This is a genomic window from Caballeronia sp. LZ065 (assembly GCF_031450975.1).
Taxonomy (GTDB): domain Bacteria; phylum Pseudomonadota; class Gammaproteobacteria; order Burkholderiales; family Burkholderiaceae; genus Caballeronia.
The window spans coordinates 1-229,434 of record NZ_JARUXV010000001.1 but is presented as its reverse complement, the minus strand read 5'-3'; the positions used below and the strand labels follow the sequence as shown (position 1 = coordinate 229,434).

At 64.0% G+C, this 229,434-nt stretch carries 215 protein-coding genes, 1 tRNA gene, 3 pseudogenes and 3 riboswitches (1 of these 222 only partly in view); of the genes and pseudogenes, 133 read left to right on the top strand and 86 right to left on the bottom strand.

Annotation, left to right across the window (positions count from 1 at the left end; genetic code table 11):
* The 8 genes from QCE63_RS01085 to gspD all read right to left on the bottom strand — a co-directional run.
* Positions 1-67 carry the start of a prepilin-type N-terminal cleavage/methylation domain-containing protein gene (locus QCE63_RS01085; protein WP_309829711.1) on the bottom strand. Its footprint begins 617 nt before the window's first position, so only the first 67 of its 684 coding nucleotides appear in the window; its start codon is at positions 65-67; the stop codon falls past the left edge of the window.
* On the bottom strand, positions 45-440 hold the full coding sequence (gspI, locus tag QCE63_RS01080; RefSeq protein WP_309829709.1) for a type II secretion system minor pseudopilin GspI: 396 nt from the start codon (positions 438-440) through the stop codon (positions 45-47). The genes QCE63_RS01085 and gspI overlap by 23 nt, the downstream gene beginning before the upstream one ends.
* On the bottom strand, positions 440-922 hold the full coding sequence (locus QCE63_RS01075; protein WP_309829707.1) for a GspH/FimT family pseudopilin: 483 nt from the start codon (positions 920-922) through the stop codon (positions 440-442). The genes gspI and QCE63_RS01075 overlap by 1 nt, the downstream gene beginning before the upstream one ends.
* A gap of 27 nt (positions 923-949) precedes the next feature.
* The gene (gene gspG / locus QCE63_RS01070) at positions 950-1,420 is read right to left on the bottom strand and encodes a type II secretion system major pseudopilin GspG (RefSeq protein WP_404990072.1); all 471 of its coding nucleotides are present in this window, start codon (positions 1,418-1,420) and stop codon (positions 950-952) included.
* A 172-nt stretch (positions 1,421-1,592) separates the two neighbouring features.
* Entirely contained in the window at positions 1,593-2,006 is a 414-nt protein-coding gene (locus tag QCE63_RS01065) for a hypothetical protein (protein WP_309829704.1), read from the bottom strand.
* Positions 2,006-3,223 carry a type II secretion system inner membrane protein GspF gene (gene gspF / locus QCE63_RS01060; protein ID WP_309829701.1) on the bottom strand — a complete coding sequence of 406 codons (1,218 nt, stop codon included), beginning with the start codon at positions 3,221-3,223 and terminating at the stop codon, positions 2,006-2,008. Before gspF ends, QCE63_RS01065 begins: the two co-directional genes overlap by 1 nt.
* A 28-nt stretch (positions 3,224-3,251) precedes the next feature.
* Positions 3,252-4,739, bottom strand: coding sequence for a type II secretion system ATPase GspE (gene gspE, locus QCE63_RS01055; RefSeq protein ID WP_309829699.1), 1,488 nt, complete (start codon positions 4,737-4,739; stop codon positions 3,252-3,254).
* Complete coding sequence (gene gspD, locus QCE63_RS01050; protein WP_309829697.1) at positions 4,736-7,102, bottom strand: type II secretion system secretin GspD; 2,367 nt, start codon at positions 7,100-7,102, stop codon at positions 4,736-4,738. Before gspD ends, gspE begins: the two co-directional genes overlap by 4 nt.
* A 622-nt stretch (positions 7,103-7,724) precedes the next feature.
* On the opposite strand from gspD, the gene QCE63_RS01045 reads away from it, so the two are divergent.
* Entirely contained in the window at positions 7,725-8,180 is a 456-nt protein-coding gene (locus tag QCE63_RS01045) for a lytic transglycosylase domain-containing protein (protein WP_309829695.1), read from the top strand.
* Positions 8,181-8,325: 145 nt separating this feature from the next.
* The gene (locus QCE63_RS01040; protein ID WP_309829693.1) at positions 8,326-9,594 is read left to right on the top strand and encodes a GTP-binding protein; all 1,269 of its coding nucleotides are present in this window, start codon (positions 8,326-8,328) and stop codon (positions 9,592-9,594) included.
* A gap of 132 nt (positions 9,595-9,726) precedes the next feature.
* On the opposite strand, the gene QCE63_RS01035 is transcribed toward QCE63_RS01040, so the two are convergent.
* Positions 9,727-10,005: an HU family DNA-binding protein gene (locus tag QCE63_RS01035; RefSeq protein ID WP_008352404.1), complete on the bottom strand. Its 279-nt coding sequence runs from the start codon at positions 10,003-10,005 to the stop codon at positions 9,727-9,729.
* Between the two features lie 608 nt (positions 10,006-10,613).
* Between QCE63_RS01035 and mnmC the strand changes: the two genes are divergently transcribed.
* From mnmC to QCE63_RS01000, 7 genes are all read left to right on the top strand, one after another.
* Positions 10,614-12,455 carry a bifunctional tRNA (5-methylaminomethyl-2-thiouridine)(34)-methyltransferase MnmD/FAD-dependent 5-carboxymethylaminomethyl-2-thiouridine(34) oxidoreductase MnmC gene (gene mnmC, locus QCE63_RS01030; RefSeq protein ID WP_309829690.1) on the top strand — a complete coding sequence of 614 codons (1,842 nt, stop codon included), beginning with the start codon at positions 10,614-10,616 and terminating at the stop codon, positions 12,453-12,455.
* Positions 12,456-13,242: 787 nt separating this feature from the next.
* The gene (locus QCE63_RS01025) at positions 13,243-14,445 is read left to right on the top strand and encodes a cation:proton antiporter (protein ID WP_309829688.1); all 1,203 of its coding nucleotides are present in this window, start codon (positions 13,243-13,245) and stop codon (positions 14,443-14,445) included.
* 42 nt (positions 14,446-14,487) lie between these two features.
* The gene (locus tag QCE63_RS01020) at positions 14,488-15,600 is read left to right on the top strand and encodes a YbdK family carboxylate-amine ligase (protein ID WP_309829686.1); all 1,113 of its coding nucleotides are present in this window, start codon (positions 14,488-14,490) and stop codon (positions 15,598-15,600) included.
* Between the two features lie 736 nt (positions 15,601-16,336).
* On the top strand, positions 16,337-16,981 hold the full coding sequence (locus QCE63_RS01015; protein ID WP_309833632.1) for a MarR family winged helix-turn-helix transcriptional regulator: 645 nt from the start codon (positions 16,337-16,339) through the stop codon (positions 16,979-16,981).
* 161 nt (positions 16,982-17,142) lie between these two features.
* A complete protein-coding gene (locus QCE63_RS01010; protein WP_309829684.1) occupies positions 17,143-17,874 on the top strand; it encodes a glutamine amidotransferase in 732 nt (243 codons plus the stop codon).
* Between the two features lie 86 nt (positions 17,875-17,960).
* Positions 17,961-19,073, top strand: a complete 1,113-nt coding sequence (locus QCE63_RS01005; protein WP_309829682.1) for an NADH:flavin oxidoreductase/NADH oxidase — start codon at positions 17,961-17,963, stop codon at positions 19,071-19,073.
* 182 nt (positions 19,074-19,255) lie between these two features.
* The gene (locus QCE63_RS01000; protein WP_309829680.1) at positions 19,256-19,720 is read left to right on the top strand and encodes an SET domain-containing protein-lysine N-methyltransferase; all 465 of its coding nucleotides are present in this window, start codon (positions 19,256-19,258) and stop codon (positions 19,718-19,720) included.
* Positions 19,721-19,780: 60 nt separating this feature from the next.
* Here the strand turns inward: QCE63_RS01000 and QCE63_RS00995 are convergent, their stop codons facing one another.
* Positions 19,781-21,235: a sensor histidine kinase N-terminal domain-containing protein gene (locus QCE63_RS00995; RefSeq protein ID WP_309833631.1), complete on the bottom strand. Its 1,455-nt coding sequence runs from the start codon at positions 21,233-21,235 to the stop codon at positions 19,781-19,783.
* Positions 21,236-21,328: 93 nt separating this feature from the next.
* Positions 21,329-22,015 (bottom strand): response regulator transcription factor, encoded by a 687-nt coding sequence (locus QCE63_RS00990; RefSeq protein WP_309829678.1) that lies wholly within the window; start codon positions 22,013-22,015, stop codon positions 21,329-21,331.
* A gap of 177 nt (positions 22,016-22,192) precedes the next feature.
* Here QCE63_RS00990 and QCE63_RS00985 point away from each other — a divergent pair, with 177 nt between their 5' ends.
* Entirely contained in the window at positions 22,193-22,423 is a 231-nt protein-coding gene (locus tag QCE63_RS00985) for a DUF3717 domain-containing protein (protein WP_309829676.1), read from the top strand.
* Between the two features lie 247 nt (positions 22,424-22,670).
* Entirely contained in the window at positions 22,671-23,156 is a 486-nt protein-coding gene (locus QCE63_RS00980) for an Lrp/AsnC family transcriptional regulator (RefSeq protein WP_309829674.1), read from the top strand.
* On the opposite strand, the gene QCE63_RS00975 is transcribed toward QCE63_RS00980, so the two are convergent.
* Both QCE63_RS00975 and QCE63_RS00970 read right to left on the bottom strand, forming a co-directional pair.
* Positions 23,132-23,668, bottom strand: coding sequence for a class IV adenylate cyclase (locus QCE63_RS00975; protein ID WP_309829671.1), 537 nt, complete (start codon positions 23,666-23,668; stop codon positions 23,132-23,134). The two genes, QCE63_RS00980 and QCE63_RS00975, sit on opposite strands and share 25 nt — an antisense overlap.
* Positions 23,669-23,781: 113 nt before the next feature.
* Positions 23,782-24,684, bottom strand: a complete 903-nt coding sequence (locus QCE63_RS00970) for a LysR family transcriptional regulator (RefSeq protein ID WP_309829669.1) — start codon at positions 24,682-24,684, stop codon at positions 23,782-23,784.
* A 129-nt stretch (positions 24,685-24,813) separates the two neighbouring features.
* Here QCE63_RS00970 and QCE63_RS00965 point away from each other — a divergent pair, with 129 nt between their 5' ends.
* From QCE63_RS00965 to QCE63_RS00835, 27 genes are all read left to right on the top strand, one after another.
* Entirely contained in the window at positions 24,814-26,490 is a 1,677-nt protein-coding gene (locus tag QCE63_RS00965) for a GMC family oxidoreductase N-terminal domain-containing protein (protein WP_309829668.1), read from the top strand.
* 377 nt (positions 26,491-26,867) lie between these two features.
* Complete coding sequence (locus QCE63_RS00960; RefSeq protein ID WP_309810943.1) at positions 26,868-27,647, top strand: ABC transporter ATP-binding protein; 780 nt, start codon at positions 26,868-26,870, stop codon at positions 27,645-27,647.
* Positions 27,644-28,405: an ABC transporter ATP-binding protein gene (locus QCE63_RS00955; RefSeq protein ID WP_309829666.1), complete on the top strand. Its 762-nt coding sequence runs from the start codon at positions 27,644-27,646 to the stop codon at positions 28,403-28,405. Before QCE63_RS00960 ends, QCE63_RS00955 begins: the two co-directional genes overlap by 4 nt.
* An 81-nt stretch (positions 28,406-28,486) precedes the next feature.
* Positions 28,487-29,707 carry an ABC transporter substrate-binding protein gene (locus tag QCE63_RS00950; protein ID WP_309829664.1) on the top strand — a complete coding sequence of 407 codons (1,221 nt, stop codon included), beginning with the start codon at positions 28,487-28,489 and terminating at the stop codon, positions 29,705-29,707.
* Positions 29,708-29,802: 95 nt separating this feature from the next.
* Entirely contained in the window at positions 29,803-30,687 is an 885-nt protein-coding gene (locus tag QCE63_RS00945; RefSeq protein ID WP_309829662.1) for a branched-chain amino acid ABC transporter permease, read from the top strand.
* Positions 30,687-31,658 carry a branched-chain amino acid ABC transporter permease gene (locus tag QCE63_RS00940; RefSeq protein ID WP_309833630.1) on the top strand — a complete coding sequence of 324 codons (972 nt, stop codon included), beginning with the start codon at positions 30,687-30,689 and terminating at the stop codon, positions 31,656-31,658. The genes QCE63_RS00945 and QCE63_RS00940 overlap by 1 nt, the downstream gene beginning before the upstream one ends.
* Positions 31,659-32,158: 500 nt before the next feature.
* On the top strand, positions 32,159-33,325 hold the full coding sequence (locus tag QCE63_RS00935; RefSeq protein WP_309829660.1) for an ABC transporter substrate-binding protein: 1,167 nt from the start codon (positions 32,159-32,161) through the stop codon (positions 33,323-33,325).
* A 324-nt stretch (positions 33,326-33,649) separates the two neighbouring features.
* Positions 33,650-34,822 (top strand): ABC transporter substrate-binding protein, encoded by a 1,173-nt coding sequence (locus QCE63_RS00930; RefSeq protein WP_309829659.1) that lies wholly within the window; start codon positions 33,650-33,652, stop codon positions 34,820-34,822.
* A 143-nt stretch (positions 34,823-34,965) separates the two neighbouring features.
* The gene (locus QCE63_RS00925) at positions 34,966-36,021 is read left to right on the top strand and encodes a branched-chain amino acid ABC transporter permease (RefSeq protein ID WP_309829657.1); all 1,056 of its coding nucleotides are present in this window, start codon (positions 34,966-34,968) and stop codon (positions 36,019-36,021) included.
* A 4-nt stretch (positions 36,022-36,025) separates the two neighbouring features.
* The gene (locus QCE63_RS00920) at positions 36,026-37,810 is read left to right on the top strand and encodes a branched-chain amino acid ABC transporter ATP-binding protein/permease (protein WP_309829655.1); all 1,785 of its coding nucleotides are present in this window, start codon (positions 36,026-36,028) and stop codon (positions 37,808-37,810) included.
* An 11-nt stretch (positions 37,811-37,821) separates the two neighbouring features.
* Positions 37,822-38,565, top strand: coding sequence for an ABC transporter ATP-binding protein (locus QCE63_RS00915; protein ID WP_309829653.1), 744 nt, complete (start codon positions 37,822-37,824; stop codon positions 38,563-38,565).
* A gap of 157 nt (positions 38,566-38,722) precedes the next feature.
* Positions 38,723-40,687, top strand: a complete 1,965-nt coding sequence (gene mnmG / locus QCE63_RS00910; protein WP_309829651.1) for a tRNA uridine-5-carboxymethylaminomethyl(34) synthesis enzyme MnmG — start codon at positions 38,723-38,725, stop codon at positions 40,685-40,687.
* On the top strand, positions 40,684-41,349 hold the full coding sequence (gene rsmG, locus QCE63_RS00905; protein ID WP_309829649.1) for a 16S rRNA (guanine(527)-N(7))-methyltransferase RsmG: 666 nt from the start codon (positions 40,684-40,686) through the stop codon (positions 41,347-41,349). Before mnmG ends, rsmG begins: the two co-directional genes overlap by 4 nt.
* 75 nt (positions 41,350-41,424) lie before the next feature.
* Complete coding sequence (locus QCE63_RS00900; protein WP_309829647.1) at positions 41,425-42,204, top strand: ParA family protein; 780 nt, start codon at positions 41,425-41,427, stop codon at positions 42,202-42,204.
* Between the two features lie 46 nt (positions 42,205-42,250).
* Positions 42,251-43,153, top strand: coding sequence for a ParB/RepB/Spo0J family partition protein (locus QCE63_RS00895; protein WP_309829645.1), 903 nt, complete (start codon positions 42,251-42,253; stop codon positions 43,151-43,153).
* Positions 43,154-43,165: 12 nt separating this feature from the next.
* Positions 43,166-44,302 carry an SLC13 family permease gene (locus tag QCE63_RS00890; RefSeq protein ID WP_309829643.1) on the top strand — a complete coding sequence of 379 codons (1,137 nt, stop codon included), beginning with the start codon at positions 43,166-43,168 and terminating at the stop codon, positions 44,300-44,302.
* 298 nt (positions 44,303-44,600) lie between these two features.
* Positions 44,601-45,059 carry an ATP synthase subunit I gene (locus QCE63_RS00885; protein ID WP_404990109.1) on the top strand — a complete coding sequence of 153 codons (459 nt, stop codon included), beginning with the start codon at positions 44,601-44,603 and terminating at the stop codon, positions 45,057-45,059.
* 176 nt (positions 45,060-45,235) lie between these two features.
* Positions 45,236-46,087 carry a F0F1 ATP synthase subunit A gene (gene atpB / locus QCE63_RS00880; protein ID WP_309829639.1) on the top strand — a complete coding sequence of 284 codons (852 nt, stop codon included), beginning with the start codon at positions 45,236-45,238 and terminating at the stop codon, positions 46,085-46,087.
* 97 nt (positions 46,088-46,184) lie between these two features.
* The gene (gene atpE / locus QCE63_RS00875) at positions 46,185-46,454 is read left to right on the top strand and encodes a F0F1 ATP synthase subunit C (RefSeq protein ID WP_007180033.1); all 270 of its coding nucleotides are present in this window, start codon (positions 46,185-46,187) and stop codon (positions 46,452-46,454) included.
* A 132-nt stretch (positions 46,455-46,586) separates the two neighbouring features.
* Positions 46,587-47,057, top strand: a complete 471-nt coding sequence (locus tag QCE63_RS00870; RefSeq protein WP_309829637.1) for a F0F1 ATP synthase subunit B — start codon at positions 46,587-46,589, stop codon at positions 47,055-47,057.
* Positions 47,058-47,059: 2 nt separating this feature from the next.
* Positions 47,060-47,602, top strand: a complete 543-nt coding sequence (locus QCE63_RS00865; protein ID WP_309829635.1) for a F0F1 ATP synthase subunit delta — start codon at positions 47,060-47,062, stop codon at positions 47,600-47,602.
* A 60-nt stretch (positions 47,603-47,662) separates the two neighbouring features.
* A complete protein-coding gene (gene atpA, locus QCE63_RS00860) occupies positions 47,663-49,204 on the top strand; it encodes a F0F1 ATP synthase subunit alpha (protein WP_309829633.1) in 1,542 nt (513 codons plus the stop codon).
* A gap of 114 nt (positions 49,205-49,318) precedes the next feature.
* Positions 49,319-50,203 carry a F0F1 ATP synthase subunit gamma gene (gene atpG / locus QCE63_RS00855; RefSeq protein ID WP_309829631.1) on the top strand — a complete coding sequence of 295 codons (885 nt, stop codon included), beginning with the start codon at positions 49,319-49,321 and terminating at the stop codon, positions 50,201-50,203.
* 38 nt (positions 50,204-50,241) lie between these two features.
* Entirely contained in the window at positions 50,242-51,636 is a 1,395-nt protein-coding gene (gene atpD, locus QCE63_RS00850) for a F0F1 ATP synthase subunit beta (protein ID WP_309829629.1), read from the top strand.
* A 78-nt stretch (positions 51,637-51,714) separates the two neighbouring features.
* The gene (locus QCE63_RS00845) at positions 51,715-52,140 is read left to right on the top strand and encodes a F0F1 ATP synthase subunit epsilon (RefSeq protein ID WP_309829627.1); all 426 of its coding nucleotides are present in this window, start codon (positions 51,715-51,717) and stop codon (positions 52,138-52,140) included.
* A 314-nt stretch (positions 52,141-52,454) separates the two neighbouring features.
* Positions 52,455-54,185 (top strand): AMP-binding protein, encoded by a 1,731-nt coding sequence (locus QCE63_RS00840; RefSeq protein WP_309829626.1) that lies wholly within the window; start codon positions 52,455-52,457, stop codon positions 54,183-54,185.
* 623 nt (positions 54,186-54,808) lie between these two features.
* Entirely contained in the window at positions 54,809-55,756 is a 948-nt protein-coding gene (locus tag QCE63_RS00835) for an alpha/beta hydrolase (RefSeq protein WP_309829623.1), read from the top strand.
* A gap of 4 nt (positions 55,757-55,760) precedes the next feature.
* On the opposite strand, the gene QCE63_RS00830 is transcribed toward QCE63_RS00835, so the two are convergent.
* Positions 55,761-56,609 (bottom strand): transporter substrate-binding domain-containing protein, encoded by an 849-nt coding sequence (locus tag QCE63_RS00830; RefSeq protein WP_309829621.1) that lies wholly within the window; start codon positions 56,607-56,609, stop codon positions 55,761-55,763.
* Positions 56,610-56,826: 217 nt separating this feature from the next.
* Here QCE63_RS00830 and hemE point away from each other — a divergent pair, with 217 nt between their 5' ends.
* From hemE to QCE63_RS00810, 4 genes are all read left to right on the top strand, one after another.
* Positions 56,827-57,924 carry a uroporphyrinogen decarboxylase gene (gene hemE / locus QCE63_RS00825; RefSeq protein WP_309829619.1) on the top strand — a complete coding sequence of 366 codons (1,098 nt, stop codon included), beginning with the start codon at positions 56,827-56,829 and terminating at the stop codon, positions 57,922-57,924.
* A gap of 477 nt (positions 57,925-58,401) precedes the next feature.
* On the top strand, positions 58,402-60,642 hold the full coding sequence (locus QCE63_RS00820) for a primosomal protein N' (RefSeq protein ID WP_309829617.1): 2,241 nt from the start codon (positions 58,402-58,404) through the stop codon (positions 60,640-60,642).
* A gap of 514 nt (positions 60,643-61,156) precedes the next feature.
* Positions 61,157-65,092 (top strand): trifunctional transcriptional regulator/proline dehydrogenase/L-glutamate gamma-semialdehyde dehydrogenase, encoded by a 3,936-nt coding sequence (putA, locus tag QCE63_RS00815; RefSeq protein ID WP_309829614.1) that lies wholly within the window; start codon positions 61,157-61,159, stop codon positions 65,090-65,092.
* A 100-nt stretch (positions 65,093-65,192) separates the two neighbouring features.
* Positions 65,193-66,338 (top strand): branched-chain amino acid ABC transporter substrate-binding protein, encoded by a 1,146-nt coding sequence (locus QCE63_RS00810; protein WP_309829612.1) that lies wholly within the window; start codon positions 65,193-65,195, stop codon positions 66,336-66,338.
* A 51-nt stretch (positions 66,339-66,389) separates the two neighbouring features.
* Here the strand turns inward: QCE63_RS00810 and QCE63_RS00805 are convergent, their stop codons facing one another.
* The 3 genes from QCE63_RS00805 to QCE63_RS00795 form a co-directional block, all read right to left on the bottom strand.
* Positions 66,390-66,935: a cytochrome b/b6 domain-containing protein gene (locus tag QCE63_RS00805; RefSeq protein ID WP_309829610.1), complete on the bottom strand. Its 546-nt coding sequence runs from the start codon at positions 66,933-66,935 to the stop codon at positions 66,390-66,392.
* 5 nt (positions 66,936-66,940) lie between these two features.
* The gene (locus QCE63_RS00800; RefSeq protein WP_309829608.1) at positions 66,941-67,204 is read right to left on the bottom strand and encodes a PepSY domain-containing protein; all 264 of its coding nucleotides are present in this window, start codon (positions 67,202-67,204) and stop codon (positions 66,941-66,943) included.
* 78 nt (positions 67,205-67,282) lie between these two features.
* Positions 67,283-68,998, bottom strand: a complete 1,716-nt coding sequence (locus QCE63_RS00795; protein WP_309829606.1) for a thiamine pyrophosphate-binding protein — start codon at positions 68,996-68,998, stop codon at positions 67,283-67,285.
* Positions 68,999-69,322: 324 nt separating this feature from the next.
* Between QCE63_RS00795 and flhF the strand changes: the two genes are divergently transcribed.
* The 3 genes from flhF to QCE63_RS00780 are packed head-to-tail and all read left to right on the top strand — an operon-like array spanning position 69,323 to position 72,767.
* Positions 69,323-71,107, top strand: a complete 1,785-nt coding sequence (flhF, locus tag QCE63_RS00790) for a flagellar biosynthesis protein FlhF (protein ID WP_309829605.1) — start codon at positions 69,323-69,325, stop codon at positions 71,105-71,107.
* Complete coding sequence (locus QCE63_RS00785) at positions 71,100-72,017, top strand: MinD/ParA family protein (protein ID WP_309829603.1); 918 nt, start codon at positions 71,100-71,102, stop codon at positions 72,015-72,017. The genes flhF and QCE63_RS00785 overlap by 8 nt, the downstream gene beginning before the upstream one ends.
* Positions 72,018-72,035: 18 nt before the next feature.
* On the top strand, positions 72,036-72,767 hold the full coding sequence (locus tag QCE63_RS00780; protein ID WP_309829602.1) for an RNA polymerase sigma factor FliA: 732 nt from the start codon (positions 72,036-72,038) through the stop codon (positions 72,765-72,767).
* Between the two features lie 61 nt (positions 72,768-72,828).
* On the opposite strand, the gene QCE63_RS00775 is transcribed toward QCE63_RS00780, so the two are convergent.
* Entirely contained in the window at positions 72,829-73,821 is a 993-nt protein-coding gene (locus QCE63_RS00775) for a GGDEF domain-containing protein (protein WP_309829600.1), read from the bottom strand.
* A 321-nt stretch (positions 73,822-74,142) separates the two neighbouring features.
* Here QCE63_RS00775 and QCE63_RS00770 point away from each other — a divergent pair, with 321 nt between their 5' ends.
* Complete coding sequence (locus tag QCE63_RS00770; protein WP_309829597.1) at positions 74,143-75,135, top strand: aromatic ring-hydroxylating dioxygenase subunit alpha; 993 nt, start codon at positions 74,143-74,145, stop codon at positions 75,133-75,135.
* Between the two features lie 27 nt (positions 75,136-75,162).
* On the opposite strand, the gene QCE63_RS00765 is transcribed toward QCE63_RS00770, so the two are convergent.
* Positions 75,163-75,238: transfer RNA gene (locus QCE63_RS00765), tRNA-Arg, on the bottom strand.
* A gap of 340 nt (positions 75,239-75,578) precedes the next feature.
* Here QCE63_RS00765 and QCE63_RS00760 point away from each other — a divergent pair.
* Positions 75,579-76,475: a c-type cytochrome gene (locus QCE63_RS00760; RefSeq protein ID WP_309829596.1), complete on the top strand. Its 897-nt coding sequence runs from the start codon at positions 75,579-75,581 to the stop codon at positions 76,473-76,475.
* A gap of 217 nt (positions 76,476-76,692) precedes the next feature.
* Here the strand turns inward: QCE63_RS00760 and QCE63_RS00755 are convergent, their stop codons facing one another.
* Entirely contained in the window at positions 76,693-78,780 is a 2,088-nt protein-coding gene (locus QCE63_RS00755; RefSeq protein WP_309829593.1) for a UvrD-helicase domain-containing protein, read from the bottom strand.
* A gap of 174 nt (positions 78,781-78,954) precedes the next feature.
* On the opposite strand from QCE63_RS00755, the gene QCE63_RS00750 reads away from it, so the two are divergent.
* The 9 genes from QCE63_RS00750 (at position 78,955) to QCE63_RS00710 (ending at position 89,983) form a co-directional block, all read left to right on the top strand.
* A complete protein-coding gene (locus tag QCE63_RS00750) occupies positions 78,955-79,998 on the top strand; it encodes an oxidoreductase (RefSeq protein ID WP_309829591.1) in 1,044 nt (347 codons plus the stop codon).
* A 167-nt stretch (positions 79,999-80,165) separates the two neighbouring features.
* Entirely contained in the window at positions 80,166-80,957 is a 792-nt protein-coding gene (locus QCE63_RS00745; protein WP_309829589.1) for a hypothetical protein, read from the top strand.
* Positions 80,954-81,346 carry a hypothetical protein gene (locus QCE63_RS00740; RefSeq protein WP_309829585.1) on the top strand — a complete coding sequence of 131 codons (393 nt, stop codon included), beginning with the start codon at positions 80,954-80,956 and terminating at the stop codon, positions 81,344-81,346. Before QCE63_RS00745 ends, QCE63_RS00740 begins: the two co-directional genes overlap by 4 nt.
* A 112-nt stretch (positions 81,347-81,458) precedes the next feature.
* Positions 81,459-81,561: riboswitch (glycine riboswitch) on the top strand.
* A gap of 9 nt (positions 81,562-81,570) precedes the next feature.
* A riboswitch (glycine riboswitch) is annotated at positions 81,571-81,703 on the top strand.
* Positions 81,704-81,816: 113 nt separating this feature from the next.
* On the top strand, positions 81,817-82,941 hold the full coding sequence (gene gcvT, locus QCE63_RS00735; RefSeq protein ID WP_309829583.1) for a glycine cleavage system aminomethyltransferase GcvT: 1,125 nt from the start codon (positions 81,817-81,819) through the stop codon (positions 82,939-82,941).
* Positions 82,942-83,013: 72 nt separating this feature from the next.
* Entirely contained in the window at positions 83,014-83,394 is a 381-nt protein-coding gene (gene gcvH, locus QCE63_RS00730) for a glycine cleavage system protein GcvH (RefSeq protein ID WP_309810807.1), read from the top strand.
* A 59-nt stretch (positions 83,395-83,453) separates the two neighbouring features.
* Complete coding sequence (gene gcvP, locus QCE63_RS00725; RefSeq protein WP_309829581.1) at positions 83,454-86,381, top strand: aminomethyl-transferring glycine dehydrogenase; 2,928 nt, start codon at positions 83,454-83,456, stop codon at positions 86,379-86,381.
* 115 nt (positions 86,382-86,496) lie between these two features.
* Entirely contained in the window at positions 86,497-87,603 is a 1,107-nt protein-coding gene (locus QCE63_RS00720) for an alginate lyase family protein (RefSeq protein WP_404990071.1), read from the top strand.
* A 19-nt stretch (positions 87,604-87,622) separates the two neighbouring features.
* Positions 87,623-89,011: an L-serine ammonia-lyase gene (locus QCE63_RS00715; RefSeq protein ID WP_309829579.1), complete on the top strand. Its 1,389-nt coding sequence runs from the start codon at positions 87,623-87,625 to the stop codon at positions 89,009-89,011.
* 87 nt (positions 89,012-89,098) lie between these two features.
* Positions 89,099-89,983, top strand: coding sequence for a hypothetical protein (locus QCE63_RS00710; RefSeq protein ID WP_309829577.1), 885 nt, complete (start codon positions 89,099-89,101; stop codon positions 89,981-89,983).
* Here QCE63_RS00710 and flhA read toward each other — a convergent pair whose 3' ends face one another.
* From flhA to flgA, 5 genes are all read right to left on the bottom strand, one after another.
* The gene (gene flhA, locus QCE63_RS00705) at positions 89,984-92,089 is read right to left on the bottom strand and encodes a flagellar biosynthesis protein FlhA (protein ID WP_309829575.1); all 2,106 of its coding nucleotides are present in this window, start codon (positions 92,087-92,089) and stop codon (positions 89,984-89,986) included. It abuts the gene before it with no gap.
* Positions 92,086-93,294 carry a flagellar biosynthesis protein FlhB gene (gene flhB, locus QCE63_RS00700; RefSeq protein WP_309829574.1) on the bottom strand — a complete coding sequence of 403 codons (1,209 nt, stop codon included), beginning with the start codon at positions 93,292-93,294 and terminating at the stop codon, positions 92,086-92,088. Before flhB ends, flhA begins: the two co-directional genes overlap by 4 nt.
* 206 nt (positions 93,295-93,500) lie before the next feature.
* Positions 93,501-93,935 (bottom strand): flagellar protein FlgN, encoded by a 435-nt coding sequence (locus QCE63_RS00695; protein WP_309829573.1) that lies wholly within the window; start codon positions 93,933-93,935, stop codon positions 93,501-93,503.
* 111 nt (positions 93,936-94,046) lie between these two features.
* Positions 94,047-94,382, bottom strand: a complete 336-nt coding sequence (gene flgM / locus QCE63_RS00690; protein ID WP_309829571.1) for a flagellar biosynthesis anti-sigma factor FlgM — start codon at positions 94,380-94,382, stop codon at positions 94,047-94,049.
* A gap of 181 nt (positions 94,383-94,563) precedes the next feature.
* A complete protein-coding gene (gene flgA / locus QCE63_RS00685; protein WP_309829569.1) occupies positions 94,564-95,880 on the bottom strand; it encodes a flagellar basal body P-ring formation chaperone FlgA in 1,317 nt (438 codons plus the stop codon).
* 263 nt (positions 95,881-96,143) lie between these two features.
* Between flgA and flgB the strand changes: the two genes are divergently transcribed.
* From flgB to flgL, 12 genes are all read left to right on the top strand, one after another.
* The gene (gene flgB, locus QCE63_RS00680; RefSeq protein WP_309829567.1) at positions 96,144-96,623 is read left to right on the top strand and encodes a flagellar basal body rod protein FlgB; all 480 of its coding nucleotides are present in this window, start codon (positions 96,144-96,146) and stop codon (positions 96,621-96,623) included.
* 19 nt (positions 96,624-96,642) lie between these two features.
* Positions 96,643-97,068, top strand: a complete 426-nt coding sequence (gene flgC, locus QCE63_RS00675; protein WP_035499295.1) for a flagellar basal body rod protein FlgC — start codon at positions 96,643-96,645, stop codon at positions 97,066-97,068.
* A 23-nt stretch (positions 97,069-97,091) separates the two neighbouring features.
* Complete coding sequence (locus QCE63_RS00670; RefSeq protein ID WP_309829565.1) at positions 97,092-97,814, top strand: flagellar hook assembly protein FlgD; 723 nt, start codon at positions 97,092-97,094, stop codon at positions 97,812-97,814.
* A gap of 43 nt (positions 97,815-97,857) precedes the next feature.
* Positions 97,858-99,111 (top strand): flagellar hook protein FlgE, encoded by a 1,254-nt coding sequence (gene flgE, locus QCE63_RS00665; protein ID WP_309829563.1) that lies wholly within the window; start codon positions 97,858-97,860, stop codon positions 99,109-99,111.
* A 33-nt stretch (positions 99,112-99,144) separates the two neighbouring features.
* Complete coding sequence (gene flgF / locus QCE63_RS00660) at positions 99,145-99,897, top strand: flagellar basal-body rod protein FlgF (protein ID WP_309829561.1); 753 nt, start codon at positions 99,145-99,147, stop codon at positions 99,895-99,897.
* A 35-nt stretch (positions 99,898-99,932) separates the two neighbouring features.
* Positions 99,933-100,721, top strand: a complete 789-nt coding sequence (flgG, locus tag QCE63_RS00655; protein WP_309829559.1) for a flagellar basal-body rod protein FlgG — start codon at positions 99,933-99,935, stop codon at positions 100,719-100,721.
* A gap of 76 nt (positions 100,722-100,797) precedes the next feature.
* Entirely contained in the window at positions 100,798-101,505 is a 708-nt protein-coding gene (locus QCE63_RS00650; RefSeq protein WP_309829557.1) for a flagellar basal body L-ring protein FlgH, read from the top strand.
* Positions 101,506-101,507: 2 nt separating this feature from the next.
* Positions 101,508-102,635 carry a flagellar basal body P-ring protein FlgI gene (locus tag QCE63_RS00645; protein ID WP_309829555.1) on the top strand — a complete coding sequence of 376 codons (1,128 nt, stop codon included), beginning with the start codon at positions 101,508-101,510 and terminating at the stop codon, positions 102,633-102,635.
* Between the two features lie 16 nt (positions 102,636-102,651).
* Entirely contained in the window at positions 102,652-103,701 is a 1,050-nt protein-coding gene (flgJ, locus tag QCE63_RS00640; protein WP_309829552.1) for a flagellar assembly peptidoglycan hydrolase FlgJ, read from the top strand.
* 302 nt (positions 103,702-104,003) lie between these two features.
* Positions 104,004-104,756: a flagellar regulator YcgR PilZN domain-containing protein gene (locus tag QCE63_RS00635; protein ID WP_309829550.1), complete on the top strand. Its 753-nt coding sequence runs from the start codon at positions 104,004-104,006 to the stop codon at positions 104,754-104,756.
* Positions 104,757-105,113: 357 nt separating this feature from the next.
* Positions 105,114-107,054, top strand: a complete 1,941-nt coding sequence (gene flgK, locus QCE63_RS00630; RefSeq protein ID WP_309829548.1) for a flagellar hook-associated protein FlgK — start codon at positions 105,114-105,116, stop codon at positions 107,052-107,054.
* 11 nt (positions 107,055-107,065) lie between these two features.
* A complete protein-coding gene (flgL, locus tag QCE63_RS00625; protein ID WP_309829545.1) occupies positions 107,066-108,301 on the top strand; it encodes a flagellar hook-associated protein FlgL in 1,236 nt (411 codons plus the stop codon).
* 134 nt (positions 108,302-108,435) lie between these two features.
* Here flgL and QCE63_RS00620 read toward each other — a convergent pair whose 3' ends face one another.
* The 9 genes from QCE63_RS00620 to QCE63_RS00580 form a co-directional block, all read right to left on the bottom strand.
* Positions 108,436-108,615, bottom strand: a complete 180-nt coding sequence (locus QCE63_RS00620; RefSeq protein ID WP_309829543.1) for a hypothetical protein — start codon at positions 108,613-108,615, stop codon at positions 108,436-108,438.
* A 134-nt stretch (positions 108,616-108,749) separates the two neighbouring features.
* Positions 108,750-109,544, bottom strand: a complete 795-nt coding sequence (gene fliR / locus QCE63_RS00615; protein ID WP_309829541.1) for a flagellar biosynthetic protein FliR — start codon at positions 109,542-109,544, stop codon at positions 108,750-108,752.
* A gap of 8 nt (positions 109,545-109,552) precedes the next feature.
* On the bottom strand, positions 109,553-109,822 hold the full coding sequence (fliQ, locus tag QCE63_RS00610; protein WP_008352562.1) for a flagellar biosynthesis protein FliQ: 270 nt from the start codon (positions 109,820-109,822) through the stop codon (positions 109,553-109,555).
* Between the two features lie 10 nt (positions 109,823-109,832).
* Positions 109,833-110,540, bottom strand: a complete 708-nt coding sequence (gene fliP / locus QCE63_RS00605; RefSeq protein WP_404984777.1) for a flagellar type III secretion system pore protein FliP — start codon at positions 110,538-110,540, stop codon at positions 109,833-109,835.
* 341 nt (positions 110,541-110,881) lie between these two features.
* A complete protein-coding gene (gene fliO / locus QCE63_RS00600; RefSeq protein WP_309829539.1) occupies positions 110,882-111,400 on the bottom strand; it encodes a flagellar biosynthetic protein FliO in 519 nt (172 codons plus the stop codon).
* A complete protein-coding gene (fliN, locus tag QCE63_RS00595; protein ID WP_309829537.1) occupies positions 111,397-111,831 on the bottom strand; it encodes a flagellar motor switch protein FliN in 435 nt (144 codons plus the stop codon). The genes fliO and fliN overlap by 4 nt, the downstream gene beginning before the upstream one ends.
* Positions 111,824-112,822, bottom strand: a complete 999-nt coding sequence (gene fliM, locus QCE63_RS00590; RefSeq protein WP_309829535.1) for a flagellar motor switch protein FliM — start codon at positions 112,820-112,822, stop codon at positions 111,824-111,826. Before fliM ends, fliN begins: the two co-directional genes overlap by 8 nt.
* Positions 112,823-112,846: 24 nt before the next feature.
* Positions 112,847-113,335 (bottom strand): flagellar basal body-associated protein FliL, encoded by a 489-nt coding sequence (gene fliL, locus QCE63_RS00585; RefSeq protein ID WP_309829533.1) that lies wholly within the window; start codon positions 113,333-113,335, stop codon positions 112,847-112,849.
* A 268-nt stretch (positions 113,336-113,603) separates the two neighbouring features.
* The gene (locus tag QCE63_RS00580) at positions 113,604-114,323 is read right to left on the bottom strand and encodes a hypothetical protein (RefSeq protein WP_309829531.1); all 720 of its coding nucleotides are present in this window, start codon (positions 114,321-114,323) and stop codon (positions 113,604-113,606) included.
* Positions 114,324-114,964: 641 nt separating this feature from the next.
* On the opposite strand from QCE63_RS00580, the gene QCE63_RS00575 reads away from it, so the two are divergent.
* Positions 114,965-116,287 (top strand): hypothetical protein, encoded by a 1,323-nt coding sequence (locus QCE63_RS00575; RefSeq protein ID WP_309829529.1) that lies wholly within the window; start codon positions 114,965-114,967, stop codon positions 116,285-116,287.
* Positions 116,288-116,322: 35 nt separating this feature from the next.
* Here QCE63_RS00575 and QCE63_RS00570 read toward each other — a convergent pair whose 3' ends face one another.
* The 6 genes from QCE63_RS00570 to fliF all read right to left on the bottom strand — a co-directional run bounded on the left by QCE63_RS00570 (position 116,323) and on the right by fliF (position 123,265).
* Positions 116,323-117,726 (bottom strand): flagellar hook-length control protein FliK, encoded by a 1,404-nt coding sequence (locus tag QCE63_RS00570; RefSeq protein ID WP_309829527.1) that lies wholly within the window; start codon positions 117,724-117,726, stop codon positions 116,323-116,325.
* A gap of 37 nt (positions 117,727-117,763) precedes the next feature.
* Positions 117,764-118,219: a flagellar export protein FliJ gene (fliJ, locus tag QCE63_RS00565; protein ID WP_309810704.1), complete on the bottom strand. Its 456-nt coding sequence runs from the start codon at positions 118,217-118,219 to the stop codon at positions 117,764-117,766.
* Positions 118,220-118,284: 65 nt separating this feature from the next.
* Positions 118,285-119,811 (bottom strand): flagellar protein export ATPase FliI, encoded by a 1,527-nt coding sequence (gene fliI / locus QCE63_RS00560; protein WP_404990108.1) that lies wholly within the window; start codon positions 119,809-119,811, stop codon positions 118,285-118,287.
* A gap of 20 nt (positions 119,812-119,831) precedes the next feature.
* A complete protein-coding gene (fliH, locus tag QCE63_RS00555) occupies positions 119,832-120,518 on the bottom strand; it encodes a flagellar assembly protein FliH (protein WP_309829524.1) in 687 nt (228 codons plus the stop codon).
* A complete protein-coding gene (fliG, locus tag QCE63_RS00550) occupies positions 120,511-121,506 on the bottom strand; it encodes a flagellar motor switch protein FliG (RefSeq protein WP_309829522.1) in 996 nt (331 codons plus the stop codon). Before fliG ends, fliH begins: the two co-directional genes overlap by 8 nt.
* Positions 121,496-123,265, bottom strand: a complete 1,770-nt coding sequence (fliF, locus tag QCE63_RS00545) for a flagellar basal-body MS-ring/collar protein FliF (protein ID WP_309829520.1) — start codon at positions 123,263-123,265, stop codon at positions 121,496-121,498. Before fliF ends, fliG begins: the two co-directional genes overlap by 11 nt.
* Before the next feature lie 297 nt (positions 123,266-123,562).
* Here fliF and fliE point away from each other — a divergent pair, with 297 nt between their 5' ends.
* From fliE to QCE63_RS00520, 5 genes are all read left to right on the top strand, one after another.
* Positions 123,563-123,931, top strand: coding sequence for a flagellar hook-basal body complex protein FliE (gene fliE / locus QCE63_RS00540; RefSeq protein WP_309829517.1), 369 nt, complete (start codon positions 123,563-123,565; stop codon positions 123,929-123,931).
* A gap of 237 nt (positions 123,932-124,168) precedes the next feature.
* Complete coding sequence (fliS, locus tag QCE63_RS00535; RefSeq protein WP_309829515.1) at positions 124,169-124,588, top strand: flagellar export chaperone FliS; 420 nt, start codon at positions 124,169-124,171, stop codon at positions 124,586-124,588.
* A gap of 29 nt (positions 124,589-124,617) precedes the next feature.
* A complete protein-coding gene (locus tag QCE63_RS00530) occupies positions 124,618-124,947 on the top strand; it encodes a flagellar protein FliT (protein WP_309829513.1) in 330 nt (109 codons plus the stop codon).
* A 109-nt stretch (positions 124,948-125,056) separates the two neighbouring features.
* Positions 125,057-126,352: a flagellar hook-length control protein FliK gene (locus QCE63_RS00525; RefSeq protein WP_309829511.1), complete on the top strand. Its 1,296-nt coding sequence runs from the start codon at positions 125,057-125,059 to the stop codon at positions 126,350-126,352.
* Positions 126,349-126,669: an EscU/YscU/HrcU family type III secretion system export apparatus switch protein gene (locus tag QCE63_RS00520; protein ID WP_404990070.1), complete on the top strand. Its 321-nt coding sequence runs from the start codon at positions 126,349-126,351 to the stop codon at positions 126,667-126,669. Before QCE63_RS00525 ends, QCE63_RS00520 begins: the two co-directional genes overlap by 4 nt.
* Positions 126,670-126,836: 167 nt before the next feature.
* Here QCE63_RS00520 and QCE63_RS00515 read toward each other — a convergent pair whose 3' ends face one another.
* Together QCE63_RS00515 and QCE63_RS00510 are read right to left on the bottom strand one after the other, a co-directional pair.
* Positions 126,837-128,555: an isovaleryl-CoA dehydrogenase gene (locus QCE63_RS00515; protein ID WP_309829509.1), complete on the bottom strand. Its 1,719-nt coding sequence runs from the start codon at positions 128,553-128,555 to the stop codon at positions 126,837-126,839.
* A 119-nt stretch (positions 128,556-128,674) separates the two neighbouring features.
* Positions 128,675-129,619 (bottom strand): LysR substrate-binding domain-containing protein, encoded by a 945-nt coding sequence (locus QCE63_RS00510; RefSeq protein WP_309829507.1) that lies wholly within the window; start codon positions 129,617-129,619, stop codon positions 128,675-128,677.
* A 128-nt stretch (positions 129,620-129,747) separates the two neighbouring features.
* On the opposite strand from QCE63_RS00510, the gene QCE63_RS00505 reads away from it, so the two are divergent.
* From QCE63_RS00505 to QCE63_RS00450, 12 genes are all read left to right on the top strand, one after another.
* Positions 129,748-130,206 carry a CidA/LrgA family protein gene (locus tag QCE63_RS00505; RefSeq protein ID WP_309829505.1) on the top strand — a complete coding sequence of 153 codons (459 nt, stop codon included), beginning with the start codon at positions 129,748-129,750 and terminating at the stop codon, positions 130,204-130,206.
* A gap of 27 nt (positions 130,207-130,233) precedes the next feature.
* Positions 130,234-130,956: an LrgB family protein gene (locus tag QCE63_RS00500; protein ID WP_309829503.1), complete on the top strand. Its 723-nt coding sequence runs from the start codon at positions 130,234-130,236 to the stop codon at positions 130,954-130,956.
* Between the two features lie 103 nt (positions 130,957-131,059).
* Positions 131,060-131,185: riboswitch (S-adenosyl-L-homocysteine riboswitch) on the top strand.
* Between the two features lie 32 nt (positions 131,186-131,217).
* Positions 131,218-132,639, top strand: coding sequence for an adenosylhomocysteinase (gene ahcY / locus QCE63_RS00495; protein WP_309829501.1), 1,422 nt, complete (start codon positions 131,218-131,220; stop codon positions 132,637-132,639).
* Positions 132,640-132,723: 84 nt separating this feature from the next.
* Positions 132,724-133,077, top strand: a complete 354-nt coding sequence (locus QCE63_RS00490) for a phage holin family protein (RefSeq protein WP_309829499.1) — start codon at positions 132,724-132,726, stop codon at positions 133,075-133,077.
* A 43-nt stretch (positions 133,078-133,120) separates the two neighbouring features.
* Positions 133,121-133,960 (top strand): methylenetetrahydrofolate reductase [NAD(P)H], encoded by an 840-nt coding sequence (metF, locus tag QCE63_RS00485; protein ID WP_309829497.1) that lies wholly within the window; start codon positions 133,121-133,123, stop codon positions 133,958-133,960.
* Positions 133,961-134,259: 299 nt separating this feature from the next.
* Positions 134,260-135,891: an ABC transporter substrate-binding protein gene (locus QCE63_RS00480; protein WP_309829495.1), complete on the top strand. Its 1,632-nt coding sequence runs from the start codon at positions 134,260-134,262 to the stop codon at positions 135,889-135,891.
* A gap of 130 nt (positions 135,892-136,021) precedes the next feature.
* The gene (locus QCE63_RS00475) at positions 136,022-137,032 is read left to right on the top strand and encodes an ABC transporter permease subunit (RefSeq protein ID WP_309829493.1); all 1,011 of its coding nucleotides are present in this window, start codon (positions 136,022-136,024) and stop codon (positions 137,030-137,032) included.
* Between the two features lie 13 nt (positions 137,033-137,045).
* A complete protein-coding gene (locus QCE63_RS00470; RefSeq protein ID WP_309829491.1) occupies positions 137,046-137,966 on the top strand; it encodes an ABC transporter permease subunit in 921 nt (306 codons plus the stop codon).
* A gap of 4 nt (positions 137,967-137,970) precedes the next feature.
* On the top strand, positions 137,971-138,963 hold the full coding sequence (locus QCE63_RS00465; RefSeq protein ID WP_309829489.1) for an ABC transporter ATP-binding protein: 993 nt from the start codon (positions 137,971-137,973) through the stop codon (positions 138,961-138,963).
* On the top strand, positions 138,960-139,964 hold the full coding sequence (locus QCE63_RS00460; RefSeq protein WP_309829487.1) for a peptide ABC transporter ATP-binding protein: 1,005 nt from the start codon (positions 138,960-138,962) through the stop codon (positions 139,962-139,964). The genes QCE63_RS00465 and QCE63_RS00460 overlap by 4 nt, the downstream gene beginning before the upstream one ends.
* 76 nt (positions 139,965-140,040) lie before the next feature.
* The gene (locus QCE63_RS00455) at positions 140,041-141,132 is read left to right on the top strand and encodes a TraB/GumN family protein (protein WP_309829485.1); all 1,092 of its coding nucleotides are present in this window, start codon (positions 140,041-140,043) and stop codon (positions 141,130-141,132) included.
* A 119-nt stretch (positions 141,133-141,251) separates the two neighbouring features.
* Positions 141,252-142,280 carry a hypothetical protein gene (locus tag QCE63_RS00450; protein ID WP_309829482.1) on the top strand — a complete coding sequence of 343 codons (1,029 nt, stop codon included), beginning with the start codon at positions 141,252-141,254 and terminating at the stop codon, positions 142,278-142,280.
* On the opposite strand, the gene QCE63_RS00445 is transcribed toward QCE63_RS00450, so the two are convergent.
* From QCE63_RS00445 to pxpB, 13 genes are all read right to left on the bottom strand, one after another.
* Positions 142,250-143,308 (bottom strand): hypothetical protein, encoded by a 1,059-nt coding sequence (locus QCE63_RS00445; RefSeq protein WP_309829480.1) that lies wholly within the window; start codon positions 143,306-143,308, stop codon positions 142,250-142,252. The two genes, QCE63_RS00450 and QCE63_RS00445, sit on opposite strands and share 31 nt — an antisense overlap.
* 7 nt (positions 143,309-143,315) lie before the next feature.
* Complete coding sequence (locus tag QCE63_RS00440; RefSeq protein ID WP_309829478.1) at positions 143,316-144,575, bottom strand: polysaccharide biosynthesis protein; 1,260 nt, start codon at positions 144,573-144,575, stop codon at positions 143,316-143,318.
* A 12-nt stretch (positions 144,576-144,587) separates the two neighbouring features.
* Complete coding sequence (locus QCE63_RS00435; protein WP_309829477.1) at positions 144,588-145,805, bottom strand: polysaccharide pyruvyl transferase family protein; 1,218 nt, start codon at positions 145,803-145,805, stop codon at positions 144,588-144,590.
* 3 nt (positions 145,806-145,808) lie between these two features.
* Positions 145,809-147,023, bottom strand: coding sequence for a glycosyltransferase family 4 protein (locus QCE63_RS00430; RefSeq protein ID WP_309829474.1), 1,215 nt, complete (start codon positions 147,021-147,023; stop codon positions 145,809-145,811).
* Entirely contained in the window at positions 147,020-149,290 is a 2,271-nt protein-coding gene (locus QCE63_RS00425; RefSeq protein WP_309829472.1) for a polysaccharide biosynthesis tyrosine autokinase, read from the bottom strand. Before QCE63_RS00425 ends, QCE63_RS00430 begins: the two co-directional genes overlap by 4 nt.
* 8 nt (positions 149,291-149,298) lie before the next feature.
* Positions 149,299-149,799 carry a low molecular weight protein-tyrosine-phosphatase gene (locus QCE63_RS00420; RefSeq protein ID WP_309829470.1) on the bottom strand — a complete coding sequence of 167 codons (501 nt, stop codon included), beginning with the start codon at positions 149,797-149,799 and terminating at the stop codon, positions 149,299-149,301.
* Positions 149,796-150,938, bottom strand: coding sequence for a polysaccharide biosynthesis/export family protein (locus QCE63_RS00415; protein WP_309829468.1), 1,143 nt, complete (start codon positions 150,936-150,938; stop codon positions 149,796-149,798). Before QCE63_RS00415 ends, QCE63_RS00420 begins: the two co-directional genes overlap by 4 nt.
* 16 nt (positions 150,939-150,954) lie before the next feature.
* Positions 150,955-152,340, bottom strand: coding sequence for an undecaprenyl-phosphate glucose phosphotransferase (locus QCE63_RS00410; RefSeq protein ID WP_309829466.1), 1,386 nt, complete (start codon positions 152,338-152,340; stop codon positions 150,955-150,957).
* A 536-nt stretch (positions 152,341-152,876) separates the two neighbouring features.
* Positions 152,877-153,833 carry a DUF979 domain-containing protein gene (locus QCE63_RS00405; RefSeq protein WP_309829465.1) on the bottom strand — a complete coding sequence of 319 codons (957 nt, stop codon included), beginning with the start codon at positions 153,831-153,833 and terminating at the stop codon, positions 152,877-152,879.
* Complete coding sequence (locus QCE63_RS00400) at positions 153,830-154,549, bottom strand: DUF969 domain-containing protein (protein ID WP_309829463.1); 720 nt, start codon at positions 154,547-154,549, stop codon at positions 153,830-153,832. The genes QCE63_RS00405 and QCE63_RS00400 overlap by 4 nt, the downstream gene beginning before the upstream one ends.
* 149 nt (positions 154,550-154,698) lie before the next feature.
* The gene (pxpA, locus tag QCE63_RS00395; protein ID WP_309829461.1) at positions 154,699-155,445 is read right to left on the bottom strand and encodes a 5-oxoprolinase subunit PxpA; all 747 of its coding nucleotides are present in this window, start codon (positions 155,443-155,445) and stop codon (positions 154,699-154,701) included.
* Positions 155,446-155,501: 56 nt separating this feature from the next.
* On the bottom strand, positions 155,502-156,542 hold the full coding sequence (locus QCE63_RS00390) for a biotin-dependent carboxyltransferase family protein (RefSeq protein ID WP_309829459.1): 1,041 nt from the start codon (positions 156,540-156,542) through the stop codon (positions 155,502-155,504).
* A complete protein-coding gene (pxpB, locus tag QCE63_RS00385; RefSeq protein WP_309829456.1) occupies positions 156,539-157,192 on the bottom strand; it encodes a 5-oxoprolinase subunit PxpB in 654 nt (217 codons plus the stop codon). The genes QCE63_RS00390 and pxpB overlap by 4 nt, the downstream gene beginning before the upstream one ends.
* A 186-nt stretch (positions 157,193-157,378) precedes the next feature.
* On the opposite strand from pxpB, the gene QCE63_RS00380 reads away from it, so the two are divergent.
* Positions 157,379-157,891 (top strand): winged helix DNA-binding protein, encoded by a 513-nt coding sequence (locus tag QCE63_RS00380; RefSeq protein ID WP_309829453.1) that lies wholly within the window; start codon positions 157,379-157,381, stop codon positions 157,889-157,891.
* An 18-nt stretch (positions 157,892-157,909) separates the two neighbouring features.
* On the opposite strand, the gene QCE63_RS00375 is transcribed toward QCE63_RS00380, so the two are convergent.
* A complete protein-coding gene (locus tag QCE63_RS00375) occupies positions 157,910-158,590 on the bottom strand; it encodes a 5-formyltetrahydrofolate cyclo-ligase (RefSeq protein WP_404990069.1) in 681 nt (226 codons plus the stop codon).
* A 19-nt stretch (positions 158,591-158,609) separates the two neighbouring features.
* Here QCE63_RS00375 and QCE63_RS00370 point away from each other — a divergent pair, with 19 nt between their 5' ends.
* From QCE63_RS00370 to QCE63_RS00355, 4 genes are all read left to right on the top strand, one after another.
* Positions 158,610-160,577: a transglycosylase SLT domain-containing protein gene (locus QCE63_RS00370; protein WP_309829451.1), complete on the top strand. Its 1,968-nt coding sequence runs from the start codon at positions 158,610-158,612 to the stop codon at positions 160,575-160,577.
* A gap of 138 nt (positions 160,578-160,715) precedes the next feature.
* Entirely contained in the window at positions 160,716-161,672 is a 957-nt protein-coding gene (locus QCE63_RS00365) for a complex I NDUFA9 subunit family protein (RefSeq protein ID WP_309829449.1), read from the top strand.
* A 17-nt stretch (positions 161,673-161,689) separates the two neighbouring features.
* On the top strand, positions 161,690-162,310 hold the full coding sequence (locus QCE63_RS00360) for a glutathione S-transferase family protein (RefSeq protein ID WP_309829447.1): 621 nt from the start codon (positions 161,690-161,692) through the stop codon (positions 162,308-162,310).
* A complete protein-coding gene (locus QCE63_RS00355; protein ID WP_309829445.1) occupies positions 162,307-163,542 on the top strand; it encodes a multifunctional CCA addition/repair protein in 1,236 nt (411 codons plus the stop codon). Before QCE63_RS00360 ends, QCE63_RS00355 begins: the two co-directional genes overlap by 4 nt.
* Positions 163,543-163,548: 6 nt before the next feature.
* On the opposite strand, the gene QCE63_RS00350 is transcribed toward QCE63_RS00355, so the two are convergent.
* Both QCE63_RS00350 and QCE63_RS00345 read right to left on the bottom strand, forming a co-directional pair.
* Positions 163,549-163,743 carry a DUF2905 domain-containing protein gene (locus tag QCE63_RS00350; protein ID WP_309829443.1) on the bottom strand — a complete coding sequence of 65 codons (195 nt, stop codon included), beginning with the start codon at positions 163,741-163,743 and terminating at the stop codon, positions 163,549-163,551.
* 12 nt (positions 163,744-163,755) lie between these two features.
* A complete protein-coding gene (locus QCE63_RS00345; protein ID WP_309833626.1) occupies positions 163,756-164,961 on the bottom strand; it encodes a class I SAM-dependent methyltransferase in 1,206 nt (401 codons plus the stop codon).
* 13 nt (positions 164,962-164,974) lie between these two features.
* Between QCE63_RS00345 and QCE63_RS00340 the strand changes: the two genes are divergently transcribed.
* The 10 genes and pseudogenes from QCE63_RS00340 (at position 164,975) to QCE63_RS00300 (ending at position 174,283) form a co-directional block, all read left to right on the top strand.
* Complete coding sequence (locus QCE63_RS00340) at positions 164,975-165,817, top strand: SDR family oxidoreductase (protein WP_309829441.1); 843 nt, start codon at positions 164,975-164,977, stop codon at positions 165,815-165,817.
* A 24-nt stretch (positions 165,818-165,841) separates the two neighbouring features.
* Complete coding sequence (locus QCE63_RS00335; RefSeq protein WP_309829439.1) at positions 165,842-166,243, top strand: dihydroneopterin aldolase; 402 nt, start codon at positions 165,842-165,844, stop codon at positions 166,241-166,243.
* Positions 166,240-167,199 carry a tRNA 2-thiocytidine(32) synthetase TtcA gene (gene ttcA / locus QCE63_RS00330; protein WP_309829437.1) on the top strand — a complete coding sequence of 320 codons (960 nt, stop codon included), beginning with the start codon at positions 166,240-166,242 and terminating at the stop codon, positions 167,197-167,199. Before QCE63_RS00335 ends, ttcA begins: the two co-directional genes overlap by 4 nt.
* A gap of 98 nt (positions 167,200-167,297) precedes the next feature.
* On the top strand, positions 167,298-168,665 hold the full coding sequence (gene glmU / locus QCE63_RS00325; protein WP_309829435.1) for a bifunctional UDP-N-acetylglucosamine diphosphorylase/glucosamine-1-phosphate N-acetyltransferase GlmU: 1,368 nt from the start codon (positions 167,298-167,300) through the stop codon (positions 168,663-168,665).
* An 80-nt stretch (positions 168,666-168,745) separates the two neighbouring features.
* Positions 168,746-170,563, top strand: coding sequence for a glutamine--fructose-6-phosphate transaminase (isomerizing) (gene glmS, locus QCE63_RS00320; protein ID WP_309829433.1), 1,818 nt, complete (start codon positions 168,746-168,748; stop codon positions 170,561-170,563).
* A gap of 445 nt (positions 170,564-171,008) precedes the next feature.
* Positions 171,009-171,225: pseudogene (locus QCE63_RS00315) on the top strand (transposase); the annotation flags it as partial.
* Positions 171,226-171,247: 22 nt separating this feature from the next.
* A pseudogene (locus QCE63_RS36810) lies at positions 171,248-171,396 on the top strand (transposase domain-containing protein); the annotation flags it as partial.
* Between the two features lie 110 nt (positions 171,397-171,506).
* Positions 171,507-171,908: a hypothetical protein gene (locus QCE63_RS00310; protein WP_309829431.1), complete on the top strand. Its 402-nt coding sequence runs from the start codon at positions 171,507-171,509 to the stop codon at positions 171,906-171,908.
* A 229-nt stretch (positions 171,909-172,137) separates the two neighbouring features.
* Positions 172,138-172,473 (top strand): PepSY domain-containing protein, encoded by a 336-nt coding sequence (locus tag QCE63_RS00305; protein ID WP_309829429.1) that lies wholly within the window; start codon positions 172,138-172,140, stop codon positions 172,471-172,473.
* A gap of 7 nt (positions 172,474-172,480) precedes the next feature.
* Positions 172,481-174,283: an ABC transporter ATP-binding protein gene (locus tag QCE63_RS00300; RefSeq protein WP_309829427.1), complete on the top strand. Its 1,803-nt coding sequence runs from the start codon at positions 172,481-172,483 to the stop codon at positions 174,281-174,283.
* Positions 174,284-174,384: 101 nt separating this feature from the next.
* Here the strand turns inward: QCE63_RS00300 and QCE63_RS00295 are convergent.
* Positions 174,385-174,716 (bottom strand): annotated as a pseudogene (locus QCE63_RS00295) (transposase); the annotation flags it as partial.
* A 425-nt stretch (positions 174,717-175,141) separates the two neighbouring features.
* Positions 175,142-175,369 (bottom strand): hypothetical protein, encoded by a 228-nt coding sequence (locus QCE63_RS00290; RefSeq protein ID WP_309829425.1) that lies wholly within the window; start codon positions 175,367-175,369, stop codon positions 175,142-175,144.
* Positions 175,370-175,417: 48 nt separating this feature from the next.
* Between QCE63_RS00290 and QCE63_RS00285 the strand changes: the two genes are divergently transcribed.
* From QCE63_RS00285 to QCE63_RS00255, 7 genes are all read left to right on the top strand, one after another.
* Positions 175,418-175,834 (top strand): RDD family protein, encoded by a 417-nt coding sequence (locus QCE63_RS00285; protein WP_309829423.1) that lies wholly within the window; start codon positions 175,418-175,420, stop codon positions 175,832-175,834.
* A 166-nt stretch (positions 175,835-176,000) separates the two neighbouring features.
* A complete protein-coding gene (locus QCE63_RS00280) occupies positions 176,001-176,822 on the top strand; it encodes a MipA/OmpV family protein (protein ID WP_309829422.1) in 822 nt (273 codons plus the stop codon).
* An 8-nt stretch (positions 176,823-176,830) separates the two neighbouring features.
* On the top strand, positions 176,831-177,505 hold the full coding sequence (locus QCE63_RS00275) for a response regulator transcription factor (protein ID WP_309829421.1): 675 nt from the start codon (positions 176,831-176,833) through the stop codon (positions 177,503-177,505).
* A 135-nt stretch (positions 177,506-177,640) separates the two neighbouring features.
* Positions 177,641-178,279 (top strand): hypothetical protein, encoded by a 639-nt coding sequence (locus tag QCE63_RS00270; RefSeq protein WP_309829420.1) that lies wholly within the window; start codon positions 177,641-177,643, stop codon positions 178,277-178,279.
* A 37-nt stretch (positions 178,280-178,316) separates the two neighbouring features.
* The gene (locus tag QCE63_RS00265) at positions 178,317-178,541 is read left to right on the top strand and encodes a hypothetical protein (protein WP_309829418.1); all 225 of its coding nucleotides are present in this window, start codon (positions 178,317-178,319) and stop codon (positions 178,539-178,541) included.
* A 118-nt stretch (positions 178,542-178,659) separates the two neighbouring features.
* Positions 178,660-179,496, top strand: coding sequence for an alpha/beta hydrolase (locus tag QCE63_RS00260; RefSeq protein ID WP_309829417.1), 837 nt, complete (start codon positions 178,660-178,662; stop codon positions 179,494-179,496).
* 183 nt (positions 179,497-179,679) lie between these two features.
* Positions 179,680-180,918 (top strand): MFS transporter, encoded by a 1,239-nt coding sequence (locus QCE63_RS00255; RefSeq protein WP_309829415.1) that lies wholly within the window; start codon positions 179,680-179,682, stop codon positions 180,916-180,918.
* Between the two features lie 314 nt (positions 180,919-181,232).
* Here the strand turns inward: QCE63_RS00255 and QCE63_RS00250 are convergent, their stop codons facing one another.
* A complete protein-coding gene (locus tag QCE63_RS00250) occupies positions 181,233-181,931 on the bottom strand; it encodes a FadR/GntR family transcriptional regulator (protein WP_309829412.1) in 699 nt (232 codons plus the stop codon).
* Positions 181,932-182,308: 377 nt separating this feature from the next.
* On the opposite strand from QCE63_RS00250, the gene garL reads away from it, so the two are divergent.
* The 4 genes from garL to gudD all read left to right on the top strand — a co-directional run bounded on the left by garL (position 182,309) and on the right by gudD (position 187,037).
* The gene (gene garL, locus QCE63_RS00245) at positions 182,309-183,094 is read left to right on the top strand and encodes a 2-dehydro-3-deoxyglucarate aldolase (protein ID WP_309829410.1); all 786 of its coding nucleotides are present in this window, start codon (positions 182,309-182,311) and stop codon (positions 183,092-183,094) included.
* Positions 183,095-183,139: 45 nt separating this feature from the next.
* Positions 183,140-184,048: a 2-hydroxy-3-oxopropionate reductase gene (locus QCE63_RS00240; protein WP_309833625.1), complete on the top strand. Its 909-nt coding sequence runs from the start codon at positions 183,140-183,142 to the stop codon at positions 184,046-184,048.
* Positions 184,049-184,298: 250 nt separating this feature from the next.
* The gene (locus tag QCE63_RS00235; protein ID WP_404990068.1) at positions 184,299-185,654 is read left to right on the top strand and encodes an MFS transporter; all 1,356 of its coding nucleotides are present in this window, start codon (positions 184,299-184,301) and stop codon (positions 185,652-185,654) included.
* 33 nt (positions 185,655-185,687) lie between these two features.
* Complete coding sequence (gene gudD, locus QCE63_RS00230) at positions 185,688-187,037, top strand: glucarate dehydratase (RefSeq protein ID WP_309829406.1); 1,350 nt, start codon at positions 185,688-185,690, stop codon at positions 187,035-187,037.
* A gap of 2 nt (positions 187,038-187,039) precedes the next feature.
* Here the strand turns inward: gudD and QCE63_RS00225 are convergent, their stop codons facing one another.
* From QCE63_RS00225 to QCE63_RS00215, 3 genes are all read right to left on the bottom strand, one after another.
* Complete coding sequence (locus QCE63_RS00225) at positions 187,040-187,867, bottom strand: DUF72 domain-containing protein (RefSeq protein ID WP_309829404.1); 828 nt, start codon at positions 187,865-187,867, stop codon at positions 187,040-187,042.
* Between the two features lie 18 nt (positions 187,868-187,885).
* A complete protein-coding gene (locus QCE63_RS00220; protein ID WP_309833624.1) occupies positions 187,886-188,152 on the bottom strand; it encodes a cupin domain-containing protein in 267 nt (88 codons plus the stop codon).
* Between the two features lie 109 nt (positions 188,153-188,261).
* Positions 188,262-188,564, bottom strand: a complete 303-nt coding sequence (locus tag QCE63_RS00215; protein ID WP_309829403.1) for a hypothetical protein — start codon at positions 188,562-188,564, stop codon at positions 188,262-188,264.
* Positions 188,565-189,044: 480 nt separating this feature from the next.
* Between QCE63_RS00215 and arsC the strand changes: the two genes are divergently transcribed.
* Both arsC and QCE63_RS00205 read left to right on the top strand, forming a co-directional pair.
* Positions 189,045-189,467, top strand: coding sequence for an arsenate reductase (glutaredoxin) (arsC, locus tag QCE63_RS00210; protein ID WP_309829401.1), 423 nt, complete (start codon positions 189,045-189,047; stop codon positions 189,465-189,467).
* Positions 189,468-189,613: 146 nt separating this feature from the next.
* Positions 189,614-189,892 carry a hypothetical protein gene (locus QCE63_RS00205; protein WP_309829399.1) on the top strand — a complete coding sequence of 93 codons (279 nt, stop codon included), beginning with the start codon at positions 189,614-189,616 and terminating at the stop codon, positions 189,890-189,892.
* Positions 189,893-189,938: 46 nt separating this feature from the next.
* Here QCE63_RS00205 and QCE63_RS00200 read toward each other — a convergent pair whose 3' ends face one another.
* Positions 189,939-190,433 carry an MgtC/SapB family protein gene (locus QCE63_RS00200; protein WP_309829398.1) on the bottom strand — a complete coding sequence of 165 codons (495 nt, stop codon included), beginning with the start codon at positions 190,431-190,433 and terminating at the stop codon, positions 189,939-189,941.
* Between the two features lie 137 nt (positions 190,434-190,570).
* Here QCE63_RS00200 and QCE63_RS00195 point away from each other — a divergent pair, with 137 nt between their 5' ends.
* Positions 190,571-190,969 (top strand): RidA family protein, encoded by a 399-nt coding sequence (locus QCE63_RS00195; protein ID WP_309829397.1) that lies wholly within the window; start codon positions 190,571-190,573, stop codon positions 190,967-190,969.
* Here QCE63_RS00195 and QCE63_RS00190 read toward each other — a convergent pair.
* Positions 190,966-191,574, bottom strand: a complete 609-nt coding sequence (locus QCE63_RS00190) for an alpha-ketoglutarate-dependent dioxygenase AlkB (protein WP_309829395.1) — start codon at positions 191,572-191,574, stop codon at positions 190,966-190,968. The genes QCE63_RS00195 and QCE63_RS00190 overlap by 4 nt on opposite strands.
* 180 nt (positions 191,575-191,754) lie before the next feature.
* Between QCE63_RS00190 and QCE63_RS00185 the strand changes: the two genes are divergently transcribed.
* Complete coding sequence (locus QCE63_RS00185; protein ID WP_309829393.1) at positions 191,755-192,156, top strand: response regulator; 402 nt, start codon at positions 191,755-191,757, stop codon at positions 192,154-192,156.
* 21 nt (positions 192,157-192,177) lie between these two features.
* On the opposite strand, the gene QCE63_RS00180 is transcribed toward QCE63_RS00185, so the two are convergent.
* Positions 192,178-192,984: an endonuclease/exonuclease/phosphatase family protein gene (locus tag QCE63_RS00180; RefSeq protein WP_309829391.1), complete on the bottom strand. Its 807-nt coding sequence runs from the start codon at positions 192,982-192,984 to the stop codon at positions 192,178-192,180.
* Between the two features lie 48 nt (positions 192,985-193,032).
* Positions 193,033-193,554, bottom strand: a complete 522-nt coding sequence (locus QCE63_RS00175) for a hypothetical protein (protein WP_309829389.1) — start codon at positions 193,552-193,554, stop codon at positions 193,033-193,035.
* 356 nt (positions 193,555-193,910) lie between these two features.
* On the opposite strand from QCE63_RS00175, the gene QCE63_RS00170 reads away from it, so the two are divergent.
* The 7 genes from QCE63_RS00170 (at position 193,911) to QCE63_RS36805 (ending at position 199,254) form a co-directional block, all read left to right on the top strand.
* On the top strand, positions 193,911-194,888 hold the full coding sequence (locus tag QCE63_RS00170) for an AAA family ATPase (protein WP_309829387.1): 978 nt from the start codon (positions 193,911-193,913) through the stop codon (positions 194,886-194,888).
* 185 nt (positions 194,889-195,073) lie between these two features.
* Positions 195,074-196,174, top strand: coding sequence for an NAD(P)/FAD-dependent oxidoreductase (locus QCE63_RS00165; protein ID WP_309829385.1), 1,101 nt, complete (start codon positions 195,074-195,076; stop codon positions 196,172-196,174).
* Positions 196,175-196,306: 132 nt separating this feature from the next.
* Positions 196,307-196,624: a high-potential iron-sulfur protein gene (locus tag QCE63_RS00160; RefSeq protein ID WP_309829383.1), complete on the top strand. Its 318-nt coding sequence runs from the start codon at positions 196,307-196,309 to the stop codon at positions 196,622-196,624.
* 258 nt (positions 196,625-196,882) lie between these two features.
* Positions 196,883-198,172: an MFS transporter gene (locus tag QCE63_RS00155; RefSeq protein ID WP_309829381.1), complete on the top strand. Its 1,290-nt coding sequence runs from the start codon at positions 196,883-196,885 to the stop codon at positions 198,170-198,172.
* Between the two features lie 10 nt (positions 198,173-198,182).
* On the top strand, positions 198,183-198,494 hold the full coding sequence (locus QCE63_RS00150; RefSeq protein ID WP_309829379.1) for a cupin domain-containing protein: 312 nt from the start codon (positions 198,183-198,185) through the stop codon (positions 198,492-198,494).
* A 92-nt stretch (positions 198,495-198,586) separates the two neighbouring features.
* Positions 198,587-198,985 (top strand): hypothetical protein, encoded by a 399-nt coding sequence (locus tag QCE63_RS00145; RefSeq protein ID WP_309829376.1) that lies wholly within the window; start codon positions 198,587-198,589, stop codon positions 198,983-198,985.
* Positions 198,982-199,254, top strand: a complete 273-nt coding sequence (locus QCE63_RS36805; RefSeq protein ID WP_404990067.1) for a Txe/YoeB family addiction module toxin — start codon at positions 198,982-198,984, stop codon at positions 199,252-199,254. Before QCE63_RS00145 ends, QCE63_RS36805 begins: the two co-directional genes overlap by 4 nt.
* Before the next feature lie 21 nt (positions 199,255-199,275).
* On the opposite strand, the gene QCE63_RS00140 is transcribed toward QCE63_RS36805, so the two are convergent.
* Both QCE63_RS00140 and QCE63_RS00135 read right to left on the bottom strand, forming a co-directional pair.
* Entirely contained in the window at positions 199,276-199,545 is a 270-nt protein-coding gene (locus tag QCE63_RS00140; protein WP_309829375.1) for a hypothetical protein, read from the bottom strand.
* A gap of 82 nt (positions 199,546-199,627) precedes the next feature.
* Complete coding sequence (locus tag QCE63_RS00135) at positions 199,628-200,383, bottom strand: Mut7-C RNAse domain-containing protein (RefSeq protein WP_309829373.1); 756 nt, start codon at positions 200,381-200,383, stop codon at positions 199,628-199,630.
* 93 nt (positions 200,384-200,476) lie between these two features.
* On the opposite strand from QCE63_RS00135, the gene QCE63_RS00130 reads away from it, so the two are divergent.
* The 4 genes from QCE63_RS00130 (at position 200,477) to QCE63_RS00115 (ending at position 203,081) form a co-directional block, all read left to right on the top strand.
* On the top strand, positions 200,477-201,349 hold the full coding sequence (locus tag QCE63_RS00130) for an NAD(P)-dependent oxidoreductase (RefSeq protein WP_309829371.1): 873 nt from the start codon (positions 200,477-200,479) through the stop codon (positions 201,347-201,349).
* A 101-nt stretch (positions 201,350-201,450) separates the two neighbouring features.
* On the top strand, positions 201,451-202,092 hold the full coding sequence (locus QCE63_RS00125; RefSeq protein WP_309833623.1) for a LysE family translocator: 642 nt from the start codon (positions 201,451-201,453) through the stop codon (positions 202,090-202,092).
* Between the two features lie 172 nt (positions 202,093-202,264).
* Positions 202,265-202,708 carry a hypothetical protein gene (locus QCE63_RS00120; protein WP_309829369.1) on the top strand — a complete coding sequence of 148 codons (444 nt, stop codon included), beginning with the start codon at positions 202,265-202,267 and terminating at the stop codon, positions 202,706-202,708.
* Positions 202,709-202,715: 7 nt separating this feature from the next.
* The gene (locus QCE63_RS00115) at positions 202,716-203,081 is read left to right on the top strand and encodes a response regulator (protein ID WP_309829367.1); all 366 of its coding nucleotides are present in this window, start codon (positions 202,716-202,718) and stop codon (positions 203,079-203,081) included.
* Positions 203,082-203,313: 232 nt separating this feature from the next.
* Here QCE63_RS00115 and argC read toward each other — a convergent pair whose 3' ends face one another.
* The 3 genes from argC to QCE63_RS00100 all read right to left on the bottom strand — a co-directional run bounded on the left by argC (position 203,314) and on the right by QCE63_RS00100 (position 205,699).
* Positions 203,314-204,267 carry an N-acetyl-gamma-glutamyl-phosphate reductase gene (argC, locus tag QCE63_RS00110; RefSeq protein ID WP_309829365.1) on the bottom strand — a complete coding sequence of 318 codons (954 nt, stop codon included), beginning with the start codon at positions 204,265-204,267 and terminating at the stop codon, positions 203,314-203,316.
* 46 nt (positions 204,268-204,313) lie between these two features.
* Positions 204,314-204,928: a flavodoxin family protein gene (locus QCE63_RS00105; protein WP_309829363.1), complete on the bottom strand. Its 615-nt coding sequence runs from the start codon at positions 204,926-204,928 to the stop codon at positions 204,314-204,316.
* 180 nt (positions 204,929-205,108) lie between these two features.
* Complete coding sequence (locus QCE63_RS00100; protein WP_309829361.1) at positions 205,109-205,699, bottom strand: YbhB/YbcL family Raf kinase inhibitor-like protein; 591 nt, start codon at positions 205,697-205,699, stop codon at positions 205,109-205,111.
* 288 nt (positions 205,700-205,987) lie between these two features.
* Between QCE63_RS00100 and QCE63_RS00095 the strand changes: the two genes are divergently transcribed.
* Positions 205,988-206,701, top strand: coding sequence for a response regulator (locus QCE63_RS00095; protein WP_309829359.1), 714 nt, complete (start codon positions 205,988-205,990; stop codon positions 206,699-206,701).
* Between the two features lie 96 nt (positions 206,702-206,797).
* Here QCE63_RS00095 and QCE63_RS00090 read toward each other — a convergent pair whose 3' ends face one another.
* Positions 206,798-207,484, bottom strand: a complete 687-nt coding sequence (locus QCE63_RS00090) for an orotate phosphoribosyltransferase (RefSeq protein WP_309810461.1) — start codon at positions 207,482-207,484, stop codon at positions 206,798-206,800.
* Positions 207,485-208,030: 546 nt separating this feature from the next.
* Here QCE63_RS00090 and QCE63_RS00085 point away from each other — a divergent pair.
* Positions 208,031-210,310 carry an NADP-dependent malic enzyme gene (locus tag QCE63_RS00085; protein WP_309829357.1) on the top strand — a complete coding sequence of 760 codons (2,280 nt, stop codon included), beginning with the start codon at positions 208,031-208,033 and terminating at the stop codon, positions 210,308-210,310.
* Between the two features lie 287 nt (positions 210,311-210,597).
* Here QCE63_RS00085 and QCE63_RS00080 read toward each other — a convergent pair whose 3' ends face one another.
* Positions 210,598-214,185, bottom strand: a complete 3,588-nt coding sequence (locus QCE63_RS00080; protein WP_309829355.1) for an indolepyruvate ferredoxin oxidoreductase family protein — start codon at positions 214,183-214,185, stop codon at positions 210,598-210,600.
* A 346-nt stretch (positions 214,186-214,531) separates the two neighbouring features.
* Here QCE63_RS00080 and QCE63_RS00075 point away from each other — a divergent pair, with 346 nt between their 5' ends.
* Positions 214,532-214,738: a hypothetical protein gene (locus tag QCE63_RS00075; protein WP_309829354.1), complete on the top strand. Its 207-nt coding sequence runs from the start codon at positions 214,532-214,534 to the stop codon at positions 214,736-214,738.
* A 104-nt stretch (positions 214,739-214,842) separates the two neighbouring features.
* Here the strand turns inward: QCE63_RS00075 and hppD are convergent, their stop codons facing one another.
* Entirely contained in the window at positions 214,843-215,946 is a 1,104-nt protein-coding gene (hppD, locus tag QCE63_RS00070; protein WP_309829351.1) for a 4-hydroxyphenylpyruvate dioxygenase, read from the bottom strand.
* A gap of 146 nt (positions 215,947-216,092) precedes the next feature.
* On the opposite strand from hppD, the gene QCE63_RS00065 reads away from it, so the two are divergent.
* The gene (locus QCE63_RS00065; protein WP_309829349.1) at positions 216,093-216,608 is read left to right on the top strand and encodes an Lrp/AsnC family transcriptional regulator; all 516 of its coding nucleotides are present in this window, start codon (positions 216,093-216,095) and stop codon (positions 216,606-216,608) included.
* A 66-nt stretch (positions 216,609-216,674) separates the two neighbouring features.
* On the opposite strand, the gene QCE63_RS00060 is transcribed toward QCE63_RS00065, so the two are convergent.
* The 9 genes from QCE63_RS00060 to QCE63_RS00020 form a co-directional block, all read right to left on the bottom strand.
* Positions 216,675-217,340, bottom strand: a complete 666-nt coding sequence (locus QCE63_RS00060) for a GNAT family N-acetyltransferase (protein WP_404990066.1) — start codon at positions 217,338-217,340, stop codon at positions 216,675-216,677.
* 211 nt (positions 217,341-217,551) lie between these two features.
* On the bottom strand, positions 217,552-218,163 hold the full coding sequence (locus QCE63_RS00055; RefSeq protein WP_309829348.1) for a TetR/AcrR family transcriptional regulator: 612 nt from the start codon (positions 218,161-218,163) through the stop codon (positions 217,552-217,554).
* A 61-nt stretch (positions 218,164-218,224) separates the two neighbouring features.
* On the bottom strand, positions 218,225-219,025 hold the full coding sequence (locus tag QCE63_RS00050) for a DUF1835 domain-containing protein (RefSeq protein WP_309829346.1): 801 nt from the start codon (positions 219,023-219,025) through the stop codon (positions 218,225-218,227).
* 146 nt (positions 219,026-219,171) lie between these two features.
* Positions 219,172-220,260 carry a 1,2-phenylacetyl-CoA epoxidase subunit PaaE gene (paaE, locus tag QCE63_RS00045; protein WP_309829344.1) on the bottom strand — a complete coding sequence of 363 codons (1,089 nt, stop codon included), beginning with the start codon at positions 220,258-220,260 and terminating at the stop codon, positions 219,172-219,174.
* Between the two features lie 48 nt (positions 220,261-220,308).
* Entirely contained in the window at positions 220,309-220,857 is a 549-nt protein-coding gene (paaD, locus tag QCE63_RS00040; RefSeq protein WP_309829342.1) for a 1,2-phenylacetyl-CoA epoxidase subunit PaaD, read from the bottom strand.
* The gene (paaC, locus tag QCE63_RS00035) at positions 220,857-221,654 is read right to left on the bottom strand and encodes a 1,2-phenylacetyl-CoA epoxidase subunit PaaC (protein ID WP_309829340.1); all 798 of its coding nucleotides are present in this window, start codon (positions 221,652-221,654) and stop codon (positions 220,857-220,859) included. The genes paaD and paaC overlap by 1 nt, the downstream gene beginning before the upstream one ends.
* Positions 221,655-221,665: 11 nt before the next feature.
* Positions 221,666-221,950 carry a 1,2-phenylacetyl-CoA epoxidase subunit PaaB gene (gene paaB, locus QCE63_RS00030; RefSeq protein ID WP_309829338.1) on the bottom strand — a complete coding sequence of 95 codons (285 nt, stop codon included), beginning with the start codon at positions 221,948-221,950 and terminating at the stop codon, positions 221,666-221,668.
* Between the two features lie 30 nt (positions 221,951-221,980).
* Positions 221,981-222,997 carry a 1,2-phenylacetyl-CoA epoxidase subunit PaaA gene (gene paaA / locus QCE63_RS00025; RefSeq protein ID WP_309829335.1) on the bottom strand — a complete coding sequence of 339 codons (1,017 nt, stop codon included), beginning with the start codon at positions 222,995-222,997 and terminating at the stop codon, positions 221,981-221,983.
* A gap of 384 nt (positions 222,998-223,381) precedes the next feature.
* Positions 223,382-224,860, bottom strand: a complete 1,479-nt coding sequence (locus QCE63_RS00020) for an MFS transporter (RefSeq protein WP_309829332.1) — start codon at positions 224,858-224,860, stop codon at positions 223,382-223,384.
* 183 nt (positions 224,861-225,043) lie between these two features.
* Here QCE63_RS00020 and QCE63_RS00015 point away from each other — a divergent pair, with 183 nt between their 5' ends.
* The gene (locus QCE63_RS00015; RefSeq protein WP_309829330.1) at positions 225,044-226,306 is read left to right on the top strand and encodes a TIGR03862 family flavoprotein; all 1,263 of its coding nucleotides are present in this window, start codon (positions 225,044-225,046) and stop codon (positions 226,304-226,306) included.
* A 25-nt stretch (positions 226,307-226,331) separates the two neighbouring features.
* Here the strand turns inward: QCE63_RS00015 and QCE63_RS00010 are convergent, their stop codons facing one another.
* On the bottom strand, positions 226,332-227,483 hold the full coding sequence (locus QCE63_RS00010; RefSeq protein ID WP_309829328.1) for a class I SAM-dependent methyltransferase: 1,152 nt from the start codon (positions 227,481-227,483) through the stop codon (positions 226,332-226,334).
* A gap of 168 nt (positions 227,484-227,651) precedes the next feature.
* Between QCE63_RS00010 and QCE63_RS00005 the strand changes: the two genes are divergently transcribed.
* On the top strand, positions 227,652-228,950 hold the full coding sequence (locus tag QCE63_RS00005; RefSeq protein ID WP_309829326.1) for an SGNH/GDSL hydrolase family protein: 1,299 nt from the start codon (positions 227,652-227,654) through the stop codon (positions 228,948-228,950).
* Positions 228,951-229,434: the final 484 nt, after the last annotated feature.

The window sequence follows — 229,434 nt, the reverse complement described above, 5'->3', positions numbered from 1 at the left end:
GCGTGAAACCGCGCTGCCCGCGTTTGCCCGTCCTCGTGCGGCGGTCAGAGCGAGCGATTCGTTTCATTCGCCACCACCGTGACCATTTGCGCGAGATTGCCGGAGCGGCCCGGCGTCGAGACGAACATTTCGACGCGCCGGAAAATCGGATTCGGCGTCTGGCTCACGCGCTGCGTGCAGGTGAGCTTCAGATTGCCCTGCGAACAGTCGAAGGTGCGCGAGCCCAGCGCCGGAAACTGATGCGAGAGCCGCAGCTGCGCGAGTTCGTTGTCCGCGCTCCAGCCCGCCAGGAGGCGCCGGTGCAGGTCCTCCTCGCCGGTCGCGAGCGAACCGACCGCGCGGATCGACGCCGCCAGCGCCACGCCGATGATCGCCAGCGCCACGAGCACTTCGATCATCGTGAAGCCGCGTTGCTCAGTTGGATGACGTCGGCGCCGCATCATTTCACCTGATAGCGGCCGTTGCCGCTGCCCACGATGGTCGCGCGGCCCACGGCCGAGAACAGCGTGATTTCCATTGGCGCGTCGATCACCTCGGTCCCGAACACGAGCCGGCTCATTGACTTGTCCGAGTCGAGAAACTGGATGCTCACGCCGGTCACGCCGCCTTCCCAGTGGCGCGGGCGCAGCAGGTCGTCGCGCAACGGGCGCCAGCCGTCTTCGGTGCGGACGTCGAAGCGAAAACCGCCGTCCTGCGGCTGCCAGGCGATGGGCCGAGCGCGCACCTGGGCTTCGTCGCCGGCCGCTTCGAACAGCAGCGCGAGCCGCTGCGCTTCCTCGTTGAGATCGGTGCGCGGATTGCGCGTCAGCTGCAGCGACGCGAGCGACACCAGCAAACCCGCGATCACCAGCACGACGAGCATTTCGAGCAGCGTGAAGCCGGCGTTGCGCCGTGCGTCGATGTGCCTGCCGTGCCTGTTCACGCTGCGTTCCTTCCTACCGCCGGACGGTCATTGCCACGAGCCGACGTCGGCATCGTTGCCCTCGCCGCCCGCCTTGTTGTCCGCGCCGTAGCTGAACACGTCGATCTCGCCGTGCACGCCGGGATTCAGGTACTGATACTGGCTGCCCCACGGGTCAGCGGGCAGGCGCTCCAGATAACCGCCGTCCTTCCAGTTGTTCGGCACGGGTTCGGTGGAAGGCTTCTCGATCAGCGCGCGCAGGCCCTGCTCCTGGGTCGGATAACGGCCGTTGTCGAGGCGATAGAGTTTCATCGCCTGCATGATCGTGCCAATGTCCTGCTTGGCCGCGACGCGCCGTGCTTCGTCCGGACGGCTCATGATCTTCGGCACGATCAGCGCGGCGAGAATGCCGAGAATCGCGATCACGACCATGATTTCGATCAGCGTGAAACCGCGCTGGCGACGACCTTGCGCCTGGGCTTGCTGAAGCCGCATGCGGCGTTGGGTCAACATATGCATAACACCACCCTCTTCAATTGAAAATAACGTTCCGGACTGCCACGTCCGGTGTTTCGAAAACATCGCGCGGCCGTCCTGAGACGCCGCCGCCGGTCATTCTATCGATCCGCTTTCATCCCGCGTTCCCGCTGCATGCGGGCATCGCGTCGCAGCGAGCCGAATTGCACCGCGTTCAGCGCACCCAGATGGTCGGTCCGGGCGGATTCTGCGGCAGGAAGATCTCCGATTTCACGCCGTTGCGCTCAATGATGATCGAGCGCGCGCGCACTTCCGACAGCTTCACGCCCTGCGTGAGCGGCCCGCCGAGCGACACCGCCTTGGCCGGCTCGCCGCCGTAGCTGACGATGGCCGCGGCGCCGCCCTGCAGCGCCAGGATGCCGAACAGGTGGACGTCCGAGTTGGCCTGACGTTCGAGCCGTCCGCCGAAAACGGTCGCGGCCTGCTCGACCGAAGGCGTGCGCGTCGCGGCCGCGCCGGGCAGCGGCATGGTCTGGCGCGCGGTCAGCGTGACGAACCAGTAAGTGATCGTCACGCAAAAAAGCGCAAGGGCGGCAAGCGATATCAGTCGGGTTCGCAGGGCGTTCATTACTGCACCAGATTATTCAGTTCGATGATCGGCAGCATCACCGCGAGCACGATCACCAGCACCACGCCGCCCATCGCGAGGATCAGCAGCGGCTCGAGCAGGCTCGTCAGGAACATCGTGCGGCGTTCGAGCTCGCGCGCTTCGCCTTCGGAGGCGCGGTCGAGCATCGTGGTGACGTCGCCGGTCGCCTCGCCCGAGCGGATCAGATGGACCAGCACCGGCGGAAAGGTCTTCGTGTTGCCGAGCGCCCGCGACAGCGACGAGCCTTCGCGCACGCGCACGATGGCGTCGTCGACGTTGTCGCGCATCGCCGTGTTGCTGAGCGTTTCGCCGGCGGCCTGGAGCGCCCGCAGGATCGGCACGCCGGCGGCGGTGAGGATGGCGAGCGTACTGGAAAAGCGCACCGTGTTGTAGCCGCGCACCAGCTTGCCGACCAGCGGCGCGCCGAGCAGCCAGCGGTCGAACGACATGCGCGGCCCGGGCCGCGCCAGGATGCTCTTCACGATCCAGGCGAAGAGCGCCACGCCGATCAGCATCGCCCACCAGTAACTGCGCACGAAGGCGGACAGCGCCATCATCATGATGGTGAGGAAAGGCAGTTGCTGCTTGGTGCTCGCGAACACGTTGACGACCTGCGGCACGACATAGCTCAGCAGGAAGGTCACGATGCCGAACGCGATGATCGTCACGATGCCCGGATACGTGAACGCCAGGACGATCTTCTGCTTGAGCGCGTTGCGCTGTTCGATGTAGTCCGCCAGGCGCGACAGCACCAGCCCGAGCTTGCCGGTATGCTCGCCCGCCGCCACCAGCGCGCGATAGATCTCCGGAAAATCCTTCGGATGCTGCGCAAGCGCATTGGCGAACGAATGGCCGCCGAGCACTTCGGCGCGGATCGCGGCCATCAGTTCGCGGATGTAATCGCGCTCGGACTGGTCCGTCAGCACGGCGAGCGTCTCGCCGAGCGGCAGGCCGGCGATCAGCAGGCTCGCCAGCTGGCGCGTGAGAATGGCCTGCTCGCGCTGCGACAGACGGCGTCCGAGCGAGAGCCGCTGCTGCCGTTCGCCGCGCGTGCGCGAACCCGCCGGCTCGACCACGAGCGGCGTCAGGCCCTGCGTGCGCAGCTGGCTGCGCGCGGCGCGGGCGCTGTCGGCGTCGAGCACGCCTTTCTGGGTCTTGCCCGCCGAGTCGATGGCTTCAAAACGAAAAGCCGGCATACGTTGATTCTCCGCCTTGGGTTCGCTCTTAATCGCCGCCAGTCACGCGCAGCACTTCCTCGAGCGACGAAACACCCGCGGCAAGCCACCGGTCGCCGTCCTCGCGCAGCGTGCGCATGCCTTGCGCGCGGCCGGCTTCCAGAATCTCGGCGTCGGCGGCGTTGCGATGGATGAGCGGCCGGATCGTGTCGTCGATCAGCAGCAATTCATAGACCCCGCGGCGGCCCACGTAGCCCGATTGGCCGCAGCGCTCGCAGCCCACCGGATGCCAGTGGCGCACGCCGTCTTCTTCCACGCGCTCTTCCTTGCACACCGGACACAGCTGCCTGATGAGCCGCTGCGCCAGTACGCCCAGCAGCGACGAGGCCAGCAGGTACGGCTCCACGCCCATGTCGGTGAGACGCGTGACGGCGGAGGCGGCATCGTTCGTGTGCAGCGTCGCGAGCACCAGGTGGCCGGTCAGCGACGCCTGAACGGCGATCTGCGCGGTTTCGAGGTCGCGGATCTCGCCGATCATGATGATGTCCGGATCCTGACGCAGGATGGAGCGCAGCGCCCGCGCGAAAGTCATGCCGATGCGCTCGTTCACCTGGGTCTGCCCGATGCCCGACAGGTCGTACTCGATCGGATCCTCCACCGTCATGATGTTGGTGGTGGTGGTCTCCAGCCGCGACATCGACGCATACAGCGTGGTGGTCTTGCCGGAGCCGGTCGGACCCGTGACGAGCACGATGCCGTGCGGCCGGCCGATCAGCTTGTCGAAGTGGACGAGCGTGTCGCGCGCCATGCCGAGGGTTTCGAGATTCAGGCGCTGCGCGTCCTTTTCCAGGAGACGCAGCACCGCGCGCTCGCCGTGGCCGGTCGGCAGCGTGGAGACGCGCACGTCGACCGGACGTCCGCCGACGCGCAGCGTGATGCGCCCGTCCTGCGGCAAACGTTTCTCCGCGATGTCGAGCTGCGCCATGATCTTGATCCGCGAGATCAGCGCGCCGTGCAGCGCCTTCTTCGGGCGCACGACATCGCGCAGCGTGCCATCCACCCGGAAGCGCACCACCGAGGCATTCTCGAACGGCTCGATGTGAATGTCCGACGCCTGCTCGCGCGCCGCCTGCGTGAGCAGCGCGTTGATCATGCGGATGATCGGCGCGTCGTCCTCCGACTCCAGCAGGTCCTCGACTTCCGGAATGTCCTGCATCAGGCGCGACAGATCGACTTCGCCTTCCACTTCGCCGACCACCTGCGCCGCGCTGCCGTCATTGCGCGCATAGGCCGCGTTGATGGCCGCGGCGAGTTCGTCGGAGGGCTTGCGCACGATCGACAGCGCGCCGAAATTGCGCGCGACCTCGGCGAGCGCGGCGTCGCTGGTGCGTTCACTGATCCAGACCTCGATGCCGTCCGGATGCTGGTGCGCCAGCAGGATCTGTCCGCTGCGCGCGAAGCCGTAGGGCACGAGCCGCGCCGCCAGCGGCGACGCCGCGGTGCTCGCGTGGTCGTGCGCGCCGTTCACCGTGCTCACGGCCGTGCTCCGGTCTGGCCGGTGCCCGCGCCGCCGGACGGCGGATAGCTGTTCTGCGACGGCAAGGTGGACTGCGGCGCCGTCTGCACCGGTTGCGGCGCCGGTCCCGCATCGGGGTTCTGCGGCAGCGTCGTGCTCGGTCCCGGACCACGCGTCATGCTGCTCCAGTCGAGCAGGTTGTCCGCCGGCGCGCCGCCGCCTTCGCTCGGGCCAAGCGGCTTCGGCGGGATCACCGGCACATTCTTGTCCTTGATGAGGCGGTTATCCGTCGTCGAACCGTACTGCTGCTGGCGCATGTAGTCGTAGCGCGTGCTCGCGATCCGCGAAGACGTTGCCCGATCGCGCACGATCACCGGCCGCAGAAACACCATCAGGTTGGTCTTCTTGCGGATCTTGCTCTCGCTGCGGAACAGGCTGCCAATGAACGGAATGTCGCCGAGCAGCGGAATCTTGCTGTTGCTGCTGTCGTACTCGTCCCTCATGAGGCCGCCCAACACCACGATCTCGCCGTCGTCGGCCATGATGGTCGACTGCACGGAACGCGTGTCGATGGTCGGGCCAGCCACATTGTTCTGGGTCGCGGTTTCGACGCTCGAATCTTCCTGGTAGACCTGGAGCTTCAGCACGCCGCCCTCGGTGATCTGCGGCTTGACGTGCAGCACCACGCCGACGTCGCGACGGTCGTACGTGTTGAACGCGGTGACCGAGGTGGCCGCGTTCGCGGTGGGCGTTGCGTAGGAACCCGAGGTCACCGGCACGTTCTGGCCAACGATGATCTTCGCTTCCTCGTTGTCGAGCGTGATCAAATTAGGCGTCGAGAGGACGTTGGCGTCCGAGGACCCCGACAGCGCCTGCAGCAGGCCGCCCAATCCGAACAGATTGCCGAAGCGGTGCAGCAAGCCGATGTTGAGGCCCGGCGCCAGCACGCCGGCCGCACCCGCGAGCGCGGACGTATTCTGCGAGGCCGCGGCGCCTGCCAGCGTCAGATCGACAATGTTGTTGCTCGTGCCCGTGACGGTCGGAAAGCCCGTGCTGCCGTAGATCGCGTTGTTACCGCTGTTGGACAGCAGCGCGCCCTGCCACTGAATGCCGAGGCTTGAATCGGTCGCCGCGTTCAGTTCGACGATCAGCGCCTCGATATAGACCTGCGGCCGGCGCACGTCCAGCTGGTCGATCACGGCGCGCAGGTTGCGGTACATCGGATCGGGCGCGGTGATGATGAGCGAGTTCGTCGCCGAATCCGCCTGGATCATGCCGCCGCCCTGATCGTTGCCGTTGTCGCTGTCCTTGTTCGACGAGAAGTTCGAGTCGCGGTTTCCGCTGCCGCCCGTCAAGGGATTGTTGCCGCCGCCCGAACTCGACGAACCCAGACCGCCGGGGAGCGGCGGCACGCCGGACTGTCCGGTGGACATCGACGAATTGCTGCCGAGGCCGCCGCCGCTGTTGCCGTAGCCATTATTCGAGTTCGAGTTCGACGAACTGGAGTTGTCGCTGGAACCGCTGCCCTTGCCGAGCATGCCGCGCAACGTCTTGGCGAGGCGCGTGGCGTCGGCGTTGCGCAGCGAGACGACGTGCATGTTGCCGGGCTGGCCGGTCGGGGCATCCAGCTTCTTCGCAAGTGCCTTGGCGGCGTCGAGCCGCGCGCTGCTCGACGCGCGGAACATCAGCGAATTGGTGCGCGCGTCCGGCGTGACGGTGACCTTGAGCGTCGCGTCGGTGCTGCCGATCGTGCCTGGATCCAGCAGCTTGTTCATCTGCTCGGCGACATCGATGGCGTTCGCGTTCTTCAGCGTGACGATATCGACCTCGCGGCCGGCCGCCGTATCCACGCCCGCGATGATGCCCGCGATACGGCGCACGTTGTCGGCGTAGTCGGTGACCACCAACGTGTTGTTGGCTGGATAGGCCGCGATGGTGTTGTTCGGGGAAATCAGCGGGCGCAGCACCGGCAGCAGATTGTTGGCCGATTCGTTACGCAGCTGAAAGACCTGCGTGATGACCTGGTCGCCGCGCGCGCCCGGCGTGTTGCCGACGTAGGTCGGCACGCCTTGCAGCTTGGCATCGGCTTCGGGCACGACCTTCAGCACGCCGTGATCCTGCACGAGCGCGAAGCCCTGCATGCGCAGCGACGACTGAAGCGTCTTCAGCGCCTGATCTTCGGGAACCGCGTTCTCCGAGACAAGGTTCAATTGTCCCTTGACGCGGGGATCGACGATGATGGTTTTGCCGGTGGCGGCGCCGATCGCCTTGGCGACCTGGTCGATATCCGCGTTGACGAAATTCAACGTCACTTGCGCGTGCGCGACTTGAGCGACGATAAGTCCCGCCGCCAGCAGAGCCGTCGCGATGCGACGCAGTGCCATAGGTTGTCTTCTCATGGATGTGATATCAGAGCCGGATCACCGGGAAGCCGGCCAAGGCAGCGCTGCCCGCCAGCGGGAAACGCTGCCGACCGCGATCGGCGCGCAGGGCGCACGGCACGCAGCCGGGTAAAAAATATGACGATAACAGCTTTATGTAACGAAATTATGCCAATTCGTACCAGATCGAAATCTGTCTGAAGCTGCATCGAGCGATACGCTCCAGCGCCTCAAGCTTCCAGGGAGCTTGCCGATAGACCGTGCTCGTAACAGGTTCCGAGGACGGGCCGATGCGCGCGGGAGCCGAATTGTAACGCGTCCAGAACTCTTAATATTCAGACGTTTACAGCACAGCCAACAGCAGGTCTGGCAAACTTGCACGCGAACGCCCCTCTCGTGTCCGCGTTGGCGTATGTCTGATAGCCAACTTATGACAAGAAACATCAGCCGGTATGATACGGTCGGTTCCGCTTTACGGGCTGTCTCACAAAGGGTGGGTTTTCCCGAAACAATGGTTCCCTTTGAGAGCACAATCCCGGCCGCGGACGTGTGTTGGTTGGCGTTGGCGCCAAGGCGCCGCAACGGCGGCATGACGTTCCGCATGGGCGGATGGAGCAGAACGAAGATGAAGAGAATCACGCGCAGACTTGTGTCATGCGTCGCGTTATGCGGGCCGCTGCTGGCGTCCGCTTCCGCGCATGCGGACTGCTTCGACGAAGCCGCCAAGTATCAGAAGGTCAATCCGCTGATCCTGCGCGCCATCGCCTGGCAGGAGTCGCACAACAAGCCGGACGCGATCAACAAGAACGCCAACGGGTCGACCGACTACGGCCTGATGCAGATCAACTCCATCCACCTCGACACCCTGGCTCAATACGGCATCTCCAGCGGCACGCTGATGCAGCCGTGCAAGAGCGTCTATGTCGCTGCGTGGCATCTGCGCCAGAAGATGAACAAGTACGGCAATTCCTGGCAGGCGGTCGGCGCTTACCATTCCGAAACGCCTGCGCTGCGCGACAAGTACTCGGCCCAGATCATCGAGATCCTGCGCCGCTGGAAGCTGGTCGAAGCCAAGCGCTGAGCCCTCCCGTCTTCCTTCATCGCTCGTGTTGCCCGCGCCCGCGTCCGGCGCAATTGATGCAAAATCCCCTCTTCGATCGTCCGCGCCGCGTCTCGCGCAACGGACCCGCGCTTGCGCGCTTCCTTCCCCGTCCCGGTCCACTGCAATGAACCAATCGCCTCTTCCGATCACCGTGCTGTCGGGATTCACAGGCGCGGGTAAAACCACGCTTGTCGATGCACTGCTTGCCAATACCGAAGCCGTACGCATCGGCGCGATCACATGCGGCAAGGCGCCGCCGGCCGCCGACCAGGAAACGACCGAGCTTCCCAACGGCGGACTGCTGCTCACCTTGAGCGATCAATCCATGCCGGCACTGCAAGGCGCCATCACCTGGCTTGCCGAACAGCAGCGTTTCGATGCGATCCTGATCGAGACATCGCACGCTGCGGATCCCATGACGATCGCCGAGCACTTCGCGTTCGGCGACGACGATGACGCCACGCTCGCCGGCCACGCGGCACTGGACACCTTCGTCACGGTGATCGATGCCGCGAATGTCCTGCGTGACTACATGTCCTCGGACTCGCTGGCCGAACGCGGACTGCAGACGAACGAGCAGGATGAAGAAGACCGGACGGTCGTGGAAACGCTGATCGCTCAGATCGAGTTCTGCGACGTGATCGTGATCAACAAGACCGATCTCGTCGACGCTGCGGAAGCGGAGAAGATCGCGCGCATCCTCCATGCGCTCAATCCCCGCGCGCTCCAGATCACGACGCAATCCGGCATCGTTGCACCCGGTGAAATCCTCGACACAGGACGTTTCGATCTCGATGCAACCGCGAGCGCACCGGGCTGGCTGGCCATTCTCGACGAAGCGCCGTCGGCGAACCCGAACGATGAAGCGGACGTCGCCGATGTCGGTCATGTCGTGTATCGGGCGCGTCGGCCGTTCCATCCCGAGCGTCTATGGAACCTGCTGCATCGCGAATGGCCGGGCGTGCTGCGCGCCAAGGGCTTCTTCTGGCTGGCGACGCGCAGTGAGGTCGGCGGTTCGCTGTCGCAGGCTGGCGGCACGTGCCGTCATGGGCCGGCGGGCGTGTGGTGGGCAGCGCAAGATCGCAGCGAATGGCCTACCGATGATCCCGAGCTCGAAGCGGAGATCGTCGCGGAATGGGTTGGCGATGCGGACGACAACAGCATCGGCGACCGGCGCCAGGAACTGGTGCTCATTGGCCTGGATCTCGATCCGGCGACCTGGCAGGACACCTTCGACGCCTGTCTCCTCACCGACGATGAATGGGCGCTCGGCGCGGATGGCTGGAAGCATCTGCCCGATCCGTTCCCTGCGTGGGACATCGAAGACCATGACCACGATGACCACGATCACGACCACGGTCCCGATTGCGGTTGCGAGGATCACCGGCACTGATCGACATAACGGCACGCCTGCGGGGCGTGCCATCGCCGGGCAATGCACGGGTGGCGCTGGCGAAAAAAAACCCGCCGAGGGCGGGTCATGTATCACTGGCTACCGCAGGTAGCCGGACAATCGGCAAGAAACTTACCGCTTGTTCACTGCATCCTTGAATGCCTTGCCAGCCGTGAACTTGACCGTCTTTGCGGCCGGAATCTTGATGGACTCGCCAGTCTTCGGGTTGCGGCCGGTGCGCGCTGCGCGCTTTCCCGAACCGAAACTGCCGAAGCCGATCAACTGCACTGCGTCACCTTTCGAGACAGCCTTCTTGATCACTTCGAGCAACGTGTCCAGCGTTTCGCCGGTTTGAGCCTTGCTGGCGCCGGTCTGGGCGGCTACGGCGTCGATCAATTCCTGTTTGTTCATTAAGGTTCCTTTATCAGTTTAGGTTGACACGAACAGCGCGAACGCGCCGATTATACGTGCGCAAGCCGTGCAGTCGAGTAGCGGCGGCCTTCTGACAGGCTCGCCCGACGATTTGACGTTCTCCGGCGCCACTTCACGGACGTTGCTCCACATCGTCGCCCTCACGCCGCCTCTGTAGGCAGCGCTTGGTATGATAGCGCAGCGCAAACCCAATCAGGATAAGGGTTTCAAAGATTTACCCTTATATTTTTCGGGCTTCCGGCGGGGTTTTTCAGCGTACAACATCGACTTTCGACGCTTGTGGCAAGGGAGATTTCTTCAAGACCCGGCGCCGTTGGTTTTTGCCAACGTTCTCGCCGGCCTCCCCTGCTCCCGCGCTCAGCCTTGCCCACATTGGGTTTGACGGCTGTGGTCCGAGTCCAGGCAGCGCGTTTGCAGGACCGTTCATCGAGGCCATGAGTTCAAACGGCGCTCGGTCCCAGTCTTCGGGAAGGCGGCAAAGCGCGTCGCAAGTTCGGTACCCGGGCGGCGGACGCGGCAGCCGCACAGCCCCGCGCGCATTGATCTCCGTCGAATCCGCGGTTCGCCATCGATCTTTCTTCCTTCCCATGACTGAGCCCTCGCTTCTCGCGCCGCACGCCCTGCCCGCACGGTGGCGCAACCGGCGCGCCTTCACGATCGTCGATCTGACCTTCACCCCTGGCAAAGACTTTCTGGCCGCGTGGGAAGGCTGGCTCGACGACGAAGCGCGTTGCGAGCGTCTCCATGTCGTCGCCATTGCACCGCTCGTTGCGCTCGATCAACCTCCGGCAAACACGGGCTCGCCCCTCGCAGCCGAGCTACTGCGTGCCTGGCCGATGCGCGTACCGGGCCTGCATCGGCTGGAGTTCGCGGCAGGCCGGGTTGTGTTGACGCTCGCGGTGGGCGAGCGCCAGGAGATGCTGTCGAAGCTATGGCTGCGCGCCGATGCCTTGCACGTCGAGGTGAGCGGTACGGACGAGCCGGATCCGCGCATGCTGTGCAAGTCGCTTGCGCGTCTCGCCGGCGAGGATGCGACCGTCTGCATCAGCGCGCCCGCTGACGTCCATGCGACGTTCGAACGCGCGCTTGAAGCGGCCGGTTTCACATGCCATTCGTCGGGCGCACGCGATCGGGTCACGGGACGTTTCGCGCCGCGCTGGCGCGTGCGTCGCCATGAACCGCCGCTGCCCGATGGCGACGGCGCGCGCGAAGCCATCGTCATCGGCGCAGGACTGGCCGGCTGCGCGATGACATCGCGGCTGACCGCACGCGGCTTCCGCGTGACGCTCATCGACCGCCATGAACAGCCGGCGCGCGATGCATCGGGCAATCCGGCCGGCGTGTTCCATCCGATCGTCTGGCGCGACGACAGCGTCGCCGCGCGCCTCACCCGCGCCGGCTTTCTCTACGCGTTGCAGCGATGGCGCCCGCTCGAACACGCCGGTCACGAGTTGCATCGAAGCAGCGCCGGCCTGCTCCAGATCGCCGACACGCAAGAAGACGCCGAGGCCCTCGCGGCCGCCATCGCGCGCTTCGCGTATCCATCGGAGTATGTGCAGCCGTTGACGCGCAGCGAAGCTTCGCGCATGGCAGGCGTCGATGTCGCGCGCGGCGGCTGGTTCTTCCCGCACGGCGGCGCGATCTCGCCGGCATCGCTGTGCACGGCGCAACTGGCCGGGTCTGCCGCGCGAACGGTGATGCGCATGAACACCGCAGTAGCGCGCATTGCTCGTGAAGACGGGCTGTGGCGAGCCTTCGATGCCAGCGGCAATGAGATCGCCCGCGCGCCGGCGATGATCCTCGCCAATGCGCGCGATGCCGCGCGTCTGGCCGGTCTCCATGGGCAGCCGACGCGCATCGTGCGCGGCCAGCTCAGCATGCTCGAGTCACGCGACCTGGATGCGCTGCGCGTGCCGGTGATCGGCGAAGGCTATGCGGTGCCGCTTGGCGCGGGCAGCACGCTCATCGGTGCGACCTACGACGTCGACGATCCCGATCCCGAGATGCGCGCCGAAGGACATGTCGAGAACCTGGCGCGCGTCGCCGGCATGCTGCCTGGGTTGCCATTCAACGCGAACACGGTCCTCGGCGGGCGGGTTGCGTTCCGTTGCGTGACCAGCGATCGCATGCCGATGATCGGCCAGCTTGCCGACGAAGCTGCCGCCCGCCGCGATGCGCGCCGGTTGTCCGGCGCCTGGCCACTCGACCTGCCGCGCATGCCGGGTCTGTATGGCGCGTTTGCTTTCGGCTCGCGCGGGCTGATCTGGGCGGCGCTCGCCGCCGAGCTGGTGGCGGCGCAGATTGAAGGCGAGCCCTGGCCCGTCGAGCGCGACCTCGCGGAGGCCGTCGATCCCGCCCGCTTCCTGCTGCGGGCGTTGCGCCATGGCGAGATCGGCCCCGACGAGTTGTCCCCGCCGGTCTGTGGATAACGCGGCGGATTGCCGGTGAAACGCATGTGAACTCGTTGTGCATGTAAACGGGACAACCTGAAGACTCCGGTTTACGCGCGCAAGTTGTTCCAGGTTAACCGCCGTGGACGAACATGTTTGCCGTGCCCTTATGCTTCTCCCAATCAATTGATTGGAAAGACAAAATGGCGGTTATCCACAGTGCGCGGCAGCGCTTGTTAACTACTACTACTTGTATATACAGTAAACCTGTAAACACCAGAAGGCGGAGCCGTCGGGCGGCAGCCAGGCAGACCACTTCACCCTGCCGGTTCATGCAGCCGGTCAGCATTGCCAATCCGTTCCAGTGCCTGGCAGTCGCTTTTACCTTAAAAGAATCATGAGCTTGGACTTTCGGTCAGGGGCATCGAGGTATGGCACAATCGCGCTTCTTCCTGCGTCGCGCCGTGCATGCGGCGAGCGCTTTCAACGGAACGATGACCGCGCGTCAAGAATCTGATCAACGAAGCCGCGTCGTCGTTTTCTGTGTCCGGCTGGCCATCGTTCGATCGCCGCATGTAGGCTCGGTGTTTCACTGAACCGACGCGCGGCATGCAGCCTCACACCGGGCACGTCGTCTGACTCGTGCACGGCCAGACCGTGACACCGTGTTCGTTCGTATTTCGTTTCGCCTGAATGAACTGACGTCCGCTCACGCGAGCGGACGCGCGCCGCCTGCGAGCGCGACGCCCTCAGGCACTGTCACGTGACGAACGCGCACGCTCAGCCAGCAGCAACAGATAGCAGCAACGAAGGAGAAGCCAATACGATGAACTCGGCGTTTTCATTTCTGCCCGCGTGGCCGCTCGAACCCGACGCCATTCTCTGGGCCGGTCTCGCGCTCGTCACGGCGGGCCTGGCCGGTGAACTGCTGTGGCGCGCGTGGCGCCTGCCGCGCATCACCGGCTATGCGGTGATCGGATTGATTGCGGGGAATGCGGGTCTCGGCGTGATCGACTCGAGCGCGGCCGGCCTGTCGCGGCCGCTTCTGGATGTCGCGCTCGGCCTGCTGCTGTTCGAACTCGGCGGCCGGCTCGACCTGCGCTGGATCCGGCGCAATCCGTATCTGATCCTGTCGAGCATCGCGGAATCCACGCTGACATTCGGCCTCGTACTGATCGCGCTGACCCTGCTTAACGTACCGACGATGCCCTCGGTCGTCGTCGCCGCCATCGCCATGGCCACTTCGCCCGCAATGGTCATCCAGCTCAAAATGGAGCTGCGCGCGGAAGGCCAGGTCACGCAGCGGCTGCTCACGCTGACCGCGCTCAACAGCATGTATGCGGTGATCGTCGAGAAGCTCGCGGCCGGCGTGCTGCATCAGGAAATCTACGGCAATACGCTCGCCACCATCCTGCAGCCGCTGTATCTGCTGGTCGGCTCGCTGGTGCTGGCGTTCCTGCTCGCGCGCGCCTGCAACCTGCTGGTCCGGCGCCTGCCCACCAACGACGAGCATTCGTTCGTCGCGTTGTTCGGGCTCGTGCTGCTGGCGATCGCGGTGGCGCACATCTTCAAGCTGTCGACCATCCTTGCGCTGCTCGCGGCCGGCATCATCGTGAAGAACGCCGACGAACGTCCGCAACTCTGGCCGTCACACTTTGGCTCCGCCGGGTGGCTGCTTACCGTCATCTTGTTCGCGCTCACGCTGACGTCGTTTCACTGGCGCGACATCGCGCTGGGCGGCGTCGCGGCGCTGGGGCTGATCGTCGCACGCTTCATCGGCAAGCTTGCCGGCGTGCTGATCTTCGCCAAGCCCAGCGGACTGAACTGGAAGCAGGGCGCGGCGCTGGGCGTCGCGCTGTCGCCGATGTCCGCGCTTGCGTACCTGCTCGTCGACGACATGTACGTGCTCTATCCCCACTACGATCCCACGCTGCGCGCGATCGTCATGTGCTCGATCGTCGTGCTGCAGATCGTGTCGCCGTTCGTGGTGTACCGCAGCCTGTCGGCGGTCGGCGAGCGGCGCGAATAAGCGCGTCCGCCCCGCTCAAGTATTGATTTTTTCAGAGGCGCCATGGCACTCGAACCCTTCATCAACTCCGAACCCTTTACGTTCGGCGTCGAGCTTGAGATCCAGGTCGTCAATACGCACGACTACGATCTGACCCGCGCGGCGTCGGACCTCATGCGTCTCATCAAGGACGAGAAGATCCCGGGCAACATCACGCCCGAAATCACCGAGAGCATGATCGAGCTGTCGACCGGCATCTGCACGACGCACGAACAGGCCGTCACCGATCTGCGCACCATCCGCGACACGCTCGTCGCGGCAGCGGACCAGCTGAACGTCGGTCTGGCGGGCGGCGGTACCCATGCGTTCCAGCAGTGGAGCGACCGGCAGATCTACGATGCACCGCGTTTCCAGTACATCTCCGAGCTGTACGGCTATCTCGCCAAGCAGTTCACGGTGTTCGGCCAACACGTGCATATCGGCTGCCCCGATCCGAACAGCGCGCTGTTCCTGCTGCATTCGATGTCGCGCTACATTCCGCATTTCATCGCGCTGTCGGCTTCGTCGCCGTACATTCAAGGCGTCGATACGGGCTTCCATTCGGCACGCCTGAACTCGGTGTTCGCGTTTCCGCTGTCGGGCCGCGCGCCGTTCGTGCTGACCTGGGACAGCTTCGAAGAGTATTTCTCGAAGATGGTGCACACCGGCGTCGTCAACAGCATGAAGGACTTCTATTGGGACATCCGGCCGAAGCCGGGTTTCGGCACGATCGAAGTCCGCGTGATGGACACGCCGCTGTCAGTGGACCGGGCGGCCGCAATTGCGTGCTATATCCAGACGCTGTCACGCTACCTGCTGCTCGACAAGCCGCTCACGCCTCACGAGGACGACTACCTCGTCTACACCTTCAATCGCTTCGAAGCGTGCCGCTTCGGACTGGAGGGCACCTGCATCCATCCGCAGACGGGTGAACGCAGGACCATCGGCGAAGACATCCTGGCGACGCTCGACGTGCTCGCACCGCACGCCGAAGCGCTCGGCTCGCAAGCAGCGCTCGCACAGGTCGCCGACATCGCGCGCGGCACGAACGACGCTACCTGGCTGCGCAGCGTATTCGACAAGGAGAAATCGCTGCATGAGGCCGTCAGGCAGCAATGCTTGCAGTGGCGGCAATGACGCGCCGCGTACCATGCTGCTTATCGGGAAGCTTACGCTGGTAATCCGCATTCAATGAACAGAAAAGGCTGCTGCTTGAAAGTGCATGCAGCCTTTTTCTTTTGCGCTTTATGAAACAAGGACGTGAGCAGGAATCGGGAATAACTGTCTCATGCCATCGTTTGAAGCCGGTTCAAACTTCCGCTTCTAAGGTTTTTCTCAAAGAAACCGTATACCGGCGTAATGCTTGCACGTCGTGTGTGCATGTCCGGACCAGGAAGGCACGGCATGCTCAGGCGTCCAGGCGGGCTCGAGCGGAACTTTCAGTGACGTGAAGGCGACTGACGACTCGTATAGAGTTAATCAAACGAGTCGACTACGCGTTGACCCCGAATTGGACAAGTAAGCGAAGCATTTTCACGAGTTATCCACAGTCCTGCACGGACAATTAAGGTGTACGTTTGTTCCATGTCGCTTAGAATGGCGACTTTGCTGGCGGGACGTTATAGTCGGCAAATACGTAGCGCCGCGAAGCAGTACATAAGAGGGCGCATAAACAAGAGGGTAGCAATGTCCCCATTCAGGTGTCGCCGTGAGGCTTGGCACGCCTGAATTTTGAGACGGCGGGGACCGGGAACGAGCGTGTTCCGCAAGGGGTTTCAAGTCGTTTTCTGCGGAAGCGTTTCGGGAACGGTGTTCGTGCTGCGTGCGCGAACATGCCGTCAAAACACATAAGCGGAACAACAAGCGAAAGACTATGAATGAAGGCGTTTACGGAGAGCAGGCGACGGGGCGGGTGACCCATGGTCTGCTGCGGCTGAGCACGGCGATGCGCAGCCAGGCTTGGGAATGGGCAGAAGGCGCGGGGCTGACGCCGACCCAAGGTGAAATTCTCGTCTTGCTGATGCAGCGCAGGGGGCCGATGCGCCTCGGCGAGATCGCACGCGAAACGGCATTGACGGCCGCCACGACGAGCGATGCGGTGAGCACGCTTGAAGGCAAGGGGCTGGTCGAAAAGCGCCGCGCGCTCGACGACGGCCGGGCGCTGGCCGTGCGCCTCACTGCACGTGGCCGCACGGCCGCGAAGAAGGCGGTGCAATGGCCGGACTTCCTGGCGAAGGCGGTCGGCACGCTGCGCGAGGACGAGCAGGTGGCGTTCTATCGCACGCTGCTGAAGACCATCCGTCACCTCGAGGCGCAACAGCAGATGCCGGCGCACCGTATGTGCCTGTCCTGCTCGCACTTCCAGGCCAGCAAGAATCCGAAGAAGGCGCCGCATCATTGCGCGCTGTTGCAGATCGACATGGCGGACACCGATCTGCGTCTCGACTGCTCGGTCTACGAGGAAGCCGATCTAGCGACGCAGAAGAAGAGCTGGAAGGTCTTCGCCCACCTGGCCTGACAGGGGGCCCCACGCGGGGTCATTCCGGGGTCATTCATCCGGCGGCAGCAACGCTGTGAGGCCGCGGCGAGTCGGTTAGACTGTGCGCGTCGCGCCTCCCCGCGAGGCGCGGCTCGTCAACACTTGCCCGAGCCACGCACGGCCCGACACGGAAGCCGCCGATGAAAGATGAAGTCCTGGCGATTCGCCACGTCTATTTCGAAGATCTGGGCAGCCTCGAACTCGTGCTGGGCGATCGCGGTCATCTCGTGCGTTATCTGGATGTCGGACGCGGTCGCATCGATGCGCCCAATCCGCTCGATCCTTCGCTGCTCGTCGTGCTCGGCGGCCCGATCGGCGCCTATGAGGACGCCGCGTATCCTCATCTCGCTCCCTTGCTCGCGATGCTCGAGAAGCGCATTGCGGCGGGTTTGCCGACCATCGGCATCTGTCTCGGTTCGCAACTGATTGCCCGGGCGCTCGGCGCACGGGTCTATCCCTCTGGCTCGACCGAACTGGGCTGGTCGCCGCTCACGCTGACCGACGCGGGGCATGCCTCCGCGCTGCGCCATCTCGAAGCCGACGGCACGCCCGTTCCCGTGTTTCACTGGCACGGCGATACCTTCGATCTCCCCGACGGCGCCACGCTGCTCGCATCGACTGCGCAGTGCGCGCATCAGGCGTTCGCGTGGGGCGAGCATGTGCTTGCGTTGCAGTGCCATCCCGAAGTCCTGGCCGATCGCTTCGAAAGCTGGCTGGTTGCGTATCCCGGCGATGTCGCGCGAAGCGCCACGACCGTCGCCGCGTTACGCGAGGACACCGCGCGACACGCACCCGCTCTCGAACGCGCCGCGCGCGCGATGTTCGGCGAATGGCTCGACCGGTTTACCCGCAAGGACACGCCACACGCCTGAGCGTGACGCAAGGATCCGTGGCGCGTCCTGCAGCGTTGAAAACGCGATGCTATTCTCGACCGCACCTTCCTTTCCGAGCCCACGACATGAGCGCGTTGTTCACACCCGCGACTTTACGCAGCCTGCAGCTTCCCAATCGCATCATGGTTTCGCCGATGTGCCAGTACTCGGCCGAGCGCGGCGAAGCCACGGCGTGGCACATGATCCACCTGGGGCAGCTCGCGCTGTCCGGCGCAGCGATGCTGTTCATCGAGGCTACGGCGGTCGAGCCTGACGGCCGCATCACGCCCGGCGATCTCGGCCTGTGGGACGACGTCACCGAAGCCGCGTTGCGTCCGGTGCTCGCAGCGATCCGCCAGTATTCGACCATCGCCGTGACGATGCAGCTGGCGCATGCGGGCCGCAAGGCGTCGAGTCACGCACCCTGGGACGGCGGACAGCTGATCCCCGTCGCGGAGGGCGGCTGGATGACCCATGCGCCGTCGGCGCTGCCGCACAAGCCCGAGGAGACGCCGCCGCTCGCGCTCGACATCGCCGGTCTGATGCGCGTGAAGGAAGCCTTCGCGGCATCGGCGCGACGCGCGGCGCGGCTCGGCATCGACGGGATCGAGGTGCATTGCGCGCACGGTTATCTGCTGCATCAGTTTCTCTCGCCGCTCGCCAATCAGCGCACCGACGAATACGGCGGCTCGCGCGAGAACCGCATGCGTTATCCGCTTGAAATCTTCGACGCGGTGCGCGCCGCGTTTCCCGCCGACAAGCCGGTCGGCGTGCGCGTGTCCGCGACCGATTGGGTCGACGGCGGATGGGGCATCGAGGACACGATTGTGTTTGCATCCGAGTTGCAGAAGCGCGGTGTCGACTGGATCGATGTCTCGTCGGGCGGGGTATCGCCACTGCAGAAGATCCCGCTTGCCACCGGTTATCAGGTGCCGTTCGCGCAGGCCGTGAAGGAAGCGACGGGCGTGAATACCATCGCGGTCGGTCTCATCACCGAGGCGAAGGACGCGGAGAAGATCGTGGCCGGCGGTCAGGCGGACTTCGTCGCGATCGCGCGCGGCATGCTCTACGATCCGCGCTGGCCGTGGCACGCCGCCGCCGAGCTCGGCGCGGCCGTCACGGCGCCGCCGCAATACTGGCGTTCGCAGCCGCGCGACCAGAAGAACCTGTTCGGCGAGATCACGATCGGACAACGTTGAAAAGTATCGAGTGTCATCGAGACGGTTGAGCATTCGCGCGCCGGGAGTGTAGGATACCGGTGTGTTGGACACGTGAGCGTTCAACCAAGCTAACGCGGCGCCTCGAAGGCCACCGCGTTTTTTTTATCCCCGATGTTCATCCCGAGCGCGCGGGAGCGAAGCGTCATTCAAGGATTCAGTCGATGAGTTCACGCAGGGTCACCGTTCGCCGCTCCGGCGTGCACGGCAAGGGCGTGTTTGCTGTGAAGCCGATCGCCGCCGGCGAGAAGGTGATGGAATACAAGGGCGAGCACATTTCGTGGAAGGAAGCGCTGCGACGCCATCCGCACAATCCCGACGAGCCCAATCACACCTTTTATTTCGCCCTCGACGACGGCCGCGTGATCGACGGCAAGATCGACGGCAACAGCGCGAAGTACATCAACCATTCGTGCGCGCCGAACTGCGAAGCCGAGGAAATCGAAGGGCGCGTCTTCATTCACGCGCTGCGCGATATCGAGGCGGAAGAGGAGTTGAATTACGACTACGGCCTCGTTATTGACGGCCGCATCACGAAGAAGCTCAAGAAGGAATACGAGTGCCGTTGCGGCGCGAAGAAATGCCGCGGCACCATGCTTGCCGTGAAGAAGGAAAAGAAGAAGAAGTAGCGAGTCCGGCGCCAACGCTTGTATTCGAGAAGAGCCACGGGAAAAAGACCGTGGCTCTTTTCACGACTGCGCTAAGGGTTCCTGCTTGAGCGGAATGCGCACGATGAAGCGCGCGCCGCCTTCCGGCGCATCCTCGTAATGCACCGAGCCGCCGTGCAGCACGACGATGTCATGCACGATCGCCAACCCAAGACCCGCACCGCCCTCGACCATTTGGCCATCGCCACGGAAGAAGCGCTTGAAGAGGTCGGCTTGCTGGTCGGACGGCACGCCGGGCCCATTGTCTTCCACCACGACTTCGGCGAAGGCGCGCAGGTTGTCGTCGCGCCATTCGGTGATCGTCAGCGTGATGCGCGCGCCTTCCGCGCGAAACGGCGGAATGTACTTGAGCGCATTGTCGATCAGATTCGCAATCACCTCGCGCGACAGCACGATGTTGCCGCGCACGATCAGCGGATGCTCGTTCTCGGGATCGTCGAGGCGCTGGAAGCCGAGATCGACGTTCGATGCCAGCGCCCGCGGCACCCATTCCGCGCCGGTTTCGAAGGCGAGCGCGGCGAAATCGAAATCGGTGAAGCGCGCGGCCTGCTCGCCCGGTTCCGCCCGCGCCAGCGAAAGCAATTGATTCGACAGCCGCACCGCCCGGTCAGCCGATGCGCGCAGTTCCTTGACCGCTTCCACCGCCTTGGCGGGATCGCGCGAGCTGAGCGCCTGTTCCGCGTGCAGCTTCACGGCCGTCAGCGGCGTGCGCAACTGATGCGCGGCATCGGCGATGAACTTGCGCTGCGCATCGAGCGCCGTTTGCAGGCGCACGAGCAACGCGTTCATCGCGCTGGTGAGCGGACGGATCTCGCCCGGCACGTAGGTTTCGTCGACGGGTTCGAGGGAGATGTGAGTCTGCTGGTTGAGCGCGTCGGCGAGGTCGGTCAGCGGGTTCAATTGCTGGTTCACGACGCGCCACACGATCACCCAGCCGGCGAGCAACAGCAGCGCGAGCGGCATCATGATCGCGATCAGGAATTCCACCGCGATGCGATACCGCGAGCCCACGCGCTGCGCCACTTCCACGACGATCGGATTGCCGGTCGGCTGCGGCACGCGCACTTGCGCCGCGCGCACGCTCACGCCCTGGAAGTGCGTCTCGAAGACATAGGCGTAGTGAATGCGCCGGACGTTGCTGCCGGTGAGCGGCAGGTCGCGTTCGCCGGCGATTTCCTCGTCGCCCGTACTGATGCGGTAGATGAGCTGCTCGACCGGGTCGGAGAACATGGCCTGCGCGAGTGGCGGCACGGTGACGGGCGCATCGACGCCCGCGAGCTGGATCTGCTTGGAGATGGCGGTGGCGAGATCCGCGAGCGAGCGGTCCACCACGTGCTGCGTGTACTGCCAGGCGAGCCAGTACGCCATCAGGCCGCTCATCAGCGCGAGCAGGGACAGCGGCGCGGCGAGGCGGCGCAGCAACGTGCGCCGCAGGCTCGGCGGCCTCGGGGTCTCGGGGGCTTTCGATCGCGCCAGATCGAGCCAGTCTTCGCGGGCGAAACGCTGGTCGCCCGCGCGCCGGGTGGGAAATCGCAAGGCAGTCTGCTTCGCGGCAGCCGACGCGGCGCGTCAGGCTGTCTGACGGATTTCCTGGAGCAGGTAGCCGAAGCCGCGCACCGTCACGATCTCGACGCGAGTGTTCTCCAGCTTCTTGCGCACGCGATGCACATAGACTTCGATGGCCGTGTCGCCGAGATCGCCGCCGAAGTGCGTCAGGTGATCCTGCAACTGCGCCTTGCTGACCACGCGGCCATGGCGCAGCAACAGCATTTCCAGCACGGCGAATTCGCGCGGCGACAGTTCGAGCGGACGCTCGTCGTTGAAGATGCGGCGATCGACGCCCGACAGGCGCAGGCCGCCCAGCGAGACTTCGGGACGCGGCACGTCGCCGTGCGGGCCGCTGCGGCGCATCACCGCGCGGATGCGCGCTTCGAGCTCCTGCGGCTCGAAGGGCTTCAGCATGTAGTCGTCGGCGCCGCTGTTGAGGCCTTGCACGCGGTCATGCAGTTCGTCGCGCGCGGTGAGGATGATGACCGGCGTGTGGCGGTTGCTCTGGCGGAAACGCGCGAGCAGCGTCATGCCGTCGATGCCGGGCAGGCCCAGGTCGAGAATGACGAGTTCGTGGCGGTTTTGCGTGAGGGCCTGTTCGGCGAAGATGCCGTCGTGCACCATGTCGACCGTGAAGCCGGATTGTTCGAGGCTGCTTTGGATGCCGCGCGCGATGGGGCGGTCGTCTTCGATCAGAAGGATTCGCATGGAGTCGCTCAAGTACAATGGGTTGAGCTCAGGCCGGCGGGGGCGATCGGTGGCATGTTCTGTCATGCATGACGCGGCGGCAGGCTCGAGCCAGTTAAAACTCACATCTCATGCGGCGTTGCGCGACGATACTTTGAGCCGCGAGCGGCCGTACATCGAATGTCTTTCTTCCCGGACATGGCTCTCATCCCAATCAACGAACTCGAAGCCGCGATCAACTACTGGCGCGGCCGCTCGCCGTCGAGCGGCGACGAGCTCGCTCTATGCAAGGAGGCGAGCGCTCTGTCCAGGCCTTATGCGCTGCTGATTGTACAGCGTCGGTCAAGTCTGCCTTCCGAACAGATGGACGAAGACGCCCGCGCCGCGTGGGAAGCTTACGTGCGCTTCAACAATGGCATGCGCGACTGAAAGCTTGGGCACCAATTCGCTTTCGGATTTCTTCATTTAAGCTTCCAGCGGCCAAAAAATCGAGCGATTCATTGCATTTTCCGCTTTTCGACGCTGTCATGGTTCGTAACACGCACGTTACCTTCTTTTTACTGTAAGGGTCGGATTCGCGGGCATGGAACGGCCCTCCGCCGCAAGGGTTAAGTGAGCCCTGCCGCGTTAATGCGATAAAGTCGCATTCGCTCTCGCTTACGCGCACATTCGCCTCATGCTCGATCTCGACCACTTCGACCTCGCCCTGCTGGACGTCCTGCAACGCTTCGGACGGGCCACGCATCAACAACTGGGCGAACAGGTGCCGCTGTCGCCGTCGCAGATCGGACGGCGTTTGCAGAGACTGGAAGCGGTGGGGGTGATCGAGGGCTATCGGGTCATGCTGCGGCCCGAGAAACTGGGCCTGGGCGTGACGGCCTTCACGAGCCTGAAGCTCAAGCATCATGGCGATTCGGTCATCGAGGAGTTCCAGCAGCAGATCGACTTGCTGCCCGAAGTGCTCGAATGCCATGCCACCGTCGGCGACGCTGATTACCTGCTGCGCATCGTCGCGCCGGACCTGAACGCGCTGTCAGGTTTCGTGATGAAGAAGTTGATGCGGGTGCCGGGCGTGGACAGCGTGCGCTCGAACATCGTGCTGACGACGTTCAAGCGCAATGGTCCATTGCCGCTGGCTCATCTCGCCGCCGACGCTTCCTGAGCCGGATTCAGCAGATCCACATACGCGAGCGGCACCAGATCCGCTTCACCTACACCCAGCTGTGCGAACATCGCGTGCGCTTCCTCCTCGCCGCCGGCTTCGTCGTCGTCCTGGCCCAGGAGCACTTCCAGCTCGATGAAATCGCCGAGGCCATCCACGCGATCCAGATGAATCCGAGTGCGCCCGACGAGATATACATGGCGCTCCTTCGAAACAATGCCGCGTGTCGTCAGCGCCTGGGCCAGCAGCGCGTGCATGGCTTCGGGATTCGTCACCGGGCTGCGTGAGTAATACGACACCTTCGGGCCGTCACGGTCGTCGCGCTGGTAGAAGATGAGTTCCGACGGCGTGCCGTCGTCGAACTGGCGCAGCTTGAGGCGTCCGGTGGGCACGTCGTAGAAGAAGTCCTGCTGGCGAAACACAAGCGGCGCGTCGGTGGCGAGCGCGGCCGCGCGCTCGCGCAATTGCTCGAACTGATGCGCGCGCGCCTTGATTTCGATGTTGCGTGCCATGAAGATTCCTCGAACACAAAGGGTTGGATAAGCGAGGACTCAGACTAGCAAAGATTCGGTGAAGCCCGCTTGAAACCCCGAGCAATTCCTGGGCATGCCCGACGGCCCGGTCTTCACACGGCCCATTGCGCGTCGATCAGCCGCAGCGCCGCCGCGATGGCCGGCTCCTCGCAACGCTCGGCGAGCACGAGGAACGCCAACTGCGTCGGCACTGAAACGCCTTCGACGATCGTCAGCGCGTGCGCATGCGCCTCGCCGAGCGCGATCGAATCGCGCACCAGCGAAAGCCCGATGCCCGATTTGACGAGATCGAGCATCGACGGCTCCTGATCCACTTCGGCGACCACCGTCGGCATCGCGCCCGCTTCGCGGAACAGGCGCGACAGCAGGCGGTTGTGCGCGGATTCGGCCGGCGTCCAGATCCACGGCAGCTTCGCGAGCGCGGCCCAGCTGCGCTTGCCCTTGTTCACGCGGTTGTGCCAGCCCGCCGGCGCCAGCACGCGATACACGAACGGCGTGAGCCGCACGACGTGGAAGCGGTCGCTGTCGCGCGCGCCGTCGCTGGCCGGATCGCCGATGTAATAGCCGACATCGAGATCGCGCGCCCGCACGCGTTCCAGCACCCAGCCCGACATGCCATGCCGCAGCGAGGTCTCGATGCGCGGATGCGTTTCGACCAGCTGGCGCAGGAAGCCGCCGAGGCGCAGGAACTCGGGATCCAGGATCGAACCGATACGCAAGGTGCCGCTGACTTCGTGACGCAAGGCGGCGGCGGCGCGGCGTACGTCGGCGGCGGCGGCGAGCGCGCGCTCGGCATGCGGTAGCAGCGCTTCGCCATCGCGCGTCAGCAGCAGGCCGTGCGACGTGCGCGAGAACAGCACGACGCCAAGCATCTCCTGCAAGTTTTTGATTTGCAGGCTGACGGCCGGCTGCGTGACATGCAGTTGCGCCGCGGCGCGCGTCAGATTGCCTTCGCGAGCGACGGTGAGAAAGGCGCGTAAAAGGGTGTAGTCCATCCGCTGATATTAACGTTTCTTATATCGCAGTTGAACATATCTGATTGGATTCGGACACGCGACTGGCAGTACGCTCGGATTGACACGCATCGCTCAGCGAAACAACGAACAACGATATCGGAGACGGCAATGAAACAGGACGCGCGCAGGCTCGAAGGCGAATTCGACTACATCATCGTGGGCGCAGGCACGGCCGGATGCGTGCTGGCGAATCGCCTCACCGAAGATCCGGACGTCAAGGTGCTGCTGCTCGAAGCCGGCGGCAAGGACGATTACCACTGGATCCACATCCCGGTCGGTTATCTGTATTGCATCGGCAATCCGCGCACGGACTGGCTCTACAAGACCCAGGCCGAGCCCGGGCTCAATGGACGTGCGCTGTCGTATCCGCGCGGCCGGGTGCTCGGCGGCTGCTCGTCGATCAACGGCATGATCTACATGCGCGGCCAGCGCGAGGATTATGACGACTGGGCGCACATCAGCGGCGATCCGAACTGGTCATGGGACTCCGTGTTGCCGGTCTTCATGCGCAGCGAGGATCATCATGGCGGCGCGAATCAATGGCATGGCGCGGGCGGCGAGTGGCGCGTCGAGAAACAGCGTCTCAAGTGGAAGATTCTCGAAACTTTTTCGCAAGCCGCGCAGCAAACCGGCATTCCCGCCACGGAGGATTTCAATCGCGGGGACAACACGGGCGTCGGCTACTTCGATGTGAACCAGCGCGGCGGCATCCGCTGGAATGCGGCCAAGGCCTTCCTGCGCGAAGCCATGAAGCGCCCCAACCTGACGACGATCACCGGCGCGCATACACAACGACTCGTGTTCGAAGGCGCGCGCTGCGTCGGCGTCGAGTACCGTGGCGGCGACGTCGATTACCTCGCCCGTGCGCGCTGCGAAGTCGTGCTGAGCGCGGGCGCCGTGAACTCGCCGCAGATTCTCGAACTGTCGGGCATCGGAAATGGCGCGCGTCTGCAACGGCTCGGCATCGACGTGGTGAAGGACTTGCGCGGCGTCGGTGAAAACCTGCAGGATCATCTGCAATTGCGCATGGCCTACAAGGTGACCGGCGTGCGCACCCTCAACACCTTGTCGGCTCACTGGTGGGGCAAGCTGTTCATCGGCATGCAGTATGCGTTCATGCGCAGCGGCCCCATGTCGATGGCGCCTTCGCAGCTCGGTGCGTTCGCCAAGTCCAATCCCGACGATGCGTCCATCAAGCGGCCCGATCTCGAATATCACGTTCAGCCGCTGTCGCTCGAACGTTTCGGCGAACCGCTGCATGCGTTCAATGCGTTCACTGCGTCCGTATGCAATCTGCGGCCGACCTCGCGCGGCAGCGTGCATATCGAGTCGCCGGATGCGCATGCGGCACCGTTGATCGCGCCGAATTATCTGTCGACGGAGCGCGACCGCGAAGTCGCCGCCAATGCCTTGCGGCTCACGCGGCGCATCGCCGCCGCGCCTGCGCTCGCGCAATATGCGCCGCAGGAGATTCTGCCGGGCATCCAGTTCCAGACACAGGAAGAACTCATCGAAGCGGCGGGGCAGGTCGGGACCACGATCTTTCATCCGGTCGGCACATGCCGCATGGGCACCGACAACGACCCCGCCGCGGTCGTGGACAGCCGCCTGCGCGTGATCGGCGTGCGCGGCCTGCGCGTGGTCGATGCCTCGGTGATGCCCACCATCACCTCGGGCAACACGAACTCGCCGACGCTGATGATCGCCGAGCGCGCGAGCGAGATGATTCGCGAGGACCGTCGCGGTCTCGCCACCGAGGAAGCGATCGCAACCGCCCTCGCATGACGGTGCGAACGACGCGCTTCACATGTTGAGATGACAGCGGCATGGCGCACGGATGACAGCGCACGCGATGGATCCGGCGCGCTTGCGCATGTCGCAAAAGTGAACTCTTCGCATGCCCTCGAAACGTGCACTCAGCGCGGTTTCCAAGCCGTTTGTTAGTTAGTGCAAATCCCAATGATTGCGCTGCATCATTGGCGCGACAATGGCCCCGGATCAAGTGATGCTCGAGGACACTCGTGCGCACTTTGTGCGGACGCAACAGCGCTGTACGAAGCGAAGCAGTACCGGAATGGAGACACCGTCCGGTGCGCGCGGATCAGAAAAACAAGGCGCAGACCCACCCGCTGTCTAGCGCTTCACTTCGCATGGAAGGGGACATGATTCTCGGCGACACCATTCTTGAAACGCGAGGGCTCACCAAGGAGTTCAAAGGCTTCACGGCCGTGAATGACGTGAACCTGCGCGTGCGCCGGGGTTCGATCCACGCGCTGATCGGACCGAACGGCGCGGGCAAGACCACCTGCTTCAACCTCCTCACCAAATTTCTCGACCCCACTGCGGGCCAGATCGTTTTCAACGGCGTCGACATCACGCGCGAACGTCCCGCGCATATTGCACGGCGCGGCGTCATTCGATCGTTCCAGATCTCGGCGGTGTTCCCGCATCTTTCGGTGCTGCAGAACGTGCGCATCGGGCTGCAGCGGCAGTTGGGCACGTCGTTTCATTTCTGGCGCAGCGAGCGGTCGCTCGACCAGCTCAATGACCGCGCCATGGACTTGCTCACGCAAGTCGGCCTCACCGATTTCGCCGACACGAAGACCGTCGAGCTTTCTTATGGCCGCAAGCGCGCGCTGGAGATCGCCACCACGCTGTCGATGGAGCCGGAGCTCATGCTGCTCGACGAACCGACCCAGGGCATGGGCCACGAAGACGTCGACCGCGTGACCGCGCTGATCAAGAAGGTGTCGGCGGGCCGCACCATCCTGATGGTCGAGCACAACATGAACGTGATCGCGGGCATCTCCGACACCATCACCGTGCTGAAGCAGGGTGAAGTGCTCGCCGAAGGCAGCTACGCGGAAGTATCGAAGAATCCGCTCGTGATGGAAGCCTACATGGGCAGCGCCGATGCGGCGCTCACCGGAGCGCATGCATGAGTACGATCGTGGAAGAACGCCGCTCGCTCAACGCGAACGGCGGGGCCAGCAACGTGCCGGCGCTGGAAATCTCGGGCCTGCAGGCATGGTACGGCGAGTCGCACATCCTGCACGGCGTGGACTTGAAGGTGAACCGCGGCGAAGTGGTCACGCTGCTTGGACGCAATGGTGCAGGCCGCACCACCACGTTCCGGGCCATCATGGGTTTGACCGGGCGGCGCACGGGTTCGATCCGCGTGAGCGGACACGAAACCATCGGCCTGCCTACCTACAAGATCGCGCATTACGGGGTCGGCTATTGTCCGGAGGAGCGCGGCATATTCTCGAGTTTGTCCTGCGAAGAGAACCTGCTGTTGCCGCCGCTGATCGGCAACCCGAAGGACGCAATGTCGCTCGACGAACTCTATTCGATGTTCCCCAACCTGAAGGAACGCCGCGCCAGCCAGGGCACGCGTCTTTCGGGCGGCGAGCAGCAGATGCTGGCCGTCGCGCGCATCCTGCGCACCGGCGCAAACCTGCTGCTGCTCGACGAAATCTCGGAAGGCTTGGCGCCGGTCATCGTGCAGACACTCGCGCGCATGATCCTGATGCTCAAGTCGCGCGGCTACACCATCGTCATGGTCGAACAGAATTTTCGTTTCGCGGCGCCGCTCGCGGACCGCTTCTACGTGATGGAGCACGGCAATATCGTCGAGCATTTCGGCGCGGGGGAACTCGAAGCGAAGATGCCGGTGCTGCACGAACTGCTCGGCGTGTGATCGGGAGCCGGCGTGCCGTACCGGAATGGAAAGGGCAACACCAGTAACACCGCATCAAATCAAAAACTCATGGAGACTGGAATGAAAAAGAAGACCCTCGCGCGCCTCTCTACGTTGTGCTTTGCGGCTGCGGCGGCGAGTGTGGCGGTGATGAGCAGCAATGCATACGCCGCCGACAGCAACACCGTGAAGATCGGTTTCGTCACCGACATGTCGGGCCTTTACGCGGATATCGACGGACAGGGCGGCCTCGAAGCAATCCGCATGGCCATCGCGGACTTCGGCGGCAAGGTGAACGGCAAGCCGATCGAACTGGTGTATGCGGACCATCAGAACAAGGCGGATATCGCGGCATCGCGCGTGCGGGAATGGATCGACCGCGACGGCGTGAATGCGATCATCGGCGGCACGAACTCGGCGACGGCGCTTTCCAGCGCGCAGGTCACGGCCGAGAAGAAGATTCCGTACATCAACATCGGCGCGGGCGCGGACAATCTGACCAACGAGCAATGCTCGCCCTACACGGTTCACTACGCGTACGACACGATGGCGCTCGCCAAGGGCACCGGTTCCGCGGTGACCAAGCAGGGCGGCAAGACGTGGTACTTCCTGACGGCCGACTACGCGTTCGGCAAGGCGCTCGAGAAGAACACCGCGGACGTGGTGAAGGCAAACGGCGGCCAGGTGCTGGGCGAAGTGCGCCATCCGTTGTCGGCGTCGGACTTCTCGTCGTTCCTGTTGCAGGCCCAAGGCTCGAAGGCGCAGGTGCTCGGCCTCGCGAACGCGGGCGGCGACACGGTCAATGCGATCAAGGCGGCGAAGGAATTCGGCGTCACCAAGTCGATGAAGATCGCCGCGCTGCTGATCTTCCTCTCCGACATCCACTCGCTGGGCCTGGAAACCACGCAAGGTCTGGTGGCGACGGACAGCTGGTACTGGAACAAGGATGACAAGACGCGCGCCTGGGCCAAGCGCTATTTCGACAAGATGAAGAAGATGCCGGGCAGCCTGCAGGCGGCGGACTATTCGGCGACCACGAGCTATCTGAAGGCCGTGCAGGCGGCGGGCACGACGGACAGCGACAAGGTCATGGAACAGCTCAAGAAGATGAAGATCGACGACTTCTACGCGAAGGGTTACGTGCGCGAAGACGGCGCGATGATCCACGACATGTACCTGATGGAAGTGAAGAAGCCGTCGGAGTCGAAGGAACCGTGGGATTACTACAAGATCACCGCCACGATTCCGGGCGACCAGGCATTCGGCACGAAGGCGGAATCGCGCTGCAAGCTCTGGAAGTAAGCATTCGGCTGTGATTCAGCGCATTCGCGCGGCGGGCGTCCGGTGAGGACTTCCGCCGCTGCAACCGCGTCAACACGTTTCTGACGGCAGGTTCAATGGAAATTTTCGGCATTCCACTCGCCGCAATGCTGAGCCAGCTCTTGCTCGGGCTGGTGAACGGCTCGTTCTACGCGATCCTGAGTCTGGGTCTCGCGGTGATCTTCGGCTTGCTCAACGTCATCAACTTCGCGCACGGCGCGTTGTTCATGCTGGGCGCGATGCTGGCGTGGATGGGCTACTCGTACTTCAACATCCCCTACTGGGCGATGCTCGTGCTCGCGCCGGTCGTCGTCGGGCTGTTCGGCATGGTCATCGAGCGGTCGATGCTGCGCTGGCTCTACAAGCTCGACCATCTCTACGGACTGTTGCTCACCTTCGGCCTGACGCTCGTGGTCGAGGGCGTGTTCCGCTCCATCTATGGCTCGTCGGGGCAGCCTTACGACGTGCCGTCGCTGTTGTCCGGCGCGACGAATCTCGGCTTCATGTTCCTGCCGAACTATCGCGCGTGGGTCGTGGTGGCGTCGCTGGCGGTGTGCTTCGCGACCTGGTTCGTGATCGAGAAGACGCGCCTGGGCGCCTATCTCCGCGCGGGCACGGAAAACCCCAAGCTGGTCGAGGCGTTCGGCGTCAACGTGCCGCTGATGATCACGCTGACCTACGGCTTCGGCGTGGCGCTCGCGGCCTTCGCCGGGGTGCTGGCCGCGCCGGTGATCCAGGTGTCGCCGCTGATGGGCCAGTCGATGATCATCACCGTGTTCGCGGTCGTCGTGATCGGCGGCATGGGCTCGATCATGGGCTCGATCCTCACCGGTCTCCTGCTCGGCGTGATCGAGGGCCTGACGCGCGTGTTCTATCCGGAAGCGTCCGCGACGGTCGTCTTCGTCATCATGGCGATCGTGTTGATGATTCGCCCGGCAGGACTCTTCGGCAAGGAAAAATGATGCAGAGAAAAGCGCTCTACGGCCTGTTGCTGATTGGCCTGATCGTGGCGCCGTTTGTCGGCGTGTATCCGCTGTTCATGATGAAGGTGCTGTGCTTCGCGCTGTTCGCGGCGGCTTTCAACCTGCTGATCGGCTATACCGGCCTGCTCTCGTTCGGCCATGCGATGTTTCTCGCGACCGCCGGTTACGTCGCCGGCTACGCGATCCAGACCATCGGACTGACGCCTGAACTCGGCGTGATCGCGGGCACGGCGGCGGCGACGCTGCTCGGGCTCGTCGCCGGCCTGCTGGCGATCCGCCGCCAGGGCATCTACTTCGCGATGGTCACGCTGGCGCTCGCGCAGATGGTGTACTTCGTGTTCCTGCAGGCGCCGTTCACGCACGGTGAAGATGGTTTGCAGGGCGTGCCGCGCGGCAGGCTGTTCAACATGATCGACCTCGGCAGCGACAGCACGCTGTATTACGTCGTGCTCGTGGTGATGTTGCTCGCGTTCGCGCTGATCGTGCGCATCGTGCATTCGCCGTTCGGCGAGGTGCTGATCGCGATCAAGGAGAACGAGCCGCGCGCGGTGTCGCTCGGCTACGATACGGCGCGCTACAAGCTGCTGGCATTCGTGCTCTCGGCGGGACTTGCGGGGCTGGCGGGCGCCACCAAGACGCTCGTGCTCGGCTTCGAGACGCTCGGCGACGCCTACTGGACAATGTCTGGCCTGGTGGTGCTGATGACGCTCGTCGGCGGCATGAGCACGATGTTCGGGCCGCTGCTCGGCGCCGCGATCATCGTCGCGCTGGAGGACCGGCTCGGCGACATCGGCGGCGGTCTCGCGCGTCTCACCGGCATGACGTGGTTCAACTCGCTCGGCGAGTCCGTGACCATCGTTACCGGCGTCATCTTTATTGCGTGCGTGCTGGCGTTTCGTCGCGGTATTGTCGGGGAAATCGTCGCGCGCGTGCGTCCGCTGCAAGGCTGAAGAGTCAGGAATCACGCTTTTGCGCGCGTTTTATTGCAAGAAATACGCCCCTTCCAGGTGCTTTCATGCACCACTAGGGTAAATGCTAGGTTGTCGTGCACTGTTGCGTTCTTTAACATTCGGTCTAGTTCTGTTGCACCCAGATTTTTGAGGTGGAGAACGAGGAGACATGAGGCACAAAGTGCCCGACCGAAAAGCGCTGTTGGATGAGTCCAACAGCGCTTTTTTATTGCCCGCTGATTATGTGATTAAATTCGGCGGGCGATTTTAAACGGGGTTTTCCCTGAGGCTTCCCAGCTTGCGCAGGGCGCTCTCGCAAGGCCTTGAAAAACAATGCGAAAAGCCGCACGGGAGAGCCTTCAAAACGCTTGCTGCGCAGCGCATGCCTCGCTAAACTGCATTTCCCGACCCGCTGGTCGGGAATTCGCGGCGAGCGCAATTCAGGGGCATTTTCGCGTGCAGTTCATCACGAAGAAACACGAATTACGGGGCGCACATCAATGAAGTTGGCTTCACGCATTAACGCGGTCGCAATGGCCGTTGTCGGGTTATCGGCGGTAATCAGCACTCAGGTTTTGGCGGACGTGAAAGTCGGCGTGACGGTCTCGGCAACCGGTCCGGCTGCATCGCTCGGCATTCCGGAAAAGAACACCATTGCCTTGCTGCCGAAGGAAGTCGCCGGTCAGAAGATGCAGTACATCGTCCTCGATGACGCAACGGACTCCACCCAGGCCGTGAAGAACGCGCGCAAGCTGACGAGCGAAGATCATGTCGATGCATTGGTCGGTTCCACCGTGGTGCCCAATTCGCTTGCGATGATCGACATCGCCGCTGAAACGCAAACGCCGATGATCTCGATGGCCGCCGCCGCGAGCATCGTCGAACCGATGGATGCCAAGAAGGCGTGGGTCTTCAAGACGCCGCAGAACGACATCCTGATGGCTACCGCCATCGCGCAGCACATGTCGAATCATGGCGTGAAGACGGTGGCGTTCATCGGCTTCAGCGACGCCTATGGCGAGAGCTGGTTCAAGGAATTCACAAAGGCCGCCGAGCTCGCGAAGATCAAGGTCGTCGCGAACGAGCGCTTCGCACGCAACGATGCATCGGTCACGGGCCAGGTGCTGAAGATGATGTCGCAGAACCCGGATGCGGTGCTGATCGCAGGCGCGGGCACGCCGGCCGCGCTGCCGCAGAAGACGCTCAAGGAGCGGGGCTACAAGGGCAAGCTCTATCAGACGCACGGCGTCGCGAATAACGACTTCTTGCGCGTGTGCGGCAAGGATTGCGAAGGCACGTTCCTGCCGGCGGGTCCGCTGCTGGTCGCGGAGCAACTGCCGGACAGCAACCCGGTTAAGCCGGCCGCGCTCACCTACAAGAAGGCCTATGAAGGTGCATATGGCGCGGGTTCGGTGTCGACCTTCGGCGGCCACGCATGGGACGCCGGGCTCATTCTCCAGCGCGCCATTCCGCTCGCGTTGAAGAAGGGTCAGCCGGGCACGCCGGCGTTTCGTGAAGCGCTGCGCGCCGCGATCGAAGAGACGAAGAATCTGCCCGCCTCGCACGGCATCTTCAACATGAGCGCGAACGATCACTCCGGACTCGACCAGCGCGCGCGCGTGATGGTCGAGATCGTCGGCGGCAAGTGGAAGCTCTCGGGCAACTGACGGAATCGTATGTGAACTGATTCGGAAACCAAGGCGCGTTGAAGCAGAACGCGCCTTTTTTTCTGTGCGGCGCAGTGGGCAGGACGCGGCGAAAAGAAGAAAGCGTAAAGCCTCGCAGGCTGCTCACGGGCAGTCTGGCAACACGTCGCGCAACGGTCAGGGAAAACCACCCTTGGCATGCGGTATGGCGGTAAATAGATTGGGGCGGCCCTTTGCATGGCCTGGCTCGATTGGCCCGTAAGAGGCGGCATCGATAACAACTCGAAGCAGCGCACCGCTGGGGTGCGTGTTGGCAAAACGAGCACGTCGCGTTTGGAGACAGCAATGAAAACGAAGAAGGCATGGATCAGGACGAGCATGGCGCTCGCGCTTGCGGGCGGCGCGCTGCTCGGCACCGGTGCGGCATATGCGCAGGTGAAGATCGGCGTGACGCTCTCGGCGACGGGCCCGGCGGCATCGCTTGGGATTCCCGAGAAAAATACCGTCGCGCTGCTGCCGAAGGAAATGGGCGGCAAGTCGGTCGAGTGGATCGTGCTCGACGATGGCTCGGACACGAGCCGCGCCGTGCAAAACACACGCAAGCTGATCGACGAGGATCATGTGGATGCGATCGTCGGCTCGACGGTCACGCCGAACTCGCTCGCGATGATCGATCCGGCGGCGTCCGGCAAGACGCCGATGATCTCGATGGCCGCATCAGCGGCGATCATCGCGCCGATGGACGCCAAGAAGGCCTGGGTCTTCAAGACGCCGCAGAACGATGCCTTGATGGCCGATGCGATCGCGAGCTACATGGAGAAGCATGGCGTGAAGACGGTGGGCTTCATCGGCTTCGCGGATGCCTACGGCGACGGCTGGTACAACGTCTTCAACACGGCCGCGGCGGCGCACAAGCTGAAGATCGTCGCGAACGAACGGTATAACCGCACGGACACGTCGGTGACCGGACAAGTCTTGAAGACGATGGGCGCGAATCCGGACGCAGTGCTGATCGCGGGCGCGGGCACGCCTTCGGCGTTGCCGGCCAAGGCGCTGAAGGAGCGCGGCTACAAGGGCAAGGTCTATCAGACGCATGGCGTGGCCAACAACGACTTCCTGCGCGTGTGCGGCAAGGATTGCGAGGGCGAGATCCTGCCCGCGGGTCCGGTGCTGGTGACCGAGCAGCTGCCGGCGAGCAATCCGGTGAAGAAGTCCTCGGCGGCTTACAAGGACGCATATGAGAAGGCCTATGGCGCGGGGTCGCTGTCGACCTTCGGCGGTCATGCATGGGATGCCGGTCAGATGCTTCAGCGGGCCATTCCCGAAGCGCTCAAGAAAGGCCAGCCGGGCACGCCGGAATTTCGCGAGGCGCTGCGCGCTGCGCTGGAAAACCTGAAGGACGTGCCGGTCGCGCACGGCATCATGAACACGACTCCGACCGATCACAACGGCTTCGACGATCGTGCACGCGTGATGGTGCAGATCGTCGACGGTAAGTGGAAGTTGCTGAACGACTAAGGCGCGCGACGCGCTTCACCGCGCGTTCGTACGTCTTAATTTCGAGATGACGGGGCGGCGCACCGGCAACGGCGCGCCGCTTCGAGCATGCAAGGCCGCCGATTCCGGTGCGCCTGTTTCACGAGAAGCTTTGAAGAGGAAGTATGGACTTATCGATTGCGGCGATTCTCGCGCAGGACGGGATCACCACAGGCGCGATCTACGCGTTGCTGGCGTTGGCGCTGGTGCTCGTGTTCTCGGTGACACGGGTCATTTTCATACCGCAGGGCGAGTTCGTCGCGTACGGCGCGCTGACGCTCGCGGCCCTGCAAACACAGAAGCTGCCGGCGACCTGCTATCTGCTCATTGCGATGGGCGTGGGCTGCTTCCTCGCCGAAGTGGCTGGCATCGTGCGCCATCCTGCGCGATATCACCAGATCGGACGCTTGCTGGCCGTGCTGGTGGGCAAGTATCTCGTGTTCCCGGTGGCGGTGTGGGCGCTGACCCAGGCGGTCGTTCCCCAGACGCTGCCGATGATCGCGCAGATCGCGCTGACGCTTCTGATCGTTGTGCCGATGGGCCCGTTCGTATACCGGCTCGCCTATGAGCCGATTGCGGAGGCGAGCACGTTGCTGCTGCTGATCGTCGCCGTGGCCGTGCATTTCGCGATGGTGGGACTCGGGCTCGTCATGTTCGGGGCGGAAGGCTCGCGCACGACGGCCTTCTCCGATGCCAACTTCGATCTCGGCGGCGTGTCGATCTCCGGGCAAAGCCTGTGGGTGGTCGGCACGGCGGTCGTGTTGATTGTCGCGCTGTACTTCTATTTCGATCGCTCGATTTCCGGCAAGGCGCTGCGAGCGACCTCGGTGAATCGTCTGGGCGCGCGGCTGGTCGGCATCGGCACGACGCAGGCCGGACGCCTTGCGTTCACGCTCGCTGCGGGCCTCGGCGCGCTGTGCGGCGTGCTGGTCGCGCCCATCACGACGATCTACTACGACTCGGGCTTCCTGATCGGCCTGAAGGGTTTCGTGGGGGCCATCGTCGGCGGTCTGGTGAGCTATCCGCTTGCGGCGGCCGGATCGCTGCTCGTGGGGCTGCTCGAATCGTATTCGTCGTTCTGGGCGAGTGCCTATAAGGAAGTGATCGTCTTCACCCTGATCATTCCGGTGCTGCTGTGGCGAAGCCTGGCAACGCCGCATACGGATGAGGACGAGGAGTAAGCGGATGAAATTCCTAAAACGATATCGATTCTTCTGGGTCTTCCTGCTGGTGGTCTTCGCGTTGCCGGTGCTGCCCGGGCCCGTCGCCGTGCCGGAATACTGGATCACGTTGCTGAACTACATCGGGCTCTATTCGATTGTCGCAATCGGGCTCGTGCTGCTGACAGGCATCGGCGGCATGACGAGTTTCGGGCAAGCCGCGTTCGTGGGCGTCGGCGCCTATGCGACGGCCTTCCTGACCACGCAATACGGCGTCTCGCCGTGGCTCGCGCTAATTGCGGGCGTCGTCTTGACCGCCTTCATCGCGCTGTTGCTCGGGCTGATCACCATGCGTCTCTCGGGCCACTTCCTGCCGCTCGGCACGATTGCCTGGGGCCTGTCGCTGTTCTATCTGTTCGGCAACATGGAACTGCTCGGCAAGTACGACGGCATCAACGGCATTCCCGTTCTTAACGTCTTCGGATGGCAGCTCGAATCGGGCAGAAGCATTTACTACCTGATCTGGGTGGTCGTGCTGCTTGCAGTGATTTCGGTTCAGAACCTTCTGAATAGCCGGCCGGGGCGTGCCATTCGTGCGCTGCGCGGCGGCGGCACCATGGCCGAAGCGATGGGCGTGAACACTGCGTGGATGCGGGTCACCATCTTCATCTACGCGGCAGTGCTGGCCGCCATTTCCGGCTTCCTGTATGCCCATTTGCAGCGCGCCGTCAATCCGACGCCGTTCGGCCTGAATCACGGCATCGAATTCTTGTTCATGGCGGTGGTAGGCGGGGTCTCGCATGTCTGGGGTGCGATTCTTGGTGCGACGATCCTCACCGTTCTGCAGGACTATCTGCAAACCTGGCTGCCCAGGCTGATCGGTGCTAACGGAAACTTCGAAATCATCGTGTTCGGCGTCGTGATGGTGCTGCTGCTTCAGTACGCGCGGCAGGGCGTATGGCCGTTCGTCGCACGTCTTTTTCCGCGCGGACCGGGCGCACATGTTCCGGAACATGGCGAGGATTTGCCGCAGCGCAGCAAGCCTGCGACGGGTGAACGTCTGCTGGTGGTCGAGAAGGCGCGCAAGCAGTTCGGCGGATTGGTTGCCGTCAACGATGTGAGCTTCGAGGTCAAGGCAGGGGAGATCATTGGGCTGATCGGTCCGAATGGTGCGGGCAAATCGACGACGTTCAACCTCGTCACCGGCGTGTTGCAGGCAACCAGCGGCGCGATCAGCTTCCATGGCGAGCGCATTGAAAAGCTCACGTCGCGAGATATCGTCAAGCGAGGCATCGGCCGGACGTTTCAGCACGTCAAGATGCTGCCCAGCATGACCGTGCTCGAAAACGTGGCGATTGGTGCGCATCTGCGCGGCACGACGGGCGTGTGGCGGAGCATCGTTCGCCTGAATGCGGCTGAGGAGGCCCGGCTGATGGCGGAAGCGGCCAAACAGATCCGGCGCGTCGGGCTCGAGAAGCATATCTACAGTGAGGCAGGAAGTCTTGCGCTTGGCCAGCAACGGATCCTGGAAATTGCGCGTGCGCTTTGCTGTGATCCGACTTTGCTATTGCTCGACGAACCCGCTGCCGGTTTGCGCTATCAGGAGAAGCAGCAACTGGCTGAACTGCTTCGCAAGCTGCGGGCAGAGGGGATGAGCATTCTCCTCGTCGAGCACGATATGGATTTCGTGATGAATCTCACGGATCGGCTCGTGGTGATGGAATTCGGCACAAAGATCGCGGAAGGACTCCCCGTCGACGTGCAGAAAGATCCCGCGGTGTTGGAAGCGTATTTGGGTGGGGTGGAGTGATGTCGCAGGTTATGAATCCGATTCTCCAAGTGGACGGCCTGTCGGTCAGATACGGCAAGGTGGAAGCGCTGCACGACGGTAAGCTCACCGTAGGCGCGGGGCAGATCGTGTCCGTGATTGGTCCGAACGGCGCGGGCAAGTCGACCCTGCTGAATGCGATCATGGGCGCGTTGCCATCCTCGGGGCACGCCAAAGGTTCGGTGCGTTATTTGGGCGAAGAGGTGTCCGCCATGGCGATCGAGCGGCGAGTGTCGCGAGGGATGTGTCTGGTGCCTGAAAAGCGCGAGTTGTTCGCGACCATGGCCGTAGAAGACAATTTGATTCTCGGCGCCTACCGGCGCAAGCGCGCGGGCGAGCGGAATTTCCTGGATCAGATCGATGAAGTCTATCGCTTGTTTCCGCGTCTCAAGGAGCGACGGAAGCAGGCGGCGGGCACGCTGTCTGGTGGAGAGCGCCAGATGTTGGCAGTGGGTCGGGCGTTGATGGGCAAACCTCAGTTGCTGATGCTCGACGAGCCGAGTCTCGGGCTTGCTCCATTGATCGTCAAAGAGATCTTCCACATCATCAGCGCGTTGCGTAAGAGCGGCGTTGCCACGCTGCTAATCGAGCAGAATGCACGCGCGGCGCTGCAGATTTCCGACTATGGCTATGTTCTTGAAACAGGCGAGTTTGCGATGGAAGGAAGGGCTAGCGACCTTCAGCACGACCCGCAGGTGATCGAAACGTATCTTGGTTTATCCAAGAAGACGGCCTAGTTCTCCGCTTTCTGTTGATTTAAGAGAGGCGTGTTTCACGTGAAACACGCCTTTTTTTCGCCCATCGAACGGGCAGCGAAGTCGACACAGAGAAGAAACCGTTATAATTCAAGGCTGTTCTCTCTTCAGGATCGTGTCATTCGCACACGAGACCCCAATGCTTTATCCCACAGAATTTGACGTGATCGTCGTCGGCGGCGGTCATGCGGGCACTGAGGCGGCGCTCGCTTCGGCTCGCATGGGCTGCAAGACCCTTCTTCTGACGCACAACATCGAAACCTTGGGCCAGATGAGCTGTAATCCGTCGATTGGCGGTATTGGCAAGGGCCATCTTGTCAAGGAAGTCGATGCCCTCGGCGGCGCGATGGCAGCCGCAACGGACGAATCTGGCATCCAGTTTCGCATCCTCAATTCTTCGAAGGGCCCGGCTGTACGCGCAACGCGAGCGCAAGCTGATCGACTGCTCTACAAGCAAGCGATACGTCATCGCCTGGAAAATCAGCCGAATCTATGGCTATTCCAGCAAGCGGTGGAAGACTTGATGGTAGAGGGCGATCGTGTAGTCGGTGCGGTGACACAGGTGGGGTTGAGATTCCGTTCCCGCGCGGTCGTTCTAACGGCGGGCACCTTTCTCGACGGAAAGATTCACGTTGGCTTGAATAATTACGTGGGCGGTCGGGCGGGCGATCCTGCGGCGGTTTCGCTCTCGTCTCGTCTTAAAGAACTGAAGCTACCGCAGGGCAGACTCAAGACGGGTACGCCTCCACGAATCGACGGCCGAACCATTGATTTCTCGCAACTGGAGGAACAGCCCGGCGATCTCGATCCGATTCCCGTCTTCTCGTTCCTTGGGCGGGTAGAGCAGCATCCCCGGCAGGTGCCGTGCTGGGTGACGCACACTAACGCGCGGACGCATGACATCATCCGCTCGGGTCTGGATCGTTCGCCGATGTACACCGGCGTCATTGAGGGTGTCGGGCCGCGTTATTGCCCGTCGATCGAGGACAAGATTCACCGCTTTGCATCCAAGGACGCGCATCAGATCTTTCTGGAACCGGAAGGTCTCACGACGAACGAGTTCTATCCGAACGGAATCTCGACCAGCCTGCCATTTGATGTCCAGCTCGAACTCGTGCGTTCGATGCGTGGCCTTGAGCACGCGCATATCCTGCGGCCGGGCTACGCCATCGAATACGACTATTTCGATCCTCGCGGCCTGAAGGCATCGCTTGAGACCAAAGCAATCAACGGTCTCTTTTTCGCCGGGCAGATCAACGGTACGACGGGATACGAAGAGGCCGCGGCGCAAGGACTCTTGGCCGGCATTAACGCTGGGCTGCTAGTGCAAGGGAAGGAGGCGTGGTCGCCGCGACGCGATCAAGCTTATCTCGGCGTTCTGGTCGATGATCTGGTGACACGCGGCGTGTCTGAGCCTTATCGGATGTTCACCAGCCGCGCGGAATATCGGCTTTCGCTGCGTGAAGACAACGCTGACATGCGTCTGACAGAGGTCGGAAGAGAATTGGGCGTGGTCGATAACGCGCGCTGGGATGCATTCAGCCGGAAGCGGGATGCTGTTTCACGTGAAACACAGCGTCTGCGCGTGACGTGGGTTAATCCGAAAACGCTGCCGGCGGAGGAGGCGACAGCACTGCTCGGTAAGCCGATCGACCATGAATACAGTCTTGCGGACCTGTTGCGTCGTCCGGAAGTCACCTACGACGCCATCTGCGCGCTCCGCGATGGCGACTGCGGTCCGGAAGCCGAACTCGCGGACGATTCTGTGTTGCTGGCGCAGATCAAGGAGCAGATCGAGATCGGGGTGAAGTACCAGGGCTATATCGAGCGCCAGGCGGACGAAATCCTGCGCAACGGAGCGCAGGAGAACACCCGTCTGCCCGATGCGCTCGACTACAACGAGGTCCGCGGGCTGTCGTTCGAAGCACGCCAGAAGCTTACGCAACATCGGCCGGAAACCATCGGGCAGGCGTCGCGCATCTCCGGCATCACGCCGGCGGCGATCTCGCTGCTGATGGTTCACCTCAAGCGCGGTGCGGGTCGTCGGGGCCGAAACTCGGCGGGAGATGCGTCCTCGACAGGCAACTCAACGGCGGCTCAATGACGGAACGCGCATCTTCGCTCGCGGCGACGCTGGAAAAAGGCGCCACTGAACTCTCCGTTCCACTTTCTCCTGAGCAAAAGCAGAAGCTGCTCGAATACGTCGCGCTGCTGGGCAAGTGGAACGCCGTCTACAACCTGACGGCCATCCGCGATCCCGAGCAGATGATGATCCAGCATATTCTGGATTCGCTTGCCATCGTCCCGGCGGTGTCTGCCCGCCGTCCGTCCACGGTGCTGGATGTCGGCTCAGGTGGTGGGCTGCCGGGTGTCGTACTCGCGATTACGCTGCCCCACGTGCGTGTGACATTGAACGACATTGTTCACAAGAAGAGTGCTTTTCAGTCGCAGGTCAAAGCTCAATTAGGCCTCGACAATCTGTCCGTCGTAACGGGCCGCGTCGAGGCGCTGCGTCCTGGTGTCGAAGTAGCAGAAAAATTCGATGTAATCGTGTCTCGCGCATTCGCAGAGCTCTCCGATTTCGTTACACTTTCGCGTCATCTGGTCGAAGTCGACGGGCGCATTCTCGCGATGAAGGGTGTCAGGCCCGATGCCGAAGTCGCACGTCTCCCAGCGGGCGCAACGGTGCTCGGAATGGAGCGTCTGAAGGTGCCGATGCTCGACGCCGAGCGACATGTCATCGAAATAGCCGTCGCAGCAGAATGACGGTTCGCCGCACCGTTCGATCCGCCATCCAGGCACGCTGATCTTCTGACAGCGGAATAACGAGGACACTAAACGATGGCAAAAATCTTCTGCGTCGCAAATCAGAAGGGCGGCGTTGGAAAGACCACGACAGCGGTCAACCTCGCAGCGAGCCTCGGCGGGCTCGGGCAACGCGTGCTGCTGATCGATCTCGATCCGCAGGGCAACGCAACGATGGGCAGCGGCATCAACAAGGCGGCCTGTGAGAACACCGTGTACGAAGTGCTCGTCGATGGCGTGGCCGTCCGGGATGCCCGCGTGCGCCCGGATGCAGTGAACTACGATGTCGTACCGGCCAACCGGGAGCTGGCGGGTGCGGAGGTCGAGCTCGTCGGCATGGAAAATCGCGAACGCATTCTGCGCACCGCGATTGCCGAAGTAGTCGATGACTATGACTTTGTCCTGATCGATTGTCCTCCGGCGCTGTCGCTGCTGACGCTCAACGCATTGTGCGCGGCGCACGGCGTCGTCATTCCGATGCAGTGCGAGTATTTCGCGCTGGAAGGGCTATCCGACCTGGTTAACACGATCAAGCAGGTCCACGCTAATCTCAATCGCGAGCTGACGGTCATCGGCCTGCTGCGTGTGATGTTCGATCCGCGCATCACGCTGCAACAACAGGTGTCGGACCAGTTGAAAGAGCACTTCGGCAGCAAGCTGTTCGATGTCGTCATCCCGCGCAACGTGCGTCTTGCCGAGGCGCCGAGCTACGGGCTGCCCGGGGTCGTGTTCGACAAGTCGTCGCGCGGCGCCCAGGCGTATATCCAGTTCGGCACGGAAATGATCGAGCGCGTGCGCGCGCTGAACGTGAGCTGAGCAACACCCATTCGATGCGGCTGCGAACGCCGACGGAGGAACCGAAATGAGCGCTGTGATGAAGAAGAAGGGGTTGGGCCGGGGCCTGGATGCATTGCTCGGTGGCAGTGTCGATATCACCGAAGCCGTACGTGGCGAGGGCATGCCCTCGGTGCTGGCGCTGGACAAGCTGCAGGCCGGCAAATATCAGCCGCGGACGCGGATGGACGAAGGCGCGCTCCAGGAGTTGGCAGCGAGCATCCGTGCTCAAGGGTTGATGCAACCCATTCTAGTGCGCTCGGTCGGCGACGACCGTTACGAAATCATCGCAGGCGAACGACGCTTTCGGGCAGCGCGGCTGGCAGGTCTCGACGAAGTGCCGGTCCTCGTGAAAAACGTGCCAGATCAGGCCGCGGCCGCAATGGCGCTGATCGAGAACATCCAGCGAGAAGATCTGAATCCGCTGGAAGAGGCGCAGGGCATCCAGCGCCTGCTCGACGAATTCAGCTTCACGCACGAACAGGCTGCGGAGTCGGTCGGCCGGTCTCGCAGCGCGGTATCCAACCTGTTGCGCCTGTTGAATCTCGCGACGCCCGTCCAGACGATGCTCCTCGCCGGCGATCTCGACATGGGTCACGCCCGCGCGCTGCTGGCCGTGGACGCCGCGACGCAGATCCAGCTGGCCAATCATGTGGTGAATCGTCGTTTGTCGGTGCGTGAAACCGAACGTCTCGTCGCGGCGACGACGAAGGAAGCGCCGACGACCAAAGCGCGCGCGGCGAACGATGGCGGCCGCGATACGCGCCGTCTGGAAGAAGAATTGTCCGACCTGTTGTCCGCGAACGTGAAGATCAAGGTCGGTGGAAGAGGGCGCGGCAAGGTCACGATCGACTTCGGTACGCTCGATTCCCTCGAAGGCATCCTGAGCAAGCTGCGCGGCAGCATCGAATCGTCAACGCCGACTGCCTGACGGACGCGCATTGTGTCCGAGGTCAACGTCAAACGTACGCGGCTAGACTGGATCGGACGCCTCTGGAGGACCGTCTCCAAGGAGCCGGTTCTCGCTATTCTGGTTTTCGCGCTGGTTGTACTTCAGATCGCGCAGCCGCGCCCGTGGCCGTCCCTGCCTGGTCTCGTCGACTGGCAAACGGTCCTGACGCTTGCGGGCCTTCTGATCCTGACGAAGGCCATCGAACTATCAGGATTCCTGATGTGGGCGGCGCACCGGCTGGTGCATCACATCCATGGCGAGCGCACGCTCGCGCTGCTGCTCGTTGCACTCGCGGCGGGCCTGTCCACCGTGCTCACCAACGACGTCGCGCTTTTCGCGGTCGTGCCGCTCGCGCTGTCGCTGCACAAGCTTGCTCCGCTGCCGATTAAACGGCTGGTCATCGTGATCGCGCTTGCGGTGAATGCGGGCTCGATTCTTACGCCGCTCGGCAATCCGCAAAATCTCTTTCTCTGGCAGACGAGCGGTGTCGCGTTCGGCGCGTTCGTGTGGACGATGCTGCCGCTGTGCGCCGCGTTGATGGCGCTGCTGGCCGTCGTGACCTTCGCGATGTTTCGCGGCCAGCCGCTCGACCTGTCCAGCGACGTGGACGAGCACCGGGTGGATCGCGTGCTGTGCGTCATCAGTGCGGTGGCGTTCGCCGCGTTCGTCTATCTCGCCGATGCGCATCATGTCGGACCCGCGCTCGCCGTCCTTGCTGCCGGGTTCTTGCTCTGGCGACGTGAGGTCGTTTTCAAGATCGACTGGCTGCTGCTGCTCATCTTCGTGCTGATGTTCATCGTGTTGCGCAGTGCCGCTGCATTGCCCGTGATTCATCAAGCCATCGCGCATCTCGGCATCGACACGCCGGTCAGGGCGTACATGGCGGGCGCCGTGCTATCGCAGGGCATCAGCAACGTTCCGGCCGCCATCGTGCTCGCTGAATTCTCGAAGGACTGGCGTGCGCTGACCTACGGCGTGAGCGTGGGTGGCTTTGGTATTGCCATCGGTTCACTGGCCAATCTCATTGCCGTGAGACTGTCGAATGAGAAGGGCATGTGGATGCCGTTTCATATCGTATCCATCCCGTTCTGGATCGTGGCGATGGTCATTGGATGGGCGCTCGTTTGAGGCGCGATGAACCCTCTGCCAACACTTGAGAATCTGCTTGCAATTGCAAGGAAAGTCTCGTTTTCGAGAACGTTTTCGGCATGCTCTTTCACTGCCTTTTGACACACCTAAACTATTGAATCTGTGACAACAATCGCTTACAATCGCCCGGATTTATCAGCTAGGCCACCTCGAAAGCGCCGCGAAAGCGCAGGGTGATTTCCCCGGACTTTTGGTTGAAGGTTTGAAGACGGTGCGAGAGCAAAATCGAGCGCCGGACGCGCATGCAACCGAAGCTGCGCACGTCCCCGGAAATCAGCTGCACGGTACGTCGAGCGAGTCGTGGGACGCCGAGGCGCAAGATAACAATATCGTTCCGCTCACGCGGGATCAGGCAGAGAAGCTGTTTGGCCCGGAAGTGAGTCGTCCATCGCGTGTCACGCCGTTTCGGGTCGTGGCGGCGCAAATGGTTTTGTCCCTGGGTGCGACGCTGCTGTGGTGGCTGTTCTACAAGCCGCCGGGTGATGCTGCGCTGTCAGCCTTCCTGGGAGGAGCGATCTGCTGGGCGCCGAGTGCCTTGTTCGCCGCGCGCCTGAAAGCAAAGAGCGGCGCGGAGACGATCGTGAGCTGGATGATCGGCGAGGCGCTCAAGATGGGAGCGACGATTGCTATGTTCGTGGCGGTCGCTTACTGGTACAAGAGCGCGTTGTGGCTGCCGTTGCTCGTCACCTACATCATCGCTCTGAAGACTTACTGGGTTGCCATGGCGCTGCGGTGACATTTCATGACGTCCCAGGTAAGCGCCTGCAGCACCGATTACAAGTAGCATCATGAATGAACAGGTGCGGAACAGGTTCCGCACTCCGGCCTCCCGCCCGGAGACGCGACGCGAAGCGGCGTCTCGGCAGCGGCAGGCGGCGAAAGATTTTTGACAATTTGGGTGGCTTTAACGATATGGCAGCTAGCGAAGGAACGCACGCTCTGGATCCGTCCGAGTACATTGCGCACCACTTGCAGAATCTTTCCACGCATACGCAGACGTCGATCTTCGACATCCACGTCTGGAATCTCGACACGCTGTTCTGGTCGATCGTATGCGGTGTCCTCACCATCGTCATTCTCGGACTTGCGGCACGCAAGGCGACGTCCGGCGTTCCCGGCCGTTTCCAGTGTGCCATCGAGATGCTGGTCGAAATGGTCGAAGACCAGTCGAAGTCGATGATCCACGGCAGCCGCCGCTTCATCGCTCCGCTCGCGCTGACCGTGTTCGTCTGGGTCGCCCTGATGAACTCCCTCGACTTCATCCCCGTGGATCTGCCGGGCCGTCTGATCGGCTGGCTCGGTCTCGAGCATGTCCTGCCGCACCATCGCATCGTGCCGACCGCCGACCTCAACGGCACCCTCGGCATCGCGCTCGGCGTGTTCGTGCTGATGATCTACTACAACTTCAAGATCAAGGGCGTGGGCGGCTTCGTTCACGAGCTGCTGTCGGCTCCGTTCGGCGCGCATCCGCTGTTGTGGATCCCGAACCTCGCGCTGAACATCATCGAGTTCGTCGCCAAGACGGTTTCGCTCGGCATGCGGCTGTTCGGCAACATGTACGCCGGCGAACTGCTGTTCCTGCTGATCGCCCTGCTGGGCAGCATGTGGTCGTTCGGCGCGGATCTGTCGTTGCTCGGTTTCATCGGCCACGTGGTCGCGGGCACGGTTTGGGCAATCTTCCACATTCTGATCGTGCTGTTGCAGGCGTTCATTTTCATGATGCTGACGCTGGTGTATATCGGCCAGGCGCATGACTCGCACTAAAGAAGCGGCCGCACGTTCCGGAAGCTTTCAGGTTTAGGTTTCGCCAGTTTCAATTTTTATAAATCCAGTTCCAAAGTCTTTAATCAAAGGAGTGATCATGCAAGCTTTCATCGCCAACATCCAGGGTCTGACCGCCATCGGTATCGGCATCATCATCGGCCTGGGTGCAATCGGCGCCTGTATCGGTATCGGCCTGATGGGCGGCAAGTACATTGAAGCGTGCGCCCGCCAGCCGGAACTGATGAATCCGCTGCAGACCAAGATGTTCCTGCTGGCTGGTCTGATCGACGCGGCGTTCCTGATCGGCGTTGGTGTGGCAATGCTGTTTGCGTTCGCGAATCCGCTGCTCTCGAAGCTCGCAGGCTGAGGTTCTCGGAAGTGTGCGTCTGACCTTTCAAGACGCCAGAACGGAACGGGTGAGGCGCTGATCGAGCTCAACAAGCCGATGAGCGCCTTTTAACCGTATTCCCTCCGATCAAGCAACGTTTAAGGAAACACCGTGAATCTCAACGCAACCCTGTTTGCGCAAATGGTCGTGTTTCTGATCCTCGCGTGGTTCACGATGAAGTTCGTGTGGCCGCCGTTGATCAACGCCCTCGACGAGCGCTCGAAGAAGATTGCCGACGGCCTCGCCGCCGCCGACAAGGGCAAAGCGGAACTCGAAGCAGCGCACAAGCGCGTCGACCAGGAACTCGCGCAAGCACGCAACGACGGCCAGCAGCGCATTGCTGACGCCGAGAAGCGTGCTGCCGCCGTCGCAGAAGAAATCAAGGCAAACGCACAGGCTGAAGCCGCGCGCATCGTCGCTCAGGCCAAAGCCGATGCCGACCAGCAAGTCGTCAAGGCACGCGAAACGCTGCGTGCGGAAGTCGCCGCGCTGGCCGTCAAGGGCGCTGAGCAGATTCTGAAGCGCGAAGTCGACCAGAACGCGCACGCCGCTCTGCTGAATCAACTCAAAACCGAGCTCTGATCATGGCCGAACTTGCAACCATCGCTCGTCCTTACGCAGAAGCGCTGTTCCGCGTGGCCGAAACCGGCGATCTCGCGGGCTGGTCCACCTTCGTCGAGGAGCTGGCACAGGTTGCGCGTCTGCCCGAAGTGGAATCGGTCGCTTCGAGCCCGAAGGTGAACCGTCAGCAAATCATCGATCTGCTGCTCGCCGCGGTGAAGTCGCCGCTGGCGCAAGGCAACGCTCAAGCGAAGAATTTCGTCGGCATGCTGGTCGAGAATCATCGCCTGCCGCTGCTGTCGGAAATCGCCGTCCAGTTCGACGAGCTGAAGAACGCCCGCGAAGGTGCGGCCGACGCGCTGATCGTAAGCGCGTTCCCCCTCGAAGGCGAACAATTGAACGACCTCGTCGCCAGTCTCGAACGCAAGTTTCAGCGCAAGCTGAAGCCGGTTGTCACGGTGGATCAGTCGCTGATCGGCGGCGTTCGCGTGACGGTTGGCGACGAAGTGCTCGATACCTCGGTCCGCGCGCGCCTCGCCCGCATGCAGACGGCTCTGACCGCTTAACGATGCGGCCAACCGTGTCTCTGACGGGCACGCAACAGAATTGACTATCAGGAGCGAATAATGCAACTCAATCCCTCTGAGATCAGCGAACTGATCAAGAGCCGGATCCAGGGCCTTGAAGCGAGCGCGGATGTTCGCAACCAAGGCACCGTGATCTCCGTGACCGACGGTATCGTGCGCATCCACGGCCTGTCGGACGTGATGCAGGGTGAAATGCTCGAATTTCCGGGCAACACCTTCGGCCTCGCGCTGAACCTCGAACGCGACTCGGTCGGCGCCGTTATTCTCGGCGAATACGAGCACATCTCGGAAGGCGACATCGTCAAGACGACGGGCCGCATTCTCGAAGTGCCGGTGGGTCCGGAGATGATCGGCCGCGTGGTCGATGCGCTGGGCAACCCGATCGACGGCAAAGGCCCGATCAACGCAAAGACGACCGACGCTATCGAAAAGATCGCGCCGGGCGTGATCTGGCGTAAGTCGGTGTCGCAGCCGGTGCAGACGGGCCTGAAGTCGATCGACGCCATGGTGCCGATCGGCCGCGGCCAGCGCGAGCTGATCATCGGCGACCGTCAGTGCGGCAAGACCGCCGTGGCCGTCGACGCGATCATCAACCAGAAGGGCAAGGACCTGTTCTGTATCTACGTCGCGATCGGTCAGAAGGCTTCGTCGATCATGAACGTGGTGCGCAAGCTCGAAGAAACCGGCGCGATGGAATACACCATCGTCGTGGCGGCTTCGGCTTCGGAATCGGCCGCGATGCAATACCTCGCGCCGTATGCCGGCTGCACGATGGGCGAATACTTCCGCGACCGCGGTCAAGATGCGCTGATCGTCTATGACGACTTGACCAAGCAAGCGTGGGCGTATCGCCAGATCTCGCTGCTGCTGCGCCGCCCGCCGGGCCGTGAAGCGTATCCGGGTGACGTGTTCTATCTGCACTCGCGTCTGCTCGAGCGTGCGGCTCGCGTCTCGGAAGAGTACGTCGAGAAGTTCACCAACGGCGAAGTGAAGGGCAAGAGCGGTTCGCTGACGGCACTGCCAGTCATCGAAACGCAAGCTGGCGACGTGACCGCGTTCGTTCCGACGAACGTGATCTCGATTACCGACGGCCAGATCTTCCTGGAAACCGACTTGTTCAACGCCGGTATCCGCCCTGCCATCAACGCGGGCGTGTCGGTGTCGCGCGTCGGCGGTGCGGCTCAGACGAAGGTCGTGAAGAAGCTGTCGGGCGGCATCCGTACCGACCTGGCGCAGTATCGTGAACTGGCTGCGTTCGCGCAGTTCGCGTCGGACCTCGACGAAGCCACCCGCAAGCAGCTGGAGCGCGGCCGCCGCGTGACGGAACTGCTGAAGCAGCCGCAGTATCAGCCGCTGCAAGTGTGGGAACTGGCTGTGTCGCTGTTCGCGGCGAACAATGGCTACCTGGACGACCTGGAAGTTTCGCAAGTGCTGCCGTTTGAAAAGGGCATGCGCGAATTCCTGAAGACCAGCCACGGCGATCTGATCAAGCGCATTGAAGACAACAAGGACTTGGCGAAGGACGACGAAGGCGCACTGCATGCCGCGCTGAAGGACTTCAAGAAGTCGGGCGCTTATTGATCGGGATAGAGAGGCAACGCGCGATGTTCAATAAACATCGCGCGGCTTCGATCCGCGTTGCATGGGGCCCGAGTAAGCGCTAAAGCGCTAACTCAGGCCGACAAGGAGTAAGCAATGGCTGGAATGAAGGAAATTCGCGGCAAGATCAAGAGCGTGCAAAACACGCGCAAGATCACCAAAGCGATGGAAATGGTCGCCGCATCGAAGATGCGCCGCGCCCAGGAACGCATGCGTTCCGCCCGTCCGTATGCCGACAAGGTCCGCGCGATCGCCTCGCACATGAGCAAGGCCAATCCCGAGTATCGCCATCCGTTCATGGTGGAGAACAAGGGTGCGAAGACCGCCGGCCTGATCCTCGTCACCACCGACAAGGGTCTGTGCGGCGGCATGAATACGAACGTGCTGCGCATGTCGTTGAGCAAGATCAAGGAACTCGATCAGAGCGGTGTGAAGATCGAAGCTTCGGCGATCGGCGGCAAGGGTCTGGGCTTCCTGAACCGGCTGAAGGCGCAGGTCGTGTCGCAAGTCACGCAACTGGGCGACACGCCGCATCTGGAAAAGCTGATCGGCGCGATCAAGGTGCAGCTCGACTTGTATTCGGAAGGCAAGATCAACGCGGTGTACCTGGCGTACACGCGCTTCGTCAACACGATGAAGCAGGAAGCGGTGATCGAGCAGTTGCTGCCGTTGTCGGTGGATGACCTCCACGCGAAGGATGAAGACGGCGACACGCCGAAGACTTCGTGGGACTACATCTACGAACCGGATGCGCAGACCGTGGTGGACGAGCTCCTCGTGCGCTACGTCGAGGCGCTGGTTTATCAGGCTGTCGCGGAAAACATGGCCTCGGAGCAATCCGCGCGCATGGTCGCGATGAAGGCCGCGTCCGACAACGCGAAGACCGTGATCAACGAACTGCAGCTCGTCTACAACAAGAGCCGCCAGGCCGCGATTACGAAAGAATTGTCGGAAATCGTCGGCGGCGCCGCAGCGGTCTGACGGCCGCGTGAAAGAACACAGTATCTAAAGGAAATGCGATGAGTACCACTGCTTTGGTAGAAGGCAAGATCGTACAGTGCATCGGCGCCGTTATCGACGTGGAGTTTCCGCGTGCAGAGATGCCGAAGATCTACGACGCGCTCATTCTGGAAGGCACCGAACTGACGCTCGAAGTCCAGCAGCAGCTGGGCGACGGCGTGGTTCGCACCATCTGTCTGGGTGCTTCCGACGGTTTGCGCCGCGGCACGATGGTCAAGAACACGGGCAAGCCAATCAGCGTGCCGGTCGGCAAGCCGACGCTGGGCCGCATCATGGACGTGCTCGGCCGTCCGATCGATGAAGCCGGTCCGATCACCGCGGAAATCACGCGTTCGATCCACCAGAAGGCGCCGGCGTTCGACGAACTGTCGCCGTCCACAGAACTGCTCGAAACCGGCATCAAGGTTATCGACCTGATCTGCCCGTTCGCGAAGGGCGGCAAGGTGGGTCTGTTCGGTGGCGCCGGTGTGGGCAAGACCGTGAACATGATGGAACTCATCAACAACATCGCGAAGGAACACGGCGGTTACTCCGTGTTCGCCGGTGTGGGTGAGCGTACCCGTGAAGGGAACGACTTCTATCACGAAATGAAGGACTCGAACGTCCTCGACAAGGTCGCGCTCGTGTACGGCCAGATGAACGAACCGCCGGGCAACCGTCTGCGCGTCGCGCTGACCGGTCTGACGATGGCCGAGCACTTCCGTGACGAAGGCCTGGACGTTCTCTTCTTCGTCGACAACATCTACCGTTTCACGCTGGCAGGCACGGAAGTGTCGGCACTGCTCGGCCGTATGCCGTCGGCAGTGGGCTATCAGCCGACGCTGGCTGAGGAAATGGGCAAGCTGCAAGAGCGTATTACGTCGACCAAGACCGGCTCGATTACCTCGGTTCAGGCCGTGTACGTCCCTGCGGATGACTTGACCGACCCGTCGCCGGCTACGACTTTCGGCCACTTGGACGCCACCGTCGTGTTGTCGCGTGACATCGCTTCGCTGGGTATCTATCCGGCCGTGGACCCGCTCGATTCGACCTCGCGTCAGATCGACCCGAACGTGATCGGCGAAGAGCACTACTCGATCACGCGCGGCGTGCAGCAAACGCTGCAGCGCTACAAGGAATTGCGCGACATTATCGCGATTCTGGGCATGGACGAACTGTCGCCGGAAGACAAGCTGTCGGTCGCGCGCGCGCGGAAGATCCAGCGTTTCCTGTCGCAGCCGTTCCACGTCGCTGAAGTGTTCACGGGCTCGCCGGGCAAGTACGTGCCGCTGAAGGAAACCATTCGCGGCTTCAAGATGATCGTGGAAGGTGAATGCGATCATCTGCCGGAGCAGGCGTTCTACATGGTCGGCACGATCGACGAAGCCTTCGAAAAGGCCAAGAAGATCCAGTAAAGGTCGGTTATTTCAGGCGGACGCCCTTGCTTTGCAGCGGCGTCCACGAAATACACAGACCGACAGGAGTCGACACATATGGCAACCATCAAGGTAGACGTCGTCAGCGCGGAAGAGCAGATCTTCTCGGGCCAGGCGAAGTTCGTCGCGCTGCCGGGCGAAGCGGGTGAACTCGGCATTCTGCCGGGCCACACGCCGCTCATCACGCGCATTCGTCCGGGCGCGGTGCGCATCGAGGCGGAAGACGGTTCGGAAGAGTTCGTGTTCGTTGCAGGCGGGATTCTCGAAATCCAGCCGGGCGTCGTGACCGTGCTCGCCGATACCGCCATTCGCGGCGCCGATCTCGACGAAGCGAAGGCAGAGCAGGCGAAGAAACGCGCCGAAGAAGCAATGCAGGACAACAAGTCCGAACTCGAATACGCCACCGCGCAAGCGGAACTGGCGTATGCGACAGCGCAGCTCGCGGCGATCCAGCGTCTGCGCAAGGTTCACGCGAAGCACTGACACGCGACACGCTTTTTGCGTGTTCAGCAGCGACAAAAGGCAGCCTTCGGGCTGCTTTTTTTATGCTCGATTCGGGCTGCTGCTTGGGCGATTTCTGCATATCGGATGTGCAGCCTCTGACGCGTCGTTCCGTAGACCCCTGATTCATCGACGTTCTCGTCTAAGGCACGCGGCAGGTTCGCGTCGCATTGCGGGGAAACACTCAATGCCCGCTGGCAAGATCGCCATGCACAATGGCTTTCATCGGCCCTTACAGCGGCCAGCCACATTACGCCCGGCTCAGGGCGGCAAAATATCCAGGCGGAGAGTGATCGATGGCGACTGAACAGACGCAGGCGGGTGCGCAGGTCGCACCGCGCGACGGCGTGTCCTACGTGCGCGGTGCAACCGATATTCCCTTGAGCGAAGCAACCGTCTCACGCTTCCTGCTCGACACCGTGCGCCGTTTTCCGGATCGCCCTGCTGTGGTGTTTCGCGAGCAGGGCATCCGTTGGACGTGGCGTCAGTTCGCCGACGAGGTCGACGCGCTCGCCAGCGGCCTGCTGTCCCTGGGCGTGGAGGCGGGCGATCGCGTGGGAATCTGGTCGCCGAACCGGGCCGAATGGCTGTTGACGCAGTTCGCCACAGCTCGCATGGGCGCCGTGCTGGTGAACATCAATCCGGCGTATCGGCTGGCCGAGCTCGAATATGCGCTGAACAAGGTCAGCTGCAAGGCCATCATCGCCGCCGAGCAGTTCAAGACGTCGAAGTATCTGGAGATGCTCGAGTCGCTCGCGCCTGAATTCGCCCACGCCGAGCCCAACGCACTGCGCGCCAAAAAGCTGCCCGACTTGCGCGCGGTGATCCGAATGGGCGACGCGAGCAGTCCCGGCATGCTCAACTTCGCCGACGTCATGCGACTCGGCCGCGAGCAACTCGACGGGGCGAAACTCGACGCGCTGGAAGCGGCGTTCAATTCGGACGAACCGATCAATATCCAGTTCACGAGCGGCACGACCGGCAATCCGAAGGGGGCGACGCTTACGCATCGGAACATCGTCAACAACGCGCGCTACATCGCGATGGCGATGCGACTTACCGAGCAGGACTCACTGTGCATTCCAGTGCCGCTATACCACTGCTTCGGCATGGTGTTGGCGGTGCTTGCATGCGTCTCGACGGGCTGCGCGATGGTCTTCCCCGGCGAGGCCTTCGACCCCGGCGCGACGCTCGCCGCCGTGCACGAAGAGCAATGCACGGCGCTGCACGGCGTGCCGACGATGTTCATCGCGGAACTGGATCACCCGGATTTCGGCACATTCGATCTCAGTCGCCTGCGCACCGGAATCATGGCCGGCTCGCCGTGCCCGATCGAAACCATGAAGCGGGTCGTGTCGAAGATGCATTTGAGCGAGATCACCATCGCCTACGGCATGACCGAAACGAGCCCGGTATCCTTCCAGAGCTCGACCACCGATCCGCTCGACAAGCGCACGACGACCGTCGGACGGGTTCAGCCACATCTCGAAGTGAAGATCGTCGATCCGCTGGGCGAAATCGTGCCGGTCGGCGAGACGGGTGAACTTTGCACGCGCGGCTACTCGGTGATGAAAGGCTACTGGGGCGACGAGGCGAAGACACGCGAAGCCGTAGTCGACGGCTGGATGCATACCGGCGACCTCGCCACGCTCGACGCCGAGGGCTATTGCAACATCGTCGGCCGCCTGAAGGACATGTTGATTCGCGGTGGCGAGAACATTTACCCGCGTGAGATCGAAGAATTCCTGTTCCGCCATCCGAAGGTGCAGTCGGTCCAGGTCTTCGGCGTCCCCGACCCGAAGTATGGAGAGGAAGCGTGCGCGTGGATCGTCGTGCGTCCCAGGGAGCACCTGAGCGAGGAGGAAGTACGGGAGTTTTGCGCGGGCCAGATCGCGCATTACAAGGTGCCGCGTTACATTCGTTTCGTCGATGACCTGCCGATGACGGTAACCGGCAAGGTACAAAAGTTCGTCATGCGGGCCCGCATGATCGACGAATTGAAGCTTTCGGAGAGTCGAACCGCCTGACGACGTGGATCATTCAGCCGAAACGAAGAAGGGAGCGCAGTGCGCTCCCTTCTGTCATTGGACCAAACATTGGCGCTGTCGAAGCTCTCAAAAAGCGCTAAAGCGGCGCAAACGTTTGTTCAGGCAAAAAAAAAGCGGGCCTGGAGCCCGCTAAAAACCACACGCTACGGGGTTAGCGCGAGGAGACCAAAGGTGAGATGTTTCGAGTACGAAACTCGAAGAACGATCCCAGCAAAGATGCCCCAAAAGTGAGCTTCGGCGATTGCCGACCACCGGAAACGCGCAGCTTTTATCTCGCACGCCCCAATACATCCGTGTTGAAACCGTTTGAACAGATTGTGGGCGAATTGAATCCGCGTCGCCGTAACAAAGTGTTTCAGGTTGTAACCCCCGCCCCGTAAGGCTTTCAGGAAATTTTCGCGCGCAATCTGTGGGTTTCGCGTGAATATATTGCCCGATCTTCGAAACGCCCACTTCATCGGATTGTTCGAATGAAAAAATGCCGTCTTAAGGGCTAGTGCGATTATTCTAATCGTCCGAGAAAATTGAACGCGCGGACGCATGTAAACGGAGCGCAAAACCCGTGAGCGGGCGTCTTTTCCAAAAAACATCTGGAGACATGCATGACCATCGATGCAGCCCTGCTGCGCTACTACGAGAACGTTGCCCAGGCCTTTCCGCTTCCTGCACTGAACGACGACGCGCGAGCAGTGCGAGATCGGTTCAGCAAAATTGCACATGCCTACGCTGGCCCAGATGATGCAGCTGTCACGACCGAAGACATCGAGATCCCGCTCGAAGGCCGCACCGTCAAGGCGCGCATCTACCAACCCGCCGACATCGCCGGCCCGTTGCCGCTGCTCGTGTACTTCCATGGCGGCGGCTGGGTGGTCGGCGATCTGGAGACGCACCACGGCCTCGTCGCACGGCTCGCGCGGGATGCTCAATGCGCGGTGGCAAGCGTCGACTACCGGCTGGCGCCCGAATTTCCATTCCCCGCGCCGTGCGCCGACGCGTTCGACGCGCTGATCTGGCTCGCCGAGCACCGCTCGCGGCTGGGCTTCGCGACTGACCGGCTCGCCGTGGGCGGCGACAGCGCCGGTGCTCATCTGGCGGTGGTCGCGGCGCGCGGGGCAAACCAGCAGGTGGCTGGAATGGTCGACTTGCAGTTGCTCCTCTATCCGGTCATGCGGCAACAGTTCGACAGCCCGAGCTGCATCGCCAACGCAAACGGTCCGGGTCTCACCAACGACGAAATGACGTGGTACTGGGCCCGGTTCTTCGCGGCCGGCACGCCGAATTCAGACGACGCACGCGCCTTCCCGCTCGCCGAGCCCTACGAGCGCGCGCCCGCGCCGGCGCTGATTGTCGCGGCGGCCTACGACCCGCTCTACGACGACGCCTATGCCCTCAAGAGCTTCCTCGAAGCCAATGGCGGCCGCGCCGAAATGATCGACGCCCACGACATGACGCACGGATTCGCCCGTCTGCACTCGCACTCCGAGGCGGCGCTCGCCTGGCTGCGCAAGATCGGCGTGCACACCGGCGAGCTGCTGCGGGCGGGGCGCTGAGTCCTTACTTCAGCCACTTGTCATATACCGCCTGATACTCGCCCGACGAACGGGCGAGATGCAGCCACTGGTCGACGTACTGCTGGAACACCACGTCGCCGCGCGGCAGCAGATACGCCTTTTCGCCGAACTGGAATGGCTTGTCCGGATGCACCGAGCACAAACCAGGATTGAGCTTCTGCTGGAGCAGCGTCTCGGACGCGTCCGTAACCATGACGTCTGCTTTGCCGTCGAGGATCTGCTTGAAGATGGTCACGTTGTCCGGATACTCGATCAGCTGCGAGTGCGGGAAATACTGTTTGGCGAAGCGCTCGTTCGTGCCGCCCGGATTGACGATGGTGCGCACGCCCGGCTGATCGATCTGCGCAACCGTCTGGTACTTGTCCACATCGTCGCAGCGGACGATGGGCGTCTTGCCGTCTTCCATGTACGGCGCGGTGAAGAAGGCGCGCTTCTGCCGCTCGAGCGTGGTCGAGACGCCGCCCACGGCGATGTCGCACTGGGCGATGAAGTCGTTCATCAGGTTCGACCACGACGTCTTCACGTATTCCACCTTGGCGCCGAGCGACTTGGCGAGGCTCTCCGCCAGATCGATGTCGATGCCTTCGAACTGTCCGTCCGTCCTCAGGAACGAATACGGCTTGTAGTCGCCGGTAGTGCAGACCCGCAAGGTATGGCGCGCAAGAATGCTGTCGAGGCGTGTGGCTGGCGCGGACGCCGGCGCGGGCTGGGCGCCCGAGACGGTGCCTGCCTGAACGGTTTGAGCCTGCGCGGCGCCCGCGAACGCGGACGACAGCGTGACGGCGCCAATGGCATAAGCGGCTGCGGCGAGACGGACAGACGTGCTTTTCATCGATTCTCCCGGTTGTCTTTGTTTCTGAGTGGTTGTGAATTGGGGTGACCGTCCAGCGATCATAGCGAGCCGTTCGACGGGCCGACAGTCGGCCGAATGGCATAGGCCGGCCCGCGCCGGCGCCGTGTGAGACTCGCCGAATGGTCCGGATCCGTCAACGGCAACGCTCGGGCCCTCCGGTAGAATGAACGATTCTTCGCCTTCAGCACCGAGCGACGTGGCACATACCCTTCTGAACGACACCTTCCTGCGCGCGCTGTTGCGCCAGCCCACCGACTACACCCCGATCTGGCTGATGCGTCAGGCAGGCCGTTACCTGCCCGAGTACAACGCCACGCGGACGCGCGCCGGCAGTTTCCTGGGGCTCGCGAAGAACCCGGATTACGCAACTGAAGTCACGCTTCAGCCGCTCGAACGCTTCCCGCTGGACGCCGCCATCCTGTTTTCCGACATCCTGACGGTGCCTGACGCCATGGGTCTCGGGCTGAACTTCGTGCAGGGCGAGGGCCCGCGCTTCGAGCGGACCGTGCGCACGGAAGACGACGTGAAGCGCCTCGCGGTGCCGGACATCGACAGCACGCTGCGCTACGTCACCGACGCCGTCAGCCAGATCCGGCGCGCGCTCACGGATTCGCAGGGTCGCCAGAAAGTGCCGCTGATCGGCTTTTCGGGTAGTCCGTGGACGCTCGCGTGTTACATGGTGGAAGGCGGCGGGTCGGACGACCATCGCACGGTCAAATCGCTGGCTTATGCGCGGCCGGACCTGATGCACCGCATCCTCGACATCAACGCGCAAGCCGTGGTGGCGTACCTGAATGCGCAGATCGAAGCGGGCGCGCAAGCCGTGATGATCTTCGACACCTGGGGCGGAGCGCTCGCGGATGGCGCCTATCAGCGCTTCTCGCTCGATTACATCGCGAAGATCGTCGCGGGCCTGAAGCGCGAGCACGACGGCGCGCGCGTCCCGGTCATCACCTTCACGAAGGGCGGCGGCCTGTGGCTGGAAGAGATCGCGGCAACGGGCGTCGATGCCGTCGGACTCGACTGGACCGTGAACCTCGGCCGTGCGCGAGAGAAAGTGGGTGCGCGCGTCGCGCTGCAGGGAAACATCGATCCGAACGTGCTGTTCGCACCGCCCGCCGCGATCCGCACGGAAGCACGCGCCGTGCTCGACAGTTTCGGCAACCATCCGGGCCACGTTTTCAATCTGGGCCACGGCATTTCGCAATTCACGCCGCCGGAACACGTTGCGGAGCTGGTTGACGAGGTGCATCGGCATAGCCGCGCCATTCGAGGTGGACAGGGCTCGCGCTAGTTACGGTTACGCGGCCGGCATGTCCGAAAGCCCCTATTACGCACGCATGTTGCGCCGCAATGTCACGATTCCACCTGGAATCGTCAGCGGGTGTAGCTTTTTGTCGCAATCGCCCGTCTCAGGCGGGGTCCGGCGATGTCAAGACTGAACTTATACACATTTCGTTCGCTGCGGCGCGCCATCAGACCTATGGCCTGAAACAGCTGATTCGGTATCTCTATATGTGCTTTAAGTCCATGAATGATAAGAGTTTTAGGCTGCTTCGCCCGAAATGTGGGCCAGCGCACATAAGGGTTTCGTGACGGGCATTGCGGCGTGACCGCCAGCACTTCTCAACAAAGTTATCCACAAGGCTGTGGAAAGCATCGGAAATCCAAAACTAATCTGCGGTTTACCAACGATTCTGATGTTTTACTTTAACTTCAGCCGGGCAATCCACGCGCCTGTTCCACGCCCACACGGCCGGAGCTGTGGATAATGGCCGGCCTCTTCGTGCGCGTCGCCGTGGATCAGCCGATGCCGGTGCTGTTCGACTATCGGTATGCGCTGGCCGACGCGCCAATGGCAGGAGCGCTGGTGCTGGTGCCGTTCGGCCGGCGCGAAGTGGTGGGACTGATCTGCGAGGTCGCCTCCACCACCGATGTTCCCGCAGGGAAGCTGCGCAACGTCAGCGCGATCTGCGAATCTTGTCCGCCGCTGTCCGAGTCATGGATCGCACTCACCAGGTTTGCCGCGGACTACTATCAGCGCGGTCTTGGGGAGGTCGCGCTGCCGGCGCTGCCGCAGGCGCTGCGCGATGCGTCGAGGTGGAATCGCCTGTTCGCCGTCGAAGCGCGTTACCGCTTGCTGGCCGATGGACGCGCCGCCTTGCCCGATGCCTTGCCCGCCCGCGCCAGTGCATTGCGACGTCTGGCGCAAACGCTCGCCGACCAGCCTTTCCTGGGCCTGAGCGATGCCCGCGCGCTGCACCCCAAGGCGGGCGCGACGCTGGAAGACTGGCTGGCCCACGGCTGGATCGAGCAGGTTGACGAGCGCGCCCCGGAGTCGCCGATTCACGTCGCGCCGACCGGCAACGCCTCCCTTCCGGTGCTGACCGACGAACAACGCACCGCTGTCGATGCCATTTCGGCCGCACAAGGCTTCGCCCCGTTCTTGCTGCACGGCGTGACGGGAAGCGGCAAAACCGAGGTGTATCTGCAGGCGCTGGCACGGTTATTCGCCGCGCGCCCCGACGCGCAGGCGCTCGTCCTGGTCCCTGAAATCAACCTGACGCCGCAGTTCGAGGCCGCGTTCCGCACGCGCTTCGCGGGCCTCGCAGAAGGGGCCATCGTCACGATGCACAGCGGCCTCGCTGAAGGCGAGCGCGCGCGCAACTGGCTGGCCGCCCACATGGGGCACGCGCGCATCGTGCTCGGCACGCGCCTCGCCATCCTGGCATCGATGCCGCACCTCGCGATGATCGTCGTCGACGAGGAGCACGACCCCGCTTACAAGCAGCAGGAAGGCTTGCGCTATTCCGCGCGCGATCTCGCCATCTATCGCGCCAAGCAGCTCGATATCGCCGTAGTGCTGGGCTCCGCGACGCCGTCGCTCGAAACCTGGTGGCAGACGGAGCAGGGCCGCTACACGCGTCTGACGCTGACACGGCGGGCCGTCGCCGAGGCGGTGCTGCCGGGCGTCAGGCTCATTGATCTGGAAGAGGAGCGGCGCCGCGGCCGCGCGTCCGTCGATGGACTGTCGGGGCCCTTGATCGCCGCGTTGAAGACGCGTGTCGAGCGGGGCGAACAGAGTCTCGTGTTCCTGAACCGGCGAGGCTATGCGCCGATCCTGTCATGCGACGCGTGCGGCTGGGTCGCGGGCTGCCCGCGGTGCAGCGCCTATGCCGTGCTCCACAAGCCGGAGCGGGCGCTGCGCTGTCACCACTGCGGATGGGAGTCGCGCATTCCGAAGTCGTGTCCGGATTGCGGCAACATCGACATCGCGCCGATGGGCCGCGGTACGCAGCGCGTCGAGGAGACGCTCGCGAGCGTGATGCCGGGCGCGCGCGTCCTGCGCATCGATGCCGACAGCACGCGCCGCAAGGGCAGCGCGCAGGCGCTGTTCTCCGATGTCCATGCCGGGGAAGTCGACATTCTGGTGGGCACGCAGATGATCGCGAAGGGGCACGACTTCCGGCGAGTGACGCTCGTCGGCGTGCTCAATGCCGACCTTGCGCTGTTTTCACACGACTTCCGCGCCAGCGAACGCCTCTTCGCCCAACTGACGCAGGTGAGCGGCCGGGCGGGGCGCGCCGGTCTGCCCGGCGAAGTGATGATCCAGACGCGCTATCCGCGCCATGCGCTCTACCAGGCGTTGACGCGCCAGGACTACGCGGGATTCGCCAACTCAACGCTGGCTGAACGGCGTGACGCGCACCTTCCGCCATTCGTCTACCAGGCGATGCTGCGTGCCGAGGGACGCACGCTCGAAGCCGCGCTGGCCTTTCTGGAGCAGGCGGCCGCCGGATTCGCGCCGCTGCCGGGCGCCGAGCGCGTGACGGTGTACGACGCCGTGCCGCTGACCATCGTGAAAGTGTTCAACGTGCATCGCGCGCAATTGCTGCTTGAAAGCAATTCACGTGCGGCGCTGCAAACCGCGCTGCATGCCTGGCAGCCCGTGCTGCGTTCGCTGAAGGGTGTGCTGCGCTGGAATGTGGAAGTCGATCCACAGGACGTCTGATGCTGGCGTGAAAGCGGCTGGCGACGTCAGGCCGCCGTGAAAGGTTCAGGACTTCGCGCGGGAAACGCCGCTGCGGGCGCGTCGGCCTTCGTCCGGGGCGTCGTCGGACCGGTGCACGTGCGGTGATGCACCCCGCACGAACAGCACGACACAGACTGCGAACATCACCCAAACGCTGGTTACCACCATCCAAGTGCTCATGCTCGAAACTCTCCCCGAGGTCGCGGATCGTTGACCGCGAAATACCGCGCCGTGGGCGGCGCATTGTGTTTATATCGGCGCGGCCGGGCGCATTGCTTAGGGTTTGTCCCAAAATTTAATTGCTTCAGGGAAAGTACTAAGCCAAGGTCGTTACCACATGTCTCGAGTGACCGACGCAAGCCATTGATCCATAAGGGTTATTCTAGGGTGCAACCCATTTTGAAAATCGGTTGCACCTTTTATATCAGCGGAGTACGATTCGCCCACTTTTTAGTCTTTCGCCGGTTACGCACCACCGGCAAACGAAGGAAACATGGCGAGCACAACCTTAGGCGTCAAAGTCGATGATCTGCTGCGTTCCCGGCTGAAGGATGCCGCGACGCGTCTCGAGCGCACCCCTCACTGGCTGATCAAGCAGGCGATCTTTGCTTACCTCGAACGCATCGAGCACGGCCAGTTGCCGCCCGAGTTGTCGGGTGCGAACGGCGGCTCCGAACTGGCCGACACCGCGCCTGTCGATAGCGACGAGGACGGCGCGCCGCATCCCTTCCTCGACTTTGCCCAGAACGTGCAGCCGCAATCGGTGCTGCGCGCGGCGATCACCGCCGCGTACCGCCGCCCCGAACCGGAGTGCGTGCCGTTCCTGATCGGTCAGGCGCGCCTCCCGGCGAACGTCTCCGCCGATACCGAAAAACTCGCGACCAGGCTCGTCGAAGCGCTGCGCGCGAAGAGCTCGGGCGGTGGCGTCGAAGGCTTGATCCACGAGTTTTCGTTGTCGAGCCAGGAAGGCGTCGCGCTGATGTGCCTCGCGGAAGCGCTGCTGCGCATTCCCGACCGCGCCACGCGCGACGCGCTGATCCGCGACAAGATCAGCAAAGGCGACTGGAAGTCGCACATGGGTCAGGCGCCGTCGCTGTTCGTGAACGCCGCCACATGGGGCCTCATGATCACCGGCAAGCTGGTGACGACCAACAGCGAAACGGGCCTGTCGTCCGCGTTGACGCGCCTCATCGGCCGGGGCGGCGAGCCGCTGATCCGCAAGGGCGTCGACATGGCGATGCGCCTGATGGGCGAGCAGTTCGTCACCGGCGAGACCATTTCCGAGGCGCTGGCGAACAGCCGCAAGTTCGAGGCGCGCGGTTTCCGCTACTCGTACGACATGCTCGGCGAAGCCGCGACGACCGAGGAAGACGCGCTGCGTTACTACGCGTCCTACGAGCAGGCCATCCATGCGATCGGCAAGGCGGCCGGCGGGCGTGGCATCTACGAGGGCCCGGGCATCTCGATCAAGCTTTCCGCGCTGCATCCGCGCTACTCGCGCGCCCAGCAGGAACGCACGATGAACGAGCTGCTGCCGCGCGTGCGTTCGCTGGCGCAACTCGCGCGTCGCTATGACATCGGCCTGAACATCGACGCGGAAGAAGCCGACCGTCTCGAACTCTCGCTGGATCTGCTCGAAGCGCTGTGTTTCGATCCGGAACTCGCGGGCTGGAACGGCATCGGCTTCGTCGTGCAGGGTTATCAGAAGCGCTGTCCGTTCGTGATCGACTATCTGGTCGATCTCGCCCGCCGCAGCCGCCATCGCCTGATGATCCGCCTCGTGAAGGGCGCGTACTGGGATACGGAAATCAAGCGTGCCCAGGTGGACGGCCTCGAAGGCTATCCGGTCTACACGCGCAAGATCTACACGGACATCTCGTATCTCGCGTGCGCGAAGAAGCTGCTGGCCGCGCCCGACGCGGTCTATCCGCAGTTCGCGACGCACAACGCATTCACGCTGTCGGCGATCTATCACCTCGCCGGCCAGAACTACTATCCTGGCCAGTACGAGTTCCAGTGCCTGCACGGCATGGGCGAGCCGCTGTATGAAGAAGTCACCGGCCGCGACAAGCTCAATCGTCCGTGCCGCGTGTATGCGCCGGTCGGCACGCATGAAACGCTGCTCGCGTATCTCGTGCGGCGTCTGCTCGAAAACGGCGCGAACACGTCGTTCGTGAACCGCATCGCCGACGAAACGATTCCGGTGAAGGATCTCGTCCAGGATCCGATCGACGAAGCGCAGAAGCTCGTGCCGCTCGGCGCGCCGCACGCGAAGATTCCGCTGCCGCGCCATCTCTACGGCGACGAGCGTCCCAATTCGATGGGCCTCGATCTGTCGAACGAACATCGGCTGGCGTCGCTGTCGTCGGCGCTGCTGGCGAGCGCGAATCATCCGTGGCGCGCGCAGCCGATGCTCGAAGGCGCAGCGGCCGACGACGCGGCCAACGGCGTCGCCCGCGACGTGCGCAATCCGTCGGATCTGCGCGATCTCGTCGGCACGGTCGTCGAGGCTTTGCCTGAACAGGTGAGCGCGGCCATTGCCAACGCCGTCGCCGCTGCGCCCATCTGGCAGGCGACGCCGGTCGAAGACCGCGCGGACTGCCTGACCCGCGCCGCCGACCTGCTCGAAGCGCAGATGCACACGCTGATGGGCCTCATCATTCGCGAGGCGGGCAAGTCGCTGCCGAACGCGATTGCCGAGATTCGCGAAGCTGTCGATTTTCTGCGTTACTACGCCGCGCAGATCCGTGGCGAGTTCTCGAACGATACGCATCGTCCGCTCGGTCCGGTCGTGTGTATCAGCCCGTGGAACTTCCCGCTCGCGATCTTCATGGGACAGGTCGCCGCCGCGCTCGCGGCCGGCAATCCGGTGCTCGCGAAGCCGGCGGAACAGACGCCGCTGATCGCCGCGCAAGCCGTGCGCATCCTGCGCGAGGCCGGCGTGCCGGCGGGCGCGGTGCAACTGCTGCCGGGCAATGGTGAAACGGTGGGCGCGGCGCTGGTCGCTGATCCGCGCACCCGCGCCGTGATGTTCACCGGCTCGACCGAAGTCGCGCGCCTGATCAACAAGACGCTTTCCGAGCGCCTCGATCCGGACGGCCGCCCGATTCCGCTGATCGCCGAAACCGGCGGCCAGAATGCGATGATCGTCGATTCGTCCGCGCTCGCGGAGCAGGTGGTGGCGGACGTGCTGCAGTCGTCGTTCGATTCGGCCGGCCAGCGCTGTTCGGCGCTGCGCGTGCTGTGCCTGCAGGACGACATCGCCGACCGCACGCTCGAGATGCTCACGGGCGCGATGAACCAGCTGGCGGTGGGCAATCCGGACCGGCTCTCGGCGGACGTCGGCCCGGTCATCGACACGGACGCGAAACGCGGCATCGACGCGCACGTCGTCGCGATGCGCGAGAAAGGCCGCAACGTCGTGCAGCTGCCGATGCCGGATCACTGCGCGCAAGGCACCTTCGTGCCGCCGACGCTGATCGAACTGGAGAACATCGACGAGTTGAAGCGCGAAGTGTTCGGCCCGGTGCTCCATGTGGTTCGCTACCGCCGATCGAACCTTGATAAACTCCTCGACCAAATTCGCGCGACCGGCTATGGCCTGACGCTGGGCATCCATACGCGCATCGACGAAACCATCGCGCATGTCATTTCGCGGGCGCACGTGGGCAACATCTACGTGAACCGCAATGTGATCGGCGCCGTGGTCGGCGTGCAGCCGTTCGGCGGCGAAGGTTTGTCGGGAACAGGTCCGAAGGCGGGTGGCGCGCTGTACTTGCAGCGCCTGCTGGCCAAGCGCCCGGGCGGCTTGCCGAAGTCGCTGGAAAGCGCGCTGACCGTTGATCCTTCCGCGACGAAGGACACGCCGGCCGCGGCGCTCACCGCATTGCGCGACTGGGCGATCGGCGAGCGCGATCCGCACACGGCCGCGCGTTGCGACGGTTATCTGCAGCATGTGATGGCGGGCGCGACAGCGGTGCTGACCGGCCCGACGGGCGAGCGCAACACCTACACGCTCGGCGCGCGCGGCACGGTGCTGTGCGTGGCGGCGACGCAGAGCGGCGCGCGCGCCCAGTTCGCGGCGGTGCTCGCGACCGGCAATCGTGCGTTGTTCAGCGGATCGGCGGGCGAGCAACTGGCGGCGTCGCTGCCGGCGGCGCTCAAGCCGTATGCGCAGGTTCGCCGGGCGGCGGAAGACTTCGACGCCGTGCTGTTCGAAGGCGACAGCGATGAACTGCTGTCGCTCGTGAAGGAAGTCGCGAAGCGTCCGGGACCGATCGTATCGGTGCAGGGCGTGGCTGCGGGAGCGTTCGCCGACGCGGGCCACGACGGCGAAGACTATGCGCTCGAACGTCTGCTGACGGAACGCTCGGTGAGCGTGAACACGGCGGCGGCAGGCGGCAATGCCAATTTGATGACGATCGGCTGAGTTACCCCTCGGACGTTCTGATCAGGAACATTCAAACAAGCGGCAGCAGGCACGGTGATCCCGGCACGCGCTGCCATCCACACTGGAACCAGGAGAAGCTATGAAGCACACGATGACCAAGCTGGCGGCAGCCATGACGCTCGCCGGCCTGTTCGCGGGGACGGCAGCCGCGCAGACGGCGGAAGACGTGAAAGTGGGTTATGCGGGTCCGCTGACGGGCGCGCAGGCGCACTACGGCAAGGACATGCAGAACGGCATCACGCTCGCGGTGGAAGATTTCAACGCGACGAAGCCGGTGATCGGCGGCAAGCCGGTTCGCATCGTTCTGGAATCCGCTGACGACCAGGCCGACCCGCGCACCGGCACGACGGTCGCGCAGCGCCTCGTGGACGATGGCATCAAGGGCATGCTGGGCCACTTCAACTCGGGCACGACGATCCCGGCCTCGCGCATCTATGCGAACGCGGGCATTCCCGAGATCGCCATGGCGACGGCGCCGGAGTACACCACGCAGGGCTTCAAGACGGCGTTCCGCATGATGACCTCGGACACGCAGCAGGGCTCGGTCGCGGGTGAGTTCGCGGTGAAGAACCTGAAGGTCAAGAAGATTGCGATCGTCGATGACCGCACGGCCTACGGCCAGGGTCTCGCCGACCAGTTCGAGAAGGCGGCGAAGGCGGCGGGCGGCACGATCGTCGACCGTGAATTCACGAACGACAAGGCCGTGGACTTCAAGGCGATCCTGACCAAGATCAAGTCGATGAACCCGGACCTCGTGTACTACGGCGGCGCGGATTCGCAAGCCGGCCCGATGGTCAAGCAAATGAAGACGCTCGGCCTGCGCGCGCCGCTGATGGCGGGCGAAATGGTGAAGACCGACACCTTCATCAAGATCTCGGGTGATGCGGCCGACGGCACGGTGGCCTCGCTTGCCGGCCTGCCGATGGACCAAATGCCGGGCGGCGCGGACTACGAAGCGAAGTACAAGAAGCGCTTCAACGAAGACGTGCAGACCTACTCGCCGTACGCCTACGACGGCGCGATGGCGATGTTCACTGCAATGAAGGCGGCCAACTCGACGGATCCGGCCAAGTACCTGCCGTTCCTCGCGAAGACCGACATGCAGGGCGTGACGGCGAAGCACCTGCAATACGACTCGAAGGGCGATCTGAAGAACGGCGGCATCACGCTGTACAAGGTCGTCGGCGGCAAGTGGACGACGCTGCAGAGCGTGGGCGGGAAGTAAGCGCGCCAGCTTTTGCGGTTGATGTTTTGAGTGAAAGCCCCGTGATTCAGGTCACGGGGCTTTTTCTTTTTCGGGACCGCGCTTGTTGCCTGTCACCATCGCCCCGATGAGATTCTCCCGCGTCCATACACTCATCAGCACGGCCGCAAGAACATGCACGCAGACGCACACTTCCACCGCGACCGCGAGCCAGCTGTGAAGCTCCTGCGGCCAGTCTTCGCCCCAGAAGGCATCGAGCCGCATGATCCAGCCGGATAGCGCCAGCGCGAGAATCAGGCACCACAGCGTGAGCGCCATCAACGCGCCGAGCGGATTGTGCGAGAGATGGTGCATCGGCTGACCGGCGGCCAGCGAACGCAGATACTCGACGAGATGCATACACGTAGGCCACCACGCGGAAAAGCGCGCGTGCCGCGAGCCGATGAAGCCCCACACGATGCGCGCGGCGACCAGCCCCGCCGCGCCATACCCGAGCAGCCTATGAATGGAATCGGTCGGACCGAACAGGTTCCAGAGGACGATGCCCGCGACGGCCCAGTGCGTGAGCCGTACCCAGATGTCCCAGACTTTCGTGGGCCAGGTCACGGGCGGAGACATGACGCTTATTCCACTTCCGACTTCACGACCGCGAGCGTCTTCGTGTCGTAATAGATCTCGACCTTCTTGCCGTTCTTGTCGTGACCGTAGATCTCATAGCAGTTGCCATCGACCTTGAACTTGCGGATCTTGTAGCCTTCGGCCTCGAGCTTCGCCTTCGCGTCGGACTCCTTCATCCACTCGCTTTTCGGATGCGCCGTGCAATCCGCCTTCGCGAAGGCCGCACCCGACAATCCCATTGCCAACGACAACGCCAGAATCTTCAGCATGACTTACTCCCGGTGGTTTCGGACCGGCTACTCTAGCGCCACCGGAAGCGCGCCGCAAGCAGACTGAAAGTTTGTCCGCTAACGCTTGCCTTGCTGGCGAATGTGTTCGAGCGTCGCGCCGGGGGTGCTCTGTTCCGCCGGAACGCGGATTTCGATCACGGCAGGCAGGCCGGAACGTTGCGCGCGCTCGAACGCGGGCATGAACTGGCTGGTCGTTTCGACGAGTTCGCCATGCGCGCCGAAGGCCCGCGCGTAGGCGGCGAAGTCGGGGTTGGTCAGTCCCGTTCCGTGCACGCGGTTCGGATAGTGCCGTTCCTGATGCATGCGGATCGTTCCGTACTGGCCGTTGTTCACGACGATGAAAATCACCGGCAATGCATATTGCATGGCCGTGGCCAGCTCGTGGCTCGACATCATGAAGCAGCCGTCGCCCGCGAAGGCGATCACCGTGCGCTCCGGATACAGCGACTTCGCGGCGATCGCGGCCGGCACGCCGTAGCCCATCGCGCCGCTGGTGGGCGCGACCTGCGAGCGAAACTGCCGATACGAATAATGCCGATGCAGCCACGTCGCATAGTTGCCGGCGCCGTTGGTGAGAATGGCGTCGGCGGGAAGGGTGTGTGCGAGCTGGCGCATGATCTCGCCGAGCTGAACATCGCCGAGCATCGGGCGCGGCTCGCGCCAGTCGAGATACGCGGCATGTGCCGCTTCCGCCTCGCCGGCCCACGCGATGGAACGCGGCGGCGGCAGTGCGGCGAGCATCGCCGCGATTTCCGGCATGCCCGAGACGATCGGCAAATCCGCGTGGTAGACGCGCCCGAGTTCCTCCGCACCCTGATGAACGTGAATCAGCGTCTGTTTCGGCTTCGGGATGTCGAGCAGCGCATAACCGCCCGTCGTCGATTCGCCCATGCGCGGGCCGAGCACGAAGAGCACGTCGGCGTCACGCACGCGCGCGGCAAGCGCCGGGTTGATGCCGAGACCGACATCGCCGGCGTAGTTCGGATGCTCGTTCGACAGCGTGTCCTGATAACGAAATGCGCAGCCCACCGGCAACTGCCATTGCTCGACGAAGCGCGCGAAGTCCTGCGTGGCGTCTTCCGTCCAGCCGCTGCCGCCCGCGATCACGAACGGCTTCCGCGCGTTGCCGAGCAACTCGCGCAGGCGCTCCATCTGGGCCGGCGCGGGCGCGGCCGCCACGCGCTGGTAGCGCGGCAACGGCGGGATGGCGGCAAGCGTCTCGGTCAGCATGTCTTCCGGCAACGCGAGCACGACCGGCCCGGGACGCCCGGCCGTCGCGACGTGAAACGCGTGACTCAGATATTCCGGCACGCGGCGCGGGTCGTCGATCTGCGCGACCCACTTCGCCATCTGCCCGAACATGCGCCGGTAGTCGATCTCCTGGAAGGCCTCGCGGTCCATGTGATCGCGCGCGCATTGGCCGATGAGCAGCAGCATCGGCGTCGAATCCTGAAACGCGGTGTGTACGCCGATCGACGCATGCGTGGCGCCCGGCCCGCGCGTGACGATCGCCACGCCCGGACGTCCGGTCAACTTGCCGACCGCCTCAGCCATGTTCGCCGCGCCGGCCTCGTGGCGGCAGACGATGGTCTGGATCTGCGCGGTTTCGTCGTGCAGCGCATCGAGCACCGCGAGGAAGCTTTCGCCGGGCACGCAGAACACGCGCTCGACGCCGTGATGGACGAGCGCATCGACGACGAGACGGGCGCCGGTCGTCTGGCTTTCGGGCGAAGCGGGAGAAGCGGGCGAAGCAGCGGAAGCGGCGGACGTCATGCGATGAAGTCTCCTTGAAGGGTCCGGAAACGCCTCGGCGCGATGCCGGAGAGGAGCCGGACGATGAGCGACGTGCCCTCCAGCTTACGCGTTCGGGCGCGGCTTCGGCCACGCGCCGTCCGGGAATATTTGCCGGCGGCGGGCGTGCAGTCTTCTTGGCCCCGAGGCGTCCATCAGCCGAAATACCCCTTTTTCCCACCCTTTATCCAGCGATGGGCCCAAGGGGAACTTCGCAATAATGGCTTCACTGAAAAGCGGGACCGGCAAGCAGGCAGACCGGTTCGCTCGCAACGATCGCCGTATCACACCTCATCGGGGGCAAGTTTGAACATTCGTAAATTCATCGGCGCGAACAGCCGTGACGCACTGCGCCAGGTTCGTGAAACGCTCGGTCCCGATGCCGTGGTGTTGTCGAATCGCACGCTGGACGACGGTTCGGTCGAAATCGTCGGGGTGGCGGACAGCGATATCGCTTCGATCTCGCCCGCCGCGAAGGAACAGGCGGTGCGTTCGGGCGGCGCGTCGCGCGCGGCGCTGGCCGCGGCGGCAGCAGCGATTCCGGTGAAGCAGCAGGCAGCCACGAACCCCTACGTGAGCGGCGACGTGTTTTCCTCCGTGTTCGGCGCGAATGCCGACGACGAAGACGACTACGCGTCCCCCGCCGACGACAGGTCCCGTACGATGGCCGACACCAACCCGTGGCTGGTCGAACACGCGAAGCGCCTGGCTCAACAGGCGTCGCTGCCGTCGAATCGCCCGCTCACGCCGTCGGCAGCGATTGCGCGTGGCATGGGCGTGCCGGTGACGACGCTGTCGCAGGCGCCGGTCGAGTCGGACGAAACGGAAGTTGCCAAGTACGCATTGCGCCAGCAGCAATCGGCGCGAGCCGAAGCGACGCAGCCGGTCAAGCAGCCCGCCACGCAGCAGAAGATCGAAACCCCCGACTGGGCGCGCGAAGCCGCGCAGGTCGCTGCCCGCCGCGCCGCGCACAAGATCAACACGAGCGCGCCGCACGCCGAGACGCCGGCGCCGAGCGCCGCGCCTGCCACGCCGGAAAGCGTCTTCGAAGGCCTGCCCGCGAATGCGGCGGCGGTCGTGACGGAAGCGATCCGGGCGCGCATGCAGCAGGTCGTCAACGACACGGTGATGAACGAACTCTCGTCGATGCGCGAGATGATGGAAGAGCACTTCGCCGGCCTGATGTGGAGCGAACGCCAGCGCCGCAACCCGACGGGCGGCGCGCTGACCAAGCGCCTGTTCTCGGCCGGTTTCTCGGCGCAGCTCGTGCGCATGGTGATGGACAACATGCCGGAGATGGAGAGTGTGGAAGGCGCGCTCGAATGGGTGCAGCAAGTCCTCGAAAGCAACATTCCGGTGATGGACAGTGAAGACGCGCTGATGGAGCGCGGCGGCGTGTTCGCGCTGATGGGCCCGACGGGCGTCGGCAAGACGACCACCACGGCGAAGCTCGCGGCGCGCTGCGTGATGCGCTTCGGCGCGAGCAAGGTTGCGCTGCTCACGACCGACAGCTACCGGATCGGCGCGCACGAGCAACTGCGCATCTTCGGCAAGATTCTGGGCGTGTCGGTGCATGCGGTGAAGGACGCCGCCGACCTGCAACTGGCGCTGTCCGAACTTCGCAACAAACACATCGTGCTGATCGACACGATCGGCATGAGCCAGCGCGACCGCATGGTTTCCGACCAGATCGCGATGCTGTGCGGTGCGGGTCATCCGGTGCAGCGCATCCTGCTGCTCAACGCGACCAGCCACGGCGACACGCTGAACGAAGTCGTGCAGGCCTACAAGAGCGCGCCGGACCAGCCGCCGCTCGCGGGCTGCATCCTGACGAAGCTCGATGAAGCCACCAATCTCGGCGGCGTGCTCGACACGGTGATCCGCTACAAGCTGCCGGTGCATTACGTCTCGACCGGACAGAAGGTGCCGGAGAACCTGTACGTCGCGACCAAGCGTTTTCTCATCAAGAGCGCGTTCTGCATTCCGCGCGACGGCTCGCCGTTCGTGCCGAACGACGAAGAAGTGCCCGCGCTGCTCTCCGCGCTGTCCGCGCGTGCCTCGACCGACATGCATGGGGTGCACTTTGGATAAGTTCGTGCTCGACCAGGCAGAAGGTCTGCGACGGCTCCTCACGCGAGCCGGCTCGCGGGTGGTGGCGGTCGTGGGCGGCCCGGCGGGAATCGGCTGTACGTCGACGGTGTTGAACCTCGGCGCGGCGCTGTCGGTGCATGGCAAGGACGTGCTCGTGATCGACGAGCACCGCAATTCGGCTTCGGCCAGCCGGCTCGCCGGCATCGAGGATGCAGCCGCGGCCGCCGCGGTGATGGCGGGCCGCAGCACGCTCGCGGAAGCTGCCGGGCGCACGCCGTTCGGTTTCTCGCTGCTTGCGGCGCCGCGTGACGAACGCATCAGCCACGACGCCGCGCAATGCCGCGCGTTGCTGGACGGTCCGGCGGACATCGTGCTGATCGACGCGCAATTGGACCGGTATGGCGCGCTCTCGTCGCTCGCGGCGCAGGCGCATGACTTTCTCGTAGTGACGCGGGTGGCCGCGTCGGCGATCACCGAGGCGTATGCGTGCATGAAGCGTCTGCACTACGCCCATGCGATCGGCCAGTTCCGCGTGCTGATCAATCACGTGCAGAACCCGGCCGATGCGGCGGTCGCGTTCGACAACCTGTCGGGCGTCGCAAGCCGGTATCTGGCTGTGTCGCTGGTGCAGGCGGGATATGTGTCCGAGGATGCGCGCGTCGCTCGGGCAAAGGAACTCTCACGCTGCGCAGTCGAAGCGTTCCCGGCTACAGCCGCGGCACGCGACTACCGCGCGATTGCAGCAGAGCTCCTCCACTGGCCGATGCGCCCCGCGCCGTATGCGCGTGCGGTGAACGGCCAGGCGGACGCGCGAATTCCGGTTGGCGACTCTGAGCAGGGCGGGCGGGAGACGGCGCATCGTGCGGCCGCGCTTCACGAACTGGCCATGAGCAGTACGGCGTCGATGTGATCAAGATAGGTGACCAAGATGTATAACGCCCAAGGCAAACTCTCACAGTCCGAAACGCTGACGAAATATGCACCGCTCGTTCGCCGGCTGGGGCTTCAGCTCGTCGCCAAGATGCCGGCGAGCGTCGATCTCGACGATCTCATCCAGGCCGGCATGATCGGCTTGTTGGATGCGGCTGGCCGCTACAAGGAAGATCAGGGCGCGCAGTTCGAAACGTATGCAAGCCAGCGGATCCGCGGCGCAATGCTCGACGAGCTGCGCGCCAACGACTGGCTGCCGCGCAGCATGCGCAAGACGTCGCGCGAGGTGGAATCGGCGGTGCACAAGGTCGAGCAGAATCTCGGCCGGTCCGCCAGCGAAACGGAAATCGCCGAGCACATGAAGATGCCGCTCGACGAATACCAGTCGATGCTGCAGGACCTGCACGGCGCGCAGCTGATCTATTACGAAGACTTTGACCGTTCCGCCGATGACGAGCCGTTCCTCGACCGCTACTGCGTCGACCGTTCGGATCCGCTGTCCGCGCTGATGGACGACAGCCTGCGCGGCGCGCTGATCGAAGCCATCGAACGGCTGCCGGAACGCGAAAAGCTGCTGATGAGCCTGTACTACGAGCGCGGCCTGAACCTGCGCGAGATCGGCGCGGTGATGGAAGTGAGCGAGTCGCGCGTGTGCCAGCTGCACAGCCAGGCGGTGGCGCGTCTGCGCACGAAGCTGCGCGAGCAGGCCTGGACCGGCGCCGAGGCTTGACGCTTGACGCTTGAACTGTGATGCATGACACGGATGGCCCGCAGCGATGCGGGTCATTTTTTTAGCCGGTTTCGAAGTCGTGGGTTTCGGCGAACACGGTCTTGCCGGCGCCCAGACTCTTCGCGCGATACATCGCACGGTCGGCGGCGCGCAGCACGGTATTCATGTCGGACTGGCGCACGATCGTCGCGCCGGACAACAGGCAGGCGCCGATGCTTGCCGACACCGAAACCTTCCGTTCCTGCACCGACGTGATCGCGGCTAGCGCAGAGTGAATGCTGTCGGCCACGGCGAGCACCGCCGACCGGTCGCGCATCTGATGGGCGAGCACCACGAATTCGTCGCCGCCGAGCCGGGCGATGGTGTCAGTCCGGCGCAGGCGGGTCTCGAGCTGTTGAGCGAAAGATTGCAGCAGCACATCGCCGACCGCGTGCCCGTAGGTGTCGTTCACTTCCTTGAAACCGTCCAGGTCGATCAGCAGCAGGGCCGTGGCGTCATCGCCGTCGTGGCCGGCGGGTGGCGCGGTCATCGCCCGGTTGACGATCTTCTCCAGCGCATAGCGATTCGACAAGCCCGTGAGCGGATCGGTGGACGCTTGGCGCGCGAGATCCAGATTGAGCTTGCCAAGCCGGTCGACTAGCACGCTCAGATACACCGATGCCCCCAGCACGCTCAGTCCCAGACCGATCGCGACCGGCAGGTTGGCATGCCACCACGGTTGTACGAGGCCGAGCGCGATCACCACGATGAGCGCCGTCGCACAGGACACCGCGAGCGTGCGCTTGCCATACCGGCATCCCGAACCGATCAGAAACCAGAACATCACCCAGATGAGCGGCAGCGCGCTGGCGCCGCCGGCCGCGAGCGCGAGTCCGAGCAAGGCTTGATCGGCGATGGTCGTGAGCGTGAGGCGCGTCCCGGACGTGGCGCTCGCGCGGCTCACGACGAGCAGCGTCATGGCGCCGTACGACACATAGAGGGCGACGAGCCGCACGACCATCGAGGCATCGTGTGACGGGCGCCACCACTCGAAGAGGCCATACGCGAGAAGCACCGCAGTTCCCATCCAGACCCGAAGCGTGGCCTGCTCCCGTTCGGGACTCCGGTGCCCGGACCCAATGAAAGCCTGGATCCGGCGTGCCGGTTGATGCGCCTGCTCCATATGAACCCCTGGATGGTGATTTCTTGCTGTTATGGTGTGCTGCTGTCTCTGTATGTGCGGCCCCGTCGCGGGAGGTGGTGTGAAGGCGTTGCATCGGGTTGCACCGTCGCGCGACCCGCTATTCTGCTACTTTTTGCGATTTCGCTGCAGGTTGGGTTGGGGCAATCGCGGTCTTGCGAATCTTCCCCATCTTCCTGCTTACGGCTGATGACAATGCACAACAACGCTTCTTCCCTGCAAGGCGAATGGCTGCCGGTCTGCAACAGCGAGGACGTGCCGGAGGGCGAGGCGCGAGGATTCCTCGTCGCGGATGAGCGCATCGTCGTGTGGCGGGACAGTCTCGATGCAGCGCATGCGTGGCGCGACGCCTGTCCGCATCGCGGGGCGCAACTGTCGCTCGGCTCGGTATCGCGCGACTGGATCACGTGTCCGTATCACGGCTGGCGATATGACATCGAGGGGCAGTGTCTGCATATCCCGTCGAATCCCGCACTGCGTCCGCCGAAACGCGCCTGTGCAACGACCTTCGTCAGCGAAGAGAAATACGGCGTTGTCTGGATGTGTTTCGGCGAGCCCGCGTATGCGCTCGATTTTTATCCGGAAGCCGATGTGCCCGGCGGGCGCCGCATCAATCTTGCGCCGCAGACGGTGAGGTCATCGGCGCCGAGAGTGGTCGAGAATTTTCTCGACATGGCCCATTTCTCTTTCGTGCATGGGGGGATTCTGGGCGAGCAGGCGCATACCGAGGTGCCCGATTACGAAGTCGTCCCGGTCGATGGCGGTCTTGAAGCGCGACAGTGCCGTTATTGGCAACCGGCCGGCATGCCGGGACAGGGCGGCGGCGCGATGATCGACTATGTGTATCGCGTCAGGCGGCCGTTGATCGCGAGTCTCACCAAGATGGCCGTGGGCGGGCAGGGCGCGCTGCACATCATGCTGGTGGCGTCGCCGGTGTCGGAGACGGAAACGCGGGCGTGGCTCGTCTCCATTCACGAAGATGACGCGACGCACAGCGATCAGGCGCTTTATGACTTCAACATGGAGATTCTGATGCAGGACACGCCGATCGTCGAATCGCAATGGCCGAAGTGCTTGCCGTTGGCGCTCGATGCAGAGCTGCATCAGAAGTGTGACCGAATGTCGGTGGCCTACCGGCGATGGCTGGCGGAGCTGGCGTTCGGGTGGGGGACGACGGGTGGGGTGTAGCGGCTGCGCTGAGAAACGACAGCGACTTGGTGCGCCCGGCTGGGATCGAACCAGCAACCCCTGCCTTCGGAGGGCAGTACTCTATCCATTGAGCTACGGGCGCATCGGCGGTGGGCTGTTGAACAAGGCAAGCGGCCCAAAGAAAGCCGGCTTCAAGGCCCACGCGAATCCGAGAGGATACCTGTTTTCCCTGACCCCGTCCATCGCGCGGCGCTGCAAACTCGATGCCCGCTCGTTCGGCCAAGCATCACACGATTCGGGTAAACGCCCGTCCGGTCACGCTGCCGCCCTGTGCCGCCGCTCGAACGTTCCGTCTATAATCGACCGAGCCTTTCCCCACGGCTTTGTCTCGGCGCCAGGTCTGAGCGCCCAGGCAATGCATGCGGTAGCTGTCACGCTGTCACTGAACCGACTCACACCAAAAAACGGGAGACGAGACAAGCATGAGCGAAGCACCCCACGGAGCCCCGATCAAGACGCCCGGTCAACTCATCGTCGCGATCATTGCGGGATTCGCCATTCCCGTCGCCATCATCATTCTGCTCGCCGTCTATGTGAACAACTCGACGCGCACCGGCGCAGGCACCGATATCGAAGCCTCGGTGAACGAGCGCATCGCGCCCGCCGCCCAGGTCGATGTCCGCGACGCCAACGCCCCGCGCGTCTACAAAACCGGCGAGGAAGTTTTCAAGGCCGTCTGCTCCGCCTGTCACGCTGCCGGCACCGCCGGCGCGCCCAAGTTTGGCGATGCCGGCGCGTGGGCGCCGCGCATCAGCGAAGGCTACGACACGCTGCTGCACAACGCGCTCAACGGCAAGGGCGCGATGCCCGCGCGCGGCGGCACGAATCCCGACGACTACAGCGACTTCGAAATCGCGCGCGCGGTCGTCTACATGGCGAACGACGGCGGCGCCAAGTTCGCGGAGCCCGCGCAACCAGCGCCGGGCGCGGCGGCGAACGCAGCAAGCGCACCGGGTGCAGCCGCACCGGCAGGCGCGAGTTCCAACGAGAACGCACAGGCCGCGGCCGCCGTCGCCGCGCTGGCTTCGGTGCCGCAGGCCGCACCGGCTCCGGCTGCCGGGGCCCAGAGCGCCGACGCCGCGCAAGCCGGCAAGGCGCTCTACGAGCAGGTCTGCCAGGCGTGTCACGCAGCAGGCGTGCTCGGTGCACCGAAGTTCGGCGACAAGGCCGCATGGACTCCGCGCCTGAAAGAGCCGATGGACACTGTCTACAACTACGCGCTGCACGGCAAGGGCGCGATGCCGCCGAAGGGCGGATCGAACGCGCCGGACGCCGATGTCAAGGCCGCCGTCGACTACATGGTGAACGCGTCGAAGTAAGAGGCCAGGCCGCAAAGCAAAAAACCCTGCGCACGCGAGTGAACTGCACCCCAAAAGTTGGACACCGGTCCAACGATTTGGGGTGTTTTTTCATGAGCAAGCACAGCGCACGATTCAAGCAAGCAGTCGTCAAAGACTATCTATGCGGCAAGCACGGCGGTTTTGCGGGGGTGTCGCAGGGTTTTTTTGAATGCACCAGATGAACCCCGGCGCGAACTCAGGTCTTCTGCAGCATCGCCTTGAGCATCGCCATCCGGTCCTTCGGCGACAGCGGCGCTTCTTCGGCAGTCGGCGGCGGCGCGTCGTCGAGCAGCATCTCGGGAATGAAGCGCGACGGTTCGCACACCACCGTCTCGCGCGCCCGCTTGCGCTTCTTGCACCAGTTCAGATGCAGACTGCGCTGCGCCCGCGTGATAGCGACGTACATCAAACGGCGTTCTTCCTCGATGCGCGCATCGTCGACCGGCGTATCTTCGTCCGAAGCGCCGCGATGCGGCATGATGCCTTCCTCGACGCCCACCAGGAACACGTGCGGATACTCCAGCCCCTTCGACGCATGCACCGTCGACAGGCGCACCGCATCCGGATCCTCTTCCTTGCCTTCGAGCATCGACATCAGCGCAACGGTCTGAATCAGTCCCAGCAGGTTCTTGCCTTCGTCGGCGAGACCGTCGGCGGTGTCGAAGCCGGTCTGCTCCGTGCCGGGCGCCGCTTCGGGCTTGGTGCCCTTGCGCTTCAGCCATTCGAGGAACTCGAGCACGTTCTGCCACTTCGACTGCGCCTGCCGTTCATCGTAGGCATCGTAGAGATACGACTCGTAGTGAATGGCTTCCATCATGTCATCGAGGACTTCGGTGGCCGGATCGCGCGCGGCGCGGTCGGAGAGCCGTCGAATCCACTCGCAGAAGGTGCGCAGCGGCTCGACCTGCCGCGCCGACAGACGCGCCTCGATGCCGCCCATGAACACCGCCTCGAACAGGGACACCTTCGCCGCGCCCGCGAACGCGCCGAGCGCTTCGAGCGTCGTGTTGCCGACACCCCGGCGCGGCGTCGTGATCGCGCGGATGAAAGCGGGATCGTCGTCGGGATTCGCGATCAGCCGCAGATAGGCGATCAGGTCCTTGATCTCGGCCTTGTCGAAGAACGATTGCCCGCCCGACAGCACATAGGGAATGCGCTCGCGCCGCAGCACCTGTTCGAAGATGCGCGCCTGGAAGTTGCCGCGATAGAGAATCGCGTAATCGCGGAACTGCGTGCGCCGTTCGAACTTGTGCGCCGAGAGCCGGAACACCACGGATTCCGCCTCGTGCTCTTCGTCGTTGCAGCCGGTTACGGTGATCGTGTCGCCCATGCCGTGCTCGGACCACAGCTTCTTTTCAAACAGTTTCGGATTGTTGGCAATGACGTTGTTCGCCGCGGTCAGGATACGTACCGTCGAGCGATAGTTCTGCTCCAGCTTGATGACGTGCAGCTTCGGAAAGTCCTTGCCGAGCTGCGCGAGATTCTCGATGGTCGCGCCGCGCCAGCCGTAAATGGCCTGATCGTCGTCGCCCACGGCCGTGAACGCGGCGCGCGGTCCGGCCAGTTGCTTCACCAGTTCGTACTGGCAGGTGTTGGTGTCCTGATACTCGTCGATCAGCAGGTAGCGCAGGCGGTTCTGCCACTTGTCGCGCACCTGCTCGTTCTGTGCGAAGAGTTGTGCCGGGCGCAGGATCAGATCGTCGAAATCGAGCGCCTGATAAGCGTGCAGCGTGGCGGCGTAGCTGCGATACACGATTGCCGCCTGATGTTCGTCCTCGTTGCCGGCGAGCACCGACGCCTGATCGGGCGACACCATCGCGTTCTTCCACAGCGAGATGATCGACTGGATCTTGCGGATCAGCCCCTTGTCCGTGGTGCCGAGCTGCTCCTGAACCATGCCGAAGCAATCGTCGGAATCCATGATCGAGAACTGCGGCTTCAGGCCGACGTGCTCCGCCTCTTGCCGCATGATCTGCACGCCGAGCGAGTGAAACGTGCAGATAGTCAACTGATTGACCGGAATCCGGCGGCCTTCCTTGCCCGGCGCGGTCAGTGTCTTGCCTTCAAGCAGCTTGGCGGTGCGCTCGCGCATTTCGAGCGCGGCCTTGTTCGTGAACGTGAGCGCCGCGATGTGCTTCGGCTCGAAGCCGCGCCCCTCGATCAGATGCGCGATCTTCTGCGTGATCACGCGTGTCTTGCCGCTGCCCGCGCCGGCGAGCACGAGACAGGGACCATCGAGATAGCGCACGGCTTCGTTTTGCGCGGCGTTCAGACCTGCGGACATCGTTCTGGGCTTTGGATTCTGAGGCGCGCGGCACGTAGCCGGCGCATGGAGGAGTGCGCGATGTTAACACGATGAAAAGCACGAGGTTCCGGCCCTGCTTCCCGTCGACGGGCACCGGGCGTCGAGCGCGGGCGTGCCACAATATCAAACCGCTTTCCACGACAGGATGCCCGCATGAGTTCAGCACTGAAAGTCGGTGTAATGGGTTACGGCCTCGCCGGCGCGACGTTCCACGCGCCCGTCATCGAGCATTGCGGCCGGGCCGAAGTGACCGCCATCGCGACCAGCCAGGCCGAGCGCGCGCAGGCCGACTATCCCGACGCGCAGATCGTGGCGGACCTCGACGCGCTGCTGGCCGTTCCGGGGCTCGAGTGCGTCGTCATCGCGACGCCGAACGACACGCACTTCGACCTCGCGCAGCGCGCGTTGTCGGCAGGCAAGCATGTGGTCGTCGACAAACCCGTCACGCTCAGCGCCGCCGATGCCCGCACGCTCGCCGATCTCGCCCGGCAGACAGGGCTGCTGTTCGCGCCGTTCCACAATCGCCGCTGGGACGGCGACTTCATGACGTTGCGCGGCTTGATCGAAAGCGGGAGGCTCGGGCGCATCGCCCATTACGAATCGCACTTCGACCGCTTCCGCCCCAAGGTTCCGCAACGCTGGCGCGAGGAAGCGGCGCGCGGCGGCGGGTTGCTGTTCGATCTGGGGCCGCATTTGATCGACCAGGCGCTGACCTTGTTCGGCGCACCGGAGACGGTGACGGCGTTCGTCAAGACGCATCGCGATCACGCGCATGCACCGGATTACGTGCATCTCGTGCTCGGCTACGACGACAAGCAAGTGATCCTGCACGCAAGCGCGCTCGCGGCGCTGGAGCCGCCGCGTTTTGCGGTTCACGGCACGCGCGGCAGCTACGTGAAGAACGGGCTCGACACGCAGGAAGATCAATTGCGCGCCGGCATGCGGCCGGGCAATCCGGAGTTCGGCAAGAATCCGCCGGGTCTGCTGCGCGAAGTGGACGGCGATCACGATCTGCGCCATGAATTCGCGACGAGGGACGGCGCGTACATCGAGTTTTACCGGGCGCTGGCGGCGTCGATCCAGGATGGCAAGCCGTTCCCCGTTTCGCCGCAGGATGCGGTGGATACGATGACGATCATCGAACTGGCCATGCAGAGCGATCGCGAAGGGCGGAGCGTGGCGTTCGCGAGGGCGTGAAAGCACGTGCTGATGAAAGGCGTGAATGCGGGCGGATTGCTGCTAGATTCATGCCTTTCGTGTATTCCGGCAGGCGTTATTTCTGATTTTTTTCGAGACGGCGGTTTGCTTCGATTGCGCTGCTAGTATCCGGACAGATCGTGATTTGAATTCCGGAGCAGTCGTCCTTGAACCTTCCCAAACTCGCCACGACGGAATGGCTCAGCGAAGTGATCGACATGACGATCACAACGAATGGCAATGCATTCCGGATAAAGCGTATTGAGCGAGAAGCTCAGGCACTTCTCGAAAGAGCCCGGCAGCAGCCGGAGTTGTGCTGGCTAATTCTTGCATTTACTGCCTTTTTGCGTGGCGACCGAGGCCAGTGCATTCGGTGTATTGAAGCCGCTCATGCGCTCGCGAAACATGATGTGATGATTCTGGGCAATGCGGCCTCGCTTTTGAACAATATAGGCATGCCGCGTCTTGCTGTCGAATACGCGCGTCGGGCGGTCTTGAATGCAGGTGATGATGCTCGATTCAAGGTGAATGCGGCACGCGTGCTTTTCGGAGCACTGCATTTCGAAGACGCGGCGAACATCGTTCATTCTCGGGAAAATCACAGCGCACTAACGGAAGTGGATGCGTTTTTTGTGTCGATGGAGGGGATCCTCGGCAGGCTTCAGAGCGCGGAGATCGCCATCGAGTTACGTCTGGCTCTGCTGGAGTCGGCCATCGCGGCCATCTGCGAGGAAGAGTGTGTCATCAGGCAAACCACCGTCGTGGTTTATCCGGACCACTCCATGCGATACGAGCTTTTCGTCGATCAGTCCGCGAGCCGTTGTGCCACCGTGAATTTCGCGATAGCGGACACGTTGACCGAACGCTTCGAGAACGCTCACCCTGAAGCCATCACATTTGCGTGCCGTCCATTTGCCTCCTATATCCCGGCAGGTGTGTCCATCGAGGTAGAGCGATGAGTATCGAAGTCGATGATCTGTTGAAGCTGGCCGAACAGCTGTCGGCGGGCAGTCACGAATGTGAATGGCGCGCGGGCGCCTCGCGCGCCTACTACGCCGCCTGCCACAAGGCGCTGATCGTGGCGGATCACTGCCTGCCATCCAGTCCGCAGCTTTGTGGTGAGCACGTCAAGCTCACCGAGCGACTCAAGGCAGGAGGCATGAAAGGACGATCACTGGCCTATTCACTGATCGACCTCAAGCGCGTGAGAACAGATGCAGACTATCGTCTCGCCGAGCCGTTCACACAGTGTCAGGCCACGGATCTGCTGGCGAATTGCCGTGCGTTTGTCCCTCGGGCGGACGCTTTCCAGGCGCACGTCGAACGCGCCCAGACCGCCTTTTCCTGATCGGCCGCGCCCCCCCGGCCAAGCGCAATCCCGGTGCGCCGCGAACTGTCCGCCCCCACCCATTCCGCCCCCGGATGCGTTTGACAACCCCAATTCGGTCGCGTAAATTCTGCCGCACGCGTCGGGAGAGCGCGTGGCCGCTGTTCAAGCAGTGTCGCCGCGCCGCCGAAGGGGCATACCCGCAAACTCTCAGGCAAAAGGACCGACGGCGTCGAGGAACCATTTCCTCGCACTCTGGAGAGCGGCAGCGGCTTCTGTAACGGAGCCAGTTGCCCACCGAAGGGGCGCGCGATGAACCGCAGCACGACCGTGCACGGTTCGCGCAATCTCTCAGGTACCGAGGACAGAGGGGTCACGCATCGCAATCGTCGCGGCATAAGCCTTGCGCGCTGTTCGACAGCACGAAAGGCTCATCCGGCAGACGAAACGTGCGCTGCGTGGCCTTTTTTGTTTCGCGAACCGAGGCCCCGATGACCGACCTTCAACACACGCCCCTGCACGCCGCCCATCTTGCGCTGAACGCGCGCATGGTCGATTTCGGCGGCTGGGACATGCCCGTCAACTACGGTTCGCAGATTGACGAGCATCGCGCCATCCGCACCGATGCCGGCATGTTCGACGTCTCCCATATGCGCGTCGTCGATTTCGAAGGCGAAGCCGTCCGCGATATCTTCAAGTACGCGCTCGCCAACAACGTCGACAAACTCACGACACCCGGCCGCGCACTTTATTCGTGCCTGCTCAACGGCAACGGCGGCGTCATCGACGACCTGATCGTCTATTACTTCTCCGAGACGAGCTTTCGCGTCGTCGTGAATGCGAGTACCGCCGAGAAGGACATCGCCTGGTTCGGGCAGTTGAATGCTGAAGGCGAGTTCAACCTCTCCATCGCGCCGCGTCGCGATATGGCGATCATCGCCGCTCAAGGTCCGAACGCCCGCGAAAAAGTCTGGCACGTACTGCCCGACACCCGCACGCAAACCGAATCGATCAAGCCGTTCAACGCAGTGCGCTTCCCGTCGACGGCATACGGCGAAGTCATGCTCGCGCGCACCGGCTATACCGGTGAAGACGGTTTCGAGATTGTCGTGCCCGCGACGCACGTCGAAGCGCTGTGGAACGCGCTGCGCGACGCCGGCGTCAAGCCCGCCGGTCTCGGCGCGCGCGATACGCTGCGGCTGGAAGCCGGCATGAACCTCTATGGTCAGGACATGGACGACACCGTCTCGCCGCTCGACGCCGGCCTCGCATGGACGGTGGACCTGAAAAGCGAACGCGACTTCGTCGGCCGCAGCGCGCTGGAAGCAAATGGCGCGCAGGCGAACTTCGTCGGACTGGTGCTGATGAAGGAAAACGGTCGCGCGGCCGGCGTGCTGCGCGCTCATCAGAAAGTGCTGTCGCAGCACGGCGAAGGCGAGATCACGAGCGGCACGTTTTCGCCGTCGATGCAGGAGTCGATCGCGTTCGCGCGCGTGCCCGCCGCCGTTGCCGTCGGCGACATGGTGCAGGTCGTGATTCGTGACAAGCAAGTCCCGGCGCGCGTGGTAAAACTTCCGTTCGTGCGCAACGGCAAGGTCCTGGTGGATCTCTCCTGAGGCAGGTTCAAGCCGCTGCGCCCGTTTCCTCCGATCAAGAACCTCACGAACGCATCACGCAAGGAGCATCCAATGAGCATCCCGGCCGATCTGAAATACACCGAATCGCACGAATGGGTCCGCACCGAGTCCGACGGCACCCTGACCGTCGGCATCACCGATCATGCGCAGGAAGCGCTCGGCGACATCGTGTTCGTCGAACTGCCGGCAGCCGGCAAGAGCGTCGCGGCGGGCGACGCCATCGCGGTCATCGAATCGGTGAAAGCCGCCTCCGACATCTACGCGCCGGTGTCGGGCGAGATCGTCGCGTCGAACGACGCGCTGGCAGCCGCGCCGGACCAGGTCAATGGCGCGCCCTACGAAAGCTGGCTCTTCAAGATCAAGCCGTCGAGCAATGACGGTCTCGACAAGCTGCTCGACGCTGCAGGCTACGGCCAGTCGATCGGCGAATAACTTTCTCTATGGACGAAGGCGGCTTTCCCGGAGGAAAGCCGCTTCTCGCAGGAATTCTCATGAAGCTCGAACACCCGGATCGCCTGATGAACCGCACCTCCCTGTCACTCGCCGCGCTCGAACGCCACGACGCGTTCGCGGAACGGCACATCGGCCCCGATGAAGCAGATCAGCGCGCGATGCTCGACGCGCTCGGCTTCGCCTCGCGCGCGGCCTTCATCGACGCGGTGATTCCTGAATCGATCCGCCGCAAGGAAACGCTGCCGCTCGGCGCGTTTACGCAGCCGAAGAGCGAGGCGGAAGCGCTCGCGTCGCTGCGCAAGCTGGCGGACGAGAATCTGGTGTTCCGGACTTACATCGGCCAGGGTTACTACGGCACGCATACGCCGGCCGTGATCCTGCGCAATGTGCTCGAAAATCCGGCGTGGTACACGGCCTATACGCCGTATCAGCCGGAAATCTCGCAAGGCCGTCTTGAGGCGCTGCTCAACTTCCAGCAGATGGTGATGGACCTGACCGGCCTCGCGATGGCGAACGCATCGCTGCTCGACGAAGCTACCGCCGCCGCCGAAGCCATGACGCTGCTGCAACGCGTGGGCAAGCCGAAGTCGAACGTGTTCTATGTCGCCGACGACGTCCTGCCGCAGACCATCGAAGTGGTGAAGACGCGTGCGAAGCCGGCGGGCATCGAAGTGAAGATCGGTCCCGCGGCGGAGGCTGCGAGTGCGAATGCCTTCGGCGTGCTGTTGCAGTATCCCGGTGCAAACGGCGACGTGCACGACTACCGCACGCTCGCCGAAGCGATTCACGCTGCGGGCGGTCATGTGATCGCGGCGGCGGATCTGCTCGCGCTGACGCTCATTACGCCGCCGGGCGAGTGGGGCGCGGACGTGGCCATCGGCAACACGCAGCGCTTTGGCGTGCCGGTCGGCTTCGGCGGTCCGCATGCGGCCTTCATGGCGGTGCGTGACGAATTCAAGCGCCAGATGCCGGGCCGTCTCGTCGGCGTGACGGTTGACGCACAGGGCAACTCCGCGCTGCGTCTCGCGTTGCAGACGCGCGAACAACATATTCGCCGCGAGAAAGCGACGTCGAACGTCTGCACGGCGCAGGCGCTGCTCGCGATCATGGCGAGCATGTACGCGGTCTATCACGGCCCGCAGGGTCTCCGGACGATCGCGCAACGGGTGAACCGCGTCGCGTCCATCGTCGCGGGCGGTCTGCGCAAGCTGGGCTACACGCTGGCCAATGAATCCTTCTTCGACACGCTGACGATCGAAAGCGGCGCCAGCACGAACGCGCTGCATCAGGCCGCTTACGCCGCGCACGTCAATCTGCGCCGCGTGAGCGCGACGCGCGTGGGCGTGTCGCTCGACGAAACCACGACGCGTGACGATCTGCTGAAGCTGTTCGCGTTGTTTGCGGAAGTTGCGGGCAAGACCGAGACGTTCGACATCGACGCGCTCGACGAAGCCGCGTCCGTTTCGCTGCCGGCCGAACTGCAACGCACGAGCGGCTACCTGACGCATCCGGTCTTCAACCGTCATCATTCCGAGCATGAAATGCTGCGCTATCTGCGCAGCCTCGCAGACAAGGATCTCGCGCTCGACCGCACGATGATCCCGCTCGGCTCCTGCACGATGAAGCTCAACGCCACGTCGGAAATGCTGCCGGTCACGTGGCCCGAGTTCGCGCAGATTCATCCGTTCGCGCCTGCCGAACAGACAGTCGGCTATCGCACGATGATCGATCAGCTGGAACAGATGTTGGTCGCGTGCACAGGCTACGCGGCGGTGTCCTTGCAGCCGAACGCCGGCTCGCAGGGCGAGTATGCCGGCCTGTTGATCATTCACGCTTATCACGAGTCGCGCGGCGAAGGCCATCGCAATGTATGCCTGATCCCGGCATCGGCGCATGGCACGAATCCGGCGTCGGCGCAAATGGCCGGCATGCAGGTCGTCGTGGTGGCATGCGATGCGAACGGCAACGTCGATATCGACGATCTGAAAGCGAAGGCCGAGAAGCATTCGTCGAATCTCGCGGCGATCATGATCACGTATCCGTCCACGCACGGCGTGTTCGAGCGCAACGTGCGGGAAATCTGCGAGATCGTGCACGCGCACGGTGGTCAGGTGTATGTGGACGGCGCCAACATGAACGCGATGGTCGGCCTGTGCGCGCCTGGCCAGTTCGGCGGCGACGTCTCGCACCTGAACCTGCACAAGACCTTCTGCATTCCGCACGGCGGCGGCGGACCGGGCGTCGGTCCGGTCGCGGTCGGCGCGCATCTGGCGAAGTTCCTGCCAAACCAGACTTCGACCGGCTACACACGTGACGAAGCGGGCATCGGCGCGGTGTCGTCGGCGCCGTATGGCTCGGCTGCCATCCTGCCGATTTCCTGGATGTACATCGCGATGATGGGCGCACAAGGCCTGACGGCCGCCACCGAAAGCGCGATTCTTGCTGCCAACTATGTCGCGAAGCGCCTCGCGCCGCACTATCCGGTGCTGTACAGCGGCCCGGGCGGACTCGTTGCGCACGAGTGCATTCTCGACGTGCGTCCAATCAAGGAGTCGAGCGGCATCTCGGTGGAAGACGTGGCGAAGCGCCTGATCGACTACGGTTTCCACGCGCCGACCATGAGCTTCCCGGTGCCGGGCACGCTGATGGTGGAGCCGACCGAATCCGAATCGAAGGAAGAGCTCGACCGCTTCATCGACGCGATGATCGCGATTCGTGAAGAGATTCGCGCCGTCGAGGAAGGCCGCGCCGATCGCGACGACAACGTGCTGAAACACGCGCCGCACACGGCCGCAGTCGTCACGGCAGACGCGTGGGACCACAAGTACACGCGCGCGTCGGCAGCTTATCCGCTCAAGTCGTTGGTGACGCGCAAGTACTGGTCGCCGGTGGGCCGCGCGGACAACGCGTATGGCGATCGCAACCTGATGTGTTCGTGCGTGCCGATTTCGGAATACGCTGAATAGTACGGCGTAGATCCGGCGGGCCGCCTGAATCGGTCAAGCATTGTCGGGCGGTTTTGCGGAGCGCAGCAGAACGGCTAACATCACACCCCGGACCCAAGCCAATCAAGGAGTATGCATGGCGCCGAAGGTGCGAGAGGTGAACGAAGGCCGTCTCAGGCCACGCGAAAGGCTGGCCGTGCTGTGCGCGCTGACGCTGGCCGCGCCGGCCGCGCATGCGGCGATGAACTTCTGCGCCGCGCCCGCGATGCAGACGAGCGAGCGCACCAATGCGGATCCCGGCGTGCGGGCGCTCGTGAAGATGGTGCAGTCTCACGTGAACGACCAGCCGAAGGCGCTTGCGAAGCTGCACACCGAGGGCACGTTGCCGCACGAGGGCATTCGCGACGAGAGCATCGAGGCCGAGAAGGACTTGAGCCTGATGCGCGACGCGGCGCTCGCCTGGCGGGCCACCGGCGACGAGCGCTACCTGCGTCTGGTGGACCGGTTTCTGTTCGCGTGGACCACCACGTATCAGCCGAGCTTCAACCCGATCGACGAGACCCACTTCGAGTCGCTGATTCTCGCCTACGACCTGACGGCGAGCGCCCTGCCGGTCAAGACGCGCAATGCCGCGAACGCTTTCATCACGAAGCTCGTGACCGGTTACGTCAACGACATCGACAAGCAGCCGCGTCCGCTCACCGGCACGTATCGCAACAACTGGCAGAGTCATCGCGTCAAGCTGGTGGCGATGGGCGCCTTCACCATCGACGACCGCAAGCTCATCAACGCGGCGCAGCGGCTGTTCGTCGAGCATATCGGCGACAACATCGCGCCGGATGGCTCAACGGTGGATTTCGCCGAACGCGACGCGCTTCACTACGTGACCTACGACCTTCAGCCGCTCGTCACGGCCGCGCTGGCTGCGCGGCGCCACAACCGCAACTGGTTGCCAGAACGCGCGCAGTCGGGCGCGACGCTCGCCGGCGCGCTCAACTGGCTCACGCCGTATGCGCTCGGCACGAAGACGCACGAGGAATTCGTGCGTTCGACCGTCCCTTTCGATGCCAAGCGCCGCGAGGCCGGTTTGCCGGGCTTCTCGGGTGCATGGGATCCGAGGAACGCGGCAGAACTCTTTCATCTGGCGGCGCGTCTCGACGGCCGCTATGCGCCGGTGGCGCTGCGGCTCGCGCCGACGCCGCCCGCCTGGCTCGCGGTGTGTCTGCCGCTGCCGGCGCGCTAACTCTCACGCAGGAGCAGTCATGGCAGTCAGCGTATTCGACCTCTTCAAGATCGGCATCGGACCGTCGAGCTCGCACACGGTCGGTCCGATGCGCGCGGCCTTGTTGTTCGCCCAGGGGCTCGACCGCGACGCGCTGCTGGATGCGGTGGCGTCGGTGAAATGCGAGCTGTATGGCTCGCTCGGCGCGACCGGCAAGGGCCATGGCACCGATCGCGGCGTGATGCTCGGCCTGATGGGCGACGCGCCCGATACGGTCGATGCCGGCACGATCTCGGCGCGTCTCGACCAGGTGCGCGCATCGAAGACGCTGGCGCTGCTCGGCCATCACAAGCTGCCCTTCACGATCAGGGAGAACATCGCGTTCTACCGTCAGGCGCTGCCCGAGCATCCGAACGGCATGAAGCTGTACGCCTTCGATGCAGGCGGCGCGTTGCTGCGCGAGGCGACCTATCTGTCGGTGGGCGGCGGTTTCGTGGTGACGGCGGGCGCGGCGAATACGGCGGTGCTGATGGCACACGAGCAATTGCCCTTTCCGTTTCATACCGGCGACGAACTATTGCAGATGTGCGTCGCGTCGGGCCATTCGATTGCCCGGCTGATGTGGGAGAACGAGCGCGTTTGGCGCAGCGAGGACGAGATCCGCACGGGCCTGTTGCGCATCTGGGACGTGATGCAGGATTGCGTCGCGCGGGGCTGCGGCATCGGCAATCCGGAGGCGGAGGGACATCTGCCCGGGCCGTTCCAGGTGAAGCGCCGCGCGCCGCAGCTGTACAAGGCGCTGGCGAGCAAGCCGGAGCTGGCGCTGCGCGATCCGTTGTCGATGATCGACTGGATCAACCTCTACGCGATCGCGGTGAACGAGGAGAACGCGATAGGCGGACGCGTCGTGACCGCGCCGACCAATGGCGCAGCCGGCATCATTCCGGCCGTGCTGCACTACTACGATCGCTTCGTGCCGGGCTCGAACCCGCAGGGCATCATCGACTTCCTGTTGACGGCCGGCGCTATCGGCATCCTGTACAAGATGAACGCGTCGATCTCGGGCGCGGAAGTGGGCTGCCAGGGCGAAGTGGGCGTGGCGTGCTCGATGGCGGCGGGCGGTCTGGCGGCCGTGCTTGGCGGCACGCCCGCGCAAGTGGAGAACGCGGCGGAAATCGGCATGGAGCATAACCTCGGACTCACCTGCGACCCGGTGGGCGGGATGGTGCAGATTCCCTGCATCGAACGCAATGCCATGGGTTCGGTGAAGGCCGTCAACGCAGCGCGCATGGCGATGCGCGGCGACGGTTCGCACTATGTCTCGCTCGATTCGGTCATCAAGACCATGCGCGAAACCGGCGCCGACATGAAGACCAAGTACAAGGAAACGTCGCGCGGCGGGCTTGCGGTGAATATTGTCGAGTGTTGAGGTCCGGCGCAAGCTGGCCGTTCGGCGGATGTCCGAGTCCGCCTCATTTGCTTGGCATGGCGTCATAACTGGCATGCGGAGCAAACAATGCTTGACGTCACTCGTGGCAACATCGAAAACAAACTGTGCATTCTCAGCGTTCGTTATCAAGGCTATGACGCTATCTCGCATGAGATAGATCCGAATCGGCTGGGAGAATTGATTCAAGGCTTCGCGCGCGTCATTTCGCTATGTGCGAGCGTGCTTGCCACAGGTAGACTGCCCTTTCACTTCAATGCACTCGATGTCAATGTCGTCTCGCTCCCGGTAGACGAGCATCATTGTTTCGACATCCTGGCAATGGTGAAAAGCATGGCAACGAGCAAGGAACTGTCGTCTGGTGCGTTTGGCGCTGTGCTTGCCGCCGTGATTCAGTACGTTCTATCCCGACGCGATCAAGGCAATATGAAATACCTGAACGAAGCATTGCAACGGTCGATGCAGAGCAACGAGCTCAACATGACCAGACTGGCCACCACGGTCGACAAGATGATGGCTTCCATCGACAAGCTCACCGACATCCTGCAACCTGCCGCGCGTCAGGCGCTGAGTCCCATCGAGCGATCATGCGAACGCGTTGACCTCCACGTGGAGGGCGCGTGTTTCATGAGCCTGAATCGCACGCACAAGCGGTCTTTTGCACACGCGGGACGCAAGCTCTCGGAGCATCTCGAGACTTATGTCGGCGTGATCTCGCAGTTCGACATGACCACCGGCGCGTGCCGGGTCACGCTTGAAGGAAGTCGCGCGCGGATTCCTGCCATCGTGGTCGATCCTGCGTTCAACCGCCCGAAGAACCGCTACGTCGAGGCCATGGCCTCCAGCCACTCCATCAGCTTCGTCGCGAAAGCGGATCTGGATGACGAGGGCCACCCGCTCAGGCTGTACATCTCGGACACGTCAGCGCAGGAGCGCAGATTAACCGTCGTCTGATCACGCGCCGATCAGGTTGACCACTTTCACGTTGCGCGTATCGGGCACTTCGGCATAGGACAGCACTTTCAACTGCGGCAGGCTGCGGCGCAGGAAGCGCGCAAGCATTGCGCGCAGCGAATGCTGCACCAGCAGCACCGGCGGCAGTCCGAGGTTCTGCTGGCGCATCATCGCGTTCTGTGTCGAGTTCATCAGCGTCTGTGCGAGACCGGGCTCCAGTCCCGGATTCGGGCCGGTGGACAACGCCTGCGACAACACGCGCTCCAGCGTCGGATCGAGGCCCATCACCTGGAGGTCGTCGTTGCCGGGATACCATTGTTGCGAGATCGCGCGGCCCAGCGCGAGACGCACCGCGGCCGTCAGGTCGTGAGGGTCGGAAAGCTTCGGTGCGTGTTCCTGCAGCGCGTCGAGAATGGTGCGCATGTCGCGGATCGGCACGCTTTCGTCGAGCAGGTTCTGCAACACTTTTTGCAGCGTCGTCAGCGAGATCACCTTCGGCACGAGGTCTTCCGTGAGCGACGGCGTGTCCTTGCCGATGCGCTCCAGCAGCGCCTGCACTTCCTGGCGTCCGAGCAATTCGGCCGCGTGCGTCACCACCAGATGATTCAGGTGCGTCGCGACCACCGTGCTCGCGTCCACCACCGTATAGCCGTACACCTGAGCCTGCTCGCGCAGATTGGTGTCGATCCACACCGCTGGCAGGCCGAACGCCGGATCCTGCGTCTGCGCGCCCGGCAGTGCGGCTGAAACCTGGCCGGGGTTGATCGCGAGCCACTGTCCCGGGAACGCCTCGCCCACGCCTACTTCCACGCCCTTCAGCGCAATGCGGTAGCCGTTCGGGCGCAGTTCGAGGTTGTCGCGAATATGAATGACCGGCGGCAGGAAGCCGATTTCCTGCGCGAACTTCTTGCGGATGCCCTTGATGCGCTTGAGCAGTTCGCCATCGGCGTTCTTGTCGACGAGCGGAATCAGACGATAGCCCACTTCCAGCCCGAGCGGATCGATGAGCGCGACATCTTCCCAACTCGCTTCCGCATTCTCGGCCGAGGCGGCCGCCGCGCTTGCCGCGAGCGGCGTGACATCGGTGACGGCGCTTTTCTTCTTTGCTTCGGCGCGCTTGTTCATCGAGCGCGCGGCATAGATCAGGCCGCCGCCGAGCAGCATGAACGCGAAGTGCGGCATGCCGGGGATCAGGCCCATGATGCCGATGATCACGCCTGTAATCATCAGCACGCGGGGGTTCTGGAATAACTGCCCGGTCAGCTGGGTGCCGATGTCTTCCTCGGTCGCCACGCGGGAAACGATCACGCCCGCGGCCGTCGAAATGATGAGCGACGGAATCTGCGCGACGAGGCCGTCGCCGATGGTCAGCAGCGTGTAGTTGGTCGCTGCGTGACCGAAGTCCATGTCGTGCTGGAGCATGCCGACAATCAGTCCGCCAACGATATTGATCACCATGATCAGCAGGCCCGCGATGGCGTCGCCGCGCACGAACTTGCTCGCGCCGTCCATGGAACCGTAGAACTCGGCTTCCTGCGCCACGGCCTGACGGCGTTTCTTCGCGGTCTCCTCGTTGATGAGGCCGGCGTTCAGGTCGGCGTCGATGGCCATCTGCTTGCCGGGCATGGCATCGAGCGTGAAGCGCGCGCCCACTTCGGCGATCCGGCCCGCGCCCTTCGTGATCACCATGAAGTTGATGATCATCAGAATCACGAAGACGACGATACCCACCGCGAAGTTGCCGCCCACCAGGAAGTGACCGAACGACTCGATCACCTGGCCGGCCGCATCCGGGCCGGTGTGGCCTTCCAGCAGCACGATACGCGTCGACGCGACGTTCAGCGACAGGCGCAGCAAGGTGGAGAACAGCAGCACGCTCGGGAACGCCGCGAAGTCGAGCGGTTTCTGCGTGTACATGCTGACGAGCAGCACCATCACCGCCAGCGCGATGTTGAAGGTGAACAGCAGATCCAGCAGAAAGGCCGGCAAGGGCAGAATCATCATGCCCAAGATCATGCAGATCAGGATCGGGCCGGCGAGGGCTCGAAGGTTCTGCGTGCCCAGCGCGTCGGGCCGTTTGGCGAAAAATCCAGCGCGCGCGTTCATGCGGCGGCTCCATTGTCAGGGTTGTCGCCGGTCAGGGCTTCTTCAGCTTCCCGATCGGCGTCGGCGTCGGAAACGCCGCCTTTGTCGAGTTCCTTCGGCACGTCGAGATCGGACGGCTGGTCCGGCTTGATACCGCCGTCTTCCTTGTAGCGCTTCAGCTGGTAGACCCACGCCAGCACTTGCGCCACCGCGCCATACAGCGCGCCCGGAATCTCGCGATTGATCTCGACGTTGTGATACAGCGCGCGCGCCAGCGGCGGCGCTTCGAGCAGCGGCACGTTGTGCTCGCGGCCCAGTTCGCGGATGCGCTCGGCCACGAGATTCACGCCCTTTGCGACGACCTTCGGCGCGCGCATCTCGCCGTCCGTGTACTTCAACGCGACCGCGAAGTGCGTCGGGTTGGTCACGATCACGTCGGCGGTGGGAATCGCCTGCATCATCCGGCGACGCGCGGCCGCACGCTGCTGCTGACGAATCTTGCCCTTGATGTGCGGGTCGCCTTCGTTTTCCTTGTGCTCGCGCTTCACTTCTTCCTTGCTCATGCGCAGCTTCTTGGCGTGCGAGTAGAGCTGATACGGAACGTCCACGGCCGCGACCAGAAACAATCCGCCGATCGCCATGCCGCAGCACACGAAGATGAGGTGCATGGCATCGGCGAGTGCGAGGCTGAGCGGCTTGGTCAGCAGGTCGAGCACTTCGGTCCGGCGGCTCCAGATTGCGGAACCCGCCATGCCGCCGACCACGACCGTCTTCAGGATCGCCATGCCGAGCTGAACCGGGCCCTGCGAGGAAAAGATCTTGCCGAGCCCGCTCACCGGATTGAGGCGGCCAAAATTGGGCGCGAGCGGCTTGGTGGTGAGCAGCCAGCCGCCGAGCGCCATCGGCGCGGCCAGCGCGGCGAAGCAGGTGAGCAACAGGACCGGCATCACGGCCAGCAAGCCTTCCTTTCCGGCGTTCGCCGCCCCGATCATCATCTGATGCGTGTCGAGTACGGTGGTGTGATCGAACGTGAAAGCGCCTCGCAATACCGACTGCAAATGCCCGCTGATCGGGCCGGACAAGCCCCAGACCCCGAAAAAGCCCGCCGCCAGCAGCGCAAAGGAAGCGAGTTCCCGCGAACGCGCAACCTGGCCTTCCTCCCGCGCCTTTTCCAGGCGCTTGGGAGTGGCTGATTCGGTTTTTTCGAGATCGCTTTCTTCTGCCACCGGGCCTTGCTCCGTTCTGTGTCCAATTCGCGCGAGCGGCACGAAGCCGCTTTTCGATGAAAGGGATTATTGCGGAAGGCGTCGAGCGGCCATCGGAGGATAAGGCCGGAGAAAAGGGGGTTATTCGCTAGATGAAAGCGCGGAAACGAAAGCGGCGCGTGTCCCGCATGAGACACGCGCCGTTCTGAAGGAAGCCGCAGCCTGAATCAGGCGCCCGGCACGCGGCCGTCCGGTCCGTAGAAACCGGCACGCGACGGCGCGACCTGCATCGCGGCAAGCGCCTTGCGGTTGTATTCCATGCGGGTGCGGATCAGCACGCCGTTGTTGTTGTTGCCCTGTTTCGCGCGACGGGCGGCGGCGGTAAGCAGCGCCCATTGCTCGGCAATGGCCGGATCGCCAGCGGCGGCGGCTTCCATGCCGATGAAACCGGCCTGAAAGCCCAGCGCATTCAGATGCTCGTCGCGCGTTTTTTCGAGACTGGAGATGCGTTCAGTGAGCGCGGTCTTGTTCTCGATGATGCCGGGTAGCGCCGGAAGCGGCTGCGCGGCGATCAGCGCTTTTTCCTCATCGGCGAGGAGGGATTCGAAGGCCTGAACAGCAGCGACTTCTTCAGTGATGGTGGCAAGCAGGGCGTCTCTCATTGCGGCTCGCTGGATACGTCGAAAAGCGGTTTTGGAAAGCCGCCCGGTCCGCGAACGCCGCCGCCATGACGTGCCTGTTTATCTATAACAGGCGTGTCGAGGTCACTGCGTTCAGCCGCCGGTCGGCGGGGTTCTCGTTTGCAGCAGATCGCGAGCCGTGCTCAGAATGCCGTCGGCGATCTTGGACGGATCCATCGTCAGGCTGCCGTCGCGGATCGCGGCCTTGATCGACTCGACTTTCGCCGTGTCGATGTCCGAGCCGTTCGATGCGCGCAGGTCCGTCGACAAGGACGACAAGCTCACTTTCGAATTCGTTGCCGGGTTTGCGCCCGCTTGTTGCACGGTGCTCGCGGCACCTTTGGCGTCGTTTTGCGACGCGCGCTGCAGGTTGTCTTGAAGGCCTGCCAGAGTGGTGTTGCTATTCGATTCGATTTTCACGATGTCCATTCCCGAACGTGTTGAGTCCTTTATCGGTCAGGGTGCCCGCAAACTTGACCCTGCCTCAGGAGCGCCAACTGGCGTTCGCCGTGCTCATCGCCCGGAAACCCTTATCCAGCGGTCATCGAGACGAATTGCAACAAAATGAAACATACGTGGGGGACCGAACACATCGCCTGAAGCACCCTCTTCAGAGGGATACTTCCACCGTCTGACTGTCCTTCACGATGCCGGTAATGATCTGGCCACCGGCAGTTTTTACACGTACTTGCTGGCCGGGCGCGGCGTTGTTCATCGCGGTGCCATCGGCGGAAATAGAGAAGCCGGTGCCGCCCGTGACCACATGGACGGTCTGTCCGATCGACACCGAACTCGCGGCGCGCAGCATGTCGGTGCGCAGCGGCAAACCTGCCGGCACGCGTGCCAACGCAACAGCACCGACAGCCTGCGCCGGATCGGTGACGATGGCCTGCGGCATCGCGGTAAGGTCGCCGTCGCGGGCGATCAGATCGGCATTGGTCAGCACTTCGCCGGGCGCAATCGCGCGCGCGGCCAGATAGTAAGTGGCGTTGATCGACACGCGAGCCTGGACGTACAGCGTCCACGGCCGCTCGCCGACGCAGCGCACGCCGACCGTCATGCGGCCCCAGAGGCGCGCGCCGGTCGGCATGAACGGATCGAGCGACGAGCACGCAGCGAGGCCGCGCGGAAACACCGGCGTGACTGTGATATCGACCTTGCCGGGCAGGCCAGCCGCTTGTTGCTGCAAGAAGTTCAGCGCGGCCACGCGAATCGACTCGCCGTCCTGCATCGTGGCGGGTGCGCCGGGCGCGGGCGGAAGGGTCGCCGCTGCCGGTGCGGCTGCGGCGGCAGGCTTGAAGCTGACGCGCTGCATCGGCGAAGCGGCTGCGCTCGTGACGGGCGTCGCCACGCCGGCCGCAAGCGGGCGCGCATTGACTGCGCGGGCAGCGGCGCCATCGTCGCGCGTGACGACTACCGGCATCACGTCACGCGAGGCGGACACAGCGGGCGCCTTGACGAGCGCAGGAGCCGCAGCGCGCGTCATAACAGGGGCGGCGGCGACAGCTGGCTTCGCTTCGCCCGGACCGGGAATCACGATCATGCCGGCGTCGTTCATGGAATCGTCGGCGGCGTCGGCGTGGGCTTCCAGTTCGAGTGCCGCGTTGCGCATCGCGGCATCCGCGGCCCGCGTCGCTGCGCGATAACCGCTGGCGCTCACAGGCGCGGGCGCGGCGGACACAACGGACGGCGCGGGCGTCGACACCCGCGCGGCAGGCGCCAGGTTCTTTGCCATGTCGGCGGCCGCGGCGGGATTGGTTTCGGCATTGCCGGGAATGACGATCATGCCGTCGCCTTGCTGCGCGGACGCGCCCGCCGCGACGGCCATCAGGAGCGAGACGCCTGCCAGCCCGCACAGCGTGCGGCGCGCGAACGTCGCTGCGGCGCGAGCCGTAGGGTTCGATGCACGCTTGGCGGACCTGCTCATCACTTCTCTCCCTGACGTCGCGTATCAGAACGCGACATTGCCTGAATCGATCGGGCCGCGCACTGCACGGCAACTGCCTTGACCGGACGGAACGCACAGCACCCGCCATCGGCCACGAAACGCATTCTAGATATCGGCGGGCGCGAGCAAGCGCCGAATAGAGGCCGCGTTTCCCGGTTATTCGTCGGATTAGTTCTTGTGCGCCGCTCCTAAGATGCGTGTCATGCAAAAAGGCCTCGGCGCTGCCGACAGGAGAAACCGGAATGCTAGACAGACTCGACAAGGAATTCGCCTTTGGCCGTGAAGCGCTCGACGTGCGCGCGTATCGGCAGGAATTGCTGTCGTCGAACATTGCCAACGCCGATACCCCCGGCTACAAGGCGCGCGACGTCGAATTCTCGAGCGCGCTCGCGGGCGCGCTGAAGCAGAACGGCACGGCGTCGAACACTTCGACGCTGAAGATGGCGCAGCCCGTCAGCCTGAGCACGAGCGCGTCGCTGGCCGTGACTTCGCAAGGCCACATGAGCGGCACGTCGACGCTCGCTGCATCCGGCGGCTCGACGGACGACTACGGCAAGCTTGCCTACCGCGTGCCGAACCAGCCTTCGCTCGACGGCAACACAGTGGACCTCGACGCCGAGCGCGTGCAGTTCGCGGACAACGCGCTGCACTTCGAAGCCGGCATGACGGTGCTCTCGTCGCAGATCAAGTCGATGCTGTCGGCGATCACGTCGAACAGCTGAGCACGACAGGAGAAAGACCATGCCCTCTTTGATGAACATCTTCAACGTCGCCGGCTCGGCGATGTCCGCCCAGGCGCAGCGCCTCAACGTCACCGCGTCGAACCTCGCCAACGCGGACAGCACGACCGGCCCGGACGGCCAGCCGTACAAGGCCAAGCAGGTCGTGTTCGCGGTCGATCCGCTCGGCGGCGCGCGCACCGCGTCGGGCCAGCAGGTCGGCGGCGTGCAGGTGACCGGCGTGATCGACGATCCGAGTCCGATGAAGACCAGCTACGACCCGAGCAACCCCGCGGCCAACGCGGACGGCTATGTGACGCTGCCCAACGTCGATCCCGTGCAGGAAATGGTCAACATGATTTCCGCGTCGCGTTCCTACCAGGCGAACGTCGAAACGCTCAACACCGCCAAACAATTGATGCTCAAGACCCTGACCATCGGAACCTGATACAGACATCCAAGGAACGCAACGTGACTACCAGCACAACCATCGGCAGCAACGGCACCACGGTGTCGCAGACGCTGCTCGACACCATGAACGGCGCGTCGTCGAGTTCGTCGACGTCGTCGACCTCGGCAACCGGCGCGCAGTCGGCGTCGGACCTGCAGAACACCTTCCTCACGCTCCTCGTGACGCAGCTGAAGAACCAGGACCCGACCAACCCCGCCGACAGCTCGCAGATGACTTCGCAGCTCGCGCAGATCAATACGGTGACGGGCATCGGCCAGTTGAATACGTCGCTGTCTTCGCTTGCCGCGCAGCTGTCGGCCGGCCAGCAGACGCAGGCCGCGCTGCTGATCGGTTCCAACGTGCTGTCCAGCGGCAACGACGTCACGGTGTCGAGCGGCGCGTCGTCGGGCTTCGGCGTGCAGCTGGCGAACGATGTGAGCGACCTGCAGATCGTCGTGAAGAACGCGTCGGGCCAGATCGTCAACACGCTCGACCTCGGTGCGCAGGGCGCGGGCGTCGTGCCGGTGACGGGCTGGACGCCAGTGGATTCGAAGGGCGCCACGCTCGCCGACGGCAGCTATACGATCACCGCGCAAGGCACGATCAACGGCCAGCAGGCCACCGCTACGACGCTGTCGGCCGCGCAGGTCCAGAGCGTCGTGCAGATGTCCGGCGGCGCGCCGGGTCTCAAGCTCTCGAACGGTTCCACCGTGGCGCTCTCGAGCGTCGCCTCGATTCTTTAAATTCAATTTTTAGGACGAGCGCGGACTCGTCACGGAGAAACACATGAGCTATCAACAGGCATTGAGCGGTCTGGGCGCCGCATCGAGCGACCTCGACGTCATCGGCAACAACATCGCCAACTCGAACACGGTCGGCTTCAAGCAAGGCTCGGCGCAGTTCGCCGACATGTACGCCAACTCGATGGCCACGGCCGTCAGCAACCAGATCGGTATCGGCACGCGTCTGTCGGAAGTGCAGCAGCAGTTTTCACAAGGCACGATCACGACCACGAACCAGGCGCTCGACGTCGCGATCAACGGCAACGGCTTCTATCAGTTGTCGAACAACGGTTCGGTGGTGTATTCGCGCAACGGCGTGTTCCACCTCGACGACAGCGGCAAGATCGTCAACTCCTCGGGCCTGCAACTGATGGGCTATGCGGCGGATTCGTCCGGCGTGGTCAACAGCGCGAGCACGGTGCCCCTCTCGGTGCCGACGGCCAACATCCAGCCGAACGTCACGAAGACCATCACCGCCGCGTTCAACCTGAACTCGCAGGACACGAACCAGACGCTGAATTTCGACCCGACCAACGGCAACACCTACAACGAATCGACCTCGGTCGACGTGTACGACACGCTGGGCGGCACGCAGAAAGTGTCCGTCTACTTCACGAAGACCGAGACGGGCTCGTGGGAAGCGTATGCGGGCTATGGCGACCCGGTGTCGAAATCGACTGATCTCGGCGCGGTTTCGTTCGACACCACCGGCACGCTGACCGGCACGGCGGCGAACACGGCGGGCGGCGTGACCTCGGCGAACAAAGGGCAGTTCACGTTCACGATCCCGAACGGCGCTGATCCGACCGGCAACACCACGCAGACGCTGACGCTCGACCTGACCGGCACGACTCAATACGGCGCCAAGAGCGGCATCACGAACCTGCATCAGGACGGCAATCCGACGGGTGAGCTGACCGGCTTCACGGTCGGCACGGACGGCATGCTCACGGGCAACTATTCGAATGGCTCGACGAAGGCGCTCGGCCAGATCGCGATCGCCAACTTCAACAACCAGAACGGCCTGCAGAACCTGGGCGGCAACGTGTACGCGCAGACTGCGGCGTCGGGCGCGGCGCAGGTCGCGGTGCCGGGCTCGACCAACCACGGCACGCTGCAGGGCGGCGCGGTGGAGAACTCCAACGTCGACCTGACGAGCGAGCTCGTCAACCTGATCACCGCGCAGCGCAACTATCAGGCGAACGCGCAGACGATCAAGACGCAGCAGACCGTCGATCAGACGCTGATCAACCTGTAAGCAGCGCACGCATAGGCTCGAAGGAAGCGATTCATGGACCGTCTGATCTACACCGCGATGACCGGCGCCAGCCAGGCGCTCGAACAACAGGCCGTCGTGGCGAACAACCTCGCGAACACGTCGACCACGGGTTTCAAGGCGCAGCTCGCGGCGTTCCGCCAGGTGCCGATGTCGTTCGAAAACCAGTCCGCCGACGGCTCGACGCGCACTTTCGTGCTCTCGTCGACGCCCACCGCGGACTACTCGTCGGGGCCGGTCCAGCAGACCGGCAATCCGCTCGACGTCGCGGTTCAGGGCCCGGGCTGGCTGTCCGTGCAGGCGGCGGACGGCAGCGAGGCCTACACGCGCGCGGGCAACCTGCACGTGGATCAGAACGGCCAGCTCGTCAACGCGAGCAACCTGCCGGTGATCGGCAACAGCGGTCCGCTGTCGATCCCGCCGGGCGCCGAAGTGACGATCGGTCATGACGGCACGATCTCGGCGCTGATTCCGGGCGACCCGCCGACGGCGATCGCGGTCGTCGATCAGCTGAAGCTCGTCAATCCCGATCCGGCGACGCTCACGCGCGGCGACGACGGGCTCTTCCGCACCGCGACCGGCGATCCCGCCGACGCGGACCCGAATGTCGTCGTGGCCGGCGGCGCGCTCGAGGGCAGCAACGTGAACCCGGTCGCCGCGATGGTCTCGATGATCACCAACGCCCGGCAATTCCAGATGCAGACGAAGCTGATGGAATCGGCCGACCAGAACGAACAGTCGGCCAACAAGCTGCTCAACTTCAGCTAAGCGGCGCACGCCAGCACTTCAGGACACGAAAGAACATGAATCGCTCTCTCTACATCGCCGCGACCGGCATGAATGCGCAGCAAGCGCAGATGGACACCATCTCGAACAACCTCGCCAACGTGAGCACGAACGGCTTCAAGGGTTCGCGCGCGGTGTTCGAGGACCTGCTTTATCAGACGACGCGCCAGCCGGGCGCGAATTCGACGCAGCAGACCGAGCTGGCCTCGGGCGTGCAGCTCGGCACTGGCGTGCAGCAGGTCGCAACGGAACGGCTGTACACGCAGGGCAACCTGCAGCAGACCGGCAACTCGAAGGACGTCGCGATCAACGGCCAGGGCTTTTTCCAGGTGACGATGCCCGACGGCACGACCGCCTACACCCGCGACGGCTCGTTCCAGACCAACGCGCAGGGCCAGTTGGTTACGTCGAGCGGCTATCAGGTGAATCCGGCGATCACGATTCCGCAGAACGCGACGTCGATCACGATCGGTTCGGACGGCACGGTGTCCATCACGCAGTCGGGCACGTCGGCCAGCACGACGGTCGGCGCGATCCAGCTCGCGACGTTCATCAATCCGGCCGGCCTCGAAGCGCGTGGCGAAAACCTGTTCTCCGAGACCGGCAGCTCGGGCGCGCCGAACGTGTCGCAACCGGGCCTGAACGGCGCGGGCTCGTTGCAGCAAGGCTATGTGGAAGCGTCGAACGTGAACGTCGTGCAGGAACTGGTGAACATGATCCAGACCCAGCGCGCATACGAAATCAACAGCAAGGCCGTGACGACGTCCGACCAGATGTTGCAGACGCTCTCGCAAATGCAGGTTTAACCCCTTTATTCGACGGATGAAAATCGGAAAGATGACGTCACACTGACGCATCTTTCGCTTCATACGAGTTATCACGATGTCGTCACTTCACCTCATCGCGCGCGCTTCGCTTCATGCATCGCGCCTCGCCACGGTTGCTGTGCTCGGCGCGACGCTCGCCGCGTGCGGCCTCGTGCCGAAAGAGCCGATCATCCAGCAGCCGATGACCGCGCGTCCGCCGCAGCCGCCCACCGGCACGCGCTCGCCCGGCGCGATCTACAACGCCGGCTACGCGGGCCGCCCGCTGTTCGAAGACCAGCGGCCGCGCAACATGGGCGACATCCTGACCATCGTGATCTCGGAAAACGTCAACGCGACGAAGTCCTCGGCAGCGAACACCAACCGCGGCAGCAATGCGTCGTTCGCCGTGCCGACCACGCCGGGCATCTTCGGCGGCCTGTTCAACAACACGACGCTCTCGGCCACCGGCGCCAACAAGTTCACCGCGGCTGGCGGCGCCAGCGCAGCCAACACGTTCAGCGGCACGCTGACCGTGACCGTCACGGAAGTCCTGCCCAACGGCAACCTGATGGTGAGCGGCGAGAAGCAGATGCTCATCAACCAGGGCAATGAATTCGTACGCTTCTCGGGCGTCGTCAACCCGACGACCATCTCGGGCAGCAACACCGTCTACTCCACGCAAGTCGCCGACGCGAAGATCGAATACTCGGCGAAGGGTTACATCGACGAAGCGGAGAACATGGGCTGGCTCCAACGCTTCTTCCTCAACGTCGCGCCGTTCTGATCATGAATCCGCTTCTTCGTTTTATCTCGTTCTCGCTCGCCGCAGCCGTCGTCGCGCTCGGCACCGTGCCGTATGCGCATGCCGAGCGCCTCAAGGACCTCGTCTCGTTCCAGGGCGTGCGTGACAATCCGCTGATCGGCTATGGTCTCGTCGTCGGCCTCGACGGCACCGGCGACCAGACCATGCAGACGCCGTTCACGACGCAGTCGCTCACCAACATGCTCGGCAACCTGGGCATCACGGTGAATTCAGCGACTACACAGAACATGCAGCTGAAGAACGTCGCCGCCGTGATGGTCACCGCGACGCTGCCGCCGTTCGCGCGCCCCGGCGAAGCGATCGACGTCACCGTGTCTTCGCTCGGCAACGCCAAGAGCCTGCGGGGCGGCACCTTGCTGATGTCGCCGCTGAAAGGCGCCGACGGTCAGGTGTACGCGATGGCGCAGGGCAACCTCGTCGTCGGCGGCGCGGGCGCCAGTGCAAACGGCAGCAAGGTCCAGGTGAACCAGCTGGCGGTGGGCCGCATCTCGGCGGGGGCAATTGTCGAGCGCGCGGTGCCGTCGGCGTTGCAGCAGCAGGGCGGCGTCATGCAGATGGAACTGCGCGACATGGACTTCGACACGACGCAGCGCATCGTGGCGGCGGTCAACAACCTGTTCGGCCCGGGCACGGCGCTCGCGCTCGACGGCCGCACCATCCAGTTGCGCGCGCCGCAGGACCCGAGCCAGCAAGTATCCTTCATGGCGCAGTTGCAGAATATCGACGTGCATCCGGCGCAGGCCGCCGCGAAGGTGATCCTGAACGCGCGCACCGGGTCCATCGTGATGAACCAGATGGTCACGCTGCAGAACTGCGCCGTGGCACACGGCAATCTGTCGGTCGTGATCAACACCAAGACGGCGGTGAGCCAGCCGAACGCTTTCTCGAACGGCCAGACCGTGGCAGCGAAGGAGTCGTCGATCCAGCTCAAGCAGGACAGCGGCGCACTCAAGATGTTGAACGCGGGCGCGAATCTCGCCGAAGTCGTCAAGGCGCTCAACGCGCTCGGCGCAACGCCGGCCGATCTCATCTCGATCCTTCAGTCGATGAAGGCTGCCGGCGCCTTGCGCGCCGACCTCGAAATCATCTGATAACGTATAAGAACCCATGAACGCGAACACCAACGGAATCGCCAGCGCCGCGCTGGCATCGACCGATACGAGCGGCGGACTCTCGAATCTCTCGAACCGTTTCGCGCTCGATACGCAAGGCTTCGACGCATTGCGCGCGCAGGCCGGCGCGAACCCGCAGCAGGGACTCAAGGAAGCGGCGAAGCAGTTTGACGCCGTCTTCACGCAGATGATGCTGAAAAGCATGCGCGACGCAACGCCTTCCGACAGCCCGTTCGAATCGAACGATTCAAAGTCGTTCACGTCGATGCTCGATCAGCAGCTGTCGCAGCAGATGTCGTCGAAAGGCATTGGCGTGGCGGACATGATGCTCAAGCAGCTCATGCGCAATTCCGGCGCGCAGACCGGCGCCAACGCCGCGGGCGGCGCGGCAAGCTCCATGAACGCGATGCAGGCGCTCGGCGGCATGTCGGGCAGCGGCGGCGATCTCGATGCCAACGCGGGCAATCTCGCCGCCATGAACGCCATGGCGAAAGCCTATTCGGCGGCGCAGGTCAACAAGAACAGCGCGCTCGCCGGCCGCGGCTACTCGGCGGCGGATTCGCTCGAGCCGCCCGCGCGCGGCAACGGTTCGGACAAGGTCAATGCGTTCGTCGACCGCCTGGCTGCGCCGGCGCAGGCCGCGAGCGCGGCGACGGGCATTCCGGCGCGCTTCATTATCGGCCAGGCGGCGCTGGAATCCGGCTGGGGCAAGCGTGAGATCAAGGCCGCCGATGGCTCGACGAGCCACAACATCTTCGGCATCAAGGCGACCAAGGACTGGACCGGCAAGACGGTCAATGCCGTCACGACCGAATACGTGAACGGCCGGCCGCAAAAGGTGGTGGAGAAGTTCCGAGCCTACGATTCGTACGAGCACGCGCTGACTGATTACGCCAGCGTCATCAGCAACAACCCGCGCTATGCGCCGGTAATCCAGGCTTCGCGCGATGTGGCCGGCTTCGCGCACGGCATGCAGAAGGCGGGTTACGCGACCGATCCGCATTACGCGAAGAAGCTCATCTCGATCATGCAGCAGATCGTCTGACATAGCAGGGCGCAGCGTCCTGTCCAATCACCCGATGGTTGCGGCCGCCTTCTTGCTCTGAAGGCGGCATTTGCCGTTTACGGCCCCATCCAGCGCAATTGTTCGGACGTGGACCGACAGCAAACGTTTTACGTTCGAAGGGACGGCGCACCACATACTTTTTGCGCCGGCAAACCCTAAACTTTTAAAACCGCAAGCCGCTAACATGAATAATCGAAGTTCCGGACCAATAGGGGCCTGGAGCGACGCGCGGCGTTCGGGGATAAGGGCGATGCGCGAGCACAGAGAATACGGCTAGCACCATGAACACCAATCAAAAACATGACGTTGCCGACGATGATGTTGCACCGATCGTTGATTTCGGGCGACGCAATCCGCTGGAAATCGGCGTTGCGCTGCGCAATCTCGGCAATCGCGGCGACTTCCTCACCGCGCAATACGGCGACGGCCAGATTGTCACCCGCCTGCTCGACGTCGATGTGACGGCGCATCGTTTCACCTTCGACTGGGGCGGCGTCGCGGAACAGAACCACGGCGTGCTGGCGGCCCAGAAGCTCATTTTCCATGCGGCGCCTGAAGGCGTGCGCGTCGAGTTCACCACGGCGCGGCCGCGCGAAACCGTGTTCGAAGGCCGGCCCGCGTTCGAAGTCGAGTTCCCGACGGTGCTCTACTACATGCAGCGGCGCGAGTATTTCCGCGTCGAAGCGCCGGTGCTCGATCCTTACATCTGCACAGGCGTGCTCCCGGACGGCGAGCGCTTCCGCTTCGAGGTGCACGACCTGTCGCTGGGCGGCGTCGCGCTGCGCACGACGGACGAGCGTCTCGCGGGCCTGGAGATGGGCGTCGTGCTGGAGGACGCCGAGTTGCATTTCAGCGCGAACGGCAAGGTCACACTGGACATGATGCTGGTGTCCCATCGCGAATCGACGACGCCCAAAGGTGACCGCCGCTATACGATCGGCTTCAAGTTCACGTCAATGCCCGGTTCAGCGGAAAACACGCTGCAACGGCTGATCACTCAGCTCGAGATGAAGCGTCGCTCACTGGCGAAGTAACGCGTTCGCCGAGTAACTGGCTGAGTGGATCAGCCCCATGCCCCTGTGCGGGGCGGCAGGCAACTGCCGTCTTGCACAGGGGCATCGTCGTTCATGGGGCAATTGAGCGAGCGTGCACCGAATCAGCAGAATTGACCGGAAAATCCCGCGCTCTTCGCCCAATGGCGATTGACATCGCCCGTCGATAATCTCCCATCGCGACAAGCGTCCAGCGTTTGCATCGACTCGTGATCGCTGCAATCGCTCCGATCTCCCGATGCGAGCCACGCGTGAAGCTCAATTTCCCCGGCGTCCGGCCGATATACAAGGCAATCATGCGGCAGCGCTCGATTCCACGCCGCCTCAACAGGATCACGCATGTCCAACAATATCTTCAGCATTGGTCTTTCCGGACTGAACGCGGCCCAGTGGGGCCTGACGACGACCGGACAGAACATCAGCAATGCCGCGACGCCCGGCTATACGCTCGAAAAAGTCCAGTATCAGGAAGCAGCCGGCCAATACACCGGCTCCGGCTATCTCGGCAATGGTGTGCAGGCGACCACCGTCACGCGTCAATACAGCCAGTACCTGACGACCCAGGTCAACAACACGCAAGCGTCGAGCAGCGCGGCGAGCACGTACTACTCGCTGATCTCGCAGCTCAACAACCTCGTGGGCGATCCGACCAAGGGCATCGCGACGGGCGTCACCAATTACTTCTCCGGCCTGCAGTCCGTCGCGAACTCGGCAAGCAGCACCGCCGTGCGCCAGTCGCTGATGAGCAGCGCGCAGACGCTCGCTGACCAGATCAATTCGGCCGGCGAGCAATACGACCAGCTGCGCCAGAGCGTCAACACGCAGTTGACGAGCGCGGTCTCGCAGATCAACAGCTACTCGCAGCAGATCGCCGATCTCAACAAGCAGATCGACGTCGCCACGGCCGGCGGCCAGCAACCGAACCAGTTGCTCGACCAGCGCGATCAGCTCGTCACGAACCTCAGTTCGATGATCGGCGTGCAGGTCGTGTCGCAGGGCAACAGCTACAACGTGTTCATCGGCAACGGGCAGCCGCTCGTCGTCGGCAATACGCAATACGGCTTGCAGACGGTGAATTCTCCGTCGGATCCGAGCGAACTGACCGTGGCGTTCCAAAGCCGCGACGGCTCGCTGCAGACGCCCGCGAATACCCAGTACATCGACAACTCAGCGCTCACGGGCGGCGTGGTCGGCGGTCTCATCTCGTTCCGCTCGCAGACGCTCGACCCGGCCGAAGCGCAGCTCGGCGCCATCGCCACGAGCTTCAGCAGTCAGTTGAACAGCCAGAACAAGCTCGGCCTCGATCTCAACGGCGTCCAGGGCACGGACCTGTTCGCGGCCGGCAGCCCGAACATCGTGACCAATGCGCGCAACCAGGGCACGGGTACCGTGAGCGCATCGATCGTCGACGGCACGCAGCCGCCGACCAACGATTTCGCCGTCACCTACAACGGCACGACGTTCAACGTGACCGATCCGGCCACCGGCAACTCGCTCGGCACGATCGATCCCGGCACCGACAAGACCATCAACGGCCTGAAGATCACCGTGCCGGCCGCCGCCGATGTGAAGCAGGGCGACTCGTTCACGATCCAGCCGACGCGCGCCGCACTCGACGCGTTCAAGCTCACGACGACCAACGGCGCCGCAGTGGCCGCGGCGTCGCCGGCAGTGACCTCGGCGGGCAGCTCGAACACCGGCACGGCGACGATTTCGTCGGCGACGGTCACGACCGGCTACTCGATGCCGTCGGACATCAAGCTCACGTACAGCGCGTCGGCGGGCGGCTTCACGTCGAGCGTCGATGTGACGGTCGGCGGCACCAGCTACACGGCGGGCACGACCATTCCGTACAACACGTCGAACGGCATGACGGTCACGGCGAACGGCATTTCCGCCACCATCAGCGGCACGCCGAAAGACAACGACGCGTTCACCATCGCGCAGAACAAGGGCGGCACGAGCGACGGCAGCAACGCGCTCGCGATGTCCAACCTGGTCTCGACCAAGTCGTTCAACGGCGGCACCGACACGCTCACGAGCTCGTACGCGAATTACGTGAACACGATCGGCAACCAGACCAACCAGCTCAAGGCGACCAGCACGGCGCAGACCGCGCTGCTCTCGCAAGCCACGACGGCGCAGCAATCGGTGCAGGGCGTGAACCTGAACGAAGAAGCGGCCAACCTGATTCAGTATCAGCAGCTCTATCAAGCGAACAGCAAGGTGATCCAGACCGCCGCAACGCTGTTCCAGTCGCTGCTCGGCATGTTCAACTGAGGCACAACGCGATGCGCATTTCCAGCTCCCAGTACTTCAACATGAACGTCGCTTCGATGAGCGACCAGCAAAGCACGCTCGCGTCGATGTATCAGCAGATCTCGTCGGGCAAGCGCATTCTCACCGCGTCCGACGATCCGCTCGGCGCCGCGCAGGCCGTGCAGCTGACGCTGAAGAGCGGCGCGCTCGCGCAATACAGCACGAACCAGACGACCGCGTTGTCCTCGCTGCAACAGGAAGACTCCACGCTCGGCACCGTGAGCACGGTGCTGCAAAGCATTCAGACGAAGATCGTGCAGGCCGGCGACGGCTCGCTCACCGATGCGGACCGCACCTCGGTCGCGACCGCGATCCAGGGTTTGCGCGACCAGCTCTTCGGCCTCGCGAACACCACGGACAGCAACGGCAACTACATCTTCTCCGGCTTGAAGGGCAGCACGGCGCCGTTCACCAACGATTCGTCGGGCGTCGGCACGACCTATTCGGGCGACTTCGGCCAGCGTTCGGTGCAGATCAGCGAAGGCCGTTCGATTTCGGTGGGCGACACGGGCGTATCGATTTTCCAGAGCGTCTCGCCGACGGAAAGCGATCCCGTCTCGAGCGCCGGCAGCCAGAACACCGGCACCGGCACGGTCAGCGCGGTGAGCGTCACTGACGCCAGCAACGCCGGCAACGCGAGCCAGTACAAGATCACGTTCGCGGTGTCGGCAACGGACGGCACGACGAGCTATTCGGTCGAATCCACGCCGCCCGACACCACGCTGCCGACCAACGTGGCTTATACCGGCAAGACGGACATCAAGCTGGGCGGCCAGAGCGTGACGATCGACGGCACGCCGGGCAACGGCGACACGTTCACCGTGCAGCCGGCGGCCACCGACAACAACGATATCTTCGCGACGCTCGACAACATCGTGGCGGCGCTCAAGCAGCCGACCGGTACGCCGGGCGCGCAGGCCGCGTTGACGAATGCATTGAGTACGGCCGGGACCAAGGTCAACAACACGTTCAATAACGTGCTGGCGGCGCAGACGGTGGTGGGTGGGCGTGAACAGGAAGTGCAGTCGACGCAGACGTCGATGCAGACCAGCCAGACGCAGACGGCGAGCGACATGGCCAATCTCACGAGCATCGACCTGGTGTCGGCGATCAGCCAGTACGAGCTGACGCAGACCTCGCTGCAAGCAGCCCAGATGGCGTTCTCGCAGATCCAGAAGATGTCGCTGTTCGATTACATCGGGAGCTGATTGGGGCGGCTCTTGCCGGGCCTTGATCGTGAGGAGCATCGCGGAGACGCGATGCTCCTTTTTTATGGGCGCGCAACAGTCGAACGTGCTTTCGCTCGCCCGCCGGTCCGGGCGGATGGGCCCGGGGCTCGCTGCTAGACAGGAATCTTTGTGTTGGTGCTGGAGACTTCGCCCTGCAGCACGATGACGTTATTGCCCTCGATGTTGCTCTGCGTGACGGCGTTGGTGGTCTTCGCCGCGCCTCCCGAAACCAGCGAGTAGCGAAGTTGGCTTCGATCGATCTTCTGCATGGTGACTGACTGACGTTGGTGCATGACTGCTTCCTTGTAAGAATTGGACGATGGAAATTTCGTCAGGCGGCAGACTACAGCGATCCCACGTCGAAGGCGTTACGGAAATTCCGAGATATCGTTGCCGGACGGCATGAGCCGGAACATTTCAATGCGCGTCAGTGCATCGCGCCGGCGATACGCCCGATTTGCCCGAGCCCTACGTCGAAGATGCGCTGGAAGAACGGCATCAGGTTCGGCACCATGAGTTGCAGCAGCAACAAGCCGACGAGCATGGTCACCGGAAAGCCGACCTGGAAGATGCCGATCTGCGGCGCGGCCCGGTTCAGAATGCCGAGCGCCAGGTTGGCGGTGAGCAGCGCGGCGACGATCGGCAGCGCAAGCAGCAAGCCCGTCGAAAAAACGCTGGCGCCATAACCCACCAACACGCGCCAGCCTTGGGCATGCGCGGCTGACGCCACGACGTTCACATCCACCGGCACGCTTTGAAATGTAGAGACCAGCGCGCTGATCAGTTGCAGATGGCCGTCGAACACGAGGAAGGCGAGCATCGCCAGCGTGTTGAGATAGCGCGACACAACCACGGCATTGCCGCCGGCGCGCGGATCGTAGAGCATCGCGAAGCCGAGCCCCATCTGCTGGCCGATGAACTCGCCGGCGGCATCCACGGCCGCGAACGCAACCTGCATCGTCATGCCGATGGCCGCGCCAATCAGAAACTGGTTGACGATGATCCAGATGCCCGCCGATGAAAACACCGTCACCTGCGGCATGGCGCCGAGCGTCGGCGCGACGATCAGCGCGACGAACGCGGCGAGCGCGATCTTCACGCGCATCGGGATCGCCATGTGGCTCAGCACCGGCGCCGTGCCGATCAGCGCAAGAATGCGCACGAACGGCCACAGGAACGCCGTGAGCCAGCCGTTCAGTTGCGCATAGGTGACGGAGAACATTGAACCGCTCAGCCCGTGATCGCGGGCGTGATGGTGAAGACGTGACGCATGTAGTCGAGCAGCGTCGAGAGCATCCAGGGCCCGGCGATCACCAGCGTGACCGCCACCGCGATCAGCTTCGGAATGAACGAGAGCGTCGATTCGTTGATCTGCGTGGCGGCCTGGAACAGGCTCACCACCAGACCCACGACCAGCGCGACGAGCAGCAGCGGCGCGGCCAGCAACAAGGCGACGTACATCGCCTGATGGGCCATCGTCATGACGGATTCCGGCGTCATCTGTCGATCCTCAGGAAACGAAGCTCTGCGCGAGCGAGCCGATCAGCAACTGCCAGCCGTCGACGAGCACGAACAACATCAGCTTGAACGGCAGCGCGATCGTGGTGGGCGACACCATCATCATGCCCATCGACATCAGCACGCTGGCCACCACCATGTCGATGATCAGGAACGGGATGAAGATCGTGAAGCCGATCTGGAAACCGGTCTTCAACTCGCTCGTGACGAACGAAGGCACCAGCAGCGACAGCGGCACGTCCTCGGGGCCGTTCATCGGCGCGGCGTGCGAAATGCGCGCGAACAGCGCGAGATCCGCCTCGCGGGTCTGCTTCAGCATGAACTGCTTGAACGGCGCGACGCCGCGCGTCATGGCCTGATCCATCGCGATCTGGCCTTCGGAGAAGGGCTTGTAAGCGTCGTTGTAGGCCTTGTCGAGCACCGGCGACATCACGAAGAACGAGAGAAACAGCGCGAGGCCGACAAGCACTTGGTTCGGCGGCGTGCTCGTCGTGCCGAGCGCCTGGCGCAGCAGCGACAGCACGATGATGATGCGCGTGAAGCTCGTCATCATCAGGACCATCGCCGGGAGGAACGACAGCATCGTCAGCAGCAGCATTGTCTGCACGCTGAGCGAATAGGTCGTGCCGCCGTTCGGGCCGGGGCTGGTGTTGAACGCGGGCAGGCCCGCGGTGCTTTGTGCGAAGGCGAGATACGGCATCAGACCGATCACGACCGGAAGCGCGAGCTTCACGCCGCGCACGATGTTACGACTGACCCGCATTACTTGCTCCCGCCGACGAACTGCTTGAGACGCTTGCCCGCGATGCCCGCAAGGACATCGATGACGCGCTGACCGTGGAAAACGATGAAGGTGATAGCCATGAAATCCTGCCTCTTTCGATAGGCTGAATTGTTGACTATCCGGGGACGCGACGATGACGCGAACAGAGGGGGAAACCCGCGCTAACTCGTTCTATTGCGGGCGGGCTGTCAGATGGGATGTAAACGCACATCGGGCGTGGTCCTCGCGGAGCACGCCCGATGCAGGGGACCATCGCGTTACTTGACGAACTTCTGCAGGCGCTTGTTCGCTTCGCCGGCGAGCGCGTCGCGGAAGCGCTGGCCGAAGCCGCCGGACGCCGTTTGCGCAGCGCCCGGAACAGGAACGCCAATGCCGTCCACTTGCGCGGAACCGGCGGGCATCGTGTGCAGCAGGCGCACGTTGCCGGGACCGGCGCCGAGCACGAGCCAGGTATCGCCTACCTCGATCACCGCAACGCGTTCCTTGTTGCCGAGCGACGCGCCGCCGACCACTTTCACGAGCCCGCTGCGCTTGCCGCCCTGATAGCCGAACTTGCGTGCGAGCCATGCGCAGCCGAACACGAAGCCGATCACGACCGCGAGCCCGACGAGTGTCTGCAGAACCGCGCCGAAGCCGAGCGACGGCACCGCGGTGCCTGCGCCGACGCCGGAGGCAATCTGCGCGGCGTGATTCACCGCGTTCATGTCGGCGGCGTGGGCAAGCACCGGCACGAGAAGGGGCGCGGCGAAAAGCAGCGCGGCGGCCACGCGTTTCATCGATTCAGCTTCCGGATGCGTTCAGACGGCGTGATGATGTCGGTCAGGCGGATGCCGAACTTGTCGTTGACGACCACCACTTCGCCCTGTGCGATCAGGCAGCCGTTGACCAGCACGTCCATCGGCTCGCCAGCGAGGCCGTCGAGTTCCACGACCGAGCCCTGTGCGAGTTGCAGCAGGTTGCGGATCGCAATCTTCGTACGTCCGAGCTCCACCGTCATCTGCACGGGGATGTCGAGAATCATGTCGATGTCGTTGCGAGTGGACGGCGCCGCGGCCTTCGACAAGGGCTGGAACACGCCGGCCGTAGCCACCGCCGGCGTTTCGTTGCCGTTCTGTTCGGCGAGGGCGCTGGCCCAGTCGTCCATGACGGCGTCGTCGGCCTTGGCGTCCGCGCCGGGCAACGTGCCTTCCTGCATCAGGTCACTCATATCCACCTTCCTTCATCGTATCGCTCGCGCTGACCATTTTTTGCACGCGCAGCGCGTATTGCCCATTGAAAATTCCGTAGCCGCAATCCATCACCGGCACGCCGTCCACCTTCGCCGTGACATGCTCGGGGATGTCGATCGGCAGCACGTCGCCGGCGCGCATGTTCAGCAGCTGTTCGAACGACGAGCGGATTTCAGCGAGATCCACCGTCAGTTCCACTTCCGCCGACTGCACCTGTTGCGACAGCACGCGCACCCAGCGGCGGTCCACTTCGAGCGCTTCGCCCTGGATGGGCGAGGACAGCACGTCACGGATCGGCTCGATCATCGAGTAGGGCATGCAGATGTGCAGCGTGCCGCCCGTCGAGCCGAACTCGATCGTGAACTGCGTCACGATGACAATCTCGTTCGGCGTCGCGACGTTGGCGAACTGCGTGTGCATCTCCGAACGCATGTATTCGAACTGGAGCGGCTTCACGCTGCGCCACGAGGTTGCGTAATGCTCGAACACCAGGTTGAGGAGCTTGCTGATGATGCGCTGCTCGGTCTGCGTGAACTCGCGTCCCTCGACGCGCGTATGGAAGCGCCCGTCGCCGCCGAACAGGTTGTCGACCACGAAGAACACCAGATTCGGGTCGAACACGAACAGCGACGTGCCGCGCAAGGGCTTCACGTGGACCAGGTTGAGGTTGGTCGGGATCGGCAGGTTGCGGGTGAATTCGCTGTACTTCTGCACCTTCACCGGGCCCACGGAAATTTCCGCCGAACGCCGCATGAAGTTGAAGATGCCCACGCGCATCAGGCGCGCGAAGCGGTCGTTGATGATTTCGAGGCCGGGCATCCGGCCGCGGACGATGCGTTCCTGCGTCGCGATGTTGTAAGGACGGACGCCGACGGGTTTGGTCTCGTCGGAGACCTGGTCGATTTCGCCGGTGACGCCCTTGAGGAGGGCATCGACCTCCTCTTGCGACATGAACTCTTCGTGGCCCATGAATATTGACTCGCTGGTGCAGCGTTACTGAACGACGAACTCGGTGAACAGCACTTCCTCGACGCGCACCGGCTTTTCAGCCGTGCTCGCGGCCGTCTCGACGGCGGCGCGCAGTTCGTTGGCGAGCTGTTTCTTGCCGTCTACGGTGGCGAGGTCGTCGGGACGCTTGCCCGAGAGCAGAAGCAGTACGCGGCTGCGGACCTCGGGCATGTGCTCGGTGACCAGCAACTGCACCTTTTCGTCGTGCAGCTTGAGCGTCAGGCCCGCGCGCAGGTAGTGCATGGTGCCGTCGTCGGACTGGAGGTTGACGGTGAGCGAATCGAGCGGGAAGAACACGGGCGGCGGCTCCGGAGCCGGCTTGGCCGGGCCGTGGTTCTTGCCGAAGAAGAAGTACGCGCCGCCGGCGCCCGCGCCGAGCAGAACCATCGCGCCGATGGCGATGATCAGGATCTTCTTGAACTTGCCGCCTTTGGCGGGAACGATGGGTTGCTGGTTTGCGGTCGTGGTAGCCATGAATGCGTGCCTCTTTCGATAGGGTGAATTGTTGGCTATCGCGGTGTAAAGCGATGGGTCGAACAGAGGGGGGATTAGGGGTTATTCCATCTGATTGATGGAGGCCGTGGGTTGGGCGTGGTTTGTAGGGTTAACGGGGGATTGGCGGAAAACTTTTGGTCGCCGGGGGAAGGTAGAGCGCTGGCTGGTGATTCGAGCGGGGAAGCGGCACAGCGGGGAAGCGCGCGCGGCCGCCCCGCGTTTCGAGCCTGGTCGGGTTGGCCGGCGGTCAGGAACCGCTCCACATACCGGAGAAGGCGTCCGCAAGCGCCTGGAGGATGCTGGCGAGGCGCGAAGACGAACTTTGCGTGGTATCGGCTGGTGATTGCGGTGTGAATCCGAGCCGACTGGTCGTGCTGCCCGAGGCAGCATCACGGGTCGAGATATTCGCTGGATTCGTCGAGGTGTTTCCTTTCGGCAGGGTGCTGTCGGCTTGAATGGAGGCTGAAACCGTACAGGTCGCGGCGGCGTACTCCACCGACAGGCCGCCGTTGCTGACCGTTCCCATGACGACGCCGTTGCTGTCGACCAGCGGCCCTCTGGAGTCGCCAAAGTACCAGGCCGACCGCACTGCCCAAAAGATTCCTTCGAGTGCTAAACGGGGCGCGCGCGGTTGAAGGTGATCGGCGTCGTGACGTATTCGCTCTGCGGCAACATTGCGGTTCCGAAAAGTCCGAAGGCACCGGCTACGATCACAGAATGCGGCGTCTGGCAATGAGCCACCCCCGGATTGCTCGCGAAATCGAGATCTTCGGTGCCATGCACTTCGGGGAATTTTCAGCGTCTGCGTCCCGATGGAAGGGACGGGTCTCTGCAGTTTGATGAGCGCGTTCTCGATGCCCGGGATTCGCGCCCGGCCCGTGTCGTCCACGGTGGATGCCGCGTCTTGGGAGGACGAGAACGCATTGCCGCACGACACGCTGATCAGGCGATGGCGTGCGGTAATCACGACATGGCTGCTGACGAGCGCGCCCGCGCATGAATAACAGTTGTTGATACTGAGCTTGACGTAAGCGCCTGCGTGCGTCAATGCTGAGAATAACGCGGATGCGATTAACGAATATGCTTGAGCTTCGTTTTCAGCATGAGTAAACGAAGATTTGGTTGATGCAATTGGGGACCCGTATGCAGTGCGGGTCCCCTCATAACGTTGAGGTTTTCTCGGGCCGTCTGGATCAAGCTGGTTTCTCACAGTTGCTCAGTCTGCGTTTCACAGAAATAATTACGTCAAGCGATTCGTTCATGAAAATCATTCTGCGGGAGTGCTGAACAGCATTTCCAGCGGCGGCGGGTGTTCAGAGAAACCCCGTAGCACTGAAATGACAGAACGGCTGCAAATATCGAAGCGGGTGGGTGGTTTAGTCGATCGCCCAAGTCGCGTCTTTGAATCGGCAAGCTTTTACTTTATTTATGGAAAAAGCGAAAGGGTATTTCGGGAATTGCGTATCCAAATTTCATTGGAATTTTTTTGAGACAATTTATATTGAAAAAGCGCGACGGGTTCGAGCGCGTCGCAATGTGCAAGCAATCGATTCGGACGTGACGCACGCCCGATCCTGTTTAACTCGTTGCGTTCATTGATTATCCGCCATGAAACGAATCAAGCCGGGGCGCATACCTTTCTTCGCCTTGATCCTCCTGCTCGGACTGGCCTTGTCCGGTTGCGGCGGGAGCAGCAACTCGCCGCAGTCGAGCACAGGATCGCCGACTCCGAATGATCCGGCTGCGCCCGCGTCTGCACCGGTGCCAGCCTTTCAGAACGCGCCCGGAACAGTTCAGGGTGTGACAGGCGGGAGCACTGTCACAAGCCCGACAGCGGTGACGATATACGGATCGTTATTCGGCGGATCGTCAGATAATCCGATGAGCAGGCTGATCATCCCGGTGGTCACGCTCGGTTCGCAAACGCTCTCAACGCCTTCCCCGCTGGTATTGGACACCGGCTCAGCTGGTATGGTCATCAGCGCACAGGACGTATTTCCCGCGGACATGGTCAGCATCAACGGCTTCGTGTTTCCACCCGGGCAGAACTCGCTGACTTTCCACGGCATCACCGTGACTAATGTGCAGGCCATCAAGATCTACGGCAACGGGTCCTCAAACTACTACGGCAATATCGGTTATGCCACGGTGAAATTCGGCGGGCACGGCGAACTGACCACGAATTTCATGCCGGTCCTGTTCAGCTATAAAGCGCTCGGCAGTAATGGCCAACTGCTTAAAACCCCGGAGCACGGCATCCTGGGTATCTACTCGGACGCTAACGCCGCCAGAGCACCCGGCGCGCAGCCATCCGATAGCCTGAGCCTTTGCTCGCTGCGGTCGATCAATGCGAACGGTTGCGACCTCGAGAGTGTGCTGCGCTACCTGAATTACGGTGCGGGCGTCAACGCGGGTTTCTCGCTCGGCAATGCGACTCTTGATCCAAACTGCCTTATCACCGCCACGATGACGGGATGCACCCTTCAATCAACGCTGACGGTAGGGCTGAGCGCCGCCGACGAGCAAGCTTATTCATCCATGCCCTTGACCTGTCCGCCTTCCGATGGCCCGGCCGTAGCAAACTCGGGAGTGACGGCATGCGAAGCCAAAATTCCCGGCTTCACGATCAGCGACTCCGGCTCCGGCGAAAGTTTCGCGGCAAAAGTCGTGTTCGATTCCGGCACGCCAAACATGGTTTTTTCGGTCCCCCCCAAAGCGACATTTCCGCAGTCATTGACTCGCGGCAGTACGGAAACCTTGACGCTGGCAGCCTCGCCGTTCACCTACAGCTATCAGGTGGGGAAGGGACTGCCCTTTGTCACCACGGTTACTGATTCCGCGCAGTTGAACAGAACAATTATAGGAATCGGCTTCTTCACCGAACGCCGGATGTATATCGACTTCAGCAGCAATCGGGAGGGCTGGAAGTGAAAGTCGCGCTGCCATACCGACGCGACCCGGATCGGTCAGGCGAACGTGTCGACCAGCCCGACCGTGCGCCGCACCGGCACGGTCACACTGGCCGTGCCGCCATCGTCGATACCGCCGACACCACCGATCCCGCCCATACCACGCCCGCTGCCCGATCCCGAACGCCCGTCGCCGCCTTGCTGCTGCGACTGCCGCGCGAACGCGGAGCCATCCGAAACGGACGCGCTGCCGAGGCTGATGCCGTTGGCTTCCATTGCCTCGCGCAACTTCGGCATCGCGGCTTCGACCGCGTCCCGCACCTGCGCGTGCTGCGATACGAACAACGCGTGCGCGTGATTCTCGGAAACCTGCAGCGTGACCTGCAGCGGCCCGAGGTCCTTCGGATTGAGCGTCAGCTCCGCGCTCTGCTGGTCGGACTTCGACACGAACACCACTTTCTGGCTGAACGCATCGTCCCAGCCCGAGGAGCCGACATGCGGCGCGATTGCCGCGCTGGTGGACGCCGCCATCGAGCCCTGCGTGCCCGACACGGTCGAACTGGCCGAAGCCGACTGCATCGCCACCGCGTGTGCCGCGGCGTCCGCTGCCTGCTTGTACGCGGCGGTCGCGGCATCGGCGGGCATCGCCGTCGCTGACTGACCACCGGCGAGCGCCGCGACATCGGTCTGCGCGGTGGCCGCGTGGGCGTCGGCGTTTGCGTTTGCCGCAGACGACAGTCCGATCAAACCCGCGCCCTTGCCGCCCTTGGCGAACAGACCGGTCTGTTCGTCGCCCTCCTTGCCGACTTCGCGCGCCGCACCGGTCGCAACGTTCGCCGGCAATGCGGCGGGCGTCTGCTGGTTCAGCGCAGCAAGCGCTGCCTGCAACGCATCCTGCGCCGATTTCGCATCGCCGCTCTTTTGAGTGCCGTCGGTGGATTTCGTGTCGTCGGTGGCGCTCGTCGCAACAGCGGCGGCCGCATCGGTCAGGTCCGTGAGCGTCGGGTCAGTGTCGTCGTCGGCATTGGCCGCGTCCGCGAGCGCCTTGGCTTTGGCCTGCGCCGCCGCTGCCGCATCCTGCGCGGAGCCAGCGGACTGCGCGGCCGACTTCGATGCATCGGCCGTCGCGGACTTGCCTGGGCGAGCGGCTGCGCCCGTCTTCGCGCCCGCATCGGCTTGATTGGCTTGCGACGCGCTTTGCGTATCGGCGGCGTCATCGGCCTTCGACGCGGCGTCGGAGCGGTCATCGGGCTTGGGCGCGTCATGCACGCTCGACGTATCGCCCGACGGCTGCGCCGAGTCGGCCAGCGCGCGGGCGGCCTGTGCATCGGCGTTGGCGCGGTCGGTGATGCCCTGCAGCGTCAGGCCGAACGACGCGCCCGCGCTCGCGACCCGCTGCGCCGTGGTTTTGCTCGAAGACGAGGCGCCCGACAGCGCGCCAAGGAGGGAAACGGAGGACATGCGTAGCCTCTGGAAATCGGTGGGAGTGTTTGATCGGTCAGGACGACGCGCGCTCGGCGCGCATGCGCAGGATCTTGGCCGCGTGTTCGTCTGCCTCGCGCTGTTCGACGCGCGCCGCCTTCTTGGCGAGCATCGCTTCGCCGCGCGCGGCCAGCACTTCGTAACTGCCGAGTTTCTGCTTCTTCATGCGCCAGTCGGGCTTGGCGGCTTCGATGCGCTGATCGGCCATCAACAAGGCCGTGCGCTGTTGTGCGATCGCCGAATCGAGCGTGTCGACGAACGCCTGGAAATTGCGCAGCGTCTGCGCCGTAGTGCCTTGCTGCGCCGAAGCGGTGAAACGCGCGTGATATTCGTCCCGATAGGTGATGAGCGAATTCAGCTGCGCTTCGAGGTCGTTTCGTTCCTGCTGGAGCTTGCCGAGTTTCTTCGTCGCGGCGTCGAGTTCTTCTCCCGCGAGTTCGATGAGGGTGTTGATCGGCAGATTCTTGGACATGGTTTGACGGTCCCGTATGGTCTTTTGGCTTTCTTCTGACTAATGAACTGGATACTAGTCGAAAACTATTCGAAGAGTTGATTCAGCATTTCGATGCTCGGCTCGAACGGCGCCTGTTCCCTGAAACCCTGCTGCAGGAATGACTCCATGCGCGGATACAGCGCAATCGCCCGGTCGAGCAACTGATCGCGGCCGCTCGAATACGCGCCCACGTTGATCAGGTCCTTGTTGCGCTGGTAACGCGACAACATCTGCTTGAACAGGCGCACGCGCTCGAGATGCCGGTCGTCGATGAGCGAGGTCATCGCGCGGCTGATCGACTGTTCAATGTCGATCGCGGGATAGTGCCCCGCTTCCGCCAGCGAGCGGTTCAGCACGATGTGGCCGTCCAGAATGGCGCGGGCCGAATCGGCGATCGGGTCCTGCTGGTCATCGCCTTCGGTGAGCACGGTGTAGAACGCGGTGATCGAGCCGCCGCCTTCCGGGCCGTTGCCGGTGCGCTCGACGAGCGCCGGCAGCTTGGCGAACACCGACGGCGGATAACCCTTGGTCGCAGGCGGCTCGCCGATGGCCAGCGCGATTTCGCGCTGCGCCATCGCGTAACGCGTCAGCGAATCCATCAGCATCAGGACGTGCTTGCCCTGATCGCGGAAGTATTCGGCGAGCGAGGTCGTGTAGGCGGCGGCCTGCATGCGCAGCACCGGCGAGACATCGGCGGGCGCGGCCACCACCACCGAGCGCGCGAGACCGTCTTCGCCCAGGATCTGCTCGATGAATTCCTTCACTTCGCGGCCCCGTTCGCCGATCAGCCCGATCACGATCACTTCCGCGCTCGTGTAGCGCGCCATCGTGCCCAGCAACACGGACTTGCCGACGCCCGAACCCGCGAACAGGCCCATGCGCTGCCCGCGTCCGACGGTCAGCAGCGAATTGATCGCGCGCACGCCGACGTCGAGCACCTTGTGGATCGGCTCGCGGTTGAGCGGGTTGATGACCGGCGCGGACAGCGGCGCGTCGACGCGCGCGTTAAGCGGACCGAGCCCGTCGAGCGGACGGCCCGACGCATCGACCACCCGGCCGAGCAATTCCCAGCCGACCGGCAGGCGCTTGGCGCCGGCCATCGGGTCGTTGATCGGCGCGCTTTCGAGCGGATAGACGCGCGCGCCCGGCAGCAGGCCGGCCACTTCGGTAGTCGGCATGAGGAACAGCTTGTCGCCCGAGAAGCCGACGACTTCGGCTTCGGCGCTCGGAATCGCACTGCCGGGCGGCAACTCGATCATGCATTCGGAGCCGACGCCCATTTTCAGGCCGACCGCTTCGAGCACCAGACCGGCGGCGCGCGTCAGGCGACCGCACGGACGCAGCGGCTTGGCGAGCGCGCTGCGCGTGCGCAGGGCGTCGATCTTGTCGCGCCACGCATCGATGTGCGGATTGCCGGCGATATCGGCGAGTTCGGCGATGGTGCGCGCGGCGAGTTCTTCGGGCGTGGGCTCGTCGGCGGCTTCATCGGCGGCGAGCGGGCCAAATGACGCGCGCGCGAGTTCCTGTTCGAGCGCGCTCAGGCCGTCCTGCGTGATGCGGTGCGCGTGCACGGCGGACGATGCGGGTTGATTTACCACGGCTTGTGTCTCCCAAGGGCAGCCACGACGCGCTCCCAGCGCGACACATTGGTCGAGTCGACTTCGCCCGTCGCCGCATGCGCCTTGCAGCCGCCGCGCTCGACGATCGGGTCGGGGCGCACGATCCAGCCCGCGCCTTCGAGTTCATCCTTCAGATAGGCATCGACGACCGGCATGTCGGCCGGATTGACGATCAGCGTCGGCGCGCCCGACAGCTCCGGTTCCGCCGCGATCACCTCGCGCGCCACCGCGACCAGCGCGGTCGGATCGAGCGCGAGATGCTGGCGCACGACCTGTTGCGCGATATCGACCGCCAGTTCGGCGAGTGCCTCAGCGATGGCCGCATCCGCCGCCTGCAACGCGGTCTTGAACGTATCGGCGATCTCGGCGAGCCGCGCCGCCTGCGCCAACGCTTCCTTGCGGCCGTCTTCGAAGCCCTTCGCCTGACCTTGTTCGTAGCCGGCCTGATAGCCGAGCGCCTGGCCCGCGACGTGCCCCTTGGCGAGACCCTGTGCGTGCGCGTCTTCCTCGACGCGGCGCAGGTGCGTCTCGAGGGCGGCCTGTTCGGCTGCGCTGTTGTCGACGGTGACGTTGACGGGATCGAAGGACGCCATCTCCCAGCGCTGGTATGCCGAGAGCGGAGCCTTGCCCGGGCCCTTCTGCGTGCGGGCGTCAGACATACGCGTCCTCCGCCTTGCCGCCTAGTTGGATCTGGCCGTTTTCCGCGAGGTTGCGGACGATCTGCAGGACCTTGCGCTGCTGCTGCTCCACTTCCGACACGCGCACCGGACCGCGCGAATCGAGGTCTTCCGCGAGCAGTTCGGCCGCGCGCTGCGACATGTTCGACAGGAACTTCTGGCGCAGCGCCGGCTGCGCGCCCTTCAGCGAGACGATCAGCGTCTCGGACTCCACTTCCTTCAGCAGCAGCTGAATGGCGCGGTCTTCGAGGTCGAGCAGGTTCTCGAACACGAACATCTGGTCGATGATCTTCTGCGCGAGTTCCGCGTCGTACTCGCGGACATTCGAGATCACGCCTTCCTCATGGTTGCTCGACATGAAGTTGAGAATCTCGGCCGCTGTGCGGATGCCGCCCATCGGCGCGCGCTTCAGGTTGTCGCTGCCGGAAAGGAGGGTGGTCAGCACGTCGTCGAGCTCGCGCAGCGCGGCGGGCTGGATGCCGTCGAGCGTCGCGATGCGCAGCAGCACGTCGTTGCGGAGGCGGTCGGTCAGCAGCGAGACGATTTCCGACGCCTGGTCGCGGTCCAGGTGCACGAGGATCGTCGCGATGATCTGCGGATGCTCGTTCTTGATCAGTTCCGCGACCGCGCCCGAGTCCATCCACTTGAGGCCTTCGATGCCGCTCGTGTCGCTGCCCTGCAGAATGCGGTCGATCAGCGCGCCGGCCTTGGTTTCGCCGAGCGCCTTGGTCAGCACCGAGCGGATGTACTCGCTCGAATCGAGCGACAACGCCGTGTGCTGCTCCGCCTCGCTGACGAATTCGGTCAGCACGTTGTCGAGCTGCTCGCGCGTCACGTTCTTCAACGCGGCCATGGTCGCGCCGATCTTCTGCACCTCGCGCGGCGCGAGATACTTGAAAACTTCAGCGGCTTCTTCCTCACCGACAGACATCAGGAGGAGAGCGGCTTTATTCAGGCCTTCAGCGTTCATCGGACACCCAGTTCTTGACGACCGTCGCAACGATTCTCGCGTCCTGACGCGCCACCATGCGCGCGTAGTCGAGATTGCGATCGAATTTGGCTTTCTTGCTTTCATGACCGAGGAGACTGACCTCGGCATCCTTGTCTTCATCGTCCTTCTTCTCGCTGCCGGCCGCGGGGCCGTCGAGCAGCGAGAGTTCGTCCGGTGCCGCGAGCGACGGCGCGAATTCGGGCGGCGGCGGGAAGGCGCGGCGCATCGCCGGCTTCACCATGCTGAAGTACAGGAACAACCCGACGATACCGATGCCCAGATACTTCGCCGCCTGAATGCCCATGCCGATCGACTCCGGCGTCTTCCACCACGGCACGTCGGGCGTCACGTTCAGGTCGGCGGAGAACGCGCTGTTGACCACGTTCACCGAGTCGCCGCGCTTGTCGTCGAAGCCCATCGCGTCCTTCACGAGCTGCTGCACTTGCGCGAGCTTGTCGGCGGCGAGCGGCGTCATCGTCACGTTGCCCTTGGCGTCGACCTTCTTCTCGTAGTTCACGACCACCGCCACCGACAGGCGCTTGATGCCGCCGGTCGCCTGCTCGAAGTGGCGCACGGTGCGGTCCACTTCGTAGTTCGTCGTGGTGTCCTTGCGCTGGTTCTGCGGCGTGGACTTGGCGCCGGCCACGCCGGACGCAGCAGCATCGACCGGCGCGGAGGCGGCTTGCGGCGGCTGGTTGGAGAGCGCGCCCGGCACGCCGGAAGCGCCGCTGCCCGACGTTTCGCTGGATTCGCTCGACTGCTGGCTGCGGATCGCCGTGTTTTGCGCGTTGCCGTTCGGGCCGTAGCTTTCGGCCGTCTGCTCGAGCTTCGAGAAATCGATGTCGGCGCTGACCTGCGAGCGGGCATTGCCGGCGCCGAACAGCGGGGCGAGGATCGCGTCGATGCGCTTCTGCGTGTTGTGCTCGATCTGCTGCACGTACTTCAGTTGCGACGCGTCAAGGCCGTTGGCGGCGCTCTGGCTGGTGAGCAGGTTGCCGTCCTGATCGACGATATTGACGTTCTTGACCGGCATGTCCGCCACGCCCGACGCCACCATGTGCGCGATCGCCAGCACCTGGCCTTCGTCGAGCACGCGTCCCGGATACAGATTGACCATCACGGAGGCGGTCGGGAGCTCCTTGTCGCGCACGAACACGCTGGGCTTCGGAATGGCCAGATGCACGCGCGCCGACTTCACCGACGAGATCGAACCTATGGTGCGCTCCAGCTCGCCTTCGAGCGCGCGCTGATAGTTGACCTGCTCGGCGAACTGGCTGATGCCGAACTTCTGGTTGTCCATCAGTTCGAAGCCGACCGAGCCGGCCTTCGGCAGGCCCTGGCTTGCGAGACGCAGGCGCGTTTCGTGAACCTGCTCGGCCGGGACGAGGATCGCGCCGCCGCCGTCGGAGAGCTTGTAGGGAATATTGCCCTGCTGGAGCGCGGCAACGATTGCGCCGCCGTCGCGATCCGAGAGGTTCGAGAAGAGGACGCGGTAGTCCGGCTGGCGCGACCACATGACGAGGCCCGCGATGACCATCACCAGAATGGCGACGGCGACGATCAGCGGCACGCGCGGGTTTGAGCGGAACTGGTTGAGCATCGGCACGCGCTGCGCAAAGCCGCCGAAGTCGGCGCCGCCTGCGAGGCTCGGGCCTGCCGTTCCGGCTGCGCCGGATTGTGCGCCCGCCAGGCCCAGTCTGGCATCGGGCGTGATGAGTGAGTTGTTGGGCGTTTCCATTTAGCGTCGAGGCTCCGAATCTTTCGCTTCCACCGCAGCCGCCGGGCTTCTTGAGCGGCGGCGGTGGACTTTTCACGATGGGGATTATCCGCAGAAGATTGCAACTCGATTCAGCGAATAGAGCGGGGTTTTCCCCGTTCTTCCCGCGCTTTGAAACAGCACCCGCTGCTAAGCTTTTTCGTACTCGGTGTACCTCCGCCACGGCGGCGCCGAACCCAGGCCACCGCTCTCGTGCGGCGCGGGCCGTCCCGCCTTCGGACGCGATCCGCCGGCTTATCACTGATTTCCGGAGTCAACATGAACTTTCCGATCAATCCGCTCTCGGCCGCGCTGTCTTCCATCCAGTCGATGGCGTCGCAGGCCGCCGGCGGCTCGTCCGCCGCGGGCGCCGCGAACGTGGCGACGGGCGCCGTGACAGGTGGCCAGTCGGGCGCGGCCAGCGTGGGCAGCTTCGCCGACGCGCTGAAAACCTCGATCGACAAGATCAGTGACAACCAGACCAAGGCGCTCGGCGAAGCGCACGCGTTTGAAATCGGCTCGCCGAACGTGTCGCTGAACGACGTGATGGTGGACATGCAGAAGGCAAACGTCGGCTTGCAATTCGGTCTGCAAGTGCGCAACAAGCTCGTCTCGGCCTATAACGACGTCATGCAGATCTCGGTCTGACGCATCGTCAAGCCCGGGATTGAACCGTCCGCGGTTGCTCTTCCGACCCTGTCGCCGCCTCCTGAGCCTTGCGTCCTAAAGCTTTGCCGCGTTCCTCCGATAACCCCCATAACAGCACGGCGAACGCCGGTTCGCTCGCCCCGGCGAGCGAACCGGGCGCCAGCACCGGTTTCCCGCAGGCCCGAAACCGGACGGACAGCGGATTGCAGCAGGGCATCGTAAAAGGAGAAGCAAGAGATGTATTCCCCAGGACACGCCGGAGCCAACGCCTACGCGCGCGTGGGCGTCCAGACAGGGGTGATGGGAGCGAGCCCGCACCGGCTGATCACGATGCTCTATCAGGGCGCGCGCCAGGCCATCGCGCAGGCGCGCATGCACCTCCAGCAGAAGAACATCGGCGGGCGCGGCGCGGCGATCGGGAAGGCCATCAGCATCATCGAGAGCGGCCTGCAGCAGGCGCTCAACAAGGACGCGGGCGGCGAGATCGCGGAACGGCTGGACGCACTGTATACGTACATGTCGCGCCGGCTGCTCGAAGCGAACCTGAAGCAGGACGAGACGATGCTCGTAGAAGTCGACAATCTGCTCGCGACGCTCGAAGAAGCGTGGGTGGGCATCGCACCGGAAGTGGCTCAAATGACCGTAGCGCCCGTATGACGGAAGGCTGCGTCGATTGCCTCGAAAGAATGAAGACGACCCAAGAATATTTCGCCCACTACGAAGCCATTGCGGCGGTCTCCGGCCAGATGCTCGTGGCCGCGCGCGGCGGCGAGTGGGGCGAACTGAAGACATTGCAAGGCACCTACCGCGAGTTGATCGAGCAGCTGAAGGACGTGGATTCCGGCTCGGAGCTCGATGAAAGCGCCCGGGCCCGCAAGCTCGATCTCGTCAAGAAGATCCTGGCCGATGACGCCGCGATCCGCGATCTGACGTCGCCGAGCCTCGCCCGCCTGTCCGCGCTGTTCACGGTCAACAGCCCGGCGCGTGTATTGAAAAAAATGATGGGACTGCGCTGAGCGCAACTGCGCCTGGCCGGAAGCCGGTCACAGCGTACTTGAGGATGTGGGCATGAGTGGACTCGATACTGCGATCGCAAGCTTGCTCGCCAACCGAACCGAGCTCCTGATGTCCGCCCTTCGCGCGCCGAACGGCGTGAGCGGCAGCGGCGTCACCGGCGCGAGCGTCGGACAGACGGGCACGCCGGCCGATACGTCGCTCGTCGGCGGCGCGCCGCAGGCCAGCATCGCGCCGGCGCCGTCGACGCAGACCGCTTTCTCCAGCGTGGCGCGCACGCTCGACGTGATTTCCCGTTTCGGCGGCGCGACGCCGCCCGTCACCGGCGATGCTCCGCTCTGGCCGACGCCGCCCCGTCCCGCCAGCGCCTTCGCGGCGCTTTCCACCGGACTCTTCGACACCGCTTTCTCCGCCAATGCCGCCGCGGTCGCCGCTGCGCGCGCCGCGACGCAGAACCTGCCGCCGCTGCCGGCGGGCGTGCTCGCCGCTGAACTGGCGAAGACCGTCGACGAAAGCGGACTCTTCTACGAATCGCACCTCGTGCAATGGCTGGCGGGTCAGCGCAGCAGCGCATCGCTCGGCAATGAGCCGCAGGCGCGCGTCGACGCTCGCACGCGTGCGTTGCCGCTCGACTTCGTCAGCGACGCGCTGAGCAACGCCACGGCCGGCGACACCGGCCTCGACGACCCCCGCGCGCCGCAAGCCGCCGCCACGGATTCCCCCGATCTCCCCGATTTCCCCGCGCGCGGCGTCGCGACTCCGCAGACGCCGCAGCAGGCGGCCGCGCTCGCGGCATCGGTGCGCGATGCGCCGGCGGCGATGCTGTCGAGTTCACAGGGCACGAACAACGCGTACGGCGCCGGCGCTGCGTCCGCCCCGGCCGCGCGGCCGAGCGAACACAATTCGGCGCTGCAAGCATCGGCCGATGCGGGCATTCATCCGGCCACGCTCAATGTCGTGCGCCAGCAGCTCGACGTGCTTGCGAACCAGCAGTTCCGCTGGCAGGGCGAGGCCTGGCCCGGTACGCGCTTCGATTGGGAGGTTGCCCGCGAACCGCGCGATCACCGCTCGCTCGACGACGTCGCCGACGAGCGCGCCTGGCGCACGCGCATCACGCTTTCGCTGCCGGCCCTCGGCACCGTGGACGCGGAACTGGTACTGACCGGCGACAAGCTGGTCGCGCGCATCAAGGCGGGCGACGCGGGCGCGCGGCGGCTCGCCACCGACGGTCCCGCCTTCGCGCGCCAGCTGGAGGCCGCGGGGCTGGCGCTGGCGTCGTTGTCGGTCCGTTCGATGGACGGCTCTACCGATCTCGCGATTTCCGGCGAGCCGCACGACAAGAAACCGGTCAAGTCGCCGCTCGAGCATTTGTTGCGTCCGGCGGCGGGCGAGGGAGGCGCGGCATGAACCAGAACCAGTCCGGCCCGCCGCCGTACACCCGCATGCAGGCCACGGCGCTCGCCTACGAGGCGGGCAACCGCGACGCGACGCCGCGCGTGGTCGCGAAGGGCTACGGCATGGTCGCGGAGATGATCGTGCAGCGCGCGAAGGAAGCGGGCCTGTATGTGCACGAGTCGCCGGAAATGGTGTCGCTGCTGATGCAGGTCGATCTCGACGCGCACATCCCGCCCGCGCTGTATCACGCGGTCGCGGAACTGCTGTCGTGGGTGTATCGGCTGGAAAACGAAGAGCCGCTGCGCGAAGCGGGGCGTGTGCTTCGCTGATTCTTCACCACTGACGCTCTTGAGCCGCGAGCGCGCGCTTCACGAGCGCGGCGTGATCGAAGCGCGCCGACAGCGTGCCGGAGACCCGCCCGCTCCCGCCTCGCGCGTCGCCGCGACGCACCTCGAAGCGGGGCGCTTGCTTCGCTGGTTCTTTACCGCTAACGCGTTCAAGCCGCAAAAGCGCGCTTCACGAGCGCGGCGTGATCGAAACGTGCCGGCAACGTGCCGTAGACCCGCCCCGTGTCGCCCCGCGCGTCGCCGAGACGCGTCTCGATGAACGCATCAGCCACCTCCTGCGGCGAATGCCGCGCCAGCAACACGCCCTGCGCGCACAGCGCCAGTTGCTGCGCGATGCGCCGCGCCGAAGCCTCGCGCGCAGCCGGATCGCCGGTCAATAGTTTCATCAACGACGCCAGTGCGCCCGCCAACGCCGGATGCGCGCCGGCCGTCGCGTTCCAGTCGGCGAGCAGCGCGTGCGCGGCGTCCTGTTCGCGCTCGAACGCGCGCAGCACGTCGAGGCACATCACATTGCCCGAGCCTTCCCAGATCGAGTTGACCGGCGCCTCGCGGTAGAAGCGCGCCATCGGTCCGGTTTCGACGTAACCGTTGCCACCCCAGACTTCCATCGCCTCGCCGGTGAATTCGAGCGCGCGCTTGCAGACCCAAAACTTCGCGGCTGGCGTCACGATACGCCGCCACGCGCGCGCTTGCGTCGATCCGCCCGGCGCCGCGCTGTCCTCGAAGGCGCCCGCGAGACGCATGAACAACACCGTGGCCGCCTCGGATTCGAGCGCGAGGTCGGCGAGCACGTTGCGCATCAGCGGCTGATCGACGAGCGGCGCGCCAAACGCGCTGCGGTGCCGCGCGTGGTGGATCGCCTGCACGAGCGCCGCGCGCATCAGCGCTGCGCTGCCGATCACGCAATCGAGGCGCGTGAAGTTCGCCATCTCGATGATGGTCGGCACGCCGCGTCCTTCGTCGCCGATCATCACGCCGTAGGCATCGCGGAACTCCACTTCGCTGCTCGCGTTCGAGCGATTGCCGAGCTTGTCCTTCAGCCGCTGGACCTCGACCGCGTTCTTGCGGCCATCCGGCTGGAAGCGCGGCACGTAAAAGCACGACAGCCCACCTTGTTCCTCGGTGCGCGCGAGCACGAGATGGGCGTCGCATTGCGGCGCGGAGAAGAACCATTTGTGCCCGATCAGCCGGTAGGCGCCGCCGCGTCCCGGCGCGCCCAGCGCATGCGCGCGCGTGCGGTTGCTGCGCACGTCCGAACCGCCCTGTTTCTCGGTCATGCCCATGCCGATCATCATCGAATGCTTGCCGGCTTCCAGGGGAATGTCGCGCGGATCGTGCTCGCGCGACAGCAGCGGCCGGGCAAGCCGCGCGTACAGGTCGGGTTCGTTGCGCAAGACCGGAATGCTGGCGAAGGTCATCGTGATCGGGCAGAGCGAACCCGATTCCAGCTGCCCGTGCAGGAAATACGCGGCGCAGCGTGCGGCCATCGATCCAGGGCGCGCGGACGGTTCGAACGGCATCGCGTGCGCGCCCGCCCGGCGCAAGCGCCGCAGCAATTCGTGCCAGGCCGGATGGAACTCCAGCGCGTCGATGCGTTGGCCGCGCGGGTTGTGGGTCGAAAGCGCCGGTTCGTGCCGGTTGGCCAACTCCGCCAGCGCGACGACATCCGGCTGCGTCAGCGCCATGCCGTCGCTCGAGAGCGCCTCCGCGTGCCATTGCGCGCCCTCGCGGCCGAGCGCCGCGACGAGCGCGTGATCGAAGGCGAACGCGTCATAGCCGACGAGCGGCTCGACCTGATTGGTGACTTCGTGGGTTTGATGAAACGGCAGAGCAGCGGGGTTGGATGAGGCGGGCGAAGTCGCGGACATCTTCGGTCTCCTTGGCGCGGCGCACAGGGAGCAGGCCGCGCCGGTTGTCGGCGGGGAGGCGCGATCCCGCTAGACGAATATTCACCTCATCATAGGCCGTGCAAGTTCACCGCGCGCCGCTATTCGGCCGGCTTGCCGCGGCGGCTGCGGGAAAAGCCGTCGGCCATGAAGTCCTGGTCGAGATTGGCGGGCAGCATCTCGCGCGCCACTTCAATCCACGCGCGTGCGGCATGCGACAGATACCCGTTGCGCCGCCAGCCAAGCGCCATGTCCCAGTGGATCTCCGGCTGCACCACCGGCCGGCACGTGAATGCTTCGGCGTCGAGCCGCCGGCAATACGGCGCCGGCAGCAGCGCAATGCCGATGCCGGCCTGCACCAGCGCCGAAATGAAATCCCAATGCCCGCTGCGCCCGACGATAGTTGGCGCGAAGCCCGCGTCGCGGCACGCGGCGAGCACGACGTCGTTGAGCGCGAGGCTTTCGCCATAGAACACGAACGGCTCCGCGGCGAGATCGGCGAGCGCGACTTCGTGCGCGTCGTCCCAGCGCGAGCCTTTCTGTGCCACCAGCCACAGCAGTTGGCGGCTGACGGGAAGCACGTCGAACAGGTCGGCATCGACGGGTTGCAGCACGCCGCCCAGTTCCAGTTCACCGTCGAGTAGCGCCGCTTCGATCGCCTTCGAGCCGCGTTCGAACAGCTTCAGTTCGACCTTCGGATACCGTTGCCGGAACGCGGCGATGGCCGGCGTGAACAGCGATCCGCCCATCGGCGGAATACCGATGGTCAGCGTGCCGCGACCGAACGTGCCGAGATCGTTCAGCTCGGCCTCCAGCCGCGCGTGCGCCGCCAGCACTTCGGCCCCGCGTTGCCAGACGATCTGCCCGACATCGGTGAGCACCATCTGGCGGCCCTCGCGCAGCAGCAGCGGCGAGCCGACCTCGTCCTCCAGCGCCTTCACCATCTTGCTGATGGTCGGCTGGGTCACGAACATGTGTTCGGCGGCGGCGGTGAAGCTCTTCTGCTTCACCACTTCGATGAAGTACCGCAAAGCGCGCAGTTCCATCGTCGGCTCCCGGATTCCGGATTGGAATGATTCGGATAAGGTTAAGTCATTTTTATTATGTTTGGGGCGCCCATATACTCGGTCTACAGGTTAACCCTAGCTCAACGTCCAAACCCCGAGAACAAGCCATGTCCGCCGCCCTCGCAAGCCCAGTTCAGGCCAGAAACGCCCGTGTCGCGTTCGGCCGCTTCCTGCGTGTCGCACTGCAATCGGCCGCCCTGGCTGCAATCTGGGCCGCCGCGGATTTTGTGGCGCGCAAGTTGTCGCTGCCGGTTCCGGGCGGTGTCGTCGGGCTGGTCGCGCTGCTGGCGCTGCTGTTCTGCGGCGGCATCGCGCCGCGCTGGGTCAAGGCCGGCGCCGACTGGCTGTTGGCGGACATGCTGCTGTTCTTCATCCCGGCTGCGGTTGCGGCGGTCCAGTACGGCGGCCTGTTCCTGGAAGACGGCTGGCGGCTCGCGCTGGTGGTGGTCGGCGGAACACTGATGGTGATGGTCGCGGTGGCGTTTGCCGTGGATCGCGCCGCGCGCCTCGAACGGCGTCTCGCGTTGCGCCGCGCGCTCGTCACGCGGCACGCCGCCCGCGCCTGAACGGCCTGGACACTCCTGAGCGCCGCCATGAACCACTTCTACGAATCCCTGTTCGCCGACGATTCCGCCCGCCTGATCGCGGCGGGCTGCCTGGTTCTGACCGTGGCGCTGTACTTCGCGGCCAAGCAGCTCTATGCGCGCTTCCGGCGTCCGTGGCTCACGCCGCTGCTGGCAGTGCCGGTGGTGCTAGGAATCATCGTCGTGATGGCGCGCATTCCGTACCAGGTCTATTTCGCCGACACACGCTGGCTCATGTGGCTGCTCGGCCCGGCCACGGTCGCCTTCGCCGTGCCGATCTACGAATACCGCACGCTCATCAAGCGGCACTGGATCTCGCTGAGCGTCGGCGTGACGGTCGGCATTCTGGTGGCGGTGGGCGGCTCGCTGGCGCTGGCCAAGCTGCTGCATCTGTCGCCGGAACTGCAACGCAGCCTCGCGACGCGCTCCGTCTCCACGCCGTTCGCGCTCGCCGTGTCCGACAAGATCCACGCGCCCAAGGACCTCACCGCGCTGTTCGTGATTGCCACGGGCGTGTGCGGCATGCTGTTCGGCGAAATCGTGCTGGCGCTCGTGCCCCTGCGCACGCGGCTCGCGCGCGGCGCGCTGTTCGGCGCGGCGGCGCATGGCGTCGGCACCGCGAAAGCGCGTGAACTCGGCAGCGAGGAAGGCGTGGTCGCGAGCCTCACGATGATGATCGCGGGCGTCGCGATGGTCCTGCTCGCGCCGCTCTTGTCCATCCTTCCTTTCTGATCCCGAAACGCGGCCCGACAGTCTCGCACCGGACCGCCAAAAACCCGCTTCCGCGCGCGGCCGTTGCGCCTTCGTCCGATGAGTCTTTGCTACAATCAGCGTTCGCTTCCGAGGAGCGTTGCGACGGGCTTTCAAAACGCCCGCCAGGCTCGGAGCATTCAATCCGGACGGTTCGAAGGCATGTGCAATGCCCCCCAGAGCCCCCGCATTCGAACGGCGCTCACGTCAACATTTCTAGTCTTTTTAGAAAAGGAGGGCGTGATGAACGCCGCAGTTCTCGATTCCAAGAATTCCAAGGATTACGTCGTCGCCGACATGTCGCTGGCCGCATGGGGCCGGAAAGAACTCGACATTGCCGAAACGGAAATGCCGGGTCTCATCCAGACGCGCGAAGAGTACAAGGCGCAGCAGCCGCTGAAAGGCGCGCGCGTCGCCGGTTCGCTGCACATGACCATCCAGACGGGCGTGCTGATCGAAACGCTCACGGCGCTGGGCGCGGACGTGCGCTGGGCTTCGTGCAACATCTTCTCCACGCAGGATCACGCTGCCGCCGCGATTGCCGCGGGCGGCACGCCGGTGTTCGCGTTCAAGGGCGAATCGCTCGACGAATACTGGGAGTTCTCGCACCGCATCTTCGAATGGCCGAACGGCGAATTCGCCAACATGATCCTCGACGACGGCGGCGACGCCACGTTGCTGCTGATCCTCGGCGCGAAGGCTGAAAAGGACCGCTCGGTCATCAGCAAGCCGACCAACGAAGAAGAAGTGGCGCTGTACAAGTCCATCGGCAAGCATCTGGATGCGGACCCGACGTGGTATTCCACGCGCCTGTCGCACATCCAGGGCGTGACCGAGGAAACCACGACGGGCGTGCATCGCCTGTATCAGATGGAGAAGGAAGGCCGTCTGCCGTTCCCCGCCATCAACGTCAACGATTCCGTCACGAAGTCGAAGTTCGACAACCTGTACGGTTGCCGCGAGTCGCTCGTGGACGGCATCAAGCGCGCCACCGACGTGATGATCGCCGGCAAGGTCGCGGTGGTTGCCGGTTACGGCGACGTGGGCAAGGGCTGCGCGCAGTCGCTGCGCGGTCTGGGCGCCACCGTGTGGGTGACGGAAATCGATCCGATCTGCGCGTTGCAGGCCGCGATGGAAGGCTACCGCGTGGTGACGATGGAATACGCCGCCGACAAGGCCGACATCTTCGTGACCGCCACCGGCAACTATCACGTGATCAACCACGATCACATGAAGGCCATGCGCAACAACGCGATCGTGTGCAACATCGGCCACTTCGACTCCGAAATCGATATCGCCTCGACGCGCCAGTACACCTGGGACAACATCAAGCCGCAGGTCGATCACATCGTCTTCCCGGACGGCAAGAAGATCATCCTGCTGGCTGAAGGTCGTCTGGTGAACCTCGGCTGCGCAACGGGCCATCCGTCGTTCGTCATGTCGAACTCGTTCACGAACCAGACGCTCGCGCAGATCGAACTGTTCTGCCATGGCGACAAGTACGAGAACAAGGTCTACGTGCTGCCCAAGCATCTCGACGAGAAGGTCGCGCGCCTGCACCTCGGCCGCATCGGCGCGGAACTGACCGTGCTGTCGGACGAACAGGCCGGCTATATCGGCGTCGACAAGACCGGTCCGTTCAAGCCGAACCACTACCGCTATTAACCGCGGGCGGCGACCCACGTCCGCACGGATGCCCAGGCATTCGTGCGGCGCCCGCGACCTGAGGCATCAACCGGAGAATCATCGATGACCGTGCTGCTGACATGGCTGATCAACGCGCTTGCGCTGCTGATCATCACCTATCTCGTGCCGTCGATTCACATTCGCAGTTTCGGCACGGCGCTCATCATCGCTGTGGTGCTGGGGCTCATCAACGCCATCCTGCGCCCCGTCCTCATCCTCCTCACCCTGCCGGTCACGATCCTGACGCTCGGGGTCTTCATCCTCGTGGTGAATGCACTGTGCTTCTGGTTGTGCTCGTCACTGCTGAAGGGCTTCGAGGTCTCGGGGTTCTGGTCCGCGTTCTTCGGCTCGATCCTGTACAGCATCGTGTCCTGGCTGTTGTCGGCGCTGATTTTCGGCAACCGCAACTTCGGTTGAGTCAGATCGCCTCTGCGTCGCCGCCGCTCGATCCCTTCTCATCATGAAACCGATCGAACTTTCATTCGAGTTTTTCCCGCCGAAGACGCAAGAAGGCGTGGACAAGCTGCGCGCCACCCGCGCCGAACTGAAGACGCTCTCGCCCAAGTTCGTCTCCGTGACCTTCGGCGCAGGCGGCTCCACGCAGCAAGGCACGCTCGATACCGTGCTCGAGATGGCCGCGGAAGGCTTCGAAGCCGCACCGCATCTGTCGTGCATCGGCTCCTCGAAAGAGAATCTGCGCGCGATCCTCTCGAACTATCGCGGGCATGGCATCCGCCATATCGTCGCGCTGCGCGGCGATTTGCCCTCGGGCATGGGCGAAGTCGGCGAGTTGCGCTATGCGTCGGAACTCGTGGCGTTCATCCGCCAGGAGCACGGCGACTGGTTCAACATCGAGGTGGCCGCGTATCCGGAGTTTCATCCGCAATCGAAGTCGCCGCGCGCCGACCTCGAGAACTTCGCCCGCAAGGTGAAGGCGGGCGCGAATTCCGCGATCACGCAGTACTTCTTCAACGCGGACTCGTACTTCAGATTCCTCGAGGAAGCGCACAAGCTGGGCGTGGACGTACCGGTCGTGCCGGGCATCATGCCGATCACCAACTTCTCGCAACTGATGCGCTTCTCCGACATGTGCGGCGCTGAAGTGCCGAAGTGGGTCGCGCGCCGGCTCGAAAGCTTCGGCGACGACCGCGAGTCGATCCGCGCCTTCGGCGTGGACGTGGTGACGGGCCTGTGCCGGCGTCTCATCGACGGCGGCGCGCCCGGCCTGCACTTCTACACGCTGAACGGCGCGTGGGCCGCGAAGACGGTCTGCGAGCGGCTCGGCTTCAAGAGCGCCTGAGTTTTCTTTTCTGCTTTCACCGCGCGGCGTCCGTCGCGCGGTGCTTTCCTTTCCCTTACGAATTTCCTCTTTGTGCATGGACGCGCGAAGGTCTATTACTTGCGCGTATGGTCGATAACCTGCCCTTATCGACCCGTCATCGGCGACAAACTCTAGTGGGGAAAACCAACTACGCAAGCCACTTTTGTTCGTGCTACGGTAGCGCCCGCATTCGCGCAAACGCTGCAAAAAGCGCACGACGCGATCCTATACACTCGCGCTACGCCGGGATGAATGCCGGCATCGACCTGGAGGAAAACATGAACAAAAACAGCCTGTTGCGAGCGGTCCGCGGACCTGCGCTCGCCGGCGCCATCGCTACGGCAACGCTGTTCGCGGCCACCGTCGCGCACGCCGCGCTTCCCAACAAGACGCTCGTGTACTGCTCGGAAGGCAGCCCTGCCGGCTTCGATCCCGCCCAGTACACCACCGGCACCGACTTCACCGCCAACACCTTCACCGTGTACAACCGCCTGGTTGAGTTCGAGCGCGGCGGCACGAAGGTGGAGCCGGGTCTCGCCGAGAAATGGGATGTGTCGCCGGACGGCCTGACCTACACGTTCCATCTGCGTCACGGCGTGAAGTTCCAGACGACGTCGTTCTTCAAGCCCACGCGCGAATTCAATGCGGACGACGTGATCTTCACGTTCAACCGTATGCTCGACCCGAACAATCCGTTCCGCAAGGCCTACAACGTCCAGTTCCCGTACTTCACGGACCTCGGCATGGACAAGCTGATCTCGAAGATCGAGAAGGTGGATCCGTACACCGTGAAGTTCACGCTGAAGGAAGTCAGCGCGCCGTTCATCCAGAACATGGCGATGGAATACGCATCGATCCTGTCCGCGGAATACACGGACAAGCTGCTGAAGGACGGCAAGGCCGCCGACATCAACCAGCAGCCGGTCGGCACGGGCCCGTTCATCTTCCGCAGCTACACGAAGGACGCGACCATCCGCTTCGACGGCAACCCGGACTACTGGAAGCCGAACGCGGTGCAGATCTCGAAGCTGATCTTCTCGATCACGCCGGATGCCGCCGTGCGCGTGCAGAAGCTGAAGAGCAACGAATGCCAGGTGATGAGCTATCCGCGTCCGGGCGACATCGCGGCGCTGAAGTCGGCGTCAAATGTCGATTCGCCGTCGCAGGCGGGCTTCAACGAAGGATACGTGGCATACAACGTGACCAAGAAGGGCCTCGACAACACCGACGTGCGCCGCGCCCTCGACATGGCGATCAACAAGAAGGCGATCATCGATTCCGTGTATCAGGGCGCGGGCCAGCCGGCCACCGCACCGATGCCGCCCACGCAATGGTCCTATGACAAGAACCTGAAGGGCCAGGCATACGACACCGCGAAGGCGAAGGCGCTGCTTGCGAAAGCAGGCTTCCCGAACGGCATGGAGATCACGCTGTGGGCCATGCCCGTGCAGCGTGCCTACAACCCGAACGCGCGTCTGATGGCGGAAATGATCCAGGCCGACTGGGCCAAGATCGGCGTGAAGGCGAACATCGTGTCGTACGAGTGGGGCGAGTATCTGAAGCGCGCGCACGCGGGCGAGCATGATGCGCTGCTGATTGGCTGGACCGGCGACAACGGCGATCCCGACAACTGGCTCGGCACGCTGCTCGGCTGCGATGCGGTCAAGGGCAGCAACTTCTCGAAGTGGTGCTACAAGCCGTTCGACGACCTCGTCGTGAAGGGCCGCTCCACCACCGACGTCGCCGCGCGCACCAAGGCCTACACCGACGCTCAGCAGATCTTCGCGCAGCAGCTGCCGTTCTCGCCGATCGCGCACTCGACGGTTTATCAGCCCGTCAGCAAGAAGGTGACGAACATGAGGATCGAGCCGCTTGGCTACGTGCGCTTCGATGGCGTCGGCATGCAATAAGTTTCGCCGCAAGTCTTTGCAGCGGAACGCTTTTTGCACTAAATAACAAGTACAAGGTCCGGCGGCGCGGGTCCACGAGATCCAAGCCGCCGGATACGTTTTTGTCCCCTCAAGACCGAAAAGGGCGATCATGTTCCGATTCGTTTTGCGACGCATAGGAATGGTGATACCGACGTTCATCGGCATCACCATTCTCGCGTTCGCGCTGATCCACCTGATTCCGGGCGATCCCATCGAAGTGATGATGGGCGAGCGCGGCGTGGACCCGGCCATGCATGCCGCAGCCATGAAGCGCCTGGGCCTCGACCAGCCGCTTCCGCTTCAATATCTCACCTATGTCGGGCATGCGCTCAAGGGCGATCTCGGCACCTCGATCATCACCAACACGAGCGTGATGGGCGAGTTCCTCGCACGCTTTCCGGCCACGGTCGAACTGTCCATCTGCGCGATGATCTTCGCGCTCGTCGTCGGCTTGCCGGCGGGCGTCACGGCGGCGCTGAAACGCGGTACGGTCGTCGATCACGGCGTGATGGGCACCGCGCTCACCGGTTACTCGATGCCGATCTTCTGGTGGGGCTTGATCCTCATCATGTTCTTTTCGGCGAAGCTCGGCTGGACGCCGGTGTCGGGCCGCATCGCGGTGGAGTACGACATTCCGCACGTGACCGGCTTCATGCTGATCGACGCGCTGTTCTCCACCGACGAAGGCGCGTTTACCTCGGCCGTGAGCCATCTGATCCTGCCGACCATCGTGCTCGGCACGATTCCTCTGGCGGTCATCGCGCGCATGACGCGCTCGTCGATGCTCGAAGTGCTGCGCGAGGATTACATCCGCACTGCGCGCGCCAAAGGGCTTTCGCCGTTGCGCGTGGTCATCGTGCATGCGCTGCGCAATGCACTGATTCCCGTGGTCACGGTCATCGGCCTGCAGGTCGGCACGCTGCTCGCGGGCGCGGTGCTGACCGAGACGCTGTTCTCGTGGCCGGGCGTCGGCAAGTGGCTCATCGACGCCATCTCGCGGCGCGACTATCCCGTCGTGCAAGGCGGCATTCTGATGATCGCGACACTCGTGATCGTTGTGAATCTGGTCGTGGATCTGCTCTACGGCGTGCTGAATCCGCGCATTCGCCATACGAGGTAATCACGACACGATCATGGCTGACATCCAAAACAATCTTCCCCCGCAAGCGATCACGCCGCCGCCTTCCGGCCGCATGGTCGCCGCCCGCGAATTCTGGGCCAACTTCTCGCGCAATCACGGCGCTGTGGTCGCGGGCCTGATCGTGCTGCTGCTGATCCTGGTCGCGCTGTTCGCACCGCTGATCGCGCCGCATAGCCCGATCGAACAATACCGTGACTACGTGAAGATCCCGCCCGCCTGGCTCGATGGCGGCAACCGCATGTTCCTGCTCGGCACCGACGAAGCCGGCCGCGACATCCTCTCGCGTCTCATGTATGGCGCAAGGCTGTCGTTCTGGATCGGCTTCGTGTCCGTGGTGCTCGCGCTGATTCCGGGCATCGTGCTCGGTCTCATGGCCGCGTTCTTCCACTGGCTCGACACGCCGATCATGCGCGTCATGGACGTGCTGCTCGCGCTGCCCTCGCTGCTGCTGGCGGTCGCGGTCGTGGCGATCATCGGACCGGGTCTCGTCAACACGATGCTCGCCATCGCCATCGTCGCGCTGCCGGGCTATGTGCGTCTCACGCGTGCCTCCGCGCTCGGCGAGTTGCAGAAGGAATACGTGACGGCTTCGCGTGTGGCCGGCGCGGGCACCGTGCGCCTGATGTTCTCGCAAGTGCTGCCCAACTGCGCGGCGCCGCTGATCGTGCAGGCCACGCTCGGTTTCTCGTCCGCCATTCTCGATGCCGCCGCACTCGGCTTCCTCGGCCTCGGCGTGCAGCCGCCAGCGGCGGAGTGGGGCGCGATGCTGGCCTCGGCGCGCGACTACATCGAAAGCGCCTGGTGGATCGTCACCATGCCGGGCCTCTCGATCCTGATCTCGGTGCTCGTCATCAATCTCCTCGGCGACGGGCTGCGCGACGCGCTCGATCCGAAACTGAAGCGGATGGGCTGACGACATGAACGATCTTTTGACTATCCGCAACCTGCAGGTGACGTTCGGCGGCACACAGGCCGTCGATCGCATCGACCTGTCCGTGAAACCCGGTGAAGTCGTCGGCGTGGTCGGCGAATCCGGCTCGGGAAAAAGCGTCACGATGATGGCGCTGATGGGCCTCATCGACGCACCCGGCAAGGTCAGCGCCGACCAGATCACGTTCGACGGAAAAGACTTGCTGAAGGCCTCGTCGCGCGAGCGTCGCAAGATCATCGGCAAGGACATCGCGATGGTGTTCCAGGACGCGCTCACGAGCCTGAACCCGAGCTACACGGTCGGCTATCAGATCAAGGAAGTGCTGAAGCTGCACGAAGGCCTGCGCGGCGACGCGCTGCACAAACGCGCGGTCGAATTGCTCGACCAGGTTGGCATTCCGGATGCGAAGAGCCGCATCGAATCATTCCCGCATCAGATGTCGGGCGGCATGAACCAGCGCGTGATGATCGCGATGGCGGTGGCGTGCAACCCCAAGCTGCTGATCGCCGACGAGCCCACCACCGCGCTCGACGTGACCATCCAGGCGCAGATCATGGAACTGCTCGTGCGCCTGCAGAAGGAGCGCGGCATGGCGCTCGTGCTGATCTCGCACGATCTCGCCGTGGTGTCCGAAGTGGCGCAGCGCGTGGCGGTGATGTACGCGGGCGAGATCATCGAAACGAATCATGTGCCGACGATCTTCAGCGAGCCGCATCATCCCTACACCGAAGCGCTGCTCGCCGCGATTCCCGAGCATAGTCGCGGCGCCGCACGGCTCGCCGCGCTGCCGGGCATGGTGCCGGGCAAGGACGACCGACCGAGCGGCTGCCTGTTCGCGCCGCGCTGCAAGTATGCGGTCGAGGCATGCTGGAAGGGGCGGCCGGACCTGTTCCCGCTCGACAGCAATGATCCGGCGGTGCGCGCACGCTGCATCAAGCCGTTGAACATCGACGTAGTGATGGAAGGAGGCGCGCGATGAACGCCGTACCGAAGCAACTCAACCAGGATATCGTGCTGGCGGCCGACCAGCTCGCGAAGCATTACGACGTGAAGCGCAGCGCGTTCCAGCACGGCACGGTGAAGGCGCTGAACGGCGTGTCGTTCGAGCTGAAGCGCGGGCATACGCTCGCGGTCGTCGGCGAATCGGGCTGTGGCAAGTCGACGCTCGCCCGCCAGTTGACGATGATCGAAACGCCGACCTCCGGCCGCCTGCTGATCGAAGGCGATGATGTCGCCGGCGCGAGCAAGGCGAAGATCGCCGAGCTGCGACAACGCATCCAGATGGTGTTCCAGAACCCGTTCGCGTCGCTGAACCCGCGCAAGACCGTCGAGCAGACGCTCGGCGAACCGCTCGCGATCAATACGAAGCTCAGCGCCACCGGGCGCGCCGAGCGCATCGCCCACATGATGCGCACGGTCGGGCTGCGTCCGGAGCATGCGTCGCGCTATCCGCACATGTTCTCCGGCGGCCAGCGCCAGCGCGTGGCGATCGCGCGCGCGATGATCCTCGATCCGCAGATCGTCGTCGCGGACGAGCCGGTATCCGCGCTCGATGTCTCGATCCAGGCGCAGATCCTCAATCTGTTCATGGACCTGCAGGAGCAGTTCGGCACGAGCTATGTGTTCATCTCGCACAATCTCTCGGTGGTCGAGCACATTGCCGACGACGTGATGGTGATGTACTTCGGCGGCATCGCCGAACTCGGCGACAAGGAGACCATCTTCGCCCGGCCGCGTCATCCGTACACGCGCGCGCTGATGTCCGCCACGCCCGCGCTGTTCGAGGAAGACCGGCGCATCAAGATCAAGCTGCAGGGCGAAATGCCTTCGCCGCTCAATCCGCCTTCGGGTTGCACGTTCCATCAGCGCTGCCCGTATGCGATCGAGCGCTGCCGCGCGGAGGAGCCGAAGCTGCGCGTGGTGGACGGGCGGCAGGTGTCGTGTCATCGCGCGGAAGAAGTCGGCGAAGGCGAGGGCTGATTGCGCCATCGGCCCCACGCGGCTTCATGGCGCTTCATGCAGACGAATGGACGGGCCGACACACGAATGTTCTAAGATGTCGGTCGTGCCGGATTCACTCGACAAGCCGCGCTTCTTCCGCGCGGCGTTCGCCCATGCGACAGCCTTTGCGCTGTCGCTCGTGCTGTTTACGGCGGGACTCTGCGTGGCGCCCGACAGTTTTGCCGTCGGTGGTTCGCGCACTCCGCAGGCCGCCGGCGATGCCGGACCGGCCGCGGCGCCTTCCCGGCCTGCCCCCCCGCCGCGCACCGATCGCTCGAACGGCACCACGGCAAGCGGCCCGGTACGCGCGCAGCCGCCGCGCATGCCGTTCTATGTCGCCACCAAGGGCGCCACGACCCTCTACGTGCTCGGCACGCTGCACGTCGGTTTCCCGAACGACTATCCGCCCGAGCAACCGTTTCGCGCACGCATCCTCGCCGCGCTCGAAGCGTCACCTACGCTGGCGCTCGAGATTTCCCCCGACGACCTCCTGCTGTCCCAGGAAGACGTGAACCGCTACGGCATGTGCCGCAGCGAGTGCCTGCTCGACTATCTGCCCGACCCGATGTGGCAACAGGTCGAGACGCGCATGCGCTCGCATCCGGAAGCGCTGAAGCAGTTGCGGCACACGCGGCCGTGGCTGGCGTCGATGCTGATCGAAACCTACGACACGCTCAAGGCCGGCTTCGACAGCGAGTACGGCACCGAGGCGCAGTTGCAGAACGTCTATCTGCGGGCGCGCGGGAAGATTGTCGGGCTGGAGAGCTTGAACGAACAGATTTCCACCTTCACGCGGCTGACGTCGGCGCAGCAGCGCGAGATGCTCGGCCAGGATCTCGTGCAGACGCCGGCCGAGAACATCGCGGATGTGAAGGAACTGCACCGGCTATGGCGCATCGGCGATGCGGATGCGCTCAAGGCCTGGGACGATGCGAAGTCGAGCAAGCTGGCCAGGAACCGGTCGCTGGCCGCCCAGGTCGACAATCGCGTGGTGTACGAACGCAACCGGCGCTTCGTGCAGCGCATGGTGCAGATCGCGGCGCCTGACAAACCCGTGTTCGTCGCGATCGGCGCGCTGCATCTGGGCGGACCACGAGGCGTGCTGGAACTGCTCAGGAAACGGGGCTTCGTGGTCGAGCCGGCGTGAGGCCGATCCACATCGATTCACGATGCTTCCCCGCGTAACGACACTTCTTCACATGCGCGGCGATGGAAAGACTCTACACTGCGTCTTTGCTTCCGATCCGCTGCGCCGACCGCGCACGCATGTCTCCGCCCCTGCGCACGCCATTGCTGATTCGCTGCTTCATCGCGATGTCATGGACTATCGCGCTCATCCTCTCATTCATTCTCTCGTTGGCGCCGGCCCGGGCCCGTTCCGGCGATGCCGCGCCGATCTCCGCAAGCACGGGTCGTCCGCCCGTCGGCGTGCAGGTGAAGGTCGAGACCTTCACCGAGCAGGATGCCAGTGCGATCGCGCGCGCCGGCTTCCGTTTCATCCGCCTTGGCGTATGGACGGACCACATGGACGATACCGCCTATATGCAGCGTGTCGCGTCGGCTTTCGACCTCGCGGCGCGCGCCAGGCTGCCCGTCCTGCTGACCCTGCGCTCGACCCGTCCGCTGCTGGCATCGGGCCAGACGGACGGCCGACTGCTGAACATCGCCGGTAAGCGTTTCGGCATGCAGGTGCGCGCCGTGGCGCGCACCTATGCGTCCGGACTGATCGGCATCGAGTTGTGGAACGAGCCGGATCTGGACCGCTACTGGCCCACGGGAAAAGTCCGCGAGACCTTTGCGCCGTTCATGCACGGCGTCTGCGACGAACTCCGGCGCGCGCCGCTTCACGTGTCAGTGGCGGGCTTCGGCTTTGCGCACGCGCCGCGACGCGACAATACGGCCGGAGCGCTGCTGGACGCCGTGCTCGCTGCGTCGCCGGGCTGCATCGACGCCGTGTCATATCACGCATACGGAATGACTTTCGCCCAGATCAACGCCACCGCTCGAAGTCTGCGCGACCGCTACGGGCTGCCTGCCGCCATCACCGAATGGGGCGCGCCGTCCCGGGGCGCAGTCACGAGCAGCCCGGCACGGCAGGCAAGCCGCGTCGATGCGTTCGTTGCCGCGCTCGACACACTGAGCGCCTCCCTTGTCTCCCTATACGAGTGGAAGGACACCGCGCGGGCGGAGAATGAGCGGGAACGCAGCTTCGGTCTCGTCGACGCCGGCGGCGCGCCCAAGCCCGCGCTCGCACCGGTGCTCGACTATGTCGGCAAGGCTCCCGGCGGCCGCTGATGCCCGGCATGCGAGACCCGGGCGGCATCGGCCCGAGCAGCGAGCAGGGTCATGCAGAAGAGCGACACGCTCGACAGATGCCGCACGTAGCTGCCGAGATCGGGCTCGAACAGCATTGAAACGGCGATATGCCCCATGACCAGACACGCGAGCCCATCCATGACGGGGTTCGCGTCGGCGCTGTGCCGGAAGGGCCGCGCGGATCGCCACGCGGCGATGACGAACACCTGCATGGCGAGGCCGCGCGGATCGGGCGAAAACAGCAGCGGCAGATGCAGTCTCGCCACGGCATAGAGATAGTCGATACAGAACGCCGCGAAGGAATTCGGCGGCATCAGGTTGTGAAAGCTCGTGCGCGCGCCGAAGGGCGACTGGACCATGAGATAGTCGACCGCCATGTCGCGAGGCTGCAGGAGCGCGGTGTACGCGCCCGACGGCAACAGCAGCAGGGCGAGCACGAGCAGGCCCGCCAGCACGATCCGTCCGCGCCGGCCGGCACGCCGGAACAGCAGCACGGCCGCGGCCGCCGCGCCGATCAGCAGGAAATAGCGGCGCACCAGCAGCGCGTAGACGAGATAGACGCCCACGCCGACCGTCGCCGTGAACGCCACGCGCCGTCGCACGAGCGACCACACGATCAGCAGTGACATCGCTACCACCAGCGTATCTTTCGATGCAACGAACAAGTTGAAGAAGACACAGGGCGCGCCGAGCAGAAGCGCCACCGCCAGCGCCCCGGCATGTCTGGCGCGGGCCAGCATGCACTGTATGAACCCGATGCCCGTCGCGAGCACGAAGACATCGAGCAGCGTCGGACCGAAGAGCGCAAAGAACTGGCCCACCGCATCGAAGGACGAACCATCGTAGGTGCTCGCGCCGTCCATCTGCGCCTGGATCTTTTCGGCGTCCCGAAACAGAAAGTCGGGCAGCAGCGACCTGCCTGCCACGAACAGCAGAAGGTACGCGCACGAAGCCAGCCCCGCCAGCCAGGCCGTCACGCCGCGGCTGAGACGGGGACCCGTGAGCATGATCCGCTCAAGCATCGGTGCGCGCTCCCGCCGGTTGGCCGCGCTGTGCCCATCCGAGCGCGATCAGCGCCGTGGTGCTGGCGAGCAGATGGGCCAGCGCCATCCGGACGGCACCCTGACCCGCGCCGTCACCGGCAATGAGCCAGAAAGAAAGTGGCAGGGAAGCGAGCGCCGCGCAGCACAGGGCAACGAGGATCCGACGCCCCACGCAGCGCGCGATGCAAGCGGCCCAGAGCACATCGCCCGTGGAGCGCAGCAGGAACGAGACCAGCAGCACGGCGAGGGTCAGGCAGGAGAAAGTCGTGGCGCGCTCCTTCGCCATCCAGAAGATGAGCGGAGCGGCACAGCCGATGCCCAGCGCCACCGCCACGCTCACGGCGGCGGTACTGCGCAGGGACGCACGCAGCGTGGCGCGCCATGTCTCTTGCACGCCACCCGCCGCCCGCGCCAGACGCGGCCCCGCGATCACCCCGACGCTCGCGAACGCGATCGTCTGTACCGCATTCGCGACCGACCACAGGAAGACGTAGCGCCCGACTTCCTCGGCCGGGAGCAAGGCCGACGCGATAAAGCGTTCCGCGTACTGCAACCCGGCGAGCAGCACGCCGCCGACATGGAACGGCACGCCTGCGCGCCAGACCGGGCGCAGCGCCGCTGCCGGACGCGCCGCGCCATGTTGCATGCTGCCGTCCCGTGCCTGCCGTGAAAGCAGCGCCCAGCCCCACAGGATGACCGCGAGATTCGTCACCGTCCACAGCACGAAGACGGCACGCACGTCGTCAAGCGCGCCCGTCAGCAGACCCGCTATGGCGAAGACGGCCCAGCCGCCGGTACGCACGAACAACATCGAGGAGCCGGCGCGCGCGCGGTGCACCGAAAACACGTAGGCGTTGACCTCCAGCGCGTAGTGCTCGCTGGCCGCGACCAACAGCAGCAGACCCAGCGTTCGCGGGTCGGATGCGGCGCCCGGGAGCCAGCCGCACAGCGAAGCCGTCATGGCAGCGCACAGGGCGCTCGCATCGAACATCCCATAGACGCGCCGCAGCGCACGCGCCGTGGCGATCGCGGCACGCGGATCCGCTTCGCTCAAACGCCGGTTCAATTCGGCGCCGAAACCGAGTCCGCACAATTTCGACGCGATGACCGAAGCGGCGACGGCCAAGCCGTAGTCGGCGACCGCGCCCAGGCCCAAGGTGCGTGCGAGGACGATCGTCAGTCCGAACTTGGCCGCAAGGGACAGCGCACGTGACAGAAGGCGCCACACCATCGTCGCGGGTCCTCAGGCTTCGACCGGACGCTGCGCGTCGCGGCGCGGATGGCCGAGCATCGTCTTCGTGCCCGCGGCGTGGCGCAGTATCTCGATGAGCGATGCACGCTGCCCGGCGATACGCGTCAGCGCGCGCTCCGTCGCGTCCCAGAATGCCGCCAGCGCGTACGGTGCGAACAGGCGCTGCACGACCGATGAGGCGTCGAAATCCGCGGCATTCGCCACCCAGGACGGGATGGCGAGGTCGCCATACGCGCCGAAGCCCTTGCGCTCGTAGCTGAGATGGAACGCGGGCACGCCATGCAGCAGTGACTCGAGTGCGCCGTGCAGGCGCACCGACACGACCACATCCGGCGTGTCGTGCTCCAGCAGATGACGCAGACCCGGCAGCGTCTCGCCGATGCCCAGCCGCCGGTAGTAGGCGGCGTCGTCGTTGCCGCGCCCCGTGCTCTGCACCGCGAAACTGAGCCGGCATTCGTTCCGCAGCAAGGCGATCAGTTCGCGCGTCGACTGCGCGTAGCGTTCGCGTTGCGGGCGGCTCCAGCTCGGCGCGTCGCGCAGCACCAAGGCGACGTGCCGCACGCCGTGCGGACGCGCTGCGGCCTGCGCCAGCACGGCGTCGCGCGACCGGGCGAATTCGAGCACGGCCAGATCCGGCATGCGCATGACGTTCGCATTGCCGGCAAGAAAAGTCTCGGAGCGGTCGTCGCGCACGCACACCGTGGCGAACCCCGCCAGTGCTTCGCGCAGCCGGCCGGCGGCCCGATCCGACAGGGCGGACGAACAGCTCATCGCCGGACCGATGCTTTGCGGCAGATACACCGTTGGCTTGCGCGCGGCGCGTGCGGCGTCCGCCTGCACGAGATGCCCGAGCGCCAGCTTGGCCGCTTCGACGCCATTGCGCGCACGCAAGTAGCCGCCGCCGACCCCGACGATCAGATCGCACTGCGACAGACGCTCGCGCAGTCGCGCCGCCGCGGGCGTGACGATGCGGCAGGCGGTGCCCGCCGCGGCGGCGACCCGCGCAAGACCGCTCGACGCGATGACCGGCGCGGGCAGCACGTCGTCGTATTCCGGGAACGACAACGGATCCGCGGCAACGACAGCCAGGCGAAAGCGTGCGCCGAAGGCCTCGCGCAACAGGGCGGCGGACAGATCGACCAGCAACCCGTCACCGGAATTGCGACGGCTATAGGCGTGCAGCAGCACGATGTTTTCAATCGTTTTCATGGTTCAGGCGTGGATGCAATGCCGATAGACGGCGAGGGTTTCGTCCACCATCCGCTCGGAGGTGAAATGGGCGGCAGCGCTCGCGCAGTTGGATCTGAGCCGCGCGAGCCGTGGCGCGTCGGTCGCGAGCGCGATCAACGCTTCGGCGAAGGGCGTCGCGTCGTCGTGATTCGGCACGACGACGCCGGTGTCGCATGCGGCGACCAGCGCGTCCGCGCCCGCGACGCGCGTGGAAACGATCGGCACGCCGGCGGCGACCGACTCGACATAGACATAGGGGAAGCCCTCGTAGCGACTCGGCAGCGCGCAGAGATCGAATGCGCCGAAGTAGCGCCGGGCGTTGGGCACGGCGCCGACGACGTGCAGATTGGCCGGCAACGCGTCGAGTGCCACGCCGGCAGCGGCGCAGAAGTCGCCGCTGCCGATGCAGACGAACTGCACGCGCCGGCCGAGCCGCTCCTCGACCTGACGTGCGATCGACACGAAGCGATCGATACCCTTCTGGAACGCAAAGCGCCCCACCAGGCCGACGACGAAGGCGTCATCGCGCAGGCCCAGGTAGCGCCGCGCCGCTTCACGGCTCACGCGCTCGAACTCGGGCACGCCGTTATGAATGGTCGAGATACGCGGGCGGCCGATGTGCAGGTCCTCATGCAGGTGACGCGCTTCGTCATCCGAAACAGCGATGATGCGATCGGTCAGCCAGCGCCCGAAACCGCCCTCGACAGCGCCGATCGCCCGCCGCGCGACGGCGCCGAGCGTGGGATTCAGCGTGAAGACCGCGTGCGGTGTGTAGACGTGACGCCAGGGCCCGCGGCATGCGCGCGCGAGCACGCCGGCCTTGGAGCTGTGCGAGTGCACGAGGTCCGGTCGCAGCGCGGCGAGCGTCCTGTAGAGCCGCGCGAAGGACCCGAGGTCGCGTGCGCCGATGGCGCGCTGCATGGGCAGGCGCGTGACCGTCGAGCATGATGCAAGGCAGTCGGCGGTCAGCCAGTGAGAATCGAAGCGATCTCCATCGGGGCGCGCGATCAGGTGCACCTCGATGCCGCGCCTCGCGAGACCGGGAATCAGATCGGCAAGATGGGTGGCGACGCCTCCGGCCGCGGCTTCCACCACGATGGCGACGCGCAGGCGGCACTGTGCTGCGACGTCGGCCGCGCGCGCCTGCCGCCCGCGGGCAGGCGTCATGCTGTTCTTGAAGGAGATGGGCGGCTTCATGTGCGTTTCATCCGGCTGCGCAGCAACGAAAGGGCGGTTCGCCATTGCGCCTTGGCGGGCGCGCCGTAGTCGTAACTTCGGTAGCCCGTTCTGCCCAGCGACGCGTGGACGGAGCGCATCGACAGCCCGTTGAGGATCAGGCCGGCGGGCTTCGTGCCGCCATGTCCGAGGCGCTTGACCGTCTCGTTCAGTTCGCCGAGCCGTGTCTCGCCCGCTCTCGCCACCAGCAACACCGCGCTGGCCCGCGACGTGAACGACGTCGCGTCCTCCACCGCGAGAACCGGCGGCGTGTCGACGAGTACGAAGTCGTACGCGCCGCGCAGGGCGTCGATCAGATCACCGGCGCGCGCGGACAGCAGCAATTCGGCGGGGCGGTCGGCCGGTGAGCCCGCTGCGATGAAATCCAGACGGGGCGATTCGATCCGGTGAATGACCGGCTCCGGGCTCACGCTGCCCGCAATCAGGTCGGCCCAGCCGGGGCCGCGGGTCACGCCCAGACAGGCATTGAGCGATGGTCTGCGCAGATCGCCGTCGATGAGCAGCACACGCAGGCCCGTCGCGGCCAGCACCGCGGCGAGATTGAGCGCGATGAACGACTTGCCGGCATTCGGTGCCGCGCCCGTGAATACGACCACCTTGCCTGGTGCATCCGGCCCGGTCATGCGCAACGCGGTGCGCAGGCTGCGCAGGCTTTCGATGGCCCGATCGTGCGGCGCCTCGACGGCGAGCAGCGCGGCACGCGTGGCGCCCGGGCCCGCGAGCGCAGTTCGAAGCGAACGCTGCGCGGCCGAAAAGGGCACCGTCGCCAGCACCGGCAAACCCGTGCCGCGTTCGATTTCATCGGCCGAACGGACCGCGCCGGTCAGGAACTCCCGCACGAATGCATAGACAAGGCCGACGAGCAGACCGCCCAGCAGCGAAGCGGTCGCCACGAGCGGCCGCTTCGGCCACGCGGGATCTTGCGCGACGATCGGCGCGTCGATCATCCGCACGCTGCCGACCTTGCCGGCCTTGACGAGTTGCAACTGCTGCGCGTTGGCGAGCGTCGCGGTATAGAGGTCGGTGCTGACCTTCACGTCCAGCATGAGCCGGGCGGCCGTCTGTTCGATATCGGGCAGGCGGGCCAGCGCGGAGTCGAAGGCGGTGATCTGCGCACGCAGCAGCGCGATCTGCCGGTCCGCCGCCACCACGCCCGGGTGCTGCGGCGCGTAGCGGGTCGCGAGTTCCGCGCGCTTCTGCTGCAGGACGATCAACTGGCCACGCGCTTCCGCCTGCTGCTGCAGTCCGGTCGCGATCTGCGTCGGCAGATCGATAACGCCGCGCTCGTCGCGCATGCGGGTGTAGCGCGCCTGCGCGTCATCAAGCTTCCGTTTCAGCTCAGGCAGTTGTGCCATCAGGAAGCCGAGCGATTGAGCCGCATCGGCATATTTGCGCTCCACGTTCTGGCGGACGTACTGCTCGCCGATCTCGCGCAGCGTGCGGCTGGTGCGCTCTGCGTCGCGTCCGAGCAAGGTCGCGACGATCACGCCCGACTGCCTGACCTTTTCCTGGACGTCGAGGCGTTGCTGCAGCTTGACGACGGTGTCGTCGAAGCCGTGCCGGATCACGGAGAATGCGGTGCCGGGCCGCGCGTCGAGGCTCGCCACGGCGATGATCAGCGGCCCGGACGGTGTGCTCACGCGGCTCTCGGCGCCGACGCGCCCGTGCAGCGGGACGTCGAGCAAGGCGCCGGCGAGCGTGTATCGGCCTCCGGCCTCCACCTTCAGCGTGAAGGGCTCGTCCTGCCATGGTTCCGGCACGTCGAAGCGGCTCACGTCGGCGCGCTCGCGGCCCCATGCGTAGCCGCCGAAGCCGAACACGCCGGGAGCGAGCAGGCCATCCTGAAAGCGCGAAACCAGATCGCCGATCAGCGGGAAACGCGCCGGCGCCACCTCGATGTGCAGATGCTGCCTGTCGACGGCGCGCGAGACCACGAGGCGCGACGTGATGATCTGAGCCTCCGCCGCGGCGGAGGACTTGACGTCGAAAAATGTCGACATCTGGCTGGGAAGATTGCCGGCCATGCCTGCGCCGGCGCTGTCCTCGACCTGGATCAGGATGTCCGCCTGATACTTCGGCGGCCACAGAAAACTCCAGCCGATGCCGGCCAGCCCGACCACGGACACGATCAGGACGATGCGCCACGCGTTCGTGAGAAGCGTGTCGAGGAGCGTAATGACATCGAGTTCGGCGGTGGCGGCCGGGCCGTGTCGATCGGGGTAGGACATGAATGGATCTATCTGGAAAGTGGAGCGCTGCGCACCGGGGCAGCGGCCGGTCGGACGGTGCGATTGCGCTGGTCGGGTTCAGGGCGCAGACGGTCGAGCCATTCGCGCAGGCCGGATTCGATGTGCGCGAGCGAAGCTTCGAAGGCCGCGTGGCCCTGCCGGTACGGATCGCGGACATCGCGCTGTGCGGCATGCAACAGCCGGTAGACACGGCCGCGCGCGAAGGGGTGGCGCGCGAGCAGCGTCTCGCGCTGGCCGAGCGCCATGACGAGGATGAGCTCGTGACGACGCAGCAATACGGAACTCGCCGGGCGCGCCACGTGACCCGAGAGGTCGATGCCGCGTGCCCGCATCAGTTCGACGGCCTGGGGGTCCGCCGGCTGGCCGGTCAGCGCATGCGTGCCCGCGGATCCCACCTCGATCCCCGGCATCGCCTGAGCGAGCAGCGCCGCCGCCAACGGGCTACGACAGATGTTTCCCTCACAGACCATCAGCACGGAGCGGATCATTTCGCGATCACTCCCGCCGTGAGTCCCGAGCTGATCAGCGGCATCAGCAGGGTCAGCACGCGGTTGAAGCGCACGAGCCCGTTGCCGTCGACATAGACGACGTCTTTCGGTTGCAGCTCGAAGTCCTTCGCGACGAGCATCGACACCGGCGAACGGCTGTCGAGATGGAAGACTTGCGGCGTGCCGTCGAGTGAACGGATCACGAACATCTGCGCCGTGTCGGCCGTGTTCGCATTGATGCTGCCCGCCTGAGCGAGCGCGTCCGCGAGCGACAGGCGGCCGTCGCGGCGCGGCTGCGCGGAGCCCGGCTTGTTGACTTCGCCCATCACATAGACCGCGTTTTCATCGCGCGATGTGACCCGCAACATGTCACCGGCCTTCAAGTAGAGCTGTGACGGGCTGAGACCCTGCGCAAGCAGCTGCGGCACGTCGATGCGCTGCGAGACGCCCTCGCGCACCAGGACGACATCGCTTTGATCGGCGTTCTCGCTGAAGCCGCCCGCGCGTGCGACGGCGTCGTAGAAACTGAGTGGCACGTCGGTCAACGACAGGGCACCCGGGCTGCGGACTTCACCGTCGACATAGACCTGGCGCGAGCGGTATGACGCCATGCGTACGGTGACCTGCGGCTTGACCAGATAGGCCGCGAGCGCGGCGCGCAGGCGCTGCTGGATCTGCTCCGTGCGCAAGCCCGCGACCTTGAGCGTGCCCGCGTACGGAAACTGGAGCGTGCCGTTCTGGTCCACGACGAAGCCTGCCGCCGGATCACTCGCCTTCGCCGACCCTTGGCTCTGCGCCGGTCCGAGCGCCGCGGCGAACTCCGGGTGGTCCCAGACGACGATCTGCAGCACGTCGCCTGCGCCGACCGTATAGGTCTCCGGCGCAGCGAACAGACGCTTTGCCTGCTGGTCCTGCCGTCCCTTGCGCTCGGCGGCGAAACGCTGGACGAGACTCAGGTCGAGTTCCGTGACCGGCAGCGCGGGCGCGGCCGCCGAGGGCTCCGTATAGCGGTTGTCCTCCTGACCCGCCGTCGCGTTCCGGCTGACCGGCATGTGAAAGCCCGGCGCCGACGCACAGGCGCCCAGCAACCCCGTCAGCGCGAGTGCGGCGACGATGTGGGACTGTATCGAGTGCTTCATGTTGGGTTCCTGCGATTCAGTACGCGTTGCGATGCACGAGGCCGCGCACGACGGTCGCCGCGACGATGCGCAAGTCGAACGCGAACGACCAGTTGCTGAGATAGAAGAGATCGTGTTCGACGCGCTGCCGCATCATCTCCACGGAGCTCGTCTCGCCGCGCAGGCCGTTGACCTGGGCCCAGCCGGTGATGCCGGGCTTGATGCGGTAGCGGTGGATGTAGTCGTCGACGATGTTCTGATACAGCGCGTCGTGCTCGATCGCATGCGGCCGGGGGCCGACCACGGACATGTCGCCGCGCAGCACGTTGAAGAACTGCGGCAACTCATCCAGGCTGGTGCGGCGCAGGAACGCGCCGACGCACGTGATGCGCTGATCGTTCCGTGTCGCCTGCACCACCACGCCTTCTTCGCGCTGATGCGCGCGCATCGTGCGGAACTTGTAGATCCGGAAGGGTTGGCCGTTCGCACCGCGGCGCCGCTGCTGGAACAGCACAGGGCCGCGCGACGACACCTTGATGGCCAGCGCGATCGCGATCAGCAGCGGCGCGCACGCCACGATCGCGCAGGTGGCGAAGACCAGGTCGAACAGCGTCTTGGCGGTGACCGCATCGCCGGTGAGCGGCGCCGCGACGAGGTTGATGGCGAGGGTCGTATCGAGATCGGCGCTCTCGCTGTGAAAGCGCGCGACGCCGCGGACGTCCGGAATGAACCGGATGTTGACGAGGTCGTTGCGGAAGGTCCCGAGAAAGCGCTGCAGCGTCGCTTCGTCAGTGAGCGGCAGTACGAGCCATACTTCGTTGATGCGACGCGCGCGGACGTACGCGGCGAATGTCTCGATGTCGCGGAAGCGCAGCGCGCCCGGGTAATGCGCATCCGATTCAGGATCCAAGTCGAAGACGGCGCCGATCCCGCAACCCGCGTCGCGCATCGACATCACGCGCCGCACGAATGCCGCGCAGCGCTCGCCGCGACCGACCACCGCCACTGAAAAGCGTCGCGCGCCCGCCATGCGTTCGACAAGACGGCAGATGATCACGCCACCCGCCGTCAGGCCGCTCAGGCAGACGAACCAGTCCATCGAAGGCGCGTAGCCGCCATGCATCCGGTTGACCACCCCGACCGCGAGCGCTTCGCACACGATCCAGCCCAGCGCCGGCAGCAGGACGTACCAAGCCAAAGCCCGGCGGGCCGGACGCTTGAGACGGGCACCGGACGAAAGACTCAACGCGAAAACGATCGCGAAGGCCGTGATGGCGCTGTCATAACCCGCGTTGGCCGCGTGACCGAAGCGGCCTTCGGCGACCAGCGAGCAGACCATGACGAGCAGCGTCTCGAGCAAACGAAACAGCAGATCGGGGGCCGCCGGGAAATTCAGAAAATGGCTGTAAGTCGGCAAACGCATGACAGGATCGATGACGAAAGATCAGTTCCCCGAAAGTCGCGATATGCGGAAGGCGGAAAAAGCCACGCCTCGGTCCATTCAGGAAACACGCGATCGGCATCGCACGCAGTACGCCAACGAGTTACTTGTGGAGCAACTCTGCATCCTCACTTGTCGAGCGAGCGCCGAACAAAACGTGCGCAGTCTCCTCGATCGGCCCGGGATGCAACCATAGGCGGGCTCCGAATCTGGGCGGTGTCCGATTCCCGCAATGGGTAGTCGTCAGAGGGTTCTGAATCCCGCTCCCAATATCGCGATCACACGGACGAATTTGAATGCCTGAGCGCAGTGCTCACGGGTTGCAATGCTGATGATGAGCATCGAAAAATTCGGACGGACCTGCGTCGAAGTTTCGATGCCGCGAGGAGAAGGGGACGAGACGAACCGCCACGGCTATCGACTCCGGCGCGCGGTTGACAAGCGGAAGAAAGGAAGGGGAATGCGAGGAGGGAAGATTCACGAGAGCACGCGGAAGCCGCGTGCTCTCGCGCCGATGCTCAGATGAACATCAGCCAGTTCAGCAGGAAGATGTTCGCGATCAACAGCGTCAGCGCGGTCGGCACTTGCACCTTGATCACCGCGTTCTTGTCGGGCAACTCCAGCAAGGCCGATGGCACGATGTTGAAGTTCGCAGCCATCGGCGTCATCAGCGTGCCGCAGTAGCCGGAAAACATGCCGATAGCGGCCATCGTCGCGGGATTGCCGTGGAACACGCCGACCAGGATCGGCACGCCGACGCCGCCCGTCATCACCGGGAACGCGGCGAAGCCGTTGCCCATGACCATCGTGAACAGCGCCATGCCGATCACGTACACCGCCACCGCGACAAAGCGGTAGTCCATGTTCACGTAGGCCGTCGTCACGTGCGCGACGGCCTTGCCCACGCCCGCGTCCGAGAACACCAGCCCGAGCATGCCGAGCATCTGCGGCAACACGGCGGCCCACGACAGCGCGTCGATCAGGCGACGCGTCTCGCGCATCGACTGGCCGACCGTATCGCGCGTCATCACGCAGGCAATGGCCAGCGCGATCACGCAGCCGACGCCGAAGCCGATCAGCGTCACGTTCTTCAGTTCGATCAGCGGCGTGCCGCCGAACACCAGATACTTCGCGCCGAGCGTGAGAACGACGGTCACGACCGGAATCGTCAGCGCCGGAATGAAGAGCTTGTTGCCGAGCCGCACGGCGCTCTGGCGACGGGTTTCTTCGGAGAGCATCTTCGGCTTCGCGCCGGTCACGCCGCCGAAGCCGGCGATCAGCGCCATCGCGACCACGAGCACGCCGACGGCGGTCACCGGAATCCAGTCGCCGATCAGGAAGATCAGTGCGTAGATCAGCCAGAAGCCGCCCGCGGTGAGCCGGCGCGGATGCGACTTGTCCGTGAGGATCATGCCCGCGACGACCACGAGCACGATGCCGACGAGATAGAACAGATAGTTGATCGTGAGCGTCATGCCTTCTCTCCGGCGACGTTGCGCGTCAGGGCGCCGAGTTCGCGCGCGAGCCTGCGGTCGAGGAGCCACAAGCGGAAGCCATGAATCAGGAACGCGCAGATCGCCGTGGGAATGCCCCAGACGGCGACGTGCATCGGCTCGACCACGATGCCCGCTTCCTTCAGGAAGGTGGTCATCAGCACGATCGCGCCGAACGCCACGAAGATGTCCTCGCCGAAGAACAGGCCAACATTGTCGGTGGCCGCCGAGTAGGCGCGCAACTTGTGGCGCACCGCATCGGACAGCTTGCCGTAGCGGGCTTCGGTAGCGCCTTCGGCCATCGGCGCGAGCAGCGGACGCACCATCTGCGGATGACCGCCGAGCCCGGTCAGGCCGACCGCCGCCGTGATCTCGCGCACGAACAGATAGACGATCAGCAGGCGTCCGGCCGTCGCCGCCTTGATGCTGGAGATCCACATTTGCGCGCGTTCGCGCAGGCCGTGACGTTCGAGCAATCCGATCACCGCGAGCGGCAACAGGATGATGAGCGGAATGTTGCGGGTCTTGAGAAAGCCGCTGCCGATCGCGGTCAGGATTTTCTCGACCGGGAAGTGCGCCGCCAGGCCGGTGATGATCGCGGCGGCGGCGACGATCAGCATCGGATTGAAGCGCAGGACAAAGCCCACGATGATGACGGCCACGCCAATGAGCGGCCATAGATTGACTGCGGTTGCCATGAGTTCTCCAAACGGATCAAGCGTCACGCCTCGAACCGGGCGCGTGGTTTTATTGCTTGTGGTTTGCTGCTTGCGACTGCGCGGCTCTGCCGGCCGCTTGCTGACGCGCCCCGGTTGCGCGGGGCGCGGGATTGCTCAATGAAAAGGCGTCATTCGGCGTGCGCCGCGCGCACCTCGATGCCCGCATCGGCGAGCGCGCCGCGGATCCGGCGCGCGAACGCCAGCGCGTGCGCGCCGTCGCCGTGCAGGCAGATGGTTTGCGCGTTGAGCGGCACCCATTCGCCCGACACGGCCTGCACGCGCTGTTCGCGGACCATCGCGAGCGTGCGGTCGAGCACGATGTTTTCATCGTCGAGCAGCGCGCCCGGCTCCTTGCGCGGCACGAGCGAGCCGTCCGCCCGATAGCCGCGGTCCGCGAACACTTCCTCGATCGCGATGAGTCCCGCGCGCCGCGCCGCTTCCACCAAGCCGCTGTTGGCGAGTCCGAACACGAGCAGCGACGGGTCGAAGTCGCGCACCGCGGAGACGATCGCATCGGCGATGTCCGTGCTTCTCGCCGCCTGGTTGTAGAGCGCGCCGTGCGGCTTCACGTGCGCGATGCGCCCGCCTTCCGCCTGCGCGATCGCCGACAGCGCGCCCAGCTGGTACAGCACGCCCGCGTAGATCTCTTCGGGCGGCAGATCCATCTCCTTGCGGCCGAAGTTCTCCGGGTCGTTGAAGCTCGGATGCGCGCCGATGGCCACGCCTTTCTCGACGGCCCAGCGCACGCAGTCGCGCATCGCAGTGGCGCCGCCGGCATGCCAGCCGCACGCGATGTTGGCGGAGCTGACGAGGTCGAGCAGCGCTTCGTCGGTGCCGCAGCCTTCGCCGAGATCGGCATTGAGATCGATTTCCATGATGTTTCGTGCAAATCCTTACGTTGAGTGTTGAGCGCGACGCGTCCGGCGCAGCATCATGCGCCGGCGCGCGCGATGCGTTCCTCGTGCATGGCGATGGCCGTTTCCACCTGGCTCACGTACTGGCGTTCTTCCGCGAGCGCGTGGCGCGCCTCTTCTACCGATGTCTCTATGAAGCGCACGCCGCCGTTCAGCCGCACTTGCGCGAGCTTCCACACATCCGCCCGGATGACCGCGCCGATCTTCGGGTAGCCGCCGGTGGTCTGGGCATCGCCCATCAGCACGATGGGCTGGCCGTTCGGCGGCACCTGGATCGTGCCGGGCAACACCGCGTGCGACAGCAGTTCCACCTTGCGGGTCCGCTCGAGCGCCGTGCCTGCAAGGCGGAAACCCATGCGGTTGCTGTTCGGCGTGATGGTCCATTCTTCGTTCCAGAAGGCCTCTTGGGATGCGTCGCCGAAGCTGTCGTATTCGGGGCCGCGCAGCACGCGCACCGGCACTGCCCACGCCAGGCCCGGCGCGTGACGGCCGCGCCGCACCGGTTCGTCGACCAGCACGAACTTGCACCACGCCGGCGCCTTCACGCCGAACGCGGGCTCTTCCGGGGAGAACGCAATGCCCTTGTGCGGCTGCGGCACGCCGACGGGCAATCGGTCGCCGTCGCGCAACGCCCGGCCGCCGAGGCCGCCGAAACAGGCGCCGAGATCGGTGGAACGCGAACCGAGCATCGGCAGCACGTCGATGCCGCCCGCGATGCACACATAACAACGCATGCCGCGTTTGGCCGCGCGCAGCGTCAGTTCCTGGCCCGCGCGCACCGGCAGGCTCCACCATGAATAGACCGGCTTGTCGTCCAGCGTGGCGCCGAAATCCGTTCCGGCGATGGCAATGCGCGTCGCATGCTTGAAGCGCAGCACGGTCGGCCCGAAGGTGACTTCAATGCCCGCCGCATCCGGCCGGTTGCCGACGATGCGGTTGCCCACTTCAAGCGACAGTGCATCGAGGGCGCCGCCCGAACTCACGCCCAGATGGCGATAGCCGGGGCGGCCGAGATCCTGTACCGAGCTGAGCACGCCCGCGCGAATCACGTCGATCATGCGCGCACCTCCAGCGCCGTGAAGCGCACGCGGTCGCCGGGCTGCATCAGCGTCGGCGGGTTTCTGGCCGGATCGAACAGCTTGAGTTCGGTGCGGCCGAGCAGTTGCCAGCCGCCCGGCGACACCGCCGGATAAATGCCCGTCTGCGCGCCGCCGATCCCCACCGACCCCGCCGGCACCTCGAGGCGGGGCTCGGCGCGGCGCGGCATGTGCAGCGCGGGATCGAGCCCGCCCAGGTAAGCGAAGCCCGGCTGGAAGCCCAGGAAGAACACGATGTATTCAGCTTGCGTGTGACGCTTCACGACTTCATCGACTGAAAGCCCCACGTGCCGCGCCAGCTCGGCGAGGTCCGGGCCGTCCGCGCCGCCGTAGCGCACCGGGATCTCGATCTCGGCGCTCTCCGTCTCCGTGGCCTGGACTGCATCCCAGCCGCTTTCCAGCTGCGCCGCCAGCGTTTCGTAGTCCGCCTCCAGCGGGTCGAACACGATGGTCAGGTTGTTCATGCCCGGCACCACCTCGACGACGTGCGGCATCAGGCGCGCGTGTTCCGCCAGCGCCCAGACGCGGCGCTGGCAATCGAGCGTGGCGGGGGGCGCGGTGTCGAGCACCAGGGCGGAATCGCCGAGCGGATGAATACTTGGTTTGGTCATGCCTTGAATTCACGGTTTCGCGACGAGAAAAAGTGCCGGTCGGGCGCTCATCGCACCGTCGCAGAATGGTACATTGTCAATAAATTATCAAGAAATTATCAATACAGGTATTCGCTGAGGCGCGCGGTACGCTGGTAAAAAGTCCCTGCGCTACACTCCAACGCACACTAATAACGGGCAAAAGTTATGCCGCGCCATCCCACCAAGATCGTCTCTTCCGAACATCTCGTGTCCGAAACCAGCGCGGAACTGTCGGAGTTCGAGTACGGGCTCATCATGGCGGGAAACGCTTTCAATCGCTGGATGGTGCGCTGCATGTCGGCAGCGGGCGCGAAGGACATGACGGCGGTGGAAGTGTCGCTGCTGCATCACGTGAGCCATCGCGACCGCAAGAAGAAGCTCGCCGACATCTGCTTCGTGTTGAACATCGAGGACACGCATGTCGCCACGTATGCGCTCAAGAAACTGGTCGGGCGCGGCTATGTGCAGAGCGAGAAAACCGGCAAGGAAGTGTTTTTTTCCGCGACGCCGGCAGGGCGCGAGTTGTGCGGCCGGTATCGCGAGGTGCGCGAGGCGTGCCTGATCGCGACGCTGCGCGAGAGCGGCCTGACCAATGAGCAGATCGGCGAGGCCGCGCAGCTGATGCGCAACGCGTCCGGTTTGTATGACACTGCTGCGCGCGCGGCGGCGTCGCTGTGAATTATCGAAGCGCCCGATTCAGGCTTCCGTGATGATTGCGTCGAGCGGCAGGTCGTGCGCTTCACGCGGCAGCGCATCGCAGCGGCATGCCTCGAACGCGATGCCCAACGTTACCGGCCGCCGCGCACCCGGCCACGCGGCCAGCGTTCGGTCGTAATACCCGCCGCCATATCCCAACCGATAGCCGTCCGCGTCGAAACCCACGCACGGGATCAGCAACAGGTCCGGCACCACCACGCGTGCTTCGGCGGGCACCGGAATCCTGTAGCGGCCTTCCTTCATGGGCGCGTCGGCGCGCCATGCGTGAAAGACCATCGGCGCGCGCGGCTCGACGACCACCGGCAGCGCCGCCTCGCGTGACGTGTCTTCGGCGAGCCAGCGCGTGATGACTTCGCGGGCGTCGAATTCGCCCGCCACCGGCCAATAGAAGCCGACGCAGTGCGCCGCGTGGCGCTCGAGAGCTTCGCGCAGGCGCGTGGCCAGGGCGGTATGCAGGGCGGCGTATCCCACCTGTTCAGCCAGCGCCTCGCGACGTTCGAGCAGGGTCGCACGCAGAGCACGCTTAGGCTCCTTCTTAAGCTCATTCTTAAGCGCACTCTTAGGCACACTTCCAGGTGCATTCTCAAACGCGTGTTGCGATGTCGCGCAAACGTTGCGTGATATGCTTTCTTCCGACCCTAGGACCCGCTTCAAGACCATTCGCGCTCCAGAAATAAAGATGTCAAAACGCCTCAACCGAGTATATCCCGCGGTCTGCGCAGCCCTTGCCGCGGTTTCCCTCGTCGCCTGCGGCACGGCCTCTGCCGTCCGTCCCGACGCCGATTTCACTCCCGGTTCCGACGACCGCATCTTCATGCAACTGCGCGACGCCGCGCGCGCGAACGATGCCGGCAAAGCCGCCGCGCTCGCCGCGCAGATTCCGTCCTATCCGGCGCCGAGCTATCTTGAATACTTCACGCTCAAGCCGCAATTGTTCGATTCGCAGGGCCACGCGCGTCTCGACGCGCCGGATGCGCCCGTGCTGTCGTTCCTGCAGCGCTATGACGGCCAGGCCATTGCGGACCGCATGCGCAACGACTACCTGGTGGTGCTCGGCAGCCGCCACGACTGGAAGAACTTCGACCAGCAATACGCGCGCTTCGTGCTCAACGATGACACGCAGGTCAAGTGTTATGCGCTGGAGGCGCGCCTGTCGCGCGGTGAGAACGTCGCGGATGCCGCGCGCGCGTTGCTCGTCGAGCCGAAGTGGTATGGCGACGGCTGTGTCGACCTGATCGGCGCGCTGGCCGAGTCGGGCCAGTTCACGAGCGATGACATCTGGCAGCAAATCCGTCTCGCCTACGAGCAGAACTACACCAACACCGGCGCCAATATCGTCGAGACGCTGGGTCAGGAGAAGCCGAAAGACTCGCTGCTCGACGACGCCGTCAGCAAGCCGCCCATTTATCTTGCGCGCGGCGTGATGCCCAATACCCCGGCGCATCAACTCACGTTGCTCGCCATTACGCGCATGGCCCGCAACGACCCGGCCATGGCGGCCGCCACGTTCAGTTCCGTCGCGCCGAGCCTGACGCCCACGGAGCGCGCCATCGGCTGGGGCACGATCGGCTATCAGGCGGCGGTCAAGCGCATGCCGTCGGCGGCGGACTGGTACCGGCTCTCGGCCAACGCGCAGCTGTCGAACCCGGCCTACGAATGGCGCACGCGCAGCGCCTTGCTCGCGGGCGACTGGAACATGGTGCGCTGGTCCATCGAGCAGATGCCGCCCGGCTTGCGCAGCCAGCCGTCGTGGGTCTACTGGCATGCGCGCGCGGTCAAGCAGGCCGGCGACACGGCCACGGCGAACCAGGAATTCCAGAGCATCGCGGACCAGTTCAACTTCTATGGCCAGCTCGCGCTCGAAGAACTGGGACAGAAGATCACCGTGCCGCCGCGCACCACCGTGACGGACGAGGAAATCGCGCAGATGCAGTCCGTGCCGGGCTTCGCGCTGGCGCAACGGTTCTATGCGCTGAACATGCGGCTCGAAGGCAATCGCGAATGGAACTGGCCGCTGCGCACGATGACAGACCGCCAGTTGCTCGCCGCCGCGCAGTATGCCAAGCGCATCGAACTGCTCGACCGCACCGTCAACACCGCCGACAAAACCAAGGCCGAGCATGACTTCTCGCTGCGCTATCTGTCGCCGTACCGGGATATCGTCGAGCGCGACGCGCAGAACACTGGCCTGGACGTCGAATGGGCGTACGGGCTGATCCGCCAGGAATCGCGCTTCATCATCAACGCGCGCTCGGAAGTGGGGGCGGGCGGCCTGATGCAGCTGATGCCGGGCACGGCGCAGCTCGTCGCGAAGAAGATCGGCATGGGTCCGGTGTCGCGCGCGCAGATGAACGAGATCAACACCAACATCCTGCTCGGCACGAATTACCTGTCGATGATCTACAATCAATTCGACAACTCGCCTGTGCTCGCCACCGCCGGCTACAACGCCGGGCCGGGCAGGCCGCGGCAGTGGCGGCAGGACTTGCGGGCGCCCGTGGAGGGCGCGGTTTTTGCTGAAACCATCCCGTTCACCGAGACTCGCGATTACGTGAAGAACGTGCTGTCGAACACCGTCTACTATGCCGCGCTGTTCGAAGGCCGTCCGCAGTCCTTGAAGGCGCGTCTGGGCTACATCGCTCCCTGACGGCGTCCCCAAGCGAACCTCACGCCCGCGCGTCCTGGAAAGGATTCGCGGGCGTTGTCTTTCCTACCTGAGATTTTCAAGACGGTTTCAAGACGGTTTCAAGACGCGTCCGTCCAGCCACGACCCAAGAGGCGAGCCATGCGACACCAACACATAGCGTTGATCGGCGGATCGGGATTCATCGGCAGCCATCTCGTCAATGCACTCGTCGATCTCGGCAAGAACGTGCGCGTGGCCACGCGCCGTCGCGCCAGCGCCGCGCATCTGACGCTGCTGCCCGTCGACGTGATCGAAACCGATATCCACGATCCCGTGCAACTCGCGGCGTTCATCGATCAGTGCGACGCGGTGATCAATCTCGTCGGCGTGCTGCAAGGCCGGCGCGGCGATCCTTACGGGCCGGAGTTCGCGAAGGCGCACGTCGAGTTGCCGCGCAAGATCGCGGCGGCGTGCGCGGCGAAGGGCGTGAGGCGGCTGCTGCACATGAGCGCGCTCGGCGCCGATGTCGACGGCCCCAGCATGTATTTGCGCTCGAAAGGCGAGGGCGAGAAGATCGTGCGCGAATCCGGACTTGACTGGACCGTGTTCCGCAGTTCGGTGGTGTTCGGTCCTGAAGACAACCTGCTCAACCAGTTCGCGTTCCTCGAACGCATGTTTCCGGTGATTCCGCTCGCGTGCGCCGATGCGCAGTTCCAGCCGGTCTTCGTCGGCGACGTGGCGAAGGCCATGGTCAACGTGCTCGATCTCGACGCCGCCGGCCATAAGGTCTATGAACTCGCGGGTCCCGGCGTCTACACGCTCGCGGAACTGGTGCGTTTCGCGGGCAAGACCATCGGCAAGCATTCGCGCATCATCAAGCTGCCGGAGACGCTTGGCCGTCTGCAGGCGATGACCATGGAAATGGCGCCTGGCGAACCGCTGATTTCGCGCGACAACCTCGACTCGATGAAAACGCCGAATATCGCCAGCGGGCCGCTTGCGCCCGAACTCGGCATCGACGAACCGGCAAGCATCGAGGCCATTGCGCCGCTGTACCTGACCGGCAATGGCTCACGCTCGCGCTTCGACGCTTTCCGCGCCACCGCGCACCGCTGAACTCCTACTTTGATTGCATGAAACTCGTTATCGGTGACAAGCTCAATTCTTCCTGGTCGATGCGTCCGTGGGTGCTGCTCACGCATTTCGGCATCCCGTTCGAGGAGACGCTGATCCGCCTGAGCCAGCCCGACACCAAGGCGCGGATCCTGGCGCTTTCGCCGAATGGCCAGGTGCCGTGCCTCATCACCGATACGGGCGTCGCCGTGTGCGAATCGCTGGCGATTGCCGAGACGAATGCCGAACTGCATCCGCAGCACGCGATGTGGCCGCGCGACGCCGACGCCCGCGCACGCGCCCGAAGCATCAGCGCAGAGATGCACGCGGGCTTCGCGGACCTGCGCCAGAACATGCCGATGGACCTTTCGCTGCACGCGCCGGGCACGGGCGCGACGCCGGGCGCGCTCGCGAACATCGCACGCATCGAAGCCATCTGGGCCGAGTGTCTCGCGGCGTCGGGCGGACCGTTCCTGTTCGGCGAGTTTGGCATTGCGGACGCGATGTACGCGCCGGTCGTCATGCGCTTCAACTCCTATGCGCCCAGGCTGAGCCAGACCTCGCTGGACTATGCGCGGCGCGTCACGGCATTGCCGGCCGTGGCCGCATGGATCGACGGCGCACGCGAGGCGGCGCGATGAACATCTATGCGGTCGGCGGCGCGATCCGCGACGAACTGCTCGGCGTGCCGGTGGTGGATCGCGATTATGTCGTGGTGGGCGCGACGCCCGAACAGATGGTCGCGCAGGGGTATCGGCCGGTCGGGCGGGATTTTCCGGTGTTCCTGCATCCCGAGACGCACGAGGAATACGCGCTCGCGCGCACCGAACGCAAGACGGCCGCCGGTTATCACGGCTTCCAGTTCTACTATTCGCCGGACGTGACGCTCGAAGAGGATCTCGCGCGGCGCGATCTCACGATCAACGCCATGGCTCGCGAAGTCACGCCGGCGGGAGAATTGACGGGTCCCGTCATCGATCCCTTCGACGGCCGGGCCGATCTCGCGAACAAGCTGTTCCGGCACGCGGGCGATGCGTTCGTCGAGGATCCGGTGCGGATTCTGCGCGTGGGGCGTTTCGCCGCGCGTTTCGCCGATTTCGACGTCGCCCCCGACACGGCTGCGCTGATGCAGAAGATGGTCGCGGCCGGCGAAGTCGATGCGCTGGTGCCCGAGCGCGTGTGGCAGGAAGTGTCGCGCGGGCTGATGGAGAAGAAGCCGTCACGCATGTTCGAGGTGCTGCGCAACTGCGGCGCGCTGGCGCGCATCCTGCCCGAGGTCGATGCGCTGTGGGGCGTGCCGCAGCGCGCCGACTATCACCCGGAAGTGGACACCGGCGTGCACGTGATGATGGTGCTCGACTACGCGGCGTCGCAGGGCTTCGCGTTGCCGGTGCGTTTCGCGGCGCTCACGCACGATCTCGGCAAGGCGACCACGCCGGAAGACATCCTGCCGCGCCATCTCGGTCACGAAGGACGCAGCGTGGATCTGCTGCGTCCACTATGCGAGCGGCTGCGCGTGCCCAACGAATGCCGCGACCTGGCGGTGCTGGTCGCGCGTGAGCACGGCAATATCCATCGCGTGATGGAGATGGGCGCGGCTGCATTGGTGCGGTTGTTCGAACGCGCCGATGCGCTGCGCAAGCCGGCGCGTTTCGCCGAGGCCTTGCAGGCCTGCATGGCTGATGCACGCGGCCGGCTGGGACTTGACCGGCAGCCGTATCCGCAGGCGGAGCGGTTGCGCGAGGCGCTCGTCGCGGCCCGTTCCGTCGATGCCGGCGCGGTCGCGCAACAGCACGCGGCCCAGCCGTCGAAGATCAAGGATGCGGTACACGACGCGCGGGTCGCGGCGGTGAAGGACGCGCTGGGCGTCTGACCGCCGTCAGAGTGCGCGCGCGATCAGCGAAAGCAGCACGGAGAGCAGCAGCGTCGACATGAAGGGAAACGAATATTCCCGGCCGAACAGCCGCAGCGTGAAATCACCCGGCAGCCGCCCAATGCCGAACTTCCTGAGCCAGGGCAGCGAGCCGGAGAGGATCGCGAGCGCGATGAAGGTGGTCAGCAGCCAGCGGATCATGATGGATAAAAATCATAGGGTATGACTTCGGTCGCCGGTGGCGAAGGCGTCGAGCGTGCCGGGAATGCCGCGCGAGAACGCGATCACCTTGAACAGCTCGCCCATTTCGGCCTCGGAAAGCAGTTTCTGCACGGCATTGGCGGCCGGCAGGAAGCGCCGCACATCGGACGGATCGAGTTCGCCGAGTACGTCGGTGACGCCCGCGTTCAACAGGAAGCGGCCTTGCGAAGTGAAACCGAGCAGATCGGCGCCGGTCTCGACTCCAGTTTCCGCGATGCCCGTGAATTCCACATGCGCGGTGATGTCCTGCAAGCCCGGATAGAGAAACGGATCCGGATGCGCACGATGCCGGTAGTGACACATCAGCGTGCCGCCCGCGCGCTGCGCATGATAGAACTCGCGGCGCGGAAAACCATAGTCGATGAAAAACGCCGCGCCGCGCACGAGCATCGTGCAGATCGTCTTCGTGAAGCCCAGCGCCGCTTCGTGCGTTTCCGTCACGTATTCGGCGAACGGTTCGTCGTTGGCCTCGTCGATGGCGGCATCGATCAGTTCAACTTGCGCGTCCGGCGTGATCGGACGGTCGTCGAAGGCCAAGCGGTCGTTCAGCAGCACCACGCCGCGCTCGTGCCACGCGCCGAGCTTGCGCGCGACGAGGCGCACGGGCATTGCGTCCAGCACCTCGTTGCCGATCACCACGCCCTCGAAGCTGTCCGGCAGCGAATCGAGCCATTGCACCTTCGCGGCGAGCGCGGGCGCGTCCCGTTTGATGGTTTCACGCTGGCGCGCGCGCAGTTCGCCGGAGAGATCGACGATCGCGTAGCTGTCGAAGGGCACGTCGAGGTGGGCGAGGGCGCTCATCAGGCCCGCAGCGAGCTTGCCGGTGCCGGCGCCGAACTCCATCAGCTGCCGCGTGCCGCTCTGCTGCAACGCCTGCGCGACGGGACGCGCGAGCGTCGTCGCGAACAGCGGGGACAACTCGGGCGCGGTGACGAAGTCGCTGCCGTCTTCTCCGCGGCGGCCGAACTTCATGGCTCCGCCGCTGTAGTAGCCCAAGCCGGGCGCGTACAACACCAGATCCATATAGCGGTCGAACGGCAGCCAGCCGCCCGCAGCGGCGATGCGCTCGCGGATCAGCCCGGTCAGCGCTTCGGATTGCGCGAGCGCGTCGGCGCCCGGAGCAGGTAAACTATCGGATTGTCGAGCATTCGAGTTCATCCCCGTATTGTAAATGAGCGCTTCCACGTCGTTTTCTCCCGCTAACTCGCCGTCTTCCGGCGCCGCCCACCGTTCCCGCGCCGTCCTCGTGACCGGGGCGGCGAAGCGCGTGGGACGCGGCATCGCACTGGAATTTGCGCGGCAGGGCTGGGACGTGGCGGTGCACTACGGCGGCTCGGAGCACGAAGCGCGCGAAACGGTGGCGCTCATCGAGGAACTCGGCCGGCGCGCGGTGACGCTGAAGGCGGATCTCGCCGTCGAAGCCGAAGTCGCGCGGCTGGTGCCGGCGTGCGCCGAGGCGTTCGGCGGTCTGACCTGCGTGGTGAACTGCGCATCGCGTTTCGACGAGGACACCGCCGGCGATTTCCACTACGCGAAGCTGCTGGAGATGACCGCGATCAACGTCGCCGCGCCGCTCTTGCTCGCCCGCATGCTGCACGAGATCCTGCCGGACGCCGCGTCCGCCCGCGACGAACTGCGCGGCGTGGTCATCAACGTGCTCGACCAGAAGCTTTACAACATGAACCCGGATTACCTGTCGTACACGCTGACGAAGGCCGCGCTCGACAACGCCACGGTGGCGCTGGCCCAGGCGTTCGGGCCGAAACTGCGCGTGGTGGGCCTGGCGCCGGGCTTGACGATGATTTCCGCCGGGCAGACGCCCGCGACCTTCGCGGCGGCGCATCGCGTGACGCCGCTGAATCGCGCGTCGACGGTGGAGGATGTCGCGCAGGCCGCGTGCTATCTCGCGAACGCGCACGGCGTGACCGGCACGACGCTCGTCGTCGATGGCGGCCAGCACCTCGTGCCGAGCCCGCGCGACGTGATGTACATGATCGGCGCGCAGAATCACTGACGCGCCCAACTTTTGGATGAAACCATGCTTGCCGCACTTTCGCACCCCCGGCTGACCGATTGCCGGCGGCTTTTTCTGCGCAACTACGAAGTGCGCATCAACATCGGTGTGCATGACTTCGAAAAGCGCGGCGAGCAACGCGTCGTGATCAATGTCGAGCTGTACGTGCCGCTCGCGCTGTCGACGCCCGTCGCGGACAAGCTGGCCGAAGTCGTCGATTACGACTTCATGCGCTCGACCATCGCGGCACGCGTGAAGCGCGGCCATATCCATCTGCAGGAAACGCTCTGCGATGACGTCGCCGCCGCCTTGCTGGCGCATCCGGACGTGCGCGCGGTGGCGGTGTCGACGGAAAAACCCGACGTCTATCCCGATTGCGACGCGGTGGGCGTCGAAGTCTTCCGCATCAAGGAGGAACAGGCATGAACGCGCGCGACACCCTCGACACCGTGGATGCGGTCAAACCGGCCCGCGAGGCGCTGACGAAGCGCCAGCAAAAGGAAGCATACGAGAACAACAAGCTGCACAAGCGTATCGTGCGGCAGGTCGGCGAGGCGATCGGCGACTTCAACATGATCGAGGAAGGCGACAAGGTCATGGTGTGCCTGTCCGGCGGCAAGGACAGTTACGCGATGCTCGAAATCCTGATGCGGCTGCGCGAGCGTGCGCCCATCAACTTCGACATCGTCGCCGTCAATCTCGACCAGAAGCAGCCGGGCTTTCCGGAGCACGTGCTGCCCGAATACCTGGCGAAGCTGGACATTCCGTTTCACATCGAAAATCAGGACACGTACAGCATCGTCAAGCGCCTGGTGCCGGAGGGCAAGACCACATGCTCGCTGTGCTCGCGGCTGCGGCGCGGCATTCTGTACCGCGTGGCGGGCGAACTCGGCGCGACCAAGATCGCGCTCGGCCATCATCGCGACGACATCCTGCAGACGCTGCTGCTCAACATGTTCTACGGCGGCAAGCTGAAGGGCATGCCGCCCAAGTTGCAATCGGATGACGGCAAGAACGTCGTGATTCGTCCGCTCGCCTATGTGAAGGAAACGGATCTGGAGAAATACGCGGAGTTGCGCGAATTTCCGATCATTCCGTGCAACCTGTGCGGCAGCCAGCCGAACCTGAAGCGCGCCGAAATGAAGGCGCTGATTCGCGAATGGGACAAGCGTTTCCCGGGACGGATCGAGAACATGTTCAACGCGCTGTCCAATGTCGTGCCGTCACATCTGATGGACGGCGCGCTGTTTCCGTTCGCCGGATTGCGCGCGACGGGCGAAGCGGATCCGCAGGGCGATATCGCGTTCGACGAAGAACCGTGCGCAAGCGAACCGTCAACGTCGCCGGGCACCATTTCAATTGTGCAGTTCGACGACCTGTAGGCGTTGTCAGAGCGGGATGCGGCGTGCCTTTCGCCGCATTGCATCAAGGAGCCGGATGCTATATTGGCGGCTCGTCACACCCAGCAAGGCTTCCCGGCATGAACATCGTGATTCTGGCTGCCGGCATGGGCAAGCGCATGCGCTCCGCCCGGCCGAAAGTACTTCATTCACTGGCGGGCAAGCCGCTGCTCGCCCATGTCATCGACACGGCGCGCACGCTTTCGCCGACGCGCCTCGTGGTCGTCGTCGGACATGGCGCGGATCAGGTTCGCGAAGCCGTCGGCGCGCCGGATGTGCAGTTCGCGCTGCAGGATCGTCAGCTCGGCACCGGGCACGCCGTGCAGCAAGCCCTGCCGCTGCTCGATCCTTCGGTGGCCACGCTCGTGCTGTACGGCGATGTGCCGCTCACGCGCGCCAGCACGCTCGAACGCCTGATCCAGGCCGCGGGCGAGAACCGTTATGGCGTGTTGACCGTGGACGTCAGCGATCCGACCGGCTATGGCCGCATCGTGCGCGATGCGGCGGGCTCGGTCCGCAAGATCGTCGAGCAGAAGGATGCGTCGGAACAAGAACGCCGCATCGCGGAAATCAACACGGGCATCGTCGTGACGCCGACGCGCGCGCTCGAAGGCTGGCTCGCGTCGCTCAGGAATGACAACGCGCAAGGCGAGTTCTATCTGACCGATGTCGTCGAACGCGCGATCGAATCGGGCGTGGAAGTCGTGACCGCCCAGCCGGACGCCGAATGGGAAACGCTCGGCGTCAACAGCAAGATCCAGCTGGCCGAACTCGAGCGGATTCATCAGCGCAACGTCGCGCACGCGCTGCTCGATGCGGGCGTGACGCTGCTCGACCCGGCGCGCATCGACGTGCGCGGCACGCTCGCATGCGGCGCGGATGTGTCCATCGACGTGAATTGCGTGTTCGAAGGGCGCGTGACGCTCGGCGACAACGTGACGATCGGTCCGAACTGCGTGATCCGCGATGCGGATATCGGCGCGGGCGCGCGGGTGGATGCGTACACGCATATCGAAGGCGCCACGGCGGGCGCGAACGTGGTGCTCGGGCCGTATGCGCGGCTGCGTCCGGGCGCGCAACTGGCCGATGAAGCGCACGTCGGCAACTTCGTCGAGGTGAAGAACGCGGTGCTCGGGCGCGGCTCGAAAGCGAACCACCTGACCTATATCGGCGATGCCGACATCGGCGCGCGCGTGAACATCGGCGCGGGCACGATCACCTGCAACTACGACGGCGCGAACAAGCATCGCACGGTGATCGGCGACGACGTGTTCGTCGGCTCCGATACCCAGCTGGTCGCGCCGGTGCGCGTGGGCAGCGGCGTGACGATCGCGGCCGGCACGACGGTGTGGAAGGACATCGGCGAGAACGAACTCGTGCTCAACGAGAAAACGCAAGTGAGCAAGACGGGCTATGTGCGCCCGGTCAAGCGCAAGAACAAGTCGTAAGGCTGTCGGTTTGGCGCAGTCTGACGCGCGCGGTCCGGTGCGCCGCGCTTTCACATACTGGTTTCAAAGGATGAACGCCCATGTGCGGAATTGTCGGCGCGGTAGCGCAACGTAACATCGTCCCGGTGCTGGTCGAAGGGCTGCGCCGGCTGGAGTATCGCGGCTACGACTCGTGCGGCGTGGCCGTGCTGAGCCATGGCGAGCCGCGTCGCGCCCGCAGCGTCGCGCGCGTGTCCGACCTCGATGCACAGGTGCGCGATTCGAATCTCGGCGGCATGACCGGCATCGCGCATACGCGCTGGGCCACGCATGGCGCGCCCATCACGGACAACGCCCATCCGATCTTTTCGCGCGATACCGTCGCGCTGGTGCACAACGGCATCATCGAGAACTATGAGTCGCTGCGCGAGATGCTCAAGGGCAAGGGCTACGAGTTCGTCTCGCAGACGGACACCGAAGTCATCGCGCATCTGGTTCACAGCATGTATCACGGCGACCTGTTCCAGACCGTGCGCGATGCCGTGAAAATGTTGCACGGCGCGTATGCGATCGCCGTGCTGCACAAGGACCAGCCGCACACGGTCGTGGGCGCGCGCCAGGGTTCGCCGCTTGTGGTCGGCGTGGGTCAGGGCGAGAACTTTCTCGCTTCCGATGCGCTGGCGCTCGCGGGCAGCACCGACCGCTTCGCGTTCCTCGAAGAGGGCGATGTGGTCGAGATCGGGCTGGATGGCGTGAAGATCGTCGATCGCGAAGGACTGCCGGCGGCGCGTGACGTGCGCACGGTGACGGCGTATGGCGGCGCGGTGGAACTCGGGCCTTACCGGCATTTCATGCAGAAGGAAATCTTCGAGCAGCCGCGCGCGATCACCGACACGATTCCGCAAGCCGATCACTTCGGTCCGGCGCTGTTCGGCGAAGGGGCGGGCGACGTGTTCGCGGACATCGACAGCATTCTCATTCTGGCGTGCGGCACGAGCAGCTACGCGGGGCTGACGGCGAAGTACTGGCTCGAATCGATCGCGAAGATTCCAACGCAAGTCGAGATTGCCAGTGAATATCGATATCGCGAGTCGGTGCCGAATCCAAAGGCGCTGGTCGTGGTGATCTCGCAGTCAGGCGAAACCGCCGACACGCTCGCGGCGCTCAAGCATGCGCAGTCGCTCGGTCACAAGCACACGCTCGCTGTGTGCAACGTGGCGACGAGCGCGATGGTGCGCCAGACCGAACTCGCGTTCCTGACGCATGCGGGCACGGAGATCGGCGTGGCCTCGACGAAGGCGTTCACGACGCAGCTTGTTGGGCTGTTCGTGCTGGCCGTGACGCTGGCTAAGATGCGCGGTCGCGTCGATGCGAAGCAGGAGGCGGCGTATTTCGCGCAGTTGCGCCATTTGCCGGCGGCGCTGAACAGCGTGCTGGCGCTGGAGCCGCAGATCATCGCGTGGTCGGAGGATTTTGCGCGCAAGGAGAATGCGTTGTTCCTCGGGCGCGGGCTGCATTATCCGATTTCGCTCGAAGGTGCGTTGAAGCTCAAGGAGATCTCGTATATCCACGCCGAGGCCTATCCGGCGGGCGAGCTCAAGCATGGGCCGCTTGCGCTGGTGACCGAGGCGATGCCGGTGGTGACCGTCGCGCCAAACGATGCGTTGCTGGAGAAGCTCAAGTCGAACATGCAGGAAGTGCGGGCGCGCGGCGGGGAGTTGTATGTGTTCGCCGATGCGGATACCCGCATTGTGAGTCAAGATGGGATTCATGTGATCCGCATGCCCGAGCATTATGGGGCGCTGTCGCCTATCCTGCACGTCGTGCCGTTGCAGTTGCTGGCTTATCATACGGCGTGCGCCAGAGGCACCGATGTGGATAAGCCCCGGAATCTGGCGAAGTCGGTGACGGTAGAGTGAGGAGAGTTTTGTTGGGGGTCGCTGTTGGCAAGTTCTGACAGTTATCCTCAAAGCGCCTGCAAAAGTTATCCTCAAGTCCGTCGGACCGACCGGAATCCCCGCCGGGACGGGGCTTAAGGGTAACGAATCGCACCAACACGCATCACCTCAAAAACGTCGCCAACACGGGCAAATCTGTCCCTCACTTGGCGCCCGGGGCCCCGGCACCGGTTTCTCGCAATTCCCCTCTGACTACTCCCCGCACCACCGCCCTCCGCGCCGCGCTCCGCAGGTAGCCAAGCGTCAATCTTGTCGGCGTTGGTGTCCTTGCTTAGCTCGCCACGCCCTTTCTCGCCGCGGAAATAAGCAGTTTGCTCGGCTGCCTCCGTGCGCGGATGCGGGAAACCATGCAGCACGCGTTCCTTGCACACCACTGATTGCGCGCGTCGAGGACCGGGACAGGTAGATTGAAGAGAAGACCCGCGAGGTCGATGAGCAGGAGCAGGAGCTACGCTACCGGCAGACCCGCGTCGACCGGTTGACCCACGCGATAGCGATTCTCAAAGGTTATCAATTCGGCAAGCGCAGCGAGCAACTCAACAACGATCAGATCATTCTGCTGGATGAGGCGATCGACGACGGATCTCGCGGCCATTGAAGTTGAGCTCGAGCAACGTCGGCCACAAGCCATAGCCGGGCCGCTATCTCAAAACAGCGCACATGAATGGGCACGAACCACCCGCCTATCTGAAGGCCTACCTGAAAGACGTTCTCACCCGATTGCCATCTCAAAGGCCAGTGACATAGCAGCATTGCTGCCTCGTTGCTGGCAGCCGGCGGCCGCTATCCGCTAGCCCAATTCGTCAAGACGGGTTTGCCGGCCGCTTACTATCGATGCCGCAGATCACGTAGTGGATGACTTGAGAGGATAATCGCGAGCACGACTTGCGATAGGGCAGGGGTGATGGCGGAAGCCAACCAAGTAATCAAGAGTGCATTCAACGACACGCTTGTGTTCGCCCTTTGTGCGGTTTTGTATCTGATGGGTGTCGCTGTTGCGCTCAAACGATTGTTCCGAAACGGATCTGGGCCCGTCAAGTTCATGCGTCGAATCTACTACGGTTTTGCAACTCTGATCATTGCGTATGGCAGCTACGAAATTGTCTTCCTTGTGCACCATAAAGTCGGCGGAGCGCTGTTGGGAATTGCATTTCTCGTGACCATCTTTGGGATTTCTCTCGCGCTGGTGGGACAAATAACCTCGTTGGTCGCCAAGGCAATCGCAACCATGACACATGCGTCTCGCGAATCAAGTCTCGCACGCGAAGATTCGACTAACTACCACAATGAGCGCACGCCGGACTGAGTTTTGCGCAATGTAACCCGGAGATTTCAGACCGAGTGACGAAGTCAGTCAGTGCCCTGTGCCGGCCGTCTTGAACGACGCTGGCCCCGAAGAACATCGCGAGTTCCGTGGAGATTTGCCGAGACATCAATCACCGAAAAGCGTTGAGCTTGAATGCGTGCTTCGTCGTGTCGCATTCTTGCTAACCGTATGAATTCTCGTAACCTATCGAAACGTCAAGGAGCAGGCAGTGAAATTCAAAATGCTTTGCGCAGCAATCGCGCTCTCTGATACTGCGATGGCACAGTACGCGCTAGCGGACAGGCTCGGTGCTGACTGGATGCCAAATGACCAAGCCATCCAGAAGTTGAGCAAGGAGCGATACGCCAAAGTCCATCTCAAAACCGGCGATGGTCACTGGGACGGCGAGGCGACCAAAGGAGGCCGTATCGACGAACTTCACGTTGGTCCTCGCGTCGTGAAGCAAGCTCTTCCTCCAGGCAACGAAACGTTCTGTCCTTTCGAGTCGACTTTGCGCCGTGGCGAGGGTGGACCCAAAGGCGTTGTTCATCCCATCTTCGGGTAGATGAACCGTGGAACTACTGCATGATGTCGGCGAGTTCTTCAAGCGAGCTAGGCGCGCGCTCCTGCTCGTATGGAGCACATCGCCCGTGTTTCTCATTGGGCTTCTTGCCGCGACTGTCGTTGCCGGCGTTCTCCCTGCCTTGGCTGCCGTCATTGGGCAGCGTATCGTCGATGCGGTCGTCTCAGCCACGCGCGATTCTGTTTATGGTCTGCATTGGGCGGTAACGCGCTATCTCCTGCTGGAAGCGTTGGTCCTGATTGCGATCGCCGCGAGTCAGCGCACGCTGTCCTTGCTCCAGAATCTCCTTCGGGCCCGGCTGGGACAGAAGGTCAACCTTCTCATACTGGAGAAGGCCCAAAAGCTGAGTCTGGTCCAATTCGAGGATTCGGAATTCTACGACCGGCTCGTACGGGTTCGGCGAGATGCGTCGTCCCGACCGCTGTCGCTCGTCATGAAGTCGCTCGGGCTGGTTCAGAATCTTATATCGCTGACAACCTTCGCGGTGTTGCTCGTACGATTTTCGCCGTGGGCGCTCGTTATCCTGGTTGCCGGCGCGATTCCGGGTTTTATCTCGGAAGCGCGTTTTTCGGGCAGTGCATTTCGCCTTTTCGGGCGCAGGACGCCTGAAAGTCGGCAGCAGAACTACATCGAGTCGTTGCTCTCGCATGAAGCCAACATCAAGGAGGTCAAGCTATTCGGCTTTGCTCCGCTTCTCTTGCAAAGGTATCGCGATACCTTTGAGAGACTCTACGCAGAGGACCGAGCGTTAACATTACGCCGCGATGGCTGGGGCTTCCTGCTTGGGGCGGTCGGCACCATCGCCTTCTACGCGGCGTATGCATGGATTGTCTTCGAGACGGTCAACGAGACGATCTCATTGGGCCAGATGACGATGTATCTTGTCCTGTTCCGGCAGGGCCAGAGTGCAGTGAGCAGCAGCTTGTCGTCCATTGGCGGGCTTTACGAGGACGGTCTTTATCTGAGCGATTTGTTCGAATACCTTGCCCAACCCGAAACGGTGAGTTCCGGTTCCCTGACCCAAGGCGCACATGCCGGTGAAGGCCTTCGCTTCGAGCAGGTCTCATTCATTTACCCTGGTGGCGAACGCCCGGCATTGTCGAACATCAGCTTCGAACTGAAGCACGGCCAGACGCTCGCTCTCGTGGGCGAGAACGGGTCCGGCAAAACGACGCTCATCAAGCTTCTTACCCGCCTGTACACACCGTCCTCTGGCCGCATCCTGCTTGATGGAACAGACCTTCAGGACTGGGACGAGTACGCGCTGCGACGGCGGATCGGCGTCATCTTCCAGGACTTCATCCGGTACCAGTTCAAAGCAGGCGAGAACTTGGGCGTTGGAGACATTGAAGCGTTTTCCGACCGCTCGCGCTGGAGCGAGGCAGCTCGAAAGGGTATGGCTGCTGCTTTCATCGAGCAGATGGAAGAAGGATACGAGACTCAGCTAGGACGCTGGTTCGCAGGCGGTCGGGAGCTGTCGGGCGGCCAATGGCAGAAGGTTGCATTATCCCGGGCCTACATGCGAGAAAGCGCCGACATCCTCATCCTGGACGAGCCCACTGCGGCACTCGACCCTGAAGCGGAAGCTGGCGTCTTCGAGCAGTTCCGGGCACAGGCGGGTCAGCAGATGTCCATTTTGATTTCACATCGCTTCTCCAGCGTGCGTGGCGCCGATCAGATAATCGTTCTGGATCAGGGAACGGTGCTTGAGAGCGGAAGCCATCCGCAATTGCTCGCATTGAACGGCAGGTACGCACACCTCTTCGACCTGCAAGCGCAGGGTTACAAATAAGCGCGGTTTCCCCACCACGAAGGGGTAACCGCGCTGGGTGCACTGCGCGAGGCCGGACCGGGCGGAAGGGCTGCGCTTGTCGTTTGCCCGCATAAGCAACAGCGGCGTTCGTGCCTGGGAATCAGGATGGGTTCGAAGCTGCCATGCCAGTCACACGGCACCTCAATACGGGTCGGGCCATCTTCGATAAGAACCGTCTAGGCACCCCGGCCGTTTCTCTGATTCGTGACGTTGGTTGGCTTGGCCGCACCGGGCGCGTAGCCGAGAGGTTGATTCATCTCGCCGCCCGGAGCGCGCTCGATCAGAGCCTTCTTCAGCGCCATCGTTGCTGACTTGATGGCTTCAGCCGTCACTGGACCCTTGCCAAGCTGCTCAAGCAGCTCGGCCGGAATCGCCGGCAGATCCCCGGCTGAGCTTTCGGTTTGCGAGGCATGAACTCTCCTTGTGAGCATGCCGTGCCTTGAACATGAAATTGCTGACAGGCCCAAGAAGGTCCAAACGACGTGACACGCCGGCGGGTACCTGGCAGGGTCATGAAGGCGCCAACTGATGACGACAAGACCTCGCGTGCTGCTGACATGGACGACGACCGCTTTGCTTTACTGGAAGCATGTCGGCGGAAAGGATCAAAATCCTTGCCATCTGCGAGCGACCCAGCAACAGGACGCTAGCCAGTCATCGCCAGCTCATCGAGGCTGGCGGCCACGCCGAAGCCGGCGGTCTCAAGGAATGCTCGTGCCAGAATCCTCAACTGAGCGTGCCAGGCTCGTACGCCCGGAAATCCCAAGTAAGCTGAGCTTTGGCGAAAAGACCTCGACGCGAGGATTTGAACTGGTTGACCAAGAGAATGTCTTTGAGTCAGGGGAGCAAGCGACGGTGCGAGCCGTACCCCGTGTAGTCGCTGGTGGCGATCTTCCCGGCCGTACGATCGATCGACCCACGCTCCACGCGCGCCACTTGAATGCGTCCGTTCAATTCCTTGTGCAGCGGCTTGCCCTCGAAGCTTACCCAGGCCTTGGCGTTAAGTCCGTCCGTGAATGTCGATGCATCGGCGAACAGGTCGAACAAGGAGTTCGATTCGATCAAACTCCCATCGTCACGCACAGGCAACCTTCAACCAACCTTCCTTTCACGATGCGTCCAGCCACTTTTTCCGAGCGCGGTCGCGCCCTGTTCATCGATTCTCTCTGGTGGACGATCATCCTGCTCTTCATCCCGGTCGGATCTTCGATCGAGGACGTTCCATTGTCACCGGACGCGCTTGCGGCAACCCTGTTCTTGTGGATGATCGTTGCGCAAAGCGTGCCGATACTGGTGACAGGCGTCCTATGGGCTGTCTGGGGCACATCGCCCGGAAAGCATGTGCTGAGACTACGCATCGTGGATGCGGACAGCGGTGCGCCGATGACGGTCCGGCAAGCCCTGTTGCGCACGATGGGTTATCTGCTGACCTTCGCCACATGCGGAGCGGGATTCCTATGGGTGCTGTTCACTTCACGCAAGCAAGCGCTTCACGACCGTATTGCGAACACAGTCGTCGTGACCGGATAAGAAAGCGCAACGGTCGATATTCGCGGACCGGATCGAGCATCGTCCAGGCGGCGCACGTCCGGCGGCGTAATGCCGAAACACATTGGTCACGTCGCGCATGACGGTAAGTATCGGGTAAGTCGATGGAACCTAGCGTGGGCAACCTCAATCACCTTGAGGATCACTCATGCTCAACGTATCAAAGAACCGGCTTGTGTCTCTGACTGTTGCAAGCATCGCATTCGCGTGTCCCCTCGGGCCGGCAAATGCCGCCGAGATCGACGACACCACGACCGGGTCCGCCGGAGACGGATTCGGCATTCTTGGCAATGCCACGAACGTGACCCATTGGGGTCTCGGTGCCGGCGTCATGGTGTTGCGAAAGCCCTACCAAGGCGATGACGCAAGCGCTTCCCCGATTCCGCTTTTCTACTTCGACGACAAATGGGTGAGCGCAATCGGCACGACGCTCGACCTCAAGCTTTTGCAGTGGCATGGCATCAGGGTTGCGCTTCGAGGCAGGTATGCGTTGGGCGATGGCTATGACAGCTCGGACTCGAGCATGCTTCAAGGCATGAGCGACCGAAAGGCCGGGTTCTGGTTCGGACCCGCGGTGTCCTGGACCAGCGGCCTCGGTACGCTGTCAGCAGATGTGCTGACATCCGGGAACAAGGGGCAGCAAGTCAACGTGCGCTTCGGCAAGGCGTTCGCGTTCGGTCCGTTTGCGGTCGTGCCTCGCATCGCCGCGCAATGGACAAGCTCGAATTACGTCGACTATTATTTTGGCGTCAGGCCCGAGGAAGCAACCGCATATCGTCCTGCTTATCGCGGCACATCGGCCATCAATGAAGAAGTCGGCATGGCCTTCGCGTGGAATCTCACGCGGAGCCAGCGGGTCAGCCTCGACCTGAATGTCCGCTACTTCGGCAGCAGTGTTGCGGACAGCCCCATTGTCGGCAGAAGGTTCGTGCCCAGCGCAACGGTCGCTTACCTTTACCAGTTCAAATAACTTGCACCATGCCCCGTATTGCGTTGCTTGAGGACGATGCGCGCCTGGCCGGCATGATTCGCCGCGCGCTATTGAATTCGGGAATTGCAACCGACATTTTCTCGAGAATCTCGGAAGCGAAATACGCATTCGGCAAAGTCGAATATGCCGCGCTGATTCTCGATCGAGGATTGCCCGATGGAGATGGGTTGGATTTTCTGCGGCGTCTTCGGAGCACGAACGCGATGATGCCGTGTCTCGTCCTGACAGCGCGCGACGGGGTGTATGACCGCATCGATGGCCTGGAGAGCGGCGCCGACGACTATCTCACCAAACCCTTCGTCATGAGTGAGATGGTCGCCCGCGTTCGCACGCTATTGCGTCGTCCTCTTGTATTGGAAACGCTGACCGCGACGTTTGCAGATCTCGAGATCTGCCCGAGGCAACGGACACTCTCCTGCAACGGCAAGTCCGTTCCACTCGCCGCAGCGGAATTGCAGGTCCTGTTGGCGCTTGTCCAGGCGCGCGGTCATACGGTTTCTCATACGCGGCTCGAGCATGCGGCCTGGGGTCTCGGAGAAGCAGTCACGCCCAACGCGCTCGAAGTGACCGTTCATCGCTTGCGCAAGAAGTTGTGTGCCGTCAACGCAGCAACAACGCTGATCAACTTTCGCGGCGCCGGCTTCGCATTGCGTCATCCATAAGGGGACGTCCGTATGACGCTGCGGCGCTTCATTCAGAGCGTCGCAGGCAACCGATGCAGAACGAGCCTGTCTTTCAGACTGCGGTGGGCGAGGGTTGCTGCCTTGGCGACAGGTTTGCGCGCGGCAGTGGCGGTCATGTTCCTTCTGATTCATCTGATTCCGGTCCACGTCTCGCGGCGCCACGCGGATGGTCGGATGGCCCGGCGCGCCGCCGATGGCATCGTGGTCGACGGCCACGGCAAGATCAGCGGTGTTCGGATGGACGACCAGACAGCGTGGCTGTACGCATCGCCGCCGAAGGGAATCATGTATCGCGTGCTCGACCACGAAGGCCGTGCGCTTCTTGCGTCGCCCGGAGCGACAGACGGCGTGCGCGGAGCGGAGCGCAGGCCGCGCGAAGACGTCGGGCGCACCGGGACACGCGCATTGGCGGACAACTGTTCAATCTGTCGACGGTCCAGCGCAACGCGCGGGCGAGACCGTCTTCGTCCCGACGCAATAAGCCACCCGTCCGACCGGGGGCTCGTGGCATTGAAGTTCGAACCGATGCCCGAATTCACCACCTTCACCCTGCTTGCCGCGATCGATGCATTCAGCATCGCCCTGCGATTCGTCATGAGACGCTTGCTCGATCCGGTTGGCCAGGCGTCGGCGGAAGCCGCACAGGTATCCACCAGCCATCCCTGTGGGCGGCTGTCCGCGTTGAGCGTACCCGCCGCGCTCGGACGCGCTGATTCTCCCGTTCAATCAGGCTATCGAGCGTCTGGAGCGTGATTCATCGTGCCGCAGTCTGGTGCACGGCGCGCGCGTCGTGAACGCCTCCAACCGTCTACAACCCCATTTTCTGACGGGCGATTCATCCCGCGAGGACTGCAAGCGTGTACTGTTCTACTCGGGCGACGATCCCGACGCGAAAGCCGCGATCGGCCTGCTGATCGACCGGCTCGGCTTCTTCGGCATCGATCTGGGTTCGCTCGCCATGGGTGGCCGCTTCGTTCAATTCCCAGGCGGTCCGTTGCCGGCGCTCAATCTGTAAAGTTTGGCTGAGTGCCGGCCATCTTCCCTGTTCCATCCGCAGGCCCGTCGAGCCGGTGCCCGAGCGCACGCACGGCCCGACGTCACGGTCCACCTTTTTCCAACCAGCGAGGTTCATCATGCCGTTCGTCACGACCAAGGATAACGTCGAGATCTTCTATAAGGACTGGGGCCCGAAGGACGCTCAACCGATCGTGTTCCATCATGGCTGGCCCCTGTCCTCGGACGACTGGGACGCGCAGTTGCTGTTCTTCGTGCAAAAGGGTTATCGCGTGATCGCGCACGACCGGCGCGGGCACGGACGTTCGTCGCAAGTCTCCGAAGGTCACGACATGGACCACTACGCCGCCGATGCCTTCGCGGTCGTCGAAGCGCTCGACCTGAAGAACGCCGTGCACATCGGGCACTCGACCGGAGGCGGCGAAGTGGCGCGCTATGTCGCGAAGCATGGCGAACCGGCGGGACGCGTCGCGAAGGCGGTGCTCGTCAGCGCGGTGCCCCCGCTCATGCTGAAGACCGAAGCCAACCCGGAAGGCCTGCCCCTCGACGTGTTCGACGGCTTCCGCAAGGCGCTCGCCGACAACCGCGCGCAGTTTTTCCTCGATGTGCCGAGCGGTCCGTTCTACGGTTTCAATCGCCCGGGTGCGACGGTTCATCAGGGTGTCATCCAGAACTGGTGGCGCCAGGGCATGACGGGGAGCGCGAAGGCGCACTATGAGGGCATCAAGGCGTTCTCGGAGACGGACCAGACGGAAGACCTCAAGTCGATCAGCGTGCCCACACTCGTTTTGCACGGTGAAGACGACCAGATCGTGCCCTACGCCGATGCGGCGCTCAAGTCCATCAAGCTGCTGAAAAACGGCACGCTGAAGACGTATCCCGGTTATCCGCACGGCATGCTGACGGTGAACGCCGAAGTCCTCAACGCCGATCTGCTCGCTTTCGTGCAGTCCTGACACCGCCGCACTGACGGAACGTGCGAGCCGCCGATGCCGCGGCTCGCATGCCCGCGTTTCTGTTTTCTTCCCCTCGCGCCGGCATTGTTCGGCCGCGCCGGTATCTCTGTTCAAGGCTCGATGCTTTTTCCCGTGCCGCCTCGGGCCTAAAGTGTCCGACTTCATACTGGCATTGGTGTCCTCATGCAAATCGATACGCCCACTCTTTCAGCCTCTTCCGAAGGAGGCTCAACGACGCTGCGTCAATGGCTCGCCGTGCTGGCCGTCGCGGTCAGCGCCTTCGCTTTCGTCACGGGTGAATTCCTGCCGGTGGGCCTGCTGCCGCAGATCGCGCAGGATCTCGGCGTGTCGCCGGGCGTCGCGGGCCTGATGATCACGACGCCCGGCGTGATGGCCGCCATCTCCGCGCCGACGCTCATCGTCAGCGCCGGCCGCATGGACCGCCGCTACGTGTTTCTGCTGCTCACCGCGGTGCTGCTGCTGTCCAACCTCGTCTGCGCGATGGCCACGAACTTCGCGCTGATGCTCGCCGGACGCGCGCTGCTCGGCGCCGCGCTGGGCGGCTTCTGGACGCTCGCGACGGCCGCCGCGCCGCGACTCGTGCAAGGCCGGGATGCAGCGAAGGCCACGGCCATCATCCTCACCGGCGTGACCTGCGCGACGGTCATCGGCGTGCCGCTCGGAACCTTCATCGCGTCGTTCGCCTCGTGGCGCATGTCGTTCGCGGCAACCGCCGGCCTGGTCGCGGTGGCGCTCCTCGCGCAGGCGCTTCTGGTGCCTGCGCTGCCGTCGGCATCGGCCTTGCGCGTCGCCGACTTCAGGACGCTGCTCTCACGCCCGCACACGCGGCTGAGCATGCTGATGGTCGCGGTCGTGTTCGGCGCGCATTTCTCGACCTATACCTACATCGCACCGCTGCTCGAACAGGACTTCTCGCTCAGCGCAATCACGCTGCTGCTGTTCGGTTTCGGACTCATCGGCTTCTTCTCCAATGCGCTGCTGTCGATGGCGGTCTCAAATCATCTCAAGAAGTCGGTCGCCGTCATGGTCCTGCTGCTGCTCGGCGCCATGTCGTCGATGCTGCTGCTCGAACACTCGCTCATCGGCGAGACGGCGGGGATGCTGCTCTGGGGCGTCGCCTTCGGCGCGCTGCCGCTGTGCTTCAGCGTGTGGATCCAGCGCGGTACCGCAGATCTGCCTGAAGCCGGCTCGGCGATGTTCGTGAGCATCATTCAGGTGGCCATTGCCGCGGGCTCGGCGGTGGGCGGCGCGCTCGTCGATCGCGCCGGCGTGCAGGCCGATTTCACGCTGGGACTCGGACTCGCCTTGCTGGGCCTCGTGATCCTGCAACGGCTCGCGACGCTCGAGCGGCCCGCGAAAGCGGCGTCGTTCAAACGGACCTGCGACGCATCCGCCGATTGATCGACGGCATCCGGCGTCACCGCGCGCCGGATGCCGCGCCTGTGGACAAACGTGTTGAAACGTCATGGCACTGACTGTTTGCGGATTCTGAACAACTCGGCGTAAACGCCGGCGAGCCCAAAGTTGTTCCAGGTTCACGCCAGAACGGGCCGCGATATACCGAAGTTGTTTACCTGCTAAGTCACTGACGCAAAACGGCCAGCGGCAGTTGTCCACTGAAATGAGCAGGGCTTGTTAACTACTACCACGTATACATATACGTTCTTCTGTTTACTTAGAGAAGCAGAGGGCGCTGCTCAAAACAGGCGCGGCACTCACGCCGCACCATGCACCTGCCTCAAGCGCTCACGGCTGTTGCTCAGATGCATGCGCATTGCGGCACGCGCATCTTCGGCGTCCTGCCTCACGATCGCCTGATAGATCGCCCTGTGCTCGGCAAGCACATGGCGCAGATGTTCGATCTGATCCAGTTCGGCAATCTCCGCTTTCCCGAGACGCGTGCGCGGACTCACGCCGCGTCCCATCTGGCTCAGCACGTCGTGGAAGTAGCGGTTTCCGCTCGCTCGCGCTATCTGCAAGTGAAACTCGACGTCGTGCTGCAAGACATCGGTGCTTCCGCTCGCCAGTTGCGCCTCGAATTGTCCGAGCGCGGCCGAAATCTGCTTCAAATGGGTTTCGGTACGTCGGCTTGCGGCGAGCGCTGCCGCCGCGCCCTCCAGGTCGATACGAAATTCGATGATCGCCATGATGTCGAGGAGACTCGACAGGTCCGCGTCCTTCAGGCGCATCGCCTCACGTTCTTCGGGCGCGCGAATGAAGGTGCCGATGCCATGACGCGTCTCGACGACATTCGCCGCCTGCAAGCGCGACACCGCCTCGCGCACGACCGATCGGCTCACCGAAAGCTGTTTCATCAGCGCGACCTCGGTGGGAATCTTGTCGCCAGGGCGCAGGATGCCGCGCTCGATCTCCTCGAACAGGGTGGAGACAACTTTATCGGTGAGACTGGGCATGGCGATCCGCGTCTGAAGGTAGGGGAGCGTGGTCGGACGTCTGCATGCGGTTGCTGTTGAACGCGATCTCGTCAACAGCAAGGCCGAGCGGAATCCACCGTTCAGAGATGTCCGACAACGCATCATCTCGCGTGAAAGTGAGTTGGTCAAACTGCCTAAGTTGATGTCTTAGACCTTCAGTGTTGTGAGACATCGTACAATTAATCCAATCGCATCTATTCAGTTTAAGCCGCGAAAAATCGAGCTAATCAGGGTTTACATGCCTGCCCTCAAGCCAAGATTCGACGGTACTCTGTGTTAAGACGTCTGATGACATTGCGGCATCCGGACGTACTGCTTTCCAACCGAGTCGCTGTCGTTCGTCACAGGAGGCATCCATGTCGTCATCCTCGCCATACCAACCCTTGCCCAACGCTTTCCGGACCGCTGTGCGCGAACGCAAGCGACTGATCGGCTGCTGGATGTCGCTGGCCAGTCCGATCGCCACGGAACTCATCGGCGTCGTGGGTTTCGACTGGATGCTGCTCGACGCCGAACACACCCCGAACGACCCGCTCACGCTGATCCCGCAGCTCATGGCGCTGAAGGACAGCATCAGCGCGCCCGTGGTGCGGCCCCAGGCCAACGACGCCATCGCCATCAAGAAGCTGCTGGACATCGGCGTGGTCAATTTCCTGATCCCCTTTGTCGACAGCGCCGCCGACGCGCAGCGCGCCGTGGCCGCAACGCGTTATCCTCCGCAAGGGGTGCGCGGCGTATCGGTCGGGCATCGGGGCAACCGCTATGGCACGGTGCCGGACTACTTCGAGCGGGCGAACGACAACATGTGCGTCGCGGTGCAGATCGAGAGCCGCACGGCAGTGGCGGCAATCGACGAGATCGCCGCGGTCGAGGGCGTGGATGCGCTGTTCGTCGGTCCCTCGGATCTCGCGGCGTCCTACGGTCATCTCGGCAACCCGAATCATCCCGACGTGCAAGCGGCCATCGCGCACGTGTTCGAGCGCGTGCACGCCGCAGGCAAGCCGAGCGGCATCCTGGCGCCGGTCCGCGAAGAAGCCGAGCGCTACCTCGCGATGGGCAGCACGCTCGTCGCCGTGGGCGCCGACCTGGGGCTGCTCAGGAACGCTGCGCAGGGCGTGCGCAAACACTTCATTCCCGAGTGAGCCGGGTAAGCGGCAGACTCGGCGAATCCGCATCGAAGAATCGACATCAAGGAGCGACACATGCAAAAGGCAGGCTTTATCGGACTGGGCATCATGGGCAATCCCATGGCGGCCAACCTTCTCAAGAACGGCGTGGCGCTCGCGGCCTACACCCGCAGCGGCGTGCCCGCCGACCTGACCCAGGCGGGCGCCAGCGCGTGCGATTCGCCCGCCGCGGTGGCCGCGCAGGCCGATGTCATCTTCATCATGGTGCCGGATACGCCTGACGTCGACAAAGTGCTGTTCGGGGAGAACGGCGTCGCGGAGAAGCTGAAGGCCGGGCAGATCGTCGTCGACATGAGCTCGATCTCGCCCATCGCCACGCGCGAGTTCGCCGCGAAAGTGCGCGAGAAGGGCGCCGAGTATCTCGACGCGCCTGTCTCGGGCGGCGAAGTCGGCGCCAAGGCGGCGTCGCTGACGATCATGGTCGGCGGCGCGCAGGCCACGTTCGACCAGGTCAAGCCGCTGTTCGACATGATGGGCAAGAACGTCTCGCTGATCGGCGAGGTCGGCGCGGGACAGGTCTGCAAGGTCGCGAACCAGGTGATCGTCGCGGCGACCATCGAGGCGGTGGGCGAGGCGCTCCTGCTGGCGTCGAAGGCCGGCGTCGATGCCGAGAAGGTCCGCACCGCGCTGATGGGCGGCTTCGCGTCGTCGCGCATTCTCGAAGTCCACGGCGAACGGATGACCAAGCGCACCTTCAATCCGGGCTTCCGGATCGAACTGCATCAGAAGGATTTGAATCTGGCACTGTCCACGGCCCAGTCGCTGGGCGTCGCGCTGCCGAACACCTCGACGTGCCTGCAACTGTTCAACGCCTGCGCGGCGAATGGAGGCAAGGCATGGGATCACTCGGGCATGGTGCGCGCGCTCGAAATCATGGCGAACCACGAGATCGGGCAGGGCAAGAAGTAAGCTTCCGTCTGTCCCTTCGCAGCATCGACACTGCCGGCCTCGTGCCGGCAGTGTTGTTTCCAGCATCTGTTTCCGGACTGTGAAATTCAAGTTGTCGGACGTCTTAGTTTGAATTGCTGACATAGCCCGTGTTCGGCACAATAAATCGCTAAAAACCGGTATATAACAATGCGTTAATGGGAGAAGGGAAAACGCGATCTGGCGGTGGCAAGAGCCCGGCCATACAATGTCATCAGACAACGTACCACGCATGGTGCGATCAGGAGACATTCCGTTGAACACCGTCCTCGCCAGTTCCGACGCCGCGCTCGAATCAGCCAGTTCCAAGGTCAAGCGCCACGTCCTGCCCCTGTTCCTCATCATGTTCATCGCGAACTACATCGACCGCGTGAATGTCGGCTTCGTCAGTTCGCACCTGCAGACGGACCTGGGCATCGGCGCGGCCGCGTACGGCCTCGGCAGCGGCCTGTTCTTCATCGGCTATGCGCTGTTCGAGGTGCCGTCCAACGTCCTGATGCAGAAGTACGGTGCGCGCGCTTGGCTCACCCGCATCATGGGCACATGGGGGATCGTCGCGGGCGCCATGGCCTTCGTCTGGAACGACACCTCGTTCTATGTGCTGCGCTTCCTGCTGGGGATCGCGGAAGCCGGCTTCTTTCCGGGCGTCGTGTATTACTTCACGCAGTGGCTGCCGCAAAAGGACCGCGGCAAGGCCATCGCGATCTTCCTGGGCGGCTCGGCGTTTGCCTCGATCCTGTCGGGGCCGGTCACGGGCGGACTGCTGTCGATTAGCGGTTTCGGCCTGCACGGCTGGCAGTGGATGTTCCTGATCGAGGGCGCGTTCTCCGTGTTCCTGTGCGGCGTCAGCTGGATGCTGCTGAAGTCGCGCATCAGCGACGCGCACTGGCTCAGCGCCGACGAGCAGCGCGCACTGCAACGGACCATCAGCGCCGAGCAGGCCGCGCGTGAAGCCGTGACCGGCGCGCACGTGCCCGCCATCAAGCTGCTGAAGGACCCGCAGATCCTGCTGTTCTGCTTCCTCTACTTCGCCATCCAGCTGACGATCTACGCCGCGACCTTCTGGCTGCCGACCATCATCCGCAAGATGGGCGGCCTGAGCGACTTTCAGGTCGGCCTGTTCAACGCGGTGCCCTGGCTGATCGCGATGATCGCGATGTACTGCTTCGCGCTGCTGTCCGCGCGCTGGCGTTTCCAGCAGGCCTGGCTCGCGACGGCGCTCGTGATCGCGGCGTGCGGCCTGTTCGCCTCGACGACCGGCAATGCGGTGCTGTCGTTCGTCGCCATCTGTTTTTCGGCGATCGGCTTCAAGGCCGCCTCGTCGCTGTTCTGGCCGATCCCGCAGGGCTACCTCGACGCACGCGTGGCGGCGGGCGTGATCGCGCTGATCAACTCGGTCGGCAATCTCGGCGGCTTCTTCGCGCCCGCGACCTTCGGTTATCTCCAGCAACACACGGGCTCGGTATCGGGCGGTCTGGTTGCGCTCGGCGTCGCGTCGCTGATCGCGGCCGCGGCAGCTTTCTTCACCCGCCACCGCCGCGTGGATCATCCGCCCGGCGCACACGCGACCCGTCGCGCCGCGCACTGAACCCCCAACCCTTCTCTCCTCAGGATCACGATCATGTCCACCCAAGCAGTCAAGCCGAACGCCACGCCGACCGTCACTGAATTGCGCGTTATCCCGGTCGCGGGCCGCGACAGCATGCTCATGAATCTCTCGGGCGCGCACGGTCCGTTCTTCACCCGCAATCTGGTGATCCTAAAGGACAGCGCGGGGAATACGGGCGTCGGCGAAGTGCCGGGCGGCGAGAACATTCGCAAGACCATCGACGATGCGCGCGCGCACGTCGTCGGGCAATCGATCGGCAACATGCAGGCGGTGCTGAACGCGGTGCGCACGGCGTTCGCGGATCGCGATGCGGGCGGACGGGGCCTGCAAACCTTCGACCTGCGCACGACGATCCACGCGGTGACCGCGCTCGAAGCCGCGCTGCTCGACCTGCTCGGCAAGCATCTCGGCGTGCCGGTAGCCGCGCTGCTCGGCGAGGGCCAGCAACGCGACGAAGTGGAGATGCTCGGCTATCTGTTCTACATCGGCGATCGCAACCAGACGGATCTGCCGTATGCATCGGGCGCGGACGGCCGGGACGACTGGGAGCGCCTGCGTACCGAAGTGGCGCTGACGCCGGAAGCGGTCGTGCGTCTGGCCGAAGCGGCGCAGGCGCGCTACGGCTTCAACGATTTCAAGCTGAAGGGCGGCGTGCTGGCCGGCGATGCGGAGATCGAAGCGGTGACGGCGCTGGCCGAACGCTTCCCGGAAGCGCGCGTGACGCTCGATCCGAACGGCGCGTGGTCACTGGCGGAAGCCATCCGGCTGTGTCGCGACCAGCATGACGTGCTCGCGTATGCGGAAGATCCGTGCGGCGCGGAAAATGGCTATTCGGGGCGCGAGGTCATGGCGGAGTTCCGCCGCGCGACCGGCCTGCCGACAGCCACCAACATGATCGCCACCGACTGGCGCCAGATGGGCCACGCGATCCAGCTTCAGTCCGTGGATATTCCGCTGGCCGATCCGCATTTCTGGACGATGCAGGGTTCGGTGCGCGTCGCGCAGATGTGCAACGACTGGGGCCTCACGTGGGGTTCGCATTCGAACAATCACTTCGACGTGTCGCTCGCGATGTTCACGCACGTCGCGGCAGCGGCGCCCGGCAAGATCACGGCCATCGACACGCACTGGATCTGGCAGGACGGCCAGCATCTGACGCGCGATCCGCTGCAGATCGTCGGCGGCAAGGTGAAGGTGCCGCAGGCGCCGGGGCTGGGCGTCGAACTGGACATGGACGAGGTCGAGAAGGCACATGCGCTGTATCGTGAGCACGGCCTGGGCGCACGCGACGACGGCGTCGCGATGCAGTACCTGATCCCGAACTGGACCTTCGACAACAAGAAGCCGTCTCTCGTGCGCTGAGCTTATTGGTTCAGCCGCTCGATCAGCGCCATGGCGGCCGCCGGGTTGTGCATCTTGTGGCCGCTGATGACGTAGAGAAACACATCGCGCGCGGCGGCCTTCGGCGCCGCCTTGCCGAAGGTCTGCAAGTCGTCCGGGGCACTCCCCGTCGCCCACGACTGAGCGCGCGCGGTCCAGCGGTCGAGCGCCGCTTTCGCGTAGCCCTTCGCCTGCTTTTCCGTGGTGCCCATTATGCGTGCATAGACGAAAGGCGCGGTGACATCCGCGATCTGCGGATACTTGGAATCTCCCGCCACGACTACCGCGACGCGATACTTGCGCGCCAGCGCGACGAATGCCGGATCGCAGAAGCTCTCGTGCCGGACTTCGACGGCGTGACGGATCGCGCGTCCGTCCACCTTCGCGGGCAACAGTTCGAGAAAGCGCTCGAAGTCTTCAGGGTCGAATTGCTTGGTCGCCGCGAATTGCCAGTTGATCGGGCCCAGCTTGCTGCCCAGTTCGAGCACGCCGCTGCCGAAGAACCGCTCGATGGTATCGCCCGCTTCGGCCAGTACGCGTCGGTTCGTCGCGTAGCGCGGCGCTTTCAGCGAGAAGACGAAATCGTCGGGCGTCTCGTCACGCCACTTGATGAAACTCGCGGGCTTCTGCGACCCATAGAACGTTCCGTTCACCTCGATGCTGGTCAGCGCGCGGCTTGCGTATTCGAGTTCGCGCTTCTGCACGAGATCGGCGGGATAGAACGTGCCGCGCCACGGCTCAAAAGTCCATCCGCCGATGCCGACGCGAATGCGCCCGCTCTTCGCGTTCGACGTCTGCTTGCGTGTCGCCATCGATGGGTTCCGCTCCGCTCACCTGCGTCCGACGAGATAGCTGACGCCTTCCGGGCCGTAGGTCTCCGAATGCTCGGCGTTGGGCGCAAGATGGAAGATGTCGCCCGCGCGGTAGGTATGCGCGTCGTCACCGATGCGGATCGTGAGCTCGCCCGAGAGAATCAGGGCGCGTGCTTCGAAGGGATGGGCGTGCAGTTCCATGACGCCGTCCGGATCGCGCGTCGCCGTGACGATCTCGTCATAGCCGGCGCTCGAGAGTTGCGCGAGAAATGCTTCGCGGTCCATGTAGTCGACCTCGGGAGAGACAGGAATGCGCCCGGTCAAGGCCGGGCGCATGTTCATGCATCGGATGCTGACGCAGTGGCCGGACGTTCGTGCCGACTCACTTTCCGACTCAGTTTCCAAAGAAGATATTGCACTGCGGTCCGCGCGTGCAGGGCTTCGATGCGGCGCTGTCCATCGTGCCCATGGTCGTCGCGCCGGCGGCGCCGCGAGTCATCGGCGCGCCGCCATACGACATGTCCTCCGACTGGCCCTGCATGGCGCTTTGCTGCGGCGCGTTCGGATCGCTCCAGGTGTCCGCGGTGGCTTGCCCCGGGACCTGAGCCGTGCGGTAATAAGTCTGCTGGGCCGATGCCAGGCTCGCAGTGGCGAGTAACGAGGCGGCCAGCGCCGCCATGGCAATACGTGATTTCATGTCGACTCCTTGATGGGTAGGCGCGCTCGCGTGTCGCCGGCCTGTCGCCCGTTTGGCGGGACGCTGGCTGGCTGCCCGGCGCTGTTCACTGTTGCGGTTCGATGTTCCGCACAGAACGTGCCACGTGTCCTGATCTGCCATGCTTCGCCCTTGGTGCTGAAAGGCCCCAGCGCCGGTTTCGGGTTGGGCCGCGCGTGGCGCTGTGATGATGTCGGCGCGATTCGAATGCGATCCACCTCGCGCAGGGCATGTCGCGGGTGCGATGCAGACGGAGCGCCGATGCTCGCCTGTGAAAGGCTGCGTGCTTCGCCGTTGCACATTTCGTTATAGGCCGCGCAACGGTGAATGAACAGCACAATTGATCATGCCTCAAGAAGGGTGTCGGGGGCCTGTCGCGCGCGTGACGCGCATGTCATCCGCCCACGAGGGCTCTAGAATGCGAGGCGTCACCCTTCTCACGAACGCAAGGACTTCTCGACCATGACCGTCACCATCTATCACAACCCGAAGTGCGGGACGTCGCGCAACACCCTGGCGCTGATCCGCAATGCGGGCATCGAACCGGTTGTGATCGAGTATCTGACCCATCCGCCCGCGCGCGAGACACTGGTTGCCTTGATTGCGCGCGCGGGGGTGCCGGTGCGCGAGGCGCTGCGCGAGAAAGGCACGCCGTACGCGGAACTCGGTCTCGACGATGCCAGCCTCACCGACGACCAGCTGATCGACGCGATGCTCGCTCATCCGATCCTCATCAACCGTCCTTTCGTCGATACCCCGAAAGGCGCGCGGCTGTGCCGACCGTCCGAACTCGTGCTCGATATCCTGCCCGAGGCGCAGAAGGGGCCGTTCACGAAAGAGGACGGCGAGGTCATCATCGATGTGTCCGGCAAGCGTGTGCGCTAAGTCACGCTGAAACGCATCGCATCACCTGACCATCGGTTGACCGTTACCTGACGTTACCTTTCTGGCAGACCCGTAGCACCTGTATCCCGAAGCGCTTCTTAGACTGCACCTGACTCACCCGGCACGAGGTGCAAGGAGAACGCGCAGTGAAAAAGAAACGTCTGGGTACGGCAATCGGACTGGCGGGGCTTGTGGCGCTCGCGATGTCGGCAGCGGCGAATGCGCATGTGGATGTGGCAGTCGGCGTTGGCGTGCCGGTGTACGCGCAGCCGGCCGAACCGGTGGGCTACTACGGTTATGGTCCCGGCTACCGCGAGCACGAGCGCTGGCGTGAACGCGAATGGCGCCATCATGAATGGCGCGAACGTCACTGGCGTCATGAGATGCGCCGTGAAGACCGCTGGCACGAGCGCCACGGCTGGTAAGCGACAAGGCGTGCGGCGGGTCGGGGAATGACCCGCCCCGCCTGCCTCAGATTTCCTCTACGTCGCCGTACTTTTTGCGTTCGTCTTCCGGCTTGTTCATCCAGCGTCGCAACAGACGCTTCTCGACGACGCGTCCCAACACCATCAGCAAGATCATCAGCAGCATCGCGAGGAACGCGACGCTCCACACGCCGAGTCCGCACACGATGCCGACCGCTGCTGTCACCCAGATCGATGCCGCTGTCGTGAGGCCGCGCACGCGGTTCTCGCGCGGATTCTGCAGGATCACGCCGGCGCCGAGAAAGCCGACGCCCGTCACGATGCCCTGTACCGCCCGGGATACGTCGGCGTCAGGGGAGAGTGTCATGGAGAAGCCTTGCGCGCATAGGGTCGCGAGGCACGCGCCGAGCGACACGAGTCCGAGCGTCTTCATGCCGGTCGGCTTGCCGTGCAGATCGCGGTCGATGCCGATGATGCAGCCGATCAACAGCGCGGTCAGCATGCGCATCACGGCGTCGGCGAGGATGGGATAGGGCAGCATGTGAGCGTTCAAAAGAGCGGCGGGCCGGGTCATCTTCGCATCAAAGCGGGCATGACGGCGAGGCAACGACATTCATGCCCATTTTTGGCGCGCTAACGTTCGAGGCTCGAAGACTCGATCCAATGTCAGGAGACGAAGTGAGCCAACTGCCCCAATTCACGATGGTCGATGCCGCACCGACGCCGGTCGGTCCTTTCTCGCATGCCGCGGAGGCGGACGGCTGGGTGTTCCTGACCGGCCAGATGCCGACCGACCCCGACGACGACGCCGCGCCGCTGCCCGAAGGCGTCGCGGCCCAGACGCGGCGCGTGATGGACAACCTGAATCTCGTGCTGGGCGGCCTCGGCCTGACGCTCGACAACGTCGTGAGCGTGCGCATCTTCCTGACCGAGTTCAAGCGCGACTACGACGCGATGAACGCCGTGTATCGCGCGTATTTCCTGCCGAAGCCGCTGCCGGCGCGCACTTGCATCGGCGTGACGGGGCTTGCGCGGGACGCGCTGGTGGAAATCGACTTCGTCGCGAAGCGGCCTTAAGCGGGGCTGGATCTGCGTTTTGACGCATCGACCCAGCGGAAAGTGAGATTGATACGCTCGCCGCGCGCGCCCGGTTCCTTCGGCACGCGATGCACCCATTCGAGCTGGGTGCGTCCGCGCATCACCAGCAGGCTGCCGTGCGACAGCACGAGCGCGTGCGTCGCGTGCGTGCGCGCGTGACGGAATTCGAAGGTGCGTGCCGCGCCCAGGCTCACCGACGCGATCACCGGTTCAGGGCCGAGCTCGCGTTCCTTGTCGGCGTGCCAGCCCATGCTGTCCAGCCCGTTGCGATAACGGTTCAGCAGCACGCTGTTGAAGCGCGCGCCGCTGGCCTGCTCGGCGCGTTCGCGCAATTGCGTGACAGCCGGCGTCCATGGCTGCGGCACGTTGCGGATGCCTGAATACACATACACCGCGTCGGGCTCGCCTTGCCACGCGGTCAGGCGCGGCAGCGGCACGCGCCCGCCGGGCGTGGTCATCGTGTCCTGTTGCCAGAGGACTTCGTCGAGCAGGGCGCCCATCAGGTCGGAGGCGGCGTCGGCCTCGATCCAGTCCGGATGCCACGCGATATCGGGCTTGGGGATGTCGTCGAAGAGATCGAACATGACGGGATGCGCAAGAACGGCGGCTCGTGAAGCAGTCACGATAGCAGAGCCCGCGCACGCCGGATTGCTCGGCCATTCTGCGGCGCGAAAGCGCTGTGCTACAGTCCCCGCACTATCTCAATATAGTTGCGCGAGCGCCGGAGCACGGGCCTCGTGCGACGACGAATCACGGGAATTCGCATGAACACCATCGCCGAAACGGACGGCGGCGCGATGCAAGGCCGCCGCATCCTGCTCGTCGACGACAGCCTCGACGCGGCACTCGCGCTCTCGATGCTGCTCGAAGCGCTCGGACACGAGGTGCACACCGAGCACGACGGGCCGCGAGCGCTGGCGGCCGTCGATGACTTCAGACCCGATGTGGTCGTGCTCGATATCGGCTTGCCCGGCATGAGCGGACTCGAGGTCGCGCGGGAGATGAGGAAGCGCGACGTGACGAAGCACGCGCTGCTGCTCGCGTTGACGGGCTGGGGCGGCGAGGCCGACCGTCAGGAAGCGCTGGCCGCCGGCTTCGATCATCATCTGACCAAGCCTGTCGGCATTGCCGAGATCGAAGCCGCGCTCACGGGCAAGCGGGCGTAGCCTCGGATCAAGGCGAGGCGCTCAGTCCACGCGCAGCCGCGCCATGTACGGCAGGTGATCCGAAAGCCACGCGGTGTCCTGCGTCGGCACGAGCCATTCGACCGGTTTCAGTCCGCGCACGAACATCTTGTCGAGTGCGAGCGCCGGTGAGAACGCCGGAAACGTTCGGCCTGATTCCCCCAGCATGTTCGCCACTTCCTGCATGCCCAGTTCGGCGAACAGCGGCGTGGAGTCGTTGCGCCAGTCATTGAAGTCGCCCGCCAGCACGAGCGGTCCTTCGGGCGCTTCCTTCGCGATCCAGTGTGCGATCCAGTTCATCTGCCGCAAGCGCGCCTGTCTTGTCAGCGCGAGATGCGCGCACAGCAGCGTAATGGCGCGGCCGGCAAAGGTCGCGCGTGCGACCAGCAAACCGCGCCGCTCGAAGCGATGCGCGGAGATATCCCAGCGCCCGGACAGATCGAGCGGATGCGGCGACAGGATCGCATTGCCGTGCCGCCACGACGGCTTGAACACGTTCGGCCCGAGTGCGATTTGCAGTTCGAGCGAGGTCGCGATTTCGGTGGCCTGGCAATGCCAGACATCGTCGAGCGGCGCATTCAGCGGATTGCCGAAGCCGGTTGCGAGCATCGGCTGCGGCATGCGCCGCGCCATCGCTTCCTGCAGAAAGTAGACGTCCGCATTGGTGGTCTGCACCCACCGCTGCATCGCGTTCCACGCGCGCAAGCCGAGCGGCGAGCGGCCCTTGTGGAGGTTCCAGCTGACCGCCGTGAAGTCCGGCGTGGCCGGATCAGCGGACGGGCCGGGCGGAAGATGTTCTGGGTTTCGCATGCGTTCTGTATCTCGTGCGGCGCGCCGGAAGCCATGTCGCCGCGGTTGTCATTGCGTCGCCGTGGAAGCGGGGAGCGTTGCGCGCACCCGGTAGGCGAGCGACGGATTGCTGTCGATGATCTGCCATTGTCCCCATTCGCCCGGCTTGAGCACGAGCCCCGGATGCGCGCCGCTCACCTGGCGCGGCACCGGCGGCAGCTTGCAGCCGGACGGCGAGGCGCGCGTGCTGTCGTCCTGCAGGGTTTCCTGGGCGTCGATGGCGAGCGTGATGTCATCGGCGCTGGCGTGGGTCGGCGAGACGGTGAGCGTGCGTTGCAGATCGATCTCGCCCGCAGGTTGATCCGCGCAGCCCACGCGGTTCTGCACCTTGTTGTGATGCGTTTCCGTGCGCGCCTGTCCGACGTTCGTCGTGCCGGAAAAGCTGTCGATCTGCTGCCCGTCGCGCACGACCTGCAGTTCCCACTTCACCGGCTGCGGCGCCGTGCTCTGCGCGCAGGCGCTGAAGGCGGCGAGGCCGGCTCCGGTGGCGAGCGCGAGATTCACAAAGGCGGTTCGTATCGTTGTAGGCATTGAAAGCGGCTCCTGCGCGCGGACTGTTCGGATGGCGGCGCGCCCGGCGGGCGGCCGCTGGATCGGCGTTCCTCGGCAACTTCTTCTGACACGGCGGCACGGCGCCGGTTCAGCGCGCCGCTGAAACACGCACGTGGGGCTCGCCAGCACGAGGCGCAACCCCGGCACTTGAAACAGCATGTTTCGAACCCGCCCGCCACGCGATCCCGACGATGATACTAGCCCACGCGAATCGCGGCTTTGTCGGTGAGACCCTGCCGGTTGGATTGGCAGCAGACGCACGAGACTGCTCGCTTGCGCGGGGTTTTGACGTCGCTACACTGGACTCACCGACCAGAACAAAGACGGGGTGCGACATGACGACGGCCGTGGTGAAACAGGAACTCGCGGTGGCATCGTTCAGCAAGGTCTACAGTCTCGATGACGTGGAGACCGCGCTCAACGAGTTGTCCGAGGGCGCAAGCGAAGCCTTGCGCGCGACCTACGAAAAAATGCTCAAGGTAGGCAATCTGCGCTTCTGCGTGAAGCCGAACCGCATGCCGTCCATCGACGACCTCGCGGCCAGCCTGCCGAATTTCGAGGAACCGCTCGACGATATTCGCAAGCAGATCGCGCTGTGTCTCGAAACCGATGACCGTCTGGAACTGATGCCCATGTTGTTGCTCGGCGAACCGGGCATCGGCAAGACGCATTTCGCAAAGCAACTGGCGCGGCTTCTCGGCACGACGTCTCATTATGTGGCGATGAGTTCGCTGACGGCCGGATGGATCCTGTCGGGGGCGTCGTCGCAGTGGCGTAATGCGAAGCCCGGCAAGGTCTTCGATGCCCTTGTGAACGGCAGCTACGCGAACCCCGTCATGACCGTCGATGAAATCGACAAGGCCACCGGCGACGCGCAATACGATCCGCTCGGCGCGCTGTACGCGCTGCTGGAGCACGACACGGCGCAGAGCTTCATCGACGAATTTGCCGAGGTGCCGGTCAACGCGGGCAATGTCGTGTGGATCGCCACCGCGAACGACGCCCGCGCGATCCCCGAGCCGCTGCTGAACCGCATGAACGTGTACGAGATCCCGCCGCCCGACCGGGACGGCGCGCGCCGCATCGCGCAGGCGATTTACGCTGACATCCGTGAGGCGCACGCATGGGGCGCGCGCTATCCGGAAACGCTCGGCGACGCGCCGCTCGAGGCGCTCTCCCGGGCATCGCCGCGCGGCATGCGGCGGGCGATGCTGAATGCGTTCGGCAATGCGCGTATCGACGGCCGGCATCACGTCGAGGCGCGCGACATTCAGCTCGACCGTCATTCGCACAAGAAAGCGATAGGTTTCTGAACAACCGAAAATGGCGAAATTGCCAAAAAACGCCCCAAAAACGTGGCAATTTCGACATCTGGCGGCCAGATTCTTGCCTTTTTCCGAATTGCACCGGAAAACGATCTCATTCGTGTGCGTTTGTTGTGTATTGCGCAATAGTCCCAAACGTAGAATAGCCGGACGGATTATGCGACGGACAAGACATGGATCGGATCGAGTGTGTGGTCATCGGCGCGGGCGCTGTGGGACTGGCCATCGCCCGCGCGCTGGCGTTGCGCGGGCGTGAGGTCATCGTGCTGGAGAGGGGCGAGGGAATCGGTATCGGCACGAGTTCGCGCAGCAGCGAAGTCATCCATGCGGGCATCTATTACCCGCGCGGCTCGCTGAAGGCCGAACTCTGCGTGCGCGGCCGCGACATGCTGTATGACTTCTGTCGCGCGCACGGCGTGCCGCATCGCCAGTGCGGCAAGCTGCTGGTGGCCACAGCGCGCAATCAGGTGCCGCAACTCGCGGCGCTGGAGCAAAAGGGCACCGAAAACCGCGTGAAGGGTCTGGTGCGCATCAGCGCCGCCCAGGCGAAGGACATGGAGCCGCAGCTGGAGTGCGTCGAGGCGGTCTTCTCGCCGCTCACGGGCATCGTGGACAGTCATCAATACATGCTCGCGCTGCAAGGCGAGGCCGAACAGCGCGGCGCGAACGTCGTGTTCCATACGCCGGTCACCAGCATCGATGCGCGTGAGGGCTGCTTCATCGTCGAGACGGGCGGTGCGTCGCCGGCGCGCTTCCGGGCGTCGTATCTGATCAACAGCGCTGGCCTGCATGCCAATGAAATCGCGCGCTCGATCCTCGGCCTCGACGATCGCCATGTACCGCCGCTCTACTTCGCGAAGGGCAACTACTTCAGCGTGAGCGCACGCACGCCCTTTGAACGGCTCATCTATCCGATGCCCAACGAAGCCGGCCTGGGCGTTCATCTGACGATCGATCTCGGCGGACAGGCGAAGTTCGGCCCGGACGTCGAATGGGTGCCGACGCTCAACTACGACGTCGATCCGCGCCGCGCCGATTCCTTCTATGCCGCCATCCGCGCGTACTGGCCGGGTCTGCCCGACGACGCGCTGCAACCCGCCTACGCCGGCATTCGGCCGAAGCTCTCGGGACCGGGCCAGGCCGCCGCCGATTTCATGATCCAGGGCAAGTCCGCGCATGGCGTGCCGGGGCTCGTGAACCTGTTCGGCATCGAGTCGCCGGGATTGACGGCATCGCTTGCGATCGGCGAGCGCGTCGCCGACATGACGCGCTAGATTGCGGACGCCTTTTCCTTCGCCCTTATCTCCAGCATTTGAGGTCCTCGACCCGCTTCCAGGTTGTTATGCTCGGTTGTCGCCGTCGCCAAGAACGGCGCATACCCCCAATACACCATGGAGTGAGTCACTATGAAGACATCACGTCGCACGTTCATTCTGACCAGCGTGGGCGTCGCCTCGACACTGACGCTGGGCGGCCGCACCGCGTTCGCCGCGGATGCGGCGAAGGTCGCGGAGAGCGATCCCACCGCGCAGGCGCTCGGCTACAAGGAAGACGCGAGCAAGGTGGACAAGGCCAAGTACGCGAAGTACGCCGCCGGGCAGGACTGCGGCAATTGCCAGTTCTATCAGGGCAAGCCGACCGACGCCTACGCGCCGTGCCCGATGTTCAGCAACAAGCAGGTTGCGTCGAAGGGCTGGTGCAGCGCCTATGTGAAGAAGGCATAACACGCCCCGCGAAACCCCGCGCAGCGAACCGAAGCGCGCCCGGCCGCAAGTCCGGGCGCGCTTTTTCATGTGCGCGATTCGCTTGATCGCGGATTAAGGCGTCTTTACACTCGCGAGGAAAAATGAGCCGCGCGTGCGAATTGGTGCAACAAAACGCGGACGGCAAGAGACCAGCGGGGCCGTGTTTCGAAGCCGCAGCCCGACGCATGACGCCCGCATCCACGGCAACCATTGCAACCATCGACCTCAGGGGAACGCATGCCCGCCAGACCACTGAACGCGCGCGCCGTGACGGCGGCTGTCATCGGCAACGCACTGGAGTGGTACGACTTCACGGTCTTCGGCTTCATGACGATCGTCATCGCGCGGCTGTTCTTCCCGAGCGCGAGCGACTATTCATCGATTCTCCTGACCACCGCGACGTTCGGCGTCGCGTTCGTCATGCGGCCGGTGGGCGGCATCGTGCTCGGCCTCTATGCCGATCGCGCCGGGCGCAAGGCGGCGCTGACGCTGGTCATCGGCATGATGACGCTCGGCATCTTTCTGCTGGCCATCGCGCCGCCGTACTCGGCCATCGGGATCGGCGCGCCGCTCGTCATCGTGTTCGCGCGGCTGTTGCAGGGTTTCTCGGCGGGCGGCGAGTTCGGCAGCTCGACCGCGTTGCTGATCGAGGCAGCGCCCTTCTCCAAACGCGGTCTGTACGGCAGTTTCCAGATGGCGAGCCAAGCGGCGTCGCTGCTGCTCGGCGCGCTCGTCGGCGCGGCGATCACGCGCGGGCTGTCCCCGCAGGCGCTCGATGCCTGGGGCTGGCGCGTGCCGTTCATCTTCGGGCTGATCATCGGTCCGATCGGCCTCTACATTCGCCGCAGCATGTCCGATACCGAAGCCTTCCTGCATGCGCGCAAGACCGCGCGGCGCGCGACGCTCGGCGAAGTATTCGGCAGCCATGGCCGCGAAGTGCTGTGCGGACTCGGCGCCGTGGTCGCGCTGACGGTGACGGTGTACGTGCTGATTGCCTATCTGCCCACCTTCGCCGTCAAGCAGCTGAAGCTGCCGCTCGGGCAGTCGTTCACGGCGCTGATCGTCGGCAATCTGCTGCTGACGGTGCTGTCGCCGATAGCAGGCGCGTGGTCGGACCGCATCGGGCGCAAGGGTTTGTCGCTGTGGTCGCTCGGCATCACGTTCGTGGTGATCTATCCGCTGTTCGCGTGGCTCGCGGCCGAGCCCAGCGTGCTGCGGCTCGTGATCGTGCAGGCGCTGCTGTCCATCGCGCTCTCGGGCTACTATGGACCGTTCGGCGCGCTCATCGCCGAGCTGTTTCCCGCGCACATCCGCTCGACCGGACTCTCGCTCGCGTACAACATCGCGGTGATGATCTTCGGCGGCTTCGGACAGTTCATCGTGACCTGGCTGATCCGCGTCACGGACTCTCAACTCGCGCCCACCTTCTATGTGATGGGCGGACTCGCGCTCTCGTTGATCGCGGTGGCGTGCATTCCCGCGACGCGCCACGCGGATGTCGACGAAGCGCGCGATCTCAATCGTTAGGCGGTATTGAATGAAAGTGATCGAAAGCAGCAAGTTCAAGGCGGAGCGCGCGTGGGGCGCGCTCGACATCTGCGTGATGAACGGCACCTCGTGCCGGCTGCACTGGACCGACACGCCCTACAAATGGCACGTCAACGACGGCGAGGAAGTGTTCGCCGTGATGCAGGGCGAAGTGCGCATGCATGTGCGCGGCCCTGAGGGCGAACGCGTGCTCATGTTGCGCGCCGGCGATATCTTCCACGCGCAGGCGGGCGACGAACATTGCGCCGAACCGGTCGGCGAGGCGCGCATTCTGGTGATCGAAAAAGAGGGAAGTGTCTGAAAAAGCGCTGACCGTTCGGACAGGTGGCGCGCTGATGCGGCCGCCGGTGATACTGTGCCCATCGATGTGCGATTCACGTGCGAGGGCAGGACATGGTCAGGACGGTTGAGTTGATCGAGCGCGATTACGAAGCGGCGCGTGCGGCTGATCGGCTGGGCGAGTGGGGAACCATGCCGCTGCTTGAATCGGAAGAGCTCGTCGTGATGTCGGTGCAGGCGCTGGCGCGCATGGCATGGCGGGTGGAAGAGGCGGAGCGGGAGCTGGACAAGCGCTTGATCGAGGAGTCGTTTGGGTGGTTTGAATCGCTCGGCTATACGGACGAGATGTTTCTCTCCCCGGAAGATTTCGAGAGCGACGGTTCAACCAGAAAGAGGCGCGCCGCGAACGGTGTTCATGAGCCGCGCGGCGTGGGCCAGGCAAAAGGATTGAAGATCGCCTTCGCTGGTTTTCTCGGGACGCTGTTTGCCAAACGCTCCGGGCAGGCCGGATGATGGCGCGAAGCATCCAGTTCTCAAAGCCAAGCTGGCATCACTACCATGCGTGGCGTGTGTCGGACGCGAACATTTTCGAGAAAGTGACCAGACTGATCAACGAGTGCTGCCGCAGCCCATTTGCAGGACAGGGCAAACCGGAACCGTTGCGCTACAGGAAGGCGTGGTCGCGCCGTATCGACGGGAAGCATCGCTTCGTCTATCACGTCACGGACGTGCAGCTTTTGATTTACAGCTGTCGCGGGCACTGCGAAGAGGAAGACAGCTAGCGCCCGCAATCGAGGCGGACCTTATCGTTCGAGCCCCGCCTTCACCAGCAATTCCGCCAGCGCTTCGGTCATGCCGCCTTCGTTGGCCTCCGCGCGCTCTTTCAACTGCTTGACGAGCTTCTCGTCCAGCTTGCATGCGAACGGCACGAGTCCCTTCGCCTGGTCGAGCTTGCGCTGTTCGCGGCGGTCCAGCTTCGCTTCGTCGGCGGCGCCGATGCGCGTCTTTCCGCCGTGTTTGAGGTCGTTGGCAAGCTTGAATGCCTTGGTTTGTTCCAGCTGGAATTTGTTCACGCGATGCTCCGGGGCGGTTTGTTGCCAAAGTTTCGTATTGTACGGAACGCGCCGCCGCCATCCGCGAAAAGCGTCGTGGGCGTTAAGGGTCCACGTCGGCCAATGCGTCGATGCGCGCCCGCATGCGCCGCCAGTGCGAGCCTTCCCAGAACACGCGGCGGCATACGTCACAGGTGACAAAGCGCGTATGTCGTTCGCGCACGCCATCGGGCACACGGCCGTCGATCTCGCCGGGGCCGGCCGGACGCAAGGGCGCATTGCACATCAGGCAGAGCCGGAACGGCCGCGCGTGCGGCGCGAGTGCCAGCCTGTCCGCAAGCTCGCGCCATTGATCGTCGGCCTGCAACGCGCGCACATAGCAGCCGCGCAGCACCGTGCGCCGCTTGAGCAATTCACGGTCGCGCGTCAGCACGATGCGGCTCTCCGTCTGTGCAAGCCGCTCGATTTCCTCGTCGGCGAAGTTGTTGTCGTAGCGCGTATCGAAGCCGGCGAGCCGCAGCAAGGGCGCGAGACCGCCGAGGTGCGCATCGGCGATGAAGCGCAAGTCGGCGGCACGCAGCGGCGGGCGCAGCAGCAGTTCGCCATTGGCCATGGCCGTTGCCGCGCGCCCCGCCGCATGGATCTCGATGAGATCGTCCGCTTCGATCTGCGCGTCGAAGCCCACCGGCCGGCCGTTCCTCAGGATCGTTCCGACTTCCGTGTGCGGCACGCCTAGCGCCTCGATCACATGCTTGGCTGACGACGTCGGCGCGAACTGGCATGCGAACGTGCGCCCGCGCTGCGGCCGCGCGAGGAAGTCATTCAATTCGCCATGAAAGTGAAAGCGCGCCTCAACCATGCAGGCAGTATCGCATCGGGCGCTCCGGCGCGCTGCCGGGCGATGTGCTTAACTGAGGCTCGACTTGAAACGGGCCACGAAGGAGTATGGGACATGGATATCGGATTTATCGGACTGGGCGAGATGGGCGGCGCGATGGCGAGCAACGCACTGAAGGCCGGGCACACGGTGCGCGTATGGAACCGGTCGCGCGACAAGACCCGCGCGCTCGCGGACCAGGGTGCATCGGTCGTCGATACCCCTGAACAGGCTTTTGCCGGCGACGCCGCGTTCTCCATGCTGGCCGACGATCACGCGCTGCGTTCCGTGCTCGTCGACGGCGCGTTGCTCAAGCACGCGCCCAAAGGACTCGTGCATGTGAACATGGCCACCATTTCAGCGGCGCTTGCCGTCGAACTGACGGAGTTGCACGCGCAGCACGGCATTGCGTACGTCGCCGCGCCCGTGCTCGGACGGCCGGACGTCGCGGCGGCGGGCAAGCTCAACATCCTTGCGGCGGGCGCGGCTGACGCCATCGAGCGCGTGCAACCGGTGCTCGACGTGCTCGGCCAGAAAACCTGGCGCGTTGGCGACGAACCGCGGCATGCCAACGTGCTCAAGCTCGCGGCGAACTTCATGCTGGCATCGGCGATCGAGTCGTTCGGCGAAGCGGCCGCGCTGGTGACCGGCCATGGCGTGGCGTCCCAGACCTTGCTCGATGTCATCACGAACTCGCTGTTTCCCGGACCGGTGTACGCGGGCTACGGCAAGATGATCGCCGAGCAGCGCTATGAGCCGGCGCTCTTCAAGGCACGGCTCGGCCTGAAGGACGTACGGTTGGCCATCGCCGCCGGCGAGGCCGTCAACGTGCCGCTGCCGGTGGCGAGCGTCGTGCGCGATAACCTCGTCGATGCCCTCGCGCACGGCGACGGCGAGAAGGACTTTGCCGTGCTCGGTCAGGTGGCGGCGCGCCGGGCGGGACGCTGAAGGCGGGTTTTCTTGCTCGGGCAGCGCGTGTTCGGGATTCGCTTGCGCCGCCCCCGGCGGACGGCATAATGCGAATCCCTTCCAACTTCCGCCGTGCCGCAATGAACCTGCATGTCTGGTGGCTGTTCGTCGCCACCGTATTCGTCGTCTCCGCGATCCCCGGTCCCAATATGCTGCTCGTGATGACGCACGGCGCGCGTCACGGCCTCAAGCGCTCCACGGCCACGATGGCCGGCTGTCTCGCCGCCCTGATCATCATGCTGTCGGTATCGGCGGCGGGGCTGGGCGTGTTTCTCGACGCCTGGCCGCGTCTCTTCGATACCTTGCGCATGCTCGGCGCGGCTTATCTCGTCTGGCTCGGCGTGAAAAGCTGGCGCGCGAAAGCCAGCGCGATCGAGATCCCCGACGAATCGAACAGCCCTGGCCAGAGCGTCCGTTCGCCCCGTCATTTAGTGCTCTTTCGCAATGGCTTCCTCGTCGCCGGCAGTAATCCGAAGGCAATCCTGTTCGCGGCGGCGTTGCTGCCGCAGTTCATCGATGCAAGCGGTCCTGTCCTGCCGCAATTCGCGGTGCTCGTTTCGACTTTCGCGGTCATCGAGGTGAGCTGGTACGTGGTCTATGCGGGCTTGGGCGCGCGCATCGGCGACCGGCTGAAAAGCGCGAGCGTCGCGCAGGCGTTCAACCGTCTGACAGGCGGGGTGTTCGTCGGCTTTGGCGCGATGATGGCGCTGGTTCGCCACTAGGCAAGTCTGAACATGGCTCAGGCAATCGTCTGCTCGAACGGGTGCATGACTTGCTCATTTGGCCATGCTTCATTCGGTTGCGAACAGACATTCGCTTTCGCCCGGCGGATAGTGGCGCTCGTCCACCGGTTGGCGGCGAACCCAAGAAGAACAGATAAAAAGGAGACGCCTGATGCATTCGATTGTCCGATGCGTGACTCACGCGACGCTGCTCCTGTCGGCTTGCGCCGCGTTCGCGCTTGCTTCGACCGCGCGGGCCGACGACACACCCAGTCCCTGTAACGCGCTCAAGCGCATCGTGGCTGCCGCGCCGAATTTTGCGTCGCTGTCGGCGCTTGATGGCCGTCCCGTCGCGCTGCCCTACGGCGACGATGCGCAGTGCGCCGCGTCGCAATCGAACTATCGCTGCACCTGGACGCCGCATGGCGGCGCGAGCGCCGACGCATTGCAGAGCGTCGCGGCGGACATCGCCGCCTGTCTTCCGGACGCGACGCACGATCAGAATTCGCCCGCCCGCCAGCATTTCTATCTCGGTGCACGCGGTGCGCGCAACGAAATCACGGCGACGCAGGCGGGCTCGAACCGGTTGAAACTCGAAGTCTCCGGATCACGCTGAGGCCATCGTGAGCAAGCGCATCCTCATAGCCGATGACGACGACGATGCGCTCGCAGGCCTCGCCCACCTGCTGACCGCGATGGGTCACGAAGTGGCGCTGGCGGGAAACGGGGCACAGGCGGTTGAAGTGGCGGCGCAGTTCGCACCGGATGTAGTGATCCTGGACTTGGGCATGCCGATGGTCGACGGTCTGGCGGCGGCGCGCGCGTTGCGACTTCAACCGCACGGCCCCACGATGATGCTGGTGGCGCTGACCGGCTGGGGCCAGCCGCAGCACCGTGAGATGACGCTCGACGCTGGTTTCGATGTGCATCTCGTCAAGCCGATCGCTGCGGATCAGCTGCAATTCATCCTGTCGATGACGCAGCCTTGATGAACCCCTCGGAGACAGGGTGTGGAACCGGCGCAACGGCGTATGTTGCATCGCATCATAAGCGTCGGTATAGTTACTCCTGTCTCCTCCATGTCTCCACTGATATGGATTCAGCCCGCCAGCTTGGCGGGCTTTTTTTCGTCTGCGGCTTTTGATGCTGCGATGCCTCGAAACAGCGAAAAGGCCGGTGCGCCTTGAAGCGGACCGGCCTTTTGTCTTCGCACCGCCGCAATCAGCGCACGAGTCCCGCTTCTTCGTCAGCGCCGATGGCCAGGTTCATGCACTGGATCGCCGCGCCCGACGCACCCTTGCCCAGATTGTCCAGCCGCGCCACCGTGACAAAACGCTCATCGTTGCCGAACACGAAGACGTCGACGCGATTGGTGTCGTTGCAGGCCTGCACGTCAAAGAAACCGGCGTCGAGATTGCTGTCGGCGTCGAACGGCATCACGCGGACGAACGGCTCGTTGTTGTAATACTCGGCCAGCATGTTGCGCACGTCCTGCGGCCTGGCAGGACGCGTGAGCTGATCGGGCGAGAAATAGGTCGTGACGGCCAGGCCCTTGAGGAACGGGCCGACGATCGGCGTAAAAATCGGCGCGCGCTTCAGTCCCGTGCGTACCGACATCTCCGGCAGATGCTTGTGCGTCAGGCCGAGCGCATAGGCGCGCGGGCTCATCAGCAGTTCGTTGCCGCCCGCTTCATACTCCGCGATCATTTTCTTGCCGCCGCCGCTGTAGCCGGTGATGGAATAGGCATGCGCGTCGAAATCGGCGGGAACGAGTCCGCCTGCGACCAGCGGCTGCACCGACAGCACGAATGCCGAAGCGTGGCAGCCCGGCACGGCGATCCGTTTGGCCGTGCGCAGACGTTCGCGTTGCGCGCGCGCCAGTTCCGGCAGGCCATACGCCCAGTCGTCCTGCGTGCGGAACGCGGTACTCGCGTCGATCATCACGGTGCGCGTGTTGCCGGCATCGACGAGTGAAACCGATTCGCGCGACGCAACGTCCGGCAGACACAGGAACGTCACATCAGATGCATTGATGAGGCGGCGGCGCTCCTCGACGTCCTTGCGCTTCGCATCCTCGATGCGCAACACCTCGATGTCACGGCGTTGCGACAGATATTCAAAAATCTTCAGGCCGGTGGTGCCTTCCTGTCCGTCGACAAATACTTTCGTGGTCATCTCGATCTCGCTGGTTCGTGCGGCCGCTCGCCGCAAAACCGCTATTTTAAGGCGATTCCGAGGCGGCCTCGTGTCCGCCGTTTTCCGGGGCCGCCGCGTTGCCGGTCCAGCGTGCCGTCACGGCCGCGATACGCGCGCCGAATGCCTTCGCGGTTTCGAGATCGCCGGGCGGGGGCGCTTCGTCGGGTGACGCGTCCGCGGGCGATTGCGTCAACAAGCCTGTGAAGCCGCCGATGAAGTTCAAATCGTTGCGGGTGGCCGCCTTCGTGTTCGACGGCATCATGCCGGTGCCGGCCCAGATCATGCCGTGCTGCATCGCCAGGGTGACGAAGTAGGAGATGGTCAGGAACTTGTCGCCGTTCATGTGAGCGGAATTGGTGAAGCCCGCCGCAACCTTGTCCTTCCATTTTTGCGCGAACCAGGGCTTGGAGCTGGCGTCGGCGAATTTCTTGAAGTCGGCGGACGGTCCGCCCATGTACGTGGGCGCGCCGAAGACGATGGCATCGGCGGCGTCGAGGTCGTTCCATGCGGCGTCGTCGAGGTCCGCGACGGCAATCAACTTGACGCTCGCACCCGCATCGGTCGCGCCGGCAAGCACGGCCTCGGCGACCTTCTTCGTGTGGCCGTAGCCGCTGTGATAGACGATGGCAATAGTCGGCATGATGGGCTTGAGTCTTTCCACGTTGGGCGGCATGCGTGAGGGAGGGCGCCAGACGCGCCCTGCTTGCGCCTGGATGCGACACCGCCGGACGGTGGAGAACGGTGGGGAAGGGTTCCGGCCAGTCTAGCAAAGTCGGCCGGCGGCTTACCGGCGCGACCGCACGGTTCGCGCACGCTATGGCTAGCGGCCGTAACTGAAAGTCAGCTGCGCCGTGGCAATGGCCATCGTGCGGATCTCATGCTCGAACATCAGCGCCGGCGTGCCCTGGCGCAGCCGCAGGTCGTTGCTGTCGAGCGCATACACCGTCACCACATAGCGGTGCGCCTTGCCGGGCGGCGGGCACGGACCGCCGTAGCCGTCGGTATCCCAGTCGTTGCGGGCCTCGATCGCGCCCATCTTGCGCAGCACGCCCGATGCGCTGGCGTTGTTCGGCAGGCGCTCGGTGCCGCCGGGAATGCCCGCGACTGCCCAGTGCCACCAACCGCGTCCGGGCGCGTCCGGATCGAAGATGGTCACCGCGAAGCTGCGCGCATTCGCCGGCGCGCCGCGCCAGGAAATTTGCGGCGAGCGGTTGCCGCCCGTGCAGCCGGCCTGGTCGAACAGCAGCTCACGCCCGATCGGCTTGCCAGGAGCCAAGTCCGCGCTGGTCACGGTGAAGGCGGTGTCGGCCGCCGCTGCGCGTGAATAAGGCAGCGCCGCGGCGGCGCCGAGAATGAAAAGGACAGATGCGACCAAGCCACTCGATTCCCCGCTTCGACCAGTAAGGCGCATGGGCCGACCTCCTTTCAAAATCGTTGCGGTTAATCTGCGATTCGCTGACCGAAACGACGTTTTTTGTCTCATGGATGCGCTTCTTGACAGGTTGCAGTTTAACATTGCAACAAAGGTTTAAAGCCTTTATCGCGTGAGAGTTAGCCAATGGCTTGGGTTTGTTTTGATTTTGGACGGAAAGCGAGCGGGATGGCGAGGCCGGTCTTTTCCGAACATTTTGAATGAAAAAATGAATAATTCGATGCAAATTCGCGCGGCATGCAAACCATCCATTTACGGGAAATTTGAATGAGCCAGCGAATAACGGTCATCATTGCAGACGATCATCCAGTGATTTTGTTTGGCGCCACGCAGGCGCTCAGCAAGTTTCCCGAAATCGACGTCGTGGGCCAGGCGCGCCAGTCGACCGAACTCATCCAGCTCCTGCAAAAGACGCCCTGCGACGTCCTCGTCACAGATCTCGCCATGCCCGGCGGCTCGTACGGCGACGGCATGCCGCTGCTCGGCTATATCGGGCGGCAGTTCCCGCGCGTGAAACTCGTGGTGCTGACCATGCTCGAGAATCCGGCGCTGCTCAAACGCCTGCGCGAGGTGGGCGTGATGTCCATCATCAACAAGGCCGACGACATGAACCACATCGGCTGGGCCATCCAGCACGTGATGCGGGCCCAGGAATATCTCGGGCCGTCCGTCAAGGCGGCGCTCGACAGCATGGGCCTCGCCACGAACGGACAGCAGCGCGGCGTGATTCTTTCGAAGCGCGAACTGGAGGTCGTGCGCCTGTTTGTCTCGGGCATGACGATTACGGAAATCGCCGCGCAGTTACGGCGCAGTATCAAGACCATCAGCACGCAAAAGAATACGGCCATGCGAAAACTCGGCATCGAACGGGATTCCGAATTGTTTCAATACGCGCAGAGCAACGGATTAATGAATCTCTCGGCGTATTCCGGCGACGGCAGTATCGACCATTCTCCGGTTTCAAGCTCGCACACGCTGTAAGCGCAGTATCGCGGAATAAAAAAAAAGCCGCTGACTCGGGTCAGCGGCTTTTTTGTCAGCGGCTTCTGCTTTTATGCAGCCATCAAACAGAAATGCTTATTGCGGAGCAGCGGTTGCGCCACCGTGGGCAGCGGACCATTCAGCCGGCGAATGCAGGAATTTCTCGACTTCATCCAGCGTCTTCGTTTCGAAGTAGCCCTGTTCCTTGGCAACCCGCAGGACGTCCCACCACGTGGCGAGCGCGTGCAGGTCGACGTCGATGTCCTTCAGGACCGACACGCTTTCCTTGAAGATGTTGTAGTGGAACAGCACGAAACAGTGATTCACGGTCGCGCCGGCGGTGCGCAGCGCGTTGATGAAGTTGATCTTGCTGCGGCTGTCGGTCGTCAGGTCTTCGACCAGCAGCACACGCTGGCCTTCTGTCAGCAAACCTTCGATCTGCGCATTGCGTCCGAAGCCCTTCGGCTTCTTGCGGACGTATTGCATCGGCACCATCAGGCGGTCGGCGATCCACGCGGCAAACGGAATGCCGGCCGTTTCGCCGCCCGCGACCGCGTCGATCTGCTCGTAGCCGACGTCGCGCAGGATGGTCGACTCGGCCATTTCCATCAGGCCGCGGCGCACGCGCGGGTAGGAGATCAGCTTGCGGCAATCGATATACACCGGGCTCGCCCAGCCGGACGTGAAGATGTACGGTTTTTCCGCGTTGAAATGCACCGCCTGGACTTCGAGGAGCATCTTGGCGGTGGTGTCGGAGATCGTCTGGCGATCGAAGCCTGTCATGGGCGAATCCTTGGACTTGATATGAAGCTTGCTGGGCGTGGAGGCGGCCGTGAGGGCCTTTGGCGCGGGTTCGACGCGAAAGAGCCGCTCGACGACGGGCTGTTGACGTGTGCCGCGCGTGCCGGCGGGACGAAGCGCTGCGGCGCCCGGGTCCCGAACCGTGCGGAGCCAGCCCGGGATTTTACCCGAGGCGGCGTGCCGGAGCGAGGACCCTGGCCGAACAGACATCCCGCCGGACGACTCTGCCAAAGGCGCGCCTGACATGAACCGGGCGATCCGCTCAAATCCGACGAAATGGGTCCGGCGCGCACTGGAATACGCGCCGAAACGTTGCATCGCGTCATTTCAAAAGCGGGGTGTACACTGGACGTCCCAAAAATTCCGAACGCCCCGTCTGCTCGTCCCATCCGGCCAGCAGCATGTTGCGCCCACCCGGCGCGTCGGGCCTGCGACACCTGGTCCATCGAGTCACATTCCCGCATTCACGGTAGCGGTCGACGGCAGTGTGAACCCTGTTCAAATAATTTCCAACGTCTCAGGTCAATCATGGACGAACAACTGAAGCAAAGCGCCCTCGCGTATCACCAGAATCCGCGTCCGGGCAAGATCTCTGTCACGCCGACCAAACCCCTGTCCAACCAGCTCGACCTCTCGCTCGCGTATTCGCCGGGCGTGGCCGCCGCGTGCATGGCAATCTACGACGAACCCCTCGACGCGCAGAAGTACACCTCGCGTGCGAATCTCGTCGGCGTCGTGACGAACGGCACGGCAGTGCTCGGTCTCGGCAATATCGGCCCGCTCGCGGCCAAGCCGGTGATGGAAGGCAAGGGCTGCCTGTTCAAGAAGTTCGCGGGCATCGACGTGTTCGACATCGAACTGGCTGAAACCGATCCGGACAAGCTCGTCGACGCCATCGCGATGCTCGAGCCGACGCTCGGCGGCATCAACCTCGAAGACATCAAGGCGCCGGAATGCTTCTATATCGAGAAGAAGCTGCGCGAACGCATGAAGATTCCCGTCTTCCATGACGATCAGCACGGCACGGCGATCATCGCGTCGGCGGCGATTCTCAACGGCCTGAAAGTGGTCGGCAAGAAGCTGGACGAAGTCAAGCTGGTGTGCTCGGGCGCGGGCGCGGCGGCGATCGCGTGCCTGGACTTGCTGGTGCACCTCGGCCTGAAGAAGTCGAACACGCTGGTGATCGATTCGAAGGGCGTGATCTATGAGGGGCGCGGCAATCTGGACGCGTCGAAGGAACGGTATCAGGCGAGCACCGACGCGCGCACGCTCGGCGATGCGATGCACGGCTGCGACGTCTTCCTCGGCTGCTCCAGCGCCGGCGTGCTGAAGCCGGAGATGGTCGTGACGATGGCGGACAAGCCGCTGATCCTCGCGCTGGCGAATCCGGAACCGGAAATCCGGCCGGAAGAGGCGAAGAAGGTGCGCCCGGACTGTATCGTGGCAACGGGCCGTTCGGACTATCCGAACCAGGTCAACAACGTGCTGTGCTTCCCGTTCATCTTCCGCGGCGCGCTGGATGTCGGCGCAACGACCATCACGGAAGAGATGAAGCTCGCGTGCGTGCATGCGATCGCCGAACTCGCGGAAGAAACCGATCAGGGCGATGAAGTCGCCAAGGCCTATGAAGGTCACTCGCTGGAATTCGGTCCGGAGTATCTGATTCCGAAGCCGTTCGATCCGCGTCTCATCATCAAGATCGCGCCGGCTGTCGCGCAGGCTGCGATGGACTCGGGTGTCGCGACGCGTCCGATCAAGGACATGGACGCCTATCGCGAGACGCTCGGCGCGACCGTGTATCGCACGGGCATGGTGATGCGTCCGGTGTTCGCGGCGGCAAAGGCCGCGCCGGCGCGCATCGTGTTCGCGGAAGGCGAGGATGAGCGCGTGCTGCGCGCCGCGCAGTTCGTGCTGCTGGAGAAGATTGCGAAGCCGATCATCGTTGGCCGGCCGGCTGTCGTCGAAATGCGTCTGCAGAAAATGGGCTCCAAGCTGAAGCCGGGCGCCGATTTCGAGATCGTGAATCCCGAGGACGATCCGCGTTATCAGAAGAGCTGGCAGGCGTATCACGAAATCGCCGCGCGCGATGGCGTGACGCCCGAAGGCGCGAAGGCCGCGCTGCGCAAGTTCAACACGCTGATCGGCGCAATCCTGATTCACACCGGCGATGCGGACGGCATGATCTGCGGCCTGATCGATACGTATCAGGACCATTTGAAGTTTGTGGATCAGGTGCTGGGCAAGGCGAAGGGCGCGAACAACTTCGCGGCGATGAACCTGCTGATGCTGCAAGGACGCAATCTCTTCATCAGCGACACCTACGTCAACGAGTCGCCGACCGCCGAGCAGCTGGCCGACATGACGATTCTCGCTGCGCGCGAGATCGAGCGGTTTGGCGTGCAGCCGAAGGTGGCGTTGCTGTCGAACTCGAACTTCGGCAGCGTGCCGAACGCGTCGAGCAAGCGCATGGCCGAGGCGCGCAAGCTGATTGCCGAGCGGGCGCCGACGCTGGAAGTGGACGGCGAAATGCACGGCGATGCCGCGTTGTCCGAGGCGGTGCGTAAGGCGTCGTTCCCGGGTACGACGTTGACGGGTGAAGCCAACCTGCTGATCATGCCGAACGTCGAAGCGGCGAACATTACGTATAACCTGCTCAAGATGGTGAGCGGCGAGGGCGTGACGGTGGGGCCGTTCCTGCTGGGCGCCGCCAAGCCGGTGCATATCCTGACGCCGGCGGCGACAGTGCGGCGGATCATCAACATGACCGCGGTGGCGAGCGCGAATGCGAGCGTCGCGAAGGCGAAGTAGGGCGGTTGGATGTCGATGATGTGATGTGAAAAACGGCGATCCGGGTGACCGGATCGCCGTTTTGTTGGGTGCTGCGAGTTCGGAAGGGATCAGGCGTCGCCCTGCCTGATGCGGGTCATGGACGGCTCGAACGGCCGATCTACCGGATCGATTTAAAGCGGGTTTAGCGAGTTTAGGAAATTTCGATAACTTCGCTAAACGCGCTATGACTGGTCAAGAAGGCCAACAGAATTCGGCGAGGTGTCAGGCGAGAAGAGAAAGGCCGGCCTCTCTCCTCAGTCATCCCCTCACGCCACCTGCCGCTTTTCCCCGCCTTCACCACCACGCCACCGCGCCAGCAACTTCTCCCACTTCACCTTCGCGGCCTTCACGTTGTTTTCCTTGATGTGTCCATAACCGCGCATCGCGTCGGGCAGGTTCGCCAGTTCGATCGCCAGCGGCAACTTCTGCACCGTGAGCCCGTCGATGATTTCCCGCACCATCGCCTCGTACTCGCCGATCAACGCCCGCTCCATCTTCCGTTCTTCGGTACGACCAAACGGATCCAGCGCCGTGCCGCGCAGGAACTTGAGCCGGGCGAGCACGCGCATCGCGGACATCATCCACGGGCCGTACTGCTTCTTGACCAGATGCCCGTGCGCGTCCTTCTTCGACGTAGTCGGCGGCGCGAGATGCATCTTGATCTTCCAGTCGCCCTCGAAGCTGCTCTTCACTTTCTCGATGAACGCCGGGTCCGCGTACAGCCGTGCGACTTCGTACTCGTCCTTGTAGGCCATCAGCTTGTGCAGGTTCTTCGCGACGGTTTCCGTCAGCGCATACTGGCCGTCGCCCATGCCGAGGCTCGCTTCGGCCGTGCGCACTTCCGCGACGATCCGACCATAACGCGACGCATACGCGCTGTTCTGGTACTTCACCAGATAGTCGAGACGCTTTTCGATCAAACTGTCCAGCGCCTTCGGGGTATGCAGCGCGACGACCTTGCCCGCCGCGCTATCTTGCATGCCGCGTTGTCCCTGCGTGAGCCGCTGCACGGCGTCGAGATCGTGCGCCGCGCGGCGTCCCCATTCGAACGCGGCGAGATTCTTCTCGACCTGCACGGCGTTCAGCTCGATCGCGCGCATCAGCGATTCATGCTGCAACGGCACCCAGCCCTTCTGCCACGCGTAACCGAGCACGAACGGGTTGGTATAGATCGCGTCGCCCATCAGCGCGACGGCAAACCGGTTCGCATCGACGAGCGCCACGTGCTCGCCCGCCGCCGCGCGGATATCCGCCTCCGCGCTCGCGCCGGGGAAACTCCAGTTCGGGTTCTTGATGAAGTCGGCGGTCGGCGTCTGCGCGCTGTTCACGACCACACGCGTATGGTTGGGCTGCATCCGCGAGCCGCACTCGTTGCTCGCCGTCACGATCGCGTCGCAGCCGATCACCAGATCCGCCTCGCCCATCGCGATGCGGGTCGCATGAATGTCGGCCGGACGATTGGCGATCTGCACATGGCTCATCACCGCGCCGCCCTTCTGCGCGAGACCGGTGACGTCGAGCACCGTGACGCCCTTTTGCTCCAGATGCGCGGCCATGCCGAGCAGCGCGCCGATCGTCACGACCCCCGTGCCGCCCACGCCCGTCACCAGCACGCCATACGGCCGCGCGATCTCGGGCAGTTCGGGCGTCGGTACGGGCGGCATCGTATCGGCGCCGACGCTCGTCGCCTTCGGCTTTTTCAACTGTCCGCCCTCGATGGTGACGAAGCTCGGACAGAAGCCGTTCGCACACGAATAGTCCTTGTTGCAGGTCGACTGGTTGATCTGCCGCTTCGTGCCGAATTCGGTTTCCAGCGGTTCGACCGACAGGCAGTTCGACTTCACGGAACAATCGCCGCAACCTTCACAAACCGCCTCGTTGATGACGACGCGCTTCGCCGGATCAGGGAACGCGCCGCGCTTCCTGCGGCGGCGCTTTTCGGTCGCGCAGGTCTGGTCGTAGATCAGGATCGACGTGCCCGGCACTTCGCGCAACTGACGCTGGATGTCGTCGAGCAGGTCGCGATGATGCACGTCGATGCCCGGTGCAAGACCGGTCGTCGGGGTGTATTTCTCCGGCTGATCCGTGACGATGACGATCTTCGCCGCGCCCTCCGCCGCCAGTTGATGCGTGATCTGCGGCACGGTCAGGACGCCGTCGACGGGCTGGCCGCCGGTCATCGCGACCGCATCGTTGTAGAGGATCTTGTAGGTGATGTTCACCTTCGCCGCGATCGCCGCGCGAATCGCGAGCAGGCCCGAATGGAAGTAGGTGCCGTCGCCGAGATTGGTGAACACGTGCTTGTCGTTCGAGAACGGCGCCTGCCCCACCCACGCGACGCCTTCGCCGCCCATCTGGCTGAAGGTGCTCGTGTTGCGGTCCATCCAGACCGTCATGTAGTGGCAGCCGATGCCCGCCATCGCGCGCGAGCCTTCCGGCACGTTGGTCGAGGTGTTATGCGGACAGCCGGAACAGAACCACGGCTTGCGCTCCGCCTCGACGCGCGGTCGCGCCAGCGCCTTTTCCTTCGCGTCGATCACCGCGAGCCGCGTCGCGATGCGGGCGCGCACGTCGGCGGGCAGATCGAACTTTTCGAGACGCGTGGAGATGGCCTTCGCGATGATCGCCGGCGACAGTTCGTAGTGCGCGGGCAGCAGCCAGTTGCCCATCGGCACGGACCATTCGCCGCCGGCGCCATCTTTTTCGTCGAACTTGCCGTAGACGCGCGGGCGCTGGGCGTCCGGCCAGTTGTAGAGCTCTTCCTTGATCGCGTATTCGAGAATCTGGCGCTTTTCCTCGACGACCAGAATTTCCTCGAGGCCGCGCGCGAATTCGTGCGCGCCTTGCGCTTCGAGCGGCCAGACGCAGCCGACCTTGTAAAGCCGGATGCCGATTTGCGCGCAGGTGGCGTCATCGAGACCGAGATCGGTCAGGGCCTGGCGGACGTCGAGATATGCCTTGCCGCCGGTCATGATGCCGAAGCGCGCATGCGGCGAATCGATTTCTACACGGTCCAGCTTGTTGGCCCGCACATAGGCCAGCGCGGCGTACCACTTATAGTCGAGCAGACGCGCTTCCTGCACGAGCGGCGGGTCCGGCCAGCGGATATTGAGACCGCCTTCGGGCATCGCGAAATCGGTGGGAAGCACGATTTGCGTGCGATGCGGATCGATATCGACAGAAGCGGACGATTCCACCACGTCGGTCACGCATTTCATCGCGACCCACAGGCCGGAGTAGCGGCTCATGGCCCAGCCGTGCAGGCCGAAGTCGAGATATTCCTGCACGTTCGACGGAAACAGCACCGGCAGGCCACACGCCTTGAAGATGTGTTCGGACTGGTGCGCAAGGGTCGACGACTTCGCCGCGTGGTCATCGCCGGCGAGCACGAGGACGCCGCCATGGCGCGCCGAACCTGCGGAATTGCCGTGCTTGAAGACATCGCCCGAACGGTCGACGCCGGGGCCCTTGCCGTACCACATCGAGAACACGCCGTCGTACTTGGCGCTGGGATAAAGATTGACCTGCTGCGAGCCCCACACGGCGGTGGCGGCGAGGTCTTCGTTGACGCCCGGCTGGAAGACCACCTGATGGCCGGCGAGATGCTTTTTCGCCTTCCAGAGGGACTGGTCGAGACCGCCCAGGGGAGAACCGCGATAGCCGGAGATGAATCCGGCCGTATTGAGCCCGGCGGCCTTGTCGCGTTCTTGCTGGAGCATCGGCAAGCGCACCAGCGCCTGGATGCCGCTCATATACGCGCGGCCGCGTTCGAGCGTGTATTTGTCGTCTAGCGTGACGGATTTCAGCGCGGCTTCTAGCGAAGCTCTTTGTTCTGCGTCTAGCGGGGCGTTCATTATGTGTCTTCCTCCACCCGAGGTTTGGGATCACCAAAGCATGTTTCGGGCCGTCCGCGTCTTGTGAACGCTCGGCCGCGACTTCCAGTGTGCCAATGCGATGGTTTTTCCGGCACTGGGGCAAACCCGTTTGAAATTACTCAACTAGCAGCGCTTTGCGTCAAATCCTTGACGATTTGGCGGCAAACGGGAGGGTTTTGTTACAGCATGTAAAACCGACATCGCGATGGAACCCTCCGGTTCCATCGTGTCTAACATGGCGCTTCCGGTATTTTCGCGCCGTTCCTTGTGCGCGCATTTTTCACCCGGAAGCAGGCAGTACACATGCAGTTAGAAGGAGATAACGATGAAACAACGCCACATCCAGAATTTCTTGATGGTCTCGACCGCCTTTTTCGCGATCAGCGCGCCGGTCGGCGCGCGGACGCAGGGCGCGTCGCCATTCGGGGCGTCGTCGGTTGCACAGGTCGCGCAGATGCGCGTTCAGTCCGTTCAGGCAGGCGCCGAGAAGCGCCGCGCATCGGAAAGCAGCGACGACGAGACGGCGGGCTGACCCGCTCGCGGGATTCGTCCAGCCGGGCGGATCGCCAGAAATGACAAAGGGGCATGAACCATCCAGGTTCATGCCCCTTTTCCTTTGCCGGGGATTTCAGCAACTTAGCCGGCGGTCGTGTCCTTCAATACACCGCGGCGCATCTGATCCAGCTCGATGGATTCGAACAGCGCCTTGAAGTTGCCCTCGCCGAATCCCTCGTTGCCTTTGCGCTGGATGATTTCGAAGAAGATCGGTCCGATCTGGTTCTCGGTGAAGATCTGGAGCAGGATTTCGTCCTTGGTTCCGTCGATCAGGATCTTGCGTTTCTTCAACTCGGCGACCGATTCCACATGCCCCGGCACGCGCCGGTCGACTAGCTCGTAATACGTGTCGATGGTGTCGAGCAGCGCAATGCGCGCGCTGCGCAGGCCATCGACGGTCGTGTAAATGTCGTTGGTGCCGAGCGCAATGTGCTGGATGCCTTCACCGCGATAGGCGTCGAGATATTCCTGAATCTGTCCGGCGTTTTCCGAGCCTTCCTCGTTGATCGGAATGCGGATCTTGCCGCACGGCGAAGTCATCGCCTTCGACTTCACCGCCGTCACCTTGCCCTCGATATCGAAGTAACGCACCTCGCGGAAGTTGAACAGCCGCTCGTAGAACTCGGCCCATTCGACCATGCGGCCGCGATGGACGTTGTGGGTCAGGTGATCGATGTAGGTCAGGCCGTGGCCGACCGGATTCTGTTCGGCGCCGGGAATCGGCTCGAAGTCGACGTCGTAGATGCTGATGTCGCCGATGCTGCCCGGCTGCGCGCCGTTCTTGCCGCGCCAGCGGTCCACGAAGTAGATCAGCGAATCGCCGATGCCCTTGATGGCCGGGATGTTCAGTTCCATCGGGCCGGTCTTGTTGTCGAAGCCCCAGGCGCCGAGTTCGAGCGCGCGCTGGTAGGCCTGGGCGGCATCGGCGACGCGGAAGGCGATCGCGCAGATGGACGGGCCGTGCAGGCGGGCGAAGCGTTGCGCGAACGAGTCGGGCTCGGCATTCACGATGAAGTTGATCTCACCCTGACGATACAACGTGACGTCCTTGTGGCGATGCTTCGCGATGGCCGTAAAGCCCATCTGCTCGAACAGCTTGCCGAGCGCAACCGGATCCGGTGCGGTGTACTCGATGAATTCGAAGCCGTCGGTGCCGACGGGATTTTCCCAGGTCGTTGCGGTCATGCGGTGTCTCCGGAAATTTGTTCTGCGCGAACGCGCGACGTGGAGACAGTTTAGTCATGGCGATGGAGCAAAAACTTGCGAAACAAATCGCCAATTCATAGACTTGCGCTAGTTAATGCCAAAAACACACATATGGGAGCCAGGAAATGGCTGAAGCGGGAATCGACTCCGAACTGGACACGATAGACCGACGCATTCTGGCGATCCTCCAGGAAAACGGACGGCTGTCCAATCAGGAGATTGCGGAGCGCGTCAATCTTTCACCGAGTCCGTGTTTGCGACGCATCCGGCGGCTGGAGGAAAGCGGCGTCATCCGCGGCTATGTCGCGCTGCTCGATGCGAAGAAGCTTGGCCTCGGCCTGCTGGCCTATATCAATGTGCGGCTGGAGAAACGCGGCGGCACGCAGGCCGCGGCCGGAACGCCGAAGACGCCGACGCACGGCGACCTGTTCCGAGAGGCGGTGCGCTCCTGGCCGGAAGTCGTTGCTTGCGACGCGATGACGGGCGAGATGGACTTTCTGCTGCGCGTGCAGGTGCGCGACATGGATGACTTTTCCCGCTTCGTGCAGGAGCAGTTGCTGCACCATCCATCGGTGATCGATGTCAGGTCGAGCTTTTCGCTCGAACGCATCAAGGAAACGACGGCATTGCCGCTGCGTTGACCGCTGCGGAAAAGCACAAGGGCAGCCGAAGCCGCCCTTGTTTTCGTGCAATGCGAGCGAGGAAAATCAGGCGGCGTCGGCCGTCGGCATGAACGCCTGGAACATCTGCGATGCACGATGCGCCTGGCGCTTGATGGCGTAGTCGAACACGGCGGCTTGCTCCTGCAGCATCTCGGTCATGATGCTGTTCTGGTCGGCCGGCGCGAGCGACAGATAGGCGTCCGCTTCGCCATACGCGTACTCGATCTTCATGCCCGACTTCCTGGCGATATGCATCATCGTCGAATTGCGCGACAGGCAATGCATGTAGAGCACCGAAACGTGCGTGTTGCGGCTGCGCATGGCCGCGCGCGCGAACAGCTTCGATCCGACACCGCGCCCGCGGGCGCTTTCCAGCACCGACACCCCGAATTCTGCGGTGCGCCTGTCGCCTTCGACAGGCAGATAGGCCAGATGGCCGACGCCGATGAGTTCCAGCGCATCGCCGAACACGCCGAACACCTTGTCGTCCGAGAAATTGATGTTGCGCACATAGTTCTCGATCACGTGATCGGGGACTACCTGACCGAAGCGCAGAAGACGATCGTCTTCTTCGAGGGCGAGGAAGTGGCTGAGCAGACGCTCGCGATCGGCGGAAGAAAGCTCGCGGACCAAAACCGGCGGACGTGCGTCAGTCAGCGGCGGATCGTTCGGCGCGATCTGCTCGGCGGTGCGGTTGAGGGTCAGTTCCACGGCGTTTCTCCTTCATTCGTCATGCAGCATGCTGCAAAGCAAGACAAATTTTAACGGATTCCAGAAAAACGAGTACGGGAAAACCCTTAACAACTCTAGGTGAGCCGTTCTAAACGGGTGCTAAATTTGTGATTAGAGACGAATAATCAAGGAGTTATGCGCCGGCGATCAAACGCGCGATTACCATCTGAGACATGTTGCGTCGCAACAATCAGGTGTCTGGGTGGCCTCCGAGCCCATGCTCGATCATGTCCACCACCTGATCGGCGAACTCGCGGTAGCCGAGCTTGCCGCCCGGCTTGAGCCAAGTGAAGGTCCAGTTGATCATGCCGAAGACCATCATCGTGAGCGCGGTCTGGTTGTCCCGGGAAGCGCGCTTTGGATACGCCCGCGCCAGCTGGCGCGCGAACGCGGCGACGATATCGCGCTGACGGTCCAGGACGATCTGGCGCTGTGCTTCCTCCAGATATTTCACGTCGTTGAGGAGCGCGACGTGGCGGCTGTGCGAGGTCTCGTATTCGGCGAGAAACGCCCGCACCAGATCGGCGAAGGCTTCGCGCTCGCCGAGACCGCGCCGCTGGCTCGCGCCTTCCACCTCCGCGATGATCAGCATCAGCCGCTTGGTGTAGCGGTCGAGCAGATCGAACAGGATGGCTTCCTTGCTCTCGTAGTAGTGGTAGAGACGGGCCTTCGAGGTGCCGCTTGCCGCGGCCAGATCGGCCATCGACGTGCTGGGGTAACTCGTCTGGGCGAACTTCGCGGCGGCGAGTTCGAGGATCTGTTCGCGTTGGGTTTCGTGGTCGGCTGCTTTGGTACGGGCCATGTGTCGTGATGGTGCGTTCTTATGGATTCGATGCAGCTTCAATACCGATGTCAGATGCGCTTCAGCGGCGCAATTCGGCTTGTGCGATGTCCGACGGCGTGCCCCGGATCTTCAGCCGACCCGCGACGGCGAGTTCACGCAGGCGCCAGAACGCGACGGAATCGGAGAGCATGAAGTCGAAACGCTGGCCCATCGCCGCGCCTGCGATCCGCCGTGCCGGCTGCCATTCGGGGCTGGCGAGATCGAGCAGTGCTTCGTCGACGTCCAGCCAGGTGCCCGACACCAGCATGTTGTCGCGCAGCCGGCGCGTTTCGGCGCTGGCATATTTCGCTTCCTGCCATTCGAGCGCGAGGCGGCTGATGCGCAGCACGGAAATGGGCGCGGCAGTCGGCAGTTTTGCGAGCAGCTGTTTCGGCGAAAACATGCCGACGGCGGTTGCGCGGTCCGGGCGTCCGGGAAAGCCGGACGAGCCATCTTCGGCGTCGATCTGCAAATCGTCATGCGACAGCTTCGCCTCGTTCAGCCGCTGGGGCGCGTTGCGCAGATAAAAGGCGGTGCGCCGCAGCGTGAGTTGATCGGCGGCGCTTTGGCCATGCCATACGACGACCTGCCCATCGCCGCGGGTGAGGCGGTCGAGCACGCCGAGTTGTTCCTCGAGTTGCTCTTCGAAGTCCATCGCGCTGTTCAGGACCTGTCGCCAGAACGCGGCGCGCGTGAGCGCGGAATCGTCGACGTCGCGGATGGGGCCGACCGCCAGGTCGTCGCGCAGCGTCACGACGCGGTCTGCGCGTTCTGCGCTGAGCAAGGCTTCGGTGAGGGACTGCGCCGCGCTGTCGCCATTGACGACGTGAATCGTGTTCATGGGTGTCGGAATGCCGGAAAACTGAAGGAACGCTCGAAGGGAGCGATCCTAGTTTACGCGAATCGACTCCCGCCCGGCGGTCGCCTGTCCGCCCGGATGCGCGACAGGCCGCTCATGCCTGCGCTCTTGCCGGTATTTCCGCCGGATCAGCGTTCGTCGAAACTCACGACCACGCGCTCGCTCAGCGGATGACATTGGCAGGTCAACACGAAACCGTCATCGATCTCGTGCTGTTCGAGCGTGTAGTTCTTGTCCATTTTCACTTCGCCTTCCAGCACCTTCGCGCGGCACGTGCAGCACACGCCGCCCTTGCATGCATACGGCAGCGCCAGTCCCGCCTTCAGTCCGACGTCGAGCACGCTCACGCCTTCGTAAGGCAGGCGCAGCTTGCGCCTCTTGCCGTCGATGATCAGTTCCAGATCGGCCGCCGGCGTGTTTTCCGTGATCTCGACAGGCGGTACACCCGCCTGCGGCAGCGGCGTGCCGAACCGTTCGACGTGAATCTGCTTCGGCGGCACGCCTGCGTCGCTCAACGCGGCTTCGGCCGCGTCCATCATCGGGCCGGGGCCGCAGATGAACGCCTCGTCGATGTTCTGCGGCGAGAGCAGCGTGTCCAGGAAGGCCTTGCACTTCGCCTGATCCAGCACGCCATTGAAGAGGTCCACGTCCTGAAGGTCGTCCGACAGCACGTGATACAGCGCGAACCGCTCCATGTAGCGATTCTTAAGGTCCTCGAGCTCCTCGGCGAACATGATGGCGTCGACGCTGCGATTGCCATAGACCAGCGTGAAGCGGCTGGTCGGCTCCGTGTCGAGCGTCGTCTTGATGATCGCCAGCACCGGCGTGATGCCCGAGCCGCCCGAGAACGCCACGTACTGTTTCGCGTGATCGGCGTTCAGGTGCGTGAAGAAGCGCCCGTCGGGCGTCATCACGTCGATCTCATGGCCAGGCTTGAGCGTCTCGAACGCGAAGTTCGAGAACCGTCCGCCGCGTACCCGCTTGATGCCGATGCGCAACTCGCCGTCGCGGTCGTAGTCGGTCACGCCGACGCAGATCGAGTACGAGCGGCGCGTCTCCTCACCGTCGATGTGCGTCTTCAGCGTCACGAACTGCCCTTGCGTGAAGCGGAAGGCGTCGCGCAAGGCCGGCGGGACGTCGAACGAAACGGTGAATGCGTCGGCGGTTTCGGGGCGCACCTCGCGGATGCGCAGCGGGTGGAATTGCGGAGTCGCCATTGTTATCGGCTCGCTTTCAATTGAATCGGATTGAATCGGGGCCGCGGTTCAGTACGGCTTGAAATAGTCGAACGGTTCGCGGCAATCCACACAGCGATACAGCGCCTTGCAGGCCGTGGAGCCGAATTGCGACAGTTGCTCCGTGTGCGTGGAACCGCAGCGCGGGCAGGCAACCGTTTCCCGCGCACGCGGCATGGAACGCGGCACGAAGCGGATCGGCTTCTCGGTCACGGCGCAGCTCCCCGACGGCGGCGCGATGCCGTAGCGCCGCAGTTTGTCGCGCGCTTCTTCGGTGATCCAGTCGGTCGTCCAGGCCGGCGCCAGCACCGTCTCGACGCGATGCGCGCCCAGTCCCGCATTGCCGATCGCCAGCGCGATGTCTTCCGCGATCTGTCCCATTGCAGGACAGCCCGAGTACGTCGGCGTGATAACGACTTCGAGCACGCCGTCGCCGCCCTGACGCACGTCGCGCAAAATGCCCAGTTCGCGGATCGACACCACCGGGATCTCCGGATCGGGCACCGTTTCCAGCACCGACCACGCGCGCTGGATCGTCGCGTTCATGTCGGCACGGGCAGGGACGCTGGCGGCGCTCATCACCAGCTTGCTCCGGGATGCTGCCGCGCCAGGCTCTGCATTTCCGCCAGCAGATAACCCATGTGATCCGAGTGCTCGCCTTGCTTGCCGGTGGTGACGTGACGCACTTCCGCGGGCGCGACGAGGGTCGCCTCGTCCAGCGCCGAGGCAAGCTGCTCGCGCCACGACGCTTCAAAACCGCTGGCCAGCGGCGCGATGCCCGCATCGGCCACGGCCTGTTCGATCGCATCGGTGGCAAAGAACTCGCGCGTGTACGGCATCAGGTAGTCGAGCGCCGCTTGCGTGCGCCGATGCGATTCCTCGGTGCCGTCGCCCAGGCGCACGAGCCAGTCGCGCGCGTGATGCAGGTGATAGCGCGTTTCCTTGAGCGACTTCGCCGCGATCGCCGCGAGCTGGGTATCGCCTGAGGTCTGCAGCGCCGTCCAGACCTCGGCCATCAGCGCCGAGTACAGGAAATTGCGCACGATCGTCACCGCGTAATCGCGGTCGGCGCGCGCGTTGCCGGCGAGCGGGCCGCAGTGCGGCAGCTCCGCCAGCGTGTAATTGGCGAACTCGCGTTCCGTACGGAAGTAGGCGTAGTCGTCCTCGGTTTTGTGGGCGCCGTTGAGCGCGGCGTCGAGCGTCGCCGCATGCGTGTAGAGCAGACGCGCCTGGCCGATCAGATCGAGGCTGATATTGGCCAGCGCGATGTCTTCCTCCAGCGCCGGGCCGTGGCTGCACCATTCCGCGTTGCGCTGGCCGAGGATCAGCGCGTTGTCGGCCAGCCGTAGCACGTAGGCGAGATGTTCCTGAGTCATGTCCCGCGCCCTTACATGTGATTGATTTCTTCGGGCAGCACGAAGAAGGTCGGATGGCGGTAGATCTTGTCTTCCGCCGGCTCGAACAGTTCGCCCTTGTCCGCCGGGTCCGACGCCGTGATCGCCGCCGACGGCACCACCCAGATGCTCACGCCTTCCTGGCGGCGCGTGTACACGTCGCGCGCCATGCGCAACGCCGCGCCCGCGTCAGGGGCGTGCAGGCTGCCGCAGTGCTTGTGATCCAGTCCCTGCTTGCTGCGCACGAACACTTCCCAGATCGGCCATTCCTTGTTCATCTTTGCTTCTCCTGTTTCTCGTCGCCCGGTTCAGGCGGCCTGCTTTTGGGTTCGCGCCCGCTGCTTTTCCGCATGGGCCAGCGCGGCTTCGCGCACCCACGCGCCCTCGTTGTGCGCTTTCACGCGCGTGGCGAGCCGCTCCTTGTTGCACGGACCATCGCCGTTGACCACGCGCCAGAACTCGTCCCAGTCGATCGCGCCGTAGTCGTGCGCGCCGCGCACCTCGTCCCATTTCAGGTCGGCGTCGGGCAGCGTGACGCCCAGGATGCGCGCCTGCTCGACGGTCGCATCGACGAACTTCTGACGCAGGTCATCGTTCGAGATGCGCTTGATGCCCCACGCGAACGACTGCCCGCTGTGGATCGAATCCTTGTCGCTCGGGCCGAACATCATCAGCACCGGCCACCACCAGCGGTTCACCGCCTGCTGCACGAGGTCCTTCTGCGCCTGCGTGCCCTTCATCATGGCGAGCAGCGCGTCGAAGCCCTGACGTTGATGGAACGACTCCTCCTTGCAGATGCGGATCATCGCGCGGGCGTAGGGCCCGTACGTGCAGCGGCAGAGCGGAATCTGGTTCATGATCGCGGCGCCGTCGACCAGCCAGCCGATCACGCCGACGTCGGCCCAGGTGGGCGTCGGGTAATTGAAGATGCTCGAATACTTGGCGCGCCCGGCGTGCAATGCGTCGACCAGCTGATCGCGCGAGACGCCCAGCGTTTCAGCGGCGCTGTAGAGATAGAGGCCGTGGCCGGCCTCGTCCTGGACCTTGGCCAGCAGGATCGCCTTGCGCTTCAGGCTCGGCGCGCGGCTGATCCAGTTGCCCTCGGGCTGCATGCCGATGATCTCTGAATGCGCATGCTGGGAAATCTGCCGCACCAGCGTCTTGCGATACGCCTCGGGCATCCAGTCCTGCGCTTCGATCTTGCCGTCGGCCTGCATCACGGCGTCGAAGCGGGTCTGGTCCGCGCTCTGGTCTGGAGAGGCGGCGGGCTTGCCAGAGGAGGCATCGGCCGCAGGGCTGGGGATATCGAGGGATTGGGTGTACATGGCAATACTCGCGCTCAAGGAAATCGCAGTGGGGGGATTATAAACCGACCGGACGGTCGGTGAATGATTTTTCGGAATGGGTTGGGGTAAATCAGCATGCGTGGAGAGGGGTTGGGGGATGCGGTAGATGTGAAGGAAGCCGAGGAGCGAGAGAAGTTGCGGAAGCGTGAGAGCAGGAGGAGTAGAGGAAGCCGGGGAAGCGGAAGACTCGGGGAAGCGGGGAAGCGGGGAAGCGGGGAAGCGGGGAAGCGGGGAAGCGGGGAGCCGAGGCAGCGAGAAAGCGGGAAGCCGGGGAAGGTGAGGGAAGCGGGGAAGGCGGGGAAAACGAGGAAGCGAAGGAGCGGCGACAATTGCCGCCGCTCGAAAACAGAAGAAAGCGCCGACTCAGCGCGCCTGTTGCGCGGTGAAGTCCTCGGCGTCGACGTCATAGCCCGACGGTTCCCAGCGTACCGCGAACAGCGCGACGAGTCCGGCGAGCGGTGCGACCGCGATGATCCAGAACACCTTCGTGCCGAGCGCCGCGGACAGCACCGGGAACAGGAACAGCGAAACGGTCGAACTGGCGCGCATCAGGGTCTGATTGAACCCGACGCCGACGCCGCGCAACGAGGTCGGATAGCTCAGCGATGCGAAAGTCATGCTGTGCGAGCCCGGTCCGACGCCTTGTCCGAGCAGGAACGCGGCCAGGAACCCGATGGCGAGCACGACTTCGGCGCCGGTCGAAGGCTTGCCGACGATCGCGAGCCCGACGAGTGCGGCGAGCTGGAACGCGTACCCGACCACCGACAGCTTCCAGGCGCCGTATTTCGGCACGGTGCGCACCGAGAACAGGCCGCCCGCGAAGGCGAAACACAGATTAAGCGCGAGCGAGGCGAGGATCGTCGTGAGCATCGACTGGGCGAGGAAGCTCGAGATGATCACCGGCAGGCCGAACGCGACGGCGTTGTACGCGAACGAGGAAGCGATCGCGATGACGGTCGCCAGCACGGTGCGGCGCAGATAGACGCCGCGCAGCAGCGCGCCGTAGTTGCTCCACGTCGCGCGGCGCGCCTTGGGCGGGGCGACGGCAGTATCGGCGACGCGTGCATCGATGCCATACGAACGCTTGAGAATTGCCGCCGCGCCCTTGAGATCGCCCTGGTTCGCCGCCCAAATGGGCGATTCGCTCATGTAGCGGCTGCGGATCACGATGATCGCGATCGCCGGCACGGCGCCGAAGCCCAGGATCAGGCGCCAGAGCCAGCCGGCATTGTGCGCGGGCAGGACGGCATACAGGCCGAGCACGAGCAGATAGGAAATGCTGATGGCCGCATACCAGACCGGGCACCACATCGCGACGCGGGCGGCCTTGTTGCCGCGGCCCTGCAGGCGCGAGAACTCGGCGAGGAACGCCATGGCGACCGGCAAGTCGATGCCCACGCCCAGCCCCATCACGAAGCGCGCGCCGCCGAGCGTCCAGGCATTGGGCGCGAGCGCGCAGGCGATGGCCGCGACGACAAAGAAGAACATGTCGGCCATGAAGACGCGGTAGCGGCCGATCTTGTCGGTGAGATAACCGCCGAGGAACGCGCCGATGATCGCGCCGAAGGTGATCGCGGACGCGACGAAGCCGGCGCCGGTCGGCGTCAGCGAGAATTCCCGCGCGATGTCCTTCATGCCGAACGCGAGCGCGCCGAGATCGTAGGCATCGAGGAAGATGCCGCCGAGCGCGATGGCGACGACCACGCGTGCATCGCTGCCGATGGCGGCGCCGTGGTTGACGAGCCGGGAGATATCGGCGGCGCTTTCGATGACGGGGCGCGGGTCGGGGGCGCCGGCTGAGGCGCTGGCCGAGGCGGGCTCGGGCGCGAGGGATACGGACATGGTCGGTCTGATTATGAAAAAAATTGTTGATGCAACGAATCGCGGGATCGTACTGGGCCGGGCGGACGCGCCCAAATTCTTTTTTGTTATTTAATGACTTACGAGCGGCAAGAAGGGGAAGCGCGGAGCGTCCCGATGCCCGGGTGCGACAATGTCGCTCCCTTTCGTTTCTGACCATCCAGCATGTCTTCAGTCGACAACATCGAATCGAGCGGCGTCGCGGTCGTGGGCGGCGGCCCGGCCGGGCTCATGGCTGCCGAGGCGCTCGCGACGGGTGGCGCACGGGTCGATGTGTACGACGCCATGCCTTCCGTCGGCCGCAAGTTCCTGATGGCCGGCAAGGGCGGCATGAACCTCACGCATTCCGAACCTGCCGACGCGTTTCTCGCGCGTTACGGCGCGCGCCGGCCGGATATCGCGCCGCTGCTCGCGCGTTTCGACGCCGCGGCGCTACGGGCGTGGGTAGACGGATTGGGCGTCGACACTTTCGTCGGCAGTTCCGGGCGCGTCTTTCCCACCGACATGAAAGCCGCGCCGATGCTGCGCGCCTGGCTGCATCGGCTGCGCGGGGCCGGCGTGACGTTCCACATGCGTCATCGCTGGCTCGGCTGGGCGGAAGACGGCGTGTCGGTGTCGCGGTTCGCCACGCCCACCGGCGAGAAACAGGTTCGTCACGATGCGCTGATCCTCGCGCTCGGCGGCGCAAGCTGGCCGCAACTGGGCTCGGACGGCGGCGCCCTGCCGCTGCTCGCGGCGCGCGGGGTGGAGGTGCGGCCGTTTCTTCCTTCGAACTGCGGCTTCGATGTCGGCTGGAGCGAGCACTTCAGCAGCCGTTTCGCGGGCGAGCCGCTCAAGTCGGTGGCGATCGGCTTGCCGGGCACGGACGGCGAAACGGCGTGGCGCGTCGGCGAGTGCCTGATCACGGCGCAGGGCATCGAGGGCAGTCTGATCTACGCGCTGTCGGCGCCGATACGCGAGCGGATCGCGGCCAGCGCAGGCCAGGGCGCGACGGTGCTGCTGGATCTGGTGCCGCAGCTTTCTGCCGAGCGGGTGCGTGACGAAGTGCTGCATCCGCGCGGCGCGCGCTCCATGTCGAGTCATTTGCACAGCCGCTTGCATCTGACCGGAGCGAAAGCGGGGCTGCTGCGCGAGTGCCTGACCAAAGCCGAATTCGCCGATCTCGACACCCTCGCCGCACGCATCAAGGCGCTACCGCTGCGCGTGTTGCGCCCGCGGCCGATCGCCGAGGTCATCAGCAGCGCGGGCGGCGTGGCGTTCGAATCGCTCGACGCGCGCTCGATGCTCACCGCCTTGCCCGGCGTGTTCTGCGCGGGCGAGATGCTCGACTGGGAGGCGCCGACGGGCGGTTACCTGCTGACGGCGTGTTTCGCGAGTGGTCTCGTCGCCGGCGAGGGCGCGCTCGGCTGGCTGGCCAGGCGCGGCTGAGCGCCAAAGCCGCCAGGAGAATGGACTAGGCGGCCACGAGACGCCAGAGCGACGTCACTTCCGCCGCGCGCGCGGCGTGCAGCGGATCCGTCTTGTCGGCGGCGCGCGGGTGATGCGGCTTCACGTCGATGCGCCCGTCCACCTTCAGGCCGGCGGCATCGATCCATTCCTGCAACTGTGCGCGCGTGCGCAATCCGAGATGTTCGGCGAAGTCGGACAGAATCAGCCAGCCTTCGCCGCCGGGTGTGAGATGCGCGGCGAGGCCGTCGAGGAAACCGCGCAGCATGCGGCTGTCGGGATCGTAGATCGCGTGCTCGATCGCGGCGCTCGGGCGTGCAGGCAGCCAGGGCGGATTGCAGACGATCAGCGGCGCGCGGCCGGCGGGAAACAAGTTGGCTTCCGTGACCTCGACCTGACGGCCGAGTCCGAGCCGCGACACGTTTTCCCGGGCGCAGGCGAGGGCGCGGGGATCGAGTTCCGTCGCCACCACGCGCTCGACGCTGCGTCTGGCGAGCAGCGCGGCCAGCACACCCGTGCCGGTGCCGATATCGAAGGCGAGTTCCCGCGACGGCAAGGGCTGGTTCGCGACGAGCTCGACGTATTCGCCGCGCACCGGCGAGAACACGCCGTACCAGGGATGGATGCGCGCGCCGAGCGCCGCGATCTCGACGCCCTTCTTGCGCCACTCGTGCGCCCCGACCAGCCCGAGCACTTCCCGCAAGGACACCACCGACGCCTCGTCGGATGCCGGACCGTAGGCTTCCTCGCAGGCCTCGCGCACATCGGGCGCGCGGCGCAGCGGAATGGCGTAGGTCTCGTCGAGCGGCAGCACGAGCATCGCCAGAGTGCGGGCGCGTTGCGACTGGGCGAGGCGGTGCAGATTGAAGGTATCGACCGGCGAAGTCTCCGGCGCGGCCTTTTTGGCCTTGCGCGGCTTGTTGTCGATGCGGCGCGCCATCGCCTGGAGAAGCTGCCGGGCGTTCTGGAAGTCGCCGCGCCAGACGATTGCCGTGCCTTCGCAGGCGAGCCGGTAGGCGTGATCGGCGGTCATCTGGTCATGGCCGATGACCACCCGCTTCGGCGGCGAGTTGCCGCTTTCCGATCGCCAGCGGGCCGAGCGGCTTTCGCCGTCCTCGTCCCACTCGAGTCGCTGAGGTGCTGTGGTTTGTGATTGCATATTGATGAGCCTGCGAGCCATCCGGAGCGGGCGGCGAAAAATGAACTGGCTGCATTGTGAGGCCAAACCGGGCGTTCCGTTCCTGCGAGCGAACGTTTCGCACGAATCGCGCCGCGGCGGGCATCGCGCTTCAGGCACAATCGATCCTTTTCCGCACGCCTTCGCCGAATGAAACGCTCCGTTCTCACCGCGATCTGCGCGGCTGCGCTGATCGCGCCATCCCTCTTCGTCCCGCACGCCTTCGCCGCCGATACCGCCGAGCCTCCCGCCGGCGAGCATTGGGTCAGCGCGTGGGGCACGGCGCTGCAGGCCATTCCGCAACTGGCGAACCTGCCGCCGCTGTACCGCGCGCCGGAGGTTGGCGGGCGGACCGTCCGGCAGATCGTCTATCCACAGGCCGACGGCAAGCGGGTGCGTCTGCGTATCAGTAATACCTTTGGGACGGAGCCGCTGGTTGTCGACGCGATGAGCGTTGCGCGATCGGCGGGCGGCAGTGGCGCGGCCCTTCGTCCGGGAAGCGCGCGGCCGGTGCTGTTCGGTGGACAAAAGCGCGTGACCGTGGCGCCGGGCGCGCAGATCACAAGCGATCCGGTGGAATTCACCGTCGATGCGCAGCAACCGCTCGCCGTGAGCCTGTTTCTGGGGAAGGACCAGAAGCTGGTCGCGTGGCATCGGGTCGCGACCCAGGTGAATTACATTTCGACGCCAGGCAACCATACCGACGACAATTCCGCCGGCCCGTTCCGAACGCGGTTCACGCAGTACGCGTGGCTGACGAATGTCGCGGTGGAGAGCACGTCGGCGCATGCGGTGGTGGCGATCGGCGATTCGATCACGGACGGCATGCGCTCGTCGATCAATGCCAACCGCCGCTGGACCGATGCGCTCGCGAGACAGATTGCGCGGAAGGATGGGGCGCAGACGGCTGTCGTGAACGTGGGCATCAGCGGGAATCGGCTGCTGAGCAACTCGCCCTGCTACGGGGAAGCGGTGGTGAACCGTTTCGAGCGTGATGCCTTGCGTCAGCCGGGGGTGCGCGCGGTGATCGTGCTGATCGGCATCAACGACATCAACTTCATGGCGATGCCCGCACATGCAGGCCTCGATTGCGATGCGCCCCATACGGAAGTCAACGCCGATGCGCTGGTGCGTGGCTATCAGCGGCTGATCGCGCAGGCGCACCAGCGTGGCATCAAGATTTACGGCGCGACGCTGACGCCGGCCTCGTTGCCGCCGGAGCGGGAGGCGATCCGCGCGGCGGTCAACCAGTCGATCCGGTCGAGCCGCGCGTTCGACGGCGTGATTGACTTCGATCAGGCGCTGCGCGACCCGGCGCACCCGACGGCGCTGCAGAAGCGGTATGACAGCGGCGACCACATTCATCCGAGCGACGCGGGATATGCCGCGATGGCGGCTGCGGTGCCGTCCGAGTTCGTTACGGGAACGGGCAAGCCGGTACAGAAATGAAGCGTTTGCAAAAAAGTTGCTTCATCACCTTGTCATCCGCGTCTGCTTGACCTAATATTCAGCCCCTCGTCGCAAGACGTTGGGCCGCTGCGAAAACGGGCGGCCTCCACGTCGGCAAATTTTGAAGCGAAAGCGAAAAAATAGTGTTGACAAGGAGAAAAAGATTCTTCATAATCTCGTTTCTCTGCTGCTGATGCAGCGACGCAAGACGGAAGTGCAGTGGTTCTGTTCTGCGATGTGCTCTTTAAAAACTAACAGCCGATAAGTGTGGGCGCTTGATGCGAGTGCGGTTGTGGTTCTTCGGAACTACGGCAGATAGCAAAAGTATCAAGAGTCTCACACGAAGTATCAGAGGAAGGTTTTTGTCTTGGGACGTGTCTTGAGGCATTAATCATCGTCAGTACGTTGAGTGAGCGACCGGTTCTTAACGGAACCGAAAACAGTAACAGGAATTGAACTGAAGAGTTTGATCCTGGCTCAGATT

Coding starts and splice junctions, on each gene's coding strand:
- gspI (WP_309829709.1), bottom strand. CDS start 440: ATGCGGCGCCGACGTCATCCAACTGAGCAACGCGGCTTCACGATGATC.
- gspG (WP_404990072.1), bottom strand. CDS start 1,420: ATGCATATGTTGACCCAACGCCGCATGCGGCTTCAGCAAGCCCAGGCG.
- QCE63_RS01065 (WP_309829704.1), bottom strand. CDS start 2,006: ATGAACGCCCTGCGAACCCGACTGATATCGCTTGCCGCCCTTGCGCTT.
- gspF (WP_309829701.1), bottom strand. CDS start 3,223: ATGCCGGCTTTTCGTTTTGAAGCCATCGACTCGGCGGGCAAGACCCAG.
- gspD (WP_309829697.1), bottom strand. CDS start 7,102: ATGGCACTGCGTCGCATCGCGACGGCTCTGCTGGCGGCGGGACTTATC.
- QCE63_RS01045 (WP_309829695.1), top strand. CDS start 7,725: ATGAAGAGAATCACGCGCAGACTTGTGTCATGCGTCGCGTTATGCGGG.
- QCE63_RS01040 (WP_309829693.1), top strand. CDS start 8,326: ATGAACCAATCGCCTCTTCCGATCACCGTGCTGTCGGGATTCACAGGC.
- QCE63_RS01035 (WP_008352404.1), bottom strand. CDS start 10,005: ATGAACAAACAGGAATTGATCGACGCCGTAGCCGCCCAGACCGGCGCC.
- mnmC (WP_309829690.1), top strand. CDS start 10,614: ATGACTGAGCCCTCGCTTCTCGCGCCGCACGCCCTGCCCGCACGGTGG.
- QCE63_RS01025 (WP_309829688.1), top strand. CDS start 13,243: ATGAACTCGGCGTTTTCATTTCTGCCCGCGTGGCCGCTCGAACCCGAC.
- QCE63_RS01020 (WP_309829686.1), top strand. CDS start 14,488: ATGGCACTCGAACCCTTCATCAACTCCGAACCCTTTACGTTCGGCGTC.
- QCE63_RS01015 (WP_309833632.1), top strand. CDS start 16,337: ATGAATGAAGGCGTTTACGGAGAGCAGGCGACGGGGCGGGTGACCCAT.
- QCE63_RS01010 (WP_309829684.1), top strand. CDS start 17,143: ATGAAAGATGAAGTCCTGGCGATTCGCCACGTCTATTTCGAAGATCTG.
- QCE63_RS01005 (WP_309829682.1), top strand. CDS start 17,961: ATGAGCGCGTTGTTCACACCCGCGACTTTACGCAGCCTGCAGCTTCCC.
- QCE63_RS01000 (WP_309829680.1), top strand. CDS start 19,256: ATGAGTTCACGCAGGGTCACCGTTCGCCGCTCCGGCGTGCACGGCAAG.
- QCE63_RS00990 (WP_309829678.1), bottom strand. CDS start 22,015: ATGCGAATCCTTCTGATCGAAGACGACCGCCCCATCGCGCGCGGCATC.
- QCE63_RS00985 (WP_309829676.1), top strand. CDS start 22,193: ATGGCTCTCATCCCAATCAACGAACTCGAAGCCGCGATCAACTACTGG.
- QCE63_RS00980 (WP_309829674.1), top strand. CDS start 22,671: ATGCTCGATCTCGACCACTTCGACCTCGCCCTGCTGGACGTCCTGCAA.
- QCE63_RS00975 (WP_309829671.1), bottom strand. CDS start 23,668: ATGGCACGCAACATCGAAATCAAGGCGCGCGCGCATCAGTTCGAGCAA.
- QCE63_RS00970 (WP_309829669.1), bottom strand. CDS start 24,684: ATGGACTACACCCTTTTACGCGCCTTTCTCACCGTCGCTCGCGAAGGC.
- QCE63_RS00965 (WP_309829668.1), top strand. CDS start 24,814: ATGAAACAGGACGCGCGCAGGCTCGAAGGCGAATTCGACTACATCATC.
- QCE63_RS00960 (WP_309810943.1), top strand. CDS start 26,868: ATGATTCTCGGCGACACCATTCTTGAAACGCGAGGGCTCACCAAGGAG.
- QCE63_RS00955 (WP_309829666.1), top strand. CDS start 27,644: ATGAGTACGATCGTGGAAGAACGCCGCTCGCTCAACGCGAACGGCGGG.
- QCE63_RS00950 (WP_309829664.1), top strand. CDS start 28,487: ATGAAAAAGAAGACCCTCGCGCGCCTCTCTACGTTGTGCTTTGCGGCT.
- QCE63_RS00945 (WP_309829662.1), top strand. CDS start 29,803: ATGGAAATTTTCGGCATTCCACTCGCCGCAATGCTGAGCCAGCTCTTG.
- QCE63_RS00940 (WP_309833630.1), top strand. CDS start 30,687: ATGCAGAGAAAAGCGCTCTACGGCCTGTTGCTGATTGGCCTGATCGTG.
- QCE63_RS00935 (WP_309829660.1), top strand. CDS start 32,159: ATGAAGTTGGCTTCACGCATTAACGCGGTCGCAATGGCCGTTGTCGGG.
- QCE63_RS00930 (WP_309829659.1), top strand. CDS start 33,650: ATGAAAACGAAGAAGGCATGGATCAGGACGAGCATGGCGCTCGCGCTT.
- QCE63_RS00925 (WP_309829657.1), top strand. CDS start 34,966: ATGGACTTATCGATTGCGGCGATTCTCGCGCAGGACGGGATCACCACA.
- QCE63_RS00920 (WP_309829655.1), top strand. CDS start 36,026: ATGAAATTCCTAAAACGATATCGATTCTTCTGGGTCTTCCTGCTGGTG.
- QCE63_RS00915 (WP_309829653.1), top strand. CDS start 37,822: ATGAATCCGATTCTCCAAGTGGACGGCCTGTCGGTCAGATACGGCAAG.
- mnmG (WP_309829651.1), top strand. CDS start 38,723: ATGCTTTATCCCACAGAATTTGACGTGATCGTCGTCGGCGGCGGTCAT.
- rsmG (WP_309829649.1), top strand. CDS start 40,684: ATGACGGAACGCGCATCTTCGCTCGCGGCGACGCTGGAAAAAGGCGCC.
- QCE63_RS00900 (WP_309829647.1), top strand. CDS start 41,425: ATGGCAAAAATCTTCTGCGTCGCAAATCAGAAGGGCGGCGTTGGAAAG.
- QCE63_RS00895 (WP_309829645.1), top strand. CDS start 42,251: ATGAGCGCTGTGATGAAGAAGAAGGGGTTGGGCCGGGGCCTGGATGCA.
- atpB (WP_309829639.1), top strand. CDS start 45,236: ATGGCAGCTAGCGAAGGAACGCACGCTCTGGATCCGTCCGAGTACATT.
- atpE (WP_007180033.1), top strand. CDS start 46,185: ATGCAAGCTTTCATCGCCAACATCCAGGGTCTGACCGCCATCGGTATC.
- QCE63_RS00865 (WP_309829635.1), top strand. CDS start 47,060: ATGGCCGAACTTGCAACCATCGCTCGTCCTTACGCAGAAGCGCTGTTC.
- atpA (WP_309829633.1), top strand. CDS start 47,663: ATGCAACTCAATCCCTCTGAGATCAGCGAACTGATCAAGAGCCGGATC.
- atpG (WP_309829631.1), top strand. CDS start 49,319: ATGGCTGGAATGAAGGAAATTCGCGGCAAGATCAAGAGCGTGCAAAAC.
- atpD (WP_309829629.1), top strand. CDS start 50,242: ATGAGTACCACTGCTTTGGTAGAAGGCAAGATCGTACAGTGCATCGGC.
- QCE63_RS00845 (WP_309829627.1), top strand. CDS start 51,715: ATGGCAACCATCAAGGTAGACGTCGTCAGCGCGGAAGAGCAGATCTTC.
- QCE63_RS00840 (WP_309829626.1), top strand. CDS start 52,455: ATGGCGACTGAACAGACGCAGGCGGGTGCGCAGGTCGCACCGCGCGAC.
- QCE63_RS00835 (WP_309829623.1), top strand. CDS start 54,809: ATGACCATCGATGCAGCCCTGCTGCGCTACTACGAGAACGTTGCCCAG.
- QCE63_RS00830 (WP_309829621.1), bottom strand. CDS start 56,609: ATGAAAAGCACGTCTGTCCGTCTCGCCGCAGCCGCTTATGCCATTGGC.
- QCE63_RS00820 (WP_309829617.1), top strand. CDS start 58,402: ATGGCCGGCCTCTTCGTGCGCGTCGCCGTGGATCAGCCGATGCCGGTG.
- putA (WP_309829614.1), top strand. CDS start 61,157: ATGGCGAGCACAACCTTAGGCGTCAAAGTCGATGATCTGCTGCGTTCC.
- QCE63_RS00810 (WP_309829612.1), top strand. CDS start 65,193: ATGAAGCACACGATGACCAAGCTGGCGGCAGCCATGACGCTCGCCGGC.
- QCE63_RS00805 (WP_309829610.1), bottom strand. CDS start 66,935: ATGTCTCCGCCCGTGACCTGGCCCACGAAAGTCTGGGACATCTGGGTA.
- QCE63_RS00800 (WP_309829608.1), bottom strand. CDS start 67,204: ATGCTGAAGATTCTGGCGTTGTCGTTGGCAATGGGATTGTCGGGTGCG.
- QCE63_RS00795 (WP_309829606.1), bottom strand. CDS start 68,998: ATGACGTCCGCCGCTTCCGCTGCTTCGCCCGCTTCTCCCGCTTCGCCC.
- QCE63_RS00780 (WP_309829602.1), top strand. CDS start 72,036: ATGTATAACGCCCAAGGCAAACTCTCACAGTCCGAAACGCTGACGAAA.
- QCE63_RS00770 (WP_309829597.1), top strand. CDS start 74,143: ATGCACAACAACGCTTCTTCCCTGCAAGGCGAATGGCTGCCGGTCTGC.
- QCE63_RS00760 (WP_309829596.1), top strand. CDS start 75,579: ATGAGCGAAGCACCCCACGGAGCCCCGATCAAGACGCCCGGTCAACTC.
- QCE63_RS00755 (WP_309829593.1), bottom strand. CDS start 78,780: ATGTCCGCAGGTCTGAACGCCGCGCAAAACGAAGCCGTGCGCTATCTC.
- QCE63_RS00750 (WP_309829591.1), top strand. CDS start 78,955: ATGAGTTCAGCACTGAAAGTCGGTGTAATGGGTTACGGCCTCGCCGGC.
- QCE63_RS00740 (WP_309829585.1), top strand. CDS start 80,954: ATGAGTATCGAAGTCGATGATCTGTTGAAGCTGGCCGAACAGCTGTCG.
- gcvT (WP_309829583.1), top strand. CDS start 81,817: ATGACCGACCTTCAACACACGCCCCTGCACGCCGCCCATCTTGCGCTG.
- gcvH (WP_309810807.1), top strand. CDS start 83,014: ATGAGCATCCCGGCCGATCTGAAATACACCGAATCGCACGAATGGGTC.
- gcvP (WP_309829581.1), top strand. CDS start 83,454: ATGAAGCTCGAACACCCGGATCGCCTGATGAACCGCACCTCCCTGTCA.
- QCE63_RS00720 (WP_404990071.1), top strand. CDS start 86,497: ATGGCGCCGAAGGTGCGAGAGGTGAACGAAGGCCGTCTCAGGCCACGC.
- QCE63_RS00715 (WP_309829579.1), top strand. CDS start 87,623: ATGGCAGTCAGCGTATTCGACCTCTTCAAGATCGGCATCGGACCGTCG.
- QCE63_RS00710 (WP_309829577.1), top strand. CDS start 89,099: ATGCTTGACGTCACTCGTGGCAACATCGAAAACAAACTGTGCATTCTC.
- flhA (WP_309829575.1), bottom strand. CDS start 92,089: ATGAACGCGCGCGCTGGATTTTTCGCCAAACGGCCCGACGCGCTGGGC.
- QCE63_RS00695 (WP_309829573.1), bottom strand. CDS start 93,935: ATGAGAGACGCCCTGCTTGCCACCATCACTGAAGAAGTCGCTGCTGTT.
- flgM (WP_309829571.1), bottom strand. CDS start 94,382: ATGGACATCGTGAAAATCGAATCGAATAGCAACACCACTCTGGCAGGC.
- flgA (WP_309829569.1), bottom strand. CDS start 95,880: ATGAGCAGGTCCGCCAAGCGTGCATCGAACCCTACGGCTCGCGCCGCA.
- flgB (WP_309829567.1), top strand. CDS start 96,144: ATGCTAGACAGACTCGACAAGGAATTCGCCTTTGGCCGTGAAGCGCTC.
- flgC (WP_035499295.1), top strand. CDS start 96,643: ATGCCCTCTTTGATGAACATCTTCAACGTCGCCGGCTCGGCGATGTCC.
- flgE (WP_309829563.1), top strand. CDS start 97,858: ATGAGCTATCAACAGGCATTGAGCGGTCTGGGCGCCGCATCGAGCGAC.
- flgF (WP_309829561.1), top strand. CDS start 99,145: ATGGACCGTCTGATCTACACCGCGATGACCGGCGCCAGCCAGGCGCTC.
- flgG (WP_309829559.1), top strand. CDS start 99,933: ATGAATCGCTCTCTCTACATCGCCGCGACCGGCATGAATGCGCAGCAA.
- QCE63_RS00650 (WP_309829557.1), top strand. CDS start 100,798: ATGTCGTCACTTCACCTCATCGCGCGCGCTTCGCTTCATGCATCGCGC.
- QCE63_RS00645 (WP_309829555.1), top strand. CDS start 101,508: ATGAATCCGCTTCTTCGTTTTATCTCGTTCTCGCTCGCCGCAGCCGTC.
- flgJ (WP_309829552.1), top strand. CDS start 102,652: ATGAACGCGAACACCAACGGAATCGCCAGCGCCGCGCTGGCATCGACC.
- QCE63_RS00635 (WP_309829550.1), top strand. CDS start 104,004: ATGAACACCAATCAAAAACATGACGTTGCCGACGATGATGTTGCACCG.
- flgK (WP_309829548.1), top strand. CDS start 105,114: ATGTCCAACAATATCTTCAGCATTGGTCTTTCCGGACTGAACGCGGCC.
- flgL (WP_309829545.1), top strand. CDS start 107,066: ATGCGCATTTCCAGCTCCCAGTACTTCAACATGAACGTCGCTTCGATG.
- QCE63_RS00620 (WP_309829543.1), bottom strand. CDS start 108,615: ATGCACCAACGTCAGTCAGTCACCATGCAGAAGATCGATCGAAGCCAA.
- fliR (WP_309829541.1), bottom strand. CDS start 109,544: ATGTTCTCCGTCACCTATGCGCAACTGAACGGCTGGCTCACGGCGTTC.
- fliQ (WP_008352562.1), bottom strand. CDS start 109,822: ATGACGCCGGAATCCGTCATGACGATGGCCCATCAGGCGATGTACGTC.
- fliP (WP_404984777.1), bottom strand. CDS start 110,540: ATGCCGTATCTCGCCTTCGCACAAAGCACCGCGGGCCTGCCCGCGTTC.
- fliO (WP_309829539.1), bottom strand. CDS start 111,400: ATGAAACGCGTGGCCGCCGCGCTGCTTTTCGCCGCGCCCCTTCTCGTG.
- fliN (WP_309829537.1), bottom strand. CDS start 111,831: ATGAGTGACCTGATGCAGGAAGGCACGTTGCCCGGCGCGGACGCCAAG.
- fliM (WP_309829535.1), bottom strand. CDS start 112,822: ATGGGCCACGAAGAGTTCATGTCGCAAGAGGAGGTCGATGCCCTCCTC.
- fliL (WP_309829533.1), bottom strand. CDS start 113,335: ATGGCTACCACGACCGCAAACCAGCAACCCATCGTTCCCGCCAAAGGC.
- QCE63_RS00575 (WP_309829529.1), top strand. CDS start 114,965: ATGAAACGAATCAAGCCGGGGCGCATACCTTTCTTCGCCTTGATCCTC.
- QCE63_RS00570 (WP_309829527.1), bottom strand. CDS start 117,726: ATGTCCTCCGTTTCCCTCCTTGGCGCGCTGTCGGGCGCCTCGTCTTCG.
- fliJ (WP_309810704.1), bottom strand. CDS start 118,219: ATGTCCAAGAATCTGCCGATCAACACCCTCATCGAACTCGCGGGAGAA.
- fliH (WP_309829524.1), bottom strand. CDS start 120,518: ATGTCTGACGCCCGCACGCAGAAGGGCCCGGGCAAGGCTCCGCTCTCG.
- fliG (WP_309829522.1), bottom strand. CDS start 121,506: ATGAACGCTGAAGGCCTGAATAAAGCCGCTCTCCTCCTGATGTCTGTC.
- fliF (WP_309829520.1), bottom strand. CDS start 123,265: ATGGAAACGCCCAACAACTCACTCATCACGCCCGATGCCAGACTGGGC.
- fliE (WP_309829517.1), top strand. CDS start 123,563: ATGAACTTTCCGATCAATCCGCTCTCGGCCGCGCTGTCTTCCATCCAG.
- fliS (WP_309829515.1), top strand. CDS start 124,169: ATGTATTCCCCAGGACACGCCGGAGCCAACGCCTACGCGCGCGTGGGC.
- QCE63_RS00530 (WP_309829513.1), top strand. CDS start 124,618: ATGAAGACGACCCAAGAATATTTCGCCCACTACGAAGCCATTGCGGCG.
- QCE63_RS00525 (WP_309829511.1), top strand. CDS start 125,057: ATGTCCGCCCTTCGCGCGCCGAACGGCGTGAGCGGCAGCGGCGTCACC.
- QCE63_RS00520 (WP_404990070.1), top strand. CDS start 126,349: ATGAACCAGAACCAGTCCGGCCCGCCGCCGTACACCCGCATGCAGGCC.
- QCE63_RS00515 (WP_309829509.1), bottom strand. CDS start 128,555: ATGTCCGCGACTTCGCCCGCCTCATCCAACCCCGCTGCTCTGCCGTTT.
- QCE63_RS00510 (WP_309829507.1), bottom strand. CDS start 129,619: ATGGAACTGCGCGCTTTGCGGTACTTCATCGAAGTGGTGAAGCAGAAG.
- QCE63_RS00505 (WP_309829505.1), top strand. CDS start 129,748: ATGTCCGCCGCCCTCGCAAGCCCAGTTCAGGCCAGAAACGCCCGTGTC.
- QCE63_RS00500 (WP_309829503.1), top strand. CDS start 130,234: ATGAACCACTTCTACGAATCCCTGTTCGCCGACGATTCCGCCCGCCTG.
- ahcY (WP_309829501.1), top strand. CDS start 131,218: ATGAACGCCGCAGTTCTCGATTCCAAGAATTCCAAGGATTACGTCGTC.
- QCE63_RS00490 (WP_309829499.1), top strand. CDS start 132,724: ATGACCGTGCTGCTGACATGGCTGATCAACGCGCTTGCGCTGCTGATC.
- metF (WP_309829497.1), top strand. CDS start 133,121: ATGAAACCGATCGAACTTTCATTCGAGTTTTTCCCGCCGAAGACGCAA.
- QCE63_RS00480 (WP_309829495.1), top strand. CDS start 134,260: ATGAACAAAAACAGCCTGTTGCGAGCGGTCCGCGGACCTGCGCTCGCC.
- QCE63_RS00475 (WP_309829493.1), top strand. CDS start 136,022: ATGTTCCGATTCGTTTTGCGACGCATAGGAATGGTGATACCGACGTTC.
- QCE63_RS00470 (WP_309829491.1), top strand. CDS start 137,046: ATGGCTGACATCCAAAACAATCTTCCCCCGCAAGCGATCACGCCGCCG.
- QCE63_RS00465 (WP_309829489.1), top strand. CDS start 137,971: ATGAACGATCTTTTGACTATCCGCAACCTGCAGGTGACGTTCGGCGGC.
- QCE63_RS00460 (WP_309829487.1), top strand. CDS start 138,960: ATGAACGCCGTACCGAAGCAACTCAACCAGGATATCGTGCTGGCGGCC.
- QCE63_RS00455 (WP_309829485.1), top strand. CDS start 140,041: ATGTCGGTCGTGCCGGATTCACTCGACAAGCCGCGCTTCTTCCGCGCG.
- QCE63_RS00450 (WP_309829482.1), top strand. CDS start 141,252: ATGTCTCCGCCCCTGCGCACGCCATTGCTGATTCGCTGCTTCATCGCG.
- QCE63_RS00445 (WP_309829480.1), bottom strand. CDS start 143,308: ATGCTCACGGGTCCCCGTCTCAGCCGCGGCGTGACGGCCTGGCTGGCG.
- QCE63_RS00440 (WP_309829478.1), bottom strand. CDS start 144,575: ATGGTGTGGCGCCTTCTGTCACGTGCGCTGTCCCTTGCGGCCAAGTTC.
- QCE63_RS00435 (WP_309829477.1), bottom strand. CDS start 145,805: ATGAAAACGATTGAAAACATCGTGCTGCTGCACGCCTATAGCCGTCGC.
- QCE63_RS00430 (WP_309829474.1), bottom strand. CDS start 147,023: ATGAAGCCGCCCATCTCCTTCAAGAACAGCATGACGCCTGCCCGCGGG.
- QCE63_RS00425 (WP_309829472.1), bottom strand. CDS start 149,290: ATGTCCTACCCCGATCGACACGGCCCGGCCGCCACCGCCGAACTCGAT.
- QCE63_RS00420 (WP_309829470.1), bottom strand. CDS start 149,799: ATGATCCGCTCCGTGCTGATGGTCTGTGAGGGAAACATCTGTCGTAGC.
- QCE63_RS00415 (WP_309829468.1), bottom strand. CDS start 150,938: ATGAAGCACTCGATACAGTCCCACATCGTCGCCGCACTCGCGCTGACG.
- QCE63_RS00410 (WP_309829466.1), bottom strand. CDS start 152,340: ATGCGTTTGCCGACTTACAGCCATTTTCTGAATTTCCCGGCGGCCCCC.
- QCE63_RS00405 (WP_309829465.1), bottom strand. CDS start 153,833: ATGACGCTCACGATCAACTATCTGTTCTATCTCGTCGGCATCGTGCTC.
- QCE63_RS00400 (WP_309829463.1), bottom strand. CDS start 154,549: ATGGCAACCGCAGTCAATCTATGGCCGCTCATTGGCGTGGCCGTCATC.
- pxpA (WP_309829461.1), bottom strand. CDS start 155,445: ATGGAAATCGATCTCAATGCCGATCTCGGCGAAGGCTGCGGCACCGAC.
- QCE63_RS00390 (WP_309829459.1), bottom strand. CDS start 156,542: ATGATCGACGTGATTCGCGCGGGCGTGCTCAGCTCGGTACAGGATCTC.
- pxpB (WP_309829456.1), bottom strand. CDS start 157,192: ATGACCAAACCAAGTATTCATCCGCTCGGCGATTCCGCCCTGGTGCTC.
- QCE63_RS00380 (WP_309829453.1), top strand. CDS start 157,379: ATGCCGCGCCATCCCACCAAGATCGTCTCTTCCGAACATCTCGTGTCC.
- QCE63_RS00375 (WP_404990069.1), bottom strand. CDS start 158,590: ATGGTCTTGAAGCGGGTCCTAGGGTCGGAAGAAAGCATATCACGCAAC.
- QCE63_RS00370 (WP_309829451.1), top strand. CDS start 158,610: ATGTCAAAACGCCTCAACCGAGTATATCCCGCGGTCTGCGCAGCCCTT.
- QCE63_RS00365 (WP_309829449.1), top strand. CDS start 160,716: ATGCGACACCAACACATAGCGTTGATCGGCGGATCGGGATTCATCGGC.
- QCE63_RS00360 (WP_309829447.1), top strand. CDS start 161,690: ATGAAACTCGTTATCGGTGACAAGCTCAATTCTTCCTGGTCGATGCGT.
- QCE63_RS00355 (WP_309829445.1), top strand. CDS start 162,307: ATGAACATCTATGCGGTCGGCGGCGCGATCCGCGACGAACTGCTCGGC.
- QCE63_RS00350 (WP_309829443.1), bottom strand. CDS start 163,743: ATGATCCGCTGGCTGCTGACCACCTTCATCGCGCTCGCGATCCTCTCC.
- QCE63_RS00345 (WP_309833626.1), bottom strand. CDS start 164,961: ATGAACTCGAATGCTCGACAATCCGATAGTTTACCTGCTCCGGGCGCC.
- QCE63_RS00340 (WP_309829441.1), top strand. CDS start 164,975: ATGAGCGCTTCCACGTCGTTTTCTCCCGCTAACTCGCCGTCTTCCGGC.
- QCE63_RS00335 (WP_309829439.1), top strand. CDS start 165,842: ATGCTTGCCGCACTTTCGCACCCCCGGCTGACCGATTGCCGGCGGCTT.
- ttcA (WP_309829437.1), top strand. CDS start 166,240: ATGAACGCGCGCGACACCCTCGACACCGTGGATGCGGTCAAACCGGCC.
- glmU (WP_309829435.1), top strand. CDS start 167,298: ATGAACATCGTGATTCTGGCTGCCGGCATGGGCAAGCGCATGCGCTCC.
- glmS (WP_309829433.1), top strand. CDS start 168,746: ATGTGCGGAATTGTCGGCGCGGTAGCGCAACGTAACATCGTCCCGGTG.
- QCE63_RS00310 (WP_309829431.1), top strand. CDS start 171,507: ATGGCGGAAGCCAACCAAGTAATCAAGAGTGCATTCAACGACACGCTT.
- QCE63_RS00285 (WP_309829423.1), top strand. CDS start 175,418: ATGCGTCCAGCCACTTTTTCCGAGCGCGGTCGCGCCCTGTTCATCGAT.
- QCE63_RS00280 (WP_309829422.1), top strand. CDS start 176,001: ATGCTCAACGTATCAAAGAACCGGCTTGTGTCTCTGACTGTTGCAAGC.
- QCE63_RS00275 (WP_309829421.1), top strand. CDS start 176,831: ATGCCCCGTATTGCGTTGCTTGAGGACGATGCGCGCCTGGCCGGCATG.
- QCE63_RS00270 (WP_309829420.1), top strand. CDS start 177,641: ATGTTCCTTCTGATTCATCTGATTCCGGTCCACGTCTCGCGGCGCCAC.
- QCE63_RS00260 (WP_309829417.1), top strand. CDS start 178,660: ATGCCGTTCGTCACGACCAAGGATAACGTCGAGATCTTCTATAAGGAC.
- QCE63_RS00255 (WP_309829415.1), top strand. CDS start 179,680: ATGCAAATCGATACGCCCACTCTTTCAGCCTCTTCCGAAGGAGGCTCA.
- QCE63_RS00250 (WP_309829412.1), bottom strand. CDS start 181,931: ATGCCCAGTCTCACCGATAAAGTTGTCTCCACCCTGTTCGAGGAGATC.
- garL (WP_309829410.1), top strand. CDS start 182,309: ATGTCGTCATCCTCGCCATACCAACCCTTGCCCAACGCTTTCCGGACC.
- QCE63_RS00235 (WP_404990068.1), top strand. CDS start 184,299: ATGGTGCGATCAGGAGACATTCCGTTGAACACCGTCCTCGCCAGTTCC.
- gudD (WP_309829406.1), top strand. CDS start 185,688: ATGTCCACCCAAGCAGTCAAGCCGAACGCCACGCCGACCGTCACTGAA.
- QCE63_RS00225 (WP_309829404.1), bottom strand. CDS start 187,867: ATGGCGACACGCAAGCAGACGTCGAACGCGAAGAGCGGGCGCATTCGC.
- QCE63_RS00220 (WP_309833624.1), bottom strand. CDS start 188,152: ATGGACCGCGAAGCATTTCTCGCGCAACTCTCGAGCGCCGGCTATGAC.
- QCE63_RS00215 (WP_309829403.1), bottom strand. CDS start 188,564: ATGAAATCACGTATTGCCATGGCGGCGCTGGCCGCCTCGTTACTCGCC.
- arsC (WP_309829401.1), top strand. CDS start 189,045: ATGACCGTCACCATCTATCACAACCCGAAGTGCGGGACGTCGCGCAAC.
- QCE63_RS00200 (WP_309829398.1), bottom strand. CDS start 190,433: ATGCTGCCCTATCCCATCCTCGCCGACGCCGTGATGCGCATGCTGACC.
- QCE63_RS00190 (WP_309829395.1), bottom strand. CDS start 191,574: ATGTTCGATCTCTTCGACGACATCCCCAAGCCCGATATCGCGTGGCAT.
- QCE63_RS00185 (WP_309829393.1), top strand. CDS start 191,755: ATGAACACCATCGCCGAAACGGACGGCGGCGCGATGCAAGGCCGCCGC.
- QCE63_RS00180 (WP_309829391.1), bottom strand. CDS start 192,984: ATGCGAAACCCAGAACATCTTCCGCCCGGCCCGTCCGCTGATCCGGCC.
- QCE63_RS00175 (WP_309829389.1), bottom strand. CDS start 193,554: ATGCCTACAACGATACGAACCGCCTTTGTGAATCTCGCGCTCGCCACC.
- QCE63_RS00170 (WP_309829387.1), top strand. CDS start 193,911: ATGACGACGGCCGTGGTGAAACAGGAACTCGCGGTGGCATCGTTCAGC.
- QCE63_RS00165 (WP_309829385.1), top strand. CDS start 195,074: ATGGATCGGATCGAGTGTGTGGTCATCGGCGCGGGCGCTGTGGGACTG.
- QCE63_RS00160 (WP_309829383.1), top strand. CDS start 196,307: ATGAAGACATCACGTCGCACGTTCATTCTGACCAGCGTGGGCGTCGCC.
- QCE63_RS00155 (WP_309829381.1), top strand. CDS start 196,883: ATGCCCGCCAGACCACTGAACGCGCGCGCCGTGACGGCGGCTGTCATC.
- QCE63_RS00150 (WP_309829379.1), top strand. CDS start 198,183: ATGAAAGTGATCGAAAGCAGCAAGTTCAAGGCGGAGCGCGCGTGGGGC.
- QCE63_RS00145 (WP_309829376.1), top strand. CDS start 198,587: ATGGTCAGGACGGTTGAGTTGATCGAGCGCGATTACGAAGCGGCGCGT.
- QCE63_RS36805 (WP_404990067.1), top strand. CDS start 198,982: ATGATGGCGCGAAGCATCCAGTTCTCAAAGCCAAGCTGGCATCACTAC.
- QCE63_RS00135 (WP_309829373.1), bottom strand. CDS start 200,383: ATGGTTGAGGCGCGCTTTCACTTTCATGGCGAATTGAATGACTTCCTC.
- QCE63_RS00130 (WP_309829371.1), top strand. CDS start 200,477: ATGGATATCGGATTTATCGGACTGGGCGAGATGGGCGGCGCGATGGCG.
- QCE63_RS00125 (WP_309833623.1), top strand. CDS start 201,451: ATGAACCTGCATGTCTGGTGGCTGTTCGTCGCCACCGTATTCGTCGTC.
- QCE63_RS00120 (WP_309829369.1), top strand. CDS start 202,265: ATGCATTCGATTGTCCGATGCGTGACTCACGCGACGCTGCTCCTGTCG.
- argC (WP_309829365.1), bottom strand. CDS start 204,267: ATGACCACGAAAGTATTTGTCGACGGACAGGAAGGCACCACCGGCCTG.
- QCE63_RS00105 (WP_309829363.1), bottom strand. CDS start 204,928: ATGCCGACTATTGCCATCGTCTATCACAGCGGCTACGGCCACACGAAG.
- QCE63_RS00100 (WP_309829361.1), bottom strand. CDS start 205,699: ATGCGCCTTACTGGTCGAAGCGGGGAATCGAGTGGCTTGGTCGCATCT.
- QCE63_RS00095 (WP_309829359.1), top strand. CDS start 205,988: ATGAGCCAGCGAATAACGGTCATCATTGCAGACGATCATCCAGTGATT.
- QCE63_RS00090 (WP_309810461.1), bottom strand. CDS start 207,484: ATGACAGGCTTCGATCGCCAGACGATCTCCGACACCACCGCCAAGATG.
- QCE63_RS00085 (WP_309829357.1), top strand. CDS start 208,031: ATGGACGAACAACTGAAGCAAAGCGCCCTCGCGTATCACCAGAATCCG.
- QCE63_RS00080 (WP_309829355.1), bottom strand. CDS start 214,185: ATGAACGCCCCGCTAGACGCAGAACAAAGAGCTTCGCTAGAAGCCGCG.
- QCE63_RS00075 (WP_309829354.1), top strand. CDS start 214,532: ATGAAACAACGCCACATCCAGAATTTCTTGATGGTCTCGACCGCCTTT.
- hppD (WP_309829351.1), bottom strand. CDS start 215,946: ATGACCGCAACGACCTGGGAAAATCCCGTCGGCACCGACGGCTTCGAA.
- QCE63_RS00065 (WP_309829349.1), top strand. CDS start 216,093: ATGGCTGAAGCGGGAATCGACTCCGAACTGGACACGATAGACCGACGC.
- QCE63_RS00055 (WP_309829348.1), bottom strand. CDS start 218,163: ATGGCCCGTACCAAAGCAGCCGACCACGAAACCCAACGCGAACAGATC.
- QCE63_RS00050 (WP_309829346.1), bottom strand. CDS start 219,025: ATGAACACGATTCACGTCGTCAATGGCGACAGCGCGGCGCAGTCCCTC.
- paaE (WP_309829344.1), bottom strand. CDS start 220,260: ATGGCGACTCCGCAATTCCACCCGCTGCGCATCCGCGAGGTGCGCCCC.
- paaD (WP_309829342.1), bottom strand. CDS start 220,857: ATGAGCGCCGCCAGCGTCCCTGCCCGTGCCGACATGAACGCGACGATC.
- paaC (WP_309829340.1), bottom strand. CDS start 221,654: ATGACTCAGGAACATCTCGCCTACGTGCTACGGCTGGCCGACAACGCG.
- paaB (WP_309829338.1), bottom strand. CDS start 221,950: ATGAACAAGGAATGGCCGATCTGGGAAGTGTTCGTGCGCAGCAAGCAG.
- paaA (WP_309829335.1), bottom strand. CDS start 222,997: ATGTACACCCAATCCCTCGATATCCCCAGCCCTGCGGCCGATGCCTCC.
- QCE63_RS00020 (WP_309829332.1), bottom strand. CDS start 224,860: ATGTCCGTATCCCTCGCGCCCGAGCCCGCCTCGGCCAGCGCCTCAGCC.
- QCE63_RS00015 (WP_309829330.1), top strand. CDS start 225,044: ATGTCTTCAGTCGACAACATCGAATCGAGCGGCGTCGCGGTCGTGGGC.
- QCE63_RS00010 (WP_309829328.1), bottom strand. CDS start 227,483: ATGCAATCACAAACCACAGCACCTCAGCGACTCGAGTGGGACGAGGAC.
- QCE63_RS00005 (WP_309829326.1), top strand. CDS start 227,652: ATGAAACGCTCCGTTCTCACCGCGATCTGCGCGGCTGCGCTGATCGCG.